Origin of the sequence: Providencia sp. PROV119 (assembly GCF_028482435.1) — a bacterium.
Classification (GTDB): Bacteria; Pseudomonadota; Gammaproteobacteria; order Enterobacterales; family Enterobacteriaceae; genus Providencia; species Providencia stuartii.
Window position 1 is genome coordinate 230,686 of the sequence record NZ_JAMPQL010000002.1, and the last position, 230,686, is coordinate 461,371.

The window sequence follows — 230,686 nt, forward strand, 5'->3', positions numbered from 1 at the left end:
GAAGACATTAAAAGCTGGGTTGGATACTTTAGGGATCGATACCGTCGAACGTATGTAAGCTGATATCTAAGTGTCATATTGATAATAAACCCTATGCTGTGCATAGGGTTTATTGTTTCTGTCGACTCAATTTCAGGAAATTTTTTTCGTGCTCTTTAGACCGCTTTATTTCAATATGAGCGTTAGAGCTGAGAGACGAAATAGCATGCCCCTCCAATACCGTAATAAAAAGCGGCCTCATTATATGAATCAGCGATATTATTTATTAGACGAAAGCCCCTCTCTTTAAAATTTTCACGAAGCTTCTTACCAGCTGTTATGACGTTTTTTACAGCAAATGTTAGTAATTATTTTTCTCTGGTTAAATGTATCATTATAGTCAGGCAAAGATGCCGATACTGTTTTGACACATTTAACCTTAAATTCATCTCTTGAAAATGAAATTATCATATAGAAGTATTAAACCAATCAATACCAGCGCTATCCCCGATATATAGTTAAGTGCAATGGTCATTTTTTTATTACGTTGAGACATACGAGCCAATAATCCCCCTGTTAATCCTGCTGTTATATTGATCGGCAAAGCCGTGGCAAGGTGGCATGTATCGCTACCCCATGGGGAAAGGCCAAGACTCGACGTACATGATCTTCCAATGAATGGATTATTACAGGACTATTTGACTAATAATCCAGCTCAAATGGCCCTGTCATTACCGACAAAATTTTAACAACCTGTTAAATACTGCGGGTGGCATAAGGCGCTACTTAAGCGCTTTGTGTATGCCTAATACTATTGCCAAGCAAATGGGTAGTGAGAAAATTGCTACAATAAGAATTTCTGAACGCCCCAATGGGGCGTTTCAGTTATTTATTGTGGCTTAAATACTCTGCTTTTTAAAATCTCTTGGGCGGAAACCTAAAGCGAATAGCGCGGCGAAATAGCTCCCAGCACCAATGATCACCACAAAAATTAAGCGCAATAAACGCATGGCCATATTGCCTTCTTGCCATTCTGGCATAAAGTGCAATACACCAAACAGAACCGCTGACATCACGATAAGGGCAATGACGAGTTTAAAAATAAAACCTCGCCAACCGGCAAGTGGTTTGAAAATTTCTTGCTTGCGTAATTGCCAATAAAGGACACCCGCGTTAAAACACGCTGCTAAACCAATCGACAGTGCTAATCCGGCATGCTTCATTGGCCCAATAAATGCTAAGTTCATTAACTGAGTTAGAATTAATGTGACAATAGCGATTTTAACTGGTGTTTTAATGTCCTGACGTGAATAGAACCCTGGCGCCAAAATTTTCACTAGGATCATCCCTGTCAGCCCTACACAATAGGCCATTAATGCGTATTGCGTCATCAATGAGTCATGAGCTGTAAACTTATCATACTGGAACAGCGATACGGTAAGCGCTTCCGAAAGGATCGCTAAACCAATCGCGCAAGGCAAGGCGAGCAATAAACAGAGGCGTAAGCCCCAATCCATTAAATGACGATATTCTTGATGGTTACCACTAGTAAAACTTTTCGATAGCGAAGGTAACAAAATGGTTCCTAATGCAACACCCAGCACCCCTGATGGCAACTCCATCAACCTATCCGCATAATACATCCAAGACACTGAGCCAGATTGCAGAAATGATGCGAAAATAGTATTGATAATCAACGAAATTTGGCTAACAGATACCCCAATAATGGCAGGCCCCATCATTTTCATTACTCGCCAAACACCACTATCGCGAAAAGAGATCCGTGGCAGAACTAACATGCCGATCTTTTTCAAATGCGGGAGTTGATACACCAGTTGCAAAATCCCCCCCACAATCACGGCCCAAGCTAATGACATTACGGGGGGATCAAAGTAAGGCGCCGCAAATGCTGCAAAGAAAATCATACTCACATTCAACAACGTTGGCGCAAACGCAGGAACCGAAAAACGATTCCATGTATTTAAAATTGCACCAGCTAACGACGCGAGTGAGATTAAAAAGATATAAGGAAAGGTGACCCGCAGTAGGTCTGTGGTTAATGCAAACTTATCGGCATCGGCAGCAAAGCCCGGCGCCGTCACATAGATAATCCAAGGGGCGGCAATCATACCGATCACGGTGACAATCGCTAGTGCGAGGGTAAGCATCCCCGAAATATACGCCACAAAAGTACGAGTTGCTTCATCGCCTTGTTGGTTTTTATATTCCGCCAGTATTGGCACGAATGCTTGTGAGAACGCCCCTTCTGCAAAAATACGGCGTAATAAATTAGGTAATTTGAAGGCGACAAAAAAGGCGTCCGCGGCTGCCCCTGCACCAAATACCCGAGCGATAATTGCGTCACGGATAAATCCAAGTACCCGAGACATCATAGTCATAGAGCTTATCGCTGCTAATGATTTTAATAAATTCATGATAGGTAGACTAAAAGAAAACAATTATGCCAGTTTATCAGCGTGGAGCATGACTGACTATGATTGTATGATAAAATCAGAGGTTACTTGCCCGAGTCCGAGAGCAGCAAGCTGATAATTTTGATACGCTGCACTCGAATTATTAGGCGTATACCGTTAATTAGGGTTTCACCGGTTTCCAATTTGCATCGGTTAACGCCGTAAGTACATGGTCACGCCACTGGCCATCAATCTGCAAATATTGTTTGGCATACCCTTCTCGCTCAAAACCGAGACGAGCCAAAAGGTTACCGCTACGCAAATTGTGTGGCATGTAATTAGCCATAATGCGGTGCATCCCTTGATGTTTTTGCATATAACGGATAGCTTGTGAAAGGGCTTCATACATCAACCCTTGCCCCTGCCACTTTTCACCTAATGAGTAGCCTAGATAGCACGCATGAAAAGCACCACGCAATACATTACTGAAATTCGCCACACCCATCACTTCATTTTCTTGACTGTCTAAGAGTAAAAAATGATAGGCGTTTCCCTGACGATGCAGCTCGGTCATTAAATGTAAGCGACTATTCCAGCTTGATGGATTGAAATGTGAACTGTCTCGGGTTGGCTCCCAAGGTTTCAAAAATTCTCTGTTTTCGCTGTAGTAATCTGCTAATCGATAGCCGTCACGCTCATATGCTAACCGTACAACCATCCTTTCTGTCACAAGACGCACTTTTGGTTCATTTGTCCGATAACCAAACATCGTTAACCCTTTTAAAAATTAAATCGCCAGAGATGGCATAAGGATAAAAACACATTATCAATAACCATTAGGTATAACGATAAAAAAATATCATCTTCCCCTTTCTATTCTACTGATATTATTGATGAGAAACATTAAGAATCCTTCCCTCTTTATTATTTTTTACGATGGTGTGTCATGGCGCAGGTGTCACAGGCAAGAAGTCTAGGTAAATATTTTTTACTCCTAGACAACATGCTGGTTGTTCTCGGTTTTTTTGTCGTGTTTCCATTGATCTCTATTCGCTTTGTTGACCAGCTAGGTTGGGCCGCCGTCATTGTTGGCTTTGCTTTAGGTCTGAGACAATTTGTTCAGCAAGGACTTGGGATCTTTGGTGGTGCTATTGCAGACCGCTTTGGCGCTAAGCCAATGATAGTCATAGGGATGCTATTGCGAGCCTGTGGCTTTGTGCTCATGGCAATTGCCAATGACCCTTGGGTGTTGTGGCTCTCCTGTGTCTTGTCAGCATTAGGTGGAACACTATTTGATCCTCCAAGAACCGCATTAGTTATTAAGCTAACAAGGCCTTATGAGCGTGGACGCTTTTATTCTCTGCTGCTCATGCAAGACAGCGCGGGCGCCGTTATTGGTGCACTGATTGGTAGTTGGTTACTGCAATACGATTTCCATTATGTCTGTTGGGCTGGCGCGGCCGTCTTTGTACTTGCCGCTATTTGTAATGCTTGGCTACTCCCGGCCTACCGTATTTCAACGGTAAGAACACCAATCAAAGAAGGTATGAGCCGAGTACTCAAAGATACCCGTTTTGTGACCTATGTGGTCACGTTAGCTGGTTATTTTATGCTCTCTGTACAGGTTATGCTGATGTTCCCTATTGTTGTGAATGAAATCGCAGGCACGCCAACCGCAGTGAAATGGATGTATGCCATTGAAGCCGTTATTTCATTAACGTTACTTTATCCCATCGCTCGTTGGAGTGAAAAATATTTTCGCCTTGAGCAGCGTTTAATGGCTGGATTGTTTTTAATGAGTTTAAGCATGTTTCCTATCGGTATGACGAGCTCTTTACCTGTTTTATTTGGATTAATATGCTTATTTTATTTAGGCACTGTAACCGCCGATCCTGCACGAGAAACATTAAGTGCTTCACTGGCAGATCCACGTGCACGCGGTAGTTATATGGGGTTTAGCCGCTTAGGATTAGCTTTAGGAGGTGCTGTTGGCTACACTGGTGGAGGTTGGATGTACGATATTGGTCACCAATGGGATCTGCCACAATTACCGTGGTTTTTATTAGGTGTAATTGGTTTCATCACTCTTTGGGCACTGCATAAACAATTTAACCGTAAGAAAATTGAATCTGCCATGTTAAGTGGTTAATAACGGAGATATTTAGACTCTACACGCCCATAAATTTAAACTTTAACTAACAAAAATGTGGGTAAAAGGCCAATTAACCATAATTATAGGATAAGATAGTCAAGTTACTGTAAAAGGAGTGTTTATGAAACAATTTATATTGGCGGCTCTGATTGGCTGTTTAACTTTACTCACTGGCTGTAGCCAACTTACTGAATTTTCGATTAGCGAAAATACGGTTAATCAGTATCTTGCAAATAAAGTTAAATATAACAATAAAGTTGGTATTTCTGGCGTCGCGGATGCAGACATCCAATTAACCAACTTGAAATCAGAAATTGGTCGCAGTGAGCCGGGGAAAATCGCCTTAACGGGGGATGCCGCAGTCAACTTAGATACTTTATTAGGTAAAGCCGAGGCCAAAATAGCGCTTACCCTAACGGCTCGCCCTTATTTTGACGCTCAAGCAGGCGCCATTTACTTAAAAGAGCTGAACATCAGCCAATACACTGTCACTCCTGAGAGTATGGATACCGCTATTGCTGCCGTGATCCCATACCTCAACAGTTCATTAGAAACCTTTTTTGAGACACAACCGGTTTATGTGTTGAATCCAGAAAATAGTGCAGCTGAGGCAACGGCTAAAAAATTAGCAAAAGGGCTTGAAATCAAACCAGGCAAGCTCGTTATTCCTTTAGTTGACTAACATCCATAAAAATTTTCGATTGAAAACAGCACAAAAGGCAACGTTTTTAGACGTTGCCTTTTCTTTATCTACCTATATACGCGTTTATCAAAATGCTACGCGTTATACTTAATACCAATACAAAAGCCTCTTAAGTGGCTTACCTCGTTTTTCTGATAGCCAATTTACATTGACAAGGTTCGCTTAGAGGCGGATTTTATTACACCAAAAGTGACGCTGTCACTCTGACTCTAATTCATCACGTAATGCAATCACTGCATCACGCGCAATTTGCGCCAGCGTACGATAAAATGCCGTTGTCGCATGAGATTCCATTTTGCCTAGAAATGCACCATACCAACTCAATATAAAGCTATCAAATAGCTCAATTTGCGCCGCTGTTTCATCTTCTGCCGCTTGATCCTCAAGCCAAGATGCCGCCAATAAGAGCGCACCAAAGGCATCGGTTCTCGCGTTTGTCAGAGCCATCCCCCTCTCAACAAGAAATTCACGGATTTCCGCTTCCGCGATTTCATCATCATAATCATGGGCAAACACCGAAACCGCAGGTGTTTCTCCACCAAATAACGTTTGATAGTCGGCGGTAATCGCTGCCATATCAACCGATTTTGCCATGCGCGCCCAATACTCATCTTGCTCCAATGGCCAAGATGCCTTTAATTTATCTTGGGCTATCATATCCAGTAATGGCTTTACCACACTATCATCGGGGGAGCGCTGAAAGAGTGTTCCCAAAATACGGCAGACGATCGAAAATTCGTTCATGTCAGGTTCCTGTTTTCGCATTATACGGTGGCTTATCACCAGCATACTCTAAGTCATTTGAGGCGCAGCAAGGATAAGAAATGATGGCATGAAGAATATAAAGCAGTGCCATCAACCAAGCTGCAACCTGAAATAAAATAAGTATACCTTAATAACCGCGTTGCATATCAACAATCCCGACAGGTGTTTGCCCATTTTCAATGCGTTGAATATTGCTGCTGATCATGTCCATCGCTTCTTGCGGTAGTGTAATCGCGGCAATATGGGGTGTAATCGCAACGCGCGGGTGTGTCCAAAAAGGATGCATTTGTGGTAAAGGTTCACTGGCAAATACGTCCAAAGAGGCACCTGCAACTTGCCCCGACTCTAATGCTGCCAATAAGTCTTGTTCAATAAGATGCGAGCCACGAGCAAGGTTAATAATAAAGGCATTTTTTTGTAACTGACTAAATAAGCTTTGATTCAAAATTCCGACTGTTTGGGGGGTACTTGGCAATAAATTAATAATCACCCGTGTACCTTGCAGAAACGCCCCTAACTGTTCTTGTCCATAATAGCTCTTTACGTTGTTGAGCTGTTTTGCGCTTCGGCTCCACGTTCTCACATGAAAACCAAATTCCACGAGCCTTTTAGCCACCGCTTGCCCCAATGCGCCAGCCCCCATTACCCCGACGACAAACTCATCATGGCGATAGGCTGGCAACGGTTTCCATTGACGTTGCGATTGAAATTGGCGGTATTCATCCATTCGACGAAAGTAATAGAGGACTTTCGCCATCGCATACTCTTCCATTTGTAATGCCATGCCCGTGTCTTCTAAGCGCATTAAAGGCACGCCAGCAGGTAATGTTCCTGGGTTCTCATGCTCTTGCTTCAAAATGGCGTCAACACCCGCCCCCAATGCAAATATACCTTTCAGATCTTTTCGCCCTGCTAGACATTCATAAGGAGGGAGCCAAACCATAGCATAATCGGCACTTTGTTTATCGCCCCTAACCCATTGACGAATATTGGCTTGTGGAAGTCTAGCTTTCATGCCGTCGATCCACTCATTAGCATCAAAAAATGGATGATAAAATAGAATATTCATGACAACTCCTCTTATGTTTACAACAGAGTGTGCCGAAAATGTCTCATTTTCAAGCGAATACAACGGTTGATGAATGTTATGATGAGCATTTTGTTAAGCCGCTAACGAATTTTATAATTAATACTTGAAGTTTAAGTCGATCACAGATTCACCATTCAAGATTAGATAATAACCAAATTGTTTTATATTTAACTAAACAAGCAGTAAAACTGTAAAAAGCGCAAATAGGGAGTTGACGCAAGCCCGGCTTTTCCCTATAGTAGCGCCCCGTTGCAACACAAGTTATATCGTTTGTTAGCAACCTGCATTTAAAAATACGGTGAGGTGTCCGAGAGGCTGAAGGAGCACGCCTGGAAAGTGTGTATACGGCAACGTATCGAGGGTTCGAATCCCTCCCTCACCGCCATTTTTAATCAAATCAATGTCCTCTTATGTTATTCCTGCTCTTCGGTTAATTTTCCAATCTGTTTATGTTGTGGTGATTGTGTTTGCGATTGATATTCGCGACTGATCTCTTCCCATAATTGTGCATTTTCAACGCCCGCGACTTTCGGGTCGAAAACCGGATCGATTCCCAATTTTTCTTGGCGTTCATAGTCACGTAGTGCGCGAAGTGCTGGTTTAGATAAAAAGACTATCGCGATTAAGTTAAGATAACTCATACTACCAAACCCAATATCACCAAGGCTCCACATCATGCTAACGGACTGCACACTCCCCATAAACAGAATAAGCAAAAAGACCATTTTTAGGATCAACTTGAGAATGGGGTATTTGAGTTGGCGGTCTAGATAAACAATGGTTGTCTCTGCGATATAGTAATATGCCATCAAGGTGGTAAATGCGAATAAAAACACGGCAATTGAGACAAAACCAGAGCCCGTTGATTCAAATACTGTTGAGACGGCCATTTGTGTCCACGCAGTTCCTGCAGCCACTCCCGGAACATGTTCAATCAGTGCCGTTGCTCCTCCATCGGGGAAAACATTGTACATATTGGTGACTAGGATCATGAGCCCTGAAGCCGTGCACACCACAAGAGTATCAATATAGATTGAGAACGCTTGAATCAACCCCTGCTTCGCCGGATGGCTCACTTCAGCCGCCGCCGAACTAAACGTGGCCTCCCCCGCACCCGCGACATTAGAAAATACAGCGCGTCGAACACCCCACGAAACCGCGGTACCGACGATGCCACCAAAAACGGCATCCATCCCTAAAGCGCTCCGAAAGATTAGGCTAAACATGGCAGGTACTTTGTCATAATGGCTACCTAAAATTATCACCATCATGACAATATAAGCGACCGCCATCAGAGGAACGATTTTATCGGCAGCACTGGCAATACGCTTAACACCACCGAAAATCAACCACGCCATCAATAAGGTAATAATCACACCTGTAACGATAGGCGGAATGTTGAAAGACGTTTGGAAAGAGTCAGCAATGGTATTCGCTTGGATCCCCGGCACTAACACACCGTAAGATAGACAGATCACAGCAGCGACAATAATCGCAAATGGCTTTAGTTTTAACCCTTTTTCGATATAGTAAGGCGAGCCACCTCGGTATTGCCCATCGGAGCGTTGCTTATAGATCTGAGCGAGTGTCGATTCAATAAATGCACTAGCACCACCTAAAAGCCCCATCACTACCATCCAAAATATCGCCCCTGGCCCGCCCGCCGCAATGGCAGTAGCCACACCAGCAATATTACCTACACCTACCCGCCCTGATAGCGCAAGACAAAAAGCTTGGAATGAAGATATGCCCTCTTTTGATGATTTATTTTCTTTGAGCAAACAGACCATTTTAATCAAATAGCGAAACTGAACACCGCGTGTAGCTAATGTAAAATAGAGCCCGACACCGAGCGATAAAATCACTAATGCGTTGCCCCAAATGTATCCAACGAGTGTGTTAACGATGGCTTCCATATGAGTACTCCTTCGTTATTGTCATTATGTATTTGTAGGGATAAAAAAACCTGAACTTAACGCTGTTCAGGTTGTGAATAAATTAATGATTAATCATCCAAATGACTTTTGTTTGAGTATATTGTTCGAAAGCTTCTAATCCGTTATCTTTGCCGCCAAAGCCTGACTGCTTAAAGCCACCAAAAGGCGTCGTGATATTACCTTCACTAAATCCATTCACCGACACTGTGCCTGCATTAATTTGCCGAGCAACTTTCATCACTCGATGAATATTTTGACTATAGAATGAGGCCGCTAACCCATAGTGTGTATTATTAGCGAGGGCAATCGCTTCTTCTTCTGTTGCGAACGTTGACACGGCAAGTAAGGGTCCAAAAACCTCATTTTGGAATAATGACATCTTTGGAGTGACGTTATCGAATATTGTCGGCTCAATGTACCAACCACTGCCCATTTCACTGTGGATTTTTCCACCTGCAACAATGTTTGCGCCCTGTTTCACAGAAAGATCAATAAATGACTTCACTTTCTCAAAGTGAGCTTTTTCAACCATTGGCCCAATGGAGACAGTTTCATCCATGGGATCACCAACTTTCCACTCAGCTAATGCTGCAACGAGTTTATCTAATAGCTTTTGACGGATACTTTCATGAACAATTAGGCGAGAGCCGCAACTGCAATTTTCACTCATATTCCAGAAAGCGGCTGATAGAATATGAGGCACAGCAGCATCAAGATCGGCATCTTCAAAGACCACTTGCGGGCTTTTCCCACCACACTCCAACACGATCTCTTTTAAGTTACTTTCAGCAGAGTATTTAAGGAATAACCGCCCCACCTCAGTCGAACCGGTAAAAGAGACAATATCGATATCCCTATGTCGACCTATCGCCTCACCCACTTTTTCCCCTAATCCGCAAATTAAGCTCAGAGCACCTTTTGGCACCCCAGCTTCATAAGCCAATTCAACCATTCGGTAAGCACTCAATGAGGTCAGCTCCGCGGGCTTTACAATCACTGAGTTCCCCGCAGCTAACGCTGGAGCAACTTTCCATGCAAACATTTGTGCGGGGAAATTCCACGGTAAAACAACCCCCACAACACCTATGGGTTCATGTACAATCAACCCCAACGCCTGATGACCTGTCGGCGCAACTTTTCCAAACATTTTGTCCAGTGCTTCGGCATACCAATAAAAAGTTTCAATGGTCGCTGGCATATCTGTATTTAAGCATTCTGTGATTGGCTTACCCGCATCAACACAATCTAATGCAGCAAGCTCTTCCTGATGTAACTCAATCAACTGTGCCCAACGCAGCATGACTTGTTTGCGCTCTTGCGGCGACAAACCTTGCCAACAGCCATCACTAAAGGTTTTTCTTGCCACTGAAACTGCGGCATCGACATCTTGAGCATCACCATCGGCAATAAATCCAATAATGCTGTCATCAATAGGCGTTCTGGTTTCTAATTTTTCATTGCTCCCTTGGTAGTTTTCTATCAAGTTACCCGCCCACAATAAACCTGAACGAGCTCGCTCAAATACTGCTTCTTTGGTCACTTTCATGGCGTTTTTCCTTATTTTATCAAGGCGAGAAATTCACGTTGTTGTTGCGGTGAAATATTGGAAAGTGGCATTCTAACTGGCCCAACATCGACAGTACCCTTGATACAACCCGCTTTGGCTTTTTGGTTATAATCCCCAGATTCCATCGAATAAATTGCAGGGTAAATTTCTGACATGATCCGTTTCGCCGTAGACCAATCCCCTTGCTGTGCGGCCTGATAAATTGCCACTTGCTCTGCTGGGAATACATTTCCAGCCCCCGCAATCCAACTTTTCGCGCCCCAAAAAAAGAAATCGACAGGCTGATCATCACAGCCACAAATCACCTCAAAATTGTCGAATTGAGTTTGTAATAAACGTAGCGCTCGGCTGAAATCACCACTACTTTCTTTAATCGCAACAATATTTTTCACCTTAGATAGGTGTATGACAGTGTCGTATTCGATTTCGATCCCAATACGCGCAGGGAAGTTATACATGATGATGGGTAATGGTGTTGCTGAAGCAACCTGCTCATAATGCGCAATTACCCCTTGCTGATCCGGTAAACTGTATGGTGGCGGTGCTAACATCAAGCCTTCATAACCTAATGAAACCGCTTGCTCTGCACGCTTAATCGCCCCTTCTGTCGATAGGTCATTAATCCCTGCAATCAAGGTAACTCGCCCTTTGGCGACTTTACTCACGGTAGTCAGCACCACTTCACGCTCTTTCTCGTTTAATGCGTAATACTCCCCAGTCGTGCCACACACAACAAGTCCTGATACACCTTGTTCAATTAAGGTTTCAGTTAATTGTGCTAGCCCACTAACATTTAATGAAAAATCACTGTGAAATGGCGTCACAATTGGAACAATAATGCCGTGAAAATTCATGTGAAATCTCCTTAACTTTTATATAAATCGTTCAATGGAATAAGGTGAACAATCGATCGGTGTCGGCTGTTCTTTGAATAAGCTATGTACAATTTTTGCCGTGATGGCCGCTTGAGTTAGACCTAAGTGTTGATGGCCAAAGGCAAAAATATAAGGTCCTTTTTTATCAATCACTGGCAACGAATCTGAGAGAGTCGGTCTAAATCCCATCCATTCAGTTGCTTGCTCGCTATTTAGCGGTGTGTTAAGCATGGGATCAGCTAGAGGAATAAAGTGTCGAGCACGTTGCATATTGGCTGGACGTTTCAATCCCGCATATTCAACCGTACCCGCAAGGCGCAATCCACCTTTCATGGGCGTCATGATAAAGCGCCTATCGATACTTGAAACAGGAACGCTTAACCTACTTGTCTCTTTAGGCAACATAAGGTGATAGCCACGCTCTGTTTCAAGTGGAACACGTATGCGGCAAACCATCTTGACCAATGATTTAGAAAATGCGCCTCCTGAAATCACTACTCGCTGCGCCGCCAATTGTCCTTGTGAAGTTGTCAGGCGCACTGTATTACCTGAAGTGGTATGAATGCCCGTAACTTCACACTGAGAAAGTAACTCACCCCCCAATCTCAAAAAGTGATTTGTTAATTGAGTATGTAGTGCATTGAGATCTACGACATGCCCCGTATCTGGGTAATAAAGCCCACCTAATTGATTACCAGCCAAAGCAGGCTCTCGTGCCAATAGTTGTGCCTGAGTTAATAGTTGATTTTTCACTCCTATGGAGTTGAGGTACTCACCTTGCTTTTGCAGTTTTTCATAGGAAGCTTCCCTCTCTGCCACCAGCAGTGAACCTTGAATTTTTACAAGATCAGCCAGTTGCCAGTCATCGCTGAACGCTTGCCACGCAGCCAGTGATGCACCATTAATTGTGGATAACGCATGATGAATACGTTGAAAGGGTTTATGTCGCATATTTCCCAACAAACGTAGTAACCAAGGCGTCAATGGCAATAAATAACGCCAATCGAGACGCAGTGCCCCTAGAGGATCAAACAACATCGCAGGAATCGATTTTAAAATTGATGGGTCAGCTACAGGGAAAACTTGCTCCGTCGCGATATGTCCAGCATTCCCCATTGACGCTCCAGCGCCGACCTGCTCTTTCTCGACCAGCAAAACATCTGTTCCATCCGCTTGTAATGTCAGCGCGATACTTAAGCCAATAATGCCGCCACCGATAACAATCACTGAACGTTTCTTATCCATATCAACCTCTCACGACACCGTGATCCCCCAACGAAATGGATCGGCTTCATCGATAAGCAAGGTATTACGCCCACTGATATAGGCCGTACCTCGAATGGTTGGGATAATGCCATTCCCATCAGCCCAGAGATAACTGGCTTCAAATTGGCTACCGATGACACTCGCTTGACGCCAAATTGCCCCTTCGTTTAACTTGCCATCAGCGGCTAAACACGCGAGTTTGGCACTCGTGCCTGTTCCACAAGGTGAACGGTCATAAGCCCCTCCGGGGCATAACACAAAACTTTGGCTATCGGCCTGTGAAGACGCAGCAAAAAGTTCAATGTGGTCAATTTCTTGGTCATCTTTGCCATAAATATGTTGTTCAACTAAGGCCGCTTTTATTTTTAAGCACGTTTCAGTCAACGCCTTGGTATTGCGGTGATGGATCTCTACCGGTGATTGCTCAACCAGAAAGAACCAATTTCCTCCCCAAGCAATATCCCCCGTCACCATTCCCACGTCAGGAACCTTCACCGCGACCGATTTGCGGTAGCGATAAGAGTAAACATTTTGGATACTGACACTGCCGTCCGGGTGCAATGTCGCCTGAACATCACCCACTGGCGTTTCAATGGTATGTTCGCCAACCGTAATTGTTCCTAGGTAAGCTAACGAAGCAATAAGGCCAATCGTGCCATGCCCACACATGCCTAAATATCCTTCGTTATTAAAAAAGATGACGCCCGCAGTGGCTTGTGGATTTTGAGGTTTGCAAAGTAGCGCACCGACTAAAATGTCACTGCCTCGTGGCTCTAATATGGTGGTGGTACGCCATAGGTCATGCTCGTGCCTTAAACGCTGTAAACGAGATGCCATAGAGCCATTACCAAGATCAGGAAAACCATCAATAACTAATCGAGTTGGTTCACCCGCCGTATGTGAATCAATTACCTCAATTTGTGTATAGCGCTTGTGCATATTGCATCCTCTGCTCACTTTAATTGTTAACAGAATGCTTGATTTTTGTTAAAGGATCTTGATATCTTTCGTGCTCACTGATGCGCAATTCGGCACAATATAAAAATATTTCAGAGAACTAATCATATTTGTTGAACTTGTTGGAGGCCGCATGATTAATTTAAATAAGCTGCTATTAATTAGTCAGGAAAATATGCTGTTTCCCGTTGATAATATTGAAATACTTTTAAATCACCTCGGGCTGGTCATGCCATTAATTAACACATTACCGAATGTCACTTTTTTTGTTAAAGATCGTAATGCCAAATATCTTCTTGCTAATGAGAACCTAGCCAAACGCTGTAAAATGGCTACGACTAACGATGTCATTGGGAAGCGAGCCGAAGATATTTTTCATCATGAGTTAGGTCGCAGTTATAGCTCTCAGGATTATCTGGTGATGCAAAAAAAGATCAGCGTCATTAACAAATTAGAATTGCATTTATATAAAGCAGGCATATTAGGTTGGTGCGTCACAACCAAAGTTCCTATCTTCAATACGCATAACCAAGTGATTGGTGTGGCTGGGATTTCGGTAGATTTGCAAGATGTAAAGTCGGTCAGTCAAAAATTAAACAAGCAGTTGGGTCAGGTGGAACAATTTATTAGCGAACACTTTGATATGCCAATAAAAATAACCACTCTTGCAGATATATCGGGCTTGTCTTTATCCCAACTAAATCGCCAATTTAAAGCCATATTCCACATAACTCCCCAACAATATATTCAAAAAAAACGTCTTGAACATGCGATTGAATTACTCGAAGAAGATTATTCGATTACTGAAATATCCATAAAATGTGCTTATGCTGATCACAGTGCATTTTGTCGGAAATTTAAAGAAATGACGACAATGACCCCAAGCCAATTTAAACGGATGAGGTTGAATATTGCCAATAGATATCGCGTTGAAGAACAACTTGTTTAAATAATCTCATCCCAATAGAAGCTGTGTTATTACAGAAAACATCTTATTTTAAGATGTTTTTTTACTTTCGATATTCAACACTCATGATATCCAGCTCGGCGATACTATTATTTCTGCAATGGATGATTTTTATACGCCACTTGAGCATTCTTTTTACGTTATTGATTCACTTTTTGATTAAAATTTTCTATTACTTTATAAAATCGACTTAATTAATTTATTACAATTACGAAACATAAAAGTAAATGAACAATAAATAAACACTTAATTTTACGATAATGAATTATTCATTTACAATCAATATATTATAGAAAGGTAATATCCACGAACACAGGTTATCATCACAAGAGAGAAATCTAACTTAGGATAGCTCTTATTGCAGCTAAAAAATAATCGCGTATTCATATACGCTATATTTGCACCATTATGGTTGTAATTTGCAAGGATGAATAAATGACAATTTATGATCTGAAACCTAAATTTCAGAACCTGCTACGGCCTATCGTACAAAAGCTTTATGACTCAGGCGTGACAGCAAATCAAGTAACATTGGCTGCAATGCTATTATCTATTTTGATCGGAGCACTGCTATTTATTTTTCCTAACCCACACCTGTTTATTTTATTACCCTTTGTTTTATTTATTCGCATGGCGCTGAACGCCATTGACGGTATGCTCGCACGTGAACATCACCAAAAAAGTCATCTCGGTGCAATATTAAATGAAACGGGGGATGTTATCTCCGATATGGCCTTGTATATCCCTTTTGTTTTGTTGTTCCCTCATGATTTTGGATGGATTTTACTGATCCTTTTCTTGTCATTATTAACAGAGTTTATTGGGGTTATCGCACAAGCTATTGGCGCTTCACGTCGCTATGATGGCCCTATCGGTAAGAGTGACCGTGCATTTATTTTCGGTACTTTTGGGCTATTAGTCGCACTCTTTCCCCAAATCACTTCTTCTAACTGGTTTACTGCTATTTTTATTGTCCTTTCATTGTTGCTGTTTTACACCTGCTACAACCGTATCCGTAAGGCCTTAAGTGAGCTTAATACACAAACGGATCATCATAAGGAACCATTATGAACGCTCAGACAGACTATTTAACTCAACGTCCTGTCATTGAATCTCAGTTTATCACCAGTGACCGTACCCCGCTGTTTTATCGTTACTGGCCAACAGAACAATCAACAGATAAAGCCATTATTCTATTTCACCGCGGCCACGAACACTCAGGACGCGTTGCTCATCTTGTCGATGAGTTAGACTTGCCTGACTACGCCATGTTCGCATGGGATGCCCGAGGCCATGGCAGAAATGATGGCCCTCGTGGTTATAGCCCATCCCTTGGCACCTCTATTCATGATGTGGATGAATTTGTACGTTATGTGTCATCCCAGTACCAGATACCATTAGCAAATATTATCGTCATTGGTCAAAGCGTTGGTGCCGTGTTAGTCTCTGCTTGGGTACATGACTATGCCCCTCCTATTAGAGGGATGGTATTAGCATCCCCAGCTTTTAAAGTTAAGTTGTATGTACCATTTGCGCGCACAGGACTTGCTTTGATGCAAAAAATGCGGGGTTTGTTTTATGTTAACTCATATGTGAAAGCTAAATTCCTAACTCACGACCAAAGCCGCATAGCCTCATTCAACCGTGACCCATTAATTACGCGCCCTATTGCAGTTAATATCCTGCTCGAACTGTACAAAACTGCTGATAGAATAGTGGCTGATGCAGGTGCGATTACCCTCCCAACACAACTGTTTATTTCTGGTAGTGATCATGTGGTACACCATAAACCACAGCATCAATTTTATGAGCGCCTTAATACTCCCATTAAAGAGAAACATATTTTACCTGGCTTCTATCACGATACACTGGGTGAAAAAGAGCGCCATATCCCTATTGCCAAAATCCGTGAATTCATTGGCAAACTATTCTCAGTTCCTCGCTATCAACATGATTACCAATATGAAGATACTTGGAGCGTGAGTGCAGATGCTTATCGCGAGCTAACGCAACCTCTGCCTGCATGGTGCCCTAAAAACCTTGGTTATAAGCTACTTAGCCGTTCTATGAGTACACTAGGCAAGGCTTCAGAAGGTGTCCGCATTGGTTATGACAAAGGTTTTGACTCTGGGTCGACCCTTGACTACATTTACCGTGATAAAGCACAAGGTAAAGGGTTATTTGGCCGAATCATTGATAGGCAATACCTCAATAGCATCGGCTGGCAAGGGATCCGCCAACGTAAAACCAACATCGAAAATATCATTCGACAAGCTATTCGTGAGCTAACTGAACAACACCAGCCAGTGCGTATTGTCGATATAGCCGCCGGACAAGGTCGTTACGTCTTCGACGCTATTAATGACTATGGCAAAGTGGAGTCCGTCTTACTGCGAGACTATAGCCCTGTCAATGTTGAGCAAGGTCGTTCACATATTAAAGAGCGCTATCTTGAAGATAAAGTGCGTTTTGAAGAAGGCAATGCCTTTGATACGAATGACTTAGCTTCCATAACGCCAGCCCCTACACTTGGTATCGTAAGTGGTTTATACGAACTCTTCCCAAGTAATGACCTGATTCGAGCTTCACTGAGTGGTTTATCTCAGGCGATCCCTTCTGGTGGCCTACTTATCTACACCTGCCAACCTTGGCACCCTCAGGTTGAAATGATCGCTCGCGTCTTACCAAGTCACCAAGGTGGACAAGCATGGGTGATGCGTTGCCGGAGCCAAGGTGAAATGGACGCACTTGTCGACGAAGCTGGATTCGAAAAACTTAATCAGTTAATTGATAACTGGGGCATATTCAGTGTTTCTATTGCTCGACGCCGTTAAGCGTATTTGAGCATAAACGAACCTGATATTTTGCTTAATAAGGTGGTGACAACCATCACTACCTTATCCCCTTTAATATTCAATAAAGCTGATATACTAATAGCTTGCAACAACTCACTGAGTGAACGCAATACTCTTTTTAATTCCCATCTCAATATCAATTAAACTAGCTAAACGGATAGACGAATGACAACCACACATAAGCCCTTGCCTTCCTCGCCGCGGCGAAAAATTTGGTTATACGGTTTCTTTTGGTTAGTCTTTTTAGCCCCTTTTTTCTTTCTTACCTATGGGCAAGTCAACACTTATACGTCTACGCTAGCCAATGTTCCCTCTTATGTTTATTCATGGGAAACACATATTCCTTTTTTACCTTGGACAATTATCCCTTATTGGAGTATTGACCTGTTTTATGGCCTATCCCTTTTTATTTGCACCTCTTTAAGAGAGCAAACAATCCAAGGGCTACGCTTAATCACTGCCTCATTAGCCGCCTGTGTTGGCTTTTTATTATTCCCCTTAAAATTTAGCTTCCCTCGGCCTGACACAAGCGGTATCACCGGTTGGATGTTCGATAGCCTTGAATTATTTGACCTCCCTTATAACCAAGCCCCCTCATTACATATTATTTTACTGTGGCTATTGTGGTTACGTTTCCGAGCTCATATGCCGACTAAATGGCATTGGTTGCTACATAGCTGGTCGCTACTGATCCTCATTTCTGTCCTCACGACGTGGCAACACCATTTTATTGATGTTATCAGTGGCTTTGCCGTTGGTGTCCTTATTAGTTATCTATTGCCTATTGAAAGCCAATGGCACTGGCACTACACCGGCAGCCGTCGTAGCTTTAAAATGAGCACGAATTATGGCTTAGGGGCGTTTGCCTGTTTGTTACTCGCAATAACGCTTCAAGGTATCGCATGGCTACTCCTATGGCCTGCTATTGCGTTGTTTATCGTCGCGATTGGCTACTTAGGTCTAGGCGCTTCTGTATTCCAAAAAACTCCGATGGGTAGCATGTCACCTTCGGCGCTCCTCTTGCTACTCCCGTATCGATTAATTGCCGTAGGAACTTATCATTACTATGCGAAGGCGTGTCGACAACCTAGCAAAATTAACGATAAACTTATTTTGGGTGGACGCCCGCTTTATCCTTTGCAAGCTCAAGCCGTTTTCGATATGACTTGCGAGTGGCCTCGCAATTCCTATAGCCACGATTTAAATTATCGTAGCCAACCTCAAATCGATTTGTTACCACTAAGTGCAAAGGATATTGAAAGCGCCGTGCACACAATGGATGAGCTTGCAGAAAGCGGCACAATTTATGTTCACTGCAAATTAGGCTATTCGCGCAGTGCGACCGTCGCCGCTGCATGGTTAGTTCATAGTCAACAATCTAAAACGATTGATGATGCGATTGCGCTAATCACTCAAGCCAGACCAAAAGTGATCCTAAACTCAGCAACTCTTGAACAATTACATTATTGGTATCAACACTATTATTTAAAGCGAGCATCATCATGAATCATTTATCTGATAAACAATGTGGCGATGTCATGGTTATTTTTACAACAAGTTGGCGTTATTTTTGTTGTGCATCACTACTCGCTTTTATTTGTCAATTTATCTTATTTATTTACTCATTAATTGATAATCTCACCTTCTTTATTAGCACACTCCTTTTTATTGTGAGCCACTATTTTATTTTCCGGTTATGGTTTGACAGCCATCTTTTTAAAATATTATACCAGCGACAAGAGCCCTATCATTTTGACCTTGCTCTACATTACCTTTTCCCTAAAAAACAACCCGTTGCTACTATGGAGCAGCGCTGGGCTGGCACAAAGAGATTATTCAATTACACACTATTATTGACTATTTTACTCTGGTTGTGGGTTTTAATTTCATTATTAACGGGAAATTAATAATGAAATTTAATTTATTATACACACTATCTTAAATATAACTTGCGCTATAACAAAAACTTCAACAATTCATTTTTAGATATATTCATACAGAATATTCGCAGGTTTTTTTACTTTTGTACCCGTAAACGTTATGATAATTGCGAGTTCATTGACACATAGCAGATTTTTTTGTGTAAGTTCCGCGTATCCTTTGGTTCTGTTTTCCGTTATTTAACCCTGTTATTTTGGTGGGGTACAATGAGTACAAAAAAAATTAATAGCTTGCGCCTATTTAGCGCATTAATAGATTCGTGTTGGAAAGAGAAATATACATTTGCTCGCTTTATTAAAGATTTAATTGCCGGGGTTACCGTTGGGATTATCGCCATTCCATTAGCAATGGCACTGGCAATAGCAAGTGGAGTTCCACCACAATATGGCCTTTATACTGCTGCTATCGCGGGTATTGTTATCGCAATCACTGGCGGCTCACGTTACAGTGTTTCAGGGCCAACGGCCGCTTTCGTCGTCATTCTCTATCCCGTCTCACAGCAATTCGGGTTAAGTGGGCTACTCGTTGCAACCTTAATGTCTGGTATTATTTTGCTTGCAATGGGGTTCGCTCGTTTTGGTAAGTTTATTGAATACATTCCTGTCTCTGTCACGCTAGGCTTTACTTCTGGTATCGCAATTACCATTGCGACCATGCAAATTAAAGATTTTTTTGGCTTACAAATGGCATATGTTCCTGAAAACTATGTCGATAAAGTTATCGCCTTAGTCAACGCTTTGCCGACACTCCAATTCAGCGATACTTTGATTGGTTTAGTGACACTCTTCGTTTTAATTTTATGGCCTAAGCTAGGACTAAAGTTACCGGGTCACTTACCTGCTCTCGTTGCAGGTACACTGGTCATGTGGGTGCTCTCTCTGTTTGATAAAAATGTTGCTACCATCGGCTCACAATTTAGCTATTTATTGCCCGATGGCTCAGAAGGTAACGGTATCCCCCCTATCTTGCCTCAGTTTATTTTACCATGGCAGCTTCCCGGCAGCCCCCCTATTAGCTGGTCGATGATCACCGCATTGATGCCCGCGGCTTTCTCAATGGCTGTCCTTGGCGCGATCGAGTCGCTGCTATGTGCGGTTGTTCTTGATAATATGACAGGCAAGAAACACCACTCTAACAGTGAACTTATCGGGCAAGGCTTTGGTAATATCGCAGCGCCATTCTTTGGTGGTATTACAGCTACCGCCGCCATTGCACGTTCGGCAGCTAACGTTCGTGCAGGTGCAACCTCGCCGATTTCCTCAGTGATCCACTCATTGTTAGTCTTGCTGACGTTATTGGTCCTCGCCCCAATGCTTTCCTATCTGCCCTTAGCGGCGATGTCATCATTGCTGTTGATGGTTGCATGGAATATGAGCGCCGCACGTAAAGTGATAGACCTGATCCGCCGCGCGCCTAAAGATGACATCATTGTTTTGCTTTTGTGCATGTCTCTTACTGTGCTTTTCGATATGGTCATTGCCATCACTGTAGGGATTGTTCTCGCCTCACTGCTGTTTATGCGCCGTATTGCTAATATGACTCGGATCAGTGAATTAACAGAAACCGATGAAGCCAAAAGCCGTTTAGTGGTTCGTATCAACGGCCCACTGTTTTTTGCCGCGGCAGAGCGTATCTTTGATGAATTAAGGGTCAAAAGTGAAGGTTATAAAACCATCATCATGCAGTGGGATGCGGTGCCTGTACTTGATGCTGGCGGGTTAGAAGCATTCCAGAAATTTATCGACATAGTCAAAAAAGACACGCATATCGTTATTTGTGACATTCCATTCCAGCCGCTTAAAACCTTGGCGCGCGCTGGTGTAACGCCTATTGAGGGAGTGTTAAGTTTCCATAATTCGATTGATAAAGCTCTCGAGGAACTTGATTCCAAATAACCATAAATGAGCCACAACCAAAAAGCGCGGGAGTGGCTAATTTATAATGCTAATCTAGGAACAAACGCTAAATAATCTCTGACGGGGTATGCTGAGTTACGTTGTTTGTGACTGCTACCCTGTCACATGCCTAACCATCTCTGCTCTACCACCAACAGATCTCTATTTTCAATGGTTAGTATTAACAATATAAGAAACCATACTCGGCTTATTAATGACCATTAAAGTGCGGAGCCTTGTCCACCATGTGTGAGTAGATATTGGTATAGACTATTCATGCCTAACCAGCGGTTTTCACACCACTCTGGGGCTAATAATGTTGGTCGGCGCGCACTGGCACAAATACGGTGATAAACCACATCGGTAGGTGTATAGCGGATCAGTTCTCCCGCAACTTGGGTATAGTCAGTTAAGGTCATCGGCGCTAATCGCCCTGCTCGCCAACTTTTCGCCATAATACTCCCCTCAACAATATGCAAAGGGTGTAATTTGATCCCATCCGTACCACACTCCAGCACTTTTTCTAATGTCTGCATATTCATTAAAGTGCTTTCACCCGGTAAGCCACAAATAAGATGCGTGCAAACCTTAAGTCCGAGTTGCCTTGCTTTCGTTACGGTTTTTTGATATTCGGCGAAACCATGCCCTCGGTTAATGCGATGAAGTGTTTTATCATGTGCGCTTTGTAAGCCCAATTCCAACCATATTTCATACCCATGCTCTCGATAGCCACTTAATAAAGAGAGCACGTCTTGTGGCACACAATCCGGACGCGTGCCAACACATAATCCAATAATATTCGCCTGCTTAAGAGCTTCCTCATACAACTGCTGTAGTAAACACACTTCAGCATAGGTGCTGGTATAGGCTTGGAAATAAGCTAGATAGCGGCTGGCTCGCGTGATTTTGGCTTTTTGATGACGAATTTGCTCACTAATCGATTGAGTCGATTGCGTTTCATCAGAGAAAGAGGAGACATTACAAAAGGTGCAACCACCTCGCCCAAGAGTACCATCGCGGTTCGGGCAGCTAAAACCACCATGTAATGTTATTTTGTGAATTTTCTCGCCATAACGGCGCTGAAGATCAGCGCCGAACATGGAGACAACTTGGTTCAGTTGCATTGCAAACCGAGATTAACGACTCGTATCTAACTCAGGGAAGCTTTTTACTAACTCATCAATCGCTTTGATTTGCTGTAAGAAAGGCTCTAATTTAGCAAGTGGTAGTGCTGACGGGCCATCACAACGAGCACTGTCAGGATCTGGATGCGCTTCAAGGAATAGCCCTGCTAACCCAACTGCCATGCCTGCTCTGGCCAATTCAGCCACTTGAGCACGACGACCACCAGAAGCAGCGCCAAATGGGTCACGACATTGCAGCGAATGAGTAACATCAAAAATGACTGGACAGCCATTGGAAGCTTGCATCATGACATTAAAACCAAGCATATCAACAACTAGGTTATCATAACCAAAATTAGCGCCACGATCACATAAGATGACTTTATCATTACCACCTTCAATGAACTTTTCTACGATATTGCCAATTTGGCCTGGGCTAATAAACTGTGGTTTTTTAATATTGATCACGGCATCAGTTTTCGCCATTGCTGCAACCAGATCAGTCTGACGAGCTAAAAATGCAGGTAATTGGATAACATCCACAACTTCAGCAACAGGTTGAGCTTGAGATGGCTCATGCACATCAGTAATGATTTTCACGCCAAAGGTTTCTTTCAACTCTTGAAAGATTTTCATCCCTTCATCAAGGCCTGGGCCACGATATGAATGAATTGATGAACGGTTAGCTTTATCAAAAGACGCTTTAAATACGTAAGGAATGCCTAGCTTTTGCGTCACTGTGACATAGTGTTCACACACCTGCATTGCCATATCACGGGATTCAAGGACATTCATTCCACCAAAAAGAACAAAAGGGAGATTGTTTGCGACTTTGATATCACCAATGCTGACCATTTTCTGTTGCATGCTCTTACCTTTCATATCGAGACAGTTTGCTGTCTGTGCATAAATTAATGTAACACTACTGGATGATTATCTAATGAATATATCTGAATTTTAATCATTTCAGAAATAGGATCTTCTGGGCAGTGTTCAATAAAATAGTTTAAATCATTCAACGCCACATGGTTACAATCTAAATGTGCAAGAATTAATCCACGGTCGCGAATTTCATAAGGGTCTTCAGGATCTAACGTTAATAGCGTCTCACAGACCTTTAACGCTAACTCCATTTTTTTCTCTTCCATTAAAGAGGCTTTCAGCGTGTCAAATAACTTACGAATGATCACACTGTTTTCCGCAACATCGAGTTGATCCTCACCCAATTCAGAGTAGGGATCCACGGTTCCTTTAAGCCACAAATTGAGCGTATGCCATGTCAAGGTTTCCCCATTGACTGGGTTAATAAACCATTGTGAACCATCCTCTTTCTGAGCCAGTAATAACAGCTGAGTTGGAAACACGGCAGGTTCGATATCAATCTCTAATTTCTCAGCAATATAAAGGAAAATGGAACCTAAAGAGACCGGTGTTCCACGCTTCGTTGCTAAGACTTTATCTAGCCAAAGCATGTCGGATAATGCATAGATGCCGTCAGCACCACCAAATTGCCATTGATGATAAAAAAGCGTTATTAGTTGATTAATTTTACTTTCATTATCCGCTTGTAAATCAATAACCGCTTTGGCTGCCTCAACCAAGCTATCCAATCGAGCCTGTACTTGCATAAGAGGAAAATCGATACGAATACTTTGGGAAACTATCATAATACCTTCACTCAAAGGTATTTTGTTAAATTCAATATTTGCTATGGTTTTCATCACATTTCCACTGATTTATTCCACTGCCCAAGCGAAATTCTATCTCGGCCACCATAATCTAGACAGGTTTCAATATTGCTATATCCATACTGTTTGAATAACTCACGAACTGCGGCACCTTGTTGCCATCCATGTTCAACAAGTAACCAACCTTGTGGGTTAAGGTATGATCTCGATGTAGACACAATATGGTCTAAATCTGACAGTCCGTGATTATCTGCCACTAAAGCGGTTAAAGGTTCGAATCTAACATCGCCTTGCTGCAAATGGTCATCATTTCCATCAATATAAGGTGGATTACTCACAATCATATCAAAATGTTGGCAAGACAGTGAGGTAAACCAATCACTTTGTAGAAACTGTACATTATTAAGCGCCAGACGTTGCTGATTACGCTGTGCTAAAGAAACAGCATCCAGATTAAAATCAATACCGATAATCACGCTGTCTGGACGTTCAGAGGCGATCGCCAAAGCAATAGCGCCTGTCCCTGTGCCAAGATCAAGTATTTGGCAGCGCTGAGCCGGAAGCCGTGCTAGGGCCTGTTCAACTAGACATTCAGTATCAGGACGGGGAATCAAAGTGGCTGGCGAGACAAATAAAGGCAATGACCAAAATTCACGCTCACCAATAATATAGGCGATGGGTTCACCTTGCTCACGACGACATAATAGTGATTCAAGTGCTTCATACTCAGGCTGTGTTAACTCTGTTTCTGCAAATGCAAAAATAAAGGTACGACTCCGCCCTGTAATGTGTTGAAGCAGGATTTCCGCATCTCGTTTAGCACTATCACTCATCGGCAGCCTTGCGACTGCTTGGTCAACCCACTCGCCGTATTGCATTAATCTTGCTCAGACAATGCAGACAGTTGATCTGCTTGATATTCGTTGATAATCGGCTGAATTAACGCATCCAGCTTCCCTTCCATCACTTCATCTAAACGATACAACGTCAAATTGATACGGTGATCGGTCACCCTACCTTGAGGAAAGTTATAGGTACGAATACGGTCAGAACGGTCACCAGAACCTAATAAGTTACGTCGTTCCGAGGCTTCAGCGGCTTGACGCTTATCCATTTCTGCTTGACGGATACGAGCACCTAATACAGACATCGCTTTTGCTTTGTTCTTATGCTGTGAACGTTCATCCTGACATTCAACCACAATACCCGTTGGAATATGGGTAATACGGATTGCGGAGTCAGTTGTGTTAACGTGCTGTCCACCCGCTCCCGAAGAGCGGAATGTATCAATACGTAAATCTGCTGGGTTGATTTCAGGTAATTCCGCTTCCGGTAATTCAGGAAGGATAGCGACGGTACAAGCCGATGTATGAATACGTCCTTGTGATTCCGTTTCTGGCACACGTTGTACACGATGACCACCAGATTCGAATTTCAAGCGACCATAAACGCTTTCACCGGAAATTTTTGCAATCACTTCTTTGAAGCCACCATGCTCACCATCACTAGTGCTCATTAACTCAACACGCCAACGGTTAGCCTCGGCATAACGGCTATACATACGGAATAGATCACCCGCAAAAATAGCCGCTTCGTCTCCACCAGCCCCTGCACGAATTTCAAGGAAACAGTTGTATTCATCATCAGGATCTTTTGGCAGCAACAACAGTTGTAATTGCTGTTCAAGCTCTTCATTGCGCGCTTTCGCTTCTTTTAGCTCTTCTTGAGCCATCTCTTTCATTTCAGGATCATCTAACATCATCTCTGCTGTTTCGATATCTTCCTGAACAGTCCGCCATGCCGTAAAGCATTTGGCGACATCTGTCAGTTGAGCATACTCTTTTGATAAGGCACGAAAGCGTCCCTGATCAGCAATCACACCTGCATCGGCGAGGTGTGCTTGAATTTCTTCATAGCGTTCCTGTAATGCTTCCAGTTTTGCGACAATAGAAGGCTTCATTCGTTATATCAGACCCATGATTAAAATGTGGTTATTGATGGTTCAGCCCTAAGCTGTCCCTAAGTAGATTCAGGCGTTCCAAGTCACCATCTCCAGCGGCTTGCTGTAAAGATTTTGTTGGTGCATGGATCAGGCGGTTGGTCAATTGTTGGGTAAGTTGTGTAATAACTTGTTCAGGGTCTGCACCCTGACTAATTGCCGCGAGTGCTTTTTCTGTCATCCCCGCGCGGATTGCCTCAGCCTGCGCTCTGTAATCGCGAATTGTAGACACTGCGGCTTGCGAGCGCAACCAATCCATGAAATGGCTGCTTTCTTGTTCCACGATAAATTCTGCTTCAACCGCTGCGGCTTTGCGCTGAGCAAGGTTTTGCTGAATTATCGACTCAAGATCATCCACCGTATACAGGTAAACATCTCTGAGTTTTTCAATATCAGGCTCGATATCACGAGGAACCGCAATATCAATTAACAACATGGGTTTGCTGCGACGCACTTTCATCGCACGCTCTACCATGCCTTTGCCTATAATCGGTAACGGACTTGCTGTTGAACTGATCACAATATCGGCTTGAGCCAAACGTGTATCAATATCAGACAGCGTGATCACTTCCGCATTAACCTCATTAGCTAATAACTCCGCTCTTTCACGAGAACGGTTAGCGATCATCATCTTCTGCACACCATGCTCGCGTAAATGGCGTGCCACCAATTCAATTGTTTCCCCTGCTCCCACTAACAAAATATTCAAATGTTTGAGTGACTCAAAAATTTGCCTTGCTAATGTACAAGCGGCGAATGCAACGGAAACCGCATTCGCTCCGATCTCTGTTTCGGTACGAATGCGTTTAGCGACAGAAAATGATTTTTGAAATAAACGCTCTAATTCGCTCGACAAAGAATGGTTGTCTTGAGAAAGGGCGAACGCTTTTTTAACCTGCCCAAGGATTTGCGGTTCACCTAAAACTAAAGAATCCAACCCACTTGCAACCCGCATAAGGTGACTGACTGCTCGGTCACCTTCATGCCAGTACAGACTCGGTTTTAAATCTTTATCTGTAATATTGTGAAACTTGCATAACCACTGGATAAGCTGTTCTTGAGCTTGTTCTTGTGATTCAAGGCTCAAATACAACTCAGTTCTATTACAGGTCGACAGCACAACGCCACCGCTCACCTGAGGTTGCTTAAGCAACTCCTCAAGAGCATGGTCGATTTTTTCTGGTCCAAAAGCCACCCGTTCACGAAGGGCTACTGGCGCCGTTTTATGATTAATGCCTAGGGCTAATAGGGTCATTGTGCTTAACTACATTGCTCACATTGCTAATTATTTATCCAGTAGTATAACCACACTACTGTTATTTGTTTATCGACTATTGTAGATGATCTCCGCCCCGCTTTCTATGCCCCGCGAATAATGAAAACCATAAAGATGATCACTACCAAACTTTTTCCATAGAAAACTGCTGACGATTTAGCCGAATTCAACACTATTAGTATTGCTATTCTACACCGCTTTATATCGGAGATGTACCCTTTTTTATTATACTTATTAAGAAATTATCAATATCAATGAGATATGCTGCGATTGTCATCTGTCAACTGATGAATCAAACTATCGATACTCATTGACCAATTGTATAAATAGGCAAAACTTCTTCAATCCGATTGATCATTTAGCTGTTTTAACGCAATATTTTGCCCACTGTCGCACCATATTATCCAGTGAGTCATTTTTCTAAATTGCAATAACACGTTACACTTCAGTGGGTATCAGCTTTGATAAAACCTATTTACTTTTTACTCGATGATTTTTGAGAGTCGCTATGCAACTGTTCACTACTTGGTCTTGTTTCGCTCCTTCCACCGCAAAGCGTTTTTGGCGTTTATTGCCGCTTTCTTGCTTATTGCTGACGGCTTGTGTGACCACTCAACAAACAACAACGTCTGGTACAGGTTCCGCGTCTGATCCACAATGGAAAACCCATTTACAAGAAGTCAACGCACTTCGCAATTATCAAACTCGCGGTTCTTTTGCCTATGAATTTGATGGTAGCAAAACCTATGCTAAATTCTTCTGGCAGCAGTATACACCTGAAAAATATCGTTTATTGTTGACAAACCCACTCGGCAACCGCGAGTTAGAGCTCACCGTTGAACCTGATTTAGCGCGTTTAACCACAAAAGATGGGCAAACGCATATGAGTGATGTTCCTTCCGAGCTGATTTATCAACTTACTGGCATGGAGATCCCGCTTGAGGACCTGACCGCTTGGTTAACTGGCTCACCTGGGCGCGCAACACAATTTACGCTGGATAAAAACCACCTCCTAAAATCTGTAACATTACAGCAAACTAATGGTGAAAAGTGGCAGCTTAACTATCTTTCATACAATATGAATACCACTCCAATGTTACCAAGCAACCTTGAATTACGTCAGGGTTCGCGCCTAATTAAGCTAAAAATGGATAGCTGGACTTTACAAAAATGACGTTAACATGGCCTTCCCCTGCTAAATTGAACCTTTTTCTCTATATCACAGGCCGTCGAGCAGACGGCTATCACGAATTACAAACACTGTTTCAATTTCTTGATTACGGTGACGACATTACCATCACCACGCGGGCAGACGATCACATCAATCTACTCACGCCAATGGAGGGAGTAGAACCAGAACAAAACTTAATCGTCAAAGCCGCAAAATTATTACAACACTACTGCCGTGATACTTTAGGCTATTCAGAACCTCTCGGGGCAGATATCAAAATCAATAAAATATTGCCAATGGGCGGCGGTATTGGTGGAGGCTCTTCCAATGCGGCCACCACACTTATTGCATTAAATACTCACTGGGGAACAGCAGTGAGTGATGACGTGTTAGCGGAGCTAGGTAAAAGCCTTGGAGCAGACGTTCCCGTTTTTGTGCGAGGCCATGCCGCTTTTGCGGAAGGAATAGGTGAAATTTTGACTCCAGCCTCGCCTAAAGAGAAATGGTATCTGGTTGCACATCCAGGAATTGAAATCTCAACTCCGATGATCTTCACAGATCCGCAATTAAATCGAAATTCTCCAAAACGCTCACTAGCCGCATTATTACTGGCTCCGTACGCAAATGATTGCGAACCAATTGCAAGAAAACGTTTTCGTGAGGTTGAACAGCTCGTTTCTTGGCTGTTAGAATATGCCCCGTCTCGCCTTACAGGGACAGGTGCTTGTGTTTTTTCTGAATTTGAAACACAAGCGGATGCCCTTAAGGTGTTAAATAAAGCCCCATCGTGGGTGCATGGTTTCGTCGCTCAAGGGGTGAACGAATCGCCGTTGCACAAATTCCGCGCTGGGATAACCCGTGTATTGCACCAATAATAACGATTTAGCATCGGTTATTGGTCAACAATATCTCTCTGGACGCAAGCCTGAGGTTTTTCTCGTGCCCGATATGAAGCTTTTTGCTGGTAACGCTACACCGGAACTAGCACAACGTGTTGCTAACCGCCTTTACACTAATCTTGGAGACGCGGCTGTTGGTCGTTTTAGCGACGGCGAAGTCAGTGTTCAAATTAATGAAAATGTTCGCGGTGGTGATATCTTTATCATCCAGTCAACCTGTGCACCAACCAATGATAACCTGATGGAACTGGTTGTTATGGTCGATGCGCTGCGCCGTGCATCTGCTGGTCGTATTACCGCTGTTATCCCTTACTTCGGTTATGCTAGACAGGATCGTCGCGTACGTTCTGCCCGTGTACCAATCACCGCTAAAGTTGTTGCCGATTTTCTGTCCAGTGTAGGTGTTGACCGTGTTCTCACCGTTGACCTACACGCTGAGCAGATCCAGGGCTTCTTTGATGTTCCTGTTGATAACGTATTCGGTAGCCCTATTCTTCTGGAAGATATGTTGCAGAAAGATTTGGAAAACCCAATCGTTGTATCTCCAGACATCGGCGGCGTCGTCCGTGCTAGAGCAATTGCGAAACTGTTAAATGACACTGATATGGCAATCATCGATAAACGTCGTCCTCGTGCGAACGTTTCCCAAGTGATGCACATCATTGGTGATGTTTCTGGTCGTGACTGCATTTTAGTCGACGATATGATAGATACTGGTGGCACGCTGTGTAAAGCGGCTGAAGCTCTGAAAGAGCGTGGTGCAAAACGCGTATTTGCATACGCAACTCACCCGATTTTCTCAGGTAATGCCGTAGACAACATCAAAAATTCAGTCATTGATGAAGTCATTGTTTGTGACACAATCCCTCTTTCACCTGAAATTAAAGCATTGAACAAAGTTCGCACGCTGACACTTTCAGGCATGCTGGCCGAAGCAATTCGCCGTATTAGCAATGAAGAGTCAATTTCTGCGATGTTCGAGCACTAAGAATTAATTAACGAGGTAGCAATACCTCGTTTTTCTATATTGCTTTGAAAATCAAAGAAATGTCATAATTTAAGTAGCGCCCCTACGGTTGAATATCAACCGTAGGGGCTTTATTTATCCATTCATTTTTACTCACCATAGCCTATAGGCAACCTCGTTGGCTTAATTTTTCATATTACCATGGTGATAAAATACGCACGAAAGAAGAGAGAGTTAGAGGTGAATAAAAAAACAAAAGAGTGATTATCTAAAATATGAAATCACCCTTCGTTGCTAAATAAGATCAACTAATATTGTTAGTACCACATAAATTAAAAACAAATATTATGGATAACGATGGTTATCTTTATTTGAATGTGGATAATGTTTTATTAGCCAGTAACGGTCAGCAATTTTTTCTCTACCGCCAATTCTCGCTCCAGTTAACCAGATCATCGCACCAACAAAGATGCCAAACAAGGAGCCCATTGTGATCATGTCCGGTAAATTGAGACTAAATATATGGGAAGATAGGTTCAGTACAATACTTCCTATCATAACGATTAGCCCTAACGCCATCAAAATATTACCAACCAAAACTGCTGTTTTACGTTTCATATCTACCTCCTATCTCAGTAGACTGATAAGCAAAGCATAATTGAAATATTCGAAAAAATTATATTGTTATATGATTATTATAGTGTAATAAGTAAAATTGTTTGCGATGGCTATCACATGGTGAGACTTTTCCCATAATTTCTGTACAAAAGATGCTTTTTTTAAAAATATTTTTCCCGAATAGTTTCATACAGAACTAAATAAACACCCCATTGCCCTATTTCAATTTTGTACATCCCCCTATCACAAGGTAAACTAGATATAATTTTTTGACTTAACTGACAGTGAATAATTAGCCGTGAGCAAAATAAAACTAATTGTTGGCCTCGCCAACCCAGGTGCTGAATACGCCCAAACTCGTCATAATGCTGGAGCATGGTATGTTGACTTACTTGCCGAACGCCATAACCAATCTTTAAAAGAAGAAGCAAAATTTTTCGGTTATACCGCCCGTATCAACCTTAATGGCAACGATGTTCGGTTACTTGTTCCAACCACCTTTATGAATTTGAGTGGTAAATCGGTTCTGGCTGTTGCTAACTTCTATCGCATTAACCCTGATGAAATTTTAGTCGCGCATGATGAATTAGATTTACCCCCCGGTGTTGCAAAAATGAAATTAGGCGGCAGTAATGGTGGGCATAACGGTCTTAAGGATATTCAAAACAAGTTTAGTAATAACCCAAACTTTTATCGTTTACGCATAGGTATTGGTCATCCAGGCGATAAAAACAAAGTTGTTGGTTTTGTTTTAGGCAAACCACCTGCTTCTGAGCAAAAACTCATCGATGAAGCGATTGATGAGTCCTTAAGGTGCACAGATATCTTACTTAGTGATGGGATGGATAAAGCGATAAATCGCCTACATAGTTTTAAAGCAACAGCGTAAAATCAGTGTACGTAAAGAGTTCATTTCATCAAAAACAACTTTTTGTGTATAATCAGCGCCAATTTTCTAACATTCAGGAGCAGCGCTCGCCTGCCCCTTGCTATTTTTAAGGTGAGAAACATATGGGTTTTAAATGCGGTATCGTTGGTCTGCCTAACGTGGGTAAATCTACACTGTTTAATGCGTTGACCAAAGCCGGCATCGAAGCAGCCAACTTCCCTTTTTGTACAATTGAGCCGAATACGGGCGTTGTGCCAATGCCAGACCCACGTCTTGACCAATTGGCTGAGATTGTAAAGCCACAACGTATTCTACCAACTACGATGGAATTCGTTGATATCGCGGGTTTAGTCAAAGGCGCCTCAAAAGGAGAAGGTTTAGGTAACCAGTTCCTGACTAATATCCGTGAAACGGAAGCTATCGGCCACGTAGTGCGTTGCTTTGAAAACGACAATATCATCCATGTGGCAGGTCAAGTTAACCCTGCAGAGGACATTGAGGTTATCAATACCGAATTAGCGCTCGCTGACCTTGATACCTGTGAACGCGCAATACATCGCATACAAAAGCGTGCAAAAGGTGGCGATAAAGATGCTAAAGCAGAATTAGAAGTATTAGAGAAGTGCTTACCCCATCTTGAAAACGCAGGCATGCTGCGTACTTTAGATCTTAGCGCAGAAGAAAAAGCACTGATCCGTTATTTAAGTTTCTTAACACTCAAACCAACAATGTATATTGCGAATGTTAATGAAGATGGCTTTGAAAATAATCCTTATTTAGATACGGTAAATAAAATTGCTGAATCAGAAGGTTCTGTCGTCGTTCCTGTTTGTGCCGCTATCGAATCAGATATCGCTGAATTGGAAGATGAGGAGCGTGATGAGTTTATGGCAGATCTTGGCATTGAAGAGCCTGGTTTAAACCGCGTGATCCGTGCAGGTTATCAGTTATTGAACCTACAAACTTATTTTACTGCTGGCGTGAAAGAAGTTCGCGCATGGACGATCCCTGTCGGTGCAACAGCCCCACAAGCCGCCGGTAAGATCCATACTGACTTTGAGAAAGGCTTTATTCGAGCTCAAACTATCGCATTTGATGATTTTATTAAATACCGCGGTGAGCAAGGCGCTAAAGAAGCCGGTAGAATGCGTGCAGAAGGTAAAGATTACATTGTTCAAGATGGCGATGTGCTGAACTTCTTGTTTAATGTGTAAGCCTGCGCTTTAGCCTTATATTATTTCACAAAGTATCAAATCATAATAAAACAGCATAAAATTCATGATATTAACTGGGTTTTATGCTTTTTTATGCCTCATTAAGTTTCATAAAAGCTCGTGACTAAATGAGTATGTAACTGAGTACAACTTATTTATCCTCCCTTTTTAAGTGAGTATAATAATATCAACTTACATAACTAGTTGAACTTATTATGCTTACTGATACAAAATGCAGAACTGCAAAACCTAAAGAAAAACTTTATCGTATCAATGAATTCAACGGTTTGTACCTTAAAATGAAACCTAATGGTAAAAAAACATGGCGATTCCGTTTTCAACTAAATGGAAAATCAAGCATGCTTGCATTAGATCACTCCCCATTAATAACACTAGCTGAAGCCAGATCTAAATGTGATGATGCCAGAAAACTCGTATAAGAAGGAATTAATCCAACACAAGCTAAGCAACTAGACAAGATCAAAAAAGCGAACGAATCTGCAAATATATTTCAAATCATCTCAAAAGAATGGTTGAAATGAAAGATTAGGCTGATGTGACAAAATACCGTCGCCTTGATATGTTGGAGCGCATTGTATTTCCTTCTATCGGCAATGACCAATAAGAGAAATTACATCTCACCATATTCTCAAAATATTGCAGCGTGAAGTTCAAAGAGGTGCTCCAACAGTTGCTGCTGAAGCTAAACGGACGATATCCTCGATTTTTGAATTTGCTGTTGCCACATTAAGAGCTGATAGCGATCCTGTATGGGCAATAAGAAAAGCTCTCCCAGCAAACAAAACTCAACATAAAAAAGCCCTCACTACAGATCAAATAGGTCAATTACTCAATAACTTTGATAATAGCCGTGGCACCTTTCAACTGAACTATTGTATGTGGTTAATGTGGTGGACGCTTTCTCGTCCATCTGAAGTCGCTGAGGCTGAATGGTCTGAATTCGATCTTGATAATGCACTTTGGACAATTCCAGCTGAGCGAATGAAAGCATGAAGAGAACATATTGTTCCTCTACCTACACAAGCTATTGCGATTCTAAAATCTCTTTATGGTTTTACTGGTAGCCGTAAACATTTATTTCCCGGTCGGGATTCTTGTCATAAAACCGATGTCTACCAACTCACTAAGGCAATTTCTTAAAACGAGAGGTTGGAGTGCTATATATAGCCCTCATGCGACACGCACAACAGGCAGCACACGATTAAATGAGCTTGGATATAGACCTGATGCTATCGAAGCACAGTTAGCCCATATGGACTCAAATAGTGTTAGACATTCATATAACCATGCAACTTATCTTGAAGAGCGCAAAATCATGATGCAAGATTGGGCTGATAAACTTGATATTTGGGTAAAACGAGCCAATTTTGAATTAAAACCATGATGCATGGGTGTGTTAGCTTTGAAATATAACGATATTTATGAATTTTTTAGAAAAACCTATAATTTAACCTACACTTAATTAATCCGTTGATTTATAGGTAGTTATTATTTATTTGATGTTTTTAGCATGATAACGTACAAAATTCATACCCACACCAAAAGAACACGCTTAAATGAATAGATATGATGTATCTAACAGCGAAGGAAAATTTGCTGACGGCTCTGATGAAGAGGTACTAGCTAACAAGCTAGGACTTTCAAACGTTGATGATATCAATGACGCAGAGCTTGTCCTGTTAGAAAAACTGTATCAAGTCATTTTTGAAGAACAATTCCCCACTGAGCAAATTACTGTATCTCTTATTCAGCGTTGGCACCGCCAATGGTTAGGGAATGTTTACGAGTGGGCTGGTCAATTACGCACAGTGAATATTAGCAAGGGTGGTTTTATGTTTGCCCCTGCGGGTCGTGTTGCAAAGTTACTTGCTCAATTTGAAAAAGAGTATCTAGCGAAGTACACGCCTTGCACCAATATGAGCCGAGAACAGGTCATAGAAGCTATTGCCACAGTGCATGTGGAGTTAATTCTGATACATCCGTTTAGGGAAGGAAATGGGCGCTTATCGCGCTTACTCGCCGATGTGATGGCGGTACAAGCTGGGTTTCAACCGTTAGACTACGAAAGTTGGACTCAACAACCCGAGCAATACATTGCAGCAATCCACGCAGGGCTAAACCTTAACTATGAACCCATGAAATATTGGGTTAATGAAACCTTGAAAGCGAACTAAATCGCCAGTTTCAAATGCCCGAACTTCTCACGCTTAGCTTTCATCTCTTCTTCAAGGCGACGGGAGTCCTGCCCTGTTTCAATCGCTGTAGAGGTTGCTACCGATCGAATGAGTTGAGTACGAGTTGGTCTTGTTGCTTGAATTAATTCATTCTTTTTCATGGTAGTCTCACATCAAACGGGCGATAGTGCATTTTATCATCGTTGGTTTATATGGCAACATAGATCTTATGGCGAAACTATAACCTTAAAGCTAGATATCAATTTAAAAACCACTGTTTTTAGCTCTATCCTTGGCTATCTTTAATACTTCATTATATGAATACTTTGACGTATAAAAAACATGTTCCCAATGGGGAGGAACTTCTGACATTCTTACTGTAAAAGCATGTTCATTTAATAATTCTAATAAATATCCTCGATGCATCCGAGATATAGACCCATTCCAGTATATACCACTACAACTTAACTCTTTAAGGGCATCATCCAATAAGTGATTTTTTATTTTTTTCTTTCATATTCATGAGTCCTTAAAAATATACATTTGTGAAAATAAAAAAATCAAAACAGGCATACTTGAACAGTCAAATTAATTACCATTAGCACTGTCCACTCCCCATTAATTAAGACACCCTAAACTAGAGTTTTCTAACTGTTTACGATAAGCCTCCGGAGGGAGGTGATTTAAACTTTCATGGGTTCGGCTCAAGTTATAATATTACTGCCAATACCACACTAATTCTCTAACTTAGCTCAACGATTCAAATAAATAAGCGCTCAAAGAGTCCGCTACGTTGGTGAAAACTGTGTTACTGGAAATCAACTACTTTTAGGGGAGATTACCGGACAATTGGATAGATTATTATACATAGTCAGAACAAAATGGTTTAAGGAAGATATTTTGTATGCTCAGTAATAGCGAATACCGAGGGGTCATTATCATTGATAAAAAGCACGACAAGTAGCGCACTTACAAAAACTTGAAGTGAGGTGCCCTACCATATAATGTATTCTAAATTATACATTGAAATAGTTAGCAATTATTTCATTTTTTATATACAAGTCACAGGAACCCAATCTTGAAGCTTTTCAAAATCGCTACGTAGTTGTTCTCTATTATCATTCGTGAACATCAGGATACCTGCGGTATCAATAAGCGAACGCGAATTAACAACATCACCAACTTTAACATGCCAGTCTATATGCCAATGACTCATTAACTGAGGCTCATTTAGCGCGATAACAGTACCATGCCCTACGGGCAATAATGCTGAAACAACATTATTTTTCATATTAGGGCTAATTTTATTTAATTCATCAGACTCAGCTGCTTGTAAAAGCGTAGCGTCAATAAGGTTAATATTACTATTTTTGGTATGGAATGGGACCCCTATTCCACCAGGGACTCGAGCAGCAATTTCGAGAAAAACTATATCTTGAGAGTTATCTTTGATAAATAACTCATGGTGAGTAGAACCGTTTTTAAGGCCTAATTCGGTGATCAATGTTTGATTAAATTCAAATAGTCGTTGGTATTGTTCTATGCTTGTAACAGGATAAACCGACAGTGGTTTTCCCATGACAAAATCAAAATTGCTGCATCCTAATTCTAATATTCCACAAAATACAACTTTGCCATTTCGTATAAAGGAATCACATTGGTACATTTTTCCACTAATAAACTCATCAATCTCATAAGAGAATGTATGCTCATCAGTGCTTATCATTTCTTTAACGTCCTGTAAATCAACTTCCGAATTGATTATTTTTATATTAAAGCTACCAGCTCCAGTGGTTGGTTTGACGATCATTTTTTCACCAAGAAATTCTTTTAGCTCATGATAATAATCGCGAAGATTGTTATTTAATAATTCTATATCCAGCTTTTTATGTTTAGGTATTGCGTTGGGTAAAACTGCACTAATACATTGTTTCATAATTAACTTATCACGAAATTTTAATACGATATCTGTTTGTTCACCATCGATATCAAATGCTAAGCGGAGTTTTGCTGCTGTTAATACATTATCTTCTTGCTGACAATAAATAGCGATATCTTTAGATGAGTCAACTAGAGCAATCTCTTGTTTTACGATTTCAGAGACTTGGTCAAAATTTAATTCAGGCCGTAAGCTTTCTGTCGTATTTCCATTGACATGATAAACCTTTGCCAATTTTGTGGACAAAAAAGGATAAACTTCTTCATTGTGTGTAATAACTAAAACCAAACGGGTTTGCTGAGATAAATTAAGTAGTACAGCCTCTGAAGCAAATTGTAGGTAAGATTGAGAAAGGAGTATGACTGTTTTTTTCATAACAAGGCCCTCTATTAGAGTAATTGACGTTAATACGGTATAACAGACGACTATTTTTAATATTATGGCTAGGCTTAATGGCATATCCACGATGAAGCGTCAGTAAATTATCCCAAATAATGATATCGTTAGAAAAATAACGGTGTTGATAGAATTGAGAATTTTCAATAATGAAATCTTCCAGCTCATTCAATAGTGGTAGCGATACTTCTTGGGATACTCCGTCAAAACAAATGGCAGTACCAGAAACAGCAAAAAGAGATTGCTGTCCAGTATATGGATGAACTTGAACTAAATTGTGTACTACTGGAGAAAGAGTAATCTGTTGAGCATTAGTTAATCGTTGAGTTGGCTGTGATGGGTCAAACATAGCTCTTCGATTACCAAAAGTATGATGTACCTGAATCGCCTCTAAAGATGTTCCACAGATATTCTCAAGCTTTGTAAGGAGAGCTGAGTTCTTACGAAGAATACTAAGTGCATCAACCATATCTATAAATTGAGTATAACCACCATAATCAGGCTCTCTTAAGGACATCAGTGCTGTTGCAATACCAATTTGGGGTTTATACGACATATCCGTATGCCAGTATGCTCCGCCATCTAAAATTCCTTCATTTTCACCTGTCGGCGTAATATAATTTGATATACGAATGATATCTTTATATCCACTGACGGAGAAATTCTGTAAAATATGTTGTTCAGGAGTTCCTATCGACAACATTAGCTGATAATAATCTTCTAGAGATAACTTTTTATTGCGTAATATAATCACCTTTCCAGAATGAAGTAGAGAATTTAAATTATACTTTTTTATATCATCAATTGTTTTGTCAAACCCATTGACTTCATAGATGAAATTATCCAATAGCATTTTGACTTTCATATTCATACTCGACCTTATTCATGGTATTAACCGATTTTGCTCCGGCTAAAGTACCTGCAACATATAACCCAGCAACAGCTGTGCGCCCTAACTCATTTGAGATATAGCCTTGATCATTCAATTGTAGTTGACTAAAATTATGAGAAGGTAAAGTACATGTAACTCCAATTGCTGAAATAAACAAAGTATCTTCCGAAGGAATGGAAAGAGTTTTTGTATTTTCGCCATTTATATCAGAAGAAAGAGCGGAGTATGAAATATTAGCAATATGTATTTGATTTTTCGATTTTTCAATTTTCACATTTAAATATTTCCCATCAGAATATAATGAAGAGTAAATAAAGAATGACAGGTAATCTGTATTTTCAAAGTCATGACTTTTCCAAATTTTTTCAATCGTAATTTGGCTTGGCGCACGAAGAGCAAATCTATTTTTGGTTTCTTGAGGAAATATACCTAGATATTCTCGTGCCAAAATTGTCGTATTTAACCCATGAGAAACCGCAATATTTGCAAGTTGAAAAGCCGTATTCCCACTACCTAAAATCACAGCACGTTTATAATTATTAATAAATGAACCATTTTGGTTAAATAATTTATAGGCTGAAAAACAGTTTATATGTGGTAATAAGGAAAAAATATCTGGAGTTGCTTTCGATTTAAGACCCGTTGCTAGAACCAATCCATCTGAATAATAAATTTTTTTACCAAACTGAGAATCCACATGACAACTAAATTTAGTTTTTATTTTAGTAAACCAATTCACTTTTCCTATAATAATTTTAATTGGAAGGCCATCAAAAATGCGCTTAATATACTGAATATATTCATTTGCAGTTGGCGGCAGATCGTTGAGAGCCATACTGTCTGCTAGAGACAATGTAGTTTCATGTAAAGTTAATTCATTGCAATAAGACTGAAGCCTTTTATCTCCCATAATTTCCATACAACCACCAATTTGTTCAGTGATGATTGTGACATTTTTACCTAAAGAACAAAGGCGTGATGCTTCTATTGCAGCGGAAGGACCGCCACCAATAACAATAAATGAGCTCATATGCGAATCCTTACAAATGAGAAAACATTAAACGCTGACATGCCGAATCGATAGTTGAGTCACTTAAGGCAAATGAGAATCTCAACCAATGAGTGTCTTTATTATGAAAAAAATCATTAAGTGGTAATGGTGTAATCCCAAAATTTAAGGTAAAAAAAATAGCTTGTTCGATAAGTGGCTGATAAGCAAGTTTAGGATGTGATGCCATAATAAAATGTCCACCATTAGCGGTAATCAAATTAAATCCTGCTTGAGATAGCGCTTCGCCCAATCTTGTTGCTCGTTTGTGATATGTTTGAGATACGCTATCTAGTTTAGAAAAGGGAACCATTTGAATCAAAGCTAAAGACGCCTTTTGCAATAATTCGGGTTGGCAATTAGACATATGTTGATGAGCTATAAGAGCTCGTTTTAATAGTCTTTTTTCTCCAACAAGCCATCCCACTCTAGCTCCTGTAGCTGCAAAACTTTTTGATACAGAACCTGCAATTAATATATTACGTTGAGACATGCTTGCGTAAGGGGTTAATTCATTGGTAAAATTGAAATGGCGGTAAACATCATCAATTAATATCGCGCAACCAGTTACTTCTTGAATTAACCATAATTGCTGCCAATCATCAGCAGTAAAAACTGTTCCTGAAGGATTATGTGGTGTATTAATTAAAACAATACTTTTTGCATTAATAACCCGCTTCAATGTACTCCAATCTATAATTAGTTGTTCCGCATATTTTTGCATTAAGATAGGAACAAAGTTGAGATGAGCTAGTTTAGCTAATCCTGGGTAATAAGAATAAAACGGCTCCATTACCACGAGGTCACGGTAACCGTTTTCACTCCATGCATATAATGCACATAATAATGCTTCAGTACAACCGGAGGTAATAATTGCATCGTCAAATGCATTTGAAAAAAAGGAGCTAAGTAATTTTTGAATGAGTGGAGAATATCCTGCTGAAGGTTGATATTGCCACGTATTCATAGATAAGTCACTTATAGTTTTATTCCATAAATCATCATAAATATTATCAGGAATTCCTTGTGAAAGGTTTAAAGCATTATTTTTCTTAGCGATTAAAGACATGTGCTCAAAAATACCTACCAATGAATCATTTTTCTTAATCATTAGCTCACCTATTCATTATTAATTAATAACATGCAGATGAATTTAAAGTTCAGCATCCCACATGTTTATTATTATAAAAAAGTTATAATTTCTATTAGGTTAGGCTGTTTTTTGTGAGATTAAATTAACATGATTAACCGCCAATCTATTGAGACCTTTCCAAAAATTATTAAGTAATTCTAATATTTGTCGTGCACCTTCAATTATTTCAAATTTAGAAACATCATCTTTTGCAGCGGCCAGCATGGCTTCTTGAATCCAATCAACGTGATTACATTCAATTAAAATATGCAAATAGAAATAATTATAGTCTTCATGTTTCCAACCTTTATATAAGCGAAATCCTTCATAAAGATTAACTATCATAGGAAAACCAAACTCTTCAATAACATAGTGCGCACCTAATGCATAATTCGGTGATTCAACCAAAAAAAGACGATTTAAATTTTCAATTAACTCTTTAGTTTCTTGATTGTAATTTGCAGTTTTATATTCATCTAGAGTGATACCAATTCCAGCTAATACATTTTCAAACATGATATAATGAGCATCTCCCTTACCATCACCTAGTTCAGAAACTACTGTACGACAAATTTTCAATCGAATGAGTTCATCGCTTACTCGAGGAGCTAATCCTGAAAGAATTTGTGGAAAAGTACGAATATAATAATAGTATTGCTGAAATATAGTTTTAACTGTATCAAGAGGTAGCACCTCTTTTTGAAATGTTTTATAGAATTCATTTTCATTTATCCCTGAGTTATTTATCATCTCTCTGATTTCTTCTATTAAATTTTTGTCATTTATGTTTTCTTGTAATGTGGTCATGTTAATTCCTCATTTTAGATTAGTGTTTTCAGGATCTAGGCATTACTTAATTACTTGTGATTTTTCATTCATTAATATGTAACTAATAATTAATGATAAGCTTACTAACCCTATTAAAATAGGTACCCAAAAATTATTCCAAGGAGACACAAAATATTCAGCAGTAAGTGCAACCACTGGTACTAACGGTGTTAAAATAGATACGCGTTCAGCTCCCAACTTAAGAATCGCATGTTGTAAACAAAATATAGGAATGACAACAAATATGATTGAAAGAAATACTAGTTTTAATAAGGAGTATAAATCAGTTGTGACTATAATGAATAGTTGCTCATGAGCTAAAGAACTTGTTACTATTAGTAAAATAATAAAGCGTGTTGTTAGTATATTTAAGGTGGTTGCACCAGCAATTTTTCTAAATTTAGCTGAAAGGAAAACATAAATGCCACCAGTACTTCCTGCTATAGAGGCTAGAATAATTCCCTCTAATAAAATCGAGGAGTTAATATAATGGTTATTACTGTTAAAATATAATCTGGCAAAAATCAACATGAAAATAGAAATGGCAATTAGTAATGGCCCTAATATCTTGAACCAATTATTGCCCCCCTTACATAAGCTCAATAGCATAACGATAATGGGAATCCATCCTTGATAAATAGCAGATTCAACAGATGCTTCGATACGCTGTAATGCCATAAACATCAATAACCAACTTGTCAAAGTCAGAATATTAAACCAAAATACAATAAGTTTATTTTTTATAATGAAATTAAATGTTTGTTGTTTTGTTATAATGGCAAGTAAAAGGAATATAATTTGTGCTACCAATAATGTGAAAAAGGTTAGCGACACTCCACTAATTTGTGTAAAACTCATTGATACCCACACAGCAGAAATAGAAGTAAACAAACAGTAAATTATAATACACAGCCAACCTGAACTTTTTACAATAAAAGATATCAAGTTAATATGTAGAGTTTTATTCATTCAGTATTCCAACATTGTGATTTTAGTTAATAATCATATTATTTAATAAATAACTAGAATGAGTGAAAGAGTCTAGCTATAACAGACAGAGTGCATAGATACACCATGCGATTCGTCTATTTAGTATGGCTAAAATTCATTTATCTCAAGCTATCTTTTTATATTAAAAGTTTTTTCACATTCAGATTTAAATTTACAAATTTACCCTAAATAACTTATTGAACTAGTTATATCTAATTTTATCAATACTATGTTGGTAATAACATATCACTAACTTGAGTTTAAGTTTTTTTGTAGTGATTGTTCATCTTTGCGGCATTCTGTAATCTCCCAGCTAGCTCTGAGCTAAAACCTGCATTGATGCATACCTAAGTTTATTTTTGTTATAACACTCATCTACATTATCCTTTAATTTACACTAGTAAATATTTACCATAACGTTTTTAATCAGATTAAAACCTTATGATGTTATAAATAGCACACTTAAAATAGAATTACATGTATTTAATTATCATAAAAAGACAGTCCAAATGATATTTTGGTTATGAACTATAATAGTGCAATTTCCTTAAAGGTTGTATTAGACTCTAATTATTAAAGCTGTATATTAATTAATAATATATATTTTTAATTATTGAATGTGCTTTTTTATGCGAAATCAAGAACATTATTTTTATTATTAGGATATTAATTGTGTTAGAACAAAAACAAAGCTAGAACGCTTTCACGACGCAATTTGTGACGGACAAGGTCGAGATAAAATAAAAACCGTTCTTCTTGCTTCCGAAGGATGGAGTACTGACCTGATCGCTCAGGTATTAAGATTTCACCAGACTACCATTTATCAGCATATCAGCGAGTACCTTAATCAAGGCAAATTCAACTCTGAGAATGGTGGCTCCAACAGCTTATTTGTCTGTGAAAAAATAAATATTTTAATCGACTAATTAGTTCAAATTTTATTTCTTCATACACTCAAAATAGTGGCTTATATTTTTACTAGTTGGTCTTTTCATTTTAGCATTCCAGATATAAATATATGGCTATACCGCCAGTATTTTTCTTGTTAAAAACTGCGGGTGCATCGCTAAGCCGCTGGCGGACCTGAATTATAGAATTAACCACGATGCACTCACTCTCCTGCGAACCCCAGAACGAGATCAAGCCTTGATGAAGCTATAATTTAAATTATGTATTTACCTGCTTTTGATATGTTAATCCCAACAACAAACTAGGCAAATCACAGAGTCTTACCCCACAATAAACTCACGCCCCCTAAGACTAAACTCATATACCAATAAAATCTTGCATAATTATATGTAATAGTATGTTGCTTTTTAAATCAGATAAAAAATTGGTGGATAAACTCTATCCAACATCTAAAAAATAAGTCTTCTTGCTCCTTATCCTTAAGAGAAAGTGGCTATACAATCATTTTTCTTTCTATAAAAAACATTTTTGCCATCAATGCCTCATTATTGGATGTTTAACATTTCTTTTGCCAGCGCATTCCAAGCTTTTGCCCTGCGGCTTTGATGACTATTTTTCAATGTTGCTAAAGCGACTTCATAAGAGAGTACAGGCTCTATTACAGGAATAATTGACAAACCATCTGCACGTGTTTTATTCCACATACTATCTGGTAATAATGTTACACCAACCCCTGCCCTTACCATCGCTGTTACAAGATCTAAATGGCTACTGCGCCCAGCAATAACCGGTTTTTTTCCATAGATCCCACAAGCGCTCATGACTAACTCATTTATGCGAAAGTCCTCAGAGAAGAAAATAAACGGCTCATCAATAAGCTCTGCAAACTTCACCGAGTTACGCATAGCTAGCGGATGCTGTTCACTCACTAACAGCATCAATCGATCTGACGAAAAAACGTGTAAGTCAAACAATTCATTGTCGAAAGGCAGCATCACTGCCGCGGTCTCCACCTCGCCGTTTAACATCGCCTCAATCATCTTATGCGTGCCTAGCTCCAAAATTTTTAATTCCACCTGTGGGTAACGTCGACTAAATGCCATGATGATATCCGCAAAATAAGTTGACGCGATGACAGGTGGTAATCCTACATTCAAAATACCGGACAGAGGCCCTTCTTTCTCTTTTAACGCCTTATTCATGCTATTAAATTGTTTGAGTATTTGTTTTGCATGACTCAATAAAATTTCGCCTTCATCCGTCAGTCTCACTCCATCGTTTTCTCTCACTAATAATGTATAACCAAGCTCTTGCTCTAACTTTTGAATGCTACGGCTAATCGCAGGTTGGGTCACAAATAAACGTTCTGCTGCTCGGCTAAACCCATTTAGCTGTACCACTTCAACAAAATAACGCAATGAACGTATATCCATGTCTGCTCCTATGAGTTTTTGTTATAGATGGAATAATTATAAATAATTTCCACTAAAGAAAGATCTACGTTAGAACTAATAAAAAGCAGAATTATCGGCTAACGTGATCATTAGGAGATAATATAATGAATAAAACCGTCATCGAACATGTTTTAGCACGCTTAAATGAGATCGGCATCAATGATATTTTTGGCGTCGCAGGTGATTACGCATTCCCCATAGAAGATGCGGTCTGTGAAAGTAACAATATGCGTTGGATTGGTAATTGTAATGAACTCAATGCCTCATATGCAGCTGATGGATATGCTCGTATTAAAGGTGCCGCTGCACTTTCAACCACATTTGGTGTAGGAGAATTAAGCGCACTCAACGGCATTGCAGGCTCCTATGCAGAACATCTTCCTATCTTTCATTTAGTTGGTATGCCTGCCAGTGGTGTACAAAAAAACCATAAACTCGTTCACCATACGCTCGGCAATGGTGATTTCGATGTTTTTTATCAAATGAGTCAACACCTAAGCTGCGCTCACGCAATTTTAACCCCTGAAAACTGTATTGCCGAAACCGAACGCTTAATTATAACGGCCCTACGTGAACGCCGTCCTGTTTATATTGGTTTACCCGCAGATTATGCGGTCATGCCAGTCGTTACAGATAAAAATACTGATACCCCTGTTATTCATAAAAGTAATAATGAGTCATTATCAGCCGCCGTTACGGCTATTTTAGAAAAGCTAAATTCAAGCCAAAAAGCCTGCATAATTCCTGGTATTTTAAGTGCTCGATTAGGCTATGCTAATGAAGTGCAAGCAATTATTGATAAGACTGGGTTACCTTACGCCACCATGTTTATGGATAAAAGCATTGTCAGTGAATCCAATCCAACTTATATGGGGATCTATAACGGCAAATTAATGAATACACAAGTAGGTGAATTTGTCGAAAGTTGTGATTGCGTGCTGGGAATTGGAGCTGTCCTTACCGATTTTAACTCTGGTAGCTTTACCGCTACTATTCTCCCTGAGAATCGAATTAATATCCTTGCCGACCATGTGAAAGTGGGCTCTGCTATCTATCCTCAAGTCTTTATGCAAGATGTACTGGTTAAGCTCAAAGAGCTTGCTCCTTCATTGCATCACCAAGGGATAAAAGCTCAAGGTCTCGGTACGCCAGTTCAGGGGGAAAATGGGCAAATTACTGCAAACTATCTTTATCCGCGACTTGAGCAGATGTTCAAAAAAGACGATATTATTATCGCGGAAACAGGTACAGCATCGATGGGATTAGGTTTTGCTCTGCTTCCACAAAATGCACAATTCCATAACCAAACACTCTGGGGCTCTATTGGTTGGGCAACACCTGCGGCTTTTGGTGCTGCAATAGCTGAACCTAATCGCCGTATTATCTTAATTACTGGTGAAGGTTCTCATCAGTTAACCGCCCAAGAGATTAGCCAATTCGCTCGCTTTGGCTTAAAACCCATTATTTTTGTCCTTAATAATGATGGTTATCTTATTGAACGCTTACTCTGTAAAGATCCTGAAGCCTACTATAATGACTTACCGCAATGGCACTATGCCCAATTACCTGCTGCACTTGGTTGCCAAGATTGGTATTGCCAAAAGGTCACCCGTTGCGATGAATTAGATGCCGCAATTAATATGGCTGAATCGCAAAATCGTGCGGCATATATTGAGGTTGTGATGGATAGATATGCATCTTCTGAGCTGGCAGAAAAACTCGGTCAATCCATTGAATCTCTGTATTCATTTTAAGTAATGATTACCTACCATTAGCCATGTCATACAAACCACACGGCTAATGGTTGCCTATATTGCTAGTTTTATTTTAACAATCTTACTTTAACGGATTTACCTTTAATTTTTCCTTGCTGCAATTGTTTCCAAGCATGGCGTGCAGCAGACTGTTTGATTGCGACATATGCATGCATGGGATGAATAGTAATTTTACCAATATCATCCCCTGCCAAGCCAATATCTCCTGTTAACGCCCCAAGAATATCGCCAGGTCGCATCTTCGCTTTTTTACCACCATCAATACACAGTGTTACCATTGAAGCTTCAAGTGGTGTGATAGTTAAGCCGGTTGGTACTGACTTCCAGTTAAGCTTTATATTTAACATTTCTTCTAACACATTAGCGCGTTGAGCTTCTTCAGGAGCACAAAGGCTAATCGCTAACCCACTTTCACCTGCACGCGCTGTACGACCAATGCGATGAACATGCACCTCTGGATCCCATGACAATTCATAGTTAATTACCATTTCCAATGATTTGATATCCAACCCACGAGCCGCCACATCGGTTGCAACTAATACACGACTACTGCCATTAGCAAAACGAACAAGCGTTTGATCTCGCTCACGTTGTTCCATATCACCATGCAATACTAAAACACTTTGATGGCACTCATTTAGTGCATCATACACCGCTTGGCAATCTTTTTTTGTGTTACAAAATACCACACAAGATGCGGGTTGCTGTTGGCTTAACAGTTTTTGTAATAAATCTATTTTTTCATGACGAGCGACTTCATAAAACCGTTGTTCAATAGCAGGTAATTCATCAACTGAATTGATTTCAATCGTTATTGCATTACGTTGGATACGCTGGCTCATTGCTGTAATTGTTTCTGGCCACGTAGCTGAAAATAATAGTGTTTGACGGCTAATGGGCACATAGCTGATCACTTCATCAATATCATCAGCAAATCCCATATCCAGCATGCGATCTGCTTCATCTAATACCAATGTTTGTAATGTATCCAGTTTTACGGTTTCTTTGTTCAAGTGGTCAAGAAGTCGCCCCGGCGTGGCAACAATGATATGAGCCGCGTGGATTAAGGAATCTCGTTGCACACTAAATGGCACACCACCACAAAGTGTTAAGATCTTAATATTTGCCATATAACGTGCTAAGCGGCGCAGTTCGCTCGCGACTTGATCTGCTAATTCTCGAGTCGGGCACAATACCAGTGATTGTGTACTGAACTGTTTCGCATCGATGTGTTGTAACAGACCCAGTCCAAAAGCAGCGGTTTTACCACTTCCCGTTTTTGCCTGAGCACGGACGTCTTTGCCTGCAAGGATCGCTGGTAACGCAGCCTCCTGAATTGGCGTCATTGTTACGTAACCTAGCTCAGTAAGGTTAGCAAGTTGTTCTTCAGGTAGCGTGTTAAGTTCAGCAAATGAGGTCACAATGAAAATTCCGAATAAAATGTAAAAAAGCTAATGGCTGGTCATGATACTATCCCTTCTCTGACGTGTCGTGAGGAATTTACATCAATCACTGCCAGCCAAGTTCGCAACATGGACATAATCTATCCATCAAGAAGAAGGTCGCACTGGTTTCATTCGTAGTTCTATTTTGCGACTAAGCGCCTATCTTAAGTTTTACGGAGAGTAAGCCGAATCGTCGACTATCATTTTTATGTTTGCTGTTAAATGATACGCTATGATTTTAGTCATTGTTAACACTAAAATGACCTAGTATAAATTTCAGGAAATATTCATTGAAGCATATTATGAGTAATATTGTGGCTATCTACCTTTATCGCTATAAATCGAAGTAGTCATTTCGATATTAAAATAATGGTGCTTTATGTTTGAGATTATTAATGGTACATGGCGATATTTTTATATCATACAATTGATTTGATTTGTTCTCTTTGACGTAATCAAAAAGCACCTATTGGTAAGCAAGCTTTCAATTGAAAAACCCACAATAATGACTAAGCATGATAAATACAGCAATTCCCCTAAGGTTTGAGGCTCCCCAAATACTCAATACGGTATCTGAATCTTGTTCAGGAGAAACAAGTCTCTCATTTGCTAGCATTAATAGTGATAAAAATTATTACCCTCTATTTATAAAATAATGATAAAACACACCTTCCCATTAATCTTCAATTAAAAGAAGGATCACCAAAATTAATACCAAATAATTATAATTTTTTAAAAAAACTATATAGTGACGTTAGCAAAGTCATTCGCCATGGTTTTGACACCATCTGCCATCATTCCCATATTTAAAAGCATAATATCTCGAAATCGCACGCTACCTCGCTCTATAAACATCAAGCTAAGAAACGATACAGCCATATTTTATCAGATAAAACAACAAGTAGAACACTCAACTAAATTAGTTATTTTTCAAAAAATTACAAGACTATCCGCAAATATCGCTGACAGTGAAAATAAATCCTTCAAGTAAAAATACTTAGCTATAAGTATTTTGATCTAAATACTCAAAAAAAACAATAATTTGAATATTTATCTCAATTAGAAACAATATAACAACACAAAAATCCGTTATTGATCACATTATCAATACAATATATCAAATAGTATTATTGCCATTAGATAGTGTGTGGTTTTATAGCATAAACCACTAATCTATTTAATAGCACCACAACATCACTTTATTTAAAACTAAGGGTATTAAAATGACTACAACATTCTCCGAAATAAACGATATTGCAATTGGAGCAGTAAAGACAAACAATAGTAATGTGAGTTCTTGGCAGGTTTCAAAAAAGAAAGGAATGATGAGAGGTATTTCTGCGACTGTCTCAGGCCAAGGCGCTGTTGTTCGATTACAAGGTGACATGGATTTTAGTATTATTAGCCTTGAATCGTCGGCTAAGTATCAACAGCTGCTTAATGAATATAAATTTGGCGCAGGTCTTACTGCTTTCTTTGCGTGGGTTTCAGCTAACTTTAGTGTCGAAACTCATAGACAAGAAATACACGCAACCTTAGATGAGCTATCAACTACTCAACAAATTAACGGAAAGGTTCATATTGATATGAATGTAACTGGCATATATCCTAATGTGGAAGTTACTGCAATGGCCTATGTTAATATTCTTAAGGTAACCAATAGTGAAGGAAATGAATTTAGCCTTGCTAGCGCAGCAACCCCTAATATTGACACAGGTGCAGCTGATCATGATGGTAATTCACTGCCAACATCAGATAATAATTCGGTAATTTATTTATAGTAATAAAAATCAATTTTACTTATTTGATTTAATCGTAAATATGATTTTATCTATAATTTAATTTATCTCATTTTCTCTTTGTATTACTCAATGAGCAGTATTCTTCTGCTCATTGAGTCTTATGACTTAATTTTAATAATTTGCGCCAACACTTTTTTAATATAATTAAAATCATTACATAAATATAAATCCTATTACTTAGGACAGATAGATTAATTAAAAATGTTCGTATCATTTTTATTTAAACATTAGAATTGGAGAATTTATCCATGATTAAAATCTCTCGAGGCATCAGAAACAATAACCCCGGTAACATTGAATACAATGAAGCCAATCATTGGAAGGGGCAACTACCACACGATAAATCTATTGAAAAACGATTTTGTCGATTTGAATCTTCAGAATATGGTATCAGAGCACTATTCGCGTTACTGCGTACCTATCAACGTAGATACTCATTGCAAACCGTATCTCAATTAATTAGTCGATGGGCACCTAGCAATGAAAATCAAACAAGCGATTATATTAATGATGTTGCTAAAGCGCTAAATGTATCCCCCAATACATTTATTAATCTTGAAAACAAATCAATTTTAATAAAACTCGCTAAATCGATTATTAAGCATGAAAATGGAACACAACCTTATGATGATGAAACATTTGAAAGAGCGTGGAACTTGCTATGATGGTATCGGCACTATTGGTTAACTTATCAATAAGCTGACGAAATAAAACTATATGGCATATTTAAAGCCACTTTCTCATCAGTATGTTTTATGAAAATTTCACCATTCTGTATAATTTAGGAGGCCATAGACAAAAACAATACATATATTGACTGAGCAAACTGTATGTGAGAGTTATTTTCCCTCATAATGCAGTTTAATACTTTTATTTATCTTTGATAAATATTAACTACTTTCTTCCTAAAAAGAGGGGATGGTAATAGAGAAAAAACAATAGCCAACATTTTAGTATCTACTAGTGATAATTTATGTTTTTAGTTGGGCTATTTTCAATATTTTTCATTAGCTTTTGATAAACACATAATAAAAAATATACGCATCTAGATAACCGAATTAGTTTAATAAAATAACAACAGAGAGTTCATTCTTTATAGGTTATACATCATTTAAATATGGTTGTTAATTTTTACATGAGGATACTTCTATGAGAACAACATTTATTGCTATATCAATGCCTTTCCTTTCAATGTCAGCATTAGCTGATAATAACGTACTTCGCCATGGTTATATCGATAATCCACCAAGCCGCGCTTTTCTTTGTTCATCCATGGGTGGCAATTTAAATAAAATGTGTGGTGCCGTTCAATATGAGCCTCAATCGGTTGAAGGCCCTAAAGGTTTCCCAGAAAGGGGGCCAAAGGATGGTCAAATCGCGAGTGGAGGTAACGCCAATTTTTCTCAGTTAAATGAACAGTCGAACAGTCGTTGGCATAAAGTGAATGTATCTAGTGGTAAAAATGTATTTTCTTGGACATTAACTGCATCACACAGAACGACATCATGGCAATTTTTTTTATCACTAAACAAAATTGGGATCCAAATAAACCATTAACACGTAATGATTTTGATTTAAAACCGTTTTGTGAACAACAAGATAGAGGAAATGTACCCAAAAATAACGTAAGAATAGAGTGTAATATTCCAAAACGTACAGGATACCAAATTATTCTTGGTGTCTGGACGATTGCGGATACAGCCAACGCTTTTTATCAAGTAATCGATGCTAATATGAAATAGTTTGGCTAAAAATAGCTTACCCTAATTGATGAAATAACCTATTAATAAAAAATAAGTACTTTTTATATTTTAACCTATCATACATTTAATAGTTAATGACTTAGTTCATTAAATATTAAGTGTATTTTTTTGCCTTGTGATTTAGCCAGTAATTTAACCCTCTTGCATCTTCCTTAATAAAGTTTGAGCAAGCCAACTTACCCGTATCTATTTGATTGGCATTATTTTCCTATGGTTTAACGATTTTTGATATTCAATGCTAAATTTAAAATCCATTATTACCCATAAAATGACCAAATATTACAATGAAATCATTATAATTTCCCTCAAGCTAACTTGCTAAACTCAACAACAATAATCAAATGATATCTATGAGGCATACAGATGGAGCTACAATCAATTATTCTGTTTAGTGCGACGGTGATCCCTCTTATTTGTACACCGGGTCCTGATATTCTTTTTATCTCTTCGCAAGGGCTATCGGGAGGCGTATCTGCTGTATGGAAAGCTAATATTGGCATTATCTCGGGCTATATTATGCATGCTATCCTAGCCGCTTTAGGTCTCGCTGCGATAGTGGCTGCGTCACCACGCTTATTTAATACTATTAAATGGGTCGGTGTCGCTTATGTCGCATATTTAGCCATAAAAATGATCTTATCTGCCATGAAACCAAGCCAGATAACGCTAAAATCAGCGCCATCTAAAGGTGTCATTCTGAAAGGTTTTCTAACTAGCTTTCTTAACCCCAAAGGACTCTTAGTCTACTTTGCCATTTTACCTAATTTTATTCACTCTTCGGACAGTGTTGCTATTCAGTCTATTATTTTATCAACGTCCTTTATTGCCTCATGTATCGTGATTTATGGCATGATTGGTATGGTATTTGCCACCGTACATAAAAAAGGAAATTACAGCGATAAGCGTCGCCGTCTAACGGAAGGCGTTGCTGGAGGCATGTTGTCACTCGCGGCGATTGGCTTAGCCAATAGCTAACAGGCCGTAATATCAACCCAAATTAATTTGCTACCTGCCACACGAGGCGTAATATGCCCTTCCCCAATGTCAGGTAGCCACCAGCCCCCTTGATTAACGGCCATAATTTTACAATTCGCCCCAGAGACATCCCATTCCCCAGCTAAGACATACACTATCCCTGCCTGCCCTATTGGCAAACGTTGTTCTTGTGCAATCACATGGCTTTTAACTCGCCAACGCTCAGGGTTAACCGATACGTTAAGTAAACGGACTGGGGAGCCTCTTAATTCAAGTTCAATCAATTGTTCCCCCTCAGAATGAAAAGCGTCACCAATTTTTGCCATGGAATGCTTAGTCTTTTGTTGATCTCGAATAGACAGCTGACCATTATCCAAAGAAATACAAAATTGTTCACTTTCAGCGTGCTGTTTTAAAACACTCGATTGATTGATTTGTGTAATGCTTACTCGAAGCGAAAAGTCAGATGCGACAGGCCAACAAAAAACTTCAGCGCTGTTCCCACACTTATCTTGCCATTCTTCAATGGGTAACTCTGCCGCATCAAAACATTTAATTTTCATACATTCCCCCGAGCAATCAATTATCCGTTATGATAATTAAGAGTGGCAAACTTAGTGACTTAGGGCAATGTTTCGACACTTAAAATGTGACTAACCACGTTTCTCGGTAATCAATGAATAACATAAACGCCCTAATGTTTTCATCGCCTGTTCTAACTGTTCATTCCAAGTAAATGAAGTATTAAGTCTAAACGCATGGTTAAACTGATCGCTGGTTGAAAACATACTGCCAGGCGCAATGCTTATCCCTTCCTTAAGGGCTAATTGGTAGAGACGTACCGCATTAAAAGGTGGTTCGAATTCTAACCATAAAAAATAGCCCCCTTTTGGCGTATTCACTTTAACGGAAGGCGGCATATATTGTGCGATTGCGCCTAACATTTGGTGTTGCCGCTGCTCCATTGTCTGACGTAGTTTCCGCAAGTGGTTGTCATATCCCCCCTGAGTAAGGTACTCCGCGATCGCCAGCTGTGTTGGAACGCTGGCAGAAACAGTACTCATCATCTGTAAATGCTGAATTTTTGTCGCGTGTTGTCCTGCTGCCACCCAACCGACCCGATACCCCGGTGCTAAACATTTCGAAAATGACGAACAATGGAAAAAGTTACCCTTAGTATCTAAAGCTTTGGCAGGGATCGGCTGTTGATTACCAAAGTACAATTCGCCATACACATCATCTTCAATCAAAACAATTTGATTTTTATTCAAGATCTCCACTAGCCGTTTTTTATTTGCTGGCGGCATCGTGCCCCCAAGTGGGTTCTGGTAATGCGTCATTAACCAACAGGCTTTTATGGGGTATTTTGCGGCAATATCTTCCAATGCGTCCAAATCAATCCCAAATAACGGATCTGTTTTAATGGCGATCGCTTTTAATTTTAGGCGTTCAATAGCCTGTAATGAACCATAAAAGGCAGGTGATTCGATAACCACCCAATCTCCCGGTTGGGTTACCGATTGTAGGCTTAATACTAGTGATTCCATCGCACCAGCCGTGATCACAATTTCATCGGGGGCAACATGGATCCCTTGGCTGGCATAGCGCTGAGCGATATTACGGCGTAATTGCTCGTTACCCGGCGGTAAATTCGCTGTAGTATTAAACCTCGCTAAACGCCGAGCCACTGACGCGAGAGTTTTCCCTAATTTCGGTTCATCAAGCAGTGCCGGTTCAGGGAATGCTGAGCCAAATGGAATAATGTCAGGATCTTTACAAGCTTGCAAAACACCAAAAATAGAGGCGTTGATCTCAACATTTTCATTAAGATGCAGGCCTTTTCCTCCCTTTGCTGCCGCAAAATTCGTATTTCGACGAGCAACATAGTACCCTGATTGTGGCCTTGCAGCGATCCAACCTTGGCTTTCGAGCAATTGGTAAGCCTGTACAACTGTCATTAAACTCAAACCTGATTGTTTTACACTTTCCCTAAGTGACGGTAATCTATCGCCAACTTGCCAGATATTATCTTCAATCTGTTGGCGTATTTGTGCAGCCAGTTGTTCGTATCGCGTCATATCCGCCTCAACTGTTATAGTTAATAACTCAAAAATTGTTACTATTATAGTTTATCGTCTCATGTTCTACTTATCCATACATTCACCTGACTTTTTTTTAACTATAAGCACAAAACTTTTTCGTTAGGTTTGTGGTTTTTTTCACAAGCCTGTCGTTTCAATGATTATTTTTGCTACGGAACAGCACCAACATTGCTAACGGAAAAACGAAACTGTGATGTGCGCATTATCAATTCCAATCAGGGGTCAATATGTTTGGACTAACTGCTCTGGAACTGGCTCGTATACAATTTGCGTTTACAGTCTCGTTCCATATTATTTTCCCAGCGATCACCATCGGGCTGGCGAGTTTCCTCGCGGTACTCGAAGGCTTGTGGCTGAAAACTCGGGATAGTGATTATATAAAATTGTTCCATTTTTGGTCGAAAGTCTTTGCGGTCAATTTCGGTATGGGGGTTGTTTCTGGCTTGGTGATGGCTTACCAGTTCGGAACTAACTGGAGCTTTTTTTCCGACTTTGCCGGTGGTATCACAGGGCCATTGCTAACTTATGAAGTCCTCACTGCTTTTTTCCTAGAGGCGGGCTTCCTTGGTGTCATGCTATTCGGTATGAACCGTGTTGGTGAAAAATTGCACTTCTTTGCAACCTGCATGGTTGCTCTCGGTACTATCATCTCAACGTTTTGGATCCTTGCATCAAACAGCTTTATGCAAACACCGCAAGGGTTTGAAATTATCGATAACCGCATCGTTCCCGTTGATTGGTTAGCCGTTATTTTCAATCCTTCATTCCCTTATCGGTTATTGCATATGACCACAGCGGCATTCCTTGCAGCCGCATTTTTCATTGGTGCTTCAGCAGCTTGGCACTTGCTTAAAGGCAATAAATCTTCTGCCATGAAGAAAATGTTTTCCATGTCATTATGGCTGATTTTAATTTTAGCGCCTCTGCAAGCCCTTATTGGCGATGCTCATGGGTTAAATACCCTAAAACATCAACCCGTTAAAGTCGCGGCTATGGAAGGTCATTGGGAGAATAAACCAGGTGAAGCCACCCCATTGATCCTTTTCGGTATTCCTAATATGGAAAAAGAGAAAACCGAATACGCACTCGAAATTCCCTATCTTGCGAGCATCATTTTGACCCATAGTCTTGATAAGCAAGTTCCTGCGTTGAAAGATTATCCACCCGAAGATAGACCAAATGTCTTCATGGTGTTCTGGTCATTCCGTGTCATGGTAGGGCTAGGTTTGTTAATGATTGCGGCTGGTGTTTGGGGATTATGGCTGCGTTATCGCAAAAACCTTTATGAATCGAAAGTTTTCTTGCGTTTTATGTTCGTCATGGCGCCATCAGGGCTAATCGCTATCTTAGCTGGTTGGTTTACCACTGAAATAGGTCGTCAGCCTTGGGTCGTCTATGGGTTACAAAGAACTGCGGACGCTGTCAGTGCGCATGGTGAAATGCATATGAGTATTAGTCTACTGGCTTTCTTTGCTGTTTACGGCAGTGTGTTCGGTATCGGCTATATGTACATGATGAAATTAATTCGTAAAGGGATCCAGGAGGATACAGCTCATGGGCATTGATTTACCACTCATTTGGTTTGTCATCATTGTCTTTAGTATTTTGATGTATATCGTGATGGATGGCTTCGATTTAGGAATCGGTATCTTGTACCCAGCCCTTAAAGATAGCCAAGATCGCGACTTGATGATGAACAGTGTCGCCCCGGTTTGGGATGGCAACGAAACTTGGCTAGTATTAGGCGGTGCGGGGCTATTTGGCGCTTTCCCGCTCACTTATGCCATTGTGCTTGATGCCTTATCGATTCCTCTAACTTTTATGTTATTAGCCTTGATTTTCCGAGGCGTGGCATTTGAGTTCCGCTTTAGAGCGGATGAGTCGCATCGTAAACATTGGGATCACGCCTTTATTTGGGGTTCGATTTTCGCCACTTTTGTTCAAGGCGTCGTTGTGGGTGCCTTTATTCAAGGCTTCCATGTTGAAAACCGTGTGTATATGGGCGGCTATTTCGATTGGTTCTCACCGTTCCCACTATTTTGTGGTTTTGGTTTAGTGGTTGCTTATGCACTACTGGCCTGCGGTTGGCTGATCATGAAAACTGAAGGTCATTTGCGCCAAACCATGTACCGTTTATTGCGACCATTAACACTCGTGATGTTGGCTGTGATTGTTATCATCAGTGCATGGACACCTGTTCTCAATGAGGCGATTTATAGCCGTTGGTTTAGCTTACCAAATCTCTTTTTCTTCCTGCCAGTTCCATTATTAGTCGTGTGGTGTGTTTGGGTCATGCTAAAAAGCGCCAAACGACAAAAATGGGATAGCATTCCTTTCTTAGCTGCGTTGCTATTAATTTTCCTTGGTTTTACGGGGTTAGGGATCAGTATTTGGCCAAATCTCATTCCACCCGCCATCAGTTTCCGTGATGCGGCTGGGCCAATGGAAAGTTTAGGTTTTATGCTTGTTGGCGCTCTATTTATTATCCCTATTATTTTGGTTTATACCTATTGGAGTTACTATGTCTTCAGAGGAAAAATTACCCCAGACCAAGGTTACCACTGATCAGGCTATTTCATCACCTTGGTGGAAAAAGATAGGTTGGATGGCGATTATTTGGTTAGGAAGTGTACTGGCGCTATTTGCATTCTCTTCCGTATTTAGGTTGTTAATGACTGCCGCGGGGATGAAAGTCAAGTAATCCCCCTCACACAAATGCCACACTCGTTTCTGACGAATGTGGCATTTTTTTGGATATAAAAATGTTTGGTTTCCGGTTATTTATATTCAATAAAACCATGATATGATAATGATAACAATTACCAAATAATAATTTTATCATTATCATAACTAAAAGGAGACCGCCTGTGGCTAGTGACAAACCCGTCGAAAAGAATATTTACCGCCCGGCGCCACCGCAGCTTGTTCAGGTCAAATCCATTACAGATATCAGCCCTTCTATTCGCAGCATTACCTTTACGGGAGAAAGACTGGGTGACTATCCAACGCAATGTGAAGGTGGTCATATCAAAATTTTTCTCGCCCCTGATTTAAAAAGCGAGCCTGCATTACCAATACTCAGTGAACAAGGGCGCCGCTGGCCAGAAGATAAGCCACGCCCCTTTGTGCGTACATATACCGTTCGAGCAATCCGCCCAGAGGTTAAAGAAATAGACGTTGAATTTGCCATGCATGATGGCGCTTCAGGACCAGCATATTTATTCGCTCGCGATGCGGAACAAGGTCACTGGATGGGGATAACCAATCCAGGAGGGCCTGATCCATTATTACCTCATACGCAACACTATTTCATGGCAGGAGACTCAAGCTCATTACCAGCGATTGCAGCATTACTCGAAAAAATGCCTGCAAATGCGACAGGTAAAGTCGTTTTACGTTTAGATCACCAAGGCGATATTCGCGAATTAACTAAACCTGCTGGTATCGAGGTAATATGGATTTGTGGTGATATTAGTAAAAATAATGAGCTAATTAATACGTTCAAATCTTGGGATATCCCGACCGAAGATACGTCATTTTGGATTGCCGGAGAAGACCAAATTATTCGCGATTTACGCCGTTTTATTCGCCGCGAAAAAGGGGTTAGTCGTGAAAGTATTTATGCGATACCTTATTGGCGTTATGGTTACGATGAAGAAGGTTATCATCAAGAAAGACATCATGTGATGGATAATCCTGATGATTAATATTTAATCTCTACTGATGAAAAGTGATGGCACTCACCATCACTTTATTATTGTGTAAATATTCCACATAAACAATCCATTGAATAAAAACTTCAAAGTATGCTATCTGGCTATTTATCCATAAATTAAATATATTAATTAGCCAGCTGGTTTTTAAAAATTGATATTTTGAATTATGTTAGTCCTTTTCATTTTAGGAGGTTTGTATGCGTTTAGGGTTATTAGTTATTATTGCTGTCCTCGTGTCTGGATGCGCCACTTCCCCCAATTCTGCTCACAAGGATAGTCAACCGAAAAATGATCCATATGAAGATAGCGTATTAAATACAATCAAGAAAAACCAAGAGATTTATAAAGAGCAGCAGATTAGAAAACCCAACTATTAAAGCCCTCTCTTCGAGTACTTTTCCCTAAAAACAGCCATTAACGTGGCCTGTTTTTAGTTTCCAATAGCTCAATCTTACCCACCCCCCTATTCACCCCAAAAATATTTTTGCATTCATCAGGTGTTATGTTATAACATAACTTTAATTTATTATGGACTATAGGAACCTTCAATGAATAAGCAACCCCTTATTGCCGCTGCATTAAGTCTCAGTGCACTTTTTGTTAGCTTTAATACACAAGCTCATAGTCATGCTCACCCGCAATCCGAAAAAGCGATACAAGCAAGTAAAGGTATTTTTAATGATGTTGATGTAAAAGATAGAAAGCTCAGTGATTGGGATGGCATCTGGGAGTCAATTTACCCATTATTAATAACTGGCAAACTCGATCCCGTATTGGAGCATAAAGCAAAAAACAATAAAGACAAAACCGTCGATGAGTATCGCGCTTATTATAAAAAAGGTTATCAAACGGACGTTGAGAATATCAGTATTGAGAATAACATTATTGAATTTACCCAGAATGGTCAAATCAGCCGTTGTGAATACCACTATTCCGGTTTTAAAATCCTCCATTATACTTCCGGTAAAAAAGGGGTTCGTTATTTATTCGAATGCCAAGACAAACACTCAAAAGCACCGAAATATATCCAATTTAGTGACCATATTATTGAACCGCAGGCCTCAGGGCATTTTCACCTCTATATGGGGAATGAATCCCACGAAAAACTATTACAACAAATGGATAATTGGCCAACTTATTACCCCTATTCGCTTAATGATGAACAAATTGTCCATGAAATGCTGCATCATTAATCATCATTAGATTTGCAAATAGCCCCAGTTTTATTGGCTAACAACTGGGGCTATCACATCACTTAATGGCTATAAGCTAATAATGCTCGATGACAAAGCGTTGAACGCACACAATCATCTACCGTGAAATTAACCATTGAGACCATTTCATCACTGCTAAAACGTTGTAAGGCATCTGCCAAACCAGATATAACGCCATCAGGTAAATCACATTGCGTCACATCACCATTCACTATAACAGTGACATTTTCCCCTAACCGCGTTAAAAACATTTTCATCTGACTAACAGTAACGTTTTGAGCTTCATCCAGAATGACAATCGCATTTTCAAATGTGCGACCACGCATGTAAGCAAAAGGTGAAATTTCAACTTTGGCAATTTCAGGCCGTAAACAGTATTGCAAAAAGGAGTTACCAAGCCTTTTCACTAACACGTCATAAACGGGTCGGAAATATGGCGCAAATTTTTCAGCCATATCACCCGGAAGAAAACCGAGATCTTCTTCTGCCTGCAAAACAGGCCTTGTCACGATGATTTTGTTGATATCTTTATTGATTAACGCATCTGCTGCCAGTGCAGTACTAATATAGGTTTTGCCACAACCCGCCTCACCGTTCGCAAAAATTAATTGCTTGTATTTAATCGAATTAATATAGAGCTTTTGCGCATCATTGCGTGGAGTAATCGGCGATGTATCACGCCGCTCTTTCGCCATACCAATAGGTTCAATCCCCGTAAAATCAGCAAAAGAGGCCACACTTGCCATTTCGTAACGACCTGCGCGCTCTTTACGTAATGACCGTTTCATTTCACGACGCGTCTTTGTTGCAGCTTTCTGTCTACTCATAGTATTAACCCTTCCAGGTATCGTTAAAGTCAATTCAAATGACGGACTATTCAGAACAGAGAGGAGCTCCCTTCAAGCTCATGTTGGTTGAACATGCAATAAAAAAACCGGTTACTAATCTCACCATGACAATTTCATGATGGAGTAGTAACCGGCCTTGTAAAAGTATTAACAAAGACTTAGTTCCCATTAGTTCCTCCCTGCTGGATCACACCCGTAAACTAATGAATTTATATGACACTATTATGACGAACCGTAAAAATATTACACACCCGACTTTTTATCATGTTGCATTTATTCCTTATAAACAGACTATACCCCCGTCTATATTTTGTTTGCAACAATAAATTAACATTTATTCTCTGCAATTATTCCGTATTTATCATAGCTTAAGAAGATTCTGACTGATATTTAACTAAATATGACTATATTTTATTGATAGGTATAGGAAAAATATTATTTTCCAGTGCCTAACTGAAATTTTCATATTTACCTCAATAGGGACATCATGATAAAAAAACACTTATTAAAACCAACTTTACTTTTCTCCTTTGCTCTACTTATCTCTGGTTGTCAACTACTCACACCAACATCTTCAAAATCTGATCTAGATGCACTTCGTGAACTCAAAGGTATTGAATTTCCTTCAACTAAAACGCCAGAAGGCACACCTGAAGGCGCTTATGAATTTCATTACGATAATGGCCAATTGGAAACCAGAAGTTGGGTTAAAAAGGGGTGTTTAGATCGTTACATTGAGTCATTCTATGAGAATGGTAACGTTAAAATGTATACGCCAGTTAAAAACTGTAAAGTGAATGGATTAGTACGGATTTACCATGAAAATGGTCGTAAGGATATCGAAATGACCGCTACTGACGGAAAACTTACAGGCCCATTTAAAGTTTATCACGACACCCCAAGCAACAACGTTTATGCTTCCGGTGTTTTCAAAGATGGTGAACCACAAGGTTTTATCTCTGAATTTGATGAAAATGGGCAGTTCGTTCAAAAATCCGCCGTTATTAATGGCAAAATTGTCAGCGAAAAATAATATAAAAAAACCCAAAAGTGATGAACAGCACCCCAAACGTTGTAGTACAACTTTGGGGTGTTTTTTTACTTTACCTTAAAAACACCTTTTAAGGCTTACAGTTACCTGCCAATTCATAGCCTGCGGCTTGTGCGGCTAACTCATCGCTGAACATCACTGCATTTTTATCGGATGTTGTTTTAAAACCAGAGCAATGTGCTAAATGGTATTTATGTGAGTTACGATTACCTTTTACTTGAGTACTGGTTTCAGATGCTTGAGGTTTTGGTGTCTCTTTTGTAGGTGCAGGCGATAACTTATCAACTTGCTTAATCCCTTGAGCACTATTTTTATGCCCAAGCTCCCATTTCATTTCCCCCGTGACAAAGGGGTTATGGTGCCCCATGATTGCAGCAATGCGTTCGTCACGTTGTTTTTCCCACTGACTCGGCGGATATTGTCTATCCCATGCCATCAATAGTTGTTGCTGTTGACGTGACATCGACAAGTTATAACGGTCATGCATGTAAAAATAGACACGAGCCACTTGCCCCTTCACTTCATCTCTAGGTTCAAAAACGCGTTGCTTAAAATCAACTCGGCTACGACATTGACCATAAGGATATTGCGCATTAGAGGGAAGTTGAGCATAGCTAAAATTACTACGGTCACCATTTACTTCACCAATTGATGGTGCAAGGTTATGCATATCGGCTTCCATCTTACGAAAGATAGGATCTGTTGAAACACAGTTTTTACGTCCACCGTTCTGCCAACATTGTCTCTGATGACCAAATACCCATGCCGGAACAATATGTTCCCACTCAATACGCGTTGCCCTATTTTGCTGTTTACGGACTTGGTAACCACACGAGTTTAAATCGACTACCCCACCACTTTTACCGGCCCACTCCCATTTACAACCACAGTAAAGTGTTCCCTCACCTTGATTGTTTTGATCCAGATATACTTTAGTTTTACTTAATAATTTCGCTTCATCAAACTGTCCTGGCGCAGCGATAAGCGGGAAAGTAAATATTAATAAAAAAAATGACAGTACCCATTTTGGGTACAATGAAGCGAATATTTTATTCAAAATAACACCACTGATGTTTTGATAATAAACAATTAACTTAAATGCGTTAGTGCATCCTGTAATATACTGCATATTTTCTTATGCCAGTACCACACAACCGAATATAAGCTTTTTTGCAGCTAATGAATATTAGAAACAACCGACTTACCACGATAAAATTGCACAACTACTCCATATTAGAGCAATTCAGTTATGTTAATAATTCTAATTAATAACAGGAATTGTTTATTAATCAATCTAACAACTTATAGTAAAAGCTATTGAAAGAGATATCAGATTAATTTTGAATAAAGGCTAGGTTGCCATAGTAAATAAAGTCAATCAAACGCCTTCTTGAATATCACATTTACCGAAGGCGTTTCTTGTTTTTTTATACACTTGGGCGTTTACGATATAACCACAAACCAGGAAGGGATAGACCAATTGATAAGGCCCCAACAATAAATGATGCTCGTAAAAAGTTGGTCACAAGGGTTTCAAATAACTCAGGGGTATAACCTAAATGAGAAATTTTGACGACGGAGATCATTGCGGTATAAGCACTGATTCCCGGAAACATCGGTATTACTGCTGCAACCGTAAAAACTTTAGGATGTGCTAACCATGTTCGAGACCATTGAATACCAATCGCGCCAATAAGAATAGCGGCAATAAAACTTGCCCATTCAATATTTAAGCCAAGTGTCATCATAGTCATACGTGAGCCATGACCAATAGCCCCTAACAAAGCACAATATTTCAATGCTTTGATCGGCACATTAAATACCATCGCAAAGCCAACAGCAGGGATAGCCGCTAGTAACATATCCTCTAAAAGTGCCAGTAAAAAACTCATGCCCACTCCCTTAGTCCCCAAATTGCCATTGCAATCACAACACCAATACATGTCGCCAGCGTCAGTAAGCTCGCCATCATCCACCGCGCTAACCCTGTATTAACATGGCCTTTAAACATATCGGCCACCGCATTAATTAATGGAAAACCCGGCACGAGTAGCAATACACTTGCTGCCATCGAAATACTTGCTGTCGGAGCAAAAAATGGCAATTTTAATAATAATCCGGAAACAGACGTTGCCACAAAAGCAGTAATACAAAAGTTAATCAAAGGATTCATTTGCCGAGAAGTCAGCACCTGACGAATATACATTGCACAACCACTCGCAATCAATGTCACTAAGGAGCCATCCCATCCTCCCCCATTTAATTTACTAAAACAGGCACAAGATAGAGCAACCATCAGCACCATTATCCAGCGTGGATAACGTAATGGTTTTATTGAGGACAATTTCTTCTCAAGTTGTTTGCGATCCAAAAGGTGATGCTCAACTAAAATGACAGCATGCTGTACCTCTGTCACCACATGCATATTAATACCACGGTCAATAATACGACGCGTCGACGTTAAACAGTGACCTTCAATTATGGTTGTCAGTACTAATGAATTCGAGGAAATAGCACTATCAACTTGATCTGCCCCGAGTGCAATCCCTAAGCGGCTGGTAAGCTGCTCCACCAGCATACTCTCCGCACCATGTTGTAATAATAAGAGGCCACACTGTATACATAATCGAGTGATCTCCCTTTGTGTTTCGGTAATCGCATGAATACCTTGCAACTCATCGATAGCCTCCCCTTTCATTTTTCCTCCAATCCACTGCGATGATTTAGATAACGATTTAAACGTGATAACCTTTAGCAACATCATAAAGTGAAATAATAGCCTGAATTATGATCTCTTTCAGGTTAAAGCATGATTAGTCATCACGAACTTTGCCTTTTCATGATAAGAATAGTTAGATAAATCATAATGCTAGGATGAGTATTGCATGAGTAGCCCATTTTTCGCTAAAACCCCTAAGGGGCAGCGTCGTAATAAAGCATTAATTAGTGCGGCTTCTGAAATTTTTATTCAATATGGATTTGAAGGAACAACACTTGATATGATCATTGAGCGTGCAGGAGGCTCTCGTTCCACGCTGTATAAAAACTTCGGTGATAAAGAAGGATTATTCGCTGCGGTCGTTGCATCAATGATTGACGATATTTTCGCCGATGATGAAAATCATAATCCCCCTTCTCTCCATAGCATTGAATCTGTATTGTCTTTTTACGGCGCACGGTTTTTACTGAATGTGATTAAACCACAGTCTATTGGTTTATATCGTTTGATCCTTGGTGAATATAACCGCTTTCCTGAAATTAGCCATGCTTTCTTTGAACAAGGGCCAGTACGTAGTTATCGGCTATTAACTGAGAAACTCCTTGAATTACCTGAAGTGAAAGTTAACGAACAAACGCTATTAAGTATTTCATCTCGATTTTTAGAAATGTTAAAAGCAGATGTTTTTATTAAAACCTTCTGTGTCACTGATTTTAAACCTAGCGATGAATTTATCACGCAACAAATTGCGCTCTCAGTGGACATCATCGCCAGTTATATTCGTAAAATTAGCCAATAGCGGTCATCGTCATTAAGAAATCAATGCCGTAGCATATTTTTTCGCTGCGGCGATGTTATGTTCAATAAACACTTCAGGCCCATAAAATGCAGAAAGTAACGGCGCCATTTGTTCCATATCTTCTTTATCACTCCCATCTGGTTGTAACGTCACCACCATTGCACGGCAGTGTTCAACCATCGGCTCTTTAGCATGTTTTAACCAACGGCGAACATATTTCATGGCATTCATATGTTCCTCAGACGGTTTTTCTTTGCTCTGTTTGACCGGCGGATAAACTAATACAAATTGCGCCCTTCTTGCCAATAACATATCCATTTCTTCTAACCATAAACGCGTTTCATCTAAGGTTTTTGGAAATGAATGGATTACACAAACTGGCCACTCAGCCGTATCAATAATCGTCTTATTTTGCATACCTAGCTCCCCCACAAAAAAAGTGTACTTAACTGTACACTTTTAATTGCAACAGAGTCAAGAATGATTCTCATTTATCTTTTTGCAAATTATGCTATTCACGCGGTGCTGTTATTACAGATAATTCCTAATATGCAGCAAAATTACCTACAGTAGAAAATATTGATTAAGAGAGGTGATGTCTTTTTGAATATGGAATGCTATTCTCGTTTTATTGTTACATCAAAAAAGCGAATAAATTATGAAAAAAAGATTTTCAGTTGCTTTCGGGGTTGCTGCACTATTAGCTGCATTTGGTGCGAATGCAGGAAAAAATTGCGATACTTATTTCCAAGAAATGAATGTGCTGGTTAAACAAGCTGAAGAGCAGTACAAAAATGACCCTAATGTTAAAGAAAGGATCACTGAGATGAAACATCAATTGGAAGAAGCGAAAAAAGCACTCGCTGATTATCCAGAAGATGCTCAAGAACAAGCATGTGAACAAGGCATTCAAGCTATTAAAGCAGCTAAAGAGGCAGTGGAAGGTAAATAATTTTTATCTCTATTATATTGATTTAATAGGGATGAATAAGCACCATCTGCTTTTTCGATGCGAATTTTAGCCTTGCTTTAGGCTAAGATGGTAATAGATTTGCGTTAAAGATTAGAGCGTTAATAAGGCCAGTATAATACTGGCCTTATTGTATTGGCGGGTTATCTGACTACCAGTACAGATATTTTCGCATAAGAAACAATGCCTGATGCGTTTGACCCTAGTAAGTGCGTTGTGATACTCGGGTTACGTGAACCAATCACAATCAGATCCGCACCTATTTCTTCTGCCTCAGCTAACACTTTATCTCTCGGTGAACCAAAAGCGACTTTGTAAGAAATATCTTCTTGTGGGTAATCGATCTTAGCAATAATCTCTTTTAACTGCTCTTCTGAACGTTCAACGGCTTTTTTAGCAAATGAAGATAAAAGATCATAATGATAGCTATAGCTCATTGAGAACCTTGAAACATCAGGAACTGAGTGGAAAAGATGTATTTTTGCCCCCGACATTTTTGCTAAATAAATTGCGTGTTTTAATGCTTTATCCGTCAGAATATCTTCAGAAATGTCTACGGGAACCAAAATTTTATTGTACATGCGATACCCCTATTAATTAGTCATCATTCTATTATCCACCTGTGATCCCTTAGTGCGATGTGATAACTAGGATACACTTTGTGAATGTTTATCTTTTTTGTTCACCAAAAGTATAGTCTTAATAAAAACAAACTGCCGTGAGCTACCAGACGATTTGTTAAAGCAAGTTCACAATTTTATCAATATGCTAACTATCTTCTAAGTGCCATTTATGTAAGATGCGGTGCAAAAAAGGTGTGACAATTAAGCCAATACTAATAATGAATACGCTCTGTAAAAACAGCCCATATATTGCGATAAAAAAACGCCCACCTTGCGTGATTGGTGCAGGCTCTATTGCTTGTCCACTTAGCATGGATAATGCATTAAGCATTGACTCCATCAAAGAATGACCTTCAATAAAATAAAAGCCAATAATACCGGGTAACAGCCCAAGGAAAAAAACCAATAGCGACAAAAAATAAAAACGTAATACCCTGAATAAGAAATGTTCAATGCGGATAACTTCTTGCGAAAACTTTTCCATAAATAAGCTCACCATTCCCAATAAAAATAGGGCCTATTCGGCTGAACTGTTACACTCAATACCTGATACCCAACAAGATAGAAGAAAAAGGTTTAATCACTCATCGCTTTATGACGATCGTGTAAAATAAAAAATAATGGGTTCAATAAAACCTATGCTAAATATCAGCATAGGTTTATTTAAAAAATTAACGAACTACCAATACAGAGGTTTCTGCGTAACGAACAATGCCCGCTGCGGTAGAGCCTAGGAGGTGTGTAGAAATATTCGGACGGCGTGAACCGATAACAATAATATCGGCGTTAATGTCTTTTGCAGTATTAATCACTTCATCACGAGGTGAGCCAAACGTTATGGTATAATTGACATCAGATAGTGGTAAATCAATCGTATCCATCAACATTTTCATGTCTTCTTCTGCTTTAACGGTTGCACGGTCTTTTATTTCCATATAACCAAGTGCATACGCATTAATAATAGCAGAAGAGATTGGTAGCACATGGATCAAATGAATTTTCGCACCAGACTGTTTAGCTAAATTAACTGCATGGCGAACAGCTTTACTTGTCAGTTCATCCTCAGTTAAATCTATAGGAACCAGAATCGTTTTATACATAACCCCTCCTGATAGAAAAAAGAATTTAAGTTAACAACAAAATTATAATCAAATACGCAAGAATGTCTCTTAAACAACAAGATAAATGAGATCTCTCGCTACAAATTATTAACTATTATTCTCTTAACCATGGTGTAACGGTTAAACCAACCAACATTCCTTCGGGGCTAAGTAAGCGTGTAACCATTTGCCCCCAAGGTTCCATTCGCTCATTAACTAAAATGGAATAACCTTCATTAATAAAACATTGAGTGGCTTTTGATAAATTAGCGACTTCAAATTCTATCCAGCTTTGAGGAACAAGGTGCGTTTCCGGCCAATGATCGACACCAAAACAAGATTGTGCAGCTTGAGATAATGGTCATAACGCAAAGTGTTTAACGCCACTAAGCTGTTCTTCTTCGCTGGTGAAATAATCCTGATTACCTTCCATTGCCTTTAAAGGTAAACCTAAAGTTTTAACATAGAAATCATAACTTACATTAGGCTCACGTGTTATCGGACCAAAACCTGCAACAAATAAAATTTCTGAAGCTTGATGCGAACTTAACATATTAATCCTATATAAGACTGGTATGGAATGGTTTATGAGCTGAGAAACAATGAACAGTATTTACGCAATGCTTAACATTTTCTCTACCATTTGTTGAGCATAAATCGCCTGCTCACCACTGACGTCAGGCTCGCTACCATGGCTCACCGCATCAATAAAATGGCGAATAGCCCCATCGAATCCACGTTGAACCAATATCGACTCCCAACTAGAAGGTTGTTTTTGTTTTATCCCCTCGTGACTTTCACTCATCCAATGATTCATGTTTGTCACTTGGTAGACCCCACCATCACAAATTGCTGCAACTTGCTCGCGTTGACTACCCGCTCGGCGATGCATTGATGTCGTCACTAAACATTCATTCACTTTCAGATGATGCTCTGCATAGCATAACGCTTGCTCCTCAGTTGCAATAATATTGCCTCCCAATAATTTTGCTTCGCTTCCCACGAGCCAGATAGCGGTATCTACAACGTGTAAATAATCATCTAGCATAGTAAAACGGACATTTTGAGGGCCTAGACTGTCACTACGATGTTTTTCCATACGTAATGAAGCAACTTGACTGAGGTGTTGTTTGAGTTCTTGATAAAAAGGTGAAAAGCGCCGATTAAACCCAACCATAAGCGAACGTTTCTGTTTATGTGCAAAGTCCACTAATTGCTCTGATTGGCAAAGTGTCTCAGCAAGCGGTTTATCAACATACACATGTACGCCGTATGATAACAAACTGTAAATAACTGAAAAATGGCTGGCGGTACTACTGTGTACAAAAACCGCATCACACTGCTGGGCCAGCTGTTTTATATCTGAATACAGTGGAATACGATAGTTATCACAGACGATTTTTGCTTTCCTTTGATTTGGTGAAAATGCCCCTATCAGTTGCCAATTATCTGTTTTACTCAGTATCGGTAAATAGGCTTTTTGCGCAATAGAGCCTAACCCTACGATACCAATGCGTAATGTTCTCATCAAAGATTGACCTCTGTGCTGACGGTGTAGGAAGGATACTGACAAGTATAACGAACAACTTATTTCGAGTACTAACTTGTTTTATAAAAATTTATTCGAATTATCCTTAAAAGAACCAAAAATAACGTATTGAATTTTAATTATTTTTTATAAAAACGAATTTATAGGGGGTAAAATTCGCATAATAAGACATAAAAAAGGGTTGATTTATCAAATGAGAATGGTTATCTTTTACCTAACGAATACTTGAGTAAATTACTCAAGCTTTCGTAAACGACATTGCTCACATTGCTTCCAGTTTTAGCAGGCCAACTTCTCTGAGTTGGCCTTTTTTTTCATTAACACGTCGCCACAACCCCACTTTATTGACGATATTTATCTCAGGTGAAGCGCACTCGATAAACTCCAAGATTTCAAGTGCCCTACATAGCTTAAACGATGGGTCGGAACAAAGGTCGGCACATCCCCTGTTCGCATATGAAGGATATCCGCTGGCGTTATCCATGCTGAATTCCCTTCAAATAACGGAAGTCCTGCATATTTATAGGCATCAAGGACAAACTGCGAACAAAAGAAGCCGTTAGCTTGGTCTACATCGCTACCTAACTGTACCGTCGCTAACGTTCTCAAACAAAAATTACGGATCGTTTGACCAATAAAAGGTAATTCACAGACGCGCTTTGTCACCATCCAAGGCGCTATCATCACTATCCCTTTAAAGTTATATTTGCCCCCTTCATTTTGCATAGAAAATTCACGTAATTTATGGGCGTGAATAGAGGTTAACCCCTCTTGCCGCAACACCACCATATTATTTGAGTCCGAGATAGCTTGATCGAGCGTAATGATCCTCACGCCACTGCCGACAGATTCCGCTACTTCACCAGCCCCCAAATATATTGAGGCATGACTCACCCCGCTAATACTAAAAAGACGGATACCCCATGAATTAATTCCCGTTGCGGAAGACAATAAAATATCGCCAGGTAACATATCAGCAGCAGAGAGCGCCTCTACAGATTCTTTAATCGGTATCGTATTGGCTTGTTGAATGCTAAATTTTAATCGGTTACTTTCTTCATCCGTTCTAAAGCCTGTCGAACATCCTGCCACTGAAATAACACAAAAACAAAAAATTAAATATTTAAAATAAGCCAACGGGAATACCTACCCTATTTCTATTTATACGCCAATTCAATGTAACCAAGTTCCATGACTTTTTCATCGGAAACGTCTCAATATTTTGTTTATTTGTAATTTTAGATAGTGACAATAATCACATATTGACCATTCTAATATGAAGATGAGGTAGCGGTCGTACTGGTTGCAAGAAAAAGAGTAAGAAATGAGGTAGGAATATCATTTGGTGTTTTTAACCCTCTAGCAATGCCAGAGGGTCAACATTCACTCAATTAATTAGCTAATAACATATTCAGGATAGAATACCGTTGTTGAGTGGTAGGTTTTTTTCTCTGTCGCTTTATTATTTAATGCCGCAACTACAGGTTGATTTTGTAATTCAGCGGGCAGCTGTTCCGTCACATTTTCTTTTGCTACGACAGAAACTCGAATATTTTTCTTAGAACGACTTAACTTATAAGGCATTCCTAATAAGCGACGTGCTGCATTATTACTTACCATTATATCGACTCCTTAACTACAACATTTAAATTCAGCAATAAGCTGAATATCAAAAACATAGCCAGTGTTGACTGCATGGGTTATTTTAAATTTTACTCAAAATTCAAAAATAACCCTAATAGTATAGCATCGATAAAATATAAGTGAATGAAATTAAACTAATTAGTTTCACAAGGGAACTATCTGAGGTGGAATTTTTATAAGATATCAATATTATTAGCACTAAAATTTAAAAAGTATCAACCTGTATTTTCTTAGCGTTAAATCCTTATTTTCTTATGATAAACGCCTTCTTATTAAAATAAAAAGGCGTTTATCTTTTATAAATAGTGAAAATATTTAACTGGCACCACGTCTATTTTTGGCGTAAGTATCAAAAGCAACAGCTAAAATAATGATCAGTCCAGTAATAATTTGCTGATAATACGCTGAAACATTCATTAAAACTAAACCATTAATTAATATTCCCATAATGATTGAGCCAATAATGGTTCCTCCGATACGACCATATCCCCCCATTAATGATGTACCACCAATCACAACAGAGGCGATCACGCGCAGTTCAAATGTCATCCCCGCTACCGCTTCAGCACTCCCTAAACGTGCACTCAGCACAAACCCAGCCAGCCCAGCTAAACAGCCAATCACCACATACACACTGACAAGAACACGTTTAACATTCACCCCTGCTAACCGAGCTGCTTCTTGATTACTGCCAACTGCGTAAACAAAACGCCCCCAGCGGCTTTTATGCAGCGCTAAATAGCCTATCAATGCCACAATCGCAAAGATCCAAATAGGCACCGAGATCCCCAGTAGCTCCCCACGCCCCCACCAACGATAGCCAGCATCAAAACCTGAGATTGGTGCACCATCATTAATCACTAATGTCAGCCCACGCCAAATTGTCATGCCACCTAATGTGACAATAAATGGTGGAATATTCAGCCGCGTGATCCCAAGACCATGTAAAAACCCGATCCCTGTGCCTACCGCTAAGCAGATAGCTAATCCAACTAACCAGCTCATCCCTCCCCAAGCATTAGGATCTAAGCCGACTAAATTATCACCTTTAATCACAAACGCCGCTGTCATCGCGCAAACCGCCAGTATTGAGCCAACAGACAAATCAATACCAGCGGTTAAAATCACCAACGTCATCCCCACGGCCATAATTCCATAGATAGACACTTCGGTTAAAATATTAGTGATATTGCGTTCAGTCAGAAAATTACTGTTTTGGGTTTGAAAAAATAGCACCAACAGCACCATAAAAATCAAGACACCAAAGCGCTCAAAAAAAGCGATGAAATCTATTTTTTTACGGCCGACCGCCGTAGAAGATTGTTGTTGTAACATGTAAACCTCTCATACGACCATTTCTGCTGGTGAGTTTTGATGGCAAATAGCCATCATCATCATTAACTTCTCTTCTGTTGCATCATCACCTTTAATCTCCCCCGTTAAGCGGCCCTCGCTCAACGTGATGATCCGGTCTGAAATCGCCATGACTTCAGGTAAATCAGAAGAAATAACAATAACCGCAACGCCTTTTTTCGCCATCTCAAAAATAACCTGATGAACTTCCGATTTGGTTCCAACATCAATACCCCGAGTTGGCTCATCAACAATTAATACTTTTGGCGACATGGCCATACACCGTGCAAGAATGACTTTTTGTTGGTTACCACCAGACAATTTACGCACTTCTTGCTCACTGCTGGCCATTTTGATTTGTAGTGCTTGTTTGTAGCTTTCTATCAAGGCGTTTTCTTTATTGCTATCCACCATCCACCCCATTTTAAGTAGATGTGATAACGCTGAAAGTGATAGGTTGTAGCGAATGGATAATCCCAGCGCGGCGCCTTCTTTTTTACGATCTTCTGGAACGAGTGCAATCCCCTTATCCAGTGCATTCATTGGGGTCGTTGGCTGATAAGGCTCACCATCAAGGATAAACTCACCCGTGGTATATTTATCTGCGCCGAATAAACAGCGTGCCACCTCAGTCCTTCCCGCCCCCATAAGGCCCGCAATACCCAGTATTTCGCCTTCATGAACATCAAAACTAATATCGTGAAGCGCGATACCATGAGGATCTAAAGGTGGCTTAGCTTTCGATAAATGTTTCACCGATAGGCGAATCGGTTTGTCTCGATGATATGTTTCGCTGGCCGGCCTACGTTCAAAAATCACATTCCGCCCAACCATCATACGTATGATCTCTTGTACTGAGGTCTCAGCCACATTCCCCGATCCGGTGTATCTGCCGTCTTGAAATACCGTGAACTTGTCACATATCTGAAAAACTTCATGTAAGCGATGTGTCACGTAAATGACGCTCACCCCTCGGTTTTTCAATTCCCTAACAACACGATGCAGACTTTCTACTTCGGTATCGCTTAGAGCCGCTGAAGGCTCATCCATCACAATTAATTTAGCATTGAGCGTCAGTGCACGTGCAATTTCAATCATTTGCTGCTGGGCAACACTTAACCGTGCCACTTGGGTCGTTGGCAAAATTGCCAATTGAAGATAATCAAGGATCGCTTTGGCTTCCTGATTAAGGACTTTTTCATTAACCATCCAACGCATTTTTAGCGCTTCACGCCCTAAAAACATGTTTTCGGCTACCGTCATATTCGGTAGCAAATTAAATTCTTGATAGATAGTAATAATCCCTTTTTGTTGGCGAACAATCGGGGTATCTGTTATGGAAAGCAATTCACCGTTAAACCAAATATCACCACTGGTTTGCGGTTGAGCGCCTGCAAGTGCCTTTAAGAAAGTGGATTTACCCGCACCATTTTCCCCCAATAACGCATGCACTTCCCCTGGCATCACTGTCATTTGGGCTTGACTTAGCGCCCAGATCCCTGAAAAGCTTTTGGCAAGATTTGTAATTTTAAGTAGTGGCTCTGACATAAAAACTCCTTTTCAGGAAAACAGGGCTCACCGAGCCCTGAATAGCACTGTAAATGACTATTTCAATTCACCAATACGTTCCGCTTGATCAAGGTTATCTTTGCTAATAATTGTGGGAGGGTAATCCGCGCCTGTGATCGCTTTTTTGTCACGAATATTATCGACCAATTGCCCCATCGCCATTTTTACTGCGTAGCCTGCGCGCTGATCAGCCGTTACAGCCATCCAACCTTCCTTAATACGACTAAGTGCTTCAGGACTTGCATCAAAACCTGTCACTAAAATGTCGCCCGGTTTATAACCTTGCGCGCTCAGCGCCTCAATCGCACCAAGGGCCATATCATCGTTAGCAGATAAGATCACATCCGGTTTTTTCGCGAGTGAAGGCAATAAACTTTCGGTGATGCGCATCCCTTCCGCTCGCATCCAGTTACCATTTTGGTCAGCGACTAAGCGGTATTTACTCCCCCCTTCTTTTAAGCTATCGCGGATCCCTTTCGTACGTTCAATATTTGATGAGGAGCCAGGTTGTCCTGTAATTAAGATCAGATCGGCGCCATTTGGAAACTGCTTTTTGACATATTCCGCAATGGCGTAACCGCCTTTGTAATTATTAGCCCCAAAATGCGGCACCGGTTGTTGTGCATTAATGGTTCTATCAAGAGTCACCACCGGTAAGCCAGCGCTTTGAATTTCAACCACCGCATCGGCAATGGCATTGACATCATTAGGTGACACAATAAAGCCCTGTGCACCTCGTGTGATCGCATTTTCAATATCAGCAACTTGCTTAGGTGAGCTACCTTGCCCATCTAAGACTTGAATATTGACTCCTAACTCTTTAGCGGTTTTCACCGCCGATTTCTGCATATGCACTTCAAACGGGCTGGCCAATGTTGGCGGACTAAAGACAATTTGTTCATTTTCAGCCATCACACTCGGTGTTAAACCCAATACAGCAACCAGCGCGGTTAATTTCATGATATTTTTCATTTTGCCCTTCCCACTGATTATGAATACATGTTGTGTTTTGATGTCACCAATATTTAACATGGCGATAACATAGATATACATTAATGAAACATATATTCCAATTTTTATTATATGAAAATTTTGTTTTTGTTGTGTTGATAACGAAATTAAGTGGAAAGTCAGAAAATTATGTTACAAAGATCACAGATTTCTCTCATTCTATCCCCTGATTAAGGGGACTTCGGCGCCTTTTTTACCCCTTGAGATCTTGGTGATTTCTTTCGTAAAGAAATGAAATATTCATTCTATTTTATTAACCGATGGGATTATCTCTAAGCGAATTGCTATTAATGAATAAATCAAGAAATTCAAGTGTTCAGAATGAACAATTGACTGATTATTTGGCTAAATTAAGATTAACTATAAAATAATTTGCTTATCATTTTTATTTTTTTCTTTATTATCTAATACTGCTAATAAAATGAAGATATTAGCAATAAACTAATCAATTAAAAGGATTTATATGCTAGCTTTGACAATTTGCATTTGCCAAAATCGTCATGAAGTGATGATACCGACAACACAATTAAATAAAGAAAATGATACTCATTCATCTCATTTATTAGGTCTTAATGACCTTAATAATAACCCAAATACACTGTTTGATTTTTGGCAATCGTTGATAGATAACCTTGTTATCTCACGGTTATTTGATACACAGATTAATAATCATGCGCTGATTAAAAAAATGACCGATGAACAAGGGGTGTATAATAAGTTATTGTCTGAATACAAAGAAAAACTAGGGAAAGTTTTTTACTATAATACAAATAATTATCCAAGTGATATCCAAGGGGATCTTAAGGGGAATGTATTTTATGCTCAACATAGCATTATCCCAGCCATTAATCGAATTGATGATGATATACAACCTCATCTCGTTTCAGGCCGTAAAACATTGGTGATATTTAAGCCTCATGAAAAAATCAAAGAAAATGAGCAATTAAATATTAAGGTCTATAATGAGGATAATGAAAAGATATATTCAACCTACCTACTTCCACCATCAAAACTGCCTAAAATTGCAGGCACTGAGCAACGGTTTACCCGCTTAACACCTGACGATTTTACTATTCCTAAATCGTTTGATTTTACTATCAATGCATCAAAAAAGATTAAAGAATTGACTGAGAGCACAAACTACCTCAATCAACTTATGACCGAAAATGACATTATTAGAGTCGATATTGATGCTGAAAATTTATCTATTAACTTAGATAGTTTAAAAAAACGCCCGAATAAAAAACTCATATTGAATTTAGCGGATAATATCGATGCAAATATTAAATATAGAAATAATTCAATACCTCTCTCTGCACAGCAATCTTTTGTTATGATAAGCGATGAAACAGGTCGTTGGTTTACTCGTGACGAATCTAGATTATCTTTTCACTATCAACAAGCGTTAAATATTGATAAATACAAAACCCCCGAAACCTTTGATGTGGAATTTACGAAAAATGATGATATTAATCATATCTCTAAGAACCCCAAATTATTCCAAGATATTATTAAAAAAAATGACACTATTAAAATAGCAACCAGAGATTACCATTGGGCGAAAGATTTTATTATCCCCAATAGTAAACAATATGCCAATAAAAAAATACTTTTCACTTCTCAAGCTTATTTTAATAGTGATGTTACCTATGGCGATAATGAAGTTAGAATTACTACGGGTGAAACTAAGCTTTTTATTAGTGATGATGAAGGTGTATGGTCAATTTACTCTCCGGATACCCAAAGTACGGTTAACTATGCCTTGCCTCAATCATTTGATATCAAGATAAATAAAAACAAGGAATTGCAAAAAATATCAAAAGATATTTGCTATTTTAACGAAGTTATCAATAACAATGATAACATCCATATCGCAACGCGTAATGCTAATTGGGCCCGTCATTTTACATTAGAGACTCATCCCAATTTTAAAAATAAAAAAATTTATTTTTCATCAGAGGCTGACTATGACAGTCATGTTTTCTATGGTGACCAAAAAATAACGATAAGAAAAGGTGATAGCCAATTATTTGTTTGTGATGAATTTGGTTTTTGGCGTACATATGAAGGTGAGCCTTTAATTAATGATGACAGTGATGAAATCAGGTATATCGAAAATGGCTGGTCTGTTGCTATTCCTGCTGAATACATTAAGCCCAAAATAAGGTTGGAATTCGATTATCATGGAAAACAAGGTACGCTATCTGATATTTATGTCGGAGCCCCAACAGAACTTCTGCTCCATACTATCGATATCGGCATGTTGACTCCCTATAGAGGAGAATTAGCATTTCAAAAAAATGCTGAATTACAACGCCAATATTTCCAACAAATCCCTATTAATCGTTTAATCGTCTCTCACTACGCTCCAATCCACTTAAAAGAGATTGTTCTTCCTTCAGGAAAACATTTAACTCATCGTTCAGATGATGATGGAGGTGGGCATAATGGGGATATGCGAGAGCAAATTTCTAAAGATCTTATTTCAGATGGCATTAATTTAGCCAATTACGGCGTTCATTCATCGGCGACAAAAGAAAATAACTACTTACCTACCGCACAAATTACGATACATAATTCCCGTGGTATATATAAAAATGGTTTACAAGAGCATGGTTGGTCAGGAGGAGCGGGAAAAGCCACATTATACAACACCGTAGATAATGAATTTAGTCATGAACTGGGTCATAATTATAAGATTGGTCATTACTTTAAGGGATTTAAAGGCGGTGTTCATGCAACCCCCGATAAACCTAATTCGACATGGGGATGGGATGCCGACAACAACTTTTTTATTCCTAACTTTGAAAAAAAGAAAACAAATAAGTACACGGTTTTAGATGCGCGTGATCCTAATGCAGAAAAAGCAGAACCCTATATGCAACATGCAATGCTAAAAGATGCTATGTCTGGTGGTGAGCTATACGATAAAGCGTACAATGCGTACACATTACATACCCCAACAACGGCTCAAGCTATTCAACATTTTTTCGAGAACTCTGCAATATTTAGCAAAACATCGTCAACAGGTTATCAAAAGTGGGATCCCAATACACAAACAATGCAAGAGTACCTACCCCCTCATGCAAAAAATATTTCTTTTGTGGATGTACCAATAGTAGATAATCAAGATGTTACGGAGACAACTTTATCAGCGCTACTTAATAAAAATGACCATATAAAAATAGAGAGTTATAATTCTCACTACCCACCCAATATTTATCTACCTCAAGCGGATCACAGCAATAAAAATAAAGTGATTGAGATAGATTGCACTTCTCAATGGAGTATTAAACTACATGTTAATGGTAATAAGCAGATAATCAGCCATAATACAAAAGTGTATTATATTTCAAATGGAGATTCATGGGAGCCGTCCTCTGAATTAACCTTCATTCAAAAACCCGTAAAACAAGGTGTTCCGGTTGTCACTTTAGTCGGTTTTTATGACCCACAAAATCAATTAAAAAGCTATATCTACCCTGCGTTAGAAGGCTCTTATGGGATGGTATACAACAACGATACTATCGATACGACTAAACCATATCTTGCAGTGACGCTACGTAATGGTGAGGTAAAACAATATCAACTTGATCAACACCGATTTATTAGCCAGTTAATGAATAAGTTCCACATTAATATTGAACGTCGCTTAGAGCCAGTAAAAGCAGAGTTATATGTTAAAGGGCAACGAGTCTCATCACAGCATATTGAACTAACTGATCAACCTCTTCCTACCACCATCAATGGTATTATTCAAAGTTAACTCTTGTGTACGCCTACTACAATACGTATAGGCGTCGTTTCATCGTCGCCATTAGCAATAATGGCGCTTTTAGCTGATATCACCACATTTAAATTGCGCTTCCTATAGAGCTATGTTATTCCCATTATTTCTTATTGATGCTTTTCGAGGCCGTTATGCTAAAGATCCTAGGTCGTACCACATCAATCAATGTTCGCAAAGTCCTGTGGGCTGCACAAGAAGCTCAACTTCCCTTCATTCATGAGCCACAATGGGGAGATGAGTTAAGCCTAAAATCTGCTGATTATCTTAAGCTTAATCCTAATGGGCTCGTCCCCGTATTAATCCACGAAAATGGTATTTTGTGGGAAAGTAATACAATTTGCCGCTATATTGCCACCAAAGCACAACGCTTTGATCTACTACCTGAAAGCCCAGAAGAAAAAGCAGACGTTGAAAAATGGATGGATTGGCAAGCAACTGAACTAAACAGCGCATGGCGTGCTGCTTTTATGGCACTTGTTCGGAAAAGTGATAGTTTTATTCAGTACCCTGAATTGATAGCTAAAAGTACTGATGAGTGGAACAGTAAAATGCTGCTGCTTGAAGCAGAGCTTGAAAAAAATGGTAATTTTATTAATGGAAAACAATTTACGGTAGCTGATATTACTCTAGCACTCTCTATACATCGCTGGTTGCTTACACCGATTATTAGGCCAAACACCCCTGCTATTTCACAATATTATCAGCAAGTATTAACGCGTCCTGCCGCTAAATTATATTTAGACCCCAATATCCCTTAATTTCAATAACCGATAATTAGTAAAGTAGAGTGTGCTAAATAAATTAGCACACTCCATTAATTATTTGACTAATTTACAAGTACGGCCTTTATCATCAGTAATGCGATTGTTAACAACATCATCTTCAGAAATTGTGGCTAAATTAAACTCATTCTTCCCATGAGACCACAACTGCATGTTTTCGCCAACATAACGAGCACCATTTGCTGCTGGAGCGCTTTTTAACACGATAAGTTCATCGCTATAAAGCATCACAGCGGTATTTTCATCAGGGAATGAAACCCTAATTTTCTGATCTTCACACTTATAAGTGTCCGTTTTTGCCGCAAAAGCAGATGACGCTGTTAATGCAGAAACAAGTGCTATAGCCGAAACTGAAATAACTTTACGCATTTTTTCTCCTTAAATCGCTTTGAGAGGTTCTTACCTCTCGGCGATATCATGACAAATCTCATTTTTTGATACATAAGATTCATCCGTAATTATTCTTTTTTCGTCATTTCATTTTATTTTTTAATTTATCTAAGAGTTTCTACTTGTTATTTTAATAGCTTAAATAATCTATTGCCCTAAAAAAATAGTTGTTATAGAAGTATTCTTAGCTATAAAAAATATAATGGAGAAACGGATATGAAAACAATTGGTTTAATCGGGGGAATGAGTTGGGAATCAACTTTGCTTTACTACCGGCAGATTAATGAAGGCATCAAGCAACAGCTTGGCGGTCTTCATTCAGCAAAAATCGCTTTATATAGTGTCGATTTCGCTGAAATAGAACATATGCAATCGGCAGGGCAATGGGAGCTTGCGGGTCAATACCTTGCGCAGGCAGGAAAAAACGTAGAGCAAGCAGGTGCTGACTTTGTTGTACTTTGTACTAATACAATGCACAAAGTTGCCGAGCAAATTGAGAATAACATTAATATTCCTTTACTGCATATTGCTGATGCGACTGGCGAACGCATTATCAATTCAGGCATTAGAAAAATCGGTTTATTAGGTACGGCTTTTACGATGGAGCAACCTTTTTATAAAGATCGTCTTCATGAAAAATACAATTTATCTGTGCTCACACCTAACGACCAAGATAGAAAAATTGTTCATGACATCATTTATCAAGAGCTGTGCCTAGGAAAAATCACTAACGGATCTAAAAAGCAATATCAACGAATTATGGCATCACTGGTTGAAAATGGCGCGGAAGGGATCATTTTGGGTTGCACAGAGATCACGCTATTGGTAGATCAAAATGATACATCGGTACCTATTTTTGATACAACGGCTTTACATGCTCAAAAAGCTGTTGATTTTGCTTTAAGCGAATAATAAATATTCATTTCCTTGAAAATAGCACCTTACTATTATTAGCTCAAAATAGAGTAAGGTGATCTTATGAGGTTAAATACTTTATTGATAATAGACCTTCTATTTTTGAAACAGATAAAGTGGGATAGATTTATCGTTTTTACTTTTAATTGTATTTACCTCATTTTTCGTCATTTCTTACCATGCACTAAGTGGATTTACTTAACTTTTCTTATGTTAAGAAAAATTATTTATCCAGTGATATTAGTTTTAATATCTATAACTGTACAAATCTGACATTTTTTAGATTCATTTATCGCCAAATTCACTATTAGATAAATATAAAATTTCCATATGATTATTTTGACTTTATGAAATACACTTTTTTAGCAGAATAATACTATTGAATTAATCATATTATTTCTGATAATAGCCTTACATTTTACGCTATGGATAATTGACTCATGAAGCAACCAAACTTTAGAGGAATCGCTTTAGGCAACTATATTAGAAAACTACGTACATCCCGAGGTATCTCTACGGAAGCCATGGCTGCTGCATTAAAAATATCAGAACGAAACTATATTCAATATGAAGAAGGAAGCGTCTCTATTTATGTGGAACACCTAATGATTGTTTCTAGTATACTGGATGTGGATATTAAACATTTGCTTGAAGTTTTTGAAAAACCAGGAAAACCAACTTGGATATAGATATTGACTGTCCTTCCTTCACCCCTGAATATACAGCAGGGCTAAACGCCCTACTGTTTCCAATGTTATTTAATTTTTTGTTATTCTTAGTATTATTCTAATGATCATTTTATGATAAAGACTAGCTAGTAAATTTAATAATTAATAGTTTTAGATGAATAATAAAATTTAACAATATGAGTTAAATAAGTTAACAAGCATGCGCTTTACAAAAAAAACAGTAATAATCGCTCAATATTAATGTGTTATTGCTACTTTTATTAGCAACTATGCCATCGTATTTTTTTAATATCTAATTGATAAAGCAATGCATTATCAAAATATCAACGAGATATACTGTGAATTTCTAGCTGTTTTTTAATGCGTTAATAATTTTTCACTGCCCTAAAATTTATTCTAATCCAATCGCAACATCAAAGCTAAACCACTTTATGGTGGCAGCCAATATTTTTGATTTCTTACCGACACACGATGTCAAAAACCCTATGCTTGACTGATAAACGCCATAGCAGCATCAGCCAATGAAAAATCTACTTTTTATTCACTAATCACCATTGAATACACTTTTGATGACATTTAATCTTTATTTATTTAATATATAACTTAAGTTGATTTTTTATCTGGGGTATTGGGTGAGTAAATTACATAAATACTGCACAAGTCGGTATTCATTAGCCATTGTATTTTTCTTGATTTGGATGTTGATCCTTCCTAGTATGACGTTCGCCTCGATACTTGTGTTTAAATATCGAGTGCTAGATGTAAATCATGCCTATTCACTTATGTTAGTCGTTTTATTTGTCAGGATTTTTTTATCCATTATTGTGATTCTATTTTTATCTTGCATGACATGGATAAAACCATCGATATGGCGGGTTATCGCTTTATCTGTTGTGTTAATGCAATTTGTTTTATGGCTAGATTCATACATACCTTGGCTAACTAATCTCCGTCACTAATGCCGCCATTATCGCATGCCAACCGATATAATTTATTGATATATAAGTACCTCTATCACTATGAAAGCCACGCTTTTTAGAGGTTGTAATGCGCGTTGCTACGATACCTAAAGATTCTAGGATTTAACAGATTTGAGTTTGAGCTTTTGACTATAACTTCTTATTTTTCATTGTGTTATGAACACCACAATAATTGAGTTATCTTCCATTACTAAAGCTCCTCATTTATTAAAATGGATCAATTTTGACTTACCTGTATCGAAAGACCTCGTCCATCTGCTATTATGGCTGGCTTAGCAATTTCCTTACCGAGGATTGCCTTAAGTTTTTTGTTAGTGAGTTTATTGCCCGCATCCATAAAGCGCCTTATTTCTTATACAAAAGATACAGCAAGATGATAGGCCATGAGGACAATTAAAAACAAAAAACTTAAAAATCATTGAATTAAACAATAATCAGCAACGATACAGAACAGTAGAAAATGAACGCACAGAAAGAACAATATAACTTTAACAAGCTACAAAAAAAATTGCGCCGCGATGTAGGGCAAGCCATTGCCGACTTCAACATGATTGAAGATGGCGATCGGATTATGGTCTGCCTATCTGGTGGTAAAGACAGTTATACCCTACTTTCTATTTTGCAAAGCCTGCAAAAAAGTGCACCGATCTCTTTCTCGTTGGTTGCTGTTAACTTAGATCAAAAACAACCCGGTTTCCCCGAGCATATTCTCCCCGAATACCTTGAAAACCTCGGAATCGAGTACAAGATTGTTGAAGAGAATACCTATGGGATTGTAAAAGAGAAAATCCCAGAAGGGAAAACAACATGCTCACTATGCTCCCGTTTACGTAGAGGCATTTTATATCGTACCGCAACAGAATTAGGCGCAACTAAAATCGCACTAGGCCACCATCGCGACGATATCTTACAAACTCTTTTTCTAAATATGTTTTACGGTGGAAAACTAAAAGGTATGCCACCTAAATTAATGAGCGATGACGGTAAACATATTGTGATCCGCCCTTTAGCTTATTGCCGAGAAAAAGATATTGAGCGTTACGCCCAAGCAAAAGAATTTCCAATTATTCCGTGTAATCTTTGTGGTTCACAACCTAATTTACAGCGTCAAGTAATTAAAGATCTGCTACGTGATTGGGATAAACGCTACCCAGGTCGTATTGAAACGATGTTCAGAGCCACTCAAAATGTCGTTCCCTCTCACTTATGTGATACTGAGTTGTTTGATTTTAAAAATGTCGCTCATGGCGATACCGTCATCAATGGTGGCGATTTAGCATTTGATCGAGAAGAAATCCCCACACAACACCAAATTGATGATGACGATAGACCTGAATTTACTGCGGAACGCCTGAATGTTATTGAGGTGAAATAACGCCATTGCCACCATCACTTTGTATGAAGGTGGCAAGATGCTTATTTGTATCATGCTGCGCACCTGAATGTCGCTACCCCAACAAATATCCGTTTTGCATTCTCTACAATGTGAATGGATTGAAGGTAAATTTAGAATAAAAAAAAGCCGATGCAATATACATCGGCATTACAGTGGTCAATTATTCTGTACAAGAACTCAATATGAGAAAAACTACAATTATGGAGCACAACGTTCATCGCTCAACGTTGCATTCACCTGCGGAATTAATAGTGCCCCAAATCAACGTACCTTTTATTGATTTATCTCAAACAAGGGTGGGTTAACACAGATAACTTTCTTTTTAAAGCCAACGGCTTTTTCTCAACCACCAAAAAACAGTACCAATTAATACCGCCAATAAGAGACAAAATACGCTGAATGCAAACCTAAATTCACTGCCAGGAATACCTGCTAAATTGACCCCAAATAACCCTGTTAAAAAAGTTGTTGGTAAAAAAATCATCGCAAGTAGTGACATCGTATAAATACGACGGTTCATCATTTCGGTCATCATATTGGTGATTTCATCAGACATAATTGCTGTACGCGAAACAAAACCATCCAAATCCTCAATACAACGCCCTAAACGATCGGAAATTTCCTGCAACCGCCGCCTATCGGTATCATCAATCCATAATAGCTTTTCTGTCGCCAAACGCGCCAACATATCCCGCTGTGGTGCCATATAGCGACGTATCACAATAATTTGTTTGCGTAATAACGCAAGTTCACCGCGCTCAGGGATTTCACCATTCAAAATGGTATCTTCCATCCCAATTAAACGTTCATGTAAAGTATCGGTAAAATCGCTGATTTCATCAGTAATCGCATCCGCAACTTCCACCAGCCAATCTCCGGTACTTTGCGCACCAACCCCTTCTTGTAAGTCAATAATAACTGAATCGAGCGAATTTACTTTTCTATGGCGACTTGAAATAATCAATCGACTGTTAATAAAAACACGGAAAGCGACTAGCTGTTCAGGGCGCTGGCCTGCATTAGTGTTCAACGTTTGCAATGTTAATAAAATGCCATCGCCAACTCTCAAAATTCGCCAACGACCTGCATGGCCACAAAGCGCGGCTTTAACTTGTTCGCTAAACAGCTCTGAGTTTTGGATCCATTGCTCACTTTCTCGATTTTTATAATCATAATGTAGCCAAAAAGGAGATTGTTGAGTGGCACTCGCGTTAACATCAAGGGGAATAAATCCACCCTCTCCATTTAATTGGAATGCATGTACAGGGTTTGAACTCTGAAATAATGAGCCATAAATCAACGCCATGCCGTTATCTCCTTCCTTTTAAGCCAGTTATCGTTATAGCATAGAGGGAATATGCCGGAAATATCAAGGTGAAAAATAGCGTTGGCCCAATTCACGGTTTTATCGTATCGATAATATAAGAAATATCTTAGATTAGATTGAATATATAGGTAACATAAAATATAGGTTGAATAACGCCTATTTTTGCTTATTAGCTTATCTCAAATAAGCCCTACCAAAGCTTGAAATATCAGTATGGTACTGTTAAATCACATTTAGAATATTTATTATTCTCCGTATTTTCACCATACCTGCTTATTATCTATTCATCATGGTAGTCATAACAAAATTCGCAAGTCCCTACTATCCAGCCTAACGCCTATATTAATATGGCACATCAAAGCGAGTATATTCTCTTCGCTTATTCGACGTAATATATAAAATTTTGTTTAATTAACAGACAGCTATCAGATAATACGTAAGAATAATGCGTTCAAATGAAAGTATAGTCAGTAAAAGCGAACGATTTGTTTTGCAACCGCCATTTTTGCTAAATACCAACATTACTTTGCCACAAAAGAACAATAAATTAACATCGGACTACATTAGTATTCACTTTGTAGTGTTTATTCCTTTTTTGGTCCTCCTTCTGTCTCTCCAGCGGAAGGAGCTTTTTCTTTTTTACACCCAAAAAAACAGCCCATATAAAAATGTATAGGCTGCGTATGGCGTTAGTGTTCAATAATATAAAAACTATGGCTGTATGCCACATCTTCAGGGTTTTCTATTGGATACCCTTTTAACCATGGCTTAATCAAACGCCCATTCGTATACTGATATATTGGGGCAATCGGTGCTTCTTGAGCGATTATTTCTTCCGCTTGATTATAATAACGGTTACGCAACTCTTCGTTTGTCTCAATACTCGCCGAAGCCATCACCTCATCATATCTTTTGCTATTAAATTTGGGGATATTGCCACTATGTTGAGCGGTTAATAACGATAAGAAGGTAGAGGGTTCATTAAAATCACCTATCCAAGATGCCCTAATGACGTCAAAGTTCCCCGTATTGCGGCTGTCAATATAGGTTTTCCATTCTTGGTTGACTAGCTTAACTTCAGCTCCCAATTTTTTCTTCCACATTGAAGCCACAGCAATAGCAATTTTTTGGTGATTTTCCGAACTATTATACAGAAGAACCAATCTTAACGGGTTATTAGGCCCATAGCCTGCTGAATGCAATAGCGCTTTTGCCTTTTCATCTAACTCTTTTTGGGAAGCATTATCATACATCCCTTTTTGCGGTTTGAATCCGGCTGTCACGTCTGGCGTAAAACGATTTGCTGGCTTTTCCCCTGTACCTAATACTTTTTTAGCAATCAAATTACGATCAATCGTCATTGATAAGGCTTTACGCACTCGAGCATCGTTAGTTGGCGCTCTTTGTGTATTAAATGCATAGTAATAAGTACCTAATTGGTCAGGTGTGAAAACCTCATTAGGAATATCTGCCAGTAATTTTTGATAACGTTGTTTAGGGAAAGATTCTGTAATATCCAAATCCCCCGCTAAATAGCGATTTGTTGCATTTGACTCTTGGTTGATAGGAACAAAAGTCACTTTTGTGATCACAGTATTTGCATGATCCCAGTAGAATGGATTTGGTGTTAACACAATTTTTTCATTAACCATTCTATCCGATAATATAAATGCACCATTACCCACTAAATTACCAACTTTAATCCAATCCGCACCATATTTTTCGACCGTCTTAGCATGAACAGGGAATAAGCTAAAGTTAGCCGTTAAGGATGGGAAATAAGGAATTGGCTTATCAAGCGTAATTTTAAGGGTTCGTTTGTCAATGGCTTCTACCCCCAGTTGATCGGCAGGTAATTTCCCATCAATAATTTGTTGTGCATTATTAATACCAGCAAGGGCACCAAACCACGCAAACGGTGAGGTATTTTCAGGCATAACTAACCGACGCCAGCTATATACAAAATCGTCGGCTGTCACAGGGTCACCATTTGACCAACGCGCATCAGGACGTAGCTTAAACATCCACGTTTTATTATCCGTCGTGCTCCAACTTTGCGCAACGCCGGGGATAGGTTTCCCATGACTATCTTGATTAACCAACCCTTCGAATAAATCACGCATAACCTGAGCTTCAGTCAGCCCAACAGACTTTATCGGATCTAAGGATGCCGGTTCATCTTTTAGATGACGGGTCACCACTTGCTTTTCTGCCAGTACTGTACCAGCAGGAATAACAGCCGAAACAGCAGGAGCAGCGGTAAACATCGCTGTAAAAATAATAGCTAAAGATGAAAGTGAGCGTTTATGCATTTTGGGATTCTGTCGTATTAGCAAATAAGGTTAACTGACAATTTCGTGCTACGAGACCGAAAAATCAGCTAAGCAAATATAAAAGATATTCTACATATTATGACTAATAAAATATCTTAGCTAGAGGTTGATGGCTTCACAAAACGACCAAGAACCCTTTAGGCATCATATTCTTTCATTGTTTAAAAATCTATATACTCTGCTCTAATCTGTTTCCGATGACAGACTCTTTTCTCACCACTTTAACCCTTTCTAGGTATTGTGCTTTCCCCATGGAAAATCACTTGATTTAAAATAATGAGATAAGCACTTAATTAGCAATCAAAGCAAATTGGTTGTGTTATGTTGCTATTGAATTCATCTAGTGCTAGCTTGGTCGCTAGCAAGCTCATCAATAATAATATTCGTAGTTTCACAAACTTGCTCATATATGGGAGAAAATAATATGTCACAGTCCGTCAAGTTAAAAGGTAATGAAGTCACCGTTGATGGTGTATTTTTACAGCCTGGCCATCAAGCAAAAGCATTTACCTTAGTGACTAAAGACCTTTCTGAAGCAACATTGGAAAGTTACAAAGGTAAACGTAAAGTTCTGAACATCTTCCCAAGTGTTGATACTGGCGTTTGTGCTGCATCTGTACGCAAATTTAACCAACTCGCCAATGACCTCAACAATACTGTTGTCCTGTGTATTTCTGCTGACTTGCCTTTTGCACAAGCACGTTTTTGTGGCGCAGAAGGTTTAGACAACGTTGTCACTCTTTCTACTTTCCGTCACCCTGAGTTTGCCAAAAACTATGGCGTTGCGATGACGAGTGGCCCACTAAAAGGGTTAACAGCACGTTCTGTTGTCGTATTAGACGAGAATGATAAAGTGATTTATAGCCAGTTAGTTCCAGAGATCACTGAAGAACCTGATTATGACAAAGCACTTGCTGCATTGAAGTAATCCTCAATAGCAGCCAGCCTAAAAACTGGCTGCTTATTCCCATCAACTATTCCACATAGAGCCAATTCAGTGGCTTGCCCTGTTTAGCATTCACTAAACTCGCAAACAGTTTATTTTCGCTCATCATATTGACTAACGAGTGAGAACAACAACTGAGGATTTTCATTGCCTGCTCTTTATTTGCGGGGCATGAGGATGTGAGGATATCAATAATAAGATCACGGGGTTTATTGCCATTTTTAACAAGGGCTTCCCATGTGAAACGATGGCGTTTTTCTAAATAGCGGGCTGCCGCTCTATTCATCAAATATAACTCAGCAGCCGAGGCCGCTGACTCAAACATATCATTTTTATAATGACGTTGATTGAGATACTCACGTAGTTTTGTATTCACAATAAAGTTAAGAGCGAATTGATCCATAGCAACTCCTTGCAGGCACACGGGCGGCCTTGCGATATCGGTTATCATCAATCAAAATACAGCTTTAACGTTTTTCAAATGAATATCCAGTTATTCTCAGTATAGTTTGCTTTTTGTGCTAAAAGATACCCGCAGTGATGAAATCATCGCCAACGATCACATTTCTCATCAAAAAAAGTTATTCTTGCTCTTTTTTCTGGCTCAATCCATATTCGCGTAACTTATTCGCAATCGCGGTATGGGAAACGTCAAGGCGTTTTGCCAACTTCCGTGTACTTGGATAATCACGATATAAACGTGCGAGTACCGATGCCTCATAACGTTTTGTTATTTCATCTAACGAACCATTTAAAGAGTCAACAGCCACCGTTGGTAAATTGTCTATTTCTGGCAAATCAATATCATGTGAATTGAGGACATCCCCTTCTAATTGAGTTAAGCCTTGATAAATGGCATTTCGTAACTGCCTTACATTACCAGGCCAATAATAGCGGCTTAGATAATCAACTAAGGAAGGTGCTAATCGAGGTTTAGGGATATTTAACTCTTTAGAAAAATTCGCGACAAAAACTTCGGTTAGCGGCAAGATATCTTCTTGTCTTTCACGTAAAGGAGGAATAGTTAAGCTCAAAACATTTAAGCGATAATATAAATCTTCCCTAAATTTTTTCTGTGCAACGAGCTCTGGCAGGTTCTTTTGTGTGGCACAAATGACCCGCACATCCACTTTCACTTCTCGCTCTTCACCGACGCGCCTAAATGTTCCATCATTCAGAAAACGCAATAGTTTTATCTGCATTTGCGGTGACATTTCCGCAATTTCATCCAATAATACCGTGCCACCGTTTGCCTGTTCAAAGAACCCTTTTTTCCCATCTAAGGCATTCGGATATGCCCCTGCTGCATAACCAAACAATTCACTTTCGACCACATCATCAGGCATTGAAGCACAATTCAGCCCTAAAAATGGCGCACTACCGCGTGCACTATGCAAATGACACGCTTTGGCTAGCATATCTTTACCTGTTCCCGTTTCCCCAACTAACAATAAAGGCTCATCTAACATTGCGATACGTTTAGCACGTTCGACAACATGTGACATGGCGGGGCTACTGGCAACGATAAGGTCAAAACCATCCACATCTGCACCCACAATTTGCTTGCGCTGTTTTTCTAATATCGCTATTGATTTTAGTAATAAAACAGCACCAGTACAGTGTGACTTGCCATTTTCATCCGCTAAGATGATTGGCGTGACTTGCATTAAATAGTCATTTCCTTTTACGGTTACTCTTTCCGTATAAGGCTCAGGCTCTTCTCGCTCAAACCAACGTTGTAAACCATGGTTACTAACCAGTTGCGAGAAAGTCTTTTGTTTTATCTTGGTTTCATCCACGCCAAAAATTTGTAATGACATTGGGTTAACCAATTCAATGTTTAGTTTATTATCGATGGATAAAACTGGTTCAGGGAATGAGTTTAATAGCGCCCACACCGCCTTATGCTCCCGCTCAGACGGCATGAAAAAGATACGACGTACATCAATTACGCCATTAATACGACGAATTTCTGCCATTAACGTGCTAAACACCTGAAAATCAACAGGCGTAAAATTGAGGTATATCCGTCTCTGCGCCGATATTTCAATGCCTTTAAGATCAATATTCTGTAGGACCAATAAATCAAGCAATTCACGAGTTAGACCGATACGGTCTTGGCAAGTCACTTCGAGGCGCATGGATAAAAACCTTTAGCAGAAACAATATAGATCTAATATTTTAGCTTGATTTACGGTAAGAATACAGCACATGTGTCACATATTGTTGACACTAATAATTTACAACGTGGGAAAATGGCAAAAATTGCTATTACGACAACAAGTAATAATCAGGGATGGTTGTAGAGATAACCACTTTCTGTTTTTAGGCTGGCAAGTGTACTTTACTGTCAATCACACCTGCCAGCGATGAGACTTTTATTTAGCGTCTTTTTTGCTCGGAACCGCATTTTTTATTTGGCTCAGCAGTTGCCCTCGGAAATCAGCTAAACGCGGTTTATCATCAATCCACGGCAATGGGCGACACAACTCCATCGCTTTAATCCCTAATCTGGCGGTTAATAGCCCTGCACCAATGCCTTGTGCGGCACGAGTAGATAAACGAGCCGTAATATCTTGCGATAACCAGTCCATACCCACTTCACGGATCAGCTCTGACGCTCCGGCAAAAGCAATGTTAATTAATACCATTCGAAAGAGTCGAATGCGGCTGTAATACCCTAATTCAATGCCGTAAATTGCAGCAATTCTATTAATTAAACGAATATTTCTCCATGCAATAAATGCCATATCAACAATGGCAAGTGGGCTAACCGCAATCATCAGAGCAGACTCGGCCGACGAGCGGCTGATCTCTTTACGTGCTTGTTCATCAAGAATCGGCTGAACTAATTTGCTATACAACTCAACCATTTCACGGTCATTGTGTGTTTCCTGTATCGTAGCCTGCCAACGTTGCACTGCGGGATGCTGCTCCGAAAGTGCCGACTGTTTTGCCAGTTTTTCACAAAAAACTTTCCCTTGCCCCATGCCATGGCTGTGTAGCAATTCCCTTGCAATATCACGCTCTTGAGCCCGCTCTTTTAAGCGATATAGACGCCGCCATTCTGTGGCAATTGATCCGACACCTGCAACGACAATTAGTCCTCCTGCGGCTGCTGTACCCAATGCAGTCCAATCTTGCGTGACCCATGACGTGTGGATCCAGATACCTAACTGAGCCATCACACTCACCGCAAAAATCCCAACTGCCGTTCCGACTAGCCTACGCCAGAAACTCCTTTTAGGCTTAAGCGCTTCGTTAATTAAACTTTCAACCTCACCTTCTTGCTCATCTTGCTCGGCCTCAATTTCTACGGGCGTAAATTTATGTTGCTCTTGCGGATCAAAGTGGCGTGCTTTTCTGAGTTTTTCAGCCTCTGCTGCTATATCTTCTTCGGAAAAATCAACTCGTTGTTTGATTGGTTCATTCATTTCAATTTATCTCCCAACAAGAACTCCAGTGCACTGTCCATCCGAATATGAGGTAACGGCTGATCTAACGGTGTTTGCCGAGGACGGAAGTTTTCAAACTCAAACCGCTGCTTTTGCCAAAAGACTTCACTCGGAAGCCTTTTTGGAACCTCCCCTGGATAGAATGTCATCAATTGACCATCGCTCAAACGTTCCCCTTTTAATGCTGGCAGCTTTTCACCTTGATAATCAACAATACCACTCTCTGTGGCTTGGATAGACGCAAGACCAATACAATCCATGCTAATTCCTTCGAATGCTGCGTTTTGCCAAGCCTCTTGGACCAACTGCTGTAATAACGACACTAGGTTGGCATGTTGATCTGGCGTGACATGGTCAGACTTACTTGCAGCAAATAGCAGCTTATCTATGCAGGGGGAAAACATACGTCTTAGTAGCGTTCGTTTACCATAATGGAAGCTACGCATTAGCTGTGTCAGAGCCATGCGCATATCGTTAAATGCGTCCGGACCACTGTTTAAAGGTTGTAAACAGTCCACCAGAACAATTTGCCGATCAAACCGTTGAAAATGGTCTTTATAAAAGCCTTTTACAACATTCTCACAGTAATATTGATAGCGACGCTGTAGCATACCAATGTTGGTATGCTTATCGGCTTGCGCCAGTTTTTTCTCACCATATTTTTCGATATTCGGCCATGGAAAAAACTGTAATGCTGGCGCTCCAGCAAGCTCCCCTGGAAGTACAAAACGTCCGGGTTGAATAAAATGTTGGCCTTGCGCTTTACACTCTTCTAAATACGTGGTGTAGGCCGTGGAAATTGCCGCGAGTAAATTTTCATCGGCGGGTGCGAGTGGGTCACATGACTCACATAATGTTAACCATGCTTGCGCAAGCTTACCTCGCTCCCCTTTTTGTAAGGTCTTCATTTGAGAAGACCATTCTAAGTAGCTTTGATCAAGCATAGGAAGGTCGAGTAACCATTCCCCTGGATAATCGATAATTTCCAGATATAAAGAAGAGTTATCAACAAAATGACGAAAAAATGAGTCTTCTGAGCGATAATGTAATTTCAAGCGTATTTCACTGACACCGCGTGTCGGCGTTGGCCATTGAGGGGGATGACCATATAATTGTGCGATCCCTTCATCATACGTAAAGCGCTGGATCGAAAAATCGCGTTGCGGTATCCGTTTTACACCCAGTAAACGGTTATCTCGTGCGGCTGAAAATAGCGGTAAACGCGCACCACTATTTACATTTAATAGCTGATTTACAAGAGAAGTAATAAATGCTGTCTTTCCACTACGACTCAGCCCAGTTACGGCGAGCCTAACATGGCGATCGACACTACGATTCACCAAATCCGTCAATTCATTTTGCAGCCGTTTCATATTTCTCCCACTCGCTCAAATATTATTGATGCCTAATTTAGCATAAATTCAGCATCACTAATTTGTTGAGTGCAATTTGTTTTTATACGGTTCAATCAATAACCACTGTATTTTATACGATTATTTTACTATCCGTTTTGTTAAATAACCGATGACCCACTTACTGCCTACTATTTTGAGTATTTTACCAAGAATACCTCCTGGTCCATAAGTTATGGCAAGTGTTGCAACTATCTTCAACCCTTTACTGAGTGCTTGTTTTTTGGCTTGTTGTTTGAGTTTACGTTTAATATTCGTTTGCATAGTGCCACCGCATGAATTTAAGCGTTGGATAGACATTTTAGGGAATAAAACAAAAGTCTTATTCCCCGAAATGTGAGGGCGCACATTAATTATAAATGACGAAACTTACTATTAACGGTATAGGTATCTGAGGTGACATAGCGCTCTATTTGGCGTAAGCGTAGTTCACCTGATTTTAACTGTGCATCAATTTCATTAAATAGTTTGGAAACTTCAACACTAACATCTTGACCTTGATAACCACTTGGAGCTTTAGGTAGCACAAAACACATGACGATATATAAGACCAGTGTTAACCCGAAGCTCATAAAGAGTGCCAATATGGCAATCACCCTGACTAAGGCAACCGGTAAATCAAAAAATTGTGCGATACCGGCACACACTCCGCCAAAAACACGACGGTCAGTTAATCGATATAATTGGCGATTGCGAAAATCGGTCATTATTTTTGCCTCCAATTAGGATGTTCCGCATCCAGAATATCTTCCAACGTTTTAATGCGCTGTTGCATACGTTGTGTCTGCTCTGCAAGCTGAGTTAAACGTTGGATTTCATTTTCTGTTAGCTGGCTCCCCTGCCTGTTATTCTGTTTGTTGTAGTGTAACCACAACCAAAACGGCAGAATAAAAATGAGAAAAACAATCAGTACGAGAGACAGAAAAACATAGCCCATCACATTTCCTTATATCAAATGGTGGTATCCGCTTCCCTAGCGCAGCCATTCGCTACGCTAAGGTTTAGGGATTACAAAATTACTGTTCTTTATTAGTGTTGATTTTAGCCTTTAATGCCGCTAATTGTTCACTAATTTCATCATCTGCTTTCAATTCAGCAAATTGTTGTTCCAATGATTTTTGTTTACCAATACCGTAGCTCTGAGCTTCACCTTCCATATGGTCAATACGGCGTTCGAACTGCTCAAAACGTGCCATTGCTTCGTCTAACTTACCACTATCGAGTTGACGACGAACATTACGGCTAGATTGTGCCGCTTCTAAACGCACCATCATGGATTGCTGTTTAGCGCGCGTTTCTTGCAATTTATTTTCAAGCTCAGTGATTTCACCTTTCAAGCGCGTTAGCGTCTCTTCAACAATAATAAGCTCATGTTTTAAGGTATCAACCATTGAGTTGACTTTTTGCTTTTCAATCAATGCGGCACGCGCAAGATCTTCTTTATCTTTCACAAGAGCCAATTCCGCTTTTTCTTGCCAATCAGCGACTTGCTTTTCGCCCATTTCGATACGACGCTCTAAACCTTTTTTCTCCGCTAAAGTACGAGCCGATGTCGAACGGATTTCAACTAGCATGTCTTCCATTTCCTGAATCATCAGGCGGATCATTTTTTGCGGATCCTCTGCTTTGTCCAGCAAAGATGCGATATTTGCATTAATGATATCGGCAAAACGTGAAAAAATACCCATTATTTATTTCCTCTTGATGGATTTTATCATTCAGTAGAGCCTCAACCCGATTTTGGCTTCCAACCAATACGTGATGCTCCGTTTAACTGTTTTCATCCGCCACATAACGTTGTGACAAGGACATTCCTTCTATTACGATTAATTTAGTGCAATCAGCGTGCCAACTTTCATAAAAATACATAACAATTTGAATTATAACCAATAAATTATTTTTGTATTCATTAGCGTCAATCTAGACTATATTTTAAATAGGCCAACAAAACCAACTATTGGTAAAAATAACCATGAAAAACACTAATGATACAATTATTGGTAACTCATCTAACTTTTTAGATGTACTTGAACGGACGTCTGAACTGGCTCAACTAAATAAACCCATATTAGTCATTGGTGAGCGCGGTACAGGTAAAGAGCTAATTGCCGATCGCCTACACTACCTTTCTCCTCGTTGGCAAGAACCCTTTATCTCCCTAAATTGCAGTGGACTCAATGAGAATTTGCTAGATTCTGAATTATTTGGCCACGAAGCAGGCTCATTTACGGGCGCTCAAAAACGCCATCAAGGTCGTTTCGAACGGGCAGATAAAGGCACGCTGTTCCTCGATGAACTTGCTACTGCGCCTATGTCCGTACAAGAAAAGCTTCTTCGTGTTATTGAATATGGCGAACTTGAACGTGTTGGTGGCAGTCAATCTCTGAAAGTCAACGTGCGTTTAGTGTGTGCGACAAATGCAAATTTAACTGAATTGGCAAAAGAGGGCCGCTTTCGGGCAGATCTACTCGATAGGTTAGCCTTTGAAGTGATCCGTATTCCACCTTTACGTGAGCGTGTGTCCGATATCATGCTCTTAGCCGAACATTTTGCCATCGCAATGTGTGGTGAACTCAAACGCCCATATTTCAGCGGCTTTAGTCCAAAAGCACAGCAAGCGTTAGAGCAATATCCGTGGCCGGGTAATATTCGTGAATTAAAAAATGTGGTTGAGCGTTCCGTTTATCGGCATAAAGATAATGATGCGCCTGTTGAAACAATTATTTTTGACCCTTTTGGTGAGAAACTCGCCACCCTCTCAAACCCTGAAAAGATACCAGAGCAAAAAATATCATTACCCTCTTTGCCATGTGATTTACGCCTTTGGCAGCAGCAAAGTGAAAAACAATTACTTGAGCAAGCTTTACAACAGAGCCAATTTAATCAGCGTAAAGCCGCTCAGCGGTTATCTCTAAGTTATGATCAGTTACGTGGGTTAATTAAAAAACATCAAATTAATCTTGATAATTTATCAACTAATAATTAAATCGATATGATACTAAAATAAATTAAAAGCTCTGTTATTTATCTCTTATGGTGTTAAATATCCGTTTCAGTCAACGTCAAAACGAAGCTGACTGAACATGGCATGATTGTCTTTAACAGCACTTAAATGCTATTTCTCGGCAATAGTAGCTACATTTGCAATTAATGAGTGATTAATCCATAAACTATCTTTTCTCCCTATTAATAGTATTATTCGTAGGGGGAGTAAGAACGTATATTTTTATTTGTAGTGTACAACATAATTGAGTAGATAAATAATGACCGAACTAAAATAGCCGATGTGATTTTTTAAATATTGTTAATCTTCATATATCACTCTACTATTACATTAAAGGATAAATGGCTAACATCTCGATTAGTAAATATACGTACATCTAATAAGTGTGAAATAAACTGCAAGTAAAGCTATCAAGTTAACTGAGTTTAATTTAATTAACATTACGAAAGCTAATCACTTAATTTTTATTTTATACGTTACTTGTCATTGACCGTTTTGTCACTGTTTATGGCTATATTTTTGAGGGTATAAAATGGCTATCATAAAAAAAATGATTTTATTCTCTTTATTGATAAGTTGCACTTACTCTGCACATGCAATCGGTATTATAAAAGCACTTTCTGCATGCGATAGTCGTTTTTTTGAAGAGATAAAACATAACCAAGAATTCGCAATGATCCCCCAAAATATCACTATCGCTGAATTATTTAGTCAATCAGGCATTAATATTCCTTTGCAATACACCACTAAAGATGGTTTAGAACTTACCCACTTTATCGCCATTGCTATTGATCTTGAGCGTTATAAAGAAATTTCTAATAACCGGATTGGGGGAAGGTTTTATTACTGGGGGTTTGAAACATCCATGCCAGAACAAGATGTCATTCAACATTTATCTCAGCACATCCCCCTGATTGAAGGGGCTGGCTATTTTGTCGCCAATTCAAAAATGCGAAATGCGATTTCTGAACCTTGGCAAAAAAACCTCACGCCAGTTAGCGGCCTGATCCCTGTTGGTGATTCCGCTGAAAAACTGTTTTTTATCGAAGCCAACAAGGAAAATAACACGGTTAAAATTATGTGTACTTTACAAGGCAATGTTGAAGAAAAGGATTTACAAGCCGTTGGGTTAATACACTAGCCGACCCTTATCCGTTTTGATATGTATAATCTATCTATTTTGAGATAAAAAAAAGCCAGCACCCATGCTGGCTATAAAAAAACACTGGAAGCAATGTGAGCAATGTCATGCCTGACCACAAGCTTTTTGCTTAGGAGGCAAAGCGAATGATAATAGTTATCAGTACCATTTGTAAAGCGGTTTAATGAGATTTTTTCTCATTTAATTATAATTAGATGAATTTTAATAATATTATTTTCCTTTTTCAGACTGTTTTCTATTCATGACGGCCCTGCTTGTCCTAAAAATAAACACTATTTTTGCTTATATCCTGTCAGCCCCTTTTTACGCTACAATAGGATATTTAAGGTTAACGATATCAGTGCTATGCGCTTAATAATTCTTTGGCTTCTATTTACTTTTTCACTGGTCGCTCAGGCTAACGATGTGTCATATCAGGATACTGCGGCGAATGATGTTCCCAAAAACATCCGTCAAAACGGTTTTATCTATTGTGTTAATGGCATTGTTACCACTTTCAATCCCCAGTTAGTCAGTAGTGGCCTAATTGTCGACCCCTTGGCAGCGCAAATTTATGATCGCCTGCTAGATGTTGACCCTTTTACCTATCGGTTAATTCCGGAAGTGGCGTCACGCTGGGAGGTACTGGATAATGGCGCAACTTATCGATTAACACTGCGTAAAGATGTCAAATTTCAACAAACACCGTGGTTTACTCCAACACGTAATATGAATGCCGATGATGTTGTTTTTAGCTTCGCTCGCATGTTTGAAGTTAATCATCCTTATCACTACATTAATGGCGGTCACTACCCCTATTTTGATAGTTTGCAATTTGCCAATAGCGTACAAAGTATTCGTAAATTAAATGATTATACGGTTGAATTCCGTCTGAATGCCCCTGATGCTTCTTTTCTATGGCACTTAGCGACCCACTATGCGCCTATTTTATCGGCTGAATATGCCGATCACCTCGCTCAAATTAATCGCCAAGAGATGATTGATTGGCGCCCTGTCGGCACCGGACCATTTCGCCTTGATGACTATCAAGCAGGCCAATTTGTCCGTCTGTTTCGTAATGATAACTACTGGAAGGGTGAACCTCGCATGAAAGAGGTGGTTATTGATATGGGCGCTGGCGGTACGGGGAGAATCTCAAAATTGCTTACTGGCGAATGCGATGTGTTGGCTTACCCTGCCGCCAGCCAATTGTCAGTGTTACGTGATGACCCACGTCTACGCCTATCAATGCGTTCAGGCATGAATATCGCATATTTGGCTTTCAATACCAGCAAGCCCCCTTTGGACCAACTCAAAGTGCGCCAAGCCATCGCTTATGCCATTAATAATGATCGCTTGATGCAATCTATCTACTACGGCACAGCAGAAACTGCCGCTTCGATTTTGCCTCGAGCTTCTTGGGCCTATGATAATCAAGCCAAAGTGACTGATTATAACCCCGAGTTAGCCAAAAAAATGTTACAAGAGCTAGGACTTGAAAACTTGCAACTTGACCTTTGGGTGCCTGTTTCATCACAATCGTATAACCCTAGCCCATTAAAAATGGCTGAGCTTATCCAAGCTGATTTGGCGCAAGTAGGCATTATCATGAATATTCGCTCTGTCGAAGGCCGTTTTCAAGAGAACCAATTAATGGATCGCTCCCATGATATGACTTTAGCGGGTTGGGCGACCGACAGTAACGACCCAGACAGTTTCTTCCGTCCTTTGCTGAGTTGTGCCGCGATAGCTTCTCAAACCAACCTAAGTCATTGGTGCAGCCCTGCTTTTGACGAAATACTGCATAAAGCACTGTTAACGGAGCAACTTGCCGCCCGTATTAATTACTATCATCAAGCCCAACAGCTACTGAGCGATGATTTGCCTGTTTTACCTCTCGCTTACTCTTTACGTTTGCAAGCCTATCGCTTTGATATGAAGGGCCTCGTGATCAGTGCATTTGGTAATACTTCATTTGCAGGCGTGTACAGAGATATGAATGAAAATAGCCAAAAAACAGGTCATAAACAGGAACAGTAACCATGATCATCTATTCGCTGCGTCGTTTACTTTTGCTGTTAGTCACCGTTTTTTTTCTCTCTTTGGTGAGCTTTAGCCTCAGCTATTTCACGTCTAATGCGCCTTTAAGCGGCGCATCGCTTATTGATGCTTATCTATTTTATTTCGATGGTCTACTCCACTTTGATTTTGGCGTTTCCAGTATTAATGGCGAACCCATTACAGAGCAATTAAAAGACACGTTCCCTGCAACAATGGAATTGTGTATTTTAGCCTTTATGTTTGCCCTGATCGTCGGTATTCCTTTAGGGATGATTGCCGCCTTTTGGCGAAATAAACCCGCAGATATTGCAATCAGCACCTTTGCATTACTTGGCTTTTCTGTACCCGTCTTTGTGTTAGCGTTAGTCTTGACACTGTTTTTCTCACTACGATTAGGCTGGCTGCCAGTGTCTGGGCGTATTGATCTTCTCTATAATCTAAAATCTGTTACAGGTTTTGCATTAATTGATGCTTGGCTTTCCGACTCACCTTATCGCCAACAAATGATCATAAACGTACTCGAACATATGATTTTACCTGTATTAACACTGGCTCTGGCTCCGACTACCGAGGTCATTCGTTTAGTTCGAAATAGTACTGAAGAGATAGCCAGTGAAAATTACATTAAAGCGGCTGCAACGCGTGGGTTATCACGACTTACCATTATCCGTCGTCATATTTTCCACAATGCGATCCCGCCAATTATCCCTAAATTAGGCCTACAATTCTCTACCATGTTAACACTGACCATGGTGACCGAATTGGTATTTAACTGGCCAGGACTGGGGCGTTGGTTAGTCACTGCCATCCGCCAACAAGACTACTCTGCTATTTCTGCTGGCGTCATGTTGATTGGGGCCTTAGTGATTACCGTTAACGTACTGTCTGATATTTTAGGGGCAATGATGGATCCGTTAAAACATAAGGATTGGTATGTCCTCAGATAATTTTTATCGTGAACAGAAGATGCCTTCCCCTACGCGGGTTGTCTGGAATATTTTTTCATCTGATATTCTCTCGATGATCGGTTTCTATGGCGTGCTATTTTTATTGGCGCTCTCTTTTATTGGCCCTTATATCGCGCCCTATACCATCGATCAGCAATTCTTAGGTTACCAATTATTACCGCCTTCTTGGTCTCACTATGGTAATGTCGCCTTTTTCCTAGGTACTGACGACCTCGGCAGGGATATCCTAAGCCGCCTCATTTTGGGCACAAAATCGACGTTCGGCGCGGCATTATTAATCACTTTTATTGCCACTCTAATAGGCCTGATATTAGGCTGTCTAGCAGGGATGACACGGGGCTTAAAGTCAGCGGTTTTCAACCATATACTTGATACATTGTTATCCATCCCGTCTTTGTTACTTGCCATTATCGTGGTTGCATTCATGGGCGCGAGTTTACAAAATGCTATGCTCGCAATCTGCTTAGCCCTGATCCCTCGCATGGTAAGAACAATTTATGTTGCTGTTCACGATGAGCTAGATAAAGAGTATATTGTTGCTGCTAGGCTTGACGGCGCATCAAATATTTTTATTTTGTGGTATACCGTATTACCTAACATTACCCCAATCTTAGTAACAGAGCTGACGAGAGCACTTTCTATCGCTATTTTGGATATTGCCGCGCTGGGCTTTCTTGATCTGGGTGCACAGTTGCCCTCTTCTGAGTGGGGAGCCATGTTAGGGGATAGTTTAGAGCTTATCTATGTTGCCCCTTGGTCAGTCATTTTGCCCGGTGCAGCGATTATGATAAGTGTCTTATTCGTCAATTTACTCGGTGATGGCTTACACCGAGCAATCAATGCGGGGGTTGAATAATGCCATTGTTAGACATCCGCAATTTGACCATTGAATTTATGACAGCCAACGGCCCAGTCAAAGCCGTTGACCGTATTTCGATGACCCTTACTGAGGGGGAAGTCCGTGGCTTAGTGGGTGAGTCTGGCTCAGGCAAAAGTCTCATTGCCAAAGCCATTTGTGGCGTCACCAAAGATAATATCCGCGTTACCGCCGACCGCTTTCGTTTCCAAGATATTGACTTACTTAAACTTAGCCCTCGTAAGCGTCGTCGGTTGATCGGTCATAATATTTCGATGATTTTCCAAGAGCCGCAATCTTGTCTCGACCCCGCCGAAAATATTGGCAAGCAATTGATACAGGCTATCCCAGGCTGGACTTATAAAGGTCGTTGGTGGCAACGTTTTAATTGGCGTAAGCGCCGAGCCATCGAATTATTACACCGCGTGGGGATCAAAGATCATAAAGACATTATGCGTAGCTACCCTTATGAACTTACTGATGGTGAATGTCAAAAAGTCATGATAGCCATTGCAATTGCGAATCAGCCACGTTTATTGATAGCCGATGAGCCAACCAATGCGATGGAGTCCACTACCCAAGCACAAATTTTCCGACTGCTCGATAAGCTTAATCAAAACAATAATATGACTATCTTGTTGATCAGCCATGATATGGAAATGATGTCAAAACTCGTGGATAGAATTAACGTGCTTTATTGTGGTCAAACTGTTGAAAGCGCAACACCAGAGGATATTTTGCAACGTCCTCGCCACCCCTATACACAAGCACTGATTCGTTCAATACCTGATTTTGAAAGCCCGATTCCCCATAAAGGCCGATTAAATACCCTTCCGGGCGCCATCCCATCGCTGGAACATCTTCCAATTGGCTGTCGCCTTGGCCCCCGCTGCCCTTATGCACAACGGACATGTATCGTGGCTCCACCTCTACGTAATATCAAAAACCATCTGTTTGCCTGTCATTATCCGCTAAATACGGAGGAACCATCCTGATGGAAACGTTACTTGAGGTTCGCAATCTCACCAAAACTTTTCGTTTTCGCGAGGGGCTATTCCGCCGTTATGAATTAGAAGCGGTGAAACCATTGAGCTTTAACTTACAGGCAGGCCAGACATTAGCCATTATTGGTGCCAACGGTTCTGGGAAATCAACCCTTGCTCGTATGTTATCCGGCGTCACGGAGCCGACCGCAGGCGAGATTATGATCCGCGGTCACCGCCTCAGTTATGGTGACTACAGTTACCGTAGCCAGCGTATCCGTATGATATTCCAAGATCCCAGCACCTCGCTAAACCCTCGCCAACGTATTGGTCAAACCCTTGAGTTACCACTAAAGCTGAACACGGAACTGACCGGTATTGAGCGAGAGCGCCGTATTATTCAAACGCTTCGCCAAGTGGGTCTATTGGCCGATCATGCAGAATATTACCCTCATATGCTTGCGTCAGGCCAAAAGCAGCGTGTCGCATTGGCAAGAGCGCTAATTTTACAGCCTGAAATTATTATTGCGGATGAAGCATTGGCCTCCTTAGATATGTCAATGCGTTCACAAATTATCAATCTGATGTTGGAGTTGCAGGCAAAGCAGGATATTGCTTACATTTATGTCACGCAGCATTTAGGAATGATGAAGCATATTAGCGACAAAATGTTAGTCATGGATAAAGGGGTTGTCGTCGAGCGCGGAAATACTGCTGAAGTGCTAGCGTCACCACTTCATGATGTCACCCGTCGATTGATTGAGAGCCATTTCGGCGAACCTTTATCCATTGAAGCATGGCGACAGGATATTTGACTGCTCCGAGGAGAACAGCAAAATACCCTTCTTTATGCAATACATGGTAAGATATCGACGATTCGTCAATAAAAAATGCGAAAACTACCCAAGACACGGTGTCTTCTGTTATATTCGCGTTTTCAATAGAAAATAAACAAGGATAATGCTATGGGTTTTTTAACCGGCAAACGCATTCTAATCACTGGCGTTGCCAGTAAATTATCAATTGCATACGGTATTGCTAAAGCAATGCATGAACAAGGCGCTGAACTGGCGTTCACTTATCAAAACGAAAAATTAAAACCTCGTGTCGAAGAGTTTGCTGCATCTTTAAACTCTAACATCGTTCTTGAGTGTGATGTTGCTGTTGATGCAAGTATTGACGCTATGTTTGCTGAATTAGGAAAATCCTGGCCTAAATTTGATGGCTTTGTCCACTCAATCGGCTTTGCACCAGCAGATCAGCTTGACGGCGATTATGTTGACGCGGTAACACGTGATGGTTTCCGTATCGCTCACGATATCAGTGCATACAGTTTTGTTGCGATGGCAAAAGCATGCCGTAACATGCTAAACCCAGATGCTTCTTTACTGACGCTTACCTATTTAGGTGCTGAGCGCGCTATTCCTAACTATAACGTAATGGGTCTTGCTAAAGCCTCTTTAGAAGCTAACGTTCGTTATATGGCAAATGCAATGGGTCCTCAAGGTATCCGTGTCAACGCGGTTTCAGCAGGCCCAATCCGTACACTCGCGGCATCAGGTATCAAAGACTTCCGCAAAATGCTGGCACACTGCGAAGCTGTAACGCCAATTCGTCGTACAGTCACCATCGAAGACGTGGGTAATACAGCGGCATTCCTAAGCTCAAATCTTGCAGCAGGTATTACTGGTGAAGTCGTACATGTTGATGGTGGTTTCAGCATTGCCGCAATGAATGAACTGGAACTTAAATAAGTTTTAGTTGATTGATGACAAACGCCATCTCCGGATGGCGTTTTGCTTTTAAAAACAACCGCATTTAACGAGCGATTGTGACATTCGCCTTAATATGTTTAAGATGAACGACAATCGTAAAAGTCACAATGACTAATAAAGACCAAGCTCCCCACTTCCCTGCATGCACAACCGACCACGCACCAATTTGGTTCGGGTATTGCCAAACCCCAAAAAAGGTTCCGAAATTTTCCGCTAACCAAATAAAAAAGCCGATCAGCATAAACGCAAGTAATAATGGCATTCGCCGCTCTTTATCTAAGGGAGTATAAAAAACGGTACTACGTGCATATAGGCCAAAAATAAAAGCCGTTAAATACCAACGGTAATCATCAATATAATGATGGCTAAAAAAATTAATGTATATCGCTAAAGCCACCAATGTTGCCATCCAATAAGGTGGGTAATGCTCAATACGCACTTTAAAAAAACGCCACGACTGAATAATATAACTACCAACAGCCGCATACATAAATCCTGTAAATAGAGGAACTCCCCACAGTTTACTATAGGCTTCATCGGGGTATTGCCACGAGGCTATTGTCGCTGAAGTTTTAAACAACTCCATGATAAACCCCACTAAATGGAAAACACAAATCGCTTTTAGCTCATCCCAAGTCTCTAACTTTGACCAAACAAGAAAAGCCTGAAATAGTACTGCAAACACCAGTAAAATATCATAGCGAGGTAAACCAAATAGACCTTTAACAGGAACAAGAAACAATGCTAAAAAAAAGAAGCCCGCAAATAAGCATGAGCGTGCATTGATTAAGCCAAAAAACCAAAATTCTAAAATAAAACGCTTAAATCCAGTACTCTGATTAGGCGTATGCGCCATTAATACGTTATCAAGTTTATTTAATATTTTTAATTTGTTACACATACTTTCCATGTTACAAGCCTAACGTTATAAAGTGGCGACTCTGTGATAGCTGATTTTGAACGCGGATCCTAACAAGTTCCACACAATAAAAGATAAGGCATTAGTCTTAATTATTTACTAAAGTTACATCTAATCATCTGCCTATTCTAAAACGAATAAATACTGACATCTTAAAGCAAATGCTTTCTCATGCGTCATGATATACTATGGATGATATTAGTCTGCTGATTGCCAATATAACTATTTAGGAGTTTTATTATGAAATTGTATTATGCTCCCGGTGCTTGTTCCCTTTCCCCTCACATTATCTTGCGCGAAACAGGGCTGGATTTCAGCATTGTGCGTGTCAATTTAAAAGAGAAGAAAACCGAAAATGGCGAAGATTTCTTAGCTATCAACCCGAAAGGGCAAGTTCCTACCTTAATCTTAGATGATGGCGAACAGCTAACTGAAGGAGCCGTGATCGTCCAGTATCTCGCTGATCAAAAACAAGATAGAAATCTAATCGCGCCAGCAGGTACGATGAAACGCTACCATCAATTGGAGGCTCTGAATTTTATTTCTACTGAGCTACATAAGAATTTTGCGCCTTTATTCACGCCGGGCACTCCTGATGAGTATAAAGAGATGGCTAAAGCGACACTCATCAAAAAATTCCAATATGTTGATGATGTACTGGCTAAAAAAGCCTTCTTTGCCGATGACAGCTTTACTGTTGCTGATGCTTATTTATTTACCGTGAGTAACTGGGCAAAAATCGTCGGTGTTGATATTACTCATCTGAAACATTTAACAGAGTATCGAGACAAAGTCGCTAAGCGCCCTAAAGTCCAAGAAGCATTAGCTGCTGAAGGTTTGATCTGATTTTACTGTAGCGCTCCATAATGGAGCGCTACCTGTTCTATTTGTTTGCACACTTTAATCAAGTGCGGTTGCACAGAATTTATGTTCTGGTGTAACCATCTTATCCTGCGCCGCAACTAATTGAAGCTCATACTCACCCATTACTTTGGTTTGTAACATCACCTCATAAACAGCGGCAGCTACATGCTCTAAAGCTTTAGGCAAACTTTCACCTTTTAATAAATTCACCAGCATCAAACCACTCGTCAAATCCCCCACTCCTACCGGCTGCTTTTCACCAAAATCAACCAAAGGTCGGCTCACATGCCAGCTATGCTCTGCGGTGACTAAAATCATTTCAAAACGATCGGCTCTGTAGCCCGCTCGACTTAGATGTTTGACTAGAACAATTTTAGGCCCTTTGCGACATAATTGACGTGCTGCTTCCACAGCTTGCTCTACCGTTGCAATGGTTTTTCCTGACAGTGTTTCTAACTCAAGTAGGTTAGGTGCGATGATGTCACTAGCTTGTAAGGCTTGTTGACATAAAAACTCAGCAACTCCTGGAGCAACGATACATCCTTTCTCTGGATGCCCCATTACCGGGTCACAAAAATAGAGCGCCTGTGGATTTGCTGCTTTGACTTGTTTGACAATCGCAAGAATATCATTGCCTTGCTCAGCAGAGCCGATATAACCGCTTAAGACGGCATCACAAATGTCTAATTTATGAATTTTAGCTAACCCGCTAACAATCTCTGTTAAATGTTGAGCGGGAAAAACTGTGCCCGTCCATTGCGGGTACTGCGTATGATTGGAAAATTGTACGGTGTTGAGTGGCCATACATCGACGCCCATACGGCACATAGGAAAGACAGCCGCACTGTTTCCTGCATGACCGAAAACAACATGGGATTGAATTGAGAGAACACTTTTCATGGAAGACCCAAGGAATTGTTAAATCGAATGAAGCGAAATCAGTGATTCACCATTGCGTATATAGATTCAAAATAATTCCAAATAGATGTGACCAACCAATGAGGCAATACTAACGTTCATAGAAACAGGTATGTTCACAGTAACTCAATATATTTAGTCAATCATGCCATCTGAAAAATATGATGAATACAAATAGCCCGAGAACTTCTCAGGCTAGTAGGACAAAGGTTCGTCAGCGTTATTTCCAGTTAATTAAGCAGTCGTTTTTCTTACCACGACGGATCAGTGTGAAACGCCCAAACAGGCGATCAGAATCACTGAACACATACATTGGATCGGTCTGTTTTTGACCGTTAACTGCCACCGCATTTGAACTAATTGCTGTTCTTGCCTGACCGCGTGAAGGTGTTAACTCTGAATCAACAAGCGCTTGCTGTAAGTCAGCACCATTTTCAAGCGTAATGCATGGCATACCATCTTGAGCCAATTGTTCAAAATCCGCTTCGGTCAAATCAGACACTGCACCAGAGAAAAGGCTTTCAGTAATACGACGCGCCGCGGCTAAACCTTCTTCACCATGTACCAGTCGAGTTACATTTTCAGCTAAAACATATTGTGCACGTGGCGCTTTACCGCTGTTTTTATCTTCTTCTTCAAGTGCATCAATTTCGCTTAACTCCATGAAGGTAAAGAATTTTAAGAAGCGATAGACGTCAGCATCAGCCGTATTGATCCAGAATTGGTAGAATTTATATGGACTGGTTTTCTTAGGATCAAGCCAGACTGCACCACCTTCAGTTTTACCGAATTTAGTACCATCTGATTTGGTGATTAACGGTACAGTCATACCGAATACTTGGTTTTGATTTAAACGGCGAGTCAAATCAATACCCGAAGTAATGTTACCCCACTGGTCAGAACCACCAATTTGTAACTCAACACCATGCTCTTTATTGAGGTTTGCGAAGTCATAACCTTGCAGCAGGTTATAAGCAAACTCAGTGAAAGAGATCCCCACATCATCACGATTTAGGCGTTGTTTTACCGCTTCTTTGTTGATCATTTGGTTAACAGAAAAGTGTTTACCAATATCACGTAAGAAAGTCAGCACATCCATTTTACCAAACCAATCGTAGTTGTTGGCTAATTTAGCGCTGTTATCGCCACAATCAAAACTTAGGAAAGGCGATACTTGATTACGGATTTTTTCTACCCATTCTTGGACGGTCTCTGCGGTATTTAATTTACGCTCAGAGGCTTTAAAACTCGGATCGCCAATCAGACCCGTCGCGCCACCGACCAACGCCACAGGCTTGTGCCCGGCTAGTTGGAATCGTTTTAAACACAGCAAGGGAACCAGATGTCCCAAGTGCAAGCTGTCGGCGGTAGGGTCGAAGCCGCAATAGAGAGAGATAGGGCCTTGCGCCAGTCTCTCTGCTAACGCATCCTCATCCGTTACCTGGGCAACGAGGCCCCGCTCTTGCAATTGTTTAATCAGGTTATTGCTAGACATCAATGACTCCATCAGTTGAATTTTGTCTATCTATTTTTAGTAAAATGACCTCGAGCTGGGGAGTGATTACCCAATCTCGTAGGTGTCGCTTGTCAGTTTTCGTAAACGAACCTATAGCATAAAGCGCCTAGCTGTGAAGTGCCAGCTAAAAAACATTTAATTACGGCGCTAATCTATCAATTTTCCAGCCATCCCCGTCTCGCTGATAAATAAAACGGTCATGTAACCGGTTGGCTCCCCCTTGCCAGAACTCAACACTATTGAATACCACACGGAAACCACCCCAAAAACTCGGTAGTGGCACTTCGCCATTTTGGAACTTTTGTTTTAGTTCTAAAAATTTACCTTCCAAAATGCTACGCGCTGAAATTCTGGATGATTGCTGAGATGCCCAAGCCGCAATCTGGCTATCTTTTGGACGACTATGGAAATACTTGACGACCTCAATAGGGTTTAAACGCTCTGCCACCCCTAAAAAACTCACTTGGCGCTCAAGTGGATACCATGGGAAATGTAAGCTGACTTTATTGTTTTTTCCTAAATGCTGCGCTTTTCGGCTCCCCATGTTGGTATAAAAGACCAACCCTTTTTCATCGAAGTGCTTTAACAAAACAATACGTTGATACGGCTGACCTGTTTCATCAACAGTCGCAACACACATTGCAGTAGGGTCACTTAAATTCGCTTCACAGGCCTGTTTTAACCACTTCTCAAACAGATCTAGTGGGTCAGCCGTTAAGTCAGATCGCCTTAAACCACCTTTCGTGTATTCACGGCGTAATGCTGCTAACTCTAAATTTTGTGCGTCATTCATCGTTTACTTATTTCCTTAACGCAATTATTTTTCATCGATATTCGCGGGATAAATCGCACCTAACACCGTTTCACGTTCAGCGCCTGTCACGGATGCAAGATTCCCCGGCAAATTAGCCATAGTTCGAGCAGCCAGCCATGCGAAAGCTAATGCTTCCATATCATCACCGCTTAAACCATATTTATCACTTGGCCCCACCTCTGTCCCCGGAAGCAAAGCCGCTAGGCGCTGCATCAAAAAGCTATTTTTTGCACCACCCCCACAAACAATTAAACGTTCACAGCCGCCACACAGTAAAATCTGCTCGGCAATTGACGCGGCGGTTAATTCACATAAAGTCGCTTGCACATCTTGAGGCAAAATATCAGGGAAGTCAGATAAGTGCTTATCTAACCATTGCATATTAAAATATTCACGCCCTGTGCTTTTTGGTGCCGACCGCCGGAAGTACGGATCACGTAACATCGCCTTGAGCAAAGGTTGATGTACCGTACCTGTACTCGCCCAATGACCATTTTCATCGTATGCACACTGTTTATGACGCCATATCCATGTGTCCATCAACATATTACCAGGCCCGGTATCGTAACCTTTGACATAAGCCCCCGGCAGTAAAGCGGTAATGTTCGATATGCCACCAATATTTAATATAATTCTTTTTTCTATTGCATGGCCTAATACTGCCAAGTGGAATGCAGGTACTAATGGAGCCCCCTGTCCACCATAGGCCATATCGCGACGCCTAAAATCCCCCACCGTCGTAATGCCTGTTAATGCAGCAACTCTATTGTTATCGCCCAGTTGTGTGGTAAAAGGTTGCGGGCCATCGGGTTCATGCCAGACGGTTTGCCCATGGCAACCAATTGCAATGATATCTTTTGCGGGAATGCCGGCTTTCGCCAATAATTGATTCACAGCATCGGCATAAAGTGACCCTAATTCACGGTCAATTTTTCCTATTTCAGATAATGTGGTTTCTTGGCCTTGGCAAATATTAAGAATTCTTTTTTTTAGCTCCACAGGAAACGCAACACTAATGCTTAATTGCTCAGCAACAAATTTATCGCTAATCGCTGCAAGAACAACATCAACCCCATCTAAGCTGGTTCCTGACATAATCCCTATATAACGACCTGACTTTATCATTATTGTTCCTTTAGGTTGCATAACGCTTTGTGAATTTAAGCTTCAAAAGATTGTGCTTTGATGGGGGAGTTTGTCAACCACACATTGTAATTTCTCGGGCTGACTCGCAGAAAAAAAGTCAGTACACGGATCCTGACGATTTTACGTTTAAAATATCGACAATAAGGTTATTTGGGCGCTCGAATATCTACCTAGCCAATTATAAGTTATAGTATAATTAACAAGCTAAGGTATTTATCAATGCAAACAAGGGTCGTCATTGGGTAATTAGAACAATTTTTGTGCAATTAACACACAATGATATTTGTATCGTCAATTTATTTAATGGAAACATTTAACAAAGTGTGCCTTACTTTATGAAATATTTCCTACTTTGAGATATTTTACCTAGTGTTTACACTTTGTTTAAAACAAAATCAGTAGTCTGATACCCGTTTTAGCCCTACATCATAATGGTCATCTTCATATTGTGATTATGGTTAAAACAACAATCCAATGCTATGTTAGTGCCACAGACAGCAAGTCTCATAGGAGTAATTATGCTTAAGAAAGTTTTCGTCGGTGTTGTAGCAGTCACTGTATTATCTGGCTGTGTCAATACCAGTACACTTTCTGGTGATACTATTTCAGCTAAAGACGCGAAACAAGTACAGACTGTGACTTACGGCACTGTGCTTAATGCTCGCCCTGTTACTATCCAAGCAGGTGATGATGGAAACGTTATCGGTGCAATTGGTGGTGCGGTACTAGGCGGCCTATTGGGTAACACCATTGGTGGCGGCTCTGGTAAAACGCTTGCAACCGCTGCGGGGGCTATTGCGGGTGGTTTAGCAGGCCAAGAAGCCCAAGGTGCGCTGAATAGAAGCCAAGGTGTACAGTTAGAGATCCGTCTTGATAGCGGCAAAAACATTGTCGTCGTTCAAAAACAAGATCCAAGTGTTTTCCGTTCTGGCCAACGTGTCATGATTGCAAATAGTGGCGGCACGGTCACTGTTTCTCCACGTTAATCTTAGTATATGTTCACCGGCAAAATTCTGACCGGTGAACATATCTTCTTAATTTTAAGGTTACCTAAACCATTGTTGTGTAGTCATCATACATCTACAGTTTCACTTCCTTATTGGACTTTGGATTTGACATCTTATGCAGTACCAACAGACCGTTGAACATCTGTAAATAACTGACAAATATTAATGTTTGCTTAAATTCCAATGATTATTTTTACGCTGTTTGATTTGTTCCTCAAAACACAATTAATCTAAAAAGTATCACTTGCTACTCAAGTTAACAGCAGTAAACTTTAAACACCCTTCTATCTTATAAATCAGTTAAAATAAAAATGATTTATCATCAAACAATAAATAAAGCCAATAATTTAGCTTCATACTAATTTATTAGGCGAAAAAATCAGAAGAAAAGTTCTATCAATAAAATAGATAATTAATCTTGTCATAATGATTTAAAGTTTAATAATGTACTTAGCTCATTAATAATTTCACTAATTATAAATCTCCTTGTAATCGTAAAATATTTTTCTCTAATTTCAGTAACAATAATGATAACTGACCCAGTTCATCCTGTGTAATATTTCCTAAAATCTCTTTGCGTGTATTATCAATTACCTCATCAACTGTTTTGATAAATGGCTCAGACTCTGGTGTCAGTTTTATTCTTTTTGCACGACGGTCATTCGCACAAGTGTGACGAGAAATCAGTTTTTTTTCCTCTAACTGATCTAATGTTCTCACTAATGAAGGTTGCTCAATACCAATCGCTTTTGCAAGTTGAATTTGCGACTGCTCCGGCGGTAGCTGGCTAATATTATGTAACGTAATCCAATGCGTTTGCGTTAGCTTAAGTGGTTTCAAACGATGATCAATCAGTGATCTCCACATGCGTACAACACGTGATAAATCAGCTCCTATTTGTGACTCCAATGTTCCCTCCTTATATAACACTATTCTGCCCAACAAATATACAACCCATAAATTATTCTTTAAATTATATATTCACTCCTTCTTGCTATGACAACTAATTATTAGAAAAAACCATGATAAATACCTATTTATAGTCATAGTCAATCATTTGATTTGTGATTTTAATCACCCATTAAATCCACTCATTTTATATATTAAACATCGTTTTATTTACTCACATAGACTATCAATGATCTTGTTAATAAGAATAGCCTTACTCCTCTTTCGAATCTATCTATTTTAACCCTTATAGTAATTACAATTAACAATAAAAAAGACAATTGCCGATTACTCCTTTAAAAACAATTAAATATAGTTAATCTTAAAATCATGCCATTTTCGGTAGCTTTGCCCTTATTTGATTATTATTTTGAATAACTAAAATTTAATTGAAGGATATATGAAGTAATTAACTATGTTTTATTAATTTCATTTCAATTTAATTACGCTTCAACGAATAGTCGTTAAAAAACTTTAATTAAAAAGATTGATGGGGGATGAGTGCGTTGATAACAATTAAAAAAGCTCTTGTTGAGGTGAAGGTGAGTCATCTTGCTGAGTTTTGACGGCTATTGAACGAATATAGCGCTGACGACATAAACGTAAGATATTACGCTTTTGGCTATCGGTAAATTTTAACCATCCGAAACGTTCTTCCCTAGAGCGAAAGCAACCACGGCAATAACCTTGCTCATTGGCTTGGCAAATCCCACGACAAGGGCTTTGAATTTCAAAAAACTCGAGTTGCTCTGCCATACTGATATCACCTAACTAAAAACACCAATTAATGATATACTCCACTAATACGATTATATCTATTATTTGTACAATAAATAAACCTATTTCATTGTGTTAAAGATAATAGGTACGTTATATTAGTCGTTAAAACGATTCAGTTTCATTTAGTTAATTCAAGGGAGTTCTCTTATGCGCTTACTACATACCATGTTACGTGTGACGGATATGCAGCGTTCAATTGATTTTTACACGAAGGTTCTCGGTATGCGTCTACTGCGTACCAGTGAAAACCCTGAGTATAAATATTCATTGGCATTCGTGGGTTACAGTGACGAAAGTGAAGGTGCCGTAATTGAGCTCACCTATAACTGGGGGGTTGATAGTTACGAATTAGGCACAGCTTATGGCCATATTGCCCTCGGTGTCGATAACGTCGCTCAGACCTGTGAAGATATCCGCCGTGCAGGTGGAAATGTGACACGTGAAGCAGGCCCAGTCAAAGGTGGTAGTACAATTATTGCTTTTGTAGAAGACCCAGATGGGTACAAAATCGAGCTAATTGAGAACAAAAGTGCTAGCAAAGGCCTCAGTAATTAATTCATTTCGATTCTTAAGTCACTAGGCAGTTCATATGCTGCCTAGTGTGAGTTTATCTGCAAAACTTTTCGGTTTTTGGCATAATAACCAACAACCGGAAACCTAAAATGAAAGCCTAATGTCTGATAAAAATAATCCTAACGCACTGGTTAGCCGCTTCAGGGGCTATTACCCTGTTGTCATTGATGTAGAAACTGGTGGGTTTAATGCCAAAACGGATGGTCTACTTGAAATTGCCGCCATCACGCTCAAAATGGATAAAGATGGCTGGTTATCGCCTGATGAAACACTTCATTTTCATGTTGAACCCTTTGAAGGGGCTAATTTAGAACCCGCTGCGTTAGCTTTTACGGGGATTGACCCAACTAACCCTTTACGTGGTGCTGTTAGTGAGTATGAAGCACTGCATGCCATTTTTAAAATGGTACGAAAAGGGATGAAAGCGACCGATTGTAATCGAGCTATCATTGTGGCTCACAACGCCACATTCGACCACAGCTTTGTCATGAATGCCGCTGAACGTGCGGGTTTAAAACGTAACCCTTTCCACCCTTTTGCGACTTTTGATACCGCTGCATTAAGTGGCCTTGTTTTTGGGCAAACGATTTTAGCTAAGGCCTGTGTCGCAGCAGGGATCCCTTTCGACGGTAAGCAGGCTCACGGCGCTTTGTATGATACAAACCGCACTGCTCTTCTTTTTTGTGAGTTAGTTAATAAGTGGAAAAAGCTCGGTGGATGGCCACCGGCGGAGCAAGAGTAAAAAATAGCCGTTTCCGAAATAGAAAGACCGTATTAGTCTAAACGCTTAATACGGTCTTTTTAGATACATTAATGACGAGATTACTCAGCTTTCGTCTCATCAGCAGGACGGTACTTGTCTGCTGTTTCTTTAATCAGTGACTGTAATTCACCACGCTGATACATTTCCATGATGATATCACAACCACCTACTAATTCACCGTCAACCCATAATTGGGGAAATGTTGGCCAATTTGCGTATTTTGGTAGCTCTGCACGGATATCTGGATTTTGCAGGATATCGACATAAGCGAAACGTTCACCACAAGCAGATAACGCTTGAACTGCCTGAGCAGAAAAACCGCAGCTAGGAAGCTTAGGAGAGCCTTTCATATACAGCAGGATTGGGTTTTCTTTAATCTGGCGTTCGATTCTTTCAATTGTCGTCATTTTTACTTCCTTAACATTAATATAATTAGTATATTTTTTGTTTTTCAATAAGATAAAAAATACAGAACAAAAAACATACTACATAATACTACATTTCACTCTTAATACATCAATGAGTTAAGCTGCGATTACGAATGAAAAAGAGGGGTGTTAAGCCCCTCCTTTGGTTTGCTTGTATTGTGACTTATTTATGATTCAAGTCAAATAAATCTACTACCTAGCACGCTCCCTGCTCTGTATCACTCTTTTCCTACCATACTCTCCCGCGATGATAAAAAACCAACGAATAACAGTCTCACTGAACTATCAGCCTATCTCACAAATTTATTTGGTATTAGGGAACAATCAGGAGAGCCACAGCAGTTATGAGCTAACTACACGTTAGTCATCCACCCGCTATTGAAAAGCCATACGTTCATATCCCCGTTTACAGTTACGGTGAAACTCTGCTGATAAAATAATATCCCTATGATTTTACGGTGTATTTATCAGTAAGATTTGTTAAGATAACCCTATAATGACTAAGCCTACAATCAGGCAGCCATATCGTGCTATTATTAATATATTAAATAATAGTTCATGCCGCATAAATGTTCAGTTTATGCACATTAACAGCATGATCATGGCTATAAAAATATTCGCTCAACTTTATGAGCACTACACCCATATGTGTTGTTTTACACCTAAACAAGGAGTACGCAATGTCTTTTGAACTACCCGCTCTACCTTATGCTAAGAATGCTCTAGAACCTTATATCTCGGAAGAAACACTCGAGTACCATTATGGTAAACACCATAATACCTATGTTGTTAACCTGAATAACTTAGTCAAAGGTACTGCTTTCGAAGGTAAATCACTGGAAGAGATCATTAAAACCTCAGATGCTGGTATTTTTAACAATGCGGCACAAGTTTGGAATCACACTTTCTACTGGAACTGCTTAGCGCCAAACGCTGGCGGGGAACCAACAGGTAAAGTCGCAGAAGCGATTAACAAAGCATTTGGTTCTTTCGCTGAATTTAAACAGCAGTTCACTGATGCAGCAACCAAAAACTTTGGTGCTGGTTGGACTTGGTTAGTTAAAAAAACTGATGGCAGCTTAGCGATTGTAAATACCTCTAACGCTGGCACCCCTATCTCTGGTGATGACAAACCTCTTCTTACTGTCGATATTTGGGAGCACGCCTACTATATTGACTACCGCAATGCACGTCCTAAGTATTTAGAGAACTTCTGGGCGCTGGTTAATTGGAAATTTGTTGAAGAAAATCTAGCTTAATTGATTTTTATCACTAACAATAAGGGCGAGTATTCACTCGCCCTTATTCATTCTACCTTTATTTAAAAGGCAAAATTAGAAAATATGTACTGCAAAAGCAATGATCACAGCCAAAGAACCTAACGCTGCTAATAATCCAAATTTAAAATCTGTATCCATGAGTTCCTCTCATCAAACGAACAGTTAACCAGCAACATAACCATAACTTTAACATGGTTAAATAAGTATGACATGACGATTTATAAAAACCAGTGTCTATATCACAGGTTATAACATCAATTATTTCTTTTGTTTTTGCGCTAGATCAGACAAAATCGATAACAAATCGCTAAATTATTGCCAGTTAAGGTACTATGCCTCAATATGCTGGTAATTTTTAATAAGAATTCATGACAAGACCGCTTATTGGTCAGGAGTTTTTTTTCCCCATGGCAACGATTAAAGATGTGGCGAAGCGCGCTGGCGTCTCCACCACAACCGTATCCCATGTAATTAACAAAACACGCTTTGTAGCCGATGATACTAAGGCTGCTGTTTGGGCTGCAATAAAAGAACTCAATTATTCGCCGAGTGCCGTTGCTCGTAGTTTGAAAGTTAATCATACAAAATCCATCGGCTTGCTCGCGACATCGAGTGAGGCACCTTATTTTGCTGAGGTCATTGAGTCTGTTGAAAACAGTTGTTATGAGAAAGGCTATACTCTAATTTTATGTAATTCGCATAATAACTTAGGTAAACAACAAGCTTATTTACAGATGCTGGCACAAAAACGTGTCGATGGCCTACTCGTCATGTGTTCTGAATATCCTGATAAACTAATCAATATGTTAGAAGATTACCGTAACATCCCAATGGTCGTTATGGATTGGGGAACATCACGCGGTGACTTTACTGACAGTATCATTGATAATTCATTCCATGGCGGCTATCTCGCGGGTCGTTACTTAATTGACCGAGGCCATCGCGATATTGCGGTGATCCCCGGCTCTTTGGAAAGAAATACAGGGATTGGGCGGCTCACTGGCTTTAAAAAGGCCATGGAAGAGGCGAAGGTCACTTTACGTGACGAATGGATTGTTCAAGGCGACTTTGAACCTGAGTCAGGCTATAAAGCCATGATGCAAATTTTGAGTAATAAGCAAAAACCCACTGCCGTATTCTGTGGTGGTGACATCATGGCGATGGGCGCCATTTGTGCCGCTGACGAAATGGGGCTACGGGTTCCTCAAGATATTTCCATTATAGGTTATGATAATGTGCGCAATGCACGTTATTTCACCCCTGCATTAACCACAATACATCAACCTAAAGAACGCTTAGGCCAAATGGCATTCGCTATGTTGCTAGATCGCATAGTGAATAAACGTGAAGATGCACAAACAATCGAAGTGCATCCACGTTTAGTTGAACGGCGCTCAGTGGCTGATGGTCCGTTCATCGATTACCGCCGCTAATTAAGGAGCTAGCCATTCGGCGTTGAGTGTTTCACTGTCTCCTAAGTATTCAAGTAACCAACTCAACGCCGGTGAGGTATTTTTTTCAACCCAAGTTAAACAGCATGGGCTTGGCGGAAACGGCTGTGTTAATTGTAATGGCACAAGCTTTCCAGCGTCACAAAATGGCGCTCCGCGGTGTTCAGGTACCATCCCAACACATAACCCATTCACTAAACACGCCATTCCATTTTCCCAAAATGGCACGACTAAACGCCGCTGGTTATCTAGTGCCCATGTATCGCGTTTGGGTAGGTTCCTTGATGTATCTTCAAGGCATAGACTTGGGTATTCACGCATTTGGTCATCCGTTAATCCTCCCTTTAACTGCGCTAATGGGTGGTTAGGACTGGCAACACATAACCATGACATAAACCCCATATCGCGAAAACTATAGCGTTCGCCGATCGGTGAGGCGCGTGTTGCACCAATAGCCACATCGACACGCCCATCCGCAAGCGCATCCCAAACACCGTTAAAAACTTCAGGATGGATATACAACTCAATGTCTGGGAAGTGGCGATAGAAATCGAGGATCAATTGCTCCGTTCGTTGAGGTTTCACTATGCAGTCAACCGCAATACTAAACTGCCCTCGCCAGCCATTTGCGGCTTGCTGACACTGGTGGCGTGTCTGTGTCATTTTTTTGATAACAGATCGACTTTGCTTGATAAATATTTCCCCAGCCTCTGTTAAAACAACATCGCGGTGACGGCGCTCAAATATCGGTACTGCAAGCCATTCCTCGACTTGCTTGACCGTATAGCTAATCGCAGAAGGCACTCGGTGAAGCTCCTCTGCTGCACCACTAAAACTCCCAGTTCTTGCAACTGCATCAATCACTTCTAAGGAATGAGCTGACCACATAACGATACCTTTCAAAAATTTTGATAGCACATTCCAAATATTACCGTTTCACAATGTAAAAATACAACCTATACAATAGGGTATCTATTAACAATTTTGTAAATTTTAGATAAGTAATCTGCCATGACAAATACAGCGACAAAAAACTCCCCAGGCTTTATGTTCTACCTTGCTGGGTTGAGTATGCTAGGGTTCTTAGCTATTGATATGTATCTTCCCGCATTTGGGTCAATGCAAACTGCATTAAATACTTCTGAAGGCGCAATTAGTGCTTCTCTAAGTATCTTCTTAGGGGGATTTGCCCTTGCTCAACTGCTATGGGGGCCTTTATCGGATAAGCTAGGTCGTAAACCGATCCTCATTGCCGGTTTGTCACTCTTTATTTTAAGTTGTTTAGGGATGTTATGGGTCACCAGTGCAACACAACTGCTTATCTTACGTTTTTTACAGGCAATTGGCGTCTGTAGTGCAGCCGTTCTTTGGCAAGCACTAGTTATCGACCGTTATGACTCCTCTAGTACGCAAAAAGTGTTTGCGACCATTATGCCCCTAGTTGCTCTTTCTCCTGCTTTGGCGCCTTTATTGGGTGCATGGGTGCTTGAGCATTATGATTGGGAAATTATCTTTGTTGTTTTAATGGCCGTTGGGGTTTTATTATTACTTCCGACATTTTTATTAAAAAATGTTGCCCCAAAAGAGATCATTAGTAGTACATCAGGAAAAGAGTCCGTTTCATTTTTAAAATTACTCAGCTCACGTATATACAGTGGTAACGTTTTGGTTTACGCATCCTGTAGTGCCGGTTTCTTTGCTTGGTTAACGGGGTCACCTTTTATTTTAAGAAATATGGGTTTTGACCCAGCAGATATTGGTCTGAGTTATATTCCTCAAACTCTTGCCTTTATTATTGGTGGTTATGGATGTCGTTTTTTATTAATCAAAGTCCGTGCTGAAATCTTATTTCCATTATTATTGATCGGCTATGCTGTGAGTATGTCAATTCTGTTTGTAATGGCAATTTATACCACACCAAGCCTAACCATGATCTTAATCCCCTTTTGTTTTATGGCAGCAATGAACGGTGCTTCTTACCCAATTGCAGTTTCAAAAGCGCTGAATGCCTACCCTCAGGCAAGTGGTAAAGCTGCCGCATTGCAAAATACCTTACAACTGGGATTGTGTTTTGTCGCCAGTATATTAGTTTCCGCATTACCTTTTGATCCGCTACTATCCACAACAGGTGTCATGGCAATAACAATATTACCAATGATTATTGGTTATTTTGTTCAAAATACAAAAGATTGCACTGAATCATCACGGAAAAATGCAGAATATCAGCCTCAATAACTAATTTTGCTATCAGCCACTACTCTGTAGTGGCTGATTTGGAATAAAAAACCTAATTAAGTCGTCTTTTTAAAATCATCCACTCTTTATTTGACATTCCAATTCTGTATATTTACTTTCAAATTCTACTTTTCTGGCTAAAGTGACATTTTTCGCCATTGTTAAATAAAACTATCGCTTCTATACTCGGATAATACTTAGTCCGAAGTGATTTTTGAGTTAATAAATATTGATGGTTTAAACTCAGGGCGCGACGGTATAAATGCGCTCCTGTCTTTGTGAAGCTATTCTTCGCAACCCTACACTTTCAGCAAACTGAAATTCTATCTCAAAAACCTTCATCTCAAGTTGGAGAGCATATGAGCACTTGTGTAGATGAAACTAAAGCGAAAGTTTCGAATTGGCAAAGGATCGCAGAGCCTTTATTAAACCAAGCAGGCATAGAAATAAACGGCTCTCGCCCTTTCGATATTCAAATACATAATACCGATTTTTATAAAAGGGTTTTACAAAAAGGGTCTCTCGGTCTTGGCGAGAGTTATATGGACGGCTGGTGGGACTGTGAGCGCTTAGATATATTTTTCTATAAAGTATTGCAAGCGAAACTCGACACTAAGCTGCCGAATAACCTTACCGATATCATGAAAGTCGCTATGGCGCGCCTAAGAAACCTGCAAACCCAAAAACGGTCTTGGATTGTAGGAGAAGAGCATTATGATTTGGGTAATGATCTTTTTACCCTAATGCTTGACCCTTATATGCAGTATTCTTGCGGTTATTGGCATGATGCGACATCACTTGAACAGGCACAAATTAATAAATTGGATCTAATTTGTCGCAAACTGCAAATAGAGCCGGGTATGCGCCTTTTAGATATTGGTTGTGGCTGGGGAGGCTTAAGCGCCTATGCCGCTCGCCATTATGGCGCCTCTGTTACAGGGGTCACTATCTCTAAAGAGCAACAAAAACTCGCACAAGAGCGCTGTAAAGGCTTAGACGTTAATATCATTTTGCAAGATTACCGTGAGTTAAATGATAAATTTGATCGCATCGTCTCTGTCGGCATGTTTGAACACGTTGGCCCTAAAAACTACGCAACCTATTTCGATGTGGCACGTAGGAATATTAAAGACGATGGCTTATTTTTGTTACACACAATTGGCTCTAACAAAAATAAAGTCAATGTGGACTCGTGGATTGGTAAATATATTTTCCCAAATGGCGTATTACCCTCTATTCAAAATATTGGGAACTCAAGTGAAGGTAAATTTATCATGGAAGATTGGCACAATTTTGGGGCTGATTACGATAAAACGTTAATGGCTTGGTATGAACGCTTCTTAAATAGTTGGTCAGAACTAAGTAATAATTATACTCCTCGCTTTAAACGTATGTTTACCTATTACTTAAACTCTTGTGCTGGCGCTTTCCGAGCAAGAGATATTCAGTTGTGGCAAATCCTCTGGAGTCCGAACGGCGTTAGCGGAGGCATTAGAGTTCCTCGGTAACACAATTACGGAATATTCCTTCTTATAAAGGCTCTATTATTGAGATGAATCTCTTTATAGAGCCTTTAATAATGCATAAATATTATTTTAATTAGTCTTTCGACTAAAAAACGTTATTATAAGTGATTCGAACAACTCGCTATGTAGGAATTATGCTCAAACAGTATTATCCGCCAACGGAATTGAATGCTTTTATCAGTTCGATTCTAATTATCAAGAAATTTACAACACCGATTAAAATTTTTCCTGGTACTGGCGCAGAAATTTGGGTTTCTACCAAAGCGTTACGTCTGTCTACTGATCACCATCAACAAGTCAACAAATATCAGCTTGTTATTCCGCGTATCGACACTTTTACCGCAGAGCCTAATCATGGGAAGCTCATGGTATTGCGTGTACGCCATGATGCCGTGCGTTTTTTATTACCTAAACGCATCTTAACTTATACCGATATACCGACCGCGTTAGCCGATATATGGCAGGATCCTTGGTATAAAGAGTTATCGAAATCATCCTTTAAAGGACTACTTGATTGTTTTAATGCGACGAAAGTCTCAAAACAGCATCAATTAGTGGATGATATATTGGCGATCCTCTACCGAAATCCAACCAAAAAGATTAATGATATTGCTGATGAAATGGGATACAGCGCACGTTTTATACAAAAAGAATTTTTAAAAGAATATGGCATTACCCCTAAAAGATATCAGATAAATTGCCGTCTAGAACAACTACTTAAGGCAATGCTTGCCGAGCAAGATACCTATCGCTGGCTAGAAACAGGCTATTATGATCAGTCCCATTTCTATCGTGATTTTAAGCGTTATTTCACGATGACGCCGTCTGCTTTTTTGAAGTCTCATTATTCGTTTTTTTACAATACAAAAGCCAAGTTCCCTTTAAGATAGTTCTCGATACACATAAGGAGAACGGAATGAGTATTGTTGTATATGCACAAATCACAACAGAAAATAAGAATGGATTTTTAACCAAAGACATAATCAAAAATTTAGCTAAGCTAAGTCGTCGTGAGCAAGGATGCATTAAATATGACCTTATCACTAAAGAGGATGGTTACATCGTTTTTGAAGAATGGGAAAGTACCGATGCGCTTGAAATGCATAAAAAGTCAGCGCATTTTAAACGGCTCGTTGAAGCAATTGAACGTGATAATGCTAGCATTTCTATTAATTTTAGCGAAAAAGCATAGTGGCGCAAATTAATACTTGGTACTAAAAAACCCAACAAAAGTGCAAATACAAGGGATTTCCCCTTAAGATAGTAAAACTTATCAGACTTTTAATGCTATAACACCAGCTAACTCCTCGGTGCTATAGCATTTTCAGTTTCCCTCATACAAAGGGTTACATTTAGTTATCGCTTGCCTGTGTAATCGCTTCTTGAGCTTTTTTTTCCTGCTCTTTCTGCAATAAAACTCGTTCGACTGTATCAACTATCGCTTGAGTTTGTGGGTCTATTTCAATGTTCACTTTATCCCCCAGCCGTTTCAAACCTAATGTGGTTCTTGCTAAGGTTTCAGGGATCAGATGTACACAAAAACGGTTATTGATTACGTCACCGACAGTGAGACTGATCCCATCAATCGCAACAAACCCCTTGTGTAAAATATATTTCATCAATGCTTTGTCATAGATAGACAACCAAATTTGATGATTATCTTCTGATGTGAAGATTTTACTGATCTCTGCGGTCGTCACAATGTGGCCTGATACCACATGGCCGCCTATCTCATCACCATACTTTGCAGCTCTTTCAATGTTAACAACATCACCAACCTTCAATTCACCTAGGTTGGTTAGCCTGAGTGTTTCCTTGATTAAATCAAAGCTAACATATTCGCCATCTATTTTTGTTACTGTTAGGCAACAACCATTATGCGCTACGGAAGCGCCGGTCTCTAAGCCGACAAGCAGTTCTGGTGTAAATTTCATCACATGGGTACGAAAGTTAGCTCTCTCTGTAACCTCAACAATTGGGGCAGTCCCCTGAACGATACCTGTAAACATAATGATTCTCAGTGCTATGAATTGATAGTCTCAGTTTACCTAAACATTCTTAGAGATCTATCTAATTTGAGTGGTTTGGCTCAACCTATGTGTGAATTTGTGTAACATTATCATGCCGCTCCATACACAACTTTCTTTCATATTAAGAACAACAGATCATTGGCTTAAGTTATCAAAAGAGTTAAAATATAAAGTTGCTATTAACTATTTGATTTATCAAAAATCATTAGCATTTCTTTCTCTATATTCTATTAATCAGTATTTATTACTCTAAAGGTGTATGCGTGCAGAAATATTTTACAGAAGCGCGTAGCTTGCTCGCTCTCGGCATTCCGATCATTCTTGCTCAATTTTCACAAACGGCGATGGGTTTTGTGGATACCGTGATGGCAGGTAGTGTCAGTGAAACCGAGATGTCAGCAGTTGCAGTTGGATTTTCTATCTGGCTGCCAGCTATTCTTTTTGGTCAGGGGTTATTAATGGCACTGACACCTATCGTCGCACAGATGAATGGTTCTGGTCGCCGTCAGTTAATTGGTAATCAAATTCAGCAAGGGCTATGGCTAGCGTTCTTCCTTTCACTGGGTGTGATTTTTTTACTTTATAATAGTAAGTTAATTATTGGTAACATGCCGCATATTAATGAAGAGCTAGCAGATAAGTCTGTCCGTTTCTTACATGCGATTATGTGGGGTGCGCCCGGCTATCTATTTTATCAGGTCTTTCGTAGCCAATGTGAAGGTCTATCCAAAACCAAACCAGGCATGGTGATTGGTTTTCTCGGCTTGATGGTCAACATTCCCATTAACTATATCTTTATTTATGGGCATTTTGGTGCGCCTGCATTAGGTGGTGTGGGTTGTGGTGTCGCAACTGCATCAGTCTACTGGGTAATGTGCATTATGATGCGTTGGTACGTAAAAAGAGCGGGCTCACAACGCGATATTAAGGCGACACAACCCTTTGCTTCCCCTAACCCACTTATTATGAAACGTATTTTTGTTTTAGGTGCACCTATTGGGTTAGCGTTATTTTTTGAAGTGACACTATTTGCCATCGTCGCATTGCTGGTTGCGCCGCTGGGTGTCGTGGCGGTTGCAGGACACCAAGTTGCATTAAACTTCAGCTCGGTCATGTTTATGTTCCCATTGTCATTGGGTATCGCTGCCACTATCCGTGTGGGTTATAACCTTGGACAACAATCGACTGAAGCAGCGAAAGTCTCTTCTTATACCAGTTTGGCAGTTGGCTTATTAGTCGCATGCTGTACCGCGATCCTGACGGCAACCTTACGTGAACCTATTGCGTTAATGTATAACAAAAGCCCTGAAGTAGTTGTTCTCGCTTCAAGCCTCATGCTATTTGCAGCGATTTACCAGCTTTCAGATTCGGTGCAGGTCATCGGTGCAGGTATTTTACGCGGCTATAAAGATACGCGTTCTATCTTCTTTATTACCTTTACCGCTTACTGGATTTTAGGGTTACCTGTAGGTTATGTACTCGCATTAACTGACTTTATCTTCCCTGCGATGGGGCCTAAAGGCTTTTGGATCGGATTTATTGTGGGTCTAAGTGCGGCTGCCGTGGGTATGGCCACCCGTATTTGGTGGATCCATAGGCAACCTGATAGCGTTGTTTTACTTCGTTCAACGCGCTAATTGATGGAATAACAAGCAAATTATTCGATTGGGGAATGTATTTTTGCTTTAGTCGCTGTAAATACGAGCAAACTATCACGAAAATACATTTTCCCCTTGCCAGAACGGCGGTAGGACGTTAATATTCGTTCCCGTTGTCACCCTGACAGTTTTGAAACGCGTCCGTAGCTCAGTTGGTTAGAGCACCACCTTGACATGGTGGGGGTCGGTAGTTCGAGTCTACTCGGACGCACCATTTCACAACGTCAATGATATTACAATGCGTCCGTAGCTCAGTTGGTTAGAGCACCACCTTGACATGGTGGGGGTCGGTAGTTCGAGTCTACTCGGACGCACCATTCAACGATGTTATTCACTGTTTCTCCCTTGTTTTCTTATCTGCTCCACCGTTTTTGTGACCACCTTCTCGTGTTGCGCAACAGCACCGATAAAATCTTCAATTATTTTGATCTGAAATATCTCTTCACTCAATTTTGCAAAATTTGATTTGTCTCACAGTTTTTTGTTGTCTATAATAATCGCACAAGCTGAAAGGTTTCATCAAAAATAAATCAGTAAGTTAGCTTTAGTGCATTAGGTTACAATCATAATAATTAGCATAAAAAATGTGATCTAATCCACAACATAATTGCATTGAACACCAGACTGTCGCCTATTCTTAATACAATGCGTTGCGCAACAAAACGTATTCATGAATCGACGACAATACCGATTTCCTTTATAACCTTTAGATAGACTGCCATGAAAAAAACGAAAATTGTTTGTACCATCGGTCCAAAAACCGAATCAGAAGAAAAATTGAACCAACTTCTTGATGCAGGCATGAATGTCATGCGTCTCAACTTCTCTCACGGCGACTATGAAGAGCATGGTCAACGTATCAAAAATCTACGTGCAGTCTGTGCGAGAACTGGCAAACAAGCCGCTATCCTGCTTGATACTAAAGGGCCTGAAATCCGCACCATGAAACTTGAGGGCGGTAACGATGTTTCTCTCGTTGCTGGTCAAACTTTTACATTCACTACAGATACCTCAGTTATCGGTAATAAAGACAGAGTTGCTGTAACTTATGCCGGTTTGACCGCAGATCTTAACGCGGGTGATACCGTTTTAGTCGACGACGGTTTAATTGGCATGAAAGTGAAAGATGTCACCGCGACAGAAGTGATCTGTGAAGTCTTGAATAATGGTGATTTAGGTGAGAAAAAAGGCGTTAACCTACCCGGCGTCTCTATTGGTTTACCTGCTCTCGCTGAAAAAGATAAAGAAGACCTGATTTTTGGTTGTGAGCAAGGCGTCGATTTTGTCGCCGCGTCGTTTATCCGTAAACGTTCTGATGTGGAAGAAATCCGTGCTCACCTGAAAAAACACGGTGGCGAAAATATTCAGATCATCTCCAAAATTGAAAACCAAGAAGGTTTGAATAACTTTGATGATATCTTGGAAGCGTCTGATGGTATCATGGTTGCCCGTGGTGACTTGGGTGTTGAGATCCCTGTAGAAGAAGTTATTTTCGCCCAAAAAATGATGATTGAGAAATGTGTTGCTGCACGTAAAGTCGTGATCACCGCAACGCAAATGTTAGATTCAATGATCAAAAACCCACGCCCTACTCGCGCTGAGGCAGGCGACGTGGCAAACGCCATCCTTGATGGTACGGATGCTGTGATGCTTTCAGGTGAAAGTGCTAAAGGCAAATACCCTGTTGAAGCCGTTACTATCATGGCAACGATTTGTGAGCGCACAGATCGCATCATGCCAACCCGTATTGATAACCAAAAACCAGGCCAACGCCTACGTGTCACCGAAGCGGTTTGCCGTGGCGCCGTTGAGATGTCTGAGAAGTTAGACGTTCCACTGATTGTCGTTGCTACTTTCGGCGGTAAATCAGCCAAATCAGTCCGTAAATACTTCCCTACCGCGCCTATTTTAGCGCTAACCACTAACGAAGAAACCGCTCGTCAGTTGTTATTGGTAAAAGGTGTAGTACCAATGATGGTTGGTGGTTTCACATCAACAGATGATTTTTACCGCGAAGGTAAACGTGCAGCTTTAAATAGTGGCTTGGCGAAAGAAGGTGATGCTATTGTGATGGTATCTGGTGCATTAGTTCCAAGCGGAACAACCAATACATCTTCCGTACACGTGCTGTAATTAGCAATAGCTTAAAATCCATAACGTCTTAAGACATCGTTTAGGGCGTAATTAAAACGGGGAGAACTTTGTTTTTCCCGTTTTTGTTTTTTTAAGTCATGTTTCAATAAATGAATGTTTGTCATTCTGCCTGAGCACAATAAATGGTTGCCATTTTCGCTCATCCAACACTTATACTATTAGTCGAATAAGGTAGGATGTTTTGTTTTAACATAAAATGCTTCCGGTAGAGAATATTTTGATTTATGGCGTTATTGCAATCTATTATTCATTTGCTATATTAGACTAATATCTCAAAGAGAGTTTGATTTGATTGAATAATAGCCTTGAGAGTTGAGAATACATTTTTTCTTATTTTTCCTACTGTCTGGCTAAAAGTATTTCTAGCAAAACTGGAAATTAAGTACTAGCATAAGAAAAAGTAAGTACCATTCCTGAACACATTGCGTTGTTCATATGGAATAAGTAGATGTAGAAACAATCTGATATCTATTTTACTGGTCGCTTACTTTGGTATTTTCAAGATAAATCTATCTAGAGGGTAAAATAATGATTCGTACTAAAATTGTTCTGGGCTCTATCGTTCTAGCTTCAGCATTACTGGCGGGTTGTTCTAACAGCACTGAAGTGCAAAAACTCTCTTCAGACGTGCAAACTCTGAATGGTAAAGTTGATCAACTGAGCAACGATGTCCAGACTATTCGCGCTGAAGTTCAAGCTGCACAACAAGAAGCAGCTCGTGCTAACCAACGTCTTGATAACCAAGTTCGTTCTTACAAAAAGTAAGTTTGAATTAGCAACGGTATAACGGTCTACTGTTTTATACCGCATAATCTTATATGTAGAGGGCCTAGATATTAGGCCCTTATTTTTTACCTGTTATTCGTTTTCAGATCCCTGATAGACAGGTTGAGGCTGTGAAATAGTAAATTCATCAATCGGATTCAACGCTGGATATTTCCCCTGTTCATTGATGACTTCATCGGTTTGACTGCCACTCACGCTGTACTCCGGTTCATATTGCCTTTCAACCCCCTGCTCCTTGTTAACCCTCACAGGCAACCCTGAACGCCTTGCCAGCTCTTTTTCCACTAATGCTTTATCAATCTCTTCATTTTCAAGGAAACGTTTAAAATCATCAGAGAGCGGTATCGGCATTGTTTGTGGATCATCTGAAGCTTTCTTGGAAAGAGGTTGGTGTACTTCGATGTAATAGCTACCATCAGCTTCTTTTGAATATTTAACCGGTTGATTGATCACTTGCACTCGCGTTCCTTTAGGAACCGTTTTAAACAGAGCTTCAATATCATCTGGGCGTAGACGAATACAGCCTGAGCTAACACGCATACCAATACCAAAATCAGCATTCGTGCCGTGAATTAAATATTCACCTCTGCCATATGCTAAACGTAACGCGTAAAGCCCCATTGGGTTGTCTGGCCCTGCGGGTACCACCGCAGGCAAAGTGATCCCTTCTTTGGCATAATTTTTACGAATATTCGCCGTTGGCGTCCATGTGGGATCTTTAATGGATTGGCTCACAGATGTCACCATTTCCGGTGTATCACGCCCTAATTGACCAATTCCGATAGGATAGACCACCACTTCTTTACTACCTTCAGGATAGTAATACAGTCTTAATTCGGCGAGGTTAATAATAATCCCCGTCCGAGGTGTTGCTGGCAATAACATTTGCGTCGGAATAATCAACTCTTTGCCAGCTTCGGGTAAATAAGGATCCGTACCGGGGTTCGCTTCTAGCATCGCCAGTAAACCAATTTGATATTCGCTGGCAATCATTTCTAATGAACGACCATCATTGGGTACAACATAGTGTGTATTTTCCCCGATAAGGCGCGTATTGCTATCTGGTAATGGATAATCCTTCGCTTGTACCGGCGATAGCAATACACTTGCCACAAACAAACTTGCCACAGTTAACGCTTTCTTCATACCGACTCCAGGGAATACCAAACTATGCTCTAATAACTTGAGGGGTAGCTAGGCAGCAAAAAAAGCAGCCACGAGAAATTCAAATGGAGCTTAGCCACAACTCGACGATTCGAAGCGGATAGACATCGCTTCTCATTCAAGATGTACATAATAGCAACTATATTGCTTATCTTTAATACCCGTTGAATATTTTGTAAGTAGTAATCGTTATATCATTGATGAAACAATGAGTTAAGCTAAATCGAAGAGTTAATCATGAATACGAGGGATGGCTGCTCAGAACAGTTCAAAAAAACAAGCAGGGAAATAGTATTCCCCGCGAGATAATTATTGTAGCTGTGTTGCTCGGGAAAGGATTGTCCGGATCATCGCATTAAGGCCCTGAGTACGCGACGGCGTCAAATGCTGCTCCAAAGCAAGTTGAGCGAAAAATGATTTGACATCTACTGACAAGATCTGCTCAGCCGTTTTCCCCTGAAAAAGAATAATGACTATTGCAACTAACCCTTTCACGATCGCCGCGTCACTATCACCAGCAAAACAAATGCTACCATCTGGCTGTTTTTGCATATCTATCCAGACTTGGCTTTGACAACCTGCAATCAAGTTACTATCGCTACGTTGTTGCTCTGTTAATGGCGTTAAGCGCCCACCAAGCTCTATCATGTATAGATAACGCTCTTCCCAGTCTTGGCAACGTGCAAAATTCCGTAGCAATTTATGTTCATCGGGTAAAGCTGGCATACTTCTTTCCTTAATTAATCACAAATGTCTCTAAGGTTAGTCAACCTGATTCGTTTTCTCTGCTGATTAGCAAATCGTTCAGTTAATAGGAGCAGGGTTAATAAATGAAAAAGCCAATAACATATTGGCTTTTTCAGTCAATGATAACAAAAACAATCAGGCTTTAACGCCTAGCCTAACAATTTTTTAATGCGCTGTAATGCATTGAATAAGGAATCTATCTCTTCTTTGGTCGTATAGATACCTACCGAAGCGCGACACATTGCAGGAACATTATAGCGGTCCATCAATGGTAATGCACAATGGTGCCCAGTACGGATAGCAATACCATATTGATCTAAAAAAGAGCCAACATCGTAAGCATGATGTGTGCCGAGGTTAAATGCGATCACCCCTTCACGTTGATCGTTACCGTATAGGGTTAATGAGGGAATTTCTTTTAATTTTTTAGAAGCATAGGACATCACTTCCTTTTCATAAGCAAAGGCTTCTGCTCTCCCTAACACATTGAGATAATCAAAGGCCGCCCCTAAGCCAATAATGGCGCTAACATTGGGGGTTCCTGCTTCAAAACGCCATGGCGCATCCGCATAAGTGATCCCGTTTTTAAGACTGACATGGCGGATCATTGCTCCCCCCCCTTCCCACGGAGGCATCTTATCTAAAAGTGATTTTTTGCCATACAGAATGCCAATCCCTGTCGGCCCATACAGTTTATGCCCTGAGAAAGTATAAAAATCACAGTCTAACTCTTGCACATCAACAACACTGTGCATCGCACCTTGAGCGCCATCGACTAGCACATACAACTCAGCCCCACAATTAGCCGCTAAAGCCCTCGCTTGCTGAATAATCTCTTTAACGGGGTTAACGGTGCCTAGCACATTAGAGATGTGAGTAAAGCTCAATAACCGTGTTTTGGCATCAATGAGTTCACCAAGTTGCGTTAACAGTAACCGCCCATCGTCACTAACAGGAATGACCCGAATTTCAAAGCCTATAGATTCGGCTAATATGTACCAAGGTACGATGTTGGCGTGGTGTTCCATCTCAGTAATGACAATATTATCGCCTTTACCGATAAATGTTCGCCCGAAGGTATTGGCAACAAGGTTGATTGCTTCGGTTGTGCCTTTAACAAAAACTATTTCTTCTGCTGAAGAGGCATGAATAAAATCGGCCGCTTTTTGGCGTACCTCTTCCATCATGCTTGTCGCTTGCGCGCTGAGGGTATGTATCCCACGATGTACCGCAGCATATTGATGCAACGTAAACTCGCTCTCTTTTTCAATCACTTGCAGAGGCTTCTGTGCACTTGCTGCACTATCAAGATAGACCAAAGGATGATTATTCACACTTTGGGATAAGGCAGGAAAATCCTGCCTAACTGCTGTTACGTTGTATGTCATACGCGTATTAGACCTCTGCTAAGCGTTGGCGAATATTCGCCATGACGGCTTGTTTGAGTTCTTCATTTTCAATCGACTCAGTCAACTCCGCTGCAAAAGCAATGATAATCATATGTTTTGCGGCTTTACCGTCAATCCCTCTGGAGCGCAGGTAAAATAACTGCTCATCATCAATACGGCCTACCGTTGCACCATGCCCACACTTCACATCGTCAGCATAAATTTCTAGCTGAGGCTTAGTGTCAACTTCGGCTTTATCACCCAATAATAACGTGTGATTGCTCATTTGACCGTCTGTTTTTAAGACATTTGGCGCCACTTTGATCATGCCATTGAACACGGCTTTACTTCCGTCCATGGCAATGACTTTATGTAATTGCCGGCTTTCACACTGACCTACATTGTGTTCAAGGTAAGTCCGAGTATCGACAATTTCACTGTCTTTTGGCAATAACAAGCTATTGAGTGAAAAATGCCCATTTTCACCCATCAGTTGTGCGCTCGTATGATGGCGCGTTAGTGCTCCACCCAGCAAAAAACTGCTGCTTAATACTTGGCTATCGCGACCAACCACGATGTCATTATGAGCAAAATGCTGAGCCACATTGTTTTCGTTATTCAGTTTGAAGTGCTGATATTGCGCATTATCCCCCACTTCAACTGTTAAACGGCCCCCAGTAAAATGGGCTTTATCGTTAAAACTGACAAAATGCTCGATCACTTGCGCTTTGCTGTTTGTATCTAACGTGATGTGATAGCGATATTGGCTAGTATTCACCGTATCGCCATCACTACCGCTGGATATATTCAGTAGATAAAGGGGCTTTTGTGCAATTTGATTTGCACCTAGGTGAATAACAATTGGCTGTTGAGCAAGACTTTCCGTTAAATGCAAAAAGATCTCACTATTAACCGCATCGGGCAGCATATCTTGGCTATCTAATAGCGCAACTTGAAATGGCCCCATATCGATAGAGCTAAGTGTTGAGCTATAGCGGCCATCAACAAGTACGATTCGATAGGCATCAATCGGAAGCGCTAAAGCTTCACACGCTTTTTCGTCAAGATCTTGTTCGGCAAAACGATAATGTGTATTCAATACCGAATGCAACGGCGTATAGTGCCAATCTTCATGACGAAAAACCGGTAAACCGACTTGTTTAGCTTTTTCCCAATGTGCCGCCGCATGATGCGATTTCGCCCCAGAGCGTTGCTCAAAAAGTGTTGCAAAACGCGCCATCGCTTGCTCATTTAATGCAGCTACCTGAGCACGTTTTCCTGCTCTTTCACTGTTGGTCAATAAGCCAGCCATAACCTTGCTCCTCCAGTTTTTTCGCCAAGCTGAAATCACCTGATTTGATGATTTTCCCCTGATACAGCACATGCACAAAATCAGGTTTGACGTAATCCAGAATGCGCTGGTAATGCGTCACAATGATAAATGAACGGTCTGGAGAGCGCAGTGAATTGACACCATTGGCAACGGTTTTCAGTGCATCAATATCTAACCCTGAGTCAGTTTCATCTAAGATGCAGAGTTCTGGCTCAAGAGCAGCCATTTGCAGAATATCATTACGTTTTTTTTCACCGCCGGAGAAGCCCACGTTAACAGAGCGTGTCAATAAATCTTGAGGCATCTCCAGTAAGTTAATTTTATCTTCAATAAAATCTTGGAAATCAAAACGATCTAAAGGTTCTTGCTGACGATATTCACGAACCGCATTGACGGCCGTTTGGAGGAAGAATTGGTTACTCACCCCTGGAATTTCTACTGGGTATTGGAACGCTAAGAAGATACCCTCACCAGCTCGCTCTTCTGGGTCCAACTCTAGCAAATCTTTACCTTTGAAAATGACTTCGCCACTGTCGATGTCATACTCTTCACGACCAGCGAGTGTTGCAGATAACGTACTTTTACCTGAACCATTCGGACCCATAATGGCGTGAACCTCACCCGGTTTCACTTCCAATGATAAGCCCTTTAATATTTCATTGCCTTCTACACTTACATGTAAATTTTTAACACTTAACATATCAACATGCCTTTAGCGCTTTTGCGCATATAAACCTGATTGTGATCAGCCCACACTGTGCTCTAGGCTGATTGCCAGCAATTTCTGTGCTTCTACCGCAAACTCTAACGGAAGTTCCGAGAAAACGTCTTTACAGAAACCATTTACGATCATTGAAATCGCATCATCTTCACTAATTCCACGCTGTAAGCAGTAAAAAAGCTGATCTTCGCCAATGCGAGAAGTGGTCGCCTCATGTTCTAGCTGAGCGGTGTTATTTTTGACTTCAACGTAAGGGAATGTGTGTGCTCCACACTGAGTACCAATAAGCATCGAGTCACATTGAGTGAAATTGCGTGCATTATGTGCACTTGGTAAGATTTTCACTAAGCCGCGATAGCTATTTTGGCTTTTACCCGCTGAGATACCTTTAGAGATGATCGTCGAACGCGTATTTTTACCAATATGGATCATTTTAGTGCCGGTATCGGCTTGCTGGTTACCGTTTGTCAGTGCCACAGAGAAAAACTCACCAACCGAGTTATCCCCTTTTAAGATAACACTTGGGTATTTCCAGGTGATCGCAGAACCCGTTTCAGATTGAGTCCATGACATTTTCGAATTCTCACCTTCGCACAGCGCACGCTTAGTCACAAAGTTAAGAATACCACCTGCTTCACTGTCGCCACCGGAGAACCAGTTTTGAACCGTTGAGTATTTCACTTCTGCATCTTTATGGATGATGACTTCGACGACCGCAGCATGTAACTGATAGCTATCACGGACAGGTGCTGAACAGCCCTCAATGTAGCTGACATAGCTTCCTTCGTCGGCGATCAAAATCGTCCGTTCAAATTGCCCTGTTTTTGCAGCATTAATACGGAAGTAAGTGGAAAGCTCCATCGGACAACGTACCCCTTTCGGGATATACACAAAAGTGCCATCCGATGCCACCGCCGCATTGAGCGCAGCAAAGAAGTTATCGTGACTAGAAACGACAGTACCAAGGTATTTTTGCACCAACTCAGGGTACTCTTGGATAGCTTCACTGAATGAACAGAAAATAATGCCGTGTTTAGCAAGATCATCACGATATGTTGTAGAAACAGATACTGAGTCAAAAATAGCATCGACCGCCACGGCCTTCCCTTCACGAACAGGAACACCGAGTTGGTTGAAGGCCTCTTCAACTTCAGCCGTTAGATAATTATTGGTTTCTGTAACACCAGTTCCTTGCTTCGCACCGGATTGTGACCCGCAACTGTCATCACAAGAACCACAAGATGGCGCTGAGTAATAGCTGTAGTCTTGATAATCTAAATTTGGATAATGGGCTTTTAACCAGTGTGGCTCTTCCATTCCTTTCCAGTGATGATAGGCATCAAGGCGGAATTTTAGCATCCACTCTGGCTCATTACGTTTTGCAGAAATCGCTCGGACAACATCTTCGTTGATCCCTTTAGCCATTTCATCTGTGGCGACATTCGTAAAAAAGCCTTCTTTATAACGCTGGTCATTTAGCCAGCTTTGAACTTCATCGCCAATTTCTACATTGCTCTGAGACATAATCTGACTTCACATATTAAACACCGAAGCTTTCACCACACCCACAGGCATGTTGCGCTTTCGGATTATTGAATTTAAATATCCGATTAAGCCCTTCTTGGACATAATCGACAACTGTACCATCGATAAATGGCATGGCTTCTTTAGGTACATACAGACGTGCACCATCATGTTCAAAGAGTAAATGATCCTCTGTTGGGTTCTCGATCATCTCGAAAACATAGCCAAAGCCAGCGCATCCAGACTGTTTAACACCCAGCGAAAGCCCTTTAGTTTCAGGATTTTGCTCCATCAATTTTTTGATTTGTTTCGCCGCGCTATCAGTTAGGCTGACACCTTGCCAATTCGTTTCGTCTATAGAAAAAGTTTCTACGCTGTCATTCACATTTGCAGTCATATTGACCCCACAATTCTCATGGCTTTTCAGCCAGTTATCAGGAGATTAACTCCGTTTATCCTATGGTAACGATAACCTTTGTCACTTCAACCATTTGTTTTGAAAGGTTATACCTATTCTAGCTCATTTTTTACGCATTTTGCGCTTATTTATACGCCATCGCGTGTAAAAATGTACACTAACTCATTAAAATATAACGATTAAAAAAAGTTACATTTTTTTTAATATTATGTACTCATCAATACACTTAAATGGCACAAATTAATAAAGATACATTTATTATACAACTTAATCGGCAAGACAAAAATTGAAATTCTGATGAAATTGTTGAAGGAACCTCAACCCTATTCGAGTTGAGGTTAATGGGTATCAATCGGAGAGTACCGCGGTCGTTAAACGAGAAGTACAACACAGTTGCCCTTTCTCATTGAAAATATCAATATTCCATACCTGCTGGCGGCGCCCTAGGTGAACAGGCTTACAAACGCCTTTCACTACACCTTGGGTTGCCGAACGAATGTGATTAGCATTAATTTCAAGGCCAACAACACGTTGTTCCCCTTCACTGCATAGGTAACCTGCTATTGAGCCTAATGATTCCGCCAGCACAACAGAAGCGCCCCCATGTAATAAACCAAATGGCTGTTTTGTTCGTTGGTCGACTGGCATAGTGCCTTCAAGGTAATCATCACCATACCCCGTGATCTCAATACCTAGATGGCCTAACATACAGCCTTTGGCCATTTCTGCCATGTGGTCAAGCGTAAATTTACGTCTCCAAATCATTCAACTATCTCCAATAACGCCTGTATAGGGTGTTTTATTTGTGTATTTTCCATACGTTTTACTTGGCTGCGACATGAATACCCTGTGCTTAAACAACGCTCTTTGGGTAATTTCTCTATCGCGGGTTTCCACGATAAATTATAGATACCTTTCGAGTTTTTGATATTCGCCACTTCATGACCATAAGTCCCAGCCATACCACAACACCCTACACTGATGTTTTTAAGCTCTTGACCATAACGTTTAAACAAATTTGCCCACTGAGTCGCACTATTTGGCAATGCGGTTGTTTCCGTGCAATGACCAAAGAAATACCATGGGGCAGACGACACCTGACGATGCTCGGTAGGCTCAGGCAATGTCACTAGCCACTCATGAGCAAGTTGTACGGTAAAACGGCACTGCTGCACCCCTAAAATCTCACGGTATTCATCGCGATAACACAACACTAATGCAGGATCGACACCAACCATAGGTAACTCTAATTTGGCGACCCGATTTAGAAAATCAGCGGTTTTCTGCGCTGTTTTGGCAAAGCGAGCAAGGAACCCTTTGACATGTTGCGCCTTACCATTCGGTGAAAATGGTAATAAAACAGGTTTAAAGCCCAATTTTTCGATTAATTTGACAAAATCCGCCACGACTTTTGCATCGTAATAACTGGTGAATGGGTCCTGTACTACCAACACATGGTTTTCACGTTGTGCAGGAGACATCGACTCTAACTGCTCCAGCGTCACTGTCATCGCCGCATGCCCTGATAGCTCTTGCTTTAAGGTAGGTTGAGAAAACAGCGGGAGATCGACCATTCCAATCGTCTGCTCACTTAATTTCTGTACCCATGGCTGACGTAAGAAAAAGTTAAATACACCCGGCGCTTTCGACATCAAGGGGGCGCTATTTTCCACTCCCGCCACAATATGATCCCGCACAGGCCTTAAATATCGGCTGTGATATAGCGCTAAAAATTTGGCTCTAAATGAAGGCACATCGATTTTGATCGGGCATTGTGTTGAGCAAGCTTTACAAGCTAAGCACCCAGACATCGCGGCTTTAACTTCATGAGAAAAGTCATAATCCCCTTTTTTCGCCTGCCATGTATTGCGTGTTTTCTCAATCAAGCCGCGTAGTGATGGACGGTTTTCTTGTATTCCTTTTTCTAAGCTTTCTGGCGTGACGCCTTGGTTAGAAAGAAGCCGTAACCATTCACGAACGAGGGTCGCACGCCCTTTTGGCGAATGGATCCGCTGTCCACTTATTTTCATTGATGGACACATAGGGCTTTTCACATCAAAGTTAAAACATAGCCCATTACCGTTACACTCCATCGCCCCACGGAACGTTTGGCGTACCTGTACAGGTATTTGGCGATCATAGGTGCCTCGCTTAACTGCATCCACCTGTTTCATTGGCGCATCAATACCGGCTGGCGGACAGATTTTACCTGGATTCAGACGGTTATCAGGGTCAAAAGCGGCTTTGATATTCCGTAACTCGTTATACAACACTTCACCGAAAAACGCCGGGCTATATTGAGCGCGGAACCCTTTACCGTGCTCCCCCCATAATAACCCGCCATATTTGGCAGTCAGCGCGACAATGTCATCTGAAATTTGCTTCATCAACACTTCTTGTTGCGGGTCACACATATCTAAAGCAGGACGTACGTGTAAAACCCCCGCATCCACATGCCCAAACATCCCGTAATTCAGATTGTGGCTATCCAGCAGTGCTCTAAACTCTACTATGTAATCCGCTAGGTGTTCAGGTGGTACGCAGGTATCTTCAACAAATGGGATCGGTTTAGCAGCCCCTTTACTATTTCCTAATAAACCAACCGCTTTTTTACGCATATTGTAAATACGGTTGATGTCATCCAAATCATGACAGACTTGATAGCCAATCACACCCGCTTGATGACTTGCCATTAACTCATCTAAACGCTGGCACAGGCTCGTGGTTAAGTGATTGATTTCGTCCTCATCATCCCCACTAAATTCAACAATATTAAGGCCCAGCATCTCTTTGTTTGGTACATCGGTGATTAATGCTTTCACGGAATGCCAAACGATATCTTCCCGTGCTAAATTCAGTACTTTTGAATCGACGGTTTCGACAGACAGAGCTTTTGCCTGCACCATAAACGGCGCATTACGTAGTGCAGATTCAAAAGAGTCATATTTAACGTTCACCAAACGGCGTACTTTTGGTAAAGGGGTGATATCCAACGTGGCTTCGGTAATAAAAGCCAGTGAACCTTCCGACCCCGTTAAAATACGCGTCAGGTCGAATTCACTAAGGTCATCATTAAACACATGACGTAAATCATAGCCCGTTAAAAAACGGTTCAATTTTGGAAACTTTTCTTCAATCAAAGGGCGCTGCTCTAAACAGCGTTCAAGTACGGTTTTGTAGATACGCCCTGTGACAGAATCCTCTGACGCAATCGTTTGGGCGAGTGCGATAGGCATAGCGCGTGTTTCAAGGCATTCCCCTCCCAGCAAAACCGCTTTAACACCCAGCACGTGATCTGAGGTTTTACCGTACACCAAAGAGCCTTGCCCCGATGCATCGGTATTGATCATCCCCCCTAATGTGGCTCGGTTACTGGTGGACAACTCAGGTGAGAAAAAATAGCCATAGGGTTTGAGAAATTGGTTTAGTTGATCTTTCACCACACCCGCTTCTACTTTAACCCAGCCCTGTTCAGGGTTAATTTCTAGAATGCGGTTCATATAACGTGACATATCAACCACAATCCCTTCGGTCAATGATTGACCATTCGTTCCTGTGCCACCACCTCGTGGGGTGAAGGTTAATTCTCTGAATTTTTCTAATCCGGCAACACGGGTTATAATTTGGACATCCGCACTCGAACGAGGAAATACCACCGCCTGAGGTAATAATTGATAAATGCTATTATCGGTCGCCATTGATAAGCGTTCCGCATAGCTAGTGCCATTATCGCCTGTAAAGCCATGTGCCTGTAGTTGGTGCAGAAATTCAATAACTAGTTTACTTAAATGAGGTGCTTCAGTTATACGCGGGATCATTATTAACGATGACTCTTGTTGTTTAGTGTTCGCATTACTCGTTATGTACTATCTTTATTTTAAGTAGCACAATAGTGCCTGATTGGTTTACGGAGCTTCCCCCTGCAAAACCCGTTTTCCTTAAAGAAGGTACAACCGCTGATGACATTGTCAGTGATGGAACCATATCACAATATTGTTTTTTTTGATCGTGAAAAAGAAATTACGTTATTTTCACCTGAAAAAATAGCTCACTTGCAGTGTTTTTATTTGTTAAGGATTAGGCATTAATGGAAAAATCGCAAAAACGTCTCGACTTACCCAAACTTATTTTTGGCTTCGCATTTATCATTTTAATGATAGCGGCCTGTTTTTGGGTACTGAACCCGTTTATTCTTGGTTTTGTATGGGCTGGTATGATGGTGATAGCAACATGGCCACTACTCCTACGCCTTGAAGCAAGGTTGTGGAACAAGCGTTGGTTGGCGGCTTTAGTCATGGTCTCCTTAATACTTTTACTATTCGTTATACCGCTGGGTATTCTTATTGGCAGTATTATTCAAAATAGCACTCCGCTAATTGAACTCGCTAAGTCACCTAACAGTTTGCGCTTGCCTGATCTAGAATGGCTTAACAGCGTCCCTTTCGTTGGTGAAAAAATTTATTACGCTTGGCATAGTTTGGTTGCCAGTGGCGGTAATGCACTGTTAGCCAAAGTCCAACCCTATTTAGGACAAGCTGCTGGTTGGTTCCTCGCACAAGCCATCAATGCCGGCCGTTTTATGTTCCATCTCGCCTTAATGTTGCTATTTAGCGGTTTACTCTACCTCAAAGGCGAATCCGTGATGTTAGGTATCCGCCATTTTGCCGTTCGATTAGCAGGGATACGTGGCGATGCAGCGGTAGTCTTAGCCGCACAGTCAATCCGCGCCGTTGCATTAGGTGTCGTCGTCACCGCCCTTATTCAAGCTATTGTTGGCGGTGTAGGGCTTGCCTTATCGGGTATCAGCTATGCGGCTATCTTAACCGTTCTCCTCTTTATCTGCTGTGTTGCTCAGCTTGGCCCGCTACTGATTATGGTACCATCCGTCATTTGGCTATTCTGGACAGGGGATACAACATGGGCAATCATCCTCGCTGTTTGGGCTGCTGTTGTCGCAACCATGGATGGCGTATTACGTCCATGGCTGATCAAAATGGGGGCTGACTTGCCGATGGTGCTCATACTTGTTGGGGTTATCGGTGGTATTCTCTCCTTTGGTATGATTGGCTTGTTTATAGGTCCGGTCGTACTTGCGGTGTCATACAGTCTATTAAAAGCCTGGATGAATGAGGTCGCCATACCAAATGAAAACCTTGAAGAAACAGAAAAGTTTCTCGAAGAAGAGTTTATGAGTAAAAAATAAATTTACTTTAAACTAACCAACAGTATGCTCTCTATTAAGCATACTGTTGGATTATCGATTATGTTCATTAATATTTAGAAACAATATTTAACAGACTAATGTTAGTATTCAAGCTCATTTGTGATATTATCTTTTTCGTTGAAACGAATTCTCTTTATGATACAGCGACTAATAAATATATTAAGAGTGTTCTTAGTGATTATAATTTTTAATTAATTTATTATCTTCACATCGAATTACGTTTTGATTAATACGAATCTCAATATCATGCTTATTTAATTTAATGCGTGATTATCCCAATAGAATTGCTGTGTGTAGTCTTTGCCTGTCAGCCCATGATAGGCTTTTTTTTTATTTTTTTCTCAACATGAATTTTGTTCATCATCCTAAGCCTCGCCGGCTGGCCTGCAACTAAGGTAATGACTTCATCTTTTATTACTCCCATTTTGAGTAAGTAATATCACCTTATAATTCTTTATATAGTTATTTATATAGCATCACTTATTGATTTAACTCAAAATGATTAACACTAATGGATCGGTTTATTAACTTTCTAATATTACTTAATCCGTGTAAACACCTATTAATTCTCATCCAGTATTTAAATTTACTTATATTAGATATTAATTAATAACTGATAGCTTCTATTGAAGTTGACAATCGGTATATTCAATTTGATTTATAAAAAAAGCCGACAATTATAATTGTCGGCTTGAGACTCTCGTCTTAAATAATAGATTAATTCATTATGAATCAGCTAATTTTAACCAAGTTTGTACAACGGTATCTGGGTTAAGAGAAAGACTATCTATTCCCTCTTCAACTAACCATTGCGCAAAATCTTGATGATCCGATGGGCCTTGACCACAAATACCGACATATTTGTTTTGACGTTTAGCCGCTTGAATCGCCATCGATAACATGGCTTTTACGGCATCATTGCGTTCATCAAATAGCTCAGAAACGACCCCAGAATCCCTATCTAAACCTAAGGTCAATTGGGTCATATCATTAGAGCCAATAGAGAAGCCATCAAAATGTTCAAGGAATTGGTCTGCCAGTAATGCGTTTGATGGGATCTCACACATCATAATGACTTTCAAGCCGTTTTCACCACGTTTGAGGTCATGCTTCGCTAATTCAGCCACTACGGCTTCCGCCTGAGCGACAGTCCGCACAAATGGGATCATCACTTCAACGTTTGTTAGCCCCATCTCATTACGTACCCGCTTAACGGCTTCACACTCAAGAGCGAAACAATCTCGGAAGCTATCTGAGACATAGCGCCCTGCTCCACGGAAACCTAACATTGGGTTCTCTTCTTCCGGCTCATAAATATCCCCACCGACAAGGTTGGCATACTCATTAGATTTAAAGTCAGAAAGACGCACGATAACCCGTTTTGGCCAGAATGCTGCCGCTAACGTCGAAATCCCTTCAGTCAACTTACCAACATAGAATTCAATGGGATCATCATAACCTGCCATCATGGTGCGAATTTCATTTTGTAGCTCAGGAGTTTGTGAATCGAACTCCAGTAAAGCTCTTGGGTGAACACCAATCATTCGGTTAATAATGAATTCTAACCTCGCTAAGCCAACCCCTTCGTTTGGTAAACAGGCAAAATCAAATGCACGATCTGGGTTACCCACGTTCATCATGATCTTGACATCAAGCGCTGGCATTTCGTCAACGGCGGAGCTATGAATTTCAAATCCTAGCTCACCTTCATAGACAAACCCTGTATCCCCTTCAGCACAGGAAACAGTCACCTGACTATTTTCCAGCAGGCGCTCTGTCGCATCACCGCAACCGACCACAGCGGGGATACCCAATTCGCGGGCAATAATCGCCGCATGGCAGGTACGACCGCCACGATTGGTCACAATCGCAGCCGCTTTTTTCATGATAGGCTCCCAATCTGGGTCTGTCATATCAGTAACGAGTACGTCGCCAGCTTGGATCCTATCCATTTCATTTAAGTTATGGATCACTTTAACATGGCCTGAACCGATACGATGCCCGATAGCACGCCCTTCAACCAACACATTCCCTTGTTGTTTTAATTGGTAACGTTCCATCACTTGTTGATTCGAGCGAACGGTTTCTGGGCGAGCCTGAACAATGTACAGACGCCCATTATGACCATCTTTAGCCCATTCGATATCCATTGGGCGACCATAATGTTTTTCAATCTGTAATGCTTGGCGCGCCAGCTCTTCAACTTCGTGATCAGTCAAAGAGAAACGATTGCGTAGTGCTTCTGGCACATCTTCAATCTGTACTTGCTTACCGTGCTCTTGACTGTTCGCATAAACCATTTGTAATTTTTTCGAGCCAAGAGTACGACGCACAATAGCTGGACGATTATTCAGCAAGGTGGGTTTATGCACATAAAACTCATCTGGGTTTACTGCCCCTTGCACAACCATCTCGCCTAAGCCATAAGCTGAGGTGATGAAGACGACTTGGTCGAACCCTGATTCAGTATCAATGGTGAACATCACGCCAGAAGATGCTAAATCTGAGCGCACCATTCTTTGAACACCCGCGGAGAGTGCCACTCCACGGTGGTCATAGCCTTGGTGGACACGATATGAAATCGCGCGGTCATTAAATAAGGAAGCGAATACGTGTTTAATAGCAACCAATACAGCATCGATGCCTTGAACGTTCAAAAAAGTCTCTTGCTGCCCTGCGAATGAAGCATCAGGCATGTCCTCTGCTGTTGCAGATGAACGTACAGCAAACGAGGCATCTTTTTCACCTTCAGACAGTGTTTGGTATGCCGCACGAATATCACTTTCTAACTGTGGTGTAAAAGGGGTGTCGATAACCCATTGACGGATCTTTTCCCCCGCCGCAGCGAGTTGATTAACATCATCAATATCCGTTTCATCTAGCAGCTGATAAATGCGCTGATTCACGCCGCTCTGCTCAAGAAAATCATTAAACGCCTGTGCGGTTGTCGCAAATCCGTTAGGTACGGATACACCAAGATCGGACAGGTTGGTAATCATTTCACCGAGCGAGGCATTTTTGCCGCCAACACGGTCAACATCATTCATCCCTAATTGGTTATACCAAAGTACATTACACGGAGTGAGGCCATTTGTGGACATTGAAAGCGATCCTTTATCTTTATCTAGCAATTTAGTGACAAGGTACAAATCGTAAAAAATCTCATTGGCGATAATTCGCCTCACGAAATAGACTAGCACAGACAATATCTGAATATAGACTGGTGAATCGTTCCAACTAGCAAGAAAAAATTTTTGTTCTAAAAATTGTTCAAATATTGGCTATACTTTCCCCTATAAACTATTTTTTAAACTTTAATCAAATATAATATCTCTCTAAAACCAACGAAAAATACAACAAAAGACACTATATATGAGCGAAATAACCGCAACTAATCATAAAACAAACCTCACAGAACGAACTGTTTTTTTTATTTCAGATGGAACCGCAATAACCGCAGAAACGCTAGGACATGCTGTTTTGTCGCAATTTCCCTTAGTTTTCAATTCCTATACGCTACCTTTTGTCACCACAGAAGCACGTGCGCAGGAAATAAAACAGAAAATTGATACGATTTATCAAGAGACTCAAAACCGTCCACTGGTGTTCTATTCCATCATTTCCCCCTCCGTAAAAAAAATTATTACCGACAGCGCCGGTTTTTGTCAGGATATTGTGCAAACCTTGGTTGCCCCTATTCAGCAAGAAGTGGGGTTAGAGCCTGAGCCTAAACTCAACCGTACCCATGGCTTATCGCTACAGAATATCAATCAATATGATGCTCGCATTGCTGCTATCGAATACACATTAGCCCATGATGACGGTATTTCCTTGCGCAACCTAGACCAAGCACAAGTGATTTTGTTAGGCGTCTCCCGTTGTGGTAAAACCCCTACCAGCCTCTATTTAGCCATGCAATTTGGTATTCAAGCCGCTAACTATCCATTTACGGCAGACGATATGGATAACTTGCAGTTACCCGCTGCACTACGCCCTTATACGCATAAATTATTTGGTTTGACGATAAGCCCGGAAAGACTAGCCGCTATTCGTGAAGAGCGACGTGAAAACAGCCGCTATGCATCATTACGTCAATGTCGCATTGAAATTGCTGAGGTCGAGGCACTATTTAGACAAAACAAGATCAACTATCTCAATACAACCAATTACTCAGTAGAGGAAATTTCTGCCAAAGTCATTGACACGATGGGGCTAAAACGGCGTATCTTTTAGTCGAAATGTATTTTTTAAAAAATCTTTCATTCAATCTCACGTTGTAGGTTGAATTCGAGCCATTTTCGTTTATTGTGATCCTAATCACTGATACGGCTCTGCCTATTAAAGCTTTTGAGAAGAAAGAATGCAAAAAACTGACGAACTACGTACTCAGCGTGTGGATAGCTTAATTACCCCACAGACACTCGCTGACGAATTTCCTATTTCTGAGAAAGTGGCTGAAAACGTGACAGCGTCACGTAAACGGATAGAGAAAATTTTATCGGGGGAAGATCCCCGTTTATTGGTTATTGTTGGCCCATGCTCTATTCATGATATTGATGCGGCTCTGGAATATGCTAATCGGCTGAATGTCTTACGTGAACGCTATCAAGACCGTCTTGAAATCGTTATGCGTACCTACTTTGAAAAACCCCGTACCGTTGTAGGTTGGAAAGGCCTGATCTCCGATCCTAATTTAGATAACTCTTGCCAAGTCAATACGGGGATACGGCTCGCCCGAAAATTACTTATTGATGTCAATCAGCTTGGGCTACCTACCGCAACAGAATTTCTCGATATGGTCACAGGGCAATATATTGCTGATTTGATCAGTTGGGGAGCGATTGGCGCAAGAACAACAGAAAGCCAAATCCATCGAGAAATGGCATCGGCACTCTCTTGCCCTGTTGGTTTTAAAAATGGTACTGATGGCAATATCCGTATTGCTATCGATGCCATCCGCGCAGCCAGCGCCCAACATATGTTTTTATCGCCCGATAAAAGTGGCCAAATGACCATCTACCAAACCAGTGGTAACCCACATGGCCATATTATTATGCGTGGTGGAAAGCAGCCTAACTACTCTGCCGGAGATATTGCAGCGGCTTGTGATAAGCTACGTGAATTTGAATTAGCTGAACATTTAGTCGTTGATTTTAGCCATGGTAACTGCCAAAAAATCCACCGTCGCCAACTTGAAGTCGCCCGCGATATTGCCGAGCAAATCAAAGGCGGTTCGACCGCAATTAGTGGTGTAATGGCTGAAAGCTTCTTACTTGAAGGCACTCAAAAAATTATTGCAGGTCAACCTCTAACTTACGGGCAATCCATCACAGACCCCTGTTTAGGCTGGGATGATACCGAGCAACTCATTGATATCTTGGTCCAAGCAGTAGAAAGCCGCTTTAAATAAGCTGACATTTTATTCCCCCACCGACTCTTTCACTCTCTTTGATAGGAAAGAGTCGAGTTCCTTTCTGCATAAATATTAACCTAAATCGATAAGCAACTCATGCATTGTAGTGATTTTGTCATCTAAATGTAAAAACCCCTTGATGTTACTTAGCAACTTAAAGATAATGATTCTCACTCTTAGTTTTATTATCAATTGGGCCAAATATGACTGATAACATCACTAAACCACCTATTGAAAATATCGCCAACTCAACCCTTCCGCCCGTAAAAGTTGACGTTATAGATAGTCATCAATTATTAGGCTCTGAAGGTAAATTAGCGATCCAACATCGCGGCGAGATATACCAGTTAAGGCAGACTCGTGCTGGTAAACTGATTTTAACCAAATAGTTTTTATTCAAAATTTATTCACAGCAAGCCACCCAGATCTTGTATCAAGGCAGCCAGCGATATTCACCACATAAGGAAAGGATTTCCTATGGAGTTTAAACTGATGTCTGTTACACCCACCATATCGTTAAATGGATCAAAAATAACCGTTTCCGCACTTGCGACAACACTCGCTATTTCAGGATTTAGCGCGGTTGCAACAGCAAAAAAGACGATAGGTGATACTATTCATGTTACGACCCACCCTTTTCATCACGAAAATATTACGGTGGCCGAGCAAGTCGATGTCATTGATGCTCAAGCCCCTGAATATCAATCAGCAAGCTCTGCCTTAGATTTATTAAAAGGCCAACCCGGTATTTTTGTTTCTGGTACTGGTGGAACCTACGGTCAAGAGGTTCATCTACGTGGCTATGATTCTCGTGGTGTAAAAATCACAGTGGATAACGTCACTCAAGATTTTAATTCTGGGTTATACAATGCGACATTTATTGACCCGTCACTGGTAAAAAAAGTCTTTGTCCATAAAGGTGCTTCATCCGTTGCTCATGGAAGTGGCGCGCTAGCGGGTGTCGTAGCGATGAAAACCGTGAATGCAAAGGATTTATTAAAGCAAGGGCAGGCATTAGGAGGCCGCGTTTTCAGTGGGGTCAACCGCAATGACCACAGCTACCTTGCTGGGGCATCGGTATATGGACATACTGGCCCTCTGGATATGCTATTAAGTTATAGCCAACGTAAAAAATATTCACTCGCATCTGCGGATTTTCCAACTCAAGATAATCATGAGAAAGTGCATAATTGGTTATTAAAAACCACTTGGTATGCACACCCTAATTATCATTTAGCCTTACAGCTACGTGATTATCGTAATGATGGGTTAGGTCTCAAACAACCTACAGTAAACAACTCCGCTGATACGCGTTTTAAAAACACGCCCCACGAGCGCGATAGCCACCAGCGGGATGTTTCAATTAGTCAATATATTACCTCAAACCGTTTCCCTAACTGGCAAGCAAATTGGGATCTGTACTATACCGACCTCTCTTTGAGTCAGTTAGATAGAGAAAAAGCTAAGGCTGATAATCAATATCAACGCGAAAAGCGTACGCAATATACCTATGGTACCAAATTGACTAATCACTTTATTGTTCCTATTGAGGGCTGGGTGAATAACCAAATAGAAAGTGGTATCGAGTATTATCAACAACAGCAAAAACCCAATAAACACGCGATCAGCTACCCCCCTGCTCGACTAGCTAATATTTCGGGCTGGGTTAACAATGATATGACGTTACACCACCTGCCTATTACACTCTCAGCAGGAACCCGTTTCACAAGCTATGAAGCTTCACGTCAAGGGTTTGCAAAAAATAGAGACACGAATTGGTCGTCACGTTTTGCGGTCAGTATCACGCCGGCACATTGGTTAAACCTATACTCCTCTTACTCCGAAGGTTATCGGACGCCTCGTATGGCAGAGCTGTATAACAATTCTAATCACTTTTCGGTGATGGGCGGCTGGCTAACTTCCGATTTTAGACCTACGCCTGACTTACAACCTGAGACAAATAAAACAGTAGAAGTTGGTTTAAAAGCAAGTTTTGATGATCTGTTATCAAATGGCGATGAACTGCAATTTGGGTCAACGTATTTTGATACTAAAGCAAAAAACCATATTGCCGTTGAAGGTCGTTACACCAAAAAATACCATTTCATGAAAGGGCAATATCAATGGTTCCCTAATGAAATTTATTTTAGCAATGTTCCTTCCGCTACAATTCGAGGTATTGATAGCTTTATTCGCTACAAAACCCTCTGGTTTGATTTAAATATCAGTCATAACAAAACAACAGGTAAAGAGGACGGCACAGGCTATTCTCTCTCTTCCATTCGCCCTGAAACGCTACTCATTCGCTTCAATGCCCCTATTGCAACAACTGGCCTTAGTCTTGGCTGGGTAGGTGAATTTGCGGCTAAAACACAGTTCCAAGGCAATGCTAAGTACCAATTAAAACAACACAAATCTCAGCATGGACTCGATCGTTACCATAAAGAAGTCATCCAGTATGCAGGCTATAGCCTTCATGACTTTTATGTGAACTATCAAGCTGACCAATTGATAAAAGGGTTGAATACGACATTAACGATGAAAAACGCCTTTGATCGTCAATATGTCTCTTCGATGGGGGTTCCCCAAGAAGGCCGTAATTTCTATTTCAATGTGAGTTATCAATGGTAACCATTTAATAATTATAAAATAAATAATACTCGCCGGTTTGTTTCCCTGCATACAGATTTAGGCAAAATCGAAACTTAGGGAGCAAACCGGTAACACTTTATGGAGTATAACAATATGTCTCATGTTTTACGTTTATCCGTTCTGACAAGCGCAATACTTTCCGTTATGGCAAGCGCTCATGCAGAAACAACACCATCAAATCGCAATGATGTGATGACCGTCTATGCAACAGGTACTGAAAGAGATAGCTTCGATGCCCCAATGATGGTCACTGTGATCAAAAATGACTCACCTGAAACAAAAACGGCAAGTACGGTCAATGATATCTTGCGTAAAATTCCGGGGATCGGTGTTACTGGTACTAGTCGCACTAATGGTCAAGATATCTACATGCGTGGTTTTGACCGTCGCGGTATTTTAACCCTCGTCGATAATGTACGCCAAGGTACTGATACTGGTCACGTTAACGGCACATTTATTGATCCTGCACTGATAAAACAAGTCGAAATTGTTCGTGGCCCTTCAGCTCTACTGTATGGTAGTGGCGCGATGGGAGGTGTGATCGCTTGGGAAACCGTAGATGCTAAAGATCTATTACGTGAGGGTCAAAACAGTGGCTTTCGTGTCTTTAGCCAAGCTGCTACAGGGGATCATAGCTTTGGTTTTGGCGGTACATCTTTTGGGCGTACAGAGCAATTTGATGGTTTGTTTAGTTTTGTTACCAAACAAGTCGGAGATGTTCGCTTAAGCAATGGCGATGATATGGAAAACAAAGAAACCATCTCAAACCTACTCGCCAAAGGGACATGGCAGTTTGATGATAAGCAAAAGCTATCAGGGCAACTGCGCTATTACAATAACAATGCTTATGAACCCAAAGACCCACAACAAATCGATATTACTAAGGATAATCTAAAGGTTAACCGCACTACACGTCAACGTGATGCCCAAGCGACTTACCAGTTAAACCCAGAATCAAACGATTGGTTAAATCTTAAAGCAACCACTTACTATTCTGACGTTAATATTACCGCTAAAGGTAAAAATACTCACTATGAAGGCCGTACCCAAAAAACTTATGGTCTGAAAGTTGATAATAAAACACACTTGTATGATTTACCTATCGCAGCCCATAACTTTACTTATGGCGGCGAAACATACAAACAAAATCAAACACCTTACGCTTCAACAACGCAATTCCCTGATGCTGATATCACCTTTGCTTCAGGTTTCTTGCAAGATGAAATCGCCTTAAAAGATTTACCTGTATCATTTATTGTTGGCACTCGCTATGACCATTATAAAGCAACCGCTAAAGATAATGAGGACGTGAAAGAAGGCAAATGGTCTTCTAAAGGCGCCGTTAGCATTACACCAACAGACTGGTCAATGCTATTTGCCTCTTATTCAGAAGCTTTCCGAGCACCTTCTATGATGGAAATGTATAACGATGAAATTCATTTCCAAATGGGCCCAATAGTAAATAAATGGCGACCAAATCCGAATCTCAAACCAGAGTCTACACGTACTGCTGAATATGGGGTTGGGCTACGGTTTGATGATCTATTCACTGAACGTGACAATCTACAATTTAAAGCAAGTTATTTTGACACTAAAGCAAAAGACTATATCAATACCTATGTGAACGTTGACTTTAGAAATCCTCAGAATAACTACACAACCTCCATCAATACAAAACGAGCTAAAATTTGGGGTTGGGATGCTTCAATGGACTATAAAAACGACTATTTGGGTTGGAATTTAGCTTATAACCACACCGAAGGTAAAGATGAATCAAATGGTAAATCAATTACCTCCATTAAACCTGACTCGCTAACCAGCAACCTTAACGTACCAATTTCAGACAGTGGTTTTTCTGTGGGTTGGTTAGGTGAATTTACTCGTCATACCGATTTCAACGATGCATCCAAAGCACCGCGCCAAGCAGGCTACGCTGTTCATGATTTTTACGTTAGCTACCAAGGTGAAGGCCAATTAAAAGGCCTAGGAACCAGTGTCGTTTTAGGCAATGCCTTCGATAAAGAATACTACTCGTCACAAGGCGTCCCTCAGGATGGGCGTAATGCCAAGCTGCTCGTCAGCTTCCAATGGTAATTTATAGTTAATTAAGGAGATACACTGTGAGTTCAACACTTTTCGAGCGTTACCAACAAGCAAAAGCAGAAAACAAAGCAAAATACGCTCGTGATCTGGCTGCCTACCTTAATGTTTCAGAAGGTGAACTATTGCATTGTCGTGTAGGTCATGACAAAGCACAAAGACTGAATGTTGATGCCCCAACACTACTGAAAGCGCTAGCATCTGTCGGTAAAGTTAAGGCCATCACCCGCAATGAGTATGTCGTTCATGAGCAAGTTGGTCGCTATGACAATGCAAAATTTAGCGACCATGCAGGGTTAATTTTAAATCCACGCGCCTTAGACTTACGCATGTTCTTCTCTCATTGGGATGCCATTTTCACGCTGACTGAAGATTCAAAAAATGGTGAACGCCATAGTATTCAATTTTTCGATAAACAAGGCGATGCGCTGCATAAAGTCTATACTACAGATGAGACTGATATGGCGGCATGGAACTCTCTCATTGCACAATATGCAACGTCAGACAATCCACCTCTTGCTATTGAAGCTGCTGTGCCATTCTCTGAGCAGCCAATCAGTGATGAATTGAAACAGCAGCTAGAACAAGAGTGGCGCAACATGACCGATGTCCACCAGTTCTTTATTTTATTGAAAAAAAATAATCTTAGTCGCCAACAAGTCTTCCGTGCCGTTAGTGATGATTTAGCATGGCAAGTTCCTGTTGATTCATTCAATCAATTAGTCAATACCGCGTTTAATGACCAAAATGAAATCATGATTTTTGTCGGTAATCGTGGCTGCGTGCAGATTTTTACTGGTCAATTAAAACGCCTTATGCCATACCAAGCAGAAGGTTCGGACATTAAATGGCTCAACATTTTTAATCCAGACTTTACGTTGCATATGATTGAAAACGGCGTTTCAGAGTGTTGGGTAACACGTAAACCTACTCAAGATGGTTTCGTCACAAGCCTTGAAGTCTTCGATAAAGACGGTAATCAAATCGTACAAATGTACGGGCAACGTACTGAAGGTACTCCAGAGCAAGAACAATGGCGTAATCAGGTTATGGCGCTACCGCACATTTAATCGTTAGGTAAATAAAAATGAAACAATGGCTTCTAATTGCAGTGACATTAATCATGAGCTTTTCCGCTCAATCAGCCGAACGGATCATCACGTTAGGTGGTGATGTTACGGAGATTGTTTTTGAACTTGATGCAGGCTCTCAAGTGGTTGCTCGAGATAGCACCAGCCTTCATCCTGCTCAAGCTGTTAAGCTACCCGATGTCGGTTATATGCGAATGCTCAACGCTGAAGGTGTGCTTTCTATGCGCCCAACGCTTGTGCTTGCCAGTGAACTAGCAAAACCCTCAATGGCACTTTCCCAGATAGAAAAAAGTGGTGTAAAAGTCATCAAGGTGACTGGTAAGCCTGCATTAGAAGCCATTCCAGAAAAAATTACAACGGTGGCTAATGCTGTCGGTAAAACAGAACAAGGTAAACGGTTAGTTGAGCAATTTAATCAACAGATTGCCAAAGTAAATACCTCACCCATAGATAAAAAAATTCTGTTTATCATGAGTCATGGTGGCGTAATGCCGCTTGCTGCGGGGCAGCAAACCGCTGCGGATAGTCTTATCAAAGCGGCGGGAGCTAAAAACGCCATGAACGGGTTTAATAGTTACCGCCCATTATCACAAGAAGGTGTGATTGCAAGTCAACCTGATTTGATTATCGTCACCCATGAAGGCATCAAATCATTAGGTGGTGAAGATAAAGTCTGGAAATTGCCAGGCCTGGCAATGACACCTGCCGCAAAAAATAAGGCACTAATCGTTGTTGATGATATGGGAATGCTTGGATTTAGCCTTGGTACCCCTAAAGTCATGCAACAGATACGCGAGGCATTAGAGAAGTTTCAATGAGTCGAATTAAATACCCTCTGTTCGCTATCATTGCGTTATTGTTCGTTTTGATGGCGATTGCCTTACTTGCCTCCAACGCTGGCGCAATGAATGTATCGTTTAAAACTCTGTGGCAGACGCCTGCCACAGACCCTCTTTGGCAGATCTGGCTCAATATCCGGCTACCACGTATTTTGCTAGCGATTTTAGTCGGTCTTGCTCTTGCTGTTTCAGGTGCCATCATGCAGGGGTTATTTCGTAACCCGCTTGCTGATCCCAGCTTATTAGGGATCAGCAGTGGCGCGGCCTTATGTGTCGCTGCATTTATTGTATTCTCTTTTTCATTACCTACCGCCCTACTTAACTATGGGCATATTGGCGCCGCTTTCGTCGGCAGCCTTATTGTTTCAATTATTATTTTTAGCTTAAATCGCTACTCAAATGGGAATTTAGCACGCTTACTTCTCGCTGGGATTGCGATCAATGCCTTGTGTATGTCATTCATCGGCGTACTAAGCTATATCAGCGATGACCAACAGCTGCGTACTTTTAGCTTATGGATGATGGGAACACTTGCGAATGTCGACTGGACTTCCTTAACGATTGCCGCCAGTGTTATCTTACCGATCTGCTTTGTCTGCCTTTGGCAAGGTAATAGACTTAATCTACTGCAACTAGGTGATGAAGACGCTCACTATCTCGGGTTAAATGTGGAGCGAACAAAATTTATTTTACTATTCCTTAGCGCCTTACTGGTAGGTTGTGCTGTTGCAATGAGTGGCGTGATTGGTTTCGTCGGCCTCGTGGTACCCCATTTAATCCGTATGACGCTAGGCCCTGATCACCGCTGGCTAATACCTGGCTCTGCGATTGTTGGAGCGACCTTACTTTTAATTGCCGATACCATTGCTCGAACTGCGGTTTCTCCTGCTGAAATTCCTGTTGGATTACTAACAGGGCTCATTGGCGGGCCTTACTTTTTATGGCTAATTTTACGTCAACCAGCAGGGAGAGTTTAAACATCATGAATACACAAACTCTACTTGAAGCACGTAACCTCAGTTTTCACGTTGCCGATAAGGTATTAATAAAAGATATCAGTTTATCCATACAGCAACATGAAATGGTCGTCATTATTGGTCCAAACGGTGCAGGAAAATCCAGTTTATTAAAACTACTGACTGGTTTTCACTCTCCCACACACGGGGAGTGTCTGTTAGAAGGTTTAGATTTACGCAAATGGCAACATAATGCATTGGCAAAAAAACGTGCGGTGATGAAGCAACAAAGTAGCTTATCATTTGCCTTTACTGTTGAAGATGTCGTGGCGATGGGGCGTAGCCCGTATGGCGCTGAGCATAAGCAACAAGCCATTGAAGAGGCGTTAGCACAAACAGATTGTTTGGAATTACGCCAACGCGATTTCCGTCAGCTTTCTGGTGGTGAACAACAACGCGTTCAGTTAGCACGAGTACTTGCTCAAGTCTGGCAACCCAACCATAGCCCCGCTTGTCTTTTTCTTGATGAACCAACTTCAGCTCTTGATCTTTACCATCAACAACATAGCCTACGGTTATTACACCAATTAACACGTGAGCGGCCTTTTGGCGTGTGTTGCGTCTTACACGATCTTAACCTTACCTCCCTGTATGCTGATCGCGTGTACTTAATTCACCAAGGCCAACTTGCGGCGGCAGGTACGCCTGAAGAAGTTCTGACGACAGAAAATCTAACTCGTTGGTATAAAGCAGATTTAGATGTGATCTCACATCCTGAAACAGCCACCCCACACATCTACTTGCGTCGTTAATCACCTATTAGGTTTCTTGGGTCTTCTCAAGAAACCTAATAGTCTTCCCTTTGCATAATTTCATCTCCAGCTAACCTCTTTGCCAAAACAGGACATGAATGCCACGCCATGTATTTCTTGCTTATACCATGTTGAGTCAAGTGATTTTTTTAAATTGTTAAAGATACGTTAAGTAAATTGACTTATTTGATAGTTCAACTAAAGTTAAACAGTCAACCATTAGCATCAAAAATCACAGATTATTGAGCATTAACCCCCGTCACTATTACCTCGGTATTTCCTAAGTATTGATGGTAAAAATCAGCACACCCATCACAACTTAAGTTAAATTAATTTTTCAATATTTTACTTGGTTAATAATTTCGAATACATCCAACAAAAAAATTGAACTTGATATATCCGACTGCTTTTTTGATATACCAACCCCTACCATTTACACTCAGCCATTTGATTTTAATAGATAAATAACATACACTCTTGTATGTATAAGTTTGAGTTATTAATAAAATCTATCGTATCAATAACTATTCTCATTAAAAAAAAGCACGTTATGCCTATCGATATATCGGAAAAATGGGAAGAATAGACAGTAATTTCTTTAGTTATTATTAGTTATTAATGAACAATAACCCATAGAAGTGGGAGGTAAATATGTCTGAGAGTGTAGTCAACGATATTGTTAAATGGCTGGAAAGTCAGTTACAGCGCAATGAAGGCATCAAAATCGACACAATTGCCGATAAAAGTGGTTATTCAAAGTGGCATTTACAGCGTGTTTTCAAAGAAATGAAAGGTTGCACGCTTGGCGAATACGTTCGTAAACGCCGTTTATTAGAAGCTGCTAAATCATTACGCAATGGTAACCTGCCAATTTTAGATATCGCTCTGCAATATGGTTTTAGCTCACAAGCCACTTTTACACGTATCTTTAAAAAACACTTTGACATTACCCCAGCAAAATTTCGTCAAAGTGGTCAGTTGCCTGAATGTAAAACATTTATGTCTTGCAACTGCAACAACTAAATAAATTTCAGTTGTATAGTTGAGTATTAATAGTCCCCTTAATTATTTTTTCATTCCCTAAACATTGAAGTCTATGTCCGAGCCGGTAAATACCGGCTCTTTTTTTGAAATTTGCCCATATCGCTAACAAGTTTATCCTCAATACCGCCTTATATAGCAACAAAAGAAAGCTATCTTCTCTTAAAAGATCATTTCAGAACGGATAATAGAGTGATGTCATGCCTTTAAAGCACACACGTCCAATGTGTATTTTTTTGACATTTATTGAAAAAAAACATAATCTGCGGCAACTCATTTATGAGTGTTATAGTTAAATTATTATTAATATTATTTTCTTATTGTTATAAAGGCTGTTTTTGTGGGACATTCCAGATTATTTGCATGGTATAAAAATAGAATGCAAAATAAAATCTTAAAAATAAAACACTATTTTGTATACATTATACCACTCATCATTCTTATCGTTTCATCAAAATTAATGTTGAAAGGTTCTGGGTATGCTCATCCAACTCCGAGAGACATTACGCTCGTCTGTGCTCTTTATATTATCCTTTACGCTTCAAAAAAAGCTTATTATTGGATAGGTGTACCAATAGCAATATTGTATGCTATTTATACGCCTATTGGACTGACCTTTGATAAACCAACCTACCAATATTTTGCTTCGGTTATTGCAACTGATGCTATTGAAGGCATTGAGTTTTTCACACAAATTCCATTCACTCATTATCTTTATGCCGTCCTCATTATTGTTGGAATATTCGCTTTCCAAAAATTATGTACAAAATTAAATATTAATTATTATCGAAACAAAACACTGATGATCATTCTGGTGATAATTGCCTTGATTAATCAATCACCATTTGATTATTTCTACAATATTTATGAATCCGTATCTAAGGTTAAGGGTGAAGTTAGCGCACTACATGATTTTACCAAACCCAGCGAATGGGGAAAATCAACGTTAAATAACAACAGCCGTTATGATGACTATGTATTAGTGATCGGAGAGAGTGTTCGCCGTGATTATATGGGTGTCTATGGATACCCTATAAATAACACCCCCTTCTTAAGCCGCGTGAACAGTACCATTATTGATGGGTTAAACAGTGCTGGAAATAACACTATTGGCTCATTAAGATTAATGTTAACACAGTCAGATAAAGAAAAATTAGAACCTAATTATGGCTTAAATCTAGTTGGACTCGCCAAATCAGCCGGTTTCAAAACATACTGGATATCGAATCAAGGTTATATCGGTAAACACGACACTCCAATTACCTTTATAGCAAAGCATGCTGATGTAAAAAAATTCAATAAACTCGGCGCCTTCAATTCTAATGATGAAAGTGATTTTTCCCTTATTCCTATCTTTCAAAAAGAATTAAATGCCCCTATCCAAAAGAAACAGAAAAGATTATTTATTATACATCTTTATGGTTCACACCCGAACCCATGCGGTAGAATTCAGGATTATGAAAATCATTTTATTACCCAAGATAGGCAATATCATAATATCTCCTGCTATGTTGCAAGCATTAATAAAACAGATGAGATCCTTGAGTCAATTTATTCATTGTTAGAGACGCAATACCAACAAAAAGAACGTAAATTCTCAATGATTTACTTTGCTGATCATGGTCTTTCCCATCAAGAAGAGGGAGACCAAATAAAGCTCCTACACGGAAAAACAAAATATGCGTATCGTGTTCCATTAATCCAGCTTTCTTCCGATCACCAATCAACTCAATATATTGTTGCTAACAAATCTGGGATGATGTTTATTGATGGTATTGCTAATTGGTTAGGCGTTTCTAATCCGCTTCTAAATGAAAATTATCATTTATTTAATTCAGAAAATTATATAGAAGATTTTGGTTTGAGTGAAAAAATAGAAGACAAACCGGATGACGCTATTAATATTCATGGTAAATAACGCTTAATGTTACCTACCCCTTACCTATTTTTATTTCGGGTTAGGTAACATTTAAGCAGCATAGAAACAAAGCGTATTTAGCTTAACTCATGCACTAGCCAGCTTTCAAGATCAGATAACTGTTCGGTTAATTCAGGCCATATTTGATGCATTTCTAATATTAATTTACGAATGGTTTCTGTTTGGTAAACTTGATCGGTAAGTTTCTGGCTTAACCATTCTAATGGGGATGGGTCAAGACTGTCCGTAAAAAATTGGCAACGTTTAATAACCCCTTTTTCGATATCAAAATGAAATTCGATACCTCCCCATGGGAAACGTGTATCACTATAATGGGTAAAAGCAGGTGCTTGACCGAAATTCCATTCCCAACTACTTTGCTTCGCAAAAGTTTCACGAAAATGCGGTAAGTCCGGTAATTTCTCAGGTGAGATAAATTCAGCCTCAACGGTTTCACCATAATAATCGAAAAAGCTTTTTACGATACCCTCGCACACTTTTTCATGACTGATATCTGATACCAGTTCACATAAATTCGTGACTCTTGAGCGAACTGAAGTGATCCCTTTAGCCTGTAATTTTTTAGGGTCAGGATTAAGATAATCTGCAAGCCGATTTAAATCAGAATTGATAAGTAAAGTACCATGATGGAATCCTCTGTCACGGGTTTCTCGGTAAGCAGATCCTGATATTTTCCTTGGCCCATCATCGGTGTGTAATACCAAATCATTGCGACCAGAAACCTCAGCATTGATCCCCACCCTTGCTAAGCCATCCACAATAATTTTTGTCGAAATACTTTTATCATATTCTGGTTTGCCCGCCATGAAGGTAAAACACGTATTGCCGAGATCTTGAAAAACGGCACCGCCCCCGCTACTACGGCGAGCTAAGCGTACATTATCCTCTTCCATACGACGCGTATTACACTCTTTCCATGGGTTCTGTGCTCGCCCAATAACGACCGTGTCAGCGTTACGCCATAAAAACATAACACGTTGATCGGCGGGCATTTGACGAAAAATCGTCTCTTCAACCGCAAGGTTAAACCAAGGGTCGAAAGATTCTGAAATCAGTAAACGTAAGCGAGACATTAAGCTATCCTAGAAACAAAAGTTGCAACTAAGATAGCATAATTGAAGACAAAAATGAGGGGATCACACGGGAAATCAGATACGCCGCGCTTGCCAAAACACTTTTCGCCAATACACATTATCCATTGACGAACGGATCACACCCTTACTGGTCGATGCATGAATAAAGGTATTATCTGTATCATAAATTCCGACATGTAAACCATTTTCACCGGACCCCGTTTTAAAGAAGACGAGATCACCCGGCATCAGATCGGATTTATCAATACGCGTTCCCAATCGTGTTTGATCTATCGTTGTACGCGGCAATTGGATAGCAAAACGGTCGCTAAATGTACGGTAAACAAACCCAGAGCAATCAATACCGCTTTGACTCATCCCACCATAATTATATGGCGTACCATACCATTGCTCTAACTGTTCTTTAAGTTGTGCAATGGTCATTATAGGGTCAGATAATTGCGTTTTTAGTGGCGGTGGTGGCGTTCTTTTTACCGACGTGGAAGAGCAGCCAATCAACACTAATGAAAGCAATAATGGTAGGTGTTGCCATTTTATTATCATGTTGCACCCTTAAATAAACAATCGACACGCTTAATTTATTATCATAGTTGCTCAAATATGAAAAATAAATTATCACGCAACCAAATTATTCTACTTTTGAGATTGCCCTTTTGTTGGACGGCTAATTAACCAAACACCAAGGATAATAAATGCAACGCCCCCTGCTTTTAGCCAAGTCGCGGGTTCATGATACCAAGGTAAAATAACCGCCAATAGATAAACAAATACATAGCTTAAACTAATCAGCGGATAGGCTTTATTAAGCGGGATGGATTTTAGTGCAAACAACCAACATAGCATTGATAAGGCATAGCAGACTAACCCCACGAACACTATGCTAAGATTTGCCAGATTTGCGAGTAACCACTCAGGTTGTAACCAATGCCATCCTAATGTAAACGAAGGCAACCCCACTACACCTGCTTTTAAGCTTAATTGTGCAATGGTGACTAATAGCGCACTTCCTATTACCCAAAAATAGCCTTTGTTCATCCGCTTATACTCATCAAGAAAATACCAAACATAATTGCCGCCACACCTAACCAATGATTAAGCCCTGTCTGCTCATGGTAGACAAACTGACCAATCAAAGTAACCAACACAAAATTAATACTAAGCATTGGATACGCAATGCTAAGCGGCATGCTTTCGAGCAATTTAAGCCAAAACAGCATACCTAACCCAAGCATTAGCAATGCCAGCACCAGCCAACGAATGGCTGATGCCGTTTTATTATGTTTATCACCCTGCCAGCATACCACCGCTTGCTTTTGCGCTATTTGCCCAAGGCAAGTGAGTACACTAACTAAAAGCAGTAATAATAATTGAGCAATCATTGTTTGTGATACACCACTATCGCAATTCGCGAATTACTGATCACCTCATCTGGCTTAGGAATATCCGGTAATCCTTCTTTACGTCCAAGTAAGAAAACCACTGTCACTTGGCCTTCTTGGCGAGCTTTTGCCAACCAAGCCGCAAATTGATCAGGCTTCACTAAACGGTGTTGGCTATCCGGGTATTCCAAACCATAAGTCAGCTCACCGCTGCTATTATACAGGTAGATATTAGCGTTTTTCGTTTCCCACGCTAATCCGGCTGCAATGCCCACATTACTCGCCATAAGATATTTGCTATCCATCAACAAGTCATGGTTTTGGTGGATAAAGCTCTGTGGCAGTTTGGAATTTATCGTGTTATTTGGCAATGCACTACCGATACACAGGCTCACCGCCAACGAGCAAGAGGCGGCCCATAGCCAATATTTGGCATTTAACACGGTACATAGGTAACCGATGATACCCCAAATCGAAAAAGCAACGATACCAAGCACCATTTTTGACCATTCGTCGGCTTCGTATAACGGACGCTTAATCACCGTACTGACAACAATGACAGCGATTACGGCGAGCACCCCAATCGCAACGTTGATCATGCCATTGGCCTTTAATGCTTTCATCTTCCCACTGCGTACACAATCCACCCCATATTTAGCCATGAGCAGTGCTAGTGGAGCCATAAATGGCAGCATATATGTTGGCAATTTGCCGCGTGAAATGCTGAAGAAGATCACGGGCACAATAAACCAACAGAGTAAGAAAAACATATCTGGACTTGATTTGCGCTCTCTCCAACCTTTCAGCAAAGAGCCAGGTAATAACCCAACCCAAGGTATACTGCCTAATAAAATAATCGGAATGTAATACCAAAAAGGAGCAATGTGTTGCGCATCATCGGCGGTAAAACGTTTAATGTGCTCTATCCAGAAGAAGTAATTCCAATAGTCAGGCTCCTGTTTAGCGATGGCTAGCGCCCAAGGTAAACTAATGATAACCGCTGATATAATCGCCAATGGCCCATACTTCACCATCTCAAGAAAGCGCTTTTGGTAGATTGTGATAGGCAACATTACAATCACAGGAATGGCAAGCGCAAGGAACCCTTTGGTCATAAAGGCCATCCCACACGCTAAACCAAGACATATCCATGCAGCAAGTTTTTCTTTTATGCCACGCGCCTTCATTGCCCATAGGCAACAATACATACTGGCTGCTATCCAGAGTGATAGCATAGGGTCAAGTACACTATAGGTGCCGACAGCAAATACCAAGAACATCGACACATAAATAAAACTTGCGACATAAGCGACATGGTTGTTACGCCACATCATTTTTGCCATTCGGTAAACAAGTAATGCACTGAGCAAAATACAAAATACCGAACCAAAACGAACTGCAAAGTTAGTATCGCCAAAAATCATTTGGCTAATATTGTTGATCCAATAGCCTGCTACTGGCTTTTCAAAATAGCGTATATCCAGCATATATGGCACGATCCAATCACCGCGTTGTAACATTTCACGGCTGATTTCTGCATATCGTGTTTCGTCAGGTTGCCAGAGTAAACGGCTATTTAACGGTAGCAGATAAGTTAAGATAAAAAAAAGAGCCAGCAGAGAGGCTCCTACTTTGCTCGCTCGATTATTCAACATGCTTATACTATCCCTCTTCTTGGCAGCCAAGCCAACCCTCACGCCCTGGGAATGGCGCTCTCACGACTTTCCCTTTAGGTAAAGTGCTAATGTCTTCTGGCAGCAAATCACTCAATGTACAGAATTGGATTTCTTCTTGGGCAATTCGTTCCAATAATTGTGAAAATTGTTCTGATTTAGACATACCTTCAACTTCAGTATGAATGGTGTAAACGGGAACACCTTGATCCTCTTTTATCGCTTGAAGGATAAAATCATTAAAATTTTCATCACTGACAACGGTGCCAACGACTTCATCATAAGTCGGTAATGTGACTGGAATTTGTACCGTGCCTATTGAACCATCACGTAAAATGGGTCTAAATGGATACTTACCGCGACAATCGCTGTTGTAGTTAAAACCAAACTTTTGTTTAACCTCAAGCACACGTTCATCGCCTCGCCAGCCAGCAACCGCCGAACACGTAACAGGCTGACCGATGGCTTGCTGCAAAGCATCAACCCCCAATTTAACCTGCTCCGTTAATTGGGCTTCGCTCCATTTAGCCACTTTGGCTTGCCAACCTTGGTGATCCCAAGCATGCAACCCTACTTCATGACCTGCATCTAGCGTTTGTTTCATCAAATAGCCTAAATCTTTGGCTATTTTTTTACCTGGCCACGCTGTACCCGCCAATAAAATATCTAGCCCATATAGGGAGGCGGCATTTGACCTCAGCATTTTCCACAGGAATTTAGGACGCAAAAGGCGCCATAAATGGCGCCCCATGTTATCGGGTCCTACACTGAAGAAAAAGCTGGCCTGAATGTCATGCTGTTTCAGCACGTTGAGTAGTTGCGGTACACCTTCTAATGTGCCTCGATAGGTATCCACATCAATTCTCAAGCCAACTTTTTTCATTAGTTCTTACCTAATTCTTCTACCGCACCTTGCAAGAAGAAATCCAGTGTCTCTTCAATAGTATCTTTCATATCGATTGTTGGAACCCAATCAAGCAGACGACGTGCATTTTCCACGCTTGGTTTACGGTGCTCAACATCTTGATAACCTTTACCATAGTAGCTGCTACTTTCGATTTCACGGAAACCTGCAAACGGAGGGAAATGGCCGCGTAGAGGGTGTTTTTCGAAACTTTCAAGTAACATTTCAGCTAATTGGCGAATGCTTGCTTCGTTTGTTGGGTTACCGATATTGATGATCTGACCGTCGCATTTGCCGTCTTTGTTTTCAATAATACGGAACAGTGCTTCGATACCATCTTTAATATCAGTGAAACAGCGTTTTTGCTCACCACCATCAACCAATTTAATTGGCGAACCTTCAACTAAATTCAAGATTAACTGAGTGATCGCACGAGAGCTACCAATACGTGCTGAGTTCAGGCTATCCAAACGTGGCCCCATCCAGTTAAACGGACGGAATAACGTAAATTTCAAGCCCTCTTTCGCGCCATATGCCCAAATCACTCGGTCTAACAGCTGTTTAGACACAGAGTAGATCCAGCGCTGTTTATTGATAGGACCAACAATCAAACGTGACTCATCTTCATCAAACTCTTTATCATCACACATACCATAAACTTCAGAAGTCGATGGGAAGATAATACGTTTGTTATATTTCACGCAGTAACGCACGATTTTCAGGTTTTCTTCAAAGTCTAATTCAAAGACACGCAGTGGGTTACGGGTATATTCGATTGGTGTTGCAATCGCCACCAATGGCAGAATAACGTCACATTTCTTAATGTGGTATTCGATCCATTCGGTATGAATACTGACGTCACCTTCGATAAAGTGGAAACGTGGGTTACCAATAAAGCGGTCAATCGCCGATGAGCTGATATCCATACCATAGATATCATAATTATCATCTTGCAATAAACGCTCTGTTAAATGGTTACCGATAAAACCGTTAACACCTAAGATCAGAACACGCTTACGACGTTTAATTTGTGCAGTCGGTTTTGGCCCTACACGAACATCAGTCACGATACCCATTTCATTTGCTAGACGGTTGCCTTGCATATATAAACCGGAGTCACCCTGACCACTAACAACTTCAATAGCCCCTTCGCCACAAGCAATACGCAGAGGGTCACTTGATAATACTGTACCCGCGCGTTTACCTTGATTATCATCGAGCACACGTGCACGCCAAATTACCATTTTACGCTCACCTAAATAGGTAAATGCGCCTGGGTATGGCTCAGTAACAGCACGAATTAAGCAATCAATTTCTTTTGCAGAACGGTTCCAGTCGATCAAGCCATCTTGAGCGGTACGACGACCGAAATAGCTTGCTTGGCTCTCATCTTGCGCCACTGTTTTATAGCTACCCGCTTCAATCAATGGCAGTGTTTTATCTAACAGTACTTCAGCCGCTTCACGAACTTTTGCGTGTAACGTTAATGCAGTATCAGTATCGGTGATTGTGACTTTTTCTTGTGCAACAATGTCACCAGCGTCGGCTTTAGTGACCATTTTGTGCAACGTCACGCCTGTTTCTTTCTCGCCGTTCAGCAATGCCCAGTTAATTGGCGCACGACCGCGGTATTTAGGCAGTAAAGAGCCATGCAGGTTAAATGCACCTTTAGGGGCCAATGCCAGCAGTTCTTCACTGAGCATATCGCGGTAATAGAATGAGAAAATTACATCAGGTTTTAATTCGCGAATACGTTCAATCCATAGCGGATGGTTTACGTTTTCTGGCGCGTAAACAGGAAGTTCCATGTCCGCGCTGACACGCGCTACTGAAGAGAAAAAGTGGTTTTCGTTAGGATCATCAGTATGAGTAAATACTGCTTGAATATCGAAACCTGCTTTTTTTAGCGCTTTCAGCCCTACACAGCCAATATCATGATAGGCAAAAACAATAGCTTTCATTAGTTTTCTTCCTGGTTTTTGTCAGTCTTAGCCTTAGCACCGACGACTTTTTGAATAAAATAACGGGGTCTCGCGCGCACATCATTATAAATCCTGCCGATATATTCACCAAGCAAGCCCATAGCAACAAATTGTGCACCGATAAACATAAAGAGTATTGCAAACAGTGTGAATACGCCGTCAGCAGCCCATGTTGCACCAAAGAGCAAACGTAATACGATTAACAACACTGCAAGCAAGAAACCGCCTGCTGCAATAATACTCCCAACAACACTTAACAAACGCAAAGGTGCTGTTGTTAAACACGTCAACAGGTCATACATTAAATTAATCAGCTTCATAAAGCTGTATTTAGAATCGCCAAACTCACGTTCAGCATGCGCTACATCAATTTCAATGGTTCTACGAGCAAACGTGTTGGCTAAAATTGGAATAAATGTACTTCTTTCATGGCATTGCAACATCGCATCAATAATATGACGGCGATAAGCACGCAACATACAACCATAATCGCCCATAGAACGACCGGTCGCTTTTGTGATCATCGCATTAATCATTTTAGATGCCGTTTTACGGAACCAAGAATCTTGACGGTTAGCACGACGCGTGCCAACAACATCATAGCCTTGTGCCGCCGTTTGCACTAAGCGAGGGATCTCTTCTGGAGGGTTTTGTAAATCAGCATCCAGTGTAATCACCAAATCACCATCCGCTTGATTGAAACCAGCCATAATTGCAGAATGCTGCCCATAATTACGATTCAAAATAATCGCGATAACATGGTTATCAGGATTTTCTGCTGCCTCAGTCAACATTTTAGCGGAACGGTCACTACTCCCATCATCCACTAAAATCAACTCATACTCTTGCGTAAGTTGTTTACACGCTTTAATTGTACGCTCAAGTAACTGAGGTAGGCTTTGCTCTTCATTATAAACAGGGATTACAACAGAGACTTTTTTTATCTCTTCAAATTCATCTACAAATGACACTATTTTGACTCCAAAAGGATTTCATTTATCGCTTTAACAACCCGATCAACATCTGCATCAGACATATCAGGGAAGAGAGGCAGGGAACAAAGGGTCGCGGTGTTCCATTCTGACTCTACGAGTGAGAGCTCTGGGTATTTCTCACGGTAATATTTCTGTGTATGTGCGGCACGGAAATGTAAACCTGTACCGATATCATACGCTTTTAGTTTTTCCATAAAGCTATCACGATCAATACCGCATACACTTTTATCGACACGCACCATAAATAAGTGGTTAGCATGCAAATGTGAATATTCAGGAACTGAAAGCATTTGTAATGGGGAGTCTTTCAGTGCGGCACGATAACGCGCTACCAATTGTGCACGACGTTGATTCATTTCTTCAACACGAGACAACTGAACAACAGCAATCGCTGCATGAATATCAGATAAATTATATTTTAAACCAGGTTCAACCACTTCTGCTTGAGGTTTTCGACCTTGCATTTGTCTATCAAAGGCGTCAACCCCGAGACCATGGAATTTTAAGGTACGAACGCGCTGTGCTAATTCATCATCATCAGTGACGACTAATCCACCTTCCGCACACGTCACATTTTTAATTGCATGAAAAGAAAAAATAGCGGTTCCCTGCTGACCAATCCATTCTTCTTTATAGCGCGTTCCCACCGCATGAGCCGCATCTTCAATCAACGCCACTCCCGCTTTTTGCGCGATAGTACGCAAAGCGTCAAGATCACAAGGAGCACCTGCGTAATGTACAGGAATTATCGCTTTCGTTTTCGCAGTAAGCGCTTTTTCTACCGCATCGGGTTGTACCATTAATGTATCACGGTCGACATCAATCATAACGGGTGTCGCGCCTAATAACTCAATCATATTAATGGTGGATACCCATGTCTGCGACGGGGTGATCACCTCATCGCCTGGGCCGATACCCAATGCCATTAAAACAACATGCATACCCGCAGTGGCTGAACTTAGCGCTATTGCATGCTTACAACCATAACGTTCACAAAAATCTTGTTCCAACTGATGGTTCTGAGGCCCTGTCGTAATCCAGCCTGAACGTAGAACTTTCTCTACTGCCTTAACCTCTTCGTCACCGATTGCCGGTTTTGAAAACGGAAGGAAATTGCTCATATAATCTGTAGCCTAATTTTTTATTAAGAAGAGAGTATTCTAGTTAAAGTTACTTTAACCGAACATCAACACCTGAAAACATTTCTTATATCGTAAAGCATAATGAAACCGACGATTAAAACAATTTTTCTGCTACTCGTCAAAACTAATTACTTGCCAAGTTTTCGTTTCGCTATCTGTACTTGAAATAATTTTACTTGCAAATATCTCAGATAAATTAAAGTCAGTCATCACTTGCTCAGGTTTACCTGAAAAAATAATTTCACCTTTTTTTAACATCCATATACGACTTGCATGTCGATATGAATGACTCAAGTTATGCCCACTCATTATAACCGTTCCTTGGCAATCACAAAAATATTTCACCCATTTATCAAGCTTGGATTGTTGAATAATATCTAAATTGTTTGTTGGTTCATCAAATAGAATAAATTTTCCACTTAAATCTTGACGATCCCAAACTTGCAAAAAAGTTGCAATAATACGGACTCGCTGCCATTCACCACCCGAAAGTTGTGTAATAGGTTTCATTAACAAGCACGCTAATTGGAAATCTTCAGTTAATTGGTTAAATAACGCTATTTGATACTCATTTGATGAATAAAACAGCGCCAGATATTGAAAGACTTTTAAAATAGGTTGCGTTGATACTTGCTGAGGAAAATAAGCTCTCTGCTGACGCAAAGCTTGCACCCGATACTCGTTGAGCGCCCGACCATTAATATTTAATTGTCCTTGAAAAGCTAAAAACCACTCATTCCACTGAGCAAGGTACTTTTCCCCGCTCCATTTGCACCAAGTAAATGAATTTGCTCTCCCGCAAACACAGTTTCATTAATATTGATAAGTCGGCTATCAATGGAAAACTGAATTAGCTCAATGATAGGTTGTCTATTCATCATTTTATTTTATCGCCATTGATTGTTACGCGTTAATAGCCAAATAAAGATAGGTGCCCCTAACGTCGCGGTTATCACACCAATAGGTACCTCAGCATTAGCAATCAGTGTGCGTGAAAGCATATCGGCTAATAATAACCCTCCCGCTCCTGTGATAGCACACCCCGGCAATAATGTTCGGTGGTCGGTCAATCCTGCCAACCGTAAAATATGGGGAATGACTAACCCAACGAAACTAATAGCACCCGCAATAGCAACGCTCAAACCAATTAGCACCCCCGTCACGATAATCAGAGCAAGACGCCAGCGATGGTGAGAAAAACCGAGTTGATAAGCTTGCAATGATCCAAGTGATAAGTAATTGAGTGTATTACCTTGGCAAATTGCCCACAATAAAAAAGGAATACAAGCAATGACTAGAGCAAATTGACGCCAATCAATACCGCTAAAGCTTCCCATCATCCAATAGAGGAGTTGACGTAGGTCTAGGCTGCTACTCATATAGACCATCCAAGTCATTATCGCACCACAAATCACACCAAGCGCCACGCCAACTAGCAGTAAGCTCGTGTTATTAAAATGCTTTCGTTTGGCAAAAAACAGCAGTATCGCGGTTAACAATAATGCACCAACAATTGCACCTGAACTTATTAGCCAATACTGAGTTACCCCATGAGAGAGCAAAACAATCAGAACGACGGCGACACCAGCACCATTGCTGATCCCCAATAACCCAGGTTCAGCCAGTGGATTTTCGAATAAGGCTTGCATGATAGCCCCTGTTACCGCAAGGGCTGCACCAATGGTAATGACTGCCAATAATCGAGGAAAACGAATTTGCCAAATAAATAATTGTGCCGATTCGCTCGCCCATTGGTTAGGCCATAACCCTACTTCGCCGACACTCAAAGCCAAGACACTGACAACGATTAAAAAACAGACCAATACACACAGTAACCGTATATCGGCGTGCCTCTGACGTTTTTGAAGGGTAAGCAATTGATTATTCATTAAGTAGAAAATGTCTTAAATATTAACAGTATTGCCCAATTATAGCTTTTTGTGCAAGCGATACCAATGCAGCAAATTTATACTGCACATCCATTTTTATTTGAGCATTTGAAGGGACAATATGAAATCGACTTTATCAACATCAACGCCCGACTTCACTTCCACAACTAAAATAGCCGATACACCCCTTAAGCCTATCAATCAACCCAAAACAAGCCTCTTTGCTGCATCAATCCAACGAGTGACTAATGTTTTAAAAAAATTTTTAGGGTTACCTTCGCAACACCAACATGAATCTATTGAAATAAAAAATAAAAATATTGATGTATTAAATTACAAAAAATTAAGCGATAGCGATCAAGAAAATGCGCTCCCCCCTTCTCAATACAAAACCCCGGCTGAATTAAACGCAATGCAAATGCGGATAGCGCAACAACAAACAGCAAAACTCATTGAAAAACAGAATATAGATGCTATCAATGAGTATATTGGTATCGCTTATGAAGATCGCCTTAAATACCAGCAAATTAATGAGATTGGTACTGCTATCTTATCTCATCCAAATTACTTACATGAAACAGGACCATTTCGAATATCAGGCAACAAACAGAGAGTTGAAATAATATTAGAGCATCTCGCTAGCAATAAATCTATTGATATCTTTTTTATTCAAAAAAATAACATTGACGTATCTGATCTAACATCAGCATATAAAAAATTAGTTGGCAACGTTTTAGATAGTTCATCGAGTGAACAAAAAACATTATCGACTCTCTTCACAAAATATCATGATGCAATCGGAAACAAAGCTACAGTGAAACGTGCTATTGAAACAAACCCAACATTGGCAACGAGCGAAAATAATATTTTAGCCGTTTCTGATACAAAAATTTTAGACTCACTGCCACCGCTAAAAAAACTGCCATTGATATTGCAAATAGCGGTGCCCCTACTTACCGAAATCAGCCGTCATGCAGAAAAACACCAGATGACCCCAGAAAATTTATCGATCGCCTTTGCCCCGACTCTCGATAGAACCGATTATTCTAAAACGGCGGGAAATCCTCTTGATCAACTCAAACAAATAGGACTTGCACAATTACCTATTAATTATTTTACCGCATTGTTGCAAAGATAAGCGACCGAATATAAATTTTTCCACCTTAAAAGTTATAGCTACCGATACCATAGGTAGCTATTTAAAATATCGATAAATACATCAGTGTGATCAATCCTCAATATCCTCTAAATATTTTCTAGCTGATAGTGTGGAAACCCTATTCTGCATCCAGATAGATAGCATAAAATATATTGAAATAATGCTGTGCCATGAAAAACAAAAGACCGCCTAAACGGCGGTCTTTTACTCGCAATGCAAGTCTACTATCACTCTTTTGGTGTCGCTTTTTCGACGCGGCTCTTCAATTTTTGGCCAGGACGGAAAGTGACAACACGGCGTGCAGTAATTGGAATATCTTCCCCAGTTTTTGGGTTACGACCGGGACGTTGATTTTTATCACGTAAATCAAAGTTACCGAATCCAGATAATTTCACTTGCTCACCATTTTCTAAGGAGAGGCGAACCTCCTCAAAGAAAGATTCCACAAGGTCTTTAGCATCACGTTTGCTAACACCCAGTTTTTCAAACAAATTTTCTGACATTTCAGCTTTAGTAAGCGCCATAGTTTTAGTCCCTCAAGGAGGCTTGGAATCGCTGTTTTAATGCAGCAATACACAGATCAACGGTCGCGGTTATCTCTTCTTCTTCCATGGTACGCGTTGTATCTTGGAAGACGAGACTGATAGCGAGACTCTTATAACCGTCTGCTATCCCTTCACCACAATACACATCAAACAAGTTTATGCCAACTATATGATTTATGCCAACTTTTTTACATTCTGCCAAAACATCTGCGGCGGCAACGTTTTCTGGCACAACAATCGCAATGTCGCGACGGTTCGATGGATAACGTGAAATCGCCTTCGCATCAGGGATTGCACGGTGTGCTATCGCATCACAACGAACCTCAAATACCACAGTTCGACCATTTAAATCGAGTTTACGTTCTAGTTCTGGATGAACAACACCAATAATACCAATATGTTCATTTTCCAGATAAATCCCAGCACTTTGACCAGGGTGCAATGCCGGATGTACTTCAGGTTTAAATGTAATTTGATTCAGTTTGCCAGTCAATTCCAAAACAGCTTCAAGATCACCTTTTAAATCAAAGAAGTCCACAACTTGTTTATCTAATGACCAATGTTCATCGAATCGGTTACCCGCAATCACGCCAGCCAGCATGGTTTCCTGACGGATTTGATATTCTGCTTGATTATCAGGGATAAAGCGCAAACCTGTCTCAAATAATCGAATTCTATTTTGTTGACGATTTTGATTATAGACTACCGTAGTCAAAAGACCTGTTAAAAGTGACAAACGCATCGCCGACATATCAGCAGAAATTGGGTTTGGTAACACTAATGCTTCCTGCTCTGGGTGAAGCAAAGCTTGCACTTTCGGGTCGACAAAGCTGTAAGTAATTGCTTCTTGGTAGCCTTTATCAACTAACATCGCCTTAATACGCTTAAGCGGCAGATTAGCTTCTTTGTGCTTAGTCATGACTAAATCTGCACGCAGCGGTACATCTGGAATGTTGTTATAACCATAAACCCGTGCAACTTCTTCAACCAGATCTTCTTCGATCTGCATATCGAAACGCCAGCTTGGTGCAACCACATCCCAACGCCCTTCAGAAGCTTTCACTTGGCAACCTAAACGGGTCAAAATATCTGTCACAACATCATCCGCAATCGCATAACCAATCAATCGATCGAGTTTATTGCGAGTCAGAGTAATATGAGCGACTTTCGGTAAATGTGCAGAGCTTGTGACATCAATAATGTCACCAACTTCACCACCACAAATATCCAGAATCAATTGTGTCGCACGTTCAATGGCTTTGAACTGTAATTCAGGATCAACACCACGCTCAAAACGGTGAGAAGCATCAGTGTGCAAACCATAATTACGTGCACGGCCTGTAATCGCTAATGGATTAAAAAACGCACATTCTAGAAGGATGTTTTTGGTTTCGCTGTTAACACCTGAATGCTCACCACCAAAAATACCCGCAATACCGAGTGGATTTTTCTCATCAGCAATCACTAGCGTATCAGCGTTCAGCGTCGCTTCGCTACCATCTAACAGAACCAGCTTTTCATCTTGTTTTGCCATACGCACCACGATAGCGCCATCTAGGCGATCGAGGTCATAGGCATGCTGAGGTTGACCCAGTTCAAGCAATACATAGTTTGTGATATCAACAACAGCATCGATTGAACGCACGCCACCACGGCGCAATTTCTCTTTCATCCACATTGGGGTTGGTGCAGAGACATCAATATTTTTGATAACTCGACCAAGAAAACGCGGACATGCTTCAGGTGCTTCAACGCGGATTGGGAAGGTATCGGTTGTAGTGGCTTTCACCGCCTCAATCTTAGGCGCTGTCAGTGCTTGTTTATTGATTACAGCCACATCACGTGCTACACCAAGAATGCTTAAACAGTCCGCACGGTTTGGCGTAATGCTAATTTCGATGATGCTGTCATCAAATTTCAAATAATCACGTAAATCAGTACCAATTGGCGCGTCTAATGGCAGCTCAATAATACCGCTATGATCATCAGAAATACCTAACTCAGAGAATGAACAGAGCATCCCTTCTGACGGCTCGCCACGGAGTTTTGCTGCTTTGATTTTAAAATCGCCGGGTAGAACTGCACCAACCGTTGCGACAGCTACTTTCAAGCCTTGACGGCAGTTAGGTGCCCCACACACGATATCAAGCAAACGATCGCCGCCAACATTGACTTTTGTGACTCGTAGTTTATCTGCATTTGGATGCTGACCACATTCGACCACTTCACCAACAACAACACCTGTAAATTGCCCCGCCACCGGTTCAACACCATCAACTTCCAAACCGGCCATCGTGATTTGTTCGGATAATGCTTCACTGCTAATGGCTGGGTTCACCCATTCACGTAACCAAAGTTCACTGAATTTCATGAGAAAGTCCCGCCTTATTTAAACTGTTTGAGGAAACGAAGATCATTTTCGAAGAATGCGCGCAAATCAGAAACACCGTAGCGCAACATTGTAAGGCGCTCCATTCCCATGCCAAATGCAAAGCCTGAGTAGATTTCTGGATCAATACCCACATTGCGTAGTACATTTGGATGAACCATGCCGCAGCCTAACACTTCTAACCACTTACCATTTTTCCCCATAACATCCACTTCAGCAGAAGGCTCTGTGAATGGGAAATAAGATGGACGGAAGCGGACTTGGACTTCTTCTTCAAAGAAATTATTTAGGAAATCATGCAATGTGCCTTTTAGGTTAGTAAAGCTGATATCTTTATCAACAATCAACCCTTCTGTTTGATGGAACATTGGCGTGTGTGTTTGGTCGTAATCGTTACGGTAAACACGACCAGGTGCGATAATACGGATTGGCGGTTGTTGCCCATTCATGGTACGAATTTGCACACCGGAAGTTTGGGTACGCAGCAGACGCTTCGCATCAAACCAGAAAGTATCATGATCGGCACGAGCTGGGTGGTGGGCAGGAATATTTAATGCATCAAAGTTATGGTAGTCATCTTCGATTTCAGGCCCCGTCTCAACACTAAAGCCTAACTCACCAAAAAACTCTTCAATTCGCTGAATGGTACGGGTAACTGGGTGTAATCCCCCATTTTCCATACGACGCCCAGGTAATGAGACATCAATTTTCTCCGATGCTAAACGTGCATTCAGTATTTCAGCCTGCATGGCTGCTTTACGCATATTCAGTGCATCTTGAACCTGTACTTTGGCTTCATTAATCACAGCCCCTGCTGCTGGACGTTCATCAGCAGGCAGATCACGCAACGTTTTCATCTGTAGTGTGAAGTGGCCACTTTTGCCTAAATATTCAACACGAACTGACTCTAACGTAGCAACATCTTGGGCCTGTTCAATGGCTGCTTTTGCCTGTGCAACCAACTCAGCGAGATGTGGCATTATTTCCCCTTTATGACCTTACGGTCGTTTTGCTAGTTATTCACCGATTTATTAAGTTCTCACTTGCCATTTATTGAATGGATAAGCACTTAACTGATTTTACTGTATTTTTCTTCAATCAAAAACAAAAAAGCCTCCTGACGGAGGCTTTAGCGTAACTTTTCGTTTCTTTTCTTACGCGCGCAAGCCCCCGAAACTCAGGTGCTAAAGTAAAAGAAGAAACGAAAAGCGACGATTTGCATATAATTAATTCACTAAACGGACTGTATTACTTAAGTATTAACATAAAACCACATAAATGAAAAGAGGAAGTCTCCTTCCTCTTTTCAAGCAAACATTAAGCTAAAGCGCCTTTCGCTTTTTCAACTAAAGCAGTGAATGCTGCTTTGTCGAATACGGCGATGTCTGCCAGGATCTTACGGTCGATTTCAATTGAAGCTTTTTTCAAGCCATTGATGAAACGGCTGTAAGACAGACCGTTTTGGCGAGCCGCTGCGTTGATACGCGCGATCCACAGTTGACGGAACTGACGTTTACGTTGACGGCGGTCACGGTAAGCGTATTGACCAGCTTTGATTACCGCCTGAAACGCTACGCGGTAAACACGAGAACGTGCACCATAGTAACCTTTCGCCTGCTTCAGAATTTTTTTGTGACGTGCACGGGCGATTACACCACGTTTTGCGCGAGCCATAGCTATCTCCTATCGTCTTTAATCTTATTAACCAATGTTTACTTATGCGTAAGGCAGGCAGGCAACTACCAGACCCAGATCGCCCTTAGATACCATTCCTTTCGGACGTAAATGGCGTTTACGCTTAGTAGACTTTTTAGTCAGAATGTGACGAAGGTTTGCATGCTTGCGCTTAAAGCCACCGCCTGCAGTTTTTTTAAAGCGCTTTGCTGCGCCACGTACAGTTTTAATCTTTGGCATTTCTTTAATTTCCAACTTCGCATTGTGATAAACTACGAATTAATTAGGCGAATAGCATCTACATTGCTGTAAACACAATTACTTGATGGCCTAATTATTTCTTCTTAGGTGCCAGCACCATGATCATCTGACGCCCTTCAATTTTTGAAGGGAATGACTCCACAGACGCCAGCTCATCCAAATCGGACTTAATACGGTTAAGTACATCCATACCGATTTGTTGGTGAGCCATTTCACGACCACGAAAACGCAGTGTAACTTTGGCTTTGTCACCATCTTCGAGAAAGCGAATCAGGTTGCGTAGTTTGACCTGATAATCACCTTCATCTGTACCAGGGCGGAATTTAATTTCCTTCACCTGAACAACTTTTTGCTTCTTCTTCTGTTCTTTTTGAGACTTGCTCTTCTCATAAAGGAATTTGCCGTAATCCATGATACGACAAACTGGCGGTTCGGCATTTGGGCTGATTTCAACAAGGTCTACCCCTGCTTCTTCGGCTTTTTCTAGTGCATCACGCAGGCTCATAATGCCGAGCTGTTCGCCGTCTAAACCGGTTAAACGGACTTCATTCACACGAATTTCATCGTTAATACGATTTGGACGTGCTGTTGGGATTCTTTTTCCGCCTTTAATACTTTATTCCTCCAACTGGATAAAGAGATTTGCTTATATTCTCTAAAGCATACACCCTAGTTACCGTTTAATCTAATAGATTCAATACGTTGATAACTAAAGTGCCATATTCTTTGCCTACGTCACCTCGGGTAATTACCGAATGATAAGGCGATTCGACCGCGGATTTTAATGCTTATTGCCCGATTACTCAAGTAGATAATCAATTTTTTCGCACAAACCCATGTCTTTTCATACTATCAAGCCTATATTCAGAGCATCCAATATAGGTTGTTAGATATTTTCAATGATTGGTTCAACAGGATATAGCACCCGCTTTTATGCGGGTGCTGTTCATGATGATAAACTTACTTTTTCTTTGGTGCTAAGACCATGATCATCTGGCGACCTTCAATTCTTGAAGGGAATGACTCCACAGACGCCAGTTCATCCAGATCGGCTTTAATGCGGTTAAGCACTTCCATACCGATCTGTTGGTGAGCCATTTCACGACCGCGAAAACGCAAGGTAACTTTGGCTTTATCACCATCTTCCAAAAAGCGAATCAGACTACGTAGTTTAACTTGATAGTCGCCTTCATCTGTTCCTGGACGGAATTTAATTTCCTTCACTTGAACAACTTTTTGTTTTTTCTTTTGCTCTTTCTGAGACTTACTCTTCTCATAAAGATATTTGCCGTAATCCATGATCCGGCAAACAGGTGGCTCAGCATTAGGGCTAATTTCAACTAGGTCAACACCAGCCTCTTCCGCTTTCGCAAGTGCTTCACGCACACTCATGACACCGAGTTGCTCACCGTCAAAACCGGTAACTCGAATTTCAGTTGCACGGATTTCTTCGTTAATACGATTTGGACGTGCTGTTGGGAGTTTTTTTCCGCCTTTAATACCTTATTCCTCCATCTGATTAAGCTGACGACTGCGAATTTCTTCTAGCAGTTTGTTTGTAAATTCATTGACATCTAGGCTGCCTAAATCTTTACCGCGACGGGTACGTACAGAGACTTTACCTGATTCAACTTCTTTATCGCCGCAAACTAACATGTAAGGAACACGACGCAAGGTGTGTTCGCGGATCTTAAAGCCGATTTTCTCGTTACGTAAGTCCGCTTTCGCACGAATGCCAACACTTTGTAGCTTGCTGACTAATTCTTGAACATAATCCGCCTGAGTATCAGTGATGTTCATCACAACCACTTGTTGTGGCGCCAACCATGTTGGGAAGAAGCCTGCATATTCTTCTGTCAAAATACCGATAAAGCGCTCAAGTGAACCTAATACCGCACGGTGGATCATCACAGGCACAATACGTTCGTTGTTTTCACCAACATAAGATGCATTGAGGCGGCCTGGCAAGAAGAAGTCTAACTGTACAGTACCACACTGCCATGCGCGGTCTAGGCAGTCATACAGTGTAAATTCAATTTTAGGACCATAGAATGCCCCTTCGCCTGGCTGGTATTCAAACTCAATACCTTGATCTTTTAACGCCTGAGCCAGATCCGCTTCTGCGGTATCCCACATATCGTCAGTACCGATACGTTTTTCAGGACGTGTAGACAATTTAACAACAATTTTTTCAAAACCAAATGTTGCATAAACGTCATAAATCATTTTAATACAGTCGGTGACTTCACTTAAGATTTGATCTTCAGTACAGAAGATATGAGCATCATCTTGTGTAAAGCCACGTACACGCATTAAACCGTGTAACGCGCCGGATGGTTCATTACGATGGCAGCTACCAAACTCAGCCATTCTTAATGGCAGATCACGGTATGATTTCAAACCTTGGTTGAAAATTTGTACGTGACCTGGGCAGTTCATTGGTTTTACGCAATACTCACGGTTCTCAGAAGACGTTGTGAACATCGCATCTTTGTAGTTTTCCCAGTGCCCAGTTCTTTCCCAAAGTACCCGATCCATCATAAATGGACCTTTTACTTCTTGATAATTATAGGCTTTTAGTTTAGTACGTACAAAAGTTTCTAATTCACGGAAGATTGTCCAGCCATCATTGTGCCAGAACGCCATACCCGGCGCTTCTTCCTGCATATGGTATAAATCTAATTGCTTACCAATTTTACGGTGGTCACGCTTAGCCGCCTCTTCAAGGCGTAATAGATAGGCATTTAGCTGCTTTTTATCTGCCCAAGCGGTACCGTAAATACGTTGCAGCATTTTATTATCGCTGTTACCACGCCAGTATGCACCCGCCACTTTCTGTAATTTAAAGTGGTGACAGAAACGCATATTAGGTACGTGTGGACCGCGACACATATCAATATATTCTTGATGATGATATAAGCCTGGGCGGTCGTCTTGACTAATATTTTGATCAAGAATTTCAACTTTATAATCTTCGCCACGGGCAACAAAGGTTTCGCGAGCTTCGGCCCAAGAAACACGTTTTTTAATTACATCATAATCTGTTTTGGCAAGCTCAAGCATACGCTTTTCAAGCTTTTCCAAGTCTTCCTGCGTCAGCGCATAATCTAGGTCAATATCATAATAAAAACCATTATCGATAACTGGACCAATTGCCATTTTGGTGTTTGGCCACAATTGTTTGATTGCATGACCTAGCAAGTGAGCACAAGAGTGACGAATGATTTCTAACCCTTCATCATCTTTGCTGGTAATGATAGCCAAATTGGCATCATGCTCGATCAGTTCACAGGCATCAACCAATTCACCGTTTACACGGCCCGCAATACACGCTTTTGCGAGACCTGCTCCAATATCACGCGCAACATCCATCACAGAAACGGCATGGTCGAACTGACGCTGACTTCCATCAGGAAGAGTAATAACAGGCATTAATAAATCCTTATCAGCAGTGGTGACCCACACGAAAGATCACTTGCTTGATTATTCCAAGTTTATAAAACAATACGTTACGATTAATTCCTCACTTCACTATGCGAGATATGTACACAAATGACTAACTGACTATGCACATTAAAAGTAACTCATTGACAATGATAACACAGACTGATTTATTCGCGATAGATGAGTGGTTATTATCGCCGAATAGTTCAAGCCTGCTCAAATAGAGCGATGGACACAACTTGAATAGTGCAACATAGAAAATGGTGAGTTTATATGAAGTACCAATCAATACGAAAATGAGCGCAATAAAAATACTGAGTCTATTTTCTACAATTAAAACAAGATATGCCGCATTGCCACAACAATATAAATAGGTATAAATACTAAAATAATCAACCCTTGGCTTTGCTCAACTGGAAAAATATTTGGATTGTCACCACAGGTTGCTAATAGCTGCTTCCCATTAAAGGCCGCCTATTTTTCAAAATGACGAGTGAAAAACTGAGCCTATATATCAGCGCAATGATAATCACAATTCAGTCAGCCCCTTTTTCACTAATGCTGACTTTCTATCCGATTTATTTAATCGTAGGTTTGCTCAATATTCATTCCCGTTTCGATTGGTTTAATTAACTCAATTGTGCGCGTGGAGGTATATAGCGGAATGTATAGGTGGTATGCGTCTTTCCACCAGCCTGCCTACACTCCCCATATACACCATAATGCTGTATATCCACTATCACTTATCCGATAGCCCAATATTTCCCTTTTTGCCTTACTGTTGAGGCGATAAGATATTATTGGAATATCACTGATATCGCACTTGCCGCAAGCAATAGCCCCATAATTAAATTAAACTTTTTCAAAACATTAGGGTTCTTCAATCGTTCGCGCAACTCACTACCAAACATAGCCCAAATCGTGACAGATGGAAAATTAATTAGGCTAAAAATAACCGCCACAAGCAACATTGAGCTATAAGGGTTCGTTGAGTCTGTGTAGAGGGCCATACCCGATATCGCCATCATCCATGCTTTTGGGTTTACCCATTGAAACAGCGCTGCTTCTAACAACGTTAGCGGTTTTTCATTACTGTTTTTTGCTGATCCAACTGAACGGCTGATTGTCGTCTTCCAAGCTAGCCATAATAAATAGGCTATCCCTAGATACTTCAAAATATTATAAACGATCTCTGACGACTTAATTAAAGCCCCCACTCCCATTCCCACTGCAATTAGCATCACCAAAAAGCCTATTGAGACCCCTAATGCGTGTGGCATAGTTCGCTTTAGTCCAAAATTCATCCCCGATGCAAGTAACATGATGTTATTGGGGCCTGGGGTAATGGAGGTGACAAAAGAAAACATCGATAACGAAATGAAAGTTTCAATATTCATAGTGTGTGCATCTATTGAGCAAATGGTTAATAAAAAATAGCAATGGATTGTTTACTCAATGCATTGGCCTTCAGGCCGCTGAATACTGAGTGAAGAGCAGTGTAAAGTGATCTGAATTCACTTTTTTTATCTCTGCGTGCGCATGCCTCGTTTTACGTCATCAACCAGTAAATAGATACCTCTAGTCGTGATACGCTCCGCTGATAAATAAACAAGACAATATGATAAACAACGATATTTTGCGCTAGTTGTTAAGAACAAAATGCATATTTAACGGTTATTTTAAAATACACACCGTATTCTTAAGTTACAGCCAGCGTCGTGTTTGTTGGCTATAACGTTGCCACTTCTCTTGAAAACGTGCTGATAAGAACTTTTCTTCTTGAGGGATGGTATACAGATCGGTCACCAGCCAAAATACAAGGCCTGATACAAGAAAATACGGTGATTGGGTAAACAGTGCCAAACTGACACACAAGGATGTAAACGCCAAATAGAGTGGATTACGAGAGAATTTAAATGGCCCTTCCGTGATCAACGCTGTTGCCTGAACGATGGGATTAGGGGATGTCTTGTAACGATAAAAATAATATAAACTGGCGGCTATCCACCCAAAGCTTTCCAACGCAACCAGTATCGCCAATATTCCCATCCAACCAGAGAAACTCCAAGACAGGCTATTTTTCGTATCAAGATAATAGAAGGCGATGGCGTTGAAAATTAGCCAATTTAAGAAAGGAAGTCTAAATATGCGCATGATACGCTCCCTAAATCAACACGGCATACTTAGACTAACACAGATCATGTAAGATGTTTTAAATAACAAATTTTGCTTTCTATCCCTGCGATATTTTCTGCACTATTTTGATTAAGTTAACGCTAATTATTTCCCAAAAAGAACACACTTTTTAACCCTTCTAAGCGTGCATATTCTTGTTGGCAAACTAATTTCCGTACTTGTACTGGCATACTCTCAACCCGTGAGCGTATGGCATTCAATTGGTCGTCCAGTCCATTCATACCTTTAACGTTGACAACATCTTCATTTGTCTTTAAATATTCGGCAAAGGTTTGCAAATTACTTTCTAAACTGTCACATGCATTATAATCCGCACCCCAGCTTGGCATTAGCGCATTAATAGATTCAGGCAAAATACTTGCTACACTAGGATAGATGTCCTGCTTCCATTGCTGCGGAAAAACAATAAGCAGTGCAGCTATTGCGACTCCCATTAGCATGACGAATGCCGTCAGAGCCGTCATTACATTTTTCATTTACAACCCCAAAACTTACCTGTTTGACTTTAGTTAGCATAGTGCATAGGGCGTAAAGCAATATTTATAATAAAAAATAGTTTGTAAAGAAAACTCTAGCAATATTAATAGGCTAATAAAAGCAAGCAAATTAAGATGATACGTTTACGCTTAAGTGCTTATAGAAAATAGTTGTACTCTCAAACTCCTGTTGAGCATTCGATACAAAATGAGGAATTTCGCCCACCTCGATATAATCTTGTTGGCGATACAGATGTGCAGCAACATCACCTGTACGAGTATCTAATACAAGTAATGTTCGTTGATGGCTTAGCGCTACCTGCTCCACAGCGAGAAGTAACTGTTTAGCTATGCCTTGCTGACGAAAAGCTGTGTGTACCATGAGTTTTTCAACTTCTGCCCGATGGCGACCATTTGCCTTTGCGCAAAATGAAAGTTGAATTGCCCCAGCTAACTGTTTGTCGACTAATTTTACGAGTAATAAACGTTCACCGGTTTGCAAGCCTTGATCAACTGTTTGCCAATAATTGCGCGCTTCAACCTGTGTTATTGGAGCAATAAATCCAATCGAAGCCCCACTGTTCACACAGTCGATTAATAACCAATCTAATTGTTGTTCCAATCCACCAACAGTCGCTACACTTTGAATAGACATAATGTTTCCCTATAACTTTCACCTGTGTTATCACCTATTCGCCGCGGTGTATTGACTATGAATAAAATACCATTCCGTCGTACGGCTTTTTGCGGCAACTCTTTAATCTATCTATTAATGAACCAACATGAATTTCTAATTGATGACCATCTGGATCTAAAAAATAGAAGGAGTCACCTTCACTGCGGTTATCTTTCCAGACAGTCACGCCGGCTTGATGCAATTTTTCAACGATATCCGAAAAATCCTCAGCTGACACCGTAAAAGCATAATGGGTGTAATCACGACACTTTGCAGCAGCAACCTCTTGTCTCATCGGATCATAAGAAAGGCATACCCATAGTGCACCACAGGTTAAATAAGCCCCTCGCTCCCAACTTGCATGTAACTGCATTCCTAATACCGTCTGATAAAAAGAAATACTTTTTTGTATGTCACTAACGGCTAGAGTTAAATGATTGATTCCAATTAGCATTTTTTCTCCCTCGCTCACTAATAAATAATTGTACACGTATTCTTTTAATGAATTTACATAACCAGTAAGTAAATAACAAAATTAACGGTATAACTTAACCATATCGAAATTTTGACAACCTACTAATAGATGCCCTTTCCCTTTTTATGTCCCCCATAAAAAGGGTTTTTTTATCTTAAAAATTGAACATTTTTTAGCTCACGGTTATATCTCACTGTTATAAAAAGAGTAAATCAACTTATTCACAATAGAATGCGAATGTTATCCACAGTTAATGTGTACAACTACTTCTTTTTAAATCTTAAAAAAATCATCGCAATAAGATTGGTAACTTTATCGCGTGATATATCAGAGATTGTGTAGCGAGATAAGCGGTTTTACGGGGCATCTGTGCATAATTTTTGCTATAGTGCCAATTCGCACTGAATTTTAACCTCCATTAAGAGCTTAATTTGCCTATTATGAATGATTTTCTTCAGCTATTTCAGGCCATCGGTATTGGATTGGTTTTAATACTTCCTCTTGCCAACCCATTGACAACAATTGCAGTGATGCTGAGTTTGTCTGGCAACATGACCAAAGAGCAGCGAAACCATCAATCACTTTTGGCTTCTATTTATATTTTCGCGATCATGACTATTGCCTTCTACGCAGGGCAATTAGTGATGAATACATTTGGTATTTCGATTCCCGGATTACGCATTGCTGGTGGGTTAATTGTGGCATTTATTGGTTTTGGTATGCTATTCCCTAGCGGTGAGAATAACGATGATACCAGTGCCTTAACACCTGATGACACAACCGTCTCTAAAAAACGTCAGAAATCACCTAATATTGCGTTTGTTCCCCTTGCCATGCCGAGTACTGCCGGGCCAGGTACCATCGCTATTATCATTAGCTCAGCGGCCTCTTTACAAGGTGATGTTGGCTTTGCCCCTTGGGTATTAAAAGTCGCTCCGGTAATCACCTTTTTCATTGTTAGCTTAATTGTTTGGTTAGCATTACGAGGTGCCACTTCTATCATGAAATGGTTAGGTAATGGTGGAATTGATGCGATATCAAGGGTAATGGGGTTCTTATTAATTTGTATGGGAGTGCAGTTTGTTATCAACGGTATCGTTGAGATTGTCGCGCAACTCCCACATTTAGTGGCGGCACATCATTAATTCATGGCTAATGAATTATAGGCATTTTTGACTTTCCATAAATAACGCGGAGCTTGAGGCGCTGGGTGTTTCGTTTGAACGTGTTGATAAAACTCTTCAGGTGTCAATCGATTAATCATCGCGATAGCTCTGCCTTTATCATTATCAAATGTCCTTAACAAGGCGCCAGCACCATTGACGTAAGCCACGACAGTCGCATAGTACATCGTTTGGGGATTGTTAATCCCAGCAAGGTGTTGCTCTTTTAATATCCGAATATAAGCTGTGCCAATATCAATATTTTTTCTCGGATCTTTTAAATCTCGCGTTGAAGGCTCCCCTGATTTCCCTTGGTAACGATATGCATCACGCCCCGCAGTTGAAGCTTTGATTTGCATTAAACCAATCGCATTCGACTTACTGACGACATCCGGCCGGAAATTTGATTCAACCTCAATGATGGCCCGAATTAAGGTTTCATCAACATTATAACGACTCGCAGACTCTCGAATGAACTCATCAAATGGCGTACGAGGAAAGGAAATATTTTGCTGCACTGTTGATAAATTGCTACTTTTATTTAACATCCGTTGTGTTGATACTTGTTTTTCTGGTTCACTAGAGCAACCCGCTAGCAACAGAAATACCAATGCGCCACTGATATTTTTTTTCACCGAGATATCCTCTGCTAATAAAACTGACGGAAGAATAACTAATAGTAAGAAAAATAAAATAATTTTTACTTAACTTTTACTTCAAGACATGTTTTAGTCATTGAAAAAAGTAATCACAATAATAGAAAAATCACACACTTTTTGTCTTGACTTTATCCAATTGATATTGATAATCATTATCAATTGACTTTTACTCCTGCTATTCTTTTTATGCGTAACAGGGTAATTAAAAAATCCACTAAGCCAATGATGTCAGGGTCTGAATAATGAAGAAAACACTATCTCTACTGTCTAAACCACTACTTTCTGCTGTCTTTGCTTTATCTACTATTTTACTAATCAGTCAACCTGCATTAGCTAAAAAGTTTAAGGTCGTCACAACTTTTACCATTATTCAAGATATCGCACAAAACGTCGCAGGGGATGCCGCCGTTGTGGAATCGATTACCAAGCCTGGCGCTGAAATCCACGGTTACCAACCAACACCAAAAGATATCATGAAGGCCTATGATGCCGACCTGATCTTATGGAATGGCTTAAACCTTGAAGTCTGGTTCCAACGCTTCTTTGAAAATTTCCAAAATGTTCCTGCTGTTGTCGTCACCGAGGGGATTGACCCTATGCCAATTCGTGAAGGCGAATATAAGGGGAATCCGAACCCACACGCATGGATGTCACCTGCAAACGCCCAAATTTATATCGAAAATATTCGCAAAGCATTGGTTAAGTATGATCCAGAAAACGCAGAAATCTACAACCAAAATGCGAAAAAATATGCTGAACAGATTGCACAACTTGATGCTCCACTGCGTGAGCGACTCAACCGTATCCCTGAAGAGAAACGTTGGTTAGTCTCAAGTGAAGGCGCTTTCAGCTACTTAACAAAAGATTATGGCTTTAAAGAAGCTTATCTCTGGCCAATTAATGCGGAAGAACAAGGAACGCCACAACAAGTTAAAAATGTGATTGATACTGTACGTAAATATAATATCCCTGTGGTATTTAGCGAAAGTACAATTTCAGACAAACCAGCACGCCAAGTTAGTAAAGAAACTGGGGCAAAATACGGTGGAGTCCTTTATGTAGATTCACTATCAACCGCAGATGGCCCAGTACCAACCTATATCGAACTGTTAAATACAACCGTTGACACTATAGCGAAAGGATTTGATCAGTAATATGAGTAACTCGAAACGCTTTGAACACCCTAATTTGGTTGTGGATGATGCCACTGTCACTTACAACAACGGTCACACTGCAATTTATGATGCAAGTTTTGATATTACAGGCGGATCAATATGTGCATTGGTTGGCGTCAACGGCAGTGGTAAATCCACCTTATTTAAAACGATCATGGGGTTAGTCACCCCATCATCTGGCAGTGTCACGCTCAATAGTGAGCCAATCAAAGAGGCTCTCAAAGAAAACATTATTGCCTACGTTCCTCAAACAGAGGAAGTGGATTGGAACTTTCCTGTGCTTGTCTCCGATGTGGTGATGATGGGGCGTTACGGCAAAATGGGCTTTTTTCGTATTCCTAAAAGTGAAGACAAAGAAGCGGTAAAAAAAGCACTTGAACGTGTAGATTTGGCAGGGTTAGAGCATCGCCAGATTGGCGAGCTTTCTGGCGGGCAGAAAAAACGCGTCTTTTTAGCTCGTGCGCTAGCCCAACAAGGTAAAGTGCTCCTACTTGATGAACCCTTTACAGGGGTCGATGTTAAAACAGAAAACGCCATTATTGACCTGTTACGTAGCCTACGTGATGAAGGCCACCTGATTTTGGTGTCTACTCACAACTTAGGGAGTGTGCCTGAGTTTTGTGACCAAGTCATTTTGATTAATCGCACCGTACTCGCAAGTGGTCCGACTGAAACCACATTTACCCAAAAGAATTTGCAAGTGGCTTTTGGTGGTGTGCTACGCCATATCAATCTTTCAGGTCAAGAGCTGCATGACGACGACGATCCACGCTCTGTCACGGTGATTACCGATGATGAACGCGCCGCCGTTTTCTATGGCCATGACCACAATGCCCCCGTTAGAACAAACCAGCCTAAGGATCCAGTATGATCGAGTTGTTACTGCAACCTTTCGAGTACAACTATATGGTTAAAGCCATTTGGGTAAGCGCTATTGTGGGTGCCGTTTGTGCATTTCTTTCAGCTTACCTAATGCTCAAAGGTTGGTCATTAATGGGCGATGCCCTCTCTCATTCCGTTGTACCGGGTGTTGCCGGAGCTTATGCGTTAGGCTTACCCTATGCCGCCGGCGCCTTTTTTACGGGGATCCTCGCGGCCCTAGCTATGACCTTTATTAAGCATATTACTCGGTTACGTGAAGATGCCGTTATCGGCTTTATCTTTTCAACTTTCTTTGCCGCGGGGCTATTAATCGTCTCTTTAAACCCAACCTCAGTGAATGTGCAAACCATCATTTTCGGTAATATTTTAGGTATCGCCGACGCCGATGTATTGCAGGTTGAAATTATTATCGCCATCTCCTTTATCGTGCTACTGGCTTTATGGAAGGATTTACTCGCCGTGTTCTTTGATGAAAGCCACGCTCGTTCAATTGGCTTGAATCCATTGCGCTTAAAAATTATCTTTTTTACTCTACTAAGTGCTTGTACGGTAGCTGCATTACAAACGGTTGGTGCAATCTTAGTTATTGCTATGGTGGTAACTCCCGGGGCAACAGCTTATCTACTCACTGACCAATTTAAGCGTTTATTAATCATTGCAGTCGCTATTGGTACTGCCACCAGCGCGATCGGTGCTTATGCCAGCTATTTCCTCAATGGGGCAACTGGCGGCTTAATTGTGACGCTTCAAACGGTTATTTTCTTGTTGGCATTCTTCTTTGCGCCAAAACACGGCATTTTTGCTTCTCGTCGTAAGGCAAAACAGGAAGTCGAGAACCTGCATAAAATAAAACAACAAGGAGCCTCTAATGAGTGATTTTATTGACTTACTAACGGCACCGTTTATTTTCCCGTTTATGCAGAAAGCGATTATTACGGCTATCGTGACAGGTGCAGTCTGTGCGATTTTATCTTGCTTTTTAGTGCTTAAAGGCTGGTCATTAATGGGGGATGCCATCTCCCATGCTGTATTACCGGGGATTGTTATTGCTTCTGTTGCGGGTATACCACTTGCTATTGGGGCATTTGTTTCGGGCCTGTTTTGTGCATTTGCCACCGGATACCTCAAAGAGAATAGTCGTATCAAAGAAGATACCGTGATGGGAATTGTCTTTTCAGGCATGTTCGCCGTCGGCTTAGTGATGTTTGCCAAAATCGATACCGAGCAGCATCTTACTCATATCCTATTTGGGGATATTCTTGGTATTACCGATGCCGAATTTAAGCAAAACCTATGGTTTGCAGGCATTACCATCGCTATTATCTTACTAAAACGTAAAGATTTTATGCTGTATTGCTTTGATCCTAATCAAGCGCGTGTGATTGGCCTGCCTGTGAAGTTGATCCATTATGGTCTGCTCTCATTGCTCGCCCTTACCATTGTCGCCTCGCTTCAAGCGGTTGGGATCATCTTAGTCATTGCGATGCTTATCTCCCCAGGCATCATCGCTTTTGTCCTGTGTCGAAGCTTTGGGTGGATGCTCTTTGTGGCCGTGATTGCCTCCGTCACCTCTAGTGTGATTGGAACCATTGTCAGTTTCCACATTGACGGTGCTACAGGCCCTTGTATTGTTATTACTCAAGCCATCTATTTCATCATTGCCCTGCTCTATAGCAAAATGGTCTTAGCGCGCAAAAAAGCGAAATTACCGCAAGAAAAGTTACAGTCGGCCTAATGCGCTGTTAGCGATAATAAGCAAAATAAAAAGCCACCCAATCATCTTAAGGGTGGCTTTTGTCTCTATGTCATCAAGAGATGGTGTTAAGACGCTACATCCACTTTTTCTAGTACCACTGGAATGTTTTTGTAAGCCGGAATACCACTTTGCGGGTCAAAATTATCCAACGCAATTAAGTTATTCGCTTCTGGGAAATAGGTCGCCACGCAGCGATCAGCCATATCATGGATAACCACTTTTAAGTTATCTAAGCGGCGATGAGTGCGCTTTTGTTCACTATCCAGTGCAATAATATTGACTCTATCGCCTGCGGCTAAGTTCTGTTTCTTAGCCTGTGCTTCGCTAATAAACATCACATCACGTTGGCCAAAAACACCGCGATAGCGGTCATTGAGTCCATAGATAGTGGTGTTATATTGGTCATGGCTACGTACTGTCGCCAAGACTAATTCGCTATTCACCGCTGATTTAGGGTCTTCAATAACGCCTTGCGTCGTAATGAAGTTTGCTTTTCCTGATGACGTCAACCAGCGCCGCTCTGCAGCCGCATTGGTTAAGTGAAAACCACCGGGCACACGGATCCGCGCGTTATAATCTTCAAAACCCGGTAACACCGCCTCCATCGCGTCACGAATTTTATCGTAGTCATCGATAAACTCATCCCATTCCACTTTAGTATTTGGCAATGTAGCCTTAGCCATACCGGCTACGATGGCACACTCTGATTTCAAGTGAGGGCTAGCCGGTTTTAGCTTACCGTGTGAAGCATGTACCATCGACATAGAATCCTCAACGGTAATACTTTGTGGTCCGGTTTTTTGTTCATCCCGTTCAGTACGCCCTAATACGGGGAATAGGAATGTGTTTTTGGCTGTCAACAGATGGGAGCGATTAAGTTTAGTCGATGCATGCACTGCTAAGTCTAATTTTTTCATACCGCTATAGCAGGCATCCTGATCCGGCATCGCAACCGCTAAATTACCGCCCATACAGATCAATGCACGCGCACTTCCTTGAGAAATAGCTTGCATACTCGCGACAGCGGCATGGCCAAATTTAGCTGGGGGTTTAAAACCAAACCGTTGTTCGATTTTATCGAGAAAAGCTTGGCTTGGTTTTTCGGTGATCCCAACAGTACGGTCTCCTTGTACATTGGAGTGCCCACGTAAAGGACAGATGCCGGCCCCTTCACGTCCAATATTCCCTTTGAGCAGCAGCAGATTCACTAATTGCTGAATATTTTGTGTACCGTGCTGGTGCTGAGTGATCCCCATTCCATAACAAATAATCGTGCTATCCGCCTCAATATATAATTGGGCTATTTGTTCGATTTCATCACGAGTCAGACCGCTAACACGTAATATATCTTCCCAACGCGTCGACATCACATCATGTTTGAGTGCCTCAAAACCGGCAGTGTGAGCCCGAATAAAATCATTATCTAATATAGGCGATTTACCTTGTGCGACCGCAGCCTCATGCTGCTCAATAACAACACGCATCACGCCTTTTATTAATGCGGTATCGCCACCGATGCGTACTTTATAATAGTGTTGGGCTAATTGAGTTGACTCTAAAGTCAGCATCTCAACAGGATCTTGTGGGTATTCAAACCGTTCCAACCCTCGTTCTTTTAACGGATTGATCGCGATAATTTTTGCACCACGTTTTGACACTTCACGCAATGAGCTCAGCATTCTTGGGTGGTTAGTGCCGGGGTTATGACCAATACAGATCACTAAATCGGCTTTATCAAAGTCTTCCAACAACACTGTGCCCTTACCCACCCCAATAGATGCAGCAAGTCCAACACTCGTTGGTTCATGGCACATATTGGAACAATCAGGGAAATTATTCGTTCCGTACTCTCTTGCAAACAGTTGATATAAAAACGCAGCTTCGTTTGAGGTGCGCCCAGAGGTATAAAACTCGACCACATTAGGGTCGGCATAACCAGATAAATGTTTACCTATTTGTGCAAAGGCTTCTTCCCATTCAATCACTTCATAATGGTCAGTTTGCGGATTATATTTCATTGGATGCGTTAAACGACCTTCATTTTCTAAATCGTAATCATCCCACTTTAATAATTCAGTTACTGAATGTTTTGCAAAAAATTCAGGTGTGGTTCTTTTCGATGTTGCTTCCCATGACATGGCTTTTGCGCCATTTTCACATATATCGAAGGAGGCATAATGTTTAGGATCAGGCCATGCACAACCAGGGCAATCAAACCCCTGAGGCTTATTCATTTCAAACATAGCAATCACATCATGACCAATTTCCATTTGGCCTCGAATAGCTTCAGCCACGGCTTTTACCGCGCCCCAGCCAGCGGCAGGACCAGTGTAATTTTCAATTTTCTCTTTCATTTTCATTACTCTTTTTAATTTAAATATTGCAAAAAATAAACATCGAATAATTACAATCTAATTATGTATAAAATTAATTTTATTATATTCATTAGAAAATATAGCAAATAATAGTCATTACAATAAGGCTTTATTTTTTAAAAAAGAAAAATAATATTTGAAATATATTCATAGTCTTATTTCAATATTTATTTATGACTAGTTATTAATTTAAAAACAATATATCGATAATAATGAATATCTAAAATAATCCATTCAACATAATGTTATAGTTGAGCCATTTCGTGATAGGCTCTTCTTTTTAAATAATTATTGCTGTTAATTCCTAAACTGTCGCTATAGAATCGTGTTAGTGAAGACCAAAGCAAAGCGAGGTGTATCATGTGGCAAGCAATGTACCGTTTATTAAGCGAACACTTAGGTGAAGCAGAACTTCATAACAAAGAAATACTTTCTGGGGGTGATATTCATCACACGATGAAAATCGATTACGGTGACCACACCATTTTCGTCAAACAGAATCTGCGTGAATTTCTGCCTTTATTTAAACAAGAAGCCGAACAGCTTGAAATGCTTGCCAAAAGCAAAACCATCACCGTGCCTAAAGTGTATGGTGTAGGGAGTAATAAACACCACAGCTTTCTGCTATTAGAATATTTTCCTTTAAAAAGTTTTGATGCAACTAACGCATGGCGTTTCGGCCAGCAATTAGCCCACCTACATCAATGGGAAGAGCAACCGAGCTATGGTTTTGACTTTGATACAATGTTAGGCACCATCACTCAGCCAAATGGTTGGGAAAAACGGTGGAACTCTTTCTTCGCCGAAAAACGTATTGGTTTGCAATTACAAATTGCCGCTGAGAAAGGAATGGTCTTTGGCGATATTCAGCAGATCGTTGATATTGTCAAAGAGCGCCTGACAGGACATCAACCGCAACCTTCCTTACTTCATGGGGATTTGTGGCCTGCCAACTGCGCTATGACACAAGAGCAGAATGGTATTTTATATGACCCCGCCTGCTATTGGGGGGATAGAGAATGTGATATGGCAATGTTGCCTTTATACCCAGAGTTACCCATCCAAATTATTGACGGATACCAAAGTGTGTGGCCTTTACCTTCGGGCTTCCTCGAAAGACAACCTATTTATCAACTTTATTATCTACTTTGCCAATCCAATATTTTTGGCCTTGAAAAAAGCTATTTGCACGCACGTACCATTATCGATGAGTTAATTGGCGAGAAATAATGACGGTGTTGGCCCAGCGATGCCTGACTGGGCCAGATAATTACCAATTCAGCAACTTTAATGCCAAATAGATAACTATACCGAATGCGATTGGCGAAAAATAAAGAATAAAGAATTGGGTAAATATGGTGTGTCGAGGGATCGTCACTTTAGCCTCAAGCTCTTCTTTCGAGACTTCATTTCCTTTGGCTTTTTCCAATATCACGTGATCTTCGAGGCTTTCACGAATAAATTTAATTTGTCGATACATGCGTAAGCCAGAAGCGCTTAGTGCTAAGCCAACAAAGATAAAAAGAAAGATAATGATAAAGCCGATATTCGCGCCTGAAAAACCATTGGCAACTTGAGGTACTGGGGAGTTGTTCCAGAAGACATTAAGAAACGGTGTACTTTGGCGCGTCATTTCAGCCATTAATTTAATAAAATCATTGGCTACTGCATTAATACCCTCTCCTTCTAACCCTTTCATACCCGCCAATTTGACTAATGAAGCTAAAGTGGAAATCAATGCTACAAGAAAAACAATCCAACCGATAATACGCTTGCCGATTGCGACATAACTTGCAGTCTGGTAATTCATTATTGACCCTCTAAAAATTTTTTTATAACTAATCATAACTGAATTTTTATAAAGCCACCAAATTTACCACAAGGAATAATACGGATACTCGCAATTTCAGATTATTTAACTTGCGCTTTCGTGACTGCCCATTGTCGTCAGTGGCAAAGCTGCCCACTTCTTAGACCGCAACCGCGATATGACGGATTTAGGGGGCTTGTTATTCCCATATTCCCGTGTGTCGGATATGGATTGCTGTGTTGATATCTCAGCCATGTTATCGAGCATTTTCAATCCATAACTGAATAGTTTCATAAAGATCCAACTTTTGGGGAACGTTCACACTCAAGATAAAGATGACCGTTTCGATATATATAATCAGTCAGTGACTTGCTACAATACTCATCGCAATAAAGGGCTATCAGTTTCAGATGATATGCAATACCTTGAATTGATACGGTGACAAATTAATTGGGTCAATCCTGTTACTGCATACAACACCTTGAAACATGGCAAGGTCACACATACATGAATGGAGTTTTGACATGTACCACAACTTATCCATCCAGTCTGTTATCTTTGATATGGATGGCTTGCTGATTGACTCTGAGCCTTTTTGGGCGCAAGGGGAGCGTGAAATTTTTACTCAATTAGGCATCGACCTATCCATCGCTGATAAACTACCCGATACACTAGGCTTACGAATCGACCATGTCGTAGAGCTTTGGTATCACGCTTCTCCGTGGCAAGGACATAGCCTAAAAGAAGTCGAACAGATGATTATTGATCGTGTTATTGGCTTAGTTGAAGAGCAGCGTCCCCTCCTTCCCGGTGTGCATCACGCATTAGAACTATGCCGTTCAATGGGATTGAATATCGCCCTTGCCTCTGCCTCGCCGCAATACATGTTAGAGAAAGTACTGAACTTATTTGAGATCCGTGATTATTTTTCGGCGGTTGTTTCGGCGGCTGATTTACCTCACAGTAAACCGCACCCTGAAGTTTATCTCAATGCAGCTGCTTTACTGGAGACAAAACCCATCCACTGCGTATCACTAGAAGACTCCTTTAACGGTATGATTGCTGCAAAAGCGGCAAGAATGCGCTCAATCGTTGTTCCTGACCAACAGCATTTTCATGATCCGCGTTGGGGATTAGCGGATGTTAAACTCGCATCACTTAATGAACTCACCGAAAAATATTTGCGTTAATTATCTATTGCCGCTTTTTTCGCCCGTCCCTATCACGTTTTGATAGGGATATTACATAAAAGTATAAAACTCTGATGTTATTTGCTAATAACTAAGAGTTTTTTGCATTTCTAGCCCTATCATATTCTTTTTAAACGCTTTATACTGCCCTCCTAACTGTATAGATAAACAGATGGTAATTTATCCACCATGACCGCTGAAGGGCACCTGCTATTTTCTGTCGCCTCATTAATAATGGCACATAAGCTAGAGATCACACCTGAGCTTGCTCAAGGTGATTGGCTGCATATGGTGCCAGGTGCGCTATTGGGGGCATTACTCCCCGATATCGACCACCCTTCATCGATACCCGGTCGGATGTTAAGGATCCTTTCCCTGCCGATTTCCAAATTATGTGGGCATCGAGGTTTTACACACAGTTTAATCGCATGGCTACTATTAGTGCTCGCCTGTTACCAATGGCTACCGGCCAACTGGCCTATTCCTAATGATTTGATCCAAGCATTTTTACTGGGTTATATGAGCCATTTAGTGGCTGATATACTCACCCCTTCCGGAGTTCCCTTCTTATGGCCTCTGCCTTTTCGTTTTTGTTTTCCGTTACTGCGTAGCAAGTCAAATAAACGTGCAGAACGTTTTATCGCAATCGTTTTGGCTGTTTGTGCTTGCTTTATACCCGTTAGTTATAGCTTTGATTTTCATAGTCAATTTGAAAGCATAATAAAATATATTCATAATCAAATAGATATACGCATGTCTACATAGTCATCTATTTTGTAATATACTGTAAGCATCATTCATCATAAGTTATTACTTTTCAGTATAAGAATTGTCTTTTATCTGCTGATAACATATAACCAGTTGTTAGGATGAGCTAATTCCTTATAACCTTTAAGGTTTACAGCGCTAATAACATAATTCAAAAAACTGCGATTGGAGTTCGGAATGAATATTCCTTTAATTATTAATGTGCTTGTCTTTGTAGCACTGCTCATACTACTGGCAAAACTAGGGGCAAAAGGCTGGAGCCTGTCGAAAAAAGTTCTATTAGGTCTGGTTTTTGGTGTGGCATATGGCGTCGCTCTCCATTTGGTGTACGGTACTAATCACCAAACACTGAAAGACTCTATTCTCTGGTTTAATATCGTGGGTAATGGCTATGTACAGCTATTGCAAATGGTGATTATGCCATTAGTTTTCGCATCGATACTGAGCGCGGTCGCACGTCTGCACAAGGCATCATCGTTAGGTAAAATCAGTTTCTTAACTATCGGAACACTGTTATTAACCACTGCAATAGCCGCACTTATTGGTATTTTGATTGCGAATCTTTTTGGCTTAACTGCCGAAGGTTTGGTTCAAGGTCAACAAGAAACTGCTCGCCTTGATGCAATTCAAAATAATTATGCGGGCAAAGTGTCTGATCTAACTGTTCCACAACTTATTTTATCATTTATTCCTAAAAACCCATTTGCTGATCTGACGGGAGCTAGCCCAACATCTATTATCAGCGTGGTTATCTTTGCTGCCTTCTTGGGGGTTGCTGCTCTGCAATTACTCAAAGATGACCAACAACGTGGTGAAAAAGCGCTCGCGGCTATCGATGTGCTGCAAGCTTGGGCAATGAAACTCGTCCGTCTAGTTATGCGCTTAACACCTTATGGTGTCATGGCGTTGATGATCAAGGTTGTTGCAAGCTCTAACCTATCAGACATCATTAATCTAGGCACATTCGTGATAGCGTCGTACGTCGCACTAGCACTGATGTTTATCGTTCACGGTATTTTCATTGCGGTAACAGGCCTCAGTCCTATTAAGTTTTTCAAAAAAGCAGGCCCTGTATTAACATTCGCGTTCACAAGCCGTTCGAGTGCCGCCAGTATTCCTCTGAATATTGAAACTCAAACTCGTCGCTTTGGTGTTCCTGAATCTATCGCCAGCTTCTCGGCTTCATTTGGCGCGACAATCGGTCAAAACGGTTGTGCTGGTATCTATCCCGCTATGTTAGCTGTTATGGTTGCCCCCACCATGGGCATTAACCCATTTGATCCACTGTGGATTGCGACATTAGTTGGGATTGTTACTGTTAGCTCAGCAGGGGTTGCTGGTGTTGGTGGTGGTGCAACATTTGCCGCGCTGATTGTACTCCCTGCTATGGGGTTACCTGTCACACTGGTTGCCTTACTGATCTCCGTCGAACCTCTGATTGATATGGGTCGTACCGCCCTCAACGTCAGCGGCTCTATGACAGCGGGCACGGTCACTAGCCAATTAATGGGTGAAACTGACAAAACCATCTACAACCAAGAGGATGATGGTGAGCTAAAACACGTCTAATTTACATTAGCGTAATTTAAGATAAAATTATCCACTGACTGCACCCCAAAAGTTGCAACACGACTGATTAAGGTGCAGTTTTTGTTTTTTTTAAATTCTAATCGAATTTATTTATCGTATAGATAATGAGAAATATCAGAATGAAACACTGAAAAATCTTGCCAATCGGAAATAATACGTAAGATAATAGCGTTTGAGCAACGATTCTAGGCCTCCTGCCTATGTTGCGTCAGCCCGTTTTCTGCGGGTCATTATTTCCAAAATTTTTTAGTGATTTTATATATGACCAATATTACTCATATAATAAAAACTGATCCTGAAAATAATCCCTGTGTAAGTTGTGGTGCTTGTTGCGCTTATTTTCGCGTCTCATTTTATTGGGCAGAAAGCGAAAGTGGTGGTGGCACAGTTCCTCAAGATCTCACTGAGCAAATAACACCATTTATGAGTGCAATGAAGGGCACCAATCAAAAACACAATACACGCTGCACGGCATTAACCGGTACGGTTGGTGAATGTGTCTCTTGTGCTATCTATAGTCAAAGGCCTACCCCTTGCCGCGAATTCGAGCAATCATGGGTTGATGGCGTTCATAATGAAGCTTGTGACCGAGCTAGAGCGGCTCATGGTCTGCCCCCTCTTGAACCCCATCTGCCACAAATCGCTTGTTAGCCGTCTATGACCCAGATTATTCTGGGTTATCTCACTTATCCTCTAAAATAATAGCTAAATGCTACCACGTTGAACATACTCTGCCATTTTGAGTCGCCCTCTAGCATTGGGAAAATAGATCGATTCATTGTGCTCAATTGACAGAGCATCGTTTAAAAACCAGCGTCTTGAATGCAATCTAGCCGAACAGAAGAAGCTTGGGTCTACAGGTCAATACCTCTCGTTATCGCCTGTAGCCCATAAAAATGCGGTTAACTCGTGATGCTAAACGGATTTTATATTAATGGGATAAATAATGTCGCTACCGCTATTCATAAGCGTTACTGCTCTCTCAGCGCCTGCATTGCTTGCATCGCTAATTCAAATGAATATAAGCGGGCTTGATGATCAAAAATTTGCCCATTAACCATGATTTCATCCGCTTGAGTTTGACGTAATACGGATGCTAGCCCATGGCGAATTTTGGCTTTATCCCCCACTAATGACATCCCGAGTGCTTGTTGCACGCCAAATTGTTCAGCAGGCGACCAAATTTTCCCCATATCTTCCACTGGAGGTGGTAATTGTGCAGGCTGACCTCTACGTAACATCACAAAAGCTTGCTGCATAGATGTAAATAAAAACTCCGCATCACGAACAGTATCAGCGGCAATAATATTAATACAAACTATTGCATATGGCTTAGCGAGCCTAGATGAGGGCGTAAAGTTTTCCCGATACGTTTGTAATGCCTGTAATAACAAATCAGGGGCAAAATGAGAGGCAAAGGCGAAAGGTAACCCCATTTGAGCTGCAAGTTGCGCACTGTATAAACTTGATCCTAGCAGCCACACAGGTATCTTTTCACCATAACCGGGAACTGGCCTGACAGGAGGATTAGGATCTGTTGCATCAAACCAATTCACCAACTCAGCTACATCGCGAGGGAAATTATCAATATCATGACTCATATGGCGACGTAACGCTCTCATGGTTTGTTGGTCACTCCCAGGCGCTCGACCGATCCCTAAATCAATTCGATTAGGATATAACGTATTCAATGTGCCAAACTGCTCAGCGATCACTAGCGGTGAATGATTGGGTAACATCACGCCCCCAGAGCCAAGATGCAGTGTTGTGGTATTGGCGGCAAGGTAACCAATCAACACCGAGGTGGCGGCACTGGCAATTCCCGTCATATTATGATGCTCTGCAAGCCAATAACGGTGGAAGCCAAGTTTCTCGGCCAATTGGGCTAAATCTAAAGAGTGAGAGAAAGCCTCCTTCGCAGAAGCGCCTTGTGGAATAGGTGCGAGATCTAATATTGAAAATGGAATTTGTATCTCAGACATAACGGCTCACTTTGTTGCTATTTTGTTATTTAACTACCATGCTAATCGATTATCATGCCGCCTTCCAGCCACTCAAGTAGACACCGCACAAGTGATGCTTTTTTATAGTCCTTGTCGATACGAGCGGGGCTAATTAAGTAGAAAATATGGAAAAAGTGCAGTAATTGTGAAGCTTCGGTCAAAGGAGGTAAAAGCGATTGCGGCAAAAAATGAATTAATTGATTATCTGAATCAATACAAATAAGAGGATATATCAATGAACAAACTAAATTCTGGTTTACTTGCTCTCATGTTAATGTCTGTTGGATTTGCCGCAGCAGCCAACGGCCCTGATAACCGCTCTTCACGCCCACATATGGGGAACCACCACAATGTGTTGTTTAGTGTTGCTCAACAAACAACGACACCGAATGAGACATTGAAAAAATTAGCGAATGACGCACCAAAAGCGGCTGATGGTAAACGTTACCTTGTTAAAATGAGTATTATTGAAGTGCCTGAATATGTGTCAGCAAAACAGAAACCCACATCACAACCAACAAAGAGTGCACCAGCACCAGAGCCTGCTGCACAATAAACGCTAAAATAAAATATCTATAGATGCGACCTTTTAGATTAATATGCAGAATCAAATAGCATCTATTCTTCATATTCGTTATCTTAAACTAACAATAATTAGTTCTATTAATCCTACGATTGCCTCTATGTTATAGAGGCTTTTTTTTCAAATTAAATAGGCTCTGAAACTAGTAAATTTGCCTATTTATTTCTAATCTTAAGAGGCAATAGCGAGTATTGCGACATTCTGAGTGTCCACTTTATACCATTTTTGGAGTCAATCATGGGTTATTTTGAACTGAAAAAATCAACAAAAGACACCGCTCAGCCTTATTATTTTGTTCTTAAAGCGGCCAATCATGAGATTATCGCCAGTAGCGAGATGTATTCAACTAAACAAGCGGCATTAAAAGGGATTGCTTCTGTCCAAAAAAATGCAGCAACGGACGAAATCAAAGATCTTACCGTTTAATTTCCATCCACTCGTTTTATCAAATTATTGTGAATTAAACGCCCTTGTCCGTTTGAACGGGGCGTTTTAAGCTAATATCAAAAAATTAAGCGCAGTAATGCGGTCACCACAGAAGCAGATAACACAATGACAATAAAAGGTTTTTGATACCAAGTAAGCAATCCGGCTACACACACACCAATTATTTTAGGTATATCCGAAAAATGGTCACCTTCAAATACTGTCGAAGTCATCGCAACTGAAAACAAGATCACAATAGCTGCTGCTGAAAACAGAGCCTTGCTATTATCTGATAAAATAATTTTTCCTTTGAGCAAGGCACCCGATGAGCGCATTAGATAAGTGCCCACTGCCAGCAATAAAATTCCACTCAAAATCAGCCATGGGTTATCCATCATTATTAACCTCTCACATATATAACTAAGCTTAATAAGGCCAGTAATACGGGGATCCCTGCTGGTAAAAAGGGAGTAGCGATCACGGCAATCACAGCACCAACGATTGCCGCTAACCGCAATCGCTTATCTTTCAATGCGGGTAATGAAAGCGCCAATATAATTGCGGGGAACATCGCATCCATACCAAGTGTATGAGTATCTTGAATAAAGCTTCCTACACCTTCACCAATCAATACGCCTATTGGCCAACAAATTAATATCCCTAATCCGCATAACCAAAATGCCGCTCTTTTTTCTTTTTCAGTTTCCTGAGATAACCCAAATACCACACTTTCATCATTCATAATATGATAGCCCAATAGCGCTTTTGGGCCTTTCCCCGCTAACTCACTGACGGCAAAGCTAAATGGAATATGCCGTGAATTCACGAGTAACCCCGCCAAGGCAGCAGAAATAGGGCTTCCGCCTGAAAAAATGACCCCAATAAAAAGAAATTCTGACGCCCCTGCTAACACTAAAATAGAAAGAGTCAAAGGAACCCAAAAATCAAATCCTTGAGAATGCGCTAGCGCCCCATATGAGATGCCGACAATTAAATCAGCAAGACAAACCAGTGCAATGTTTTTTACCGTGCTATGATTAAGCGTTGAGGTTAGCATAATGAATCGTTCGATATATAATACGTTTGTTCATTATGTCGGTAGTTATCTAAAAGTGCAATCAAAATAGGAAACTAAAACTTGAGCTCCTTCACTCCACCTATTGAGTTAATCGCCAAAGCATTAGTCAGAGAACGGCAAAAAAGTGGTCTGTCACTCTCCGAACTCTCTCGTCAGGCGGGCATTGCTAAATCGACACTCTCGCAACTAGAGGCCGGAAATGGCAATCCAAGTATTGAAACTCTATGGGCTATCTGTGTCGCTTTAGATGTGCCGTTTTCTCGATTAATTGAAGATAGACATGAGCCAGTCACCGTCATTCGCCATGGTGATGGTATTCAAGTCAGTGCTGAACATGCTAATTATCTCGCTTTTTTACTTTCAGCAGCACCCGTGAACTCACAACGTGATATCTATACTGTGGTTGCTGAGCCTGGGCGAGATCGTATTTCAGAACCTCATATGCGTGGTGTGAGTGAACACATTATTTTGATGAGCGGTCGTGCCATGGTTGGCCCTTTAGATAACCCAACAGAGTTGTTTCCCGGTGACTATATCCACTACCCCGGTGATGAGCCGCATATTATGCGAGCACTTGAGCCAAATACCATGGCTGTCATGATCATTGATAAACAAAATTAGATGTCTACCATTTGACGCATACTCAATAGATAGAGCCTCAGTTATCACATAAGGCTCTATCTGAGTTTTTATCTAATTAAACGCTAGCAAGCGCCTATTCCCAAAAGTAGACATTTTTCTCTTGCCACCCTTTTCTTTTCATACAACTCATATATTCGCGATGGCGGCTATCTTTATTCACATCCAAAACATAACTTTCCGTCTTGGGAACTTTTTCCTCATAAGTTTTCTCTTTACCGCATTCATCGTTTTTCTTGCATTTTTTCGTAATTGTTTCATACACCGTTCTTTGGGCGACTTCGTTACGAACTGGAAATCGCTTAAAAGAATCAAATTCACATTGTGAATCTGCCTCTTGGTAAGTCCATTCCACAGGGCCTATTGGTTCCCATTTTGATGTACAAGCACACAGTAGAAAACACAGCAGTATAACGGTTAATTTCAATATCTTATTCCTATGCTAGATGTAATAAAAAATAAATCATCGACAGCCACAATAAATAATACTACCCACATTCCATGTGTTATAATTTTTAATCATGTCTATTGGAGATAGTTATGCAACACTACGACAATATTGTTAAACACGTTGACGCACTATTAACAGAAAACTCAATCTCAAATATGAATATATTGCTGGCACAGCTTTCTCACGACGCTCAATTAACACAAGAGCAACGTTTCGAGCAGCAACAACGTTTAAGAAAAGCGATATTTAAACATCATGAGTCTTAGCTTAATTGTGATGAGTTTCAATTATTGTTACTCATCACAATATAAGTAAAACTTCACCGAATTATATTAATGAAAACAAGCATGTCAATAAAATAGGCCACTTAAGTGAAATATACAATCATTTGTTTATATTTGACTATGCGTATTTTGGTAAAATATTTTAAACACTATATTAATAATTTATTTATTCGTCGCAAAATCACCATTTTTAATAGAATAAAAATAAAAACGTTCTCTCTCTTTATATTTATAGCTAAATTTTAATCTTAATACTTCACGTATTCTAAAAATTTTAAATTGCGTCTCTTTTAGGGGAGATGATATTTATGGCTAGATTTATTTTTGATGTTCACAATATCCATCAAGGTATCTTGTGATTTAACGATGAGATAAAACGATTCTATCGGCAGGTAAGAATACAAATAAAACCTTGCCGCGATTATCGCGACAAGGTGAACCATCAACTAGAAATTATCCTGTTGTAAATAGGACCATGCATATTGTGCATACAGTTCAGCTCCCGTTGCCATTGCGTCTTCATCAATATTAAAACGCCCATGATGGTGCGCCCACTGTGTATCTTTATCAGGGTTTCCTGAACCTAATAAAGCAAAACAACCTGGAATATTTTCGATATAAAAACTAAAGTCTTCGCCACCTGTCGTTGGTTTTTCAAACATCAACGCATCTTCACCAAATGCTTGTGTAATGACAGATTGCGCCAATAGCGCACTACGCTCTTCATTGATCACAGGCAGTGTTCCATACGTATAAATAACTTCTGCTGTAGCCCCATACATCGCTGCGGTATGTTCTGCATAACGTCTGATAGCCGCTTCAATACGATCCCGAGTTTCGATATTAAAACAACGTACCGTTCCGTCTAATACTGCATTCTCCGCAATAACATTAAAACGCGTTCCCACGTCCATTTTACCGATACTGACCACTGCAGACTCAAGTGCCGATGTTTCCCGTGAAATAACAGCTTGTAAGTTCATCACAAAAGAAGAAGCCACAACAGCCGCATCGACCGTTGCTTCAGGCATCGAACCATGACCGCCACGTCCTTTAAACTTCACGACAAGTAAATCCGCCGACGCAAAGGTTCCCCCCACATTACAAGAGACTTTCCCAGAGGGGGTTGTAGACCAAATATGCATCCCAAAAACGTTATCAACATTGTCAATTGCACCTTGCTTGACCATTTCACGTGCACCTTGAGCAATCTCTTCCGCCGGTTGGAAAATCAACCTTACGTTGCCTTTCAAATCTTCACGAATTTCATACAACGCTTTTGCCGCCGTCAGTAACATAGAGGTATGCGCATCATGACCACAAGCGTGCATTTTTCCTTGATTTTGAGACTTATAGTCTAATGCATCATTCAGCTCAAGTACGGGTAGCGCATCGATATCAGCTCGTAATGCAACGGTTTTTCCCGGTTTACCGCCCTTAATTTCCGCGATAATGCCTGTTGGCTCTGTTAAACGATATTCGATACCGATTTTACTTAACTCTTCCGCAATCCGTTTAGTGGTTCGTACTTCTTCCCATGGCAATTCAGGGTGTGAATGCAGGTCTCGACGAAATGCAATCATATCTGCGGTATGTTTTTTGATTGCTGCTGTAATTGTTGTGTTTACCATTTTTCTACCTTTACCTTCTTATGCACAGACGCCTTCATCTGCTTAATCACATAATACTTCTCTTCACTTTAACACTCTGTTAGCGAACGAACCGTCGCGAACATTACATCGGCTCCTAGCGCAATTTGTGCATAATCCGTCCATTCATCAGGGTGATGACTTAACCCATTACGGCTAGGCACAAAAATTAGCCCCGTGCGCGTAATACCGGCAAAAATCATCGTGTCATGTCCCGCACCACTGACCATAGTGCGATAACGCAAACCTTGCTTTTGTGCATGTTGTACCATCAATTGATGGATTTCAGGGGCTAATTCGGTAGGAGACACATAAAGAGGCTGAACGATATCACTTTGAATATTGCCTTTAGCACTCTCTTGTTTCACCAATGCAATGATCTGCTCGATGGTGTTATGCAAAGCGGATTCATTTCTTGAGCGAATGTCGACGCTAAAAGTCACTTCACTTGGGATCACATTTGCGCCATTTGGTAAGACGTTTAATCGCCCTACTGTTGCAACCGTATTATCCCCAGCGGCAGTAGCAATATCAGGAATTTGGCTAATGATACGGCTAGCGTTGACTAATGCGTCAGCGCGCATATCCATTGGTGTCGTTCCTGCATGTCCCGCCTTACCGCTTAACTTCACTTCCAGTTGTGCAATACCAACAATAATATCTACAATTCCAATATCTTCATTGGCCTGCTCTAGCACTGGACCTTGTTCAATATGCAATTCTAAAAATGCTTTGACTGATGAAGGTGCCAGCACTGCCTCTGCCGCCTTATCTGCATTAAAGCCCGCATCTGCCATGCGTTGCGCTGCCGAAACACCCTGCCTATCTTTCAGTTGATATAGCGTTTGAGTTCCGATAAGCCCAGTAATGACACTTGATGCCATCAAGCCACGACCAAAACTCGTTCCTTCCTCTTCGACTAATGCGATCACTTCAAGAGGGTAACGGGGTTGCAATTGTTGTTCACGAATACGCGCAACCACATCTAACCCTGTCACAATTCCTGCCGGGCCATCAAAAGCGCCGCCATGGGGAACAGAGTCAAAGTGTGAACCAATAATCACAGCAGGCAATCCCTCCTCTGAGCCTTCTAAACGACCATAAATATTACCGATGGCATCTTCTCGAACTTGCAAGCCAAGTGCACGCATTTGCTGTTTTATATAATCACGTGCTTGCTTATCTTGCTCGCTATAGCTCATTCGTGTCGTTCCTTGACCCGGCGTTGCTGTAAATTCAGCCAATTGTTCTAAATGGCGTTGTATTCTTAATGTACTTGTTTCCATCATCATTTACCCTGCAAGCGGTGTAATAAAACCAACCATAATCCCAGCCAATACCACAGAAACCATGGTTACTGAGATAAATCCACCGACTAACATCGGCCCTAACATATGTCCGGTCAAAATTTGACGCTCTTTCTCATCTTTGGTCAGCGCATTGATGGCTTCATTCGTAATGATATAGTCGGCAGGGAAGCCATACAGTGCGGTTAACGACACGGCAAAGGCCATCTCTTTAGAGACACCCAGTATTTTTCCCACAATCCACGAAGCTAAATACATCCCAATAACGGCTGCAATGATCAGCACCAACATAGGGTAGACAAGCCTTAATAACATGTCTGGGGTTGCATGATTCAGAGTGTCAAAAATAAATAGCATTAACGCCATAATGGCAAAACCAAAACCATTCGCTTTTTGTAGCGGTTGTCTTTCCAAAAAGCCCAGTGACGATGCAATAACGCCAAATAGTAAACATAATACAAACGGGCTAATACTCACGATAGGTGCTGCCCATGTAGAAACTAAATAAGCAAGGTACCCCACCGCTGCTAAGCGCAAAAACTTGAAGTAACTGGTATTGTAGTGAGAAGGAATTTTTTTAAATAATCTCGGCATTTCATCTTCTGAAACGACCGTTTTCACTTCAACATTATCGGCCCCTTCAACCGATAATGACGCCTTCCACTGACCATGACGATATTGCTCAAGCACTCGACGCCCTTCACGTTTTAACATTACCGCTGTCAATGGATAACCCGCAAACCCCTGCATAACGTAAATAAGGATGGCAAAAACCGATAGGTCAATAAGACCCGCATCAGCAGCACCTTTAGACATGATCAAGGATGACACGATACCACCGACTAATGGAGGGATCGCCACTAATACTGTATTCAGGTCAAATAACACCATTCCGACAGCATAAATAAAAACAATGATGCCCAAGATCCCTGATAACGAAATTAAAATGGTTTTCCACTGCCGCAACAGCTCTTTGAGTGATAGCAGCGTTCCCATATTAGTAATTAACAGATACATCAACATCACCGCCACGACTTGCGGTATTCCGGCAATGCTGACGATATCTTTAGGGAAGAATGTCCAATAACCGAATAGGAATAAAACAGCACATACAAATACGGAAGGGATCCACGCTTTGGTTCTTACTGCAATAGCATCCCCAATGTATAAAATCAAAACGATAATAAACAGTGCTAACATCTGTGACATAACTTTTCCCCGTCAATATCTGTTTCTAATTCAATTTTCTTTAGATGATAAATTTTATTATTTATTTTTATACAAAATATATTTTTAGTGATGGTGTGATATATAGCCAAAATTAAGATTATTTCGCTGCTATTAATAAAAACAGCAGTAAAAATCATAATATCATCGAAAATCAATATGTATAGATAACGTTCTAGAAGAATGGGCGAATAGCAAAATAGAAGACTCATCCCCTTAGCAGTGACAAATGACACCATAGCGTCATATAACATTAGAATTAGTCTGTTTTTTAGCTAAAGAGCAGCGTTATCGTTCTAATTAAAGCTCATTAACAATGAATAACACTTTAGTTTATTTATTAATCAACGGGATTATATTCTGTTGTCAGATGGAGAGTTTGCAAAAAATATACTTATTATTTTTAGAAAAGAATAATTTTGTAGGCAAGTAAAAGCAGTTATTCCAAACAATCTACTTTATTACTAATTTGTTAAATTTAACCCTCGAAACGTGTTTTTTTACTCACAATAACCATAAAATGACGACTAACCATCACTAAGATCACATACTATCTGGTGATATTTTATCCAAAAATAATGGGGGATTTATTGTCGAGATAGTCTTTAATAATATCATAGCTAAAGTGCGTTAGATTTCTTAAGTCATCCTTTTAGCCATAATGGAAAAATAACCACCTCAAAATACACCATCGTGGAATAACAGACTATTTATTGCTGTTGATCTCGATTTTACAGATCAATTGGGGAAATATTTTACGATTGCCGCTCTCAACACAGCAATATCAGAAGATGATTATCGAATGCCTAACAACCACATTTTTCACCTACATCTATCTACCCTACTCGTTGATTACGACTGAGTGAGCCAGTGGTGACTCATCATGCCTAAAAAAGTAAAAATGAGTGCGCCTATGACATGAATGGCGATTGTGCTCAATGCAACCATTAACTTCCCTTCTTGGATCAACGTTAATACTTCCAAAGAGAAAGTGGAAAATGTAGTAAACGCGCCACAAAAGCCGGTGACAATAAATAGTTTATAATTGGGGCTAATATTGGCATTGGCAAAATAAGAAATGGCAAAACCGATAACAAATCCCCCGACAAGATTGACAAAAACAGTTCCCATCGGAATATTTGGGTATAAGTTATTCAGCTTCAGCCCCACAAACCATCTTAGCCAGCCACCTAAAATTGAGCCTAATGCGATAGAAAAAAGTGATGCATACATACGAAGCCCCTTATCGCGCTTAAGGGGATAAATGAACGGGATCTCTCTCATTTATACCCCAAATATTCAGGGCACATAATACCTGTACCCTATCATTTAAAAAGGTGAACGTAGGCATCATCAGCCCTTTATTTGGACGGTTTTTAAACAGGAGGAATGCCATCTCCTTTTGTTAGAATATCTGCAATTAACAACAAGGTAAATAGCCCCAGCTTTAAGAATTTCTCTTGTTAAACACAATGTAACGTTAATTTCTTTGCACTACCATTAATGACATTCCTATTGCTACATATCGTTATTTGATTAAGCCATGTAATATGGTTTAAAAACCATCAATAGATGTATTTTCTTAATCCTAATCATCTTCTTTATTTGATCCCTGCTCCGCTTAATATGTCAATCTTAGCGTGAATGGCGCATAATATTTTGGATTACAATACAAGGTAAATTCCTTGTTCCGTTTCATGTCGCGAGCAAATCAATGATCAATTATAAAATTGCCTGCATGACTTCACATTAACTCTATGGGCTAAGCGTAAAAATGGATAAAAACCGCGGTTTATTGCAATTAGAAAATATTGGATATGTTATTGATAACAAAACAATACTAGATAAAGTTCAGTTTGATTTATCGGCTGGTGAATTTAAACTCATTACGGGGCCTTCGGGATGCGGTAAAAGCACGCTACTTAAGATCATCTCTTCATTACTTTCCCCTACCTCAGGGCAAATTATCTTCAATGGCAATGACTATTCAACCATCCCCCCTGAGGAATATCGCCAACAGGTTTCTTATTGCACTCAAACCCCCTCTTTATTTGGAGCCACTGTTTACGATAACTTATTTTTCCCTTATCAGATACGTAAGCTACCGTTTAATAAAGATAAAATTTATAAAGACCTTGGTTACTTTTCTTTACCCGATTCAATATTAGAAAAAGGCATTAATGAATTATCTGGTGGAGAAAAACAACGTATCTCGTTGATTCGCAACCTTCAGTTTCTACCAAAAATATTACTGTTAGATGAAATAACCAGCGCATTAGACGAAGCAAATAAAGTAAAAGTTAATGAGCTAATCCACCAGTTAGCGACACAACAAAATATCGCTATTCTTTGGGTGACTCATGATCAGGATGAAATTGCACATGCTGATGACATTATTACCCTTCCCGTCCATAATGCAGATAAATAGGAATGAGTCATGCACCAACCCACTATTACCAATGAATCTCTGGGCTTTTCTATTATGCTTGTTTTGGTCGCTATCTTTATCAGCCATAAAGAAAAACTGGCATTAGAAAAAGATATTATTTGGAGCACTCTACGCGCTATCATCCAGCTATTGATTGTTGGTTATATTCTAAAATACATTTTTAATGTCGATCATGAAGTTCTGACTATCGCGATGGTGATGTTTATCTGTTTTAATGCGGCTTGGAATGCCAAAAAGCGCAGTAAATATATTGATAAAATCTTTTTGACCGCTTTTATCGCCATTACCTCTGGAACACTCTTAACCCTATTAATACTGATCATCACAAAAGCAATAGCTTTTACCCCGATGCAAGTTATTCCAATCACAGGCATGATCGCAGGGAACGCCATGATTGCTGTCGGTCTGTGTTTCAATAATCTAGGCCAACGATTTAGTAGCCAACAACAACAAATACAAGAGATGCTAAGTTTAGGTGCAACACCTAAGGTGGCCTCTATCGCCATTATTCGAGACAGTATTCGCGCATCCTTGATCCCAACTGTAGATTCCGCAAAAACCGTCGGTATTGTCAGTTTACCCGGTATGATGTCTGGATTAATTTTTGCTGGGGTTGATCCATTAGAAGCAGTGAAATATCAAATCATGGTCACTTTTATGTTACTAGCAACAGCCAGCTTATCGACCATTTTGGCAGGTTATATGACCTATCTTAAGTTTTACAATAGCCGCCATCAGTTATTAATCAATACATTAAATAAATAACAATAAAGAAAACGCTTGATAATAGCGACGTTATCAAGCGTTAATCTTTATAGCCAGTTAATTTACAGCTTTGCTAATATTCAAGCCTTTCCTGTAGATACCTAATAATATTAAACAGTTATTACTTTACGTTTTAAATGTTAATAAAAAGTAAAATAAAATATCTATTTACTGACAATATCTTGTCCATAAAGATTCCATGACCGATAAAGGTAACAAATCATAATCACCTTCTACGAGCGGAATCGATAGTGCAATCCTGCCATCTTGATTTTTATACGTTTTTACGGCAAATCGCTTATAACCCTCGATTTTTGCATTTTTAACACGCAGTACTTCACCACAAACATAGCCGACCTCCCCTTTATCAGCCGTTGAGCGAATAAAATTATACTTAATATTCCTAAATGATGCGGATTCAGGATAAGACAAGTAATCTGCCACATTGTATTTGGCCAATTTAATCAGATCTGGGTTTGGCTTATAATTAACCATTACCCCTAATAAAAATGAACAACCAATAAGTAATACAGTAATGAGCAATTTAACCATATTCATACTTTTCGCTCTTGTATAACACAACGAGTAATTTGATAATAAAGACAGATCACTTGAACAGTAGGTATCTTAATCAAGTATTTCTAAATAATATGGATTGAGGTGCTATTTCTAATAGAGATATACATCCTATTAATTACTTAAAGTTACCTTACTATATAAATTAAAATGAACTCTCATCGATTAAAAAATCCTTACAATATAATAGATAGTAACAATTAAATGCTCGCCATTTCAGTCTTTACGCATTCCTTCACACAAACCGAGAGTAATCCTAACAGTAATAATGTTTAAAAATAAGAGTCAGCAATACAGCAAACTGTTACAATTTGTGTCTTCCTTCCAAAAAGAACTCTTGGGTATAACACTCAAAATAGTTATTTAATTTAAGTATTAATCATATTTCATTTTCAAGCATGAATAAACATAAATAAATTATTCAATTAGATAATATGTATTACAGAGTATTAACCAACCCTAAATAGGAGTAAATTGATCATAAAAAAATAAAAACTGTCCTCTCAATTGCAATATATTCTGCAACCTATTCTGTTTTTTAGTGTTTATCACATGATGCTTTTGCTGATATTTGCTTGTATGTATCTTGTTTTCAAGATAACCGACATGAAGAAAATCCTCATCTAAATGATCAGTTACCCTCTTTAGTTGTAGTGTGTTTCTTTATGTCTTTTTATACAAAGTACTCACCTGCATTCTGTCATTAACGTTCTCTATCAATTTTGAACGGGTACGATGATGCAACTTTCCTCTCTCGCGTGGAAACATGCTGTAGTACTACATGCCCATATCCATAAGCTAAATGTTACAACAGACACTAAACATAAAAATAATTTACATATAAACTCAAAAACCACTACTCTTATTGCGAGTATTTGTGTTTCTTAATGCCATATTCATTATGAAAATTAATGATTTTGAGGGAGGTTAGCGACTAGTAAGAAAGGGGCGATTAAATAAAGGCCATACCAGCAAACAACAGCAAATACAGAATATTCCTATAAATAGCCCTTTGATTGAAAAACTAAAATTTTACGGCTAATTTTGACAATAGATTTTATTTTAGTCCGGTAGCATCTACGTGTCTCTCTGATAGGGTGTACCATGACAAACATTCAATTGCTATTACTTGCAACCAACAATTTTAACGCAAGTGCTCCTCTCTCCCATACACATGCATCGTATGTATATCAATTTTATTACGCGCAGATTGCTCACAAGCAGTTAAAGCTTAATGATTTTATGAAGGGATTTATCGAACAAGTTGAACCTATATTGAAAAATAATAGCGATTTATACGATCGACGCGACGAAATCTACCAATTAATTCAAAGCTACTTGCAGCAAGCAGAAACGCGTTTTATTCAAAGAAAAATGCAAATTAATAAAGAATAATATTAAAAAGCGCCTCCTTAGTTTTCACTTAAGAGGCGCTCATCGAAAAAATGTGAGTTTCATTAAATAGACACAAATTCAAGTGCCGTGACTTCTTTTAACGATCCCCTTCGCTTTTGCATGGCACACAAGCTAACTGTTATTTAATCAATAAGTTAATCTTGTGCTTATTGTCACTCCTCAAACTGTGTGTCAATCACGACAGATTGCCGTTGAGTTTGCATCTCTCCATCAACATCATATTTGGTCAAAATTTGACAATTTGTTGGTGCACCAAAATGGTTATATTGGCATTTTCTCTCAGAAATATAGCCCAAATCACCTAACATTTTCTGCTCTATTTGAATATCCGCATAACGGTTTATATCAGCTAATGGCTTGAAGAGAGTTTGCATATATAACTGATTTTTATCATAGTAATTCATTTCCTGTAACTCACCTAAATTACTATATACTACCTTATCAACGGTACCGTTATCCTCTTTAGAATGGATACTCTTAATGTAGTTACGTTCATCATATTCAAAATACGTCGTACCATAAGAGTCTTTTTGGGATATAAAACGGCACTGTTCGTCTAAATCGATGATAATTTCCCCTTCATTGCTGCTGCCCTTCAGTTGGTTATTATCTCTTTTGAGTTGAATATGCTGCTGTATGCCATGAGAAATTGATTCAAAGCTTTCAATGCAACTCTTTTGATCCAATTTTAATTGGATATCCTGTGTCACCGTCTTATCTTCGGTATAAAAAGTCGCTTTTATCTCTTTCACTGGGCCTTTTACTAATACCCCACTAAACAATACATATATATTCTGTACTGCTGGTAAATATCCTTTCGCTATCGATGCCGCTGATACCGTTGATGTTGATAAACCCAATAATGTTAACAAAAAAACAACAAACTTCATCATTATGCGCTTTGCCTTGCTTCGAATTTATAGGGAAAAATAATTTCTTCTTGTTGATGCGGAGAACCACTATCAGGATCAGCTAACCATTTTTGTAATTTTTTCGCCGTTTCTTTCGCCATTTTATTGTAATCAATACGCACCGATGTTAACGACGGGTGAATATAATCACAATTAGACGACCCTTCAACACAAGCCACTGCCAACATAGAAGGCACTTTAATTAACCTTCTTTGGCATTCAAACAAAACACCTAGCGCAATCATTTCATGACTGCATATTACTGCATCTAATTCCGGCTGCCGAGTTAACATTTCACTAATCGCTTGACGACCAAAATCCATTGTCGCCACATACGGTGTCGTAATACTTTGCTCTGCGCTATGATAATGATTTAGCATCGCTTTAGTCCAACCACTCAGTTGTTGGCTCTGTATTTTGCTATCCATCTGAGCACCAATATAGCCTATTTTCCGATATCCCTTTTGCAACATGTAGTTGGTTAGAAAAAATACGGCTTCACCAATATTACTTCTTATATTTAATGAGAATAGATGACTCGACTCCCCCGCCACACCAATAACAGGAATATCAAGGTTTTTGAGATAACTAAATACGCTCTCTGAATTAATCCCACCAAAAATAACCACAGCAGCAGGGTTACTTTGCAGTAACGTAAATAGGACTTCAGACTCTTTTTTCTGCTGATAGTTATGACTACCAATAACAACCTGATAGCTATTTTTATTGAGGACCTCTTGTAATGGTTGCAGAAATGCAGAGCTTGCGTAATCCCTTAATGAAGGCACCAATACAGCAACTGTACGACTTTGACCTGATGCCAATATACCTGCGGCTGAATTTGGTATATATCCTAGCTCAGTGATTGCTTCATTGATTTTTTCTCGCAGTTTATCTGAGACCAAATCTGGTGTACGCAACGCTCTAGATACAGTCATTGAACCAACGCCTGCATATTTAGCCACATCCTGTAGCGTAACTCGTCCTGTATTCTTTCTCTTGCGTATTTTTTCCATAAAAAATTATTTTTTGCTCTATTCACTCTTATCTCACTATAACTTACCACAGGTTAGTTTTGTTCATGAGTGGACTTTCGTGTTCTTGAGTTTTTATTGGCTTTATTTATGCGAAATGATAGCGCTATCACGAAAATGAATAATTCGACTAGATAGCGCTACCATTGATCACTACTATCCCCTTAGTTAGAAAAAAAGCTAAAAATAGTTTTACACCACCAGGAGCAAACTTAATGTTAACCACATTATTGACCCCCAACGTCATTCAGGTTGTTGAAAGTGCCACCGATTGGCGCGATGCGATCCAAATCGCTTGCGAACCACTCCTCAAAAACCACCGTATTCAACAATCTTATGTTGATGCCATCATTCATTCACATGAAAAGATTGGTCCTTACTATGTACTAGGCCCAGGCATTGCAATGCCACATGCTCGCCCTGAAGACGGCGTCAATCAGCTATCTCTTGGCCTTACCGTTATTAAACGCGGTGTCGAGTTTGGTGCCGATGGCAACGACCCCGTTAAGTTATTAATTGTTCTTGCCGCAACCGATAGCAACAGCCATATCGGCGCTATCGCTAAACTCGCTGAACTTTTTGATAACCAAGAAGATATTGACAACATCATGCAATCAGAAAACGTCGATGACATCCTCAACATCATCGCGCGTTATTAATTATTAAAAGGAAACAATATGAAAATTACAGTCGTATGCGGAAATGGTTTAGGCACTAGCCTAATGATGGAAATGAGCATCAAAAATATTTTAAAAGATCTTCAAGTCAGTGCCGAGGTTGACCACGTTGATCTTGGCTCAGCTAAAGGTACCGCCAGTGATATTTTTGTTGGCACCAAAGATATTGCCGAACAATTGGTTGCTCAACAAGTTGCTGGGGAAATTGTTGCTTTGGAAAATATGATAGACAAAGTGGCAATGAAAGAGCACTTAAGTGTGGCTTTACGTAATCTCGGCGCACTATAAGCGGAGGCTGTATGTCATTTTTTCGTTTTCTGATGCAAGATGTGTTATCTGAACCCGCTATTTTAGTGGGTTTGATAGCGCTTATCGGCCTTATCGCTCAAAAGAAACCCGCCACCGAATGTATTAAAGGCACCATCAAAACCATTATGGGTTTTGTGATCTTAGGAGCGGGTGCTGGCTTAGTTGTTAGTTCATTAGGCGATTTCTCCGCTATTTTCCAACACGCATTTGGTATTAATGGCGTCGTTCCAAATAACGAAGCGATTGTTTCTATCGCCCAGAAGAGTTTTGGCCGTGAAATGGCAATGATCATGTTCTTTGCCATGTTAATTAATATCTTAATTGCACGCCTCACCCCTTGGAAATTTATCTTTCTCACAGGGCATCACACACTCTTCATGTCGATGATGGTTGCCGTAATTTTAGCAACAGCGGGTATGGAAGGCACTCTATTAGTGGTTGTTGGTTCATTAATCGTCGGCTTTTGTATGGTGTTCTTCCCAGCCATTGCACATCCATACATGAAAAAAATCACTGGCTCTGATGACGTTGCAATTGGTCACTTTTCAACGATATCGTATGTCCTTGCAGGTTTTATTGGCAGCAAATTTGGCAACAAAGAACATTCTACTGAAGATATGAATGTGCCAAAAAGTTTGCTTTTCCTACGAGACACGCCAGTTGCCATCTCATTCACTATGTTCATTATTTTCATTATTACCTGCTTATTTGCGGGAGGAGATTATGTTCGTGAAGTCAGCGGTGGCAAAAACTGGTTTATGTTCTCATTAATGCAATCCATTACATTTGCTGCGGGTGTTTACATTATTCTGCAAGGTGTACGTATGGTAATTGCGGAGATCGTACCCGCATTTAAAGGGATTTCGGATAAATTGGTTCCAAATGCTAAACCAGCGCTAGACTGCCCTGTTGTTTTCCCTTATGCACCAAATGCCGTGTTAGTCGGCTTTTTAAGCAGTTTTGCTGCGGGTATTATCGGTATGTTCATACTGTATGCGTTGAATATGACCGTCATTATCCCAGGTGTCGTGCCACACTTCTTTGTTGGTGCAGCGGCGGGAGTCTTTGGTAACGCAACAGGAGGTCGCCGAGGCGCTATTTTAGGTGCCTTTGCACAAGGTTTACTCATTACCTTCTTACCTGTCTTTTTATTACCTGTCCTTGGTGACATTGGTATCGCTAATACCACATTTAGTGATGCAGACTTTGGTGCTATTGGTATTCTTTTAGGCATTATTGTCCGCTAACCATAGTGCCCCGTAATACTTCCGTTACGGGGCATATTTATTTAATCAAGTTTCCCGACTAACACCCCTTCTTTAAATAAGAATTCCTGTAATGATATTAAATCATCCGGCGTCACATGAATGACCCCCTCACCGGGAATATCAATTTCTGCGATCATAAATAGTGCCAGTGTTGTTAATGATGGCAATATGAGGATCAGCCAGTTTTTACCTTTAGTTCCTCGAATGTTATAACCAATTAAAACGTTAGAACAAATCGCAAAGAAAATTAATAAGAACCATGCTGCATTCGGTATTTGATGCCGCCAACTCGCCATCGTTTTTTGTTGTGAAAGATAAAGATCACTAAATGCAGTTAATACCGAGGCGATCACTGGATTTGGTGATTGATTTGCCTCTTTAACCGCAATTTCCCACAAGGTAGCTTGTTTTTCTAATGAGACTCTCCGCCATTGATTATTTTCATCGCTGACACCTGATTTAAAAAATTCAATTCTCGCGTCTAGGTACTGCTGCAATAAATGGATTGCTTCACGTCTGTCACTGCTGTTTAATAATTGCGCTCGTTGGTAAGCATTCCCTATCGCAATCGCTTCATTCTCTTCTGTTTGCTGACGATTGTTGTAGCCACTGATCGAGATTGAGAGAACAAAACCAATCAATAAGCCTAATAAGGATAAGATAGCCCCTAATATAATTTTCGCTTCGTCATCAGCAATATCATCATTAAGCTTCTTACGCTTAAAGATAAATTTACCGATATAAGCTGAAATAATGAGCAAGAAAAATGTAATTATAAACAATAAGATAGAGTCAATTGGTGTATCATTAATAAACTCGGAAAAATTAAACATAAAACATGTCCAGACAAGTAATTTTCCGATGATATAACACATCCAGAATAAATTTTTCTAGCTTTTTCACTGGCAAAAATCAGTTTAGATTTTAACGCTAAAATGTCATCATCAAACGATAAAAACATGATAGTATTAACGATGCAATCATAAAAAACAGTCGCTTAACCTACTGTTTTTTAGTCACTTTTAGATATGTAATTTAACTTCAGTACAAGACAGATTTAAATGACAGCATCCTTCTATTTCTAGAAGGATAGAAGAGTAATTAGATACGGTGTTATTGAACTAAACCGAGTAACTTTTGATAAAGTATTGCGCCTAATGTGTTCTCATCATATTCAAGGCTCGATGCAAGCTCATCGACGGCAGCGTGCATGCTGTGATACAGCATAGAGCTAACCAGCCCAATTGGCTCTGCTGACCAAACACCTTGCGCCTTTCCATGTAACAAGATTTTTTTTACTTGTGAAATTGCCCGCTGTTCATGTACGTTGCTACACGTATGAAAACTTTCATGAAATAGCATGTCATGAATACGTCTTTTTTCAACATAATATTGTACGCTGCTTTCACACCACTGGCTTAGCATCGCTTGACTGTCCACCTTCTCTTTCAGTGCATCATCAATTTTTCCCAAATACCATGTCATATAACGCTCGCGCAAAGCCTCTAAAATCTCATCCTTCGATTTAAAGTAGTGGTAAAAAGTACCTTTCGCCACATCGGCTTGGCTAACTATTTCACTCACTGTTGTCTCTAAAAAACCTTTCGTGAGAAATAAATGCTCAGCAGCATTCATTAAATCATCCAATCTCTCTTTTGCGGGTTTTGTTCTCGGCTTTTTCATTGGCTCCGTCATCAGCTTAAACCTTTTAAGTTAATTAGAGATAATGCAAAGAGTAATAGATTTTATGGTTTCACACAAACTTCCTACCGCTTTAAGCTAGCCAGAGAAATAACATGTTTAATAAACAAACAAAACACGAGATCTTACCCATCATTGCAGAACACCACAAGATTGTTCTCTTTTAGAGCATAAAATTAGCCATTATGGAGTTCATTAGCATTTGATTAATGATATCAATATACTTCTTCTTATATTGATACCGATGCAGTAAAAAATAAATAATTCTCTTATTGAAGGGATCAGAGATGATAGTTAGGTAATCATTAAATGGTAATTAAGATAGCAGTAGAATTATAATCGTTTTAAATAACAGTATCTTCTTAAGGTAGGTATCTCGATAAGCCTCATTTTGGGCTTATCGTACAACTTATTTCTGATAAGAATGATTTTTCTATACTTCAAAATATTATTCTTTATTTCTATAGCGTTTTTGAATTGCAATCAACATCGAATCAATAACCCAACTGAGCTTCTTTGTACCCAGGAAACCTATCATCGCACCACAAAACTCGGCAAGTGATGACCAAGCATCAGAATAATTTAAATAGACAAGTAACCATTGAAGCGCTCGAATAGCACTGACTGTAATAGCACCACATATTACAGCTTCTGCTAATGATTGCCATGTACTTTTACTCTCTCGCCACTCTCTAACAAATGCAATCAACGTTGCTAACATAACACCACTTAATAAAGGTAAATTGAGTTGAACCCAGCGGAAAACTTGCGCCCAAAAATCGATATTTTTTTCATGCATAATGGTACCTCCTAAATGGAGTGCTAGTTTATTGTCAATAAATGAAGCCCCCTTATTGTTTATATAAAACTATCGAAATAATGGGCATCACAATCATATGATATTAAATATTAATTATTTCAATAGTCATTAAAATTAATTTCACATTCTACTTATGTATCGTAATAACAAAAGAATAGTATTACAAACATTGTGAAAACCAAGCCAAATAAGATTAAAATAAAATCACAATCATTAATTGTTTACATATCTTAATTTATATTATCTAATATAAACTAGCATACAGAATGGATCCTTACACAAACTCTTCTCGACCTAAATATGCTATTTCTTTAGTCATTAATAATTATTACTCTTCAAATGACAACACAAAAAATATAACCCTACTGACAACAAAATATTACCTTTATGATTATCACTTTAATTATCTTTTTTTATATATTGATAAAACACGCCTAAAATAATCAATAGCAACCCTATCGATTGTAAGAGTAAATGATTTCCAGCCTGCCCGTTGATGATATCTAAGATAAAGCTTGATACGACTTGACCAATAATAGCGAAGCGACTGTTCAAGGAGTGGGAATTTCGCTGCTACCCTGCTTTATCGCCGCCCCTTATATTGAAAAAGGTATGCTAACCCCTTTACTGACGGATTACTCATTGCCAGAACACTCTATTTATGCGGTTTATCCTAATAGACACTATTTACCCCATAAAACAAGAATGGCTATCGATTTTCTGTTTGAAAGACTGAATCCCAAGAGCGAATATGGCCAGCGTTATGAAATTAATTATTATGCTTCGCGATAACAGTCTGAAAGCCGCACTCGCGGCTTTGCAGAGCCATCGTCAAATTTTAAAGATGATGTTTTGCGACAAATGCTTTTTCTTCATCGCGTAAAGTTAAGACTTCATAACCGGTTGCGGTCACTAAAACAGTATGTTCTGATTGGGCCGATAATTTTTTATCTCGCGTCACAACTGTCCAACCATCTTTTTTGGTCTTAATTTTCATACCACCTTGGTTGATCATCGGCTCTATTGTGAATGTCATCCCTTCTTTTAAGGTAACCCCTTGCCCACGTACACCATAATGTAGCACTTGTGGAGCTTCGTGCATTTCACGGCCTATACCATGACCACAATATTCACGAACCACGCTATAACCATTTTTTTCTGCATGGTGTTGGATTGCAGAACCAATATCCCCTAGTGTTGCCCCTGGTTTGACTTGTTTGATCCCTTCCCACATAGCCTCATAAGTATCCTTAACAAGTTTACGTGCTAATGGTGAGGCTTCGGGCATCACATACATCTTACTTGAGTCTGCAATAAAGCCATTTTTCTCTAATGTGATATCAATATTGATAATATCTCTGGCTTTCAAATGTTCATCAGCTTTCGGTACGCCATGGCACACCACTTCATTAAGGGAGGTATTTAATACATATTGATAACCATACTGGCCTTTGCTGGCTGGTCTCGCCTGCAATTCATTAACAATATAATCTTCAACCTTGTCATTAATTTCCATGGTCGTAATACCCGGCACAATAAAAGTATCTAACATCGCAAATACTTTGGCTAATAAACGGCCGGATTCACGCATCAATTCAATTTCTTCAGCTGTTTTGATTGTGATATTACTCATGGTACTTCCCTTTATGGTTAACAGATTCTTTTTCTAGCATTTCGCTGATAAGCGTTGTGAAGGTTTTATCGGGATTTAATTCGGCTTGGATACCTATTTTTATCCAAAATTCAGCCTGAGAATTGATCGAGCGTGACATCACTTGGCTAGCACGGCGCAAATAGTCATGCAGATCATCTGAAATTTTCACGATTCCCAAGACAGCACCCCATTAACATATAAAATATTACGATTTATATATGAACCATATAATAACTAAGATGAGAAAGATAGTCATTCAATGGGGAACCGCACAAATGAACTGTTTTTTCATCAAACCGTTTTAATTTTCTAACTTCAAGCCGCCGTCAAAGTATTGTTCGTTACAACGTTGTATTGTTATTGTTAGCTAACTCCATTTTTGTATTGGCTATAAGATGTTAAATTGATTAAATATTAAACTTATCTTTATTTTTACTGATTGTTTTTAACGGATAGATTTTAAATAGGCTTGGATAATTGTTCGGAGAACAATATGTATAAAAAAATTTTAGTTCCTATTGATATTACAGAGAAAAATTTAGCAAACCTTGTACTTCCTCATATTCAATACCTTTCGGAGGAAGAAGGCGCTCATATTCATTTTTTAGCCGTTATTCCTACTATCCCTTTTTATACCTCTATGGGCTTTGGTTTTGCCGAAAAGGCAGATAGCGAACAAGATAAAGTAACAAATCAATTAATTGATATTATTAAAGATTTTAATCTTCCTAAAGAAAAGTTTACCGCTCAGGTCGTCATGGGAACGCCTAGGGATGAAATTTTGCGTATTGCCGATGATATTCAAGCAGATTTGATTGTTATTGGTTCTAGACGCCCTGGAATGTCAACGTATTTCTTAGGATCAACAGCTTCGATGATCATCCAAAACTCTAAGATTTCTGTCTTAACAGTACGATAATTCACTAACCCACTTCGGTGGGTTTTAATTTAATTCTTAGTAACAAACTAAAAAATATAAACTTTTAAATCTCATTCCTTTCAATTTTCCTATTCCTTCTCTCTGAAGAAAATAAAAAACGCCTTAATGGATAAAGGCTTTCTCATATCAGAAATAATTCTCACTCTTTGCTGTTATTTATTTTTTACCACTATAATGGGTAATTTACCGTGAAATAATGATAATCCCTTATTTTATGATTTTATCCATCAAACGATAGTCACACTATTTTCAGCCCATTTTGTTTCTCATATGAAACTAAAAATGACCATAATCTCGACACACTGCACATTTCAAAACAAATATTTTACATATGAGTAACATTCGATTGACTGTTTATCGCTCAGCCTATTAGGCTAGTTTTAAATAATAAACAATGTTTTATATATGAAACAACACTATTTTGCTGTGGAGGAAACAATATGAGTTGGGTCGCGATTTGTGATGTCTCGCAAGTACAAGAAGAATTTCCTTATTCAGCCCGAGTCAATGATACCGAGATCGGTGTTTTCTTAGTGGATGATCAATATTACGCCATGGAAGATGTTTGCCCTCATGCCTATGCCCTACTCAGTCAAGGGTTTGTTGAGGATGGCAAAGTGGAGTGCCCACTTCATGAGGCTGTATTTGATATCAAAACAGGAAAATGCCTACGTGAGCCAGGTGGTCGCGATCTCAAAACCTACCAGACTCGCATTAATAACAACCAAATCGAAATTAGCTTTATTGAGGAGTAGAAATGGAACCGATACAGAATTTCAACCCTTACTTACCTGCTAATCACCAAATTATACCGGCTCGTGAAGGCGGTAAAGGGCAAATCCAAGCACCGGGAACGGCGCCAAATATCGTTTGGCAAACTCGCTCACGTCTCCCTGATGACTACGAAACCGCTCTCATTGCCACATTGGAAATCTTATTTGATTCAGGTATTGAAACTCTCGAGCAAATTATTAGTGCACTCAATCAAAGACAACTCTTTGATAGACAAGGACAACCATGGAATGAAGCCAGTTTTCGCGAATTTCTCCAAGTAAACGGGTATTAATCTCCTGCCAGTGACGCAGAAATAATAATAACCAACGATACCCCACGACAACAGGAAGCAGATTATGACAACTCATGCACAACTTCAGAACTATCAAGATTATTTAGACGTTGGACTTAGAGGCCAGTGGTATCCCGTTTTATCCAGTTGGGAAGTCACTAGCAACCCAATCGGTATCACCCGCTTAGAAGAACAAATTGTGTTATGGCGTGATCAGCAAGGTCAAATTCATGCACTTGAAGACCGCTGCCCTCACCGTGGTGCACGCTTATCAATGGGCTGGAACCTAGGTGAACGTATTGCCTGCTGGTATCACGGCGTTGAAGTTGGAGGCGATGGTATTGTCAAAGATGTTCCTGCTGTTAGCCAATGTCCATTAGAAGGTCAAAAGTGCCTAAAAACCTACCCAGTTCAAGAATATCATGGCGCAATCTTTCTTTATTTTGCCATTACTGATGAAGAGCCACCGACGCTAGCGTTCCCTGAAGAGCTGGCGGATAGTGAAAATCATAGCCATTTCTTATGTACAGCCACTTGGCATTGTAATTATCAATATGCACTCGAAAATGTCATGGATCCCATGCATGGCACTTATCTCCACTCTTCTTCGCATTCAATGGCGGACGGTGATAAGCAATCAGAGATGATTTTAGAACCGACTCAAAATGGGTTTATCTTCCGCAAAAATGACCAAATGGGGGTGAATTTTGATTGGGTTGAATTTGCCAGTACTGGCGCGAACTGGCTACGCCTATCCATCCCTTATCAAAAACGTTTCGGACCGGGTGGTCATTTCTGGATCATCGGAATGGTTGTGCCAGAAGATCGCTTCAATACCCGCGTCTTCTTTTGGCGTATCCGTAAAGTAAAAGATTGGCAACGTGATCTCTGGCGCTTTATGTACCGTAATCGCTTAGAGGGATTACATTGGGATGTTTTAGAGCAAGACCGTATTATCCTTGAAAATATGGCGCCTAATGCTCGCCAACATGAGTTCCTTTATCAGCATGATGTTGGGCTATCTCGCCTACGCCGTATTATGCAACGTGAAGCCAAAAAGCAATTTGACCAAATTTATAATAAGGAAACGTCAAATGCATAATTTACTGGCAGGCAAACGCATCGTCATTACGGGTGCAGCAAGAGGCTTAGGCTTTGAATTTGCGAAAGCGATCGCACAACAAGGTGCTCACGTCATCCTGTGCGACATATTAAGTGATCGCCTACAGCAAAGCATTACCCAGCTACGCCAAGCCGGTTTGACTGCCGATGGTTTTAACTTAGATATTGCCGACCCCGAGGCCATAGCGCATGTTTTTCAGCAGATTGGTCAACAAGGCAATATTGATGGCCTCGTTAATAATGCCGCCCTTGCCACTGGCGTTGGCGGCAAAACATTGGATGAGTATGACTTAAATCTATGGGATCGCGTCATGACCGTTAATGTAAGAGGCACATGGTTAGTGACAAAGGCGGCACTCCCATTTTTGCGCCAAAGTAGAAATGCCAAGATAGTGAATATTGCTTCTGATACAGCTCTATGGGGCGCCCCTAAGCTGATGGCTTACGTCGCGAGCAAAGGGGCAATTATTAGCATGACACGCTCAATGGCAAGGGAGCTTGGCACACACCGGATCTGTGTCAATGCTATAGCGCCTGGCCTAACTAAAGTTGAAGCCACCGAATATGTACCAGCTGAGCGCCACCAGCTTTATGAAAATGGGCGTGCTATTCAAGGGGAGCAAAAGCCCGAAGATGTGACCGGTACTGTCTTATATTTGCTTTCGCCAATGGCCGATTTTGTGACGGGCCAACTGATCCCCGTCAATGGTGGGTTTGTATTTAACTAAAGACGCCGCTTAATGCGGGGAGGTTAACGCTTTGAGTTCAACATGCAAATATTTGATCCCCGGTTTGGAAAAAGGATTGCAGCTTTTGTTACTCCTAGCACAGCAGCACCGAGAGCTAACCTTTGCTGAAATTTTACGTCTAATCGATATGCCGAAAGCGACGGCCTATCGTGCAATACAAACTTTGGTGCATTTAGACTTTATCGAACAACACCCAAGGACAGGGGCTTTTTCACTCGGTCGCAAAGTGCTTAGCTTAGGCTTAGGGTACATTGCTTCACTCGATCTAACACAGTTAGGCCAACCGATCATTGAACAATTACGCGACCGTAGCCAGTGCAATAGTCACCTCGTCATACGCGATGGGCGAGACATTATTTATATTGCTCGGGTTAGTGCTGCCGAATCAAAAATTAACCACGTGAGTGTTGGTACTCGGTTATTAGCTCACCGCACCTCAATTGGTCGGATGTTACTTAGTGGCTTAAGTCGAGAGGAGTTCGATACCCTCTATCCTGATGATGAGTTACCTGATGATGCGGGAAGTAAACAGGCATTTTGGACAATGATCCAAGCAGACCGGCTGCGGGGTTATGTTATCGGTGAGTCTTTTTACCGTCGGGGTATCTCTTCCATTGTTTACCCTGTTTACAACCGAGACCACGGTGTCGAGGCGGCGATCAGTATTATGGTGCCAATGGATAGCATTCCCGCGCAAGAACGCCAACGATTACAAAATGAAGTGAGCGATGCAGCCCAAAAACTTACTGAGTTTATTGGCGGAATAACCTCCGCTAAAGCGGTATAGCGTTACCCATAAATAAAACTAAATATTAGGTTTATTGCCATAAGCCTCAGGCCTCTGCTTGCCCAAAAACAAGGTCGGCAATAAAAAACGATTATATAGAGGGTCAAATTATGTCAGTCATTGGTATTGAAAAATTAGAGTTTGGTGTTGATAACCTTGCCGCTTGTCAGCAATTCTTGCAGGATTTTGGACTGCAAACATCACCCAATAACCCTTCTTATTTTACAACACTGTCCGGTGCAAGCGTCGCCCTTTCATCGATTGATGATCCCCGCTTGCCTACACCTTTTGAACCAGGCTCCACCTTACGACGGATCACTTGGGGCGTAAAAGACCGCGTTACACTCGAACAGGTCATCAAACAGATTGAAGATTGCGCAGGCTTTCAACTCACCTCTGATGGGGCACAGTGCCTTGACCCGAACGGTATGACGGTGGCTTTTACGATTAGCCAACAACAAGATGTTACCGTCGATATTTCCCCTATCAACCAGTGGGGAGATATTCGTCGTATTGATGCGCCAAGCCCTGTTTATGACAAAGCAACCCCCATTAATATTGGTCATGTGGTCTTTTTTGTTGATGACCTACAGGCCACAGAAGCATTCTATTGCCAAAAACTGGGCTTCCAAGTGTCTGACCGTTATATCGACCGTGCGGTTTTTTTACGTACACAAATTAATGGTTGCCACCATAATTTATTCCTACTCAAGCTGCCTCATCGCGGGCGGGGCCTGAATCATGTGGCATTTACGGTTCGCGATATTCATGAGGTGATTGGCGGTGGCCTCGCCATGAACCGCCAAAAATGGAGTACTTTTATTGGCCCGGGTCGTCACCCTATTTCGTCTGCCTACTTCTGGTATGTCAATAGCCCAACGGGCGGTGCGTTTGAGTACTACACCAACGACGACTATCTAACCGAAAAATGGCAACCCCGTGAACTAGAGCACTCTCTCGTTTCCTTTACCGAATGGGCGGTTGAAGGTGGTATCGACCACGAAACACGCCGACAAGTGAAAAAAGACAAGGAGTGATGCCATGACACAACTTATTAATGGCGGTATTGTCATTATCGGCGGCGGGCAAGCCGGTGGCTGGGCCGCAAAAACATTACGAGATGAAGGCTACCAAGGCATTTTATCTGTTATTAGTGATGAGCCACATGATTTCTATGAACGACCGCCTTTATCAAAGGCAGCTTTGAAACAGGAGGGCACCCCTCTATCACGCCTATTTAGTGAAGATGAAACGGACTCTCTGAATTTGACTTGGTATCGCCCTGTTCGTGCGACCCATATTGATGCCAACAAAAAGCAGGTGCAGCTCAGTGATGGTCGCCATTTAGCTTTTGATAAATTATTAATTGCAACGGGAGGCCGGCCTCGTTTTCTCTCTTCTGCTTGGCAATCGCATCCTCGCGTATTTGCACTGCGTACTTGGGATGATGGGCAACGTTTACGTGAAGCGCTATTGTCCGCTAAAAAAATGGCCATTATTGGCGGTGGATGGATTGGCTTAGAAGTTGCGGCCTCTGCACGCCAAATGGGCATTGACGTTACCGTTTTTGAACGCCAAGAGCGCTTATGTCAGCGTAGTGTACCTGCATCTGTTTCAAACGCACTCGCGCAACGCCACCAGCAAGCGGGAGTAGAAATCATAACCGATTGTGGCGAAATTTTGCTCGATGAAAGTCACGATGATTTACGGATCAGTTGTGCTAAGCAGCCTAGCCAATCCTTTGATCTTGCTGTTATGGGGATCGGTGTTGAATTAAATCTTGAGCTAGCGGCAACAGCAGGCCTTGAAGTCACACACGGTATTGTGATCAATGGACAAGGGCAAACATCTCACCCTGATATTTATGCTGCTGGCGATGTTGCTTGTCATCCCACATTATCCCTGTGTTTACAATCTTGGGCTTATGCACAAAACCAAGCCATTACCACCGCCAAAGCCATGCTTAATGCCCACAGTGAGGATTTTAATGACCCTGCATGGCTATGGTCAGATCAATATCAAGACAATATCCAGATTTTAGGGATCCCAACCCCACTAGCAACCCAACATATTCAACGCATCACACCAAATGCTGAAGTGCATTTTTCACTGAATGATGACAACGAATTAGTTCAGATGGTCGCATTTAATGACCCTCGTTCCATCAAGCTAGGCAAAAGGTGGATGCAAAACAGCCGCAAGTTATCCCCATCGGAACTTGCAGATCCTAATTTTTCACTGATGTCACTGAAGTAAATGTGCAGGTAGGAGAAATAATATGGCAAACCAACCGATACCCGTGCCCTCAGTGACACAAGAAAATGAAATGGCATCACCGCAAGAAAGCGTGAACTGGTTGATCCCAATCGCACTATTTTCCTGCGTACTGTTAGCCTTTTTCGACAAAATTAGTATTGCCGCCCTATTTTCTGATGAACAGTTCCAAAAAGCTCTAGGAATTGATTTTGATCCCACACGTCTTGGGCTATTGATGAGTGCATTCCTGTTTGCCTATGGCGTGTCATCCATGCTGCTCAGTGGGATTGGCGATAAATTTCACCCCACCAAAATGCTGCTATTTATGATCAGTAGCTGGTGTATTTTAATGATTTTTATGGGTTTTACTCACCATTACGCCACAATGGTTTTTCTTCGAGTATTACTAGGTATTGCTGAAGGGCCATTACTTGCCATTTCCTATGCCATCGTGCGCCGTACTTTTCCACAAAAAATGCAAGCAAGAGCGACAATGCTTTGGTTATTAGGCACGCCTATTGGTGCGGCTCTTGGTTTTCCAATTTCCTTGTACTTACTGAATAATTTTGGCTGGCAAAGCACCTTTTTCGTTATGGCGGCTTTCACTGTACCCGTATGGTGGCTAGTCGTTATCGGCATTCGCCACCCCAATTTAGTCAATAAGCAAACACAAAACGTGGATGGCAAAGTCTCTACCAAAGACATGGCAGAAGCTAAAATTCAACGTAATACCCTGTTACGCAATAGCCATTTTTGGATTATCTGCTTATTTAATATTGCCTTCTTAGTTTACCTCTGGGGCATGAACGGCTGGTTACCAAGCTATTTAATCAAAGGCAAATCAATCAATTTAGAGCACGCGGGGATCTTATCCTCACTCCCCTTTATCGCCATGTTATTTGGTGAAGCGATAGGAGCATGGATTTCTGACCGTTATGATCGTCGTGCCTTAATCTGTTTTATCTCATTACTTGGTGCCGTAATCGGCCTTTCAGGTGTGCTATTTCTCACCAGTACCTACAGCATTATTTTAATGATGGCCTTTAGCATGTTTATGTGGGGGGCTGGTGCTCCAAATATATTTGCTCTTCTGGCCAAAGCGACACAAAAGCAAGTCAGTGCACTCGCTGGCGGTATTTTCAATGGATTAGGCAACCTTGCGGGTGCCGCCGCACCGTTGTTAATGGGGGTATTAATCACCCTCACCCACAATATGGATAGTGGCCTGTTATTTATTGTCATTATCGGTTTGATCGGCAGCGTATTACTTATCCCCCTTATAAAAAGATACTGATTTAACTACTCAATATCAGGAGATATCACTATGTCACAACAACTGAATCAAATAAAACCACAAGGCATCTCGATGGCGGATTGGGTTGAATCACGCATCGCCCGTTTTGAAGGCCGCAAATATGACTGGAATGCATTGAAATTTCAGGCGGATTTTGACCCTAAATACCGTCGGGCGCAGATGCGTTACATCGGTACGGGGGCGACAGGGGTTGCCAACGATGCCAATACCGTTCCCGCGGAAAACTTTACCTTCTCAACCATGGTACTGCCCTCAAAATGTGAAGGGCCGCTGCACCTGCACCCTGATGTTGAAGAAGTCTTTTTCATGCTCAAAGGAACCATCACCTTATTTATTAAAGATGGGGATGAAGAGTATGAAACCGTGCTCAAGGAGCGTGACCTAATTTCGGTTCCAGCTGGGATTTACCGTGGTTTATTTAATCATGGTGAAGAAGAAGCGTTGATGTGCGTAATGATCGGTACGCCTAAGCCTGCCATTCCGACTTACCCAGACGATCATCCATTATCAAAAGTCAAACGTAGTTAACAGGAGAATTCAGTGATGAAACTGCCTATTGAACATTTACCCACTATCCAAACCGCTGAATTCGGCTCATATCATTTGAATTGGCGTGAAGCCGGGAACGGTGAAACGGTGATCTTACTTCATGGTATTAGCTCAGGCTCGGCATCGTGGATTTATCAACTGACAGATTCATCACTGACCCAGCAATACCGCTTGCTGGCATGGGATGCACCAGGCTACCTCAATAGCCGAGCCCTGACTACCGACACCCCAACCGCCAATGACTATGCGGAAGCATTAGCGGCCTTTATCGATGGCTTAGATCTTCCTCAAGTTGTATTGGTTGGTCATTCACTTGGTGCCATCATGGCCTGTGCGTTCGCTGCAAAATATCCACAAAAAATAAAAGGTTTATTTTTAGCCAATCCGGCGCAAGGCTACGCAACTAAACATAAAACTGAACAGAGACAGGTTTATGAACAACGACGAGAAATCGTCTTCAATTCAGGTATTGAATATTATGCACAGCATCGTGCCGCCGCCCTACTAAGCCCATCTGCCAGTGAACCACAGATTGATTGGGTAAGGCAAACCATGCGTAAACTTAACCCTCGCGGTTTCTTAGCCGCAGCATGGATGTTGGCTCACGATGATATTAGCCGTTACCTCAATCTTTATTCAGGCCCCGTCCAAATGGTTGTTGGCCTTGATGACACCATTACGCCGCCTGAAAAAGTGCACATACTCGCTCAGCAACACAGTTGCCCCCTTACCTATATTGAACGAGCAGGACATGCAAGTTATCTCGATGCATCTCAGCCATTTAATCATTACCTGAAGCAATTTTTGGCGACCTATGCCGTAGTAGAAGTTTGATTAAGGAAAGCGCTATGAATTTACAATTAGAAAATCGTGTCGCCGTCGTCACTGGAGGAAGTTCAGGAATTGGCCTAGCCACAGTCCGACTCCTGTTAGCCGAAGGATGTCATGTCGCCTTTTGTGGTCGAAACCAAGATAAACTGACCGAGGCACATCACGCATTACAGGCGGCCTATCCACACGCTAAGTTGCTCGCTGTCTGTTGCGATGTGCTGGATAAAACGCAAACTGAGGCATTTGCACAGCAAGTACAAACACATTTTGGGCAAGTCGATTTACTGATTAATAATGCAGGTCAAGGATATGTGGCTCACTACGCTGATACGCCTGAAGAAGCTTGGTTACAAGAAGCGCAACTTAAATTGTTTGGCGTTATCAATCCCGTTAATGCATTTATGCCCTTGTTAGAACAGTCAGATATCGCGTCAATTACCTGTGTCAACTCGCTATTAGCAAGACAACCAGAGCCTCATATGGTAGCGACCTCTGCCGCTCGCGCGGCTTTACTCAATCTCACTCTTAATCTATCGAAAACCCTTCTGCCGAAAGGCATTCGTGTCAATTCTATCTTGCTCGGCATGGTGGAGTCAGAGCAATGGCGTCGCCGCTTTGAGGCGCGTAGCGACAAAAGTCTTGATTGGCACAGTTGGATTGGTGAGATCGCCAAAAAACGCGGCATTCCAATGCAACGCTTAGGGAAACCAGAAGAGCCTGCTAGAGCATTGGTGTTTTTAGCTTCACCAATGGCTTCATTTACCTCTGGTGCGGCGTTAGATGTCTCCGGCGGTTTTTGCCACCACATTTAAGGGAACGATGATGAAAACACTGATGCTTATCGGATATGGTGCTATGGCGAATGAAGTGATCCAACGGCTTCCTGCTGGGATTGAGCTAGGCTGGATAGTGGCCCGCGAACATCACCACAATGATATCAAACAACGCTTTCAAAACCGTGTGATACCACTAAGCTGCCCGACGCACGCCTCACAAAAACCAGACTTAGTCTTGGAGTGTGCTAGTCAACATGCTGTCAAACAGTATGCCCCCATGGTTTTAGAAAAAGGCTGGACGCTAGCCGTGATTTCAACTGGAGCATTGGCGGATGCGCAATTAGCACAAACGCTAAGCCAAAAAGCTCAACAACACCACGCTATCTTTATCCCATTATCAGGGGCTGTTGCTGGTCTCGATGGACTACGTTGTGCAAAAGAAGCCGCAATCCGCCAAGTGACCTACCAATCACGTAAAAGTCCTGCCAGCTGGCGCAATGGTCCGGCTGAAAATTACATCGACCTAGATACGGTTACAGAGCCAACGGTTTTTTTCCACGGAACAGCACGCGAGGCGGCACTGAAATTCCCCGCAAATGCCAATGTGGCGGCGACGGTTGCCCTCTACGGTATCGGTATGGATAAAACAAAAGTCGAACTTATGGTCGACCCGACGACCAAGCAAAATAGTCATCGCATTGAGGTTACTGGTGATTTTGGCCATTTTTGTATCGAATTAAATGGTAACCCATTACCTTCAAATCCTAAAACATCCCTGCTATCTGCATTAAGTGCCGTCGAAATTTGCCGTCGCATTGCAGATCAAGATGCCATTATCTGATTGGAGAATTCCCATGAAAAAACTCGATATATTTGTCGGTGGACGATGGCAACAAGGGCGCGGTAATGAAATGTGCTCTCGCTTTCCGGGTGACCAACACATTGTCGCCACGCTCAACAGCGCCAGTGTAAGTGATGTTGAAGAAGCGGTTCAGGCGGCAGAGCGTGCATGGCGAGCGCCAAGTTGGCGCAATATGCCCCCACATCAACGCGCGACTATTTTACACAACGTCAGTATGCTAATCGAAGAGCAAGCAGACGAGCTAACCCGCTTACAAACTCTCGACAATGGTAAACCTTGGGCAGAAGCTCGTGGGCTAGTCATGAGTGCCGCGGCAACAGCCCGTTATTTTGCCGCCGTATGCGAAGTCAGTGGTGGAGAGCTGCCTCCTCGTCGCCAGCCCGATATGATGACATTAAGTACATATCAACCCCTAGGTGTTATTGCCGCTATTACACCATGGAATTCACCGATTGCTAGCGATATGCAAAAAATTGCACCTGCACTAGCCGCGGGCAATGCTGTGATATTAAAACCCGCCGAGGCGACCCCGCTTATCTCATTGAAACTCGCGGAATTATTTGAGCAAGCGGGTCTACCGAGTGGCTTACTCAGCGTACTCCCCGGTAAAGGCTCTATCGTTGGTGATGCACTTGTCCGCCATCCTTTAGTGAAAAAAATATCCTTTACTGGCGGCACCAATACAGGCCGACAACTCGCACATATTGCGGCAGAAAAACTGATCACAACGTCACTAGAGCTTGGTGGCAAGTCTCCTACTATTGTCTTAGAAGATGCGGATCTCAACCTTGCGGCACATGGCGTTTGTTATGGTATTTTCAGTTCAATGGGGCAAGCTTGTATTGCAGGCTCTAGGCTGTTCGTCTCACGTGCTGTTTATGAACCTTTTATGCAAAAGCTCACTGCACTGACTCAACAACTCATTATCGGAGACCCTCGCCAAGAACGGGTTCATGTCGGCCCTTTGATATCCCCCGAACACCGAGAAAGTGTTATTCGCTACGTCAACCAAGCAATCGCTGAAGGTGGCACAATTCGCCTTGGCGGAGCTATCCCCCAAGACCCTAACTTACAAGCAGGGAATTATTATTTACCAACCATTATT

General features: G+C 40.6%; 220 protein-coding genes, 3 tRNA genes, 5 pseudogenes, 1 riboswitch and 1 other annotated feature (2 of these 230 running past the window's edge). Of the genes and pseudogenes, 108 read left to right on the forward strand and 120 right to left on the reverse strand.

Features of this window, described 5'->3' with window-relative positions:
* Positions 1-58, forward strand: the end of a protein-coding gene (gene argS, locus PSF11_RS03380) for an arginine--tRNA ligase (RefSeq protein WP_014658286.1). It extends 1,673 nt beyond the left edge of the window; only the last 58 of its 1,731 coding nucleotides appear in the window; its start codon lies off the left edge, out of view; it ends in the stop codon at positions 56-58.
* 820 nt (positions 59-878) lie between these two features.
* Here argS and murJ read toward each other — a convergent pair.
* The gene (gene murJ / locus PSF11_RS03385; protein ID WP_004919431.1) at positions 879-2,414 is read right to left on the reverse strand and encodes a murein biosynthesis integral membrane protein MurJ; all 1,536 of its coding nucleotides are present in this window, start codon (positions 2,412-2,414) and stop codon (positions 879-881) included.
* Between the two features lie 160 nt (positions 2,415-2,574).
* Positions 2,575-3,162, reverse strand: coding sequence for a ribosomal protein S5-alanine N-acetyltransferase (gene rimJ, locus PSF11_RS03390; protein ID WP_004919428.1), 588 nt, complete (start codon positions 3,160-3,162; stop codon positions 2,575-2,577).
* A 177-nt stretch (positions 3,163-3,339) separates the two neighbouring features.
* On the opposite strand from rimJ, the gene mdtH reads away from it, so the two are divergent.
* Together mdtH and PSF11_RS03400 are read left to right on the forward strand one after the other, a co-directional pair.
* Positions 3,340-4,542, forward strand: coding sequence for a multidrug efflux MFS transporter MdtH (mdtH, locus tag PSF11_RS03395; RefSeq protein WP_004919425.1), 1,203 nt, complete (start codon positions 3,340-3,342; stop codon positions 4,540-4,542).
* Positions 4,543-4,666: 124 nt separating this feature from the next.
* Complete coding sequence (locus PSF11_RS03400; RefSeq protein WP_004919424.1) at positions 4,667-5,227, forward strand: lipoprotein; 561 nt, start codon at positions 4,667-4,669, stop codon at positions 5,225-5,227.
* A 219-nt stretch (positions 5,228-5,446) separates the two neighbouring features.
* Here PSF11_RS03400 and PSF11_RS03405 read toward each other — a convergent pair whose 3' ends face one another.
* Positions 5,447-5,992 (reverse strand): TorD/DmsD family molecular chaperone, encoded by a 546-nt coding sequence (locus PSF11_RS03405; protein WP_272682737.1) that lies wholly within the window; start codon positions 5,990-5,992, stop codon positions 5,447-5,449.
* Positions 5,993-6,140: 148 nt separating this feature from the next.
* On the reverse strand, positions 6,141-7,082 hold the full coding sequence (gene ghrA / locus PSF11_RS03410; protein ID WP_014658283.1) for a glyoxylate/hydroxypyruvate reductase GhrA: 942 nt from the start codon (positions 7,080-7,082) through the stop codon (positions 6,141-6,143).
* A gap of 318 nt (positions 7,083-7,400) precedes the next feature.
* On the opposite strand from ghrA, the gene PSF11_RS03415 reads away from it, so the two are divergent.
* A tRNA-Ser gene (locus PSF11_RS03415) sits at positions 7,401-7,488 on the forward strand.
* Positions 7,489-7,516: 28 nt separating this feature from the next.
* Here the strand turns inward: PSF11_RS03415 and PSF11_RS03420 are convergent.
* The 5 genes from PSF11_RS03420 to PSF11_RS03440 all read right to left on the reverse strand — a co-directional run bounded on the left by PSF11_RS03420 (position 7,517) and on the right by PSF11_RS03440 (position 13,687).
* Positions 7,517-9,019 carry an alanine/glycine:cation symporter family protein gene (locus tag PSF11_RS03420; RefSeq protein ID WP_076913920.1) on the reverse strand — a complete coding sequence of 501 codons (1,503 nt, stop codon included), beginning with the start codon at positions 9,017-9,019 and terminating at the stop codon, positions 7,517-7,519.
* 82 nt (positions 9,020-9,101) lie between these two features.
* On the reverse strand, positions 9,102-10,586 hold the full coding sequence (locus PSF11_RS03425; RefSeq protein WP_072502234.1) for an aldehyde dehydrogenase: 1,485 nt from the start codon (positions 10,584-10,586) through the stop codon (positions 9,102-9,104).
* Positions 10,587-10,597: 11 nt separating this feature from the next.
* Positions 10,598-11,461: a 4-hydroxy-tetrahydrodipicolinate synthase gene (gene dapA / locus PSF11_RS03430; RefSeq protein ID WP_004919411.1), complete on the reverse strand. Its 864-nt coding sequence runs from the start codon at positions 11,459-11,461 to the stop codon at positions 10,598-10,600.
* Positions 11,462-11,479: 18 nt separating this feature from the next.
* A complete protein-coding gene (locus PSF11_RS03435) occupies positions 11,480-12,727 on the reverse strand; it encodes an NAD(P)/FAD-dependent oxidoreductase (RefSeq protein ID WP_061064067.1) in 1,248 nt (415 codons plus the stop codon).
* Between the two features lie 9 nt (positions 12,728-12,736).
* Entirely contained in the window at positions 12,737-13,687 is a 951-nt protein-coding gene (locus PSF11_RS03440) for a 4-hydroxyproline epimerase (RefSeq protein WP_004919407.1), read from the reverse strand.
* 151 nt (positions 13,688-13,838) lie between these two features.
* On the opposite strand from PSF11_RS03440, the gene PSF11_RS03445 reads away from it, so the two are divergent.
* The 5 genes from PSF11_RS03445 to dauA all read left to right on the forward strand — a co-directional run bounded on the left by PSF11_RS03445 (position 13,839) and on the right by dauA (position 21,363).
* Positions 13,839-14,654, forward strand: coding sequence for a helix-turn-helix domain-containing protein (locus PSF11_RS03445; protein ID WP_004919404.1), 816 nt, complete (start codon positions 13,839-13,841; stop codon positions 14,652-14,654).
* Positions 14,655-15,107: 453 nt separating this feature from the next.
* A complete protein-coding gene (locus PSF11_RS03450) occupies positions 15,108-15,743 on the forward strand; it encodes a CDP-alcohol phosphatidyltransferase family protein (RefSeq protein ID WP_014658278.1) in 636 nt (211 codons plus the stop codon).
* Positions 15,740-17,506: a bifunctional alpha/beta hydrolase/class I SAM-dependent methyltransferase gene (locus tag PSF11_RS03455; RefSeq protein ID WP_053110883.1), complete on the forward strand. Its 1,767-nt coding sequence runs from the start codon at positions 15,740-15,742 to the stop codon at positions 17,504-17,506. Before PSF11_RS03450 ends, PSF11_RS03455 begins: the two co-directional genes overlap by 4 nt.
* Before the next feature lie 186 nt (positions 17,507-17,692).
* Positions 17,693-19,033 (forward strand): phosphatase PAP2/dual specificity phosphatase family protein, encoded by a 1,341-nt coding sequence (locus PSF11_RS03460; protein ID WP_072502233.1) that lies wholly within the window; start codon positions 17,693-17,695, stop codon positions 19,031-19,033.
* Positions 19,034-19,674: 641 nt separating this feature from the next.
* The gene (dauA, locus tag PSF11_RS03465; protein ID WP_014658275.1) at positions 19,675-21,363 is read left to right on the forward strand and encodes a C4-dicarboxylic acid transporter DauA; all 1,689 of its coding nucleotides are present in this window, start codon (positions 19,675-19,677) and stop codon (positions 21,361-21,363) included.
* A gap of 221 nt (positions 21,364-21,584) precedes the next feature.
* Here the strand turns inward: dauA and PSF11_RS03470 are convergent, their stop codons facing one another.
* The 6 genes from PSF11_RS03470 to hemA are packed head-to-tail and all read right to left on the reverse strand — an operon-like array spanning position 21,585 to position 27,429.
* Positions 21,585-22,487 carry a TIGR01212 family radical SAM protein gene (locus PSF11_RS03470; RefSeq protein WP_040133088.1) on the reverse strand — a complete coding sequence of 301 codons (903 nt, stop codon included), beginning with the start codon at positions 22,485-22,487 and terminating at the stop codon, positions 21,585-21,587.
* 12 nt (positions 22,488-22,499) lie between these two features.
* The gene (gene kdsA / locus PSF11_RS03475) at positions 22,500-23,354 is read right to left on the reverse strand and encodes a 3-deoxy-8-phosphooctulonate synthase (RefSeq protein WP_014658273.1); all 855 of its coding nucleotides are present in this window, start codon (positions 23,352-23,354) and stop codon (positions 22,500-22,502) included.
* 44 nt (positions 23,355-23,398) lie between these two features.
* Positions 23,399-24,208: an invasion regulator SirB1 gene (gene sirB1, locus PSF11_RS03480; RefSeq protein WP_004919394.1), complete on the reverse strand. Its 810-nt coding sequence runs from the start codon at positions 24,206-24,208 to the stop codon at positions 23,399-23,401.
* Positions 24,208-25,053 carry a peptide chain release factor N(5)-glutamine methyltransferase gene (prmC, locus tag PSF11_RS03485; RefSeq protein ID WP_004919393.1) on the reverse strand — a complete coding sequence of 282 codons (846 nt, stop codon included), beginning with the start codon at positions 25,051-25,053 and terminating at the stop codon, positions 24,208-24,210. Before prmC ends, sirB1 begins: the two co-directional genes overlap by 1 nt.
* Positions 25,053-26,135, reverse strand: a complete 1,083-nt coding sequence (prfA, locus tag PSF11_RS03490) for a peptide chain release factor 1 (RefSeq protein WP_004919392.1) — start codon at positions 26,133-26,135, stop codon at positions 25,053-25,055. Before prfA ends, prmC begins: the two co-directional genes overlap by 1 nt.
* Before the next feature lie 31 nt (positions 26,136-26,166).
* Positions 26,167-27,429, reverse strand: a complete 1,263-nt coding sequence (hemA, locus tag PSF11_RS03495) for a glutamyl-tRNA reductase (protein ID WP_004919391.1) — start codon at positions 27,427-27,429, stop codon at positions 26,167-26,169.
* 529 nt (positions 27,430-27,958) lie between these two features.
* Between hemA and lolB the strand changes: the two genes are divergently transcribed.
* From lolB to prs, 3 genes are all read left to right on the forward strand, one after another.
* Positions 27,959-28,624, forward strand: a complete 666-nt coding sequence (lolB, locus tag PSF11_RS03500; RefSeq protein ID WP_072502231.1) for a lipoprotein insertase outer membrane protein LolB — start codon at positions 27,959-27,961, stop codon at positions 28,622-28,624.
* Entirely contained in the window at positions 28,621-29,496 is an 876-nt protein-coding gene (ispE, locus tag PSF11_RS03505) for a 4-(cytidine 5'-diphospho)-2-C-methyl-D-erythritol kinase (RefSeq protein ID WP_004919385.1), read from the forward strand. The genes lolB and ispE overlap by 4 nt, the downstream gene beginning before the upstream one ends.
* 64 nt (positions 29,497-29,560) lie before the next feature.
* Entirely contained in the window at positions 29,561-30,508 is a 948-nt protein-coding gene (prs, locus tag PSF11_RS03510; RefSeq protein WP_006661866.1) for a ribose-phosphate diphosphokinase, read from the forward strand.
* 324 nt (positions 30,509-30,832) lie between these two features.
* Here the strand turns inward: prs and ychH are convergent, their stop codons facing one another.
* Positions 30,833-31,105: a stress-induced protein YchH gene (ychH, locus tag PSF11_RS03515; protein ID WP_072502230.1), complete on the reverse strand. Its 273-nt coding sequence runs from the start codon at positions 31,103-31,105 to the stop codon at positions 30,833-30,835.
* 298 nt (positions 31,106-31,403) lie between these two features.
* Here ychH and pth point away from each other — a divergent pair, with 298 nt between their 5' ends.
* From pth to PSF11_RS03535, 4 genes and pseudogenes are all read left to right on the forward strand, one after another.
* Positions 31,404-31,994, forward strand: coding sequence for an aminoacyl-tRNA hydrolase (gene pth, locus PSF11_RS03520; RefSeq protein WP_004919378.1), 591 nt, complete (start codon positions 31,404-31,406; stop codon positions 31,992-31,994).
* A 122-nt stretch (positions 31,995-32,116) separates the two neighbouring features.
* The gene (ychF, locus tag PSF11_RS03525; protein ID WP_004919376.1) at positions 32,117-33,208 is read left to right on the forward strand and encodes a redox-regulated ATPase YchF; all 1,092 of its coding nucleotides are present in this window, start codon (positions 32,117-32,119) and stop codon (positions 33,206-33,208) included.
* Between the two features lie 215 nt (positions 33,209-33,423).
* Positions 33,424-34,613: pseudogene (locus tag PSF11_RS03530) on the forward strand (tyrosine-type recombinase/integrase).
* Between the two features lie 172 nt (positions 34,614-34,785).
* Complete coding sequence (locus PSF11_RS03535; protein WP_072502229.1) at positions 34,786-35,403, forward strand: Fic/DOC family protein; 618 nt, start codon at positions 34,786-34,788, stop codon at positions 35,401-35,403.
* Here PSF11_RS03535 and PSF11_RS03540 read toward each other — a convergent pair.
* The 8 genes and pseudogenes from PSF11_RS03540 to PSF11_RS03570 all read right to left on the reverse strand — a co-directional run bounded on the left by PSF11_RS03540 (position 35,400) and on the right by PSF11_RS03570 (position 42,607).
* On the reverse strand, positions 35,400-35,564 hold the full coding sequence (locus PSF11_RS03540) for a hypothetical protein (RefSeq protein WP_014658269.1): 165 nt from the start codon (positions 35,562-35,564) through the stop codon (positions 35,400-35,402). The genes PSF11_RS03535 and PSF11_RS03540 overlap by 4 nt on opposite strands.
* A 457-nt stretch (positions 35,565-36,021) precedes the next feature.
* Positions 36,022-36,183 (reverse strand): annotated as a pseudogene (locus tag PSF11_RS21250) (integrase core domain-containing protein); the annotation flags it as partial.
* Between the two features lie 271 nt (positions 36,184-36,454).
* Entirely contained in the window at positions 36,455-37,717 is a 1,263-nt protein-coding gene (locus PSF11_RS03545) for an ATP-grasp domain-containing protein (protein ID WP_040133086.1), read from the reverse strand.
* Positions 37,650-38,609, reverse strand: coding sequence for a TauD/TfdA dioxygenase family protein (locus PSF11_RS03550; RefSeq protein ID WP_040133085.1), 960 nt, complete (start codon positions 38,607-38,609; stop codon positions 37,650-37,652). The genes PSF11_RS03545 and PSF11_RS03550 overlap by 68 nt, the downstream gene beginning before the upstream one ends.
* On the reverse strand, positions 38,578-39,660 hold the full coding sequence (locus tag PSF11_RS03555) for a hypothetical protein (RefSeq protein ID WP_040133084.1): 1,083 nt from the start codon (positions 39,658-39,660) through the stop codon (positions 38,578-38,580). Before PSF11_RS03555 ends, PSF11_RS03550 begins: the two co-directional genes overlap by 32 nt.
* Before the next feature lie 10 nt (positions 39,661-39,670).
* Positions 39,671-40,789: a pyridoxal phosphate-dependent aminotransferase gene (locus PSF11_RS03560; RefSeq protein ID WP_040133083.1), complete on the reverse strand. Its 1,119-nt coding sequence runs from the start codon at positions 40,787-40,789 to the stop codon at positions 39,671-39,673.
* A gap of 99 nt (positions 40,790-40,888) precedes the next feature.
* Positions 40,889-41,617, reverse strand: a complete 729-nt coding sequence (locus PSF11_RS03565; protein WP_061064097.1) for an iron-containing redox enzyme family protein — start codon at positions 41,615-41,617, stop codon at positions 40,889-40,891.
* Positions 41,618-41,659: 42 nt separating this feature from the next.
* Positions 41,660-42,607, reverse strand: a complete 948-nt coding sequence (locus PSF11_RS03570; protein ID WP_072502227.1) for an EamA family transporter — start codon at positions 42,605-42,607, stop codon at positions 41,660-41,662.
* 686 nt (positions 42,608-43,293) lie between these two features.
* On the opposite strand from PSF11_RS03570, the pseudogene PSF11_RS03575 reads away from it, so the two are divergent.
* Positions 43,294-43,671: pseudogene (locus PSF11_RS03575) on the forward strand (IS630 family transposase); the annotation flags it as partial.
* Positions 43,672-44,082: 411 nt separating this feature from the next.
* Here the strand turns inward: PSF11_RS03575 and PSF11_RS03580 are convergent.
* Positions 44,083-44,970 (reverse strand): LysR family transcriptional regulator, encoded by an 888-nt coding sequence (locus PSF11_RS03580; RefSeq protein ID WP_072502226.1) that lies wholly within the window; start codon positions 44,968-44,970, stop codon positions 44,083-44,085.
* Between the two features lie 125 nt (positions 44,971-45,095).
* Here PSF11_RS03580 and PSF11_RS03585 point away from each other — a divergent pair, with 125 nt between their 5' ends.
* A complete protein-coding gene (locus PSF11_RS03585; protein ID WP_014658259.1) occupies positions 45,096-46,745 on the forward strand; it encodes an alpha-keto acid decarboxylase family protein in 1,650 nt (549 codons plus the stop codon).
* 68 nt (positions 46,746-46,813) lie between these two features.
* On the opposite strand, the gene dbpA is transcribed toward PSF11_RS03585, so the two are convergent.
* Positions 46,814-48,187, reverse strand: a complete 1,374-nt coding sequence (gene dbpA, locus PSF11_RS03590; protein ID WP_053110872.1) for an ATP-dependent RNA helicase DbpA — start codon at positions 48,185-48,187, stop codon at positions 46,814-46,816.
* A gap of 1,247 nt (positions 48,188-49,434) precedes the next feature.
* On the opposite strand from dbpA, the gene PSF11_RS03595 reads away from it, so the two are divergent.
* The 4 genes and pseudogenes from PSF11_RS03595 to PSF11_RS03610 all read left to right on the forward strand — a co-directional run bounded on the left by PSF11_RS03595 (position 49,435) and on the right by PSF11_RS03610 (position 52,751).
* A complete protein-coding gene (locus PSF11_RS03595; protein WP_004919334.1) occupies positions 49,435-49,992 on the forward strand; it encodes a hypothetical protein in 558 nt (185 codons plus the stop codon).
* A gap of 269 nt (positions 49,993-50,261) precedes the next feature.
* Positions 50,262-50,678 (forward strand): structural protein, encoded by a 417-nt coding sequence (locus tag PSF11_RS03600; protein ID WP_036940067.1) that lies wholly within the window; start codon positions 50,262-50,264, stop codon positions 50,676-50,678.
* Between the two features lie 511 nt (positions 50,679-51,189).
* A pseudogene (locus PSF11_RS03605) lies at positions 51,190-51,755 on the forward strand (lytic polysaccharide monooxygenase).
* Positions 51,756-52,139: 384 nt separating this feature from the next.
* On the forward strand, positions 52,140-52,751 hold the full coding sequence (locus PSF11_RS03610; protein ID WP_053110870.1) for a LysE family translocator: 612 nt from the start codon (positions 52,140-52,142) through the stop codon (positions 52,749-52,751).
* Here the strand turns inward: PSF11_RS03610 and PSF11_RS03615 are convergent.
* Together PSF11_RS03615 and PSF11_RS03620 are read right to left on the reverse strand one after the other, a co-directional pair.
* Positions 52,748-53,314 (reverse strand): HutD/Ves family protein, encoded by a 567-nt coding sequence (locus PSF11_RS03615; protein ID WP_004919326.1) that lies wholly within the window; start codon positions 53,312-53,314, stop codon positions 52,748-52,750. The two genes, PSF11_RS03610 and PSF11_RS03615, sit on opposite strands and share 4 nt — an antisense overlap.
* A gap of 90 nt (positions 53,315-53,404) precedes the next feature.
* Positions 53,405-54,829 carry an aminotransferase-like domain-containing protein gene (locus PSF11_RS03620; RefSeq protein WP_004919324.1) on the reverse strand — a complete coding sequence of 475 codons (1,425 nt, stop codon included), beginning with the start codon at positions 54,827-54,829 and terminating at the stop codon, positions 53,405-53,407.
* A 251-nt stretch (positions 54,830-55,080) separates the two neighbouring features.
* Here PSF11_RS03620 and PSF11_RS03625 point away from each other — a divergent pair, with 251 nt between their 5' ends.
* From PSF11_RS03625 to zinT, 6 genes are all read left to right on the forward strand, one after another.
* Entirely contained in the window at positions 55,081-56,418 is a 1,338-nt protein-coding gene (locus PSF11_RS03625; protein ID WP_004919322.1) for a cytochrome ubiquinol oxidase subunit I, read from the forward strand.
* Positions 56,408-57,418, forward strand: a complete 1,011-nt coding sequence (cydB, locus tag PSF11_RS03630; protein WP_053110869.1) for a cytochrome d ubiquinol oxidase subunit II — start codon at positions 56,408-56,410, stop codon at positions 57,416-57,418. The genes PSF11_RS03625 and cydB overlap by 11 nt, the downstream gene beginning before the upstream one ends.
* Positions 57,375-57,554 carry a DUF2474 domain-containing protein gene (locus tag PSF11_RS03635; RefSeq protein WP_036940052.1) on the forward strand — a complete coding sequence of 60 codons (180 nt, stop codon included), beginning with the start codon at positions 57,375-57,377 and terminating at the stop codon, positions 57,552-57,554. Before cydB ends, PSF11_RS03635 begins: the two co-directional genes overlap by 44 nt.
* A gap of 166 nt (positions 57,555-57,720) precedes the next feature.
* Positions 57,721-58,560: a siderophore-interacting protein gene (locus PSF11_RS03640; protein WP_004919311.1), complete on the forward strand. Its 840-nt coding sequence runs from the start codon at positions 57,721-57,723 to the stop codon at positions 58,558-58,560.
* A 206-nt stretch (positions 58,561-58,766) separates the two neighbouring features.
* A complete protein-coding gene (locus tag PSF11_RS03645) occupies positions 58,767-58,946 on the forward strand; it encodes a hypothetical protein (RefSeq protein WP_004919309.1) in 180 nt (59 codons plus the stop codon).
* Between the two features lie 171 nt (positions 58,947-59,117).
* Positions 59,118-59,762 carry a metal-binding protein ZinT gene (gene zinT / locus PSF11_RS03650; protein WP_004919308.1) on the forward strand — a complete coding sequence of 215 codons (645 nt, stop codon included), beginning with the start codon at positions 59,118-59,120 and terminating at the stop codon, positions 59,760-59,762.
* A 62-nt stretch (positions 59,763-59,824) separates the two neighbouring features.
* Here the strand turns inward: zinT and phoH are convergent, their stop codons facing one another.
* Complete coding sequence (phoH, locus tag PSF11_RS03655) at positions 59,825-60,610, reverse strand: phosphate starvation-inducible protein PhoH (protein ID WP_053110868.1); 786 nt, start codon at positions 60,608-60,610, stop codon at positions 59,825-59,827.
* A 508-nt stretch (positions 60,611-61,118) separates the two neighbouring features.
* On the opposite strand from phoH, the gene PSF11_RS03660 reads away from it, so the two are divergent.
* On the forward strand, positions 61,119-61,664 hold the full coding sequence (locus PSF11_RS03660) for a toxin-antitoxin system YwqK family antitoxin (protein ID WP_004919304.1): 546 nt from the start codon (positions 61,119-61,121) through the stop codon (positions 61,662-61,664).
* 88 nt (positions 61,665-61,752) lie between these two features.
* Here the strand turns inward: PSF11_RS03660 and PSF11_RS03665 are convergent, their stop codons facing one another.
* The 3 genes from PSF11_RS03665 to PSF11_RS03675 form a co-directional block, all read right to left on the reverse strand.
* A complete protein-coding gene (locus PSF11_RS03665) occupies positions 61,753-62,811 on the reverse strand; it encodes an endonuclease (protein WP_040133076.1) in 1,059 nt (352 codons plus the stop codon).
* Between the two features lie 298 nt (positions 62,812-63,109).
* Entirely contained in the window at positions 63,110-63,574 is a 465-nt protein-coding gene (locus PSF11_RS03670) for a threonine/serine exporter (RefSeq protein ID WP_004919301.1), read from the reverse strand.
* Positions 63,571-64,380 (reverse strand): threonine/serine ThrE exporter family protein, encoded by an 810-nt coding sequence (locus PSF11_RS03675; protein ID WP_014658254.1) that lies wholly within the window; start codon positions 64,378-64,380, stop codon positions 63,571-63,573. Before PSF11_RS03675 ends, PSF11_RS03670 begins: the two co-directional genes overlap by 4 nt.
* A 187-nt stretch (positions 64,381-64,567) precedes the next feature.
* Between PSF11_RS03675 and PSF11_RS03680 the strand changes: the two genes are divergently transcribed.
* Complete coding sequence (locus PSF11_RS03680; RefSeq protein WP_014658253.1) at positions 64,568-65,200, forward strand: TetR/AcrR family transcriptional regulator; 633 nt, start codon at positions 64,568-64,570, stop codon at positions 65,198-65,200.
* A 12-nt stretch (positions 65,201-65,212) separates the two neighbouring features.
* Here the strand turns inward: PSF11_RS03680 and PSF11_RS03685 are convergent, their stop codons facing one another.
* On the reverse strand, positions 65,213-65,617 hold the full coding sequence (locus PSF11_RS03685) for a hypothetical protein (protein WP_014658252.1): 405 nt from the start codon (positions 65,615-65,617) through the stop codon (positions 65,213-65,215).
* A gap of 241 nt (positions 65,618-65,858) precedes the next feature.
* Here PSF11_RS03685 and PSF11_RS03690 point away from each other — a divergent pair, with 241 nt between their 5' ends.
* Positions 65,859-66,152, forward strand: coding sequence for a DUF5339 family protein (locus PSF11_RS03690; protein WP_004919297.1), 294 nt, complete (start codon positions 65,859-65,861; stop codon positions 66,150-66,152).
* Positions 66,153-66,313: 161 nt separating this feature from the next.
* Here the strand turns inward: PSF11_RS03690 and PSF11_RS03695 are convergent, their stop codons facing one another.
* The 10 genes and pseudogenes from PSF11_RS03695 to PSF11_RS03740 all read right to left on the reverse strand — a co-directional run bounded on the left by PSF11_RS03695 (position 66,314) and on the right by PSF11_RS03740 (position 74,968).
* On the reverse strand, positions 66,314-66,751 hold the full coding sequence (locus PSF11_RS03695; protein ID WP_004919296.1) for a universal stress protein: 438 nt from the start codon (positions 66,749-66,751) through the stop codon (positions 66,314-66,316).
* A 187-nt stretch (positions 66,752-66,938) separates the two neighbouring features.
* Positions 66,939-67,277 carry a hypothetical protein gene (locus tag PSF11_RS03700; protein WP_004919295.1) on the reverse strand — a complete coding sequence of 113 codons (339 nt, stop codon included), beginning with the start codon at positions 67,275-67,277 and terminating at the stop codon, positions 66,939-66,941.
* Positions 67,278-67,464: 187 nt separating this feature from the next.
* Positions 67,465-67,893: a universal stress protein gene (locus PSF11_RS03705; RefSeq protein ID WP_004919294.1), complete on the reverse strand. Its 429-nt coding sequence runs from the start codon at positions 67,891-67,893 to the stop codon at positions 67,465-67,467.
* Between the two features lie 115 nt (positions 67,894-68,008).
* Positions 68,009-68,446: pseudogene (locus PSF11_RS03710) on the reverse strand (glyoxalase).
* Between the two features lie 60 nt (positions 68,447-68,506).
* Entirely contained in the window at positions 68,507-69,421 is a 915-nt protein-coding gene (locus PSF11_RS03715; RefSeq protein WP_014658249.1) for a Gfo/Idh/MocA family protein, read from the reverse strand.
* A 375-nt stretch (positions 69,422-69,796) separates the two neighbouring features.
* Complete coding sequence (locus tag PSF11_RS03720) at positions 69,797-70,579, reverse strand: YaeF family permuted papain-like enzyme (RefSeq protein WP_014658248.1); 783 nt, start codon at positions 70,577-70,579, stop codon at positions 69,797-69,799.
* 258 nt (positions 70,580-70,837) lie between these two features.
* Positions 70,838-71,062: a stationary-phase-induced ribosome-associated protein gene (sra, locus tag PSF11_RS03725; RefSeq protein ID WP_004919289.1), complete on the reverse strand. Its 225-nt coding sequence runs from the start codon at positions 71,060-71,062 to the stop codon at positions 70,838-70,840.
* A 339-nt stretch (positions 71,063-71,401) separates the two neighbouring features.
* Positions 71,402-72,421 carry an ABC transporter permease gene (locus PSF11_RS03730; protein ID WP_004919287.1) on the reverse strand — a complete coding sequence of 340 codons (1,020 nt, stop codon included), beginning with the start codon at positions 72,419-72,421 and terminating at the stop codon, positions 71,402-71,404.
* A gap of 9 nt (positions 72,422-72,430) precedes the next feature.
* Positions 72,431-73,987 (reverse strand): sugar ABC transporter ATP-binding protein, encoded by a 1,557-nt coding sequence (locus PSF11_RS03735; RefSeq protein ID WP_004919284.1) that lies wholly within the window; start codon positions 73,985-73,987, stop codon positions 72,431-72,433.
* A gap of 57 nt (positions 73,988-74,044) precedes the next feature.
* On the reverse strand, positions 74,045-74,968 hold the full coding sequence (locus tag PSF11_RS03740) for a substrate-binding domain-containing protein (protein WP_014658246.1): 924 nt from the start codon (positions 74,966-74,968) through the stop codon (positions 74,045-74,047).
* Positions 74,969-75,482: 514 nt separating this feature from the next.
* Between PSF11_RS03740 and PSF11_RS03745 the strand changes: the two genes are divergently transcribed.
* Both PSF11_RS03745 and PSF11_RS03750 read left to right on the forward strand, forming a co-directional pair.
* Positions 75,483-78,785, forward strand: coding sequence for a M66 family metalloprotease (locus PSF11_RS03745; RefSeq protein ID WP_115113531.1), 3,303 nt, complete (start codon positions 75,483-75,485; stop codon positions 78,783-78,785).
* A 155-nt stretch (positions 78,786-78,940) separates the two neighbouring features.
* Positions 78,941-79,567: a glutathione S-transferase family protein gene (locus PSF11_RS03750; protein ID WP_036943877.1), complete on the forward strand. Its 627-nt coding sequence runs from the start codon at positions 78,941-78,943 to the stop codon at positions 79,565-79,567.
* A gap of 60 nt (positions 79,568-79,627) precedes the next feature.
* On the opposite strand, the gene PSF11_RS03755 is transcribed toward PSF11_RS03750, so the two are convergent.
* Positions 79,628-79,960 (reverse strand): MliC family protein, encoded by a 333-nt coding sequence (locus tag PSF11_RS03755; protein WP_004919278.1) that lies wholly within the window; start codon positions 79,958-79,960, stop codon positions 79,628-79,630.
* 237 nt (positions 79,961-80,197) lie between these two features.
* On the opposite strand from PSF11_RS03755, the gene PSF11_RS03760 reads away from it, so the two are divergent.
* From PSF11_RS03760 to ttcA, 3 genes are all read left to right on the forward strand, one after another.
* Positions 80,198-80,893, forward strand: coding sequence for an aspartate/glutamate racemase family protein (locus PSF11_RS03760; RefSeq protein WP_014658241.1), 696 nt, complete (start codon positions 80,198-80,200; stop codon positions 80,891-80,893).
* Between the two features lie 443 nt (positions 80,894-81,336).
* Positions 81,337-81,585, forward strand: a complete 249-nt coding sequence (locus tag PSF11_RS03765) for a helix-turn-helix domain-containing protein (RefSeq protein ID WP_004919272.1) — start codon at positions 81,337-81,339, stop codon at positions 81,583-81,585.
* A 1,440-nt stretch (positions 81,586-83,025) separates the two neighbouring features.
* Positions 83,026-83,940 (forward strand): tRNA 2-thiocytidine(32) synthetase TtcA, encoded by a 915-nt coding sequence (gene ttcA, locus PSF11_RS03770; protein ID WP_004919267.1) that lies wholly within the window; start codon positions 83,026-83,028, stop codon positions 83,938-83,940.
* 343 nt (positions 83,941-84,283) lie between these two features.
* Here the strand turns inward: ttcA and zntB are convergent, their stop codons facing one another.
* Positions 84,284-85,267, reverse strand: coding sequence for a zinc transporter ZntB (zntB, locus tag PSF11_RS03775; RefSeq protein ID WP_004919264.1), 984 nt, complete (start codon positions 85,265-85,267; stop codon positions 84,284-84,286).
* Between the two features lie 710 nt (positions 85,268-85,977).
* Positions 85,978-87,600, reverse strand: coding sequence for a peptide ABC transporter substrate-binding protein (locus tag PSF11_RS03780; protein WP_072502224.1), 1,623 nt, complete (start codon positions 87,598-87,600; stop codon positions 85,978-85,980).
* A 445-nt stretch (positions 87,601-88,045) separates the two neighbouring features.
* Between PSF11_RS03780 and tpx the strand changes: the two genes are divergently transcribed.
* Positions 88,046-88,549 carry a thiol peroxidase gene (gene tpx, locus PSF11_RS03785; RefSeq protein WP_014658239.1) on the forward strand — a complete coding sequence of 168 codons (504 nt, stop codon included), beginning with the start codon at positions 88,046-88,048 and terminating at the stop codon, positions 88,547-88,549.
* Positions 88,550-88,595: 46 nt separating this feature from the next.
* On the opposite strand, the gene PSF11_RS03790 is transcribed toward tpx, so the two are convergent.
* From PSF11_RS03790 to pspA, 8 genes are all read right to left on the reverse strand, one after another.
* Positions 88,596-88,970 (reverse strand): hypothetical protein, encoded by a 375-nt coding sequence (locus PSF11_RS03790; protein ID WP_014658238.1) that lies wholly within the window; start codon positions 88,968-88,970, stop codon positions 88,596-88,598.
* 178 nt (positions 88,971-89,148) lie between these two features.
* On the reverse strand, positions 89,149-90,708 hold the full coding sequence (gene tyrR / locus PSF11_RS03795) for a transcriptional regulator TyrR (RefSeq protein ID WP_014658237.1): 1,560 nt from the start codon (positions 90,706-90,708) through the stop codon (positions 89,149-89,151).
* Positions 90,709-90,945: 237 nt separating this feature from the next.
* A complete protein-coding gene (locus PSF11_RS03800) occupies positions 90,946-92,001 on the reverse strand; it encodes a YcjF family protein (protein WP_072502223.1) in 1,056 nt (351 codons plus the stop codon).
* Positions 91,998-93,395, reverse strand: coding sequence for a YcjX family protein (locus tag PSF11_RS03805; protein WP_004919250.1), 1,398 nt, complete (start codon positions 93,393-93,395; stop codon positions 91,998-92,000). The genes PSF11_RS03800 and PSF11_RS03805 overlap by 4 nt, the downstream gene beginning before the upstream one ends.
* 120 nt (positions 93,396-93,515) lie before the next feature.
* Positions 93,516-93,698 carry a hypothetical protein gene (locus PSF11_RS03810; RefSeq protein ID WP_004919249.1) on the reverse strand — a complete coding sequence of 61 codons (183 nt, stop codon included), beginning with the start codon at positions 93,696-93,698 and terminating at the stop codon, positions 93,516-93,518.
* Between the two features lie 89 nt (positions 93,699-93,787).
* Entirely contained in the window at positions 93,788-94,141 is a 354-nt protein-coding gene (pspC, locus tag PSF11_RS03815; RefSeq protein WP_014658236.1) for an envelope stress response membrane protein PspC, read from the reverse strand.
* Positions 94,141-94,371 (reverse strand): envelope stress response membrane protein PspB, encoded by a 231-nt coding sequence (pspB, locus tag PSF11_RS03820; protein WP_004919244.1) that lies wholly within the window; start codon positions 94,369-94,371, stop codon positions 94,141-94,143. Before pspB ends, pspC begins: the two co-directional genes overlap by 1 nt.
* Positions 94,372-94,450: 79 nt before the next feature.
* Positions 94,451-95,122, reverse strand: coding sequence for a phage shock protein PspA (pspA, locus tag PSF11_RS03825; protein ID WP_004919242.1), 672 nt, complete (start codon positions 95,120-95,122; stop codon positions 94,451-94,453).
* 284 nt (positions 95,123-95,406) lie between these two features.
* On the opposite strand from pspA, the gene pspF reads away from it, so the two are divergent.
* The 8 genes from pspF (at position 95,407) to fabI (ending at position 104,201) form a co-directional block, all read left to right on the forward strand.
* Positions 95,407-96,420 carry a phage shock protein operon transcriptional activator gene (gene pspF / locus PSF11_RS03830; protein ID WP_072502222.1) on the forward strand — a complete coding sequence of 338 codons (1,014 nt, stop codon included), beginning with the start codon at positions 95,407-95,409 and terminating at the stop codon, positions 96,418-96,420.
* A gap of 550 nt (positions 96,421-96,970) precedes the next feature.
* A complete protein-coding gene (locus PSF11_RS03835) occupies positions 96,971-97,579 on the forward strand; it encodes a hypothetical protein (RefSeq protein WP_004919238.1) in 609 nt (202 codons plus the stop codon).
* Between the two features lie 366 nt (positions 97,580-97,945).
* The gene (gene sapA / locus PSF11_RS03840; RefSeq protein ID WP_072502221.1) at positions 97,946-99,619 is read left to right on the forward strand and encodes an ABC transporter substrate-binding protein SapA; all 1,674 of its coding nucleotides are present in this window, start codon (positions 97,946-97,948) and stop codon (positions 99,617-99,619) included.
* A 2-nt stretch (positions 99,620-99,621) separates the two neighbouring features.
* On the forward strand, positions 99,622-100,587 hold the full coding sequence (gene sapB / locus PSF11_RS03845) for a putrescine export ABC transporter permease SapB (protein ID WP_272682738.1): 966 nt from the start codon (positions 99,622-99,624) through the stop codon (positions 100,585-100,587).
* The gene (sapC, locus tag PSF11_RS03850) at positions 100,574-101,464 is read left to right on the forward strand and encodes a putrescine export ABC transporter permease SapC (RefSeq protein WP_004919231.1); all 891 of its coding nucleotides are present in this window, start codon (positions 100,574-100,576) and stop codon (positions 101,462-101,464) included. The genes sapB and sapC overlap by 14 nt, the downstream gene beginning before the upstream one ends.
* Positions 101,464-102,459, forward strand: coding sequence for a putrescine export ABC transporter ATP-binding protein SapD (gene sapD / locus PSF11_RS03855; protein WP_004919228.1), 996 nt, complete (start codon positions 101,464-101,466; stop codon positions 102,457-102,459). Before sapC ends, sapD begins: the two co-directional genes overlap by 1 nt.
* Entirely contained in the window at positions 102,459-103,262 is an 804-nt protein-coding gene (gene sapF, locus PSF11_RS03860) for a putrescine export ABC transporter ATP-binding protein SapF (RefSeq protein ID WP_004919225.1), read from the forward strand. Before sapD ends, sapF begins: the two co-directional genes overlap by 1 nt.
* A 150-nt stretch (positions 103,263-103,412) precedes the next feature.
* Positions 103,413-104,201 (forward strand): enoyl-ACP reductase FabI, encoded by a 789-nt coding sequence (fabI, locus tag PSF11_RS03865; protein ID WP_004919224.1) that lies wholly within the window; start codon positions 103,413-103,415, stop codon positions 104,199-104,201.
* 64 nt (positions 104,202-104,265) lie between these two features.
* Here fabI and PSF11_RS03870 read toward each other — a convergent pair whose 3' ends face one another.
* Complete coding sequence (locus PSF11_RS03870) at positions 104,266-105,132, reverse strand: DUF817 domain-containing protein (protein ID WP_040133071.1); 867 nt, start codon at positions 105,130-105,132, stop codon at positions 104,266-104,268.
* Positions 105,133-105,381: 249 nt separating this feature from the next.
* Between PSF11_RS03870 and gstA the strand changes: the two genes are divergently transcribed.
* Positions 105,382-105,987, forward strand: a complete 606-nt coding sequence (gene gstA, locus PSF11_RS03875; RefSeq protein WP_014658232.1) for a glutathione transferase GstA — start codon at positions 105,382-105,384, stop codon at positions 105,985-105,987.
* A 54-nt stretch (positions 105,988-106,041) separates the two neighbouring features.
* Here the strand turns inward: gstA and pdxY are convergent, their stop codons facing one another.
* The 4 genes from pdxY to anmK form a co-directional block, all read right to left on the reverse strand.
* Entirely contained in the window at positions 106,042-106,905 is an 864-nt protein-coding gene (gene pdxY / locus PSF11_RS03880) for a pyridoxal kinase PdxY (protein WP_036940029.1), read from the reverse strand.
* A gap of 238 nt (positions 106,906-107,143) precedes the next feature.
* Positions 107,144-108,418: a tyrosine--tRNA ligase gene (gene tyrS / locus PSF11_RS03885; protein WP_004919214.1), complete on the reverse strand. Its 1,275-nt coding sequence runs from the start codon at positions 108,416-108,418 to the stop codon at positions 107,144-107,146.
* A 160-nt stretch (positions 108,419-108,578) separates the two neighbouring features.
* Positions 108,579-109,232: a pyridoxamine 5'-phosphate oxidase gene (gene pdxH / locus PSF11_RS03890; RefSeq protein WP_004919212.1), complete on the reverse strand. Its 654-nt coding sequence runs from the start codon at positions 109,230-109,232 to the stop codon at positions 108,579-108,581.
* A gap of 24 nt (positions 109,233-109,256) precedes the next feature.
* Positions 109,257-110,375, reverse strand: coding sequence for an anhydro-N-acetylmuramic acid kinase (anmK, locus tag PSF11_RS03895; RefSeq protein WP_041705626.1), 1,119 nt, complete (start codon positions 110,373-110,375; stop codon positions 109,257-109,259).
* A 542-nt stretch (positions 110,376-110,917) separates the two neighbouring features.
* On the opposite strand from anmK, the gene PSF11_RS03900 reads away from it, so the two are divergent.
* Positions 110,918-111,385, forward strand: a complete 468-nt coding sequence (locus PSF11_RS03900; RefSeq protein WP_014658229.1) for a glycine zipper 2TM domain-containing protein — start codon at positions 110,918-110,920, stop codon at positions 111,383-111,385.
* A gap of 495 nt (positions 111,386-111,880) precedes the next feature.
* Here PSF11_RS03900 and slyA read toward each other — a convergent pair whose 3' ends face one another.
* Both slyA and PSF11_RS03910 read right to left on the reverse strand, forming a co-directional pair.
* The gene (gene slyA / locus PSF11_RS03905; protein ID WP_036940025.1) at positions 111,881-112,315 is read right to left on the reverse strand and encodes a transcriptional regulator SlyA; all 435 of its coding nucleotides are present in this window, start codon (positions 112,313-112,315) and stop codon (positions 111,881-111,883) included.
* Between the two features lie 555 nt (positions 112,316-112,870).
* A complete protein-coding gene (locus PSF11_RS03910; protein ID WP_004919204.1) occupies positions 112,871-113,110 on the reverse strand; it encodes a DUF1289 domain-containing protein in 240 nt (79 codons plus the stop codon).
* 171 nt (positions 113,111-113,281) lie between these two features.
* Between PSF11_RS03910 and gloA the strand changes: the two genes are divergently transcribed.
* Complete coding sequence (gene gloA / locus PSF11_RS03915) at positions 113,282-113,689, forward strand: lactoylglutathione lyase (RefSeq protein WP_072502220.1); 408 nt, start codon at positions 113,282-113,284, stop codon at positions 113,687-113,689.
* A gap of 118 nt (positions 113,690-113,807) precedes the next feature.
* Positions 113,808-114,449, forward strand: coding sequence for a ribonuclease T (gene rnt, locus PSF11_RS03920; RefSeq protein WP_004919199.1), 642 nt, complete (start codon positions 113,808-113,810; stop codon positions 114,447-114,449).
* Positions 114,450-114,529: 80 nt separating this feature from the next.
* Here the strand turns inward: rnt and PSF11_RS03925 are convergent, their stop codons facing one another.
* The gene (locus PSF11_RS03925; RefSeq protein WP_014658226.1) at positions 114,530-114,877 is read right to left on the reverse strand and encodes a Grx4 family monothiol glutaredoxin; all 348 of its coding nucleotides are present in this window, start codon (positions 114,875-114,877) and stop codon (positions 114,530-114,532) included.
* 701 nt (positions 114,878-115,578) lie between these two features.
* On the opposite strand from PSF11_RS03925, the gene sodB reads away from it, so the two are divergent.
* Complete coding sequence (gene sodB, locus PSF11_RS03930; RefSeq protein WP_014658225.1) at positions 115,579-116,157, forward strand: superoxide dismutase [Fe]; 579 nt, start codon at positions 115,579-115,581, stop codon at positions 116,155-116,157.
* 75 nt (positions 116,158-116,232) lie between these two features.
* Here sodB and cydH read toward each other — a convergent pair whose 3' ends face one another.
* The gene (gene cydH / locus PSF11_RS21255; RefSeq protein WP_101495216.1) at positions 116,233-116,316 is read right to left on the reverse strand and encodes a cytochrome bd-I oxidase subunit CydH; all 84 of its coding nucleotides are present in this window, start codon (positions 116,314-116,316) and stop codon (positions 116,233-116,235) included.
* 269 nt (positions 116,317-116,585) lie between these two features.
* Here cydH and purR point away from each other — a divergent pair, with 269 nt between their 5' ends.
* Complete coding sequence (gene purR, locus PSF11_RS03935; RefSeq protein WP_014658224.1) at positions 116,586-117,611, forward strand: HTH-type transcriptional repressor PurR; 1,026 nt, start codon at positions 116,586-116,588, stop codon at positions 117,609-117,611.
* Here the strand turns inward: purR and punR are convergent, their stop codons facing one another.
* Entirely contained in the window at positions 117,612-118,517 is a 906-nt protein-coding gene (gene punR / locus PSF11_RS03940) for a DNA-binding transcriptional activator PunR (protein WP_040133068.1), read from the reverse strand. It abuts the gene before it with no gap.
* A 123-nt stretch (positions 118,518-118,640) separates the two neighbouring features.
* On the opposite strand from punR, the gene punC reads away from it, so the two are divergent.
* The 4 genes from punC to PSF11_RS03960 all read left to right on the forward strand — a co-directional run bounded on the left by punC (position 118,641) and on the right by PSF11_RS03960 (position 122,582).
* Entirely contained in the window at positions 118,641-119,864 is a 1,224-nt protein-coding gene (gene punC, locus PSF11_RS03945; RefSeq protein WP_004919190.1) for a purine nucleoside transporter PunC, read from the forward strand.
* Between the two features lie 359 nt (positions 119,865-120,223).
* On the forward strand, positions 120,224-121,372 hold the full coding sequence (gene cfa / locus PSF11_RS03950) for a cyclopropane fatty acyl phospholipid synthase (protein ID WP_072502219.1): 1,149 nt from the start codon (positions 120,224-120,226) through the stop codon (positions 121,370-121,372).
* 152 nt (positions 121,373-121,524) lie between these two features.
* Positions 121,525-122,280, forward strand: a complete 756-nt coding sequence (locus tag PSF11_RS03955) for a helix-turn-helix transcriptional regulator (RefSeq protein WP_072502218.1) — start codon at positions 121,525-121,527, stop codon at positions 122,278-122,280.
* 26 nt (positions 122,281-122,306) lie between these two features.
* Positions 122,307-122,582: a putative quinol monooxygenase gene (locus PSF11_RS03960; protein ID WP_004919184.1), complete on the forward strand. Its 276-nt coding sequence runs from the start codon at positions 122,307-122,309 to the stop codon at positions 122,580-122,582.
* A gap of 160 nt (positions 122,583-122,742) precedes the next feature.
* Here PSF11_RS03960 and PSF11_RS03965 read toward each other — a convergent pair whose 3' ends face one another.
* Positions 122,743-123,399, reverse strand: a complete 657-nt coding sequence (locus PSF11_RS03965) for a riboflavin synthase (RefSeq protein WP_004919182.1) — start codon at positions 123,397-123,399, stop codon at positions 122,743-122,745.
* Positions 123,400-123,683: 284 nt separating this feature from the next.
* Here PSF11_RS03965 and PSF11_RS03970 point away from each other — a divergent pair, with 284 nt between their 5' ends.
* From PSF11_RS03970 to PSF11_RS03990, 5 genes are all read left to right on the forward strand, one after another.
* Positions 123,684-125,057, forward strand: coding sequence for an MATE family efflux transporter (locus PSF11_RS03970; RefSeq protein WP_004919178.1), 1,374 nt, complete (start codon positions 123,684-123,686; stop codon positions 125,055-125,057).
* A gap of 158 nt (positions 125,058-125,215) precedes the next feature.
* Positions 125,216-125,292 (forward strand) — tRNA-Val (locus PSF11_RS03975).
* Between the two features lie 26 nt (positions 125,293-125,318).
* Positions 125,319-125,395 (forward strand) — tRNA-Val (locus PSF11_RS03980).
* Positions 125,396-125,798: 403 nt separating this feature from the next.
* On the forward strand, positions 125,799-127,211 hold the full coding sequence (pykF, locus tag PSF11_RS03985) for a pyruvate kinase PykF (RefSeq protein WP_004919173.1): 1,413 nt from the start codon (positions 125,799-125,801) through the stop codon (positions 127,209-127,211).
* A 549-nt stretch (positions 127,212-127,760) separates the two neighbouring features.
* The gene (locus PSF11_RS03990; protein WP_004919171.1) at positions 127,761-127,997 is read left to right on the forward strand and encodes a major outer membrane lipoprotein; all 237 of its coding nucleotides are present in this window, start codon (positions 127,761-127,763) and stop codon (positions 127,995-127,997) included.
* Positions 127,998-128,090: 93 nt separating this feature from the next.
* On the opposite strand, the gene PSF11_RS03995 is transcribed toward PSF11_RS03990, so the two are convergent.
* From PSF11_RS03995 to ydiJ, 9 genes are all read right to left on the reverse strand, one after another.
* Positions 128,091-129,164, reverse strand: coding sequence for a L,D-transpeptidase family protein (locus PSF11_RS03995; RefSeq protein ID WP_014658217.1), 1,074 nt, complete (start codon positions 129,162-129,164; stop codon positions 128,091-128,093).
* A gap of 327 nt (positions 129,165-129,491) precedes the next feature.
* Positions 129,492-129,908: a cysteine desulfuration protein SufE gene (sufE, locus tag PSF11_RS04000; RefSeq protein WP_004919167.1), complete on the reverse strand. Its 417-nt coding sequence runs from the start codon at positions 129,906-129,908 to the stop codon at positions 129,492-129,494.
* A 170-nt stretch (positions 129,909-130,078) separates the two neighbouring features.
* Positions 130,079-131,317 carry a cysteine desulfurase SufS gene (gene sufS, locus PSF11_RS04005; protein ID WP_072502217.1) on the reverse strand — a complete coding sequence of 413 codons (1,239 nt, stop codon included), beginning with the start codon at positions 131,315-131,317 and terminating at the stop codon, positions 130,079-130,081.
* A gap of 7 nt (positions 131,318-131,324) precedes the next feature.
* Positions 131,325-132,629: a Fe-S cluster assembly protein SufD gene (gene sufD / locus PSF11_RS04010; protein ID WP_272682739.1), complete on the reverse strand. Its 1,305-nt coding sequence runs from the start codon at positions 132,627-132,629 to the stop codon at positions 131,325-131,327.
* Positions 132,604-133,350 (reverse strand): Fe-S cluster assembly ATPase SufC, encoded by a 747-nt coding sequence (gene sufC, locus PSF11_RS04015; protein ID WP_004919160.1) that lies wholly within the window; start codon positions 133,348-133,350, stop codon positions 132,604-132,606. The genes sufD and sufC overlap by 26 nt, the downstream gene beginning before the upstream one ends.
* 45 nt (positions 133,351-133,395) lie before the next feature.
* Positions 133,396-134,895 (reverse strand): Fe-S cluster assembly protein SufB, encoded by a 1,500-nt coding sequence (gene sufB, locus PSF11_RS04020; protein WP_004919158.1) that lies wholly within the window; start codon positions 134,893-134,895, stop codon positions 133,396-133,398.
* Between the two features lie 16 nt (positions 134,896-134,911).
* Positions 134,912-135,292, reverse strand: a complete 381-nt coding sequence (gene sufA, locus PSF11_RS04025; protein WP_004919156.1) for a Fe-S cluster assembly scaffold SufA — start codon at positions 135,290-135,292, stop codon at positions 134,912-134,914.
* Positions 135,293-135,661: 369 nt separating this feature from the next.
* Positions 135,662-136,078, reverse strand: a complete 417-nt coding sequence (gene menI, locus PSF11_RS04030; RefSeq protein ID WP_004919152.1) for a 1,4-dihydroxy-2-naphthoyl-CoA hydrolase — start codon at positions 136,076-136,078, stop codon at positions 135,662-135,664.
* Positions 136,075-139,131, reverse strand: coding sequence for a D-2-hydroxyglutarate dehydrogenase YdiJ (gene ydiJ, locus PSF11_RS04035; RefSeq protein ID WP_060561307.1), 3,057 nt, complete (start codon positions 139,129-139,131; stop codon positions 136,075-136,077). Before ydiJ ends, menI begins: the two co-directional genes overlap by 4 nt.
* A gap of 269 nt (positions 139,132-139,400) precedes the next feature.
* Between ydiJ and ydiK the strand changes: the two genes are divergently transcribed.
* Positions 139,401-140,516 (forward strand): AI-2E family transporter YdiK, encoded by a 1,116-nt coding sequence (gene ydiK, locus PSF11_RS04040; protein ID WP_004919146.1) that lies wholly within the window; start codon positions 139,401-139,403, stop codon positions 140,514-140,516.
* A 746-nt stretch (positions 140,517-141,262) separates the two neighbouring features.
* On the opposite strand, the gene ppsA is transcribed toward ydiK, so the two are convergent.
* Positions 141,263-143,638: a phosphoenolpyruvate synthase gene (gene ppsA, locus PSF11_RS04045; protein WP_014658213.1), complete on the reverse strand. Its 2,376-nt coding sequence runs from the start codon at positions 143,636-143,638 to the stop codon at positions 141,263-141,265.
* Positions 143,639-143,909: 271 nt separating this feature from the next.
* Between ppsA and ppsR the strand changes: the two genes are divergently transcribed.
* The 11 genes from ppsR to PSF11_RS04100 all read left to right on the forward strand — a co-directional run bounded on the left by ppsR (position 143,910) and on the right by PSF11_RS04100 (position 157,359).
* Positions 143,910-144,770 carry a posphoenolpyruvate synthetase regulatory kinase/phosphorylase PpsR gene (ppsR, locus tag PSF11_RS04050; protein WP_004919142.1) on the forward strand — a complete coding sequence of 287 codons (861 nt, stop codon included), beginning with the start codon at positions 143,910-143,912 and terminating at the stop codon, positions 144,768-144,770.
* A gap of 127 nt (positions 144,771-144,897) precedes the next feature.
* Complete coding sequence (locus PSF11_RS04055; protein WP_014658212.1) at positions 144,898-145,947, forward strand: 3-deoxy-7-phosphoheptulonate synthase; 1,050 nt, start codon at positions 144,898-144,900, stop codon at positions 145,945-145,947.
* 206 nt (positions 145,948-146,153) lie between these two features.
* On the forward strand, positions 146,154-146,339 hold the full coding sequence (hemP, locus tag PSF11_RS04060) for a hemin uptake protein HemP (RefSeq protein WP_004919137.1): 186 nt from the start codon (positions 146,154-146,156) through the stop codon (positions 146,337-146,339).
* A gap of 88 nt (positions 146,340-146,427) precedes the next feature.
* Complete coding sequence (locus PSF11_RS04065) at positions 146,428-148,581, forward strand: TonB-dependent receptor domain-containing protein (protein WP_072502214.1); 2,154 nt, start codon at positions 146,428-146,430, stop codon at positions 148,579-148,581.
* 114 nt (positions 148,582-148,695) lie between these two features.
* Positions 148,696-150,696, forward strand: a complete 2,001-nt coding sequence (locus tag PSF11_RS04070) for a TonB-dependent hemoglobin/transferrin/lactoferrin family receptor (protein WP_014658210.1) — start codon at positions 148,696-148,698, stop codon at positions 150,694-150,696.
* Between the two features lie 26 nt (positions 150,697-150,722).
* The gene (locus PSF11_RS04075; RefSeq protein ID WP_004919129.1) at positions 150,723-151,772 is read left to right on the forward strand and encodes a hemin-degrading factor; all 1,050 of its coding nucleotides are present in this window, start codon (positions 150,723-150,725) and stop codon (positions 151,770-151,772) included.
* Positions 151,773-151,789: 17 nt separating this feature from the next.
* Complete coding sequence (locus PSF11_RS04080) at positions 151,790-152,611, forward strand: heme/hemin ABC transporter substrate-binding protein (RefSeq protein ID WP_036939993.1); 822 nt, start codon at positions 151,790-151,792, stop codon at positions 152,609-152,611.
* The gene (locus PSF11_RS04085; protein WP_072502213.1) at positions 152,608-153,609 is read left to right on the forward strand and encodes a FecCD family ABC transporter permease; all 1,002 of its coding nucleotides are present in this window, start codon (positions 152,608-152,610) and stop codon (positions 153,607-153,609) included. Before PSF11_RS04080 ends, PSF11_RS04085 begins: the two co-directional genes overlap by 4 nt.
* 5 nt (positions 153,610-153,614) lie before the next feature.
* The gene (locus PSF11_RS04090; protein WP_004919124.1) at positions 153,615-154,400 is read left to right on the forward strand and encodes a heme ABC transporter ATP-binding protein; all 786 of its coding nucleotides are present in this window, start codon (positions 153,615-153,617) and stop codon (positions 154,398-154,400) included.
* A gap of 651 nt (positions 154,401-155,051) precedes the next feature.
* The gene (locus tag PSF11_RS04095; RefSeq protein ID WP_014658208.1) at positions 155,052-155,423 is read left to right on the forward strand and encodes a helix-turn-helix domain-containing protein; all 372 of its coding nucleotides are present in this window, start codon (positions 155,052-155,054) and stop codon (positions 155,421-155,423) included.
* Between the two features lie 397 nt (positions 155,424-155,820).
* Positions 155,821-157,359: a sulfatase-like hydrolase/transferase gene (locus PSF11_RS04100; RefSeq protein ID WP_060561310.1), complete on the forward strand. Its 1,539-nt coding sequence runs from the start codon at positions 155,821-155,823 to the stop codon at positions 157,357-157,359.
* Between the two features lie 77 nt (positions 157,360-157,436).
* Here the strand turns inward: PSF11_RS04100 and PSF11_RS04105 are convergent, their stop codons facing one another.
* The 12 genes from PSF11_RS04105 to btuC form a co-directional block, all read right to left on the reverse strand.
* On the reverse strand, positions 157,437-158,453 hold the full coding sequence (locus PSF11_RS04105) for a lipoate--protein ligase (protein WP_061064120.1): 1,017 nt from the start codon (positions 158,451-158,453) through the stop codon (positions 157,437-157,439).
* Positions 158,454-158,528: 75 nt separating this feature from the next.
* On the reverse strand, positions 158,529-159,017 hold the full coding sequence (locus tag PSF11_RS04110) for a C40 family peptidase (protein WP_014658203.1): 489 nt from the start codon (positions 159,015-159,017) through the stop codon (positions 158,529-158,531).
* A 90-nt stretch (positions 159,018-159,107) separates the two neighbouring features.
* Complete coding sequence (arnF, locus tag PSF11_RS04115) at positions 159,108-159,509, reverse strand: 4-amino-4-deoxy-L-arabinose-phosphoundecaprenol flippase subunit ArnF (protein WP_036943871.1); 402 nt, start codon at positions 159,507-159,509, stop codon at positions 159,108-159,110.
* Positions 159,506-159,853, reverse strand: a complete 348-nt coding sequence (arnE, locus tag PSF11_RS04120) for a 4-amino-4-deoxy-L-arabinose-phosphoundecaprenol flippase subunit ArnE (protein ID WP_004919105.1) — start codon at positions 159,851-159,853, stop codon at positions 159,506-159,508. The genes arnF and arnE overlap by 4 nt, the downstream gene beginning before the upstream one ends.
* Positions 159,850-161,508, reverse strand: coding sequence for a lipid IV(A) 4-amino-4-deoxy-L-arabinosyltransferase (arnT, locus tag PSF11_RS04125; RefSeq protein WP_072502212.1), 1,659 nt, complete (start codon positions 161,506-161,508; stop codon positions 159,850-159,852). Before arnT ends, arnE begins: the two co-directional genes overlap by 4 nt.
* A gap of 7 nt (positions 161,509-161,515) precedes the next feature.
* Positions 161,516-162,409: a 4-deoxy-4-formamido-L-arabinose-phosphoundecaprenol deformylase gene (gene arnD, locus PSF11_RS04130; RefSeq protein WP_004919102.1), complete on the reverse strand. Its 894-nt coding sequence runs from the start codon at positions 162,407-162,409 to the stop codon at positions 161,516-161,518.
* Complete coding sequence (gene arnA, locus PSF11_RS04135; protein WP_004919101.1) at positions 162,409-164,391, reverse strand: bifunctional UDP-4-amino-4-deoxy-L-arabinose formyltransferase/UDP-glucuronic acid oxidase ArnA; 1,983 nt, start codon at positions 164,389-164,391, stop codon at positions 162,409-162,411. The genes arnD and arnA overlap by 1 nt, the downstream gene beginning before the upstream one ends.
* On the reverse strand, positions 164,391-165,383 hold the full coding sequence (gene arnC / locus PSF11_RS04140) for an undecaprenyl-phosphate 4-deoxy-4-formamido-L-arabinose transferase (RefSeq protein ID WP_004919099.1): 993 nt from the start codon (positions 165,381-165,383) through the stop codon (positions 164,391-164,393). The genes arnA and arnC overlap by 1 nt, the downstream gene beginning before the upstream one ends.
* Positions 165,383-166,528 carry a UDP-4-amino-4-deoxy-L-arabinose aminotransferase gene (arnB, locus tag PSF11_RS04145; RefSeq protein WP_014658201.1) on the reverse strand — a complete coding sequence of 382 codons (1,146 nt, stop codon included), beginning with the start codon at positions 166,526-166,528 and terminating at the stop codon, positions 165,383-165,385. Before arnB ends, arnC begins: the two co-directional genes overlap by 1 nt.
* Positions 166,529-166,660: 132 nt before the next feature.
* A complete protein-coding gene (locus PSF11_RS04150) occupies positions 166,661-167,221 on the reverse strand; it encodes an ATP-binding cassette domain-containing protein (RefSeq protein WP_272682740.1) in 561 nt (186 codons plus the stop codon).
* Positions 167,222-167,271: 50 nt separating this feature from the next.
* A complete protein-coding gene (locus PSF11_RS04155) occupies positions 167,272-167,430 on the reverse strand; it encodes an ATP-binding cassette domain-containing protein (RefSeq protein WP_272682741.1) in 159 nt (52 codons plus the stop codon).
* A gap of 6 nt (positions 167,431-167,436) precedes the next feature.
* A complete protein-coding gene (btuC, locus tag PSF11_RS04160) occupies positions 167,437-168,438 on the reverse strand; it encodes a vitamin B12 ABC transporter permease BtuC (RefSeq protein ID WP_040133059.1) in 1,002 nt (333 codons plus the stop codon).
* Positions 168,439-168,559: 121 nt separating this feature from the next.
* On the opposite strand from btuC, the gene PSF11_RS04165 reads away from it, so the two are divergent.
* Positions 168,560-169,576 (forward strand): RhoGAP domain-containing protein, encoded by a 1,017-nt coding sequence (locus PSF11_RS04165; RefSeq protein WP_004919091.1) that lies wholly within the window; start codon positions 168,560-168,562, stop codon positions 169,574-169,576.
* Positions 169,577-169,824: 248 nt separating this feature from the next.
* On the opposite strand, the gene ihfA is transcribed toward PSF11_RS04165, so the two are convergent.
* From ihfA to fos, 14 genes are all read right to left on the reverse strand, one after another.
* Positions 169,825-170,121, reverse strand: coding sequence for an integration host factor subunit alpha (ihfA, locus tag PSF11_RS04170; protein ID WP_004919089.1), 297 nt, complete (start codon positions 170,119-170,121; stop codon positions 169,825-169,827).
* A 4-nt stretch (positions 170,122-170,125) separates the two neighbouring features.
* On the reverse strand, positions 170,126-172,513 hold the full coding sequence (pheT, locus tag PSF11_RS04175) for a phenylalanine--tRNA ligase subunit beta (protein WP_115113535.1): 2,388 nt from the start codon (positions 172,511-172,513) through the stop codon (positions 170,126-170,128).
* A 14-nt stretch (positions 172,514-172,527) separates the two neighbouring features.
* Entirely contained in the window at positions 172,528-173,511 is a 984-nt protein-coding gene (gene pheS, locus PSF11_RS04180; protein WP_014658197.1) for a phenylalanine--tRNA ligase subunit alpha, read from the reverse strand.
* A 123-nt stretch (positions 173,512-173,634) separates the two neighbouring features.
* Positions 173,635-173,759 (reverse strand) — a sequence feature (Phe leader region).
* On the reverse strand, positions 173,709-173,753 hold the full coding sequence (pheM, locus tag PSF11_RS21260; RefSeq protein WP_120752679.1) for a pheST operon leader peptide PheM: 45 nt from the start codon (positions 173,751-173,753) through the stop codon (positions 173,709-173,711). (Overlaps the previous feature by 45 nt.)
* Before the next feature lie 89 nt (positions 173,760-173,848).
* On the reverse strand, positions 173,849-174,205 hold the full coding sequence (gene rplT / locus PSF11_RS04185; protein ID WP_004263714.1) for a 50S ribosomal protein L20: 357 nt from the start codon (positions 174,203-174,205) through the stop codon (positions 173,849-173,851).
* Between the two features lie 42 nt (positions 174,206-174,247).
* Positions 174,248-174,445 (reverse strand): 50S ribosomal protein L35, encoded by a 198-nt coding sequence (gene rpmI, locus PSF11_RS04190; RefSeq protein WP_004263702.1) that lies wholly within the window; start codon positions 174,443-174,445, stop codon positions 174,248-174,250.
* Positions 174,446-174,539: 94 nt separating this feature from the next.
* Positions 174,540-175,079, reverse strand: coding sequence for a translation initiation factor IF-3 (gene infC / locus PSF11_RS04195; RefSeq protein ID WP_036943861.1), 540 nt, complete (start codon positions 175,077-175,079; stop codon positions 174,540-174,542).
* A gap of 347 nt (positions 175,080-175,426) precedes the next feature.
* The gene (gene infC, locus PSF11_RS04200) at positions 175,427-175,966 is read right to left on the reverse strand and encodes a translation initiation factor IF-3 (RefSeq protein WP_071599650.1); all 540 of its coding nucleotides are present in this window, start codon (positions 175,964-175,966) and stop codon (positions 175,427-175,429) included.
* Positions 175,967-175,969: 3 nt separating this feature from the next.
* Entirely contained in the window at positions 175,970-177,898 is a 1,929-nt protein-coding gene (thrS, locus tag PSF11_RS04205; RefSeq protein WP_014658195.1) for a threonine--tRNA ligase, read from the reverse strand.
* A gap of 809 nt (positions 177,899-178,707) precedes the next feature.
* A complete protein-coding gene (locus PSF11_RS04210) occupies positions 178,708-179,307 on the reverse strand; it encodes a LysE family translocator (RefSeq protein ID WP_014658194.1) in 600 nt (199 codons plus the stop codon).
* A 307-nt stretch (positions 179,308-179,614) separates the two neighbouring features.
* Positions 179,615-180,064, reverse strand: a complete 450-nt coding sequence (locus PSF11_RS04215; RefSeq protein ID WP_072502209.1) for a methyltransferase family protein — start codon at positions 180,062-180,064, stop codon at positions 179,615-179,617.
* A 122-nt stretch (positions 180,065-180,186) separates the two neighbouring features.
* Entirely contained in the window at positions 180,187-180,582 is a 396-nt protein-coding gene (locus PSF11_RS04220) for a hypothetical protein (RefSeq protein ID WP_004919070.1), read from the reverse strand.
* Positions 180,583-180,712: 130 nt separating this feature from the next.
* Positions 180,713-181,237: a GNAT family N-acetyltransferase gene (locus tag PSF11_RS04225; protein ID WP_004919069.1), complete on the reverse strand. Its 525-nt coding sequence runs from the start codon at positions 181,235-181,237 to the stop codon at positions 180,713-180,715.
* Positions 181,238-181,292: 55 nt separating this feature from the next.
* On the reverse strand, positions 181,293-181,712 hold the full coding sequence (gene fos / locus PSF11_RS04230; RefSeq protein ID WP_072502208.1) for a fosfomycin resistance glutathione transferase: 420 nt from the start codon (positions 181,710-181,712) through the stop codon (positions 181,293-181,295).
* 461 nt (positions 181,713-182,173) lie between these two features.
* On the opposite strand from fos, the gene PSF11_RS04235 reads away from it, so the two are divergent.
* Positions 182,174-182,878, forward strand: coding sequence for a MarC family NAAT transporter (locus PSF11_RS04235; protein ID WP_004919062.1), 705 nt, complete (start codon positions 182,174-182,176; stop codon positions 182,876-182,878).
* Here PSF11_RS04235 and PSF11_RS04240 read toward each other — a convergent pair.
* Positions 182,875-183,531 (reverse strand): transglycosylase SLT domain-containing protein, encoded by a 657-nt coding sequence (locus PSF11_RS04240; protein ID WP_004919061.1) that lies wholly within the window; start codon positions 183,529-183,531, stop codon positions 182,875-182,877. The genes PSF11_RS04235 and PSF11_RS04240 overlap by 4 nt on opposite strands.
* A 266-nt stretch (positions 183,532-183,797) precedes the next feature.
* Between PSF11_RS04240 and PSF11_RS04245 the strand changes: the two genes are divergently transcribed.
* Genes PSF11_RS04245 through PSF11_RS04260 form a run of 4 tightly spaced genes read left to right on the forward strand, consistent with a single transcriptional unit; the run spans position 183,798 to position 187,347 of the window.
* Complete coding sequence (locus tag PSF11_RS04245) at positions 183,798-184,709, forward strand: metal ABC transporter substrate-binding protein (RefSeq protein WP_004919060.1); 912 nt, start codon at positions 183,798-183,800, stop codon at positions 184,707-184,709.
* Between the two features lies 1 nt (position 184,710).
* Positions 184,711-185,601 (forward strand): manganese/iron ABC transporter ATP-binding protein, encoded by an 891-nt coding sequence (locus tag PSF11_RS04250; protein WP_072502207.1) that lies wholly within the window; start codon positions 184,711-184,713, stop codon positions 185,599-185,601.
* Positions 185,598-186,488 (forward strand): metal ABC transporter permease, encoded by an 891-nt coding sequence (locus PSF11_RS04255; RefSeq protein ID WP_004919054.1) that lies wholly within the window; start codon positions 185,598-185,600, stop codon positions 186,486-186,488. Before PSF11_RS04250 ends, PSF11_RS04255 begins: the two co-directional genes overlap by 4 nt.
* Positions 186,481-187,347, forward strand: a complete 867-nt coding sequence (locus PSF11_RS04260) for a metal ABC transporter permease (RefSeq protein ID WP_004919051.1) — start codon at positions 186,481-186,483, stop codon at positions 187,345-187,347. The genes PSF11_RS04255 and PSF11_RS04260 overlap by 8 nt, the downstream gene beginning before the upstream one ends.
* A gap of 86 nt (positions 187,348-187,433) precedes the next feature.
* Here the strand turns inward: PSF11_RS04260 and PSF11_RS04265 are convergent, their stop codons facing one another.
* Entirely contained in the window at positions 187,434-189,722 is a 2,289-nt protein-coding gene (locus tag PSF11_RS04265; protein WP_036943855.1) for an FdhF/YdeP family oxidoreductase, read from the reverse strand.
* Between the two features lie 381 nt (positions 189,723-190,103).
* Here PSF11_RS04265 and PSF11_RS04270 point away from each other — a divergent pair, with 381 nt between their 5' ends.
* Complete coding sequence (locus PSF11_RS04270) at positions 190,104-190,973, forward strand: fructosamine kinase family protein (RefSeq protein ID WP_004919048.1); 870 nt, start codon at positions 190,104-190,106, stop codon at positions 190,971-190,973.
* Positions 190,974-191,013: 40 nt separating this feature from the next.
* Here the strand turns inward: PSF11_RS04270 and PSF11_RS04275 are convergent, their stop codons facing one another.
* Positions 191,014-191,553, reverse strand: a complete 540-nt coding sequence (locus PSF11_RS04275; protein ID WP_014658188.1) for a YniB family protein — start codon at positions 191,551-191,553, stop codon at positions 191,014-191,016.
* A gap of 524 nt (positions 191,554-192,077) precedes the next feature.
* On the opposite strand from PSF11_RS04275, the gene hxpB reads away from it, so the two are divergent.
* From hxpB to PSF11_RS04295, 4 genes are all read left to right on the forward strand, one after another.
* Positions 192,078-192,743: a hexitol phosphatase HxpB gene (hxpB, locus tag PSF11_RS04280; RefSeq protein WP_014658187.1), complete on the forward strand. Its 666-nt coding sequence runs from the start codon at positions 192,078-192,080 to the stop codon at positions 192,741-192,743.
* A gap of 189 nt (positions 192,744-192,932) precedes the next feature.
* The gene (locus PSF11_RS04285) at positions 192,933-193,508 is read left to right on the forward strand and encodes a metal-dependent hydrolase (RefSeq protein ID WP_004919040.1); all 576 of its coding nucleotides are present in this window, start codon (positions 192,933-192,935) and stop codon (positions 193,506-193,508) included.
* Positions 193,509-193,688: 180 nt separating this feature from the next.
* Positions 193,689-195,080 (forward strand): L-cystine transporter, encoded by a 1,392-nt coding sequence (locus tag PSF11_RS04290; protein ID WP_004919037.1) that lies wholly within the window; start codon positions 193,689-193,691, stop codon positions 195,078-195,080.
* 282 nt (positions 195,081-195,362) lie between these two features.
* Positions 195,363-195,752 carry a YkgJ family cysteine cluster protein gene (locus PSF11_RS04295; RefSeq protein WP_004919036.1) on the forward strand — a complete coding sequence of 130 codons (390 nt, stop codon included), beginning with the start codon at positions 195,363-195,365 and terminating at the stop codon, positions 195,750-195,752.
* Positions 195,753-196,072: 320 nt separating this feature from the next.
* On the opposite strand, the gene PSF11_RS04300 is transcribed toward PSF11_RS04295, so the two are convergent.
* Positions 196,073-197,083, reverse strand: coding sequence for a luciferase-like monooxygenase (locus PSF11_RS04300; protein ID WP_004919035.1), 1,011 nt, complete (start codon positions 197,081-197,083; stop codon positions 196,073-196,075).
* A 256-nt stretch (positions 197,084-197,339) separates the two neighbouring features.
* On the opposite strand from PSF11_RS04300, the gene PSF11_RS04305 reads away from it, so the two are divergent.
* Both PSF11_RS04305 and PSF11_RS04310 read left to right on the forward strand, forming a co-directional pair.
* Positions 197,340-197,660 carry a hypothetical protein gene (locus PSF11_RS04305; protein ID WP_014658186.1) on the forward strand — a complete coding sequence of 107 codons (321 nt, stop codon included), beginning with the start codon at positions 197,340-197,342 and terminating at the stop codon, positions 197,658-197,660.
* 264 nt (positions 197,661-197,924) lie between these two features.
* Entirely contained in the window at positions 197,925-198,113 is a 189-nt protein-coding gene (locus PSF11_RS04310; RefSeq protein WP_004919033.1) for a YegP family protein, read from the forward strand.
* A 77-nt stretch (positions 198,114-198,190) separates the two neighbouring features.
* Here PSF11_RS04310 and PSF11_RS04315 read toward each other — a convergent pair whose 3' ends face one another.
* Positions 198,191-198,511, reverse strand: coding sequence for an AzlD domain-containing protein (locus tag PSF11_RS04315; RefSeq protein WP_004919032.1), 321 nt, complete (start codon positions 198,509-198,511; stop codon positions 198,191-198,193).
* Between the two features lie 2 nt (positions 198,512-198,513).
* Positions 198,514-199,170 (reverse strand): AzlC family ABC transporter permease, encoded by a 657-nt coding sequence (locus PSF11_RS04320; protein WP_014658184.1) that lies wholly within the window; start codon positions 199,168-199,170, stop codon positions 198,514-198,516.
* A gap of 81 nt (positions 199,171-199,251) precedes the next feature.
* Between PSF11_RS04320 and PSF11_RS04325 the strand changes: the two genes are divergently transcribed.
* Positions 199,252-199,812, forward strand: a complete 561-nt coding sequence (locus PSF11_RS04325; RefSeq protein WP_036943850.1) for a helix-turn-helix domain-containing protein — start codon at positions 199,252-199,254, stop codon at positions 199,810-199,812.
* Positions 199,813-199,906: 94 nt separating this feature from the next.
* Here the strand turns inward: PSF11_RS04325 and PSF11_RS04330 are convergent, their stop codons facing one another.
* Entirely contained in the window at positions 199,907-200,257 is a 351-nt protein-coding gene (locus PSF11_RS04330) for a hypothetical protein (protein ID WP_052038360.1), read from the reverse strand.
* Positions 200,258-200,370: 113 nt separating this feature from the next.
* On the opposite strand from PSF11_RS04330, the gene PSF11_RS04335 reads away from it, so the two are divergent.
* On the forward strand, positions 200,371-200,547 hold the full coding sequence (locus PSF11_RS04335; protein WP_072502206.1) for a DUF2526 family protein: 177 nt from the start codon (positions 200,371-200,373) through the stop codon (positions 200,545-200,547).
* 464 nt (positions 200,548-201,011) lie between these two features.
* Here PSF11_RS04335 and PSF11_RS04340 read toward each other — a convergent pair whose 3' ends face one another.
* From PSF11_RS04340 to crcB, 4 genes are all read right to left on the reverse strand, one after another.
* Positions 201,012-202,196 carry a M20 family metallopeptidase gene (locus PSF11_RS04340; RefSeq protein ID WP_004919023.1) on the reverse strand — a complete coding sequence of 395 codons (1,185 nt, stop codon included), beginning with the start codon at positions 202,194-202,196 and terminating at the stop codon, positions 201,012-201,014.
* Between the two features lie 68 nt (positions 202,197-202,264).
* Positions 202,265-203,503: a Zn-dependent hydrolase gene (locus PSF11_RS04345; protein ID WP_225829578.1), complete on the reverse strand. Its 1,239-nt coding sequence runs from the start codon at positions 203,501-203,503 to the stop codon at positions 202,265-202,267.
* A 3-nt stretch (positions 203,504-203,506) separates the two neighbouring features.
* Positions 203,507-204,730 (reverse strand): hypothetical protein, encoded by a 1,224-nt coding sequence (locus PSF11_RS04350; protein ID WP_004919020.1) that lies wholly within the window; start codon positions 204,728-204,730, stop codon positions 203,507-203,509.
* Positions 204,731-205,600: 870 nt separating this feature from the next.
* Positions 205,601-205,981 (reverse strand): fluoride efflux transporter CrcB, encoded by a 381-nt coding sequence (gene crcB, locus PSF11_RS04355; RefSeq protein ID WP_014658179.1) that lies wholly within the window; start codon positions 205,979-205,981, stop codon positions 205,601-205,603.
* Positions 205,982-206,085: 104 nt separating this feature from the next.
* Positions 206,086-206,157: riboswitch (Fluoride riboswitch) on the reverse strand.
* 365 nt (positions 206,158-206,522) lie between these two features.
* On the opposite strand from crcB, the gene fetA reads away from it, so the two are divergent.
* Positions 206,523-207,176 (forward strand): iron efflux ABC transporter ATP-binding subunit FetA, encoded by a 654-nt coding sequence (gene fetA, locus PSF11_RS04360; protein ID WP_004919017.1) that lies wholly within the window; start codon positions 206,523-206,525, stop codon positions 207,174-207,176.
* Between the two features lie 9 nt (positions 207,177-207,185).
* Complete coding sequence (gene fetB / locus PSF11_RS04365; protein ID WP_004919013.1) at positions 207,186-207,962, forward strand: iron efflux ABC transporter permease subunit FetB; 777 nt, start codon at positions 207,186-207,188, stop codon at positions 207,960-207,962.
* Between the two features lie 168 nt (positions 207,963-208,130).
* On the opposite strand, the gene PSF11_RS04370 is transcribed toward fetB, so the two are convergent.
* Positions 208,131-208,520 carry a hypothetical protein gene (locus PSF11_RS04370; protein ID WP_004919010.1) on the reverse strand — a complete coding sequence of 130 codons (390 nt, stop codon included), beginning with the start codon at positions 208,518-208,520 and terminating at the stop codon, positions 208,131-208,133.
* Positions 208,521-209,642: 1,122 nt separating this feature from the next.
* On the opposite strand from PSF11_RS04370, the gene PSF11_RS04375 reads away from it, so the two are divergent.
* The gene (locus PSF11_RS04375; RefSeq protein ID WP_004919006.1) at positions 209,643-209,933 is read left to right on the forward strand and encodes a hypothetical protein; all 291 of its coding nucleotides are present in this window, start codon (positions 209,643-209,645) and stop codon (positions 209,931-209,933) included.
* 173 nt (positions 209,934-210,106) lie between these two features.
* On the opposite strand, the gene PSF11_RS04380 is transcribed toward PSF11_RS04375, so the two are convergent.
* Positions 210,107-210,847, reverse strand: coding sequence for a YnfC family lipoprotein (locus PSF11_RS04380; protein ID WP_004919004.1), 741 nt, complete (start codon positions 210,845-210,847; stop codon positions 210,107-210,109).
* A complete protein-coding gene (locus PSF11_RS04385; RefSeq protein WP_004919002.1) occupies positions 210,847-211,881 on the reverse strand; it encodes a LacI family DNA-binding transcriptional regulator in 1,035 nt (344 codons plus the stop codon). The genes PSF11_RS04380 and PSF11_RS04385 overlap by 1 nt, the downstream gene beginning before the upstream one ends.
* 233 nt (positions 211,882-212,114) lie before the next feature.
* Here PSF11_RS04385 and PSF11_RS04390 point away from each other — a divergent pair, with 233 nt between their 5' ends.
* Genes PSF11_RS04390 through PSF11_RS04400 form a run of 3 tightly spaced genes read left to right on the forward strand, consistent with a single transcriptional unit; the run spans position 212,115 to position 214,132 of the window.
* The gene (locus PSF11_RS04390; RefSeq protein WP_014658177.1) at positions 212,115-212,558 is read left to right on the forward strand and encodes a PTS sugar transporter subunit IIA; all 444 of its coding nucleotides are present in this window, start codon (positions 212,115-212,117) and stop codon (positions 212,556-212,558) included.
* A gap of 18 nt (positions 212,559-212,576) precedes the next feature.
* Positions 212,577-212,864, forward strand: a complete 288-nt coding sequence (locus PSF11_RS04395; protein ID WP_004918996.1) for a PTS sugar transporter subunit IIB — start codon at positions 212,577-212,579, stop codon at positions 212,862-212,864.
* Between the two features lie 11 nt (positions 212,865-212,875).
* A complete protein-coding gene (locus PSF11_RS04400; RefSeq protein WP_014658176.1) occupies positions 212,876-214,132 on the forward strand; it encodes a PTS ascorbate transporter subunit IIC in 1,257 nt (418 codons plus the stop codon).
* 41 nt (positions 214,133-214,173) lie between these two features.
* Here the strand turns inward: PSF11_RS04400 and PSF11_RS04405 are convergent, their stop codons facing one another.
* From PSF11_RS04405 to PSF11_RS04415, 3 genes are all read right to left on the reverse strand, one after another.
* Positions 214,174-214,986 carry a bestrophin-like domain gene (locus PSF11_RS04405; protein ID WP_072502204.1) on the reverse strand — a complete coding sequence of 271 codons (813 nt, stop codon included), beginning with the start codon at positions 214,984-214,986 and terminating at the stop codon, positions 214,174-214,176.
* A gap of 280 nt (positions 214,987-215,266) precedes the next feature.
* Positions 215,267-215,836 carry a TetR/AcrR family transcriptional regulator gene (locus PSF11_RS04410; protein WP_225829579.1) on the reverse strand — a complete coding sequence of 190 codons (570 nt, stop codon included), beginning with the start codon at positions 215,834-215,836 and terminating at the stop codon, positions 215,267-215,269.
* A 466-nt stretch (positions 215,837-216,302) separates the two neighbouring features.
* Positions 216,303-216,653, reverse strand: a complete 351-nt coding sequence (locus PSF11_RS04415; RefSeq protein ID WP_004918982.1) for a phage holin family protein — start codon at positions 216,651-216,653, stop codon at positions 216,303-216,305.
* A gap of 546 nt (positions 216,654-217,199) precedes the next feature.
* Here PSF11_RS04415 and PSF11_RS04420 point away from each other — a divergent pair.
* Complete coding sequence (locus PSF11_RS04420; RefSeq protein ID WP_004918980.1) at positions 217,200-217,466, forward strand: LysR substrate-binding domain-containing protein; 267 nt, start codon at positions 217,200-217,202, stop codon at positions 217,464-217,466.
* Positions 217,467-217,512: 46 nt separating this feature from the next.
* On the opposite strand, the gene map is transcribed toward PSF11_RS04420, so the two are convergent.
* A complete protein-coding gene (gene map / locus PSF11_RS04425) occupies positions 217,513-218,307 on the reverse strand; it encodes a type I methionyl aminopeptidase (RefSeq protein WP_072502203.1) in 795 nt (264 codons plus the stop codon).
* Positions 218,300-218,506: a ParD-like family protein gene (locus PSF11_RS04430; protein ID WP_014658170.1), complete on the reverse strand. Its 207-nt coding sequence runs from the start codon at positions 218,504-218,506 to the stop codon at positions 218,300-218,302. The genes map and PSF11_RS04430 overlap by 8 nt, the downstream gene beginning before the upstream one ends.
* Before the next feature lie 315 nt (positions 218,507-218,821).
* On the opposite strand from PSF11_RS04430, the gene PSF11_RS04435 reads away from it, so the two are divergent.
* From PSF11_RS04435 to PSF11_RS04500, 14 genes are all read left to right on the forward strand, one after another.
* Positions 218,822-219,247: a universal stress protein gene (locus tag PSF11_RS04435; protein WP_072502202.1), complete on the forward strand. Its 426-nt coding sequence runs from the start codon at positions 218,822-218,824 to the stop codon at positions 219,245-219,247.
* A gap of 461 nt (positions 219,248-219,708) precedes the next feature.
* Positions 219,709-220,023: a nitrite reductase small subunit NirD gene (gene nirD, locus PSF11_RS04440; protein WP_004918973.1), complete on the forward strand. Its 315-nt coding sequence runs from the start codon at positions 219,709-219,711 to the stop codon at positions 220,021-220,023.
* A gap of 2 nt (positions 220,024-220,025) precedes the next feature.
* Positions 220,026-220,334, forward strand: a complete 309-nt coding sequence (locus PSF11_RS04445; protein WP_004918964.1) for a recombinase-like helix-turn-helix domain-containing protein — start codon at positions 220,026-220,028, stop codon at positions 220,332-220,334.
* Between the two features lie 64 nt (positions 220,335-220,398).
* Complete coding sequence (locus PSF11_RS04450; protein WP_004918962.1) at positions 220,399-221,436, forward strand: aromatic ring-hydroxylating oxygenase subunit alpha; 1,038 nt, start codon at positions 220,399-220,401, stop codon at positions 221,434-221,436.
* Positions 221,429-222,184: an SDR family oxidoreductase gene (locus PSF11_RS04455; RefSeq protein WP_053110712.1), complete on the forward strand. Its 756-nt coding sequence runs from the start codon at positions 221,429-221,431 to the stop codon at positions 222,182-222,184. The genes PSF11_RS04450 and PSF11_RS04455 overlap by 8 nt, the downstream gene beginning before the upstream one ends.
* A 31-nt stretch (positions 222,185-222,215) precedes the next feature.
* Positions 222,216-222,992, forward strand: coding sequence for an IclR family transcriptional regulator (locus tag PSF11_RS04460; protein ID WP_036943834.1), 777 nt, complete (start codon positions 222,216-222,218; stop codon positions 222,990-222,992).
* Between the two features lie 110 nt (positions 222,993-223,102).
* On the forward strand, positions 223,103-224,029 hold the full coding sequence (locus tag PSF11_RS04465) for a VOC family protein (protein ID WP_061064129.1): 927 nt from the start codon (positions 223,103-223,105) through the stop codon (positions 224,027-224,029).
* Between the two features lie 4 nt (positions 224,030-224,033).
* A complete protein-coding gene (locus PSF11_RS04470; protein WP_040133049.1) occupies positions 224,034-225,248 on the forward strand; it encodes an NAD(P)/FAD-dependent oxidoreductase in 1,215 nt (404 codons plus the stop codon).
* Positions 225,249-225,318: 70 nt separating this feature from the next.
* Positions 225,319-226,542: an MFS transporter gene (locus PSF11_RS04475; RefSeq protein WP_376739126.1), complete on the forward strand. Its 1,224-nt coding sequence runs from the start codon at positions 225,319-225,321 to the stop codon at positions 226,540-226,542.
* 30 nt (positions 226,543-226,572) lie between these two features.
* A complete protein-coding gene (locus tag PSF11_RS04480; RefSeq protein ID WP_004918950.1) occupies positions 226,573-227,091 on the forward strand; it encodes a cupin domain-containing protein in 519 nt (172 codons plus the stop codon).
* A gap of 15 nt (positions 227,092-227,106) precedes the next feature.
* Entirely contained in the window at positions 227,107-227,946 is an 840-nt protein-coding gene (locus PSF11_RS04485; protein ID WP_036943831.1) for an alpha/beta fold hydrolase, read from the forward strand.
* A 14-nt stretch (positions 227,947-227,960) separates the two neighbouring features.
* Complete coding sequence (locus PSF11_RS04490; protein ID WP_014658164.1) at positions 227,961-228,755, forward strand: SDR family oxidoreductase; 795 nt, start codon at positions 227,961-227,963, stop codon at positions 228,753-228,755.
* A 10-nt stretch (positions 228,756-228,765) separates the two neighbouring features.
* Positions 228,766-229,560, forward strand: coding sequence for an aspartate dehydrogenase (locus PSF11_RS04495; protein WP_014658163.1), 795 nt, complete (start codon positions 228,766-228,768; stop codon positions 229,558-229,560).
* Positions 229,561-229,573: 13 nt separating this feature from the next.
* Positions 229,574-230,686, forward strand: partial view of an aldehyde dehydrogenase gene (locus tag PSF11_RS04500; RefSeq protein WP_072502200.1) — the 5' portion only. 357 nt of this gene lie beyond the right edge of the window; the window shows 1,113 of its 1,470 coding nt (coding positions 1-1,113); its start codon is at positions 229,574-229,576; its stop codon lies beyond the right edge, outside the window.

Bases quoted from the DNA above. Each gene is read 5' to 3' on its own strand.
- murJ (WP_004919431.1), bottom strand. From the start codon at position 2,414: ATGAATTTATTAAAATCATTAGCAGCGATAAGCTCTATGACTATGATG.
- rimJ (WP_004919428.1), bottom strand. From the start codon at position 3,162: ATGTTTGGTTATCGGACAAATGAACCAAAAGTGCGTCTTGTGACAGAA.
- mdtH (WP_004919425.1), top strand. From the start codon at position 3,340: ATGGCGCAGGTGTCACAGGCAAGAAGTCTAGGTAAATATTTTTTACTC.
- PSF11_RS03400 (WP_004919424.1), top strand. From the start codon at position 4,667: ATGAAACAATTTATATTGGCGGCTCTGATTGGCTGTTTAACTTTACTC.
- PSF11_RS03405 (WP_272682737.1), bottom strand. From the start codon at position 5,992: ATGAACGAATTTTCGATCGTCTGCCGTATTTTGGGAACACTCTTTCAG.
- ghrA (WP_014658283.1), bottom strand. From the start codon at position 7,082: ATGAATATTCTATTTTATCATCCATTTTTTGATGCTAATGAGTGGATC.
- PSF11_RS03420 (WP_076913920.1), bottom strand. From the start codon at position 9,019: ATGGAAGCCATCGTTAACACACTCGTTGGATACATTTGGGGCAACGCA.
- PSF11_RS03425 (WP_072502234.1), bottom strand. From the start codon at position 10,586: ATGAAAGTGACCAAAGAAGCAGTATTTGAGCGAGCTCGTTCAGGTTTA.
- dapA (WP_004919411.1), bottom strand. From the start codon at position 11,461: ATGAATTTTCACGGCATTATTGTTCCAATTGTGACGCCATTTCACAGT.
- PSF11_RS03435 (WP_061064067.1), bottom strand. From the start codon at position 12,727: ATGGATAAGAAACGTTCAGTGATTGTTATCGGTGGCGGCATTATTGGC.
- PSF11_RS03440 (WP_004919407.1), bottom strand. From the start codon at position 13,687: ATGCACAAGCGCTATACACAAATTGAGGTAATTGATTCACATACGGCG.
- PSF11_RS03445 (WP_004919404.1), top strand. From the start codon at position 13,839: ATGATTAATTTAAATAAGCTGCTATTAATTAGTCAGGAAAATATGCTG.
- PSF11_RS03450 (WP_014658278.1), top strand. From the start codon at position 15,108: ATGACAATTTATGATCTGAAACCTAAATTTCAGAACCTGCTACGGCCT.
- PSF11_RS03455 (WP_053110883.1), top strand. From the start codon at position 15,740: ATGAACGCTCAGACAGACTATTTAACTCAACGTCCTGTCATTGAATCT.
- PSF11_RS03460 (WP_072502233.1), top strand. From the start codon at position 17,693: ATGACAACCACACATAAGCCCTTGCCTTCCTCGCCGCGGCGAAAAATT.
- dauA (WP_014658275.1), top strand. From the start codon at position 19,675: ATGAGTACAAAAAAAATTAATAGCTTGCGCCTATTTAGCGCATTAATA.
- PSF11_RS03470 (WP_040133088.1), bottom strand. From the start codon at position 22,487: ATGCAACTGAACCAAGTTGTCTCCATGTTCGGCGCTGATCTTCAGCGC.
- kdsA (WP_014658273.1), bottom strand. From the start codon at position 23,354: ATGCAACAGAAAATGGTCAGCATTGGTGATATCAAAGTCGCAAACAAT.
- sirB1 (WP_004919394.1), bottom strand. From the start codon at position 24,208: ATGAAAACCATAGCAAATATTGAATTTAACAAAATACCTTTGAGTGAA.
- prmC (WP_004919393.1), bottom strand. From the start codon at position 25,053: ATGCAATACGGCGAGTGGGTTGACCAAGCAGTCGCAAGGCTGCCGATG.
- prfA (WP_004919392.1), bottom strand. From the start codon at position 26,135: ATGAAGCCTTCTATTGTCGCAAAACTGGAAGCATTACAGGAACGCTAT.
- hemA (WP_004919391.1), bottom strand. From the start codon at position 27,429: ATGACCCTATTAGCCCTAGGCATTAATCATAAAACGGCGCCAGTAGCC.
- lolB (WP_072502231.1), top strand. From the start codon at position 27,959: ATGCAACTGTTCACTACTTGGTCTTGTTTCGCTCCTTCCACCGCAAAG.
- ispE (WP_004919385.1), top strand. From the start codon at position 28,621: ATGACGTTAACATGGCCTTCCCCTGCTAAATTGAACCTTTTTCTCTAT.
- ychH (WP_072502230.1), bottom strand. From the start codon at position 31,105: ATGAAACGTAAAACAGCAGTTTTGGTTGGTAATATTTTGATGGCGTTA.
- ychF (WP_004919376.1), top strand. From the start codon at position 32,117: ATGGGTTTTAAATGCGGTATCGTTGGTCTGCCTAACGTGGGTAAATCT.
- PSF11_RS03535 (WP_072502229.1), top strand. From the start codon at position 34,786: ATGAATAGATATGATGTATCTAACAGCGAAGGAAAATTTGCTGACGGC.
- PSF11_RS03540 (WP_014658269.1), bottom strand. From the start codon at position 35,564: ATGAAAAAGAATGAATTAATTCAAGCAACAAGACCAACTCGTACTCAA.
- PSF11_RS03545 (WP_040133086.1), bottom strand. From the start codon at position 37,717: ATGAAAAAAACAGTCATACTCCTTTCTCAATCTTACCTACAATTTGCT.
- PSF11_RS03550 (WP_040133085.1), bottom strand. From the start codon at position 38,609: ATGAATATGAAAGTCAAAATGCTATTGGATAATTTCATCTATGAAGTC.
- PSF11_RS03555 (WP_040133084.1), bottom strand. From the start codon at position 39,660: ATGAGCTCATTTATTGTTATTGGTGGCGGTCCTTCCGCTGCAATAGAA.
- PSF11_RS03560 (WP_040133083.1), bottom strand. From the start codon at position 40,789: ATGATTAAGAAAAATGATTCATTGGTAGGTATTTTTGAGCACATGTCT.
- PSF11_RS03565 (WP_061064097.1), bottom strand. From the start codon at position 41,617: ATGACCACATTACAAGAAAACATAAATGACAAAAATTTAATAGAAGAA.
- PSF11_RS03570 (WP_072502227.1), bottom strand. From the start codon at position 42,607: ATGAATAAAACTCTACATATTAACTTGATATCTTTTATTGTAAAAAGT.
- PSF11_RS03580 (WP_072502226.1), bottom strand. From the start codon at position 44,970: ATGGATATACGTTCATTGCGTTATTTTGTTGAAGTGGTACAGCTAAAT.
- PSF11_RS03585 (WP_014658259.1), top strand. From the start codon at position 45,096: ATGAATAAAACCGTCATCGAACATGTTTTAGCACGCTTAAATGAGATC.
- PSF11_RS03595 (WP_004919334.1), top strand. From the start codon at position 49,435: ATGACTACAACATTCTCCGAAATAAACGATATTGCAATTGGAGCAGTA.
- PSF11_RS03600 (WP_036940067.1), top strand. From the start codon at position 50,262: ATGATTAAAATCTCTCGAGGCATCAGAAACAATAACCCCGGTAACATT.
- PSF11_RS03610 (WP_053110870.1), top strand. From the start codon at position 52,140: ATGGAGCTACAATCAATTATTCTGTTTAGTGCGACGGTGATCCCTCTT.
- PSF11_RS03615 (WP_004919326.1), bottom strand. From the start codon at position 53,314: ATGAAAATTAAATGTTTTGATGCGGCAGAGTTACCCATTGAAGAATGG.
- PSF11_RS03620 (WP_004919324.1), bottom strand. From the start codon at position 54,829: ATGACGCGATACGAACAACTGGCTGCACAAATACGCCAACAGATTGAA.
- PSF11_RS03625 (WP_004919322.1), top strand. From the start codon at position 55,081: ATGTTTGGACTAACTGCTCTGGAACTGGCTCGTATACAATTTGCGTTT.
- cydB (WP_053110869.1), top strand. From the start codon at position 56,408: ATGGGCATTGATTTACCACTCATTTGGTTTGTCATCATTGTCTTTAGT.
- PSF11_RS03635 (WP_036940052.1), top strand. From the start codon at position 57,375: ATGTCTTCAGAGGAAAAATTACCCCAGACCAAGGTTACCACTGATCAG.
- PSF11_RS03645 (WP_004919309.1), top strand. From the start codon at position 58,767: ATGCGTTTAGGGTTATTAGTTATTATTGCTGTCCTCGTGTCTGGATGC.
- zinT (WP_004919308.1), top strand. From the start codon at position 59,118: ATGAATAAGCAACCCCTTATTGCCGCTGCATTAAGTCTCAGTGCACTT.
- phoH (WP_053110868.1), bottom strand. From the start codon at position 60,610: ATGAGTAGACAGAAAGCTGCAACAAAGACGCGTCGTGAAATGAAACGG.
- PSF11_RS03660 (WP_004919304.1), top strand. From the start codon at position 61,119: ATGATAAAAAAACACTTATTAAAACCAACTTTACTTTTCTCCTTTGCT.
- PSF11_RS03665 (WP_040133076.1), bottom strand. From the start codon at position 62,811: ATGCAGTATATTACAGGATGCACTAACGCATTTAAGTTAATTGTTTAT.
- PSF11_RS03670 (WP_004919301.1), bottom strand. From the start codon at position 63,574: ATGAGTTTTTTACTGGCACTTTTAGAGGATATGTTACTAGCGGCTATC.
- PSF11_RS03675 (WP_014658254.1), bottom strand. From the start codon at position 64,380: ATGAAAGGGGAGGCTATCGATGAGTTGCAAGGTATTCATGCGATTACC.
- PSF11_RS03680 (WP_014658253.1), top strand. From the start codon at position 64,568: ATGAGTAGCCCATTTTTCGCTAAAACCCCTAAGGGGCAGCGTCGTAAT.
- PSF11_RS03685 (WP_014658252.1), bottom strand. From the start codon at position 65,617: ATGCAAAATAAGACGATTATTGATACGGCTGAGTGGCCAGTTTGTGTA.
- PSF11_RS03690 (WP_004919297.1), top strand. From the start codon at position 65,859: ATGAAAAAAAGATTTTCAGTTGCTTTCGGGGTTGCTGCACTATTAGCT.
- PSF11_RS03695 (WP_004919296.1), bottom strand. From the start codon at position 66,751: ATGTACAATAAAATTTTGGTTCCCGTAGACATTTCTGAAGATATTCTG.
- PSF11_RS03700 (WP_004919295.1), bottom strand. From the start codon at position 67,277: ATGGAAAAGTTTTCGCAAGAAGTTATCCGCATTGAACATTTCTTATTC.
- PSF11_RS03705 (WP_004919294.1), bottom strand. From the start codon at position 67,893: ATGTATAAAACGATTCTGGTTCCTATAGATTTAACTGAGGATGAACTG.
- PSF11_RS03715 (WP_014658249.1), bottom strand. From the start codon at position 69,421: ATGAGAACATTACGCATTGGTATCGTAGGGTTAGGCTCTATTGCGCAA.
- sra (WP_004919289.1), bottom strand. From the start codon at position 71,062: ATGGTAAGTAATAATGCAGCACGTCGCTTATTAGGAATGCCTTATAAG.
- PSF11_RS03730 (WP_004919287.1), bottom strand. From the start codon at position 72,421: ATGTTACAACAACAATCTTCTACGGCGGTCGGCCGTAAAAAAATAGAT.
- PSF11_RS03735 (WP_004919284.1), bottom strand. From the start codon at position 73,987: ATGTCAGAGCCACTACTTAAAATTACAAATCTTGCCAAAAGCTTTTCA.
- PSF11_RS03740 (WP_014658246.1), bottom strand. From the start codon at position 74,968: ATGAAATTAACCGCGCTGGTTGCTGTATTGGGTTTAACACCGAGTGTG.
- PSF11_RS03745 (WP_115113531.1), top strand. From the start codon at position 75,483: ATGCTAGCTTTGACAATTTGCATTTGCCAAAATCGTCATGAAGTGATG.
- PSF11_RS03750 (WP_036943877.1), top strand. From the start codon at position 78,941: ATGCTAAAGATCCTAGGTCGTACCACATCAATCAATGTTCGCAAAGTC.
- PSF11_RS03755 (WP_004919278.1), bottom strand. From the start codon at position 79,960: ATGCGTAAAGTTATTTCAGTTTCGGCTATAGCACTTGTTTCTGCATTA.
- PSF11_RS03760 (WP_014658241.1), top strand. From the start codon at position 80,198: ATGAAAACAATTGGTTTAATCGGGGGAATGAGTTGGGAATCAACTTTG.
- PSF11_RS03765 (WP_004919272.1), top strand. From the start codon at position 81,337: ATGAAGCAACCAAACTTTAGAGGAATCGCTTTAGGCAACTATATTAGA.
- ttcA (WP_004919267.1), top strand. From the start codon at position 83,026: ATGAACGCACAGAAAGAACAATATAACTTTAACAAGCTACAAAAAAAA.
- zntB (WP_004919264.1), bottom strand. From the start codon at position 85,267: ATGGCGTTGATTTATGGCTCATTATTTCAGAGTTCAAACCCTGTACAT.
- PSF11_RS03780 (WP_072502224.1), bottom strand. From the start codon at position 87,600: ATGCATAAACGCTCACTTTCATCTTTAGCTATTATTTTTACAGCGATG.
- tpx (WP_014658239.1), top strand. From the start codon at position 88,046: ATGTCACAGTCCGTCAAGTTAAAAGGTAATGAAGTCACCGTTGATGGT.
- PSF11_RS03790 (WP_014658238.1), bottom strand. From the start codon at position 88,970: ATGGATCAATTCGCTCTTAACTTTATTGTGAATACAAAACTACGTGAG.
- tyrR (WP_014658237.1), bottom strand. From the start codon at position 90,708: ATGCGCCTCGAAGTGACTTGCCAAGACCGTATCGGTCTAACTCGTGAA.
- PSF11_RS03800 (WP_072502223.1), bottom strand. From the start codon at position 92,001: ATGAATGAACCAATCAAACAACGAGTTGATTTTTCCGAAGAAGATATA.
- PSF11_RS03805 (WP_004919250.1), bottom strand. From the start codon at position 93,395: ATGAAACGGCTGCAAAATGAATTGACGGATTTGGTGAATCGTAGTGTC.
- PSF11_RS03810 (WP_004919249.1), bottom strand. From the start codon at position 93,698: ATGCAAACGAATATTAAACGTAAACTCAAACAACAAGCCAAAAAACAA.
- pspC (WP_014658236.1), bottom strand. From the start codon at position 94,141: ATGACCGATTTTCGCAATCGCCAATTATATCGATTAACTGACCGTCGT.
- pspB (WP_004919244.1), bottom strand. From the start codon at position 94,371: ATGGGCTATGTTTTTCTGTCTCTCGTACTGATTGTTTTTCTCATTTTT.
- pspA (WP_004919242.1), bottom strand. From the start codon at position 95,122: ATGGGTATTTTTTCACGTTTTGCCGATATCATTAATGCAAATATCGCA.
- pspF (WP_072502222.1), top strand. From the start codon at position 95,407: ATGAAAAACACTAATGATACAATTATTGGTAACTCATCTAACTTTTTA.
- PSF11_RS03835 (WP_004919238.1), top strand. From the start codon at position 96,971: ATGGCTATCATAAAAAAAATGATTTTATTCTCTTTATTGATAAGTTGC.
- sapA (WP_072502221.1), top strand. From the start codon at position 97,946: ATGCGCTTAATAATTCTTTGGCTTCTATTTACTTTTTCACTGGTCGCT.
- sapB (WP_272682738.1), top strand. From the start codon at position 99,622: ATGATCATCTATTCGCTGCGTCGTTTACTTTTGCTGTTAGTCACCGTT.
- sapC (WP_004919231.1), top strand. From the start codon at position 100,574: ATGTCCTCAGATAATTTTTATCGTGAACAGAAGATGCCTTCCCCTACG.
- sapD (WP_004919228.1), top strand. From the start codon at position 101,464: ATGCCATTGTTAGACATCCGCAATTTGACCATTGAATTTATGACAGCC.
- sapF (WP_004919225.1), top strand. From the start codon at position 102,459: ATGGAAACGTTACTTGAGGTTCGCAATCTCACCAAAACTTTTCGTTTT.
- fabI (WP_004919224.1), top strand. From the start codon at position 103,413: ATGGGTTTTTTAACCGGCAAACGCATTCTAATCACTGGCGTTGCCAGT.
- PSF11_RS03870 (WP_040133071.1), bottom strand. From the start codon at position 105,132: ATGGAAAGTATGTGTAACAAATTAAAAATATTAAATAAACTTGATAAC.
- gstA (WP_014658232.1), top strand. From the start codon at position 105,382: ATGAAATTGTATTATGCTCCCGGTGCTTGTTCCCTTTCCCCTCACATT.
- pdxY (WP_036940029.1), bottom strand. From the start codon at position 106,905: ATGAAAAGTGTTCTCTCAATTCAATCCCATGTTGTTTTCGGTCATGCA.
- tyrS (WP_004919214.1), bottom strand. From the start codon at position 108,418: ATGTCTAGCAATAACCTGATTAAACAATTGCAAGAGCGGGGCCTCGTT.
- pdxH (WP_004919212.1), bottom strand. From the start codon at position 109,232: ATGAATGACGCACAAAATTTAGAGTTAGCAGCATTACGCCGTGAATAC.
- PSF11_RS03900 (WP_014658229.1), top strand. From the start codon at position 110,918: ATGCTTAAGAAAGTTTTCGTCGGTGTTGTAGCAGTCACTGTATTATCT.
- PSF11_RS03910 (WP_004919204.1), bottom strand. From the start codon at position 113,110: ATGGCAGAGCAACTCGAGTTTTTTGAAATTCAAAGCCCTTGTCGTGGG.
- gloA (WP_072502220.1), top strand. From the start codon at position 113,282: ATGCGCTTACTACATACCATGTTACGTGTGACGGATATGCAGCGTTCA.
- rnt (WP_004919199.1), top strand. From the start codon at position 113,808: ATGTCTGATAAAAATAATCCTAACGCACTGGTTAGCCGCTTCAGGGGC.
- PSF11_RS03925 (WP_014658226.1), bottom strand. From the start codon at position 114,877: ATGACGACAATTGAAAGAATCGAACGCCAGATTAAAGAAAACCCAATC.
- sodB (WP_014658225.1), top strand. From the start codon at position 115,579: ATGTCTTTTGAACTACCCGCTCTACCTTATGCTAAGAATGCTCTAGAA.
- cydH (WP_101495216.1), bottom strand. From the start codon at position 116,316: ATGGATACAGATTTTAAATTTGGATTATTAGCAGCGTTAGGTTCTTTG.
- purR (WP_014658224.1), top strand. From the start codon at position 116,586: ATGGCAACGATTAAAGATGTGGCGAAGCGCGCTGGCGTCTCCACCACA.
- punR (WP_040133068.1), bottom strand. From the start codon at position 118,517: ATGTGGTCAGCTCATTCCTTAGAAGTGATTGATGCAGTTGCAAGAACT.
- punC (WP_004919190.1), top strand. From the start codon at position 118,641: ATGACAAATACAGCGACAAAAAACTCCCCAGGCTTTATGTTCTACCTT.
- cfa (WP_072502219.1), top strand. From the start codon at position 120,224: ATGAGCACTTGTGTAGATGAAACTAAAGCGAAAGTTTCGAATTGGCAA.
- PSF11_RS03955 (WP_072502218.1), top strand. From the start codon at position 121,525: ATGCTCAAACAGTATTATCCGCCAACGGAATTGAATGCTTTTATCAGT.
- PSF11_RS03960 (WP_004919184.1), top strand. From the start codon at position 122,307: ATGAGTATTGTTGTATATGCACAAATCACAACAGAAAATAAGAATGGA.
- PSF11_RS03965 (WP_004919182.1), bottom strand. From the start codon at position 123,399: ATGTTTACAGGTATCGTTCAGGGGACTGCCCCAATTGTTGAGGTTACA.
- pykF (WP_004919173.1), top strand. From the start codon at position 125,799: ATGAAAAAAACGAAAATTGTTTGTACCATCGGTCCAAAAACCGAATCA.
- PSF11_RS03990 (WP_004919171.1), top strand. From the start codon at position 127,761: ATGATTCGTACTAAAATTGTTCTGGGCTCTATCGTTCTAGCTTCAGCA.
- PSF11_RS03995 (WP_014658217.1), bottom strand. From the start codon at position 129,164: ATGAAGAAAGCGTTAACTGTGGCAAGTTTGTTTGTGGCAAGTGTATTG.
- sufE (WP_004919167.1), bottom strand. From the start codon at position 129,908: ATGCCAGCTTTACCCGATGAACATAAATTGCTACGGAATTTTGCACGT.
- sufS (WP_072502217.1), bottom strand. From the start codon at position 131,317: ATGACATACAACGTAACAGCAGTTAGGCAGGATTTTCCTGCCTTATCC.
- sufD (WP_272682739.1), bottom strand. From the start codon at position 132,629: ATGGCTGGCTTATTGACCAACAGTGAAAGAGCAGGAAAACGTGCTCAG.
- sufC (WP_004919160.1), bottom strand. From the start codon at position 133,350: ATGTTAAGTGTTAAAAATTTACATGTAAGTGTAGAAGGCAATGAAATA.
- sufB (WP_004919158.1), bottom strand. From the start codon at position 134,895: ATGTCTCAGAGCAATGTAGAAATTGGCGATGAAGTTCAAAGCTGGCTA.
- sufA (WP_004919156.1), bottom strand. From the start codon at position 135,292: ATGACTGCAAATGTGAATGACAGCGTAGAAACTTTTTCTATAGACGAA.
- menI (WP_004919152.1), bottom strand. From the start codon at position 136,078: ATGATTTGGAGACGTAAATTTACGCTTGACCACATGGCAGAAATGGCC.
- ydiJ (WP_060561307.1), bottom strand. From the start codon at position 139,131: ATGATCCCGCGTATAACTGAAGCACCTCATTTAAGTAAACTAGTTATT.
- ydiK (WP_004919146.1), top strand. From the start codon at position 139,401: ATGGAAAAATCGCAAAAACGTCTCGACTTACCCAAACTTATTTTTGGC.
- ppsA (WP_014658213.1), bottom strand. From the start codon at position 143,638: ATGTCCACAAATGGCCTCACTCCGTGTAATGTACTTTGGTATAACCAA.
- ppsR (WP_004919142.1), top strand. From the start codon at position 143,910: ATGAGCGAAATAACCGCAACTAATCATAAAACAAACCTCACAGAACGA.
- PSF11_RS04055 (WP_014658212.1), top strand. From the start codon at position 144,898: ATGCAAAAAACTGACGAACTACGTACTCAGCGTGTGGATAGCTTAATT.
- hemP (WP_004919137.1), top strand. From the start codon at position 146,154: ATGACTGATAACATCACTAAACCACCTATTGAAAATATCGCCAACTCA.
- PSF11_RS04065 (WP_072502214.1), top strand. From the start codon at position 146,428: ATGGAGTTTAAACTGATGTCTGTTACACCCACCATATCGTTAAATGGA.
- PSF11_RS04070 (WP_014658210.1), top strand. From the start codon at position 148,696: ATGTCTCATGTTTTACGTTTATCCGTTCTGACAAGCGCAATACTTTCC.
- PSF11_RS04080 (WP_036939993.1), top strand. From the start codon at position 151,790: ATGAAACAATGGCTTCTAATTGCAGTGACATTAATCATGAGCTTTTCC.
- PSF11_RS04085 (WP_072502213.1), top strand. From the start codon at position 152,608: ATGAGTCGAATTAAATACCCTCTGTTCGCTATCATTGCGTTATTGTTC.
- PSF11_RS04090 (WP_004919124.1), top strand. From the start codon at position 153,615: ATGAATACACAAACTCTACTTGAAGCACGTAACCTCAGTTTTCACGTT.
- PSF11_RS04095 (WP_014658208.1), top strand. From the start codon at position 155,052: ATGTCTGAGAGTGTAGTCAACGATATTGTTAAATGGCTGGAAAGTCAG.
- PSF11_RS04100 (WP_060561310.1), top strand. From the start codon at position 155,821: ATGCAAAATAAAATCTTAAAAATAAAACACTATTTTGTATACATTATA.
- PSF11_RS04105 (WP_061064120.1), bottom strand. From the start codon at position 158,453: ATGTCTCGCTTACGTTTACTGATTTCAGAATCTTTCGACCCTTGGTTT.
- PSF11_RS04110 (WP_014658203.1), bottom strand. From the start codon at position 159,017: ATGATAATAAAATGGCAACACCTACCATTATTGCTTTCATTAGTGTTG.
- arnF (WP_036943871.1), bottom strand. From the start codon at position 159,509: ATGAACAAAGGCTATTTTTGGGTAATAGGAAGTGCGCTATTAGTCACC.
- arnE (WP_004919105.1), bottom strand. From the start codon at position 159,853: ATGATTGCTCAATTATTATTACTGCTTTTAGTTAGTGTACTCACTTGC.
- arnT (WP_072502212.1), bottom strand. From the start codon at position 161,508: ATGTTGAATAATCGAGCGAGCAAAGTAGGAGCCTCTCTGCTGGCTCTT.
- arnD (WP_004919102.1), bottom strand. From the start codon at position 162,409: ATGAAAAAAGTTGGCTTGAGAATTGATGTGGATACCTATCGAGGCACA.
- arnA (WP_004919101.1), bottom strand. From the start codon at position 164,391: ATGAAAGCTATTGTTTTTGCCTATCATGATATTGGCTGTGTAGGGCTG.
- arnB (WP_014658201.1), bottom strand. From the start codon at position 166,528: ATGAGCAATTTCCTTCCGTTTTCAAAACCGGCAATCGGTGACGAAGAG.
- PSF11_RS04155 (WP_272682741.1), bottom strand. From the start codon at position 167,430: ATGATGAATAGACAACCTATCATTGAGCTAATTCAGTTTTCCATTGAT.
- btuC (WP_040133059.1), bottom strand. From the start codon at position 168,438: ATGAATAATCAATTGCTTACCCTTCAAAAACGTCAGAGGCACGCCGAT.
- PSF11_RS04165 (WP_004919091.1), top strand. From the start codon at position 168,560: ATGAAATCGACTTTATCAACATCAACGCCCGACTTCACTTCCACAACT.
- ihfA (WP_004919089.1), bottom strand. From the start codon at position 170,121: ATGGCGCTTACTAAAGCTGAAATGTCAGAAAATTTGTTTGAAAAACTG.
- pheT (WP_115113535.1), bottom strand. From the start codon at position 172,513: ATGAAATTCAGTGAACTTTGGTTACGTGAATGGGTGAACCCAGCCATT.
- pheS (WP_014658197.1), bottom strand. From the start codon at position 173,511: ATGCCACATCTCGCTGAGTTGGTTGCACAGGCAAAAGCAGCCATTGAA.
- rplT (WP_004263714.1), bottom strand. From the start codon at position 174,205: ATGGCTCGCGCAAAACGTGGTGTAATCGCCCGTGCACGTCACAAAAAA.
- rpmI (WP_004263702.1), bottom strand. From the start codon at position 174,445: ATGCCAAAGATTAAAACTGTACGTGGCGCAGCAAAGCGCTTTAAAAAA.
- thrS (WP_014658195.1), bottom strand. From the start codon at position 177,898: ATGCCTGTTATTACTCTTCCTGATGGAAGTCAGCGTCAGTTCGACCAT.
- PSF11_RS04210 (WP_014658194.1), bottom strand. From the start codon at position 179,307: ATGAATATTGAAACTTTCATTTCGTTATCGATGTTTTCTTTTGTCACC.
- PSF11_RS04215 (WP_072502209.1), bottom strand. From the start codon at position 180,064: ATGCGCATATTTAGACTTCCTTTCTTAAATTGGCTAATTTTCAACGCC.
- PSF11_RS04220 (WP_004919070.1), bottom strand. From the start codon at position 180,582: ATGAAAAATGTAATGACGGCTCTGACGGCATTCGTCATGCTAATGGGA.
- PSF11_RS04225 (WP_004919069.1), bottom strand. From the start codon at position 181,237: ATGTCTATTCAAAGTGTAGCGACTGTTGGTGGATTGGAACAACAATTA.
- fos (WP_072502208.1), bottom strand. From the start codon at position 181,712: ATGCTAATTGGAATCAATCATTTAACTCTAGCCGTTAGTGACATACAA.
- PSF11_RS04235 (WP_004919062.1), top strand. From the start codon at position 182,174: ATGAATGATTTTCTTCAGCTATTTCAGGCCATCGGTATTGGATTGGTT.
- PSF11_RS04245 (WP_004919060.1), top strand. From the start codon at position 183,798: ATGAAGAAAACACTATCTCTACTGTCTAAACCACTACTTTCTGCTGTC.
- PSF11_RS04250 (WP_072502207.1), top strand. From the start codon at position 184,711: ATGAGTAACTCGAAACGCTTTGAACACCCTAATTTGGTTGTGGATGAT.
- PSF11_RS04255 (WP_004919054.1), top strand. From the start codon at position 185,598: ATGATCGAGTTGTTACTGCAACCTTTCGAGTACAACTATATGGTTAAA.
- PSF11_RS04260 (WP_004919051.1), top strand. From the start codon at position 186,481: ATGAGTGATTTTATTGACTTACTAACGGCACCGTTTATTTTCCCGTTT.
- PSF11_RS04265 (WP_036943855.1), bottom strand. From the start codon at position 189,722: ATGAAAGAGAAAATTGAAAATTACACTGGTCCTGCCGCTGGCTGGGGC.
- PSF11_RS04270 (WP_004919048.1), top strand. From the start codon at position 190,104: ATGTGGCAAGCAATGTACCGTTTATTAAGCGAACACTTAGGTGAAGCA.
- PSF11_RS04275 (WP_014658188.1), bottom strand. From the start codon at position 191,553: ATGAATTACCAGACTGCAAGTTATGTCGCAATCGGCAAGCGTATTATC.
- hxpB (WP_014658187.1), top strand. From the start codon at position 192,078: ATGTACCACAACTTATCCATCCAGTCTGTTATCTTTGATATGGATGGC.
- PSF11_RS04285 (WP_004919040.1), top strand. From the start codon at position 192,933: ATGACCGCTGAAGGGCACCTGCTATTTTCTGTCGCCTCATTAATAATG.
- PSF11_RS04290 (WP_004919037.1), top strand. From the start codon at position 193,689: ATGAATATTCCTTTAATTATTAATGTGCTTGTCTTTGTAGCACTGCTC.
- PSF11_RS04295 (WP_004919036.1), top strand. From the start codon at position 195,363: ATGACCAATATTACTCATATAATAAAAACTGATCCTGAAAATAATCCC.
- PSF11_RS04300 (WP_004919035.1), bottom strand. From the start codon at position 197,083: ATGTCTGAGATACAAATTCCATTTTCAATATTAGATCTCGCACCTATT.
- PSF11_RS04305 (WP_014658186.1), top strand. From the start codon at position 197,340: ATGAACAAACTAAATTCTGGTTTACTTGCTCTCATGTTAATGTCTGTT.
- PSF11_RS04310 (WP_004919033.1), top strand. From the start codon at position 197,925: ATGGGTTATTTTGAACTGAAAAAATCAACAAAAGACACCGCTCAGCCT.
- PSF11_RS04315 (WP_004919032.1), bottom strand. From the start codon at position 198,511: ATGATGGATAACCCATGGCTGATTTTGAGTGGAATTTTATTGCTGGCA.
- PSF11_RS04320 (WP_014658184.1), bottom strand. From the start codon at position 199,170: ATGCTAACCTCAACGCTTAATCATAGCACGGTAAAAAACATTGCACTG.
- PSF11_RS04335 (WP_072502206.1), top strand. From the start codon at position 200,371: ATGCAACACTACGACAATATTGTTAAACACGTTGACGCACTATTAACA.
- PSF11_RS04340 (WP_004919023.1), bottom strand. From the start codon at position 202,196: ATGGTAAACACAACAATTACAGCAGCAATCAAAAAACATACCGCAGAT.
- PSF11_RS04345 (WP_225829578.1), bottom strand. From the start codon at position 203,503: ATGATGGAAACAAGTACATTAAGAATACAACGCCATTTAGAACAATTG.
- PSF11_RS04350 (WP_004919020.1), bottom strand. From the start codon at position 204,730: ATGTCACAGATGTTAGCACTGTTTATTATCGTTTTGATTTTATACATT.
- crcB (WP_014658179.1), bottom strand. From the start codon at position 205,981: ATGTATGCATCACTTTTTTCTATCGCATTAGGCTCAATTTTAGGTGGC.
- fetA (WP_004919017.1), top strand. From the start codon at position 206,523: ATGGATAAAAACCGCGGTTTATTGCAATTAGAAAATATTGGATATGTT.
- fetB (WP_004919013.1), top strand. From the start codon at position 207,186: ATGCACCAACCCACTATTACCAATGAATCTCTGGGCTTTTCTATTATG.
- PSF11_RS04370 (WP_004919010.1), bottom strand. From the start codon at position 208,520: ATGAATATGGTTAAATTGCTCATTACTGTATTACTTATTGGTTGTTCA.
- PSF11_RS04375 (WP_004919006.1), top strand. From the start codon at position 209,643: ATGACAAACATTCAATTGCTATTACTTGCAACCAACAATTTTAACGCA.
- PSF11_RS04380 (WP_004919004.1), bottom strand. From the start codon at position 210,847: ATGATGAAGTTTGTTGTTTTTTTGTTAACATTATTGGGTTTATCAACA.
- PSF11_RS04385 (WP_004919002.1), bottom strand. From the start codon at position 211,881: ATGGAAAAAATACGCAAGAGAAAGAATACAGGACGAGTTACGCTACAG.
- PSF11_RS04390 (WP_014658177.1), top strand. From the start codon at position 212,115: ATGTTAACCACATTATTGACCCCCAACGTCATTCAGGTTGTTGAAAGT.
- PSF11_RS04395 (WP_004918996.1), top strand. From the start codon at position 212,577: ATGAAAATTACAGTCGTATGCGGAAATGGTTTAGGCACTAGCCTAATG.
- PSF11_RS04400 (WP_014658176.1), top strand. From the start codon at position 212,876: ATGTCATTTTTTCGTTTTCTGATGCAAGATGTGTTATCTGAACCCGCT.
- PSF11_RS04405 (WP_072502204.1), bottom strand. From the start codon at position 214,986: ATGTTTAATTTTTCCGAGTTTATTAATGATACACCAATTGACTCTATC.
- PSF11_RS04410 (WP_225829579.1), bottom strand. From the start codon at position 215,836: ATGAAAAAGCCGAGAACAAAACCCGCAAAAGAGAGATTGGATGATTTA.
- PSF11_RS04415 (WP_004918982.1), bottom strand. From the start codon at position 216,653: ATGCATGAAAAAAATATCGATTTTTGGGCGCAAGTTTTCCGCTGGGTT.
- map (WP_072502203.1), bottom strand. From the start codon at position 218,307: ATGAGTAATATCACAATCAAAACAGCTGAAGAAATTGAATTGATGCGT.
- PSF11_RS04435 (WP_072502202.1), top strand. From the start codon at position 218,822: ATGTATAAAAAAATTTTAGTTCCTATTGATATTACAGAGAAAAATTTA.
- nirD (WP_004918973.1), top strand. From the start codon at position 219,709: ATGAGTTGGGTCGCGATTTGTGATGTCTCGCAAGTACAAGAAGAATTT.
- PSF11_RS04445 (WP_004918964.1), top strand. From the start codon at position 220,026: ATGGAACCGATACAGAATTTCAACCCTTACTTACCTGCTAATCACCAA.
- PSF11_RS04450 (WP_004918962.1), top strand. From the start codon at position 220,399: ATGACAACTCATGCACAACTTCAGAACTATCAAGATTATTTAGACGTT.
- PSF11_RS04455 (WP_053110712.1), top strand. From the start codon at position 221,429: ATGCATAATTTACTGGCAGGCAAACGCATCGTCATTACGGGTGCAGCA.
- PSF11_RS04465 (WP_061064129.1), top strand. From the start codon at position 223,103: ATGTCAGTCATTGGTATTGAAAAATTAGAGTTTGGTGTTGATAACCTT.
- PSF11_RS04470 (WP_040133049.1), top strand. From the start codon at position 224,034: ATGACACAACTTATTAATGGCGGTATTGTCATTATCGGCGGCGGGCAA.
- PSF11_RS04475 (WP_376739126.1), top strand. From the start codon at position 225,319: ATGGCATCACCGCAAGAAAGCGTGAACTGGTTGATCCCAATCGCACTA.
- PSF11_RS04480 (WP_004918950.1), top strand. From the start codon at position 226,573: ATGTCACAACAACTGAATCAAATAAAACCACAAGGCATCTCGATGGCG.
- PSF11_RS04485 (WP_036943831.1), top strand. From the start codon at position 227,107: ATGAAACTGCCTATTGAACATTTACCCACTATCCAAACCGCTGAATTC.
- PSF11_RS04490 (WP_014658164.1), top strand. From the start codon at position 227,961: ATGAATTTACAATTAGAAAATCGTGTCGCCGTCGTCACTGGAGGAAGT.
- PSF11_RS04495 (WP_014658163.1), top strand. From the start codon at position 228,766: ATGAAAACACTGATGCTTATCGGATATGGTGCTATGGCGAATGAAGTG.